209 protein-coding genes, 1 tRNA gene, 9 pseudogenes and 3 riboswitches (2 of these 222 cut by a window edge) are annotated in these 226649 nt (G+C 72.4%); of the genes and pseudogenes, 77 read left to right on the forward strand and 142 right to left on the reverse strand.

The window, feature by feature from the left end:
- Positions 1-12, reverse strand: a riboswitch (glycine riboswitch); it reaches 87 nt to the left of the window's first position.
- A 72-nt stretch (positions 13-84) separates the two neighbouring features.
- Together AC3CF1_RS03305 and AC3CF1_RS03310 are read right to left on the reverse strand one after the other, a co-directional pair.
- Positions 85-933 carry an NAD-dependent protein deacetylase gene (locus tag AC3CF1_RS03305; protein ID WP_210794058.1) on the reverse strand — a complete coding sequence of 283 codons (849 nt, stop codon included), beginning with the start codon at positions 931-933 and terminating at the stop codon, positions 85-87.
- A gap of 67 nt (positions 934-1000) precedes the next feature.
- Entirely contained in the window at positions 1001-2068 is a 1068-nt protein-coding gene (locus AC3CF1_RS03310; protein WP_488452034.1) for a MerR family transcriptional regulator, read from the reverse strand.
- 148 nt (positions 2069-2216) lie between these two features.
- Here AC3CF1_RS03310 and AC3CF1_RS03315 point away from each other — a divergent pair, with 148 nt between their 5' ends.
- Complete coding sequence (locus tag AC3CF1_RS03315; RefSeq protein WP_488449497.1) at positions 2217-2873, forward strand: SDR family oxidoreductase; 657 nt, start codon at positions 2217-2219, stop codon at positions 2871-2873.
- Between the two features lie 28 nt (positions 2874-2901).
- Here AC3CF1_RS03315 and AC3CF1_RS03320 read toward each other — a convergent pair whose 3' ends face one another.
- The 16 genes from AC3CF1_RS03320 to AC3CF1_RS03395 form a co-directional block, all read right to left on the reverse strand.
- Positions 2902-4551, reverse strand: coding sequence for a vWA domain-containing protein (locus AC3CF1_RS03320; protein WP_488449498.1), 1650 nt, complete (start codon positions 4549-4551; stop codon positions 2902-2904).
- A gap of 446 nt (positions 4552-4997) precedes the next feature.
- Positions 4998-5693 carry a DivIVA domain-containing protein gene (locus AC3CF1_RS03325; RefSeq protein ID WP_488449499.1) on the reverse strand — a complete coding sequence of 232 codons (696 nt, stop codon included), beginning with the start codon at positions 5691-5693 and terminating at the stop codon, positions 4998-5000.
- Positions 5694-5745: 52 nt separating this feature from the next.
- Entirely contained in the window at positions 5746-6927 is a 1182-nt protein-coding gene (locus AC3CF1_RS03330) for a globin domain-containing protein (protein WP_328848193.1), read from the reverse strand.
- 2 nt (positions 6928-6929) lie between these two features.
- A complete protein-coding gene (locus AC3CF1_RS03335; RefSeq protein WP_088948240.1) occupies positions 6930-7328 on the reverse strand; it encodes a group I truncated hemoglobin in 399 nt (132 codons plus the stop codon).
- 268 nt (positions 7329-7596) lie between these two features.
- Positions 7597-8193: a MerR family transcriptional regulator gene (locus AC3CF1_RS03340; RefSeq protein ID WP_088948241.1), complete on the reverse strand. Its 597-nt coding sequence runs from the start codon at positions 8191-8193 to the stop codon at positions 7597-7599.
- Between the two features lie 197 nt (positions 8194-8390).
- Positions 8391-8855, reverse strand: a complete 465-nt coding sequence (locus tag AC3CF1_RS03345; RefSeq protein ID WP_088951760.1) for a bifunctional nuclease family protein — start codon at positions 8853-8855, stop codon at positions 8391-8393.
- Positions 8856-9039: 184 nt separating this feature from the next.
- On the reverse strand, positions 9040-9741 hold the full coding sequence (gene ftsR / locus AC3CF1_RS03350; protein ID WP_354982061.1) for a transcriptional regulator FtsR: 702 nt from the start codon (positions 9739-9741) through the stop codon (positions 9040-9042).
- Positions 9742-9791: 50 nt separating this feature from the next.
- Positions 9792-10244, reverse strand: a complete 453-nt coding sequence (odhI, locus tag AC3CF1_RS03355; RefSeq protein WP_007071101.1) for an oxoglutarate dehydrogenase inhibitor Odhl — start codon at positions 10242-10244, stop codon at positions 9792-9794.
- A gap of 214 nt (positions 10245-10458) precedes the next feature.
- Entirely contained in the window at positions 10459-10839 is a 381-nt protein-coding gene (gene gcvH / locus AC3CF1_RS03360) for a glycine cleavage system protein GcvH (protein WP_088948243.1), read from the reverse strand.
- 60 nt (positions 10840-10899) lie between these two features.
- On the reverse strand, positions 10900-11898 hold the full coding sequence (locus AC3CF1_RS03365; protein WP_488449500.1) for a DUF881 domain-containing protein: 999 nt from the start codon (positions 11896-11898) through the stop codon (positions 10900-10902).
- An 11-nt stretch (positions 11899-11909) separates the two neighbouring features.
- Positions 11910-12242 (reverse strand): small basic family protein, encoded by a 333-nt coding sequence (locus tag AC3CF1_RS03370; protein WP_030327710.1) that lies wholly within the window; start codon positions 12240-12242, stop codon positions 11910-11912.
- The gene (locus AC3CF1_RS03375) at positions 12239-13183 is read right to left on the reverse strand and encodes a DUF881 domain-containing protein (protein ID WP_488449501.1); all 945 of its coding nucleotides are present in this window, start codon (positions 13181-13183) and stop codon (positions 12239-12241) included. Before AC3CF1_RS03375 ends, AC3CF1_RS03370 begins: the two co-directional genes overlap by 4 nt.
- The gene (gene clsA / locus AC3CF1_RS03380; RefSeq protein WP_354981958.1) at positions 13180-13812 is read right to left on the reverse strand and encodes a cardiolipin synthase ClsA; all 633 of its coding nucleotides are present in this window, start codon (positions 13810-13812) and stop codon (positions 13180-13182) included. Before clsA ends, AC3CF1_RS03375 begins: the two co-directional genes overlap by 4 nt.
- A gap of 292 nt (positions 13813-14104) precedes the next feature.
- Positions 14105-14569, reverse strand: coding sequence for a MarR family winged helix-turn-helix transcriptional regulator (locus AC3CF1_RS03385; protein ID WP_488449502.1), 465 nt, complete (start codon positions 14567-14569; stop codon positions 14105-14107).
- A gap of 56 nt (positions 14570-14625) precedes the next feature.
- Positions 14626-15798, reverse strand: coding sequence for a PP2C family protein-serine/threonine phosphatase (locus AC3CF1_RS03390; RefSeq protein ID WP_354981959.1), 1173 nt, complete (start codon positions 15796-15798; stop codon positions 14626-14628).
- 71 nt (positions 15799-15869) lie between these two features.
- On the reverse strand, positions 15870-16616 hold the full coding sequence (locus tag AC3CF1_RS03395) for an SAM-dependent methyltransferase (protein ID WP_488449503.1): 747 nt from the start codon (positions 16614-16616) through the stop codon (positions 15870-15872).
- Between the two features lie 117 nt (positions 16617-16733).
- Here AC3CF1_RS03395 and AC3CF1_RS03400 point away from each other — a divergent pair, with 117 nt between their 5' ends.
- From AC3CF1_RS03400 to AC3CF1_RS03410, 3 genes and pseudogenes are all read left to right on the forward strand, one after another.
- Positions 16734-17615 carry a universal stress protein gene (locus AC3CF1_RS03400; RefSeq protein WP_354981961.1) on the forward strand — a complete coding sequence of 294 codons (882 nt, stop codon included), beginning with the start codon at positions 16734-16736 and terminating at the stop codon, positions 17613-17615.
- Between the two features lie 58 nt (positions 17616-17673).
- On the forward strand, positions 17674-17886 hold the full coding sequence (locus AC3CF1_RS03405) for a phosphatidylethanolamine-binding protein (RefSeq protein WP_088948250.1): 213 nt from the start codon (positions 17674-17676) through the stop codon (positions 17884-17886).
- A pseudogene (locus tag AC3CF1_RS03410) lies at positions 17883-18358 on the forward strand (hypothetical protein). Before AC3CF1_RS03405 ends, AC3CF1_RS03410 begins: the two are co-directional and overlap by 4 nt.
- A gap of 11 nt (positions 18359-18369) precedes the next feature.
- On the opposite strand, the gene AC3CF1_RS03415 reads toward AC3CF1_RS03410, so the two are convergent.
- Complete coding sequence (locus AC3CF1_RS03415) at positions 18370-18573, reverse strand: hypothetical protein (protein ID WP_091397934.1); 204 nt, start codon at positions 18571-18573, stop codon at positions 18370-18372.
- A 132-nt stretch (positions 18574-18705) separates the two neighbouring features.
- Between AC3CF1_RS03415 and AC3CF1_RS03420 the strand changes: the two genes are divergently transcribed.
- Entirely contained in the window at positions 18706-19356 is a 651-nt protein-coding gene (locus AC3CF1_RS03420) for a hypothetical protein (RefSeq protein ID WP_088951762.1), read from the forward strand.
- Between the two features lie 6 nt (positions 19357-19362).
- Here AC3CF1_RS03420 and AC3CF1_RS03425 read toward each other — a convergent pair whose 3' ends face one another.
- From AC3CF1_RS03425 to AC3CF1_RS03445, 5 genes are all read right to left on the reverse strand, one after another.
- Positions 19363-19548: a hypothetical protein gene (locus tag AC3CF1_RS03425; protein WP_030492012.1), complete on the reverse strand. Its 186-nt coding sequence runs from the start codon at positions 19546-19548 to the stop codon at positions 19363-19365.
- Positions 19549-19619: 71 nt separating this feature from the next.
- Positions 19620-20897 (reverse strand): hemolysin family protein, encoded by a 1278-nt coding sequence (locus AC3CF1_RS03430; RefSeq protein ID WP_488449504.1) that lies wholly within the window; start codon positions 20895-20897, stop codon positions 19620-19622.
- A 79-nt stretch (positions 20898-20976) separates the two neighbouring features.
- On the reverse strand, positions 20977-21174 hold the full coding sequence (locus AC3CF1_RS03435; RefSeq protein WP_030327722.1) for a hypothetical protein: 198 nt from the start codon (positions 21172-21174) through the stop codon (positions 20977-20979).
- 53 nt (positions 21175-21227) lie between these two features.
- Positions 21228-21977: a hypothetical protein gene (locus tag AC3CF1_RS03440; protein WP_488449505.1), complete on the reverse strand. Its 750-nt coding sequence runs from the start codon at positions 21975-21977 to the stop codon at positions 21228-21230.
- A 70-nt stretch (positions 21978-22047) separates the two neighbouring features.
- Positions 22048-22656, reverse strand: coding sequence for a TetR/AcrR family transcriptional regulator (locus tag AC3CF1_RS03445; RefSeq protein ID WP_488449506.1), 609 nt, complete (start codon positions 22654-22656; stop codon positions 22048-22050).
- 92 nt (positions 22657-22748) lie between these two features.
- Here AC3CF1_RS03445 and AC3CF1_RS03450 point away from each other — a divergent pair, with 92 nt between their 5' ends.
- On the forward strand, positions 22749-23789 hold the full coding sequence (locus AC3CF1_RS03450) for an NAD(P)-dependent alcohol dehydrogenase (RefSeq protein WP_355163109.1): 1041 nt from the start codon (positions 22749-22751) through the stop codon (positions 23787-23789).
- 29 nt (positions 23790-23818) lie between these two features.
- Here AC3CF1_RS03450 and selB read toward each other — a convergent pair whose 3' ends face one another.
- The 7 genes from selB to AC3CF1_RS03485 form a co-directional block, all read right to left on the reverse strand.
- Positions 23819-25573 carry a selenocysteine-specific translation elongation factor gene (gene selB, locus AC3CF1_RS03455; protein ID WP_488449507.1) on the reverse strand — a complete coding sequence of 585 codons (1755 nt, stop codon included), beginning with the start codon at positions 25571-25573 and terminating at the stop codon, positions 23819-23821.
- Between the two features lies 1 nt (position 25574).
- Complete coding sequence (gene selA / locus AC3CF1_RS03460; RefSeq protein WP_488449508.1) at positions 25575-26879, reverse strand: L-seryl-tRNA(Sec) selenium transferase; 1305 nt, start codon at positions 26877-26879, stop codon at positions 25575-25577.
- Positions 26880-26900: 21 nt separating this feature from the next.
- Positions 26901-26996, reverse strand: a tRNA-Sec gene (locus AC3CF1_RS03465).
- 13 nt (positions 26997-27009) lie between these two features.
- Positions 27010-28230 carry an NrfD/PsrC family molybdoenzyme membrane anchor subunit gene (nrfD, locus tag AC3CF1_RS03470; RefSeq protein ID WP_488449509.1) on the reverse strand — a complete coding sequence of 407 codons (1221 nt, stop codon included), beginning with the start codon at positions 28228-28230 and terminating at the stop codon, positions 27010-27012.
- Positions 28227-29339 carry a 4Fe-4S dicluster domain-containing protein gene (locus AC3CF1_RS03475; protein ID WP_488449510.1) on the reverse strand — a complete coding sequence of 371 codons (1113 nt, stop codon included), beginning with the start codon at positions 29337-29339 and terminating at the stop codon, positions 28227-28229. The genes nrfD and AC3CF1_RS03475 overlap by 4 nt, the downstream gene beginning before the upstream one ends.
- The gene (gene fdh / locus AC3CF1_RS03480; protein WP_488449511.1) at positions 29329-32601 is read right to left on the reverse strand and encodes a formate dehydrogenase; all 3273 of its coding nucleotides are present in this window, start codon (positions 32599-32601) and stop codon (positions 29329-29331) included. Before fdh ends, AC3CF1_RS03475 begins: the two co-directional genes overlap by 11 nt.
- Before the next feature lie 505 nt (positions 32602-33106).
- The gene (locus AC3CF1_RS03485; RefSeq protein WP_488449512.1) at positions 33107-33670 is read right to left on the reverse strand and encodes a hypothetical protein; all 564 of its coding nucleotides are present in this window, start codon (positions 33668-33670) and stop codon (positions 33107-33109) included.
- An 899-nt stretch (positions 33671-34569) separates the two neighbouring features.
- Between AC3CF1_RS03485 and AC3CF1_RS03490 the strand changes: the two genes are divergently transcribed.
- A complete protein-coding gene (locus AC3CF1_RS03490) occupies positions 34570-34911 on the forward strand; it encodes a hypothetical protein (protein ID WP_179779166.1) in 342 nt (113 codons plus the stop codon).
- A complete protein-coding gene (locus tag AC3CF1_RS03495; RefSeq protein ID WP_088951764.1) occupies positions 34908-35567 on the forward strand; it encodes a nucleotidyl transferase AbiEii/AbiGii toxin family protein in 660 nt (219 codons plus the stop codon). The genes AC3CF1_RS03490 and AC3CF1_RS03495 overlap by 4 nt, the downstream gene beginning before the upstream one ends.
- 114 nt (positions 35568-35681) lie before the next feature.
- On the opposite strand, the gene AC3CF1_RS03500 is transcribed toward AC3CF1_RS03495, so the two are convergent.
- Positions 35682-36584 (reverse strand): SDR family oxidoreductase, encoded by a 903-nt coding sequence (locus AC3CF1_RS03500; protein ID WP_433549712.1) that lies wholly within the window; start codon positions 36582-36584, stop codon positions 35682-35684.
- Between the two features lie 186 nt (positions 36585-36770).
- Between AC3CF1_RS03500 and AC3CF1_RS03505 the strand changes: the two genes are divergently transcribed.
- Positions 36771-38564, forward strand: a complete 1794-nt coding sequence (locus AC3CF1_RS03505) for a bifunctional metallophosphatase/5'-nucleotidase (protein WP_088948264.1) — start codon at positions 36771-36773, stop codon at positions 38562-38564.
- Between the two features lie 57 nt (positions 38565-38621).
- On the opposite strand, the gene AC3CF1_RS03510 is transcribed toward AC3CF1_RS03505, so the two are convergent.
- A complete protein-coding gene (locus AC3CF1_RS03510; protein WP_088948265.1) occupies positions 38622-38819 on the reverse strand; it encodes a hypothetical protein in 198 nt (65 codons plus the stop codon).
- 55 nt (positions 38820-38874) lie between these two features.
- Positions 38875-40032, reverse strand: coding sequence for a geranylgeranyl reductase family protein (locus AC3CF1_RS03515; protein WP_488449513.1), 1158 nt, complete (start codon positions 40030-40032; stop codon positions 38875-38877).
- Between the two features lie 146 nt (positions 40033-40178).
- Between AC3CF1_RS03515 and AC3CF1_RS03520 the strand changes: the two genes are divergently transcribed.
- Positions 40179-40415, forward strand: coding sequence for a hypothetical protein (locus AC3CF1_RS03520; RefSeq protein ID WP_088948267.1), 237 nt, complete (start codon positions 40179-40181; stop codon positions 40413-40415).
- Positions 40416-40501: 86 nt separating this feature from the next.
- The gene (locus AC3CF1_RS03525; protein ID WP_355162483.1) at positions 40502-41944 is read left to right on the forward strand and encodes an MFS transporter; all 1443 of its coding nucleotides are present in this window, start codon (positions 40502-40504) and stop codon (positions 41942-41944) included.
- Positions 41945-42019: 75 nt separating this feature from the next.
- Here AC3CF1_RS03525 and AC3CF1_RS03530 read toward each other — a convergent pair whose 3' ends face one another.
- The 4 genes from AC3CF1_RS03530 to AC3CF1_RS03545 form a co-directional block, all read right to left on the reverse strand.
- Positions 42020-42586 (reverse strand): hypothetical protein, encoded by a 567-nt coding sequence (locus AC3CF1_RS03530; protein ID WP_488449514.1) that lies wholly within the window; start codon positions 42584-42586, stop codon positions 42020-42022.
- A 730-nt stretch (positions 42587-43316) separates the two neighbouring features.
- Positions 43317-43952: a hypothetical protein gene (locus AC3CF1_RS03535; RefSeq protein WP_099853742.1), complete on the reverse strand. Its 636-nt coding sequence runs from the start codon at positions 43950-43952 to the stop codon at positions 43317-43319.
- Between the two features lie 13 nt (positions 43953-43965).
- Entirely contained in the window at positions 43966-45678 is a 1713-nt protein-coding gene (locus AC3CF1_RS03540) for a DUF4012 domain-containing protein (protein ID WP_488449515.1), read from the reverse strand.
- A 169-nt stretch (positions 45679-45847) separates the two neighbouring features.
- The gene (locus AC3CF1_RS03545) at positions 45848-47095 is read right to left on the reverse strand and encodes a glycosyltransferase family 4 protein (RefSeq protein WP_488449516.1); all 1248 of its coding nucleotides are present in this window, start codon (positions 47093-47095) and stop codon (positions 45848-45850) included.
- A gap of 168 nt (positions 47096-47263) precedes the next feature.
- Here AC3CF1_RS03545 and AC3CF1_RS03550 point away from each other — a divergent pair, with 168 nt between their 5' ends.
- Positions 47264-47818 carry an arsenate reductase/protein-tyrosine-phosphatase family protein gene (locus tag AC3CF1_RS03550; RefSeq protein WP_488449517.1) on the forward strand — a complete coding sequence of 185 codons (555 nt, stop codon included), beginning with the start codon at positions 47264-47266 and terminating at the stop codon, positions 47816-47818.
- Here the strand turns inward: AC3CF1_RS03550 and AC3CF1_RS03555 are convergent.
- A complete protein-coding gene (locus AC3CF1_RS03555; protein ID WP_141909486.1) occupies positions 47799-49262 on the reverse strand; it encodes a tyrosine-protein kinase domain-containing protein in 1464 nt (487 codons plus the stop codon). The two genes, AC3CF1_RS03550 and AC3CF1_RS03555, sit on opposite strands and share 20 nt — an antisense overlap.
- 336 nt (positions 49263-49598) lie before the next feature.
- Here AC3CF1_RS03555 and nhaA point away from each other — a divergent pair, with 336 nt between their 5' ends.
- On the forward strand, positions 49599-50954 hold the full coding sequence (nhaA, locus tag AC3CF1_RS03560) for a Na+/H+ antiporter NhaA (protein ID WP_488449518.1): 1356 nt from the start codon (positions 49599-49601) through the stop codon (positions 50952-50954).
- A 75-nt stretch (positions 50955-51029) separates the two neighbouring features.
- Here the strand turns inward: nhaA and AC3CF1_RS03565 are convergent, their stop codons facing one another.
- The 10 genes from AC3CF1_RS03565 to AC3CF1_RS03610 form a co-directional block, all read right to left on the reverse strand.
- Complete coding sequence (locus tag AC3CF1_RS03565) at positions 51030-51227, reverse strand: hypothetical protein (RefSeq protein ID WP_354981980.1); 198 nt, start codon at positions 51225-51227, stop codon at positions 51030-51032.
- A gap of 4 nt (positions 51228-51231) precedes the next feature.
- A complete protein-coding gene (locus tag AC3CF1_RS03570) occupies positions 51232-51552 on the reverse strand; it encodes a hypothetical protein (RefSeq protein WP_088948277.1) in 321 nt (106 codons plus the stop codon).
- Positions 51552-51914, reverse strand: a complete 363-nt coding sequence (locus tag AC3CF1_RS03575) for a DUF1622 domain-containing protein (RefSeq protein WP_088948278.1) — start codon at positions 51912-51914, stop codon at positions 51552-51554. Before AC3CF1_RS03575 ends, AC3CF1_RS03570 begins: the two co-directional genes overlap by 1 nt.
- A 39-nt stretch (positions 51915-51953) precedes the next feature.
- Positions 51954-52541: a TMEM165/GDT1 family protein gene (locus AC3CF1_RS03580; protein WP_088951766.1), complete on the reverse strand. Its 588-nt coding sequence runs from the start codon at positions 52539-52541 to the stop codon at positions 51954-51956.
- A 214-nt stretch (positions 52542-52755) separates the two neighbouring features.
- Positions 52756-53721: an L-histidine N(alpha)-methyltransferase gene (egtD, locus tag AC3CF1_RS03585; RefSeq protein WP_488449519.1), complete on the reverse strand. Its 966-nt coding sequence runs from the start codon at positions 53719-53721 to the stop codon at positions 52756-52758.
- A gap of 63 nt (positions 53722-53784) precedes the next feature.
- Positions 53785-54531, reverse strand: a complete 747-nt coding sequence (gene egtC / locus AC3CF1_RS03590) for an ergothioneine biosynthesis protein EgtC (protein WP_354981982.1) — start codon at positions 54529-54531, stop codon at positions 53785-53787.
- Positions 54532-54571: 40 nt separating this feature from the next.
- Positions 54572-55894 carry an ergothioneine biosynthesis protein EgtB gene (gene egtB, locus AC3CF1_RS03595; RefSeq protein WP_488452035.1) on the reverse strand — a complete coding sequence of 441 codons (1323 nt, stop codon included), beginning with the start codon at positions 55892-55894 and terminating at the stop codon, positions 54572-54574.
- Positions 55895-56106: 212 nt separating this feature from the next.
- Positions 56107-57345: an ergothioneine biosynthesis glutamate--cysteine ligase EgtA gene (gene egtA, locus AC3CF1_RS03600; RefSeq protein WP_488449520.1), complete on the reverse strand. Its 1239-nt coding sequence runs from the start codon at positions 57343-57345 to the stop codon at positions 56107-56109.
- A gap of 156 nt (positions 57346-57501) precedes the next feature.
- On the reverse strand, positions 57502-58272 hold the full coding sequence (locus tag AC3CF1_RS03605) for a hypothetical protein (protein WP_488449521.1): 771 nt from the start codon (positions 58270-58272) through the stop codon (positions 57502-57504).
- Positions 58273-58288: 16 nt separating this feature from the next.
- Positions 58289-58921, reverse strand: a complete 633-nt coding sequence (locus AC3CF1_RS03610) for an RNA polymerase sigma factor (RefSeq protein WP_354981985.1) — start codon at positions 58919-58921, stop codon at positions 58289-58291.
- A gap of 539 nt (positions 58922-59460) precedes the next feature.
- Here AC3CF1_RS03610 and AC3CF1_RS03615 point away from each other — a divergent pair.
- On the forward strand, positions 59461-60837 hold the full coding sequence (locus AC3CF1_RS03615) for a serine/threonine-protein kinase (protein WP_354981986.1): 1377 nt from the start codon (positions 59461-59463) through the stop codon (positions 60835-60837).
- 105 nt (positions 60838-60942) lie between these two features.
- Entirely contained in the window at positions 60943-62205 is a 1263-nt protein-coding gene (locus AC3CF1_RS03620) for a nucleotide sugar dehydrogenase (protein WP_354981987.1), read from the forward strand.
- Positions 62206-62299: 94 nt separating this feature from the next.
- On the opposite strand, the gene AC3CF1_RS03625 is transcribed toward AC3CF1_RS03620, so the two are convergent.
- The 4 genes from AC3CF1_RS03625 to AC3CF1_RS03640 all read right to left on the reverse strand — a co-directional run bounded on the left by AC3CF1_RS03625 (position 62300) and on the right by AC3CF1_RS03640 (position 67547).
- On the reverse strand, positions 62300-64774 hold the full coding sequence (locus tag AC3CF1_RS03625) for an ABC transporter permease (RefSeq protein WP_354981988.1): 2475 nt from the start codon (positions 64772-64774) through the stop codon (positions 62300-62302).
- 147 nt (positions 64775-64921) lie between these two features.
- Positions 64922-65587, reverse strand: coding sequence for a response regulator (locus AC3CF1_RS03630; RefSeq protein ID WP_099853774.1), 666 nt, complete (start codon positions 65585-65587; stop codon positions 64922-64924).
- Positions 65584-66807: a sensor histidine kinase gene (locus tag AC3CF1_RS03635; RefSeq protein WP_355162965.1), complete on the reverse strand. Its 1224-nt coding sequence runs from the start codon at positions 66805-66807 to the stop codon at positions 65584-65586. The genes AC3CF1_RS03630 and AC3CF1_RS03635 overlap by 4 nt, the downstream gene beginning before the upstream one ends.
- Positions 66808-66833: 26 nt before the next feature.
- Positions 66834-67547 (reverse strand): DUF305 domain-containing protein, encoded by a 714-nt coding sequence (locus AC3CF1_RS03640; protein ID WP_210795564.1) that lies wholly within the window; start codon positions 67545-67547, stop codon positions 66834-66836.
- 138 nt (positions 67548-67685) lie between these two features.
- Here AC3CF1_RS03640 and AC3CF1_RS03645 point away from each other — a divergent pair, with 138 nt between their 5' ends.
- Positions 67686-69131 (forward strand): LVIVD repeat-containing protein, encoded by a 1446-nt coding sequence (locus AC3CF1_RS03645; protein ID WP_488449522.1) that lies wholly within the window; start codon positions 67686-67688, stop codon positions 69129-69131.
- A gap of 187 nt (positions 69132-69318) precedes the next feature.
- A complete protein-coding gene (locus tag AC3CF1_RS03650; protein ID WP_488449523.1) occupies positions 69319-70569 on the forward strand; it encodes an ArsB/NhaD family transporter in 1251 nt (416 codons plus the stop codon).
- A 29-nt stretch (positions 70570-70598) separates the two neighbouring features.
- On the opposite strand, the gene AC3CF1_RS03655 is transcribed toward AC3CF1_RS03650, so the two are convergent.
- The 7 genes from AC3CF1_RS03655 to AC3CF1_RS03685 form a co-directional block, all read right to left on the reverse strand.
- Positions 70599-71075 (reverse strand): DUF1203 domain-containing protein, encoded by a 477-nt coding sequence (locus AC3CF1_RS03655; RefSeq protein ID WP_488449524.1) that lies wholly within the window; start codon positions 71073-71075, stop codon positions 70599-70601.
- 70 nt (positions 71076-71145) lie between these two features.
- The gene (locus AC3CF1_RS03660; protein ID WP_488449525.1) at positions 71146-71976 is read right to left on the reverse strand and encodes a MerR family transcriptional regulator; all 831 of its coding nucleotides are present in this window, start codon (positions 71974-71976) and stop codon (positions 71146-71148) included.
- Between the two features lie 59 nt (positions 71977-72035).
- Positions 72036-73625, reverse strand: coding sequence for an asparagine synthetase B family protein (locus tag AC3CF1_RS03665; RefSeq protein ID WP_488449526.1), 1590 nt, complete (start codon positions 73623-73625; stop codon positions 72036-72038).
- Positions 73626-73630: 5 nt separating this feature from the next.
- Positions 73631-74599, reverse strand: a complete 969-nt coding sequence (locus AC3CF1_RS03670; protein WP_488449527.1) for a DUF5715 family protein — start codon at positions 74597-74599, stop codon at positions 73631-73633.
- 99 nt (positions 74600-74698) lie between these two features.
- A complete protein-coding gene (locus AC3CF1_RS03675; protein ID WP_488449528.1) occupies positions 74699-75520 on the reverse strand; it encodes an isocitrate lyase/PEP mutase family protein in 822 nt (273 codons plus the stop codon).
- Complete coding sequence (locus AC3CF1_RS03680) at positions 75517-76473, reverse strand: cytochrome P450 (protein WP_488449529.1); 957 nt, start codon at positions 76471-76473, stop codon at positions 75517-75519. Before AC3CF1_RS03680 ends, AC3CF1_RS03675 begins: the two co-directional genes overlap by 4 nt.
- Positions 76474-76663: 190 nt before the next feature.
- Positions 76664-77407, reverse strand: coding sequence for an ArsR/SmtB family transcription factor (locus AC3CF1_RS03685; protein WP_099853797.1), 744 nt, complete (start codon positions 77405-77407; stop codon positions 76664-76666).
- A 154-nt stretch (positions 77408-77561) separates the two neighbouring features.
- On the opposite strand from AC3CF1_RS03685, the gene AC3CF1_RS03690 reads away from it, so the two are divergent.
- Positions 77562-79787 (forward strand): glycoside hydrolase family 43 protein, encoded by a 2226-nt coding sequence (locus tag AC3CF1_RS03690; RefSeq protein ID WP_488449530.1) that lies wholly within the window; start codon positions 77562-77564, stop codon positions 79785-79787.
- A 209-nt stretch (positions 79788-79996) separates the two neighbouring features.
- Positions 79997-80641, forward strand: coding sequence for a glycine-rich domain-containing protein (locus AC3CF1_RS03695; RefSeq protein ID WP_355163242.1), 645 nt, complete (start codon positions 79997-79999; stop codon positions 80639-80641).
- Between the two features lie 25 nt (positions 80642-80666).
- On the opposite strand, the gene AC3CF1_RS03700 is transcribed toward AC3CF1_RS03695, so the two are convergent.
- From AC3CF1_RS03700 to AC3CF1_RS03710, 3 genes are all read right to left on the reverse strand, one after another.
- Positions 80667-81182, reverse strand: coding sequence for a 2'-5' RNA ligase family protein (locus tag AC3CF1_RS03700; RefSeq protein ID WP_355163241.1), 516 nt, complete (start codon positions 81180-81182; stop codon positions 80667-80669).
- 192 nt (positions 81183-81374) lie between these two features.
- Entirely contained in the window at positions 81375-81980 is a 606-nt protein-coding gene (locus AC3CF1_RS03705) for a response regulator transcription factor (RefSeq protein ID WP_371408986.1), read from the reverse strand.
- Positions 81977-83128: a sensor histidine kinase gene (locus AC3CF1_RS03710; RefSeq protein WP_488449531.1), complete on the reverse strand. Its 1152-nt coding sequence runs from the start codon at positions 83126-83128 to the stop codon at positions 81977-81979. The genes AC3CF1_RS03705 and AC3CF1_RS03710 overlap by 4 nt, the downstream gene beginning before the upstream one ends.
- A gap of 132 nt (positions 83129-83260) precedes the next feature.
- Here AC3CF1_RS03710 and AC3CF1_RS03715 point away from each other — a divergent pair, with 132 nt between their 5' ends.
- Positions 83261-84133 carry a hypothetical protein gene (locus AC3CF1_RS03715; protein ID WP_488449532.1) on the forward strand — a complete coding sequence of 291 codons (873 nt, stop codon included), beginning with the start codon at positions 83261-83263 and terminating at the stop codon, positions 84131-84133.
- Positions 84134-84319: 186 nt separating this feature from the next.
- On the forward strand, positions 84320-86065 hold the full coding sequence (locus AC3CF1_RS03720; protein WP_088948303.1) for a DEAD/DEAH box helicase: 1746 nt from the start codon (positions 84320-84322) through the stop codon (positions 86063-86065).
- 75 nt (positions 86066-86140) lie between these two features.
- On the opposite strand, the gene AC3CF1_RS03725 is transcribed toward AC3CF1_RS03720, so the two are convergent.
- The 4 genes from AC3CF1_RS03725 to AC3CF1_RS03740 all read right to left on the reverse strand — a co-directional run bounded on the left by AC3CF1_RS03725 (position 86141) and on the right by AC3CF1_RS03740 (position 90838).
- Positions 86141-86545 carry a DoxX family protein gene (locus AC3CF1_RS03725; RefSeq protein WP_330467107.1) on the reverse strand — a complete coding sequence of 135 codons (405 nt, stop codon included), beginning with the start codon at positions 86543-86545 and terminating at the stop codon, positions 86141-86143.
- 136 nt (positions 86546-86681) lie between these two features.
- A complete protein-coding gene (gene lon, locus AC3CF1_RS03730) occupies positions 86682-89012 on the reverse strand; it encodes an endopeptidase La (RefSeq protein ID WP_488449533.1) in 2331 nt (776 codons plus the stop codon).
- Between the two features lie 141 nt (positions 89013-89153).
- Complete coding sequence (locus AC3CF1_RS03735; protein WP_396680643.1) at positions 89154-90023, reverse strand: manganese catalase; 870 nt, start codon at positions 90021-90023, stop codon at positions 89154-89156.
- Positions 90024-90106: 83 nt separating this feature from the next.
- Positions 90107-90838, reverse strand: coding sequence for a sensor histidine kinase (locus AC3CF1_RS03740; protein WP_488449534.1), 732 nt, complete (start codon positions 90836-90838; stop codon positions 90107-90109).
- A gap of 83 nt (positions 90839-90921) precedes the next feature.
- Here AC3CF1_RS03740 and AC3CF1_RS03745 point away from each other — a divergent pair, with 83 nt between their 5' ends.
- Both AC3CF1_RS03745 and AC3CF1_RS03750 read left to right on the forward strand, forming a co-directional pair.
- Positions 90922-91545 carry a response regulator gene (locus tag AC3CF1_RS03745; RefSeq protein WP_488449535.1) on the forward strand — a complete coding sequence of 208 codons (624 nt, stop codon included), beginning with the start codon at positions 90922-90924 and terminating at the stop codon, positions 91543-91545.
- A gap of 145 nt (positions 91546-91690) precedes the next feature.
- A complete protein-coding gene (locus AC3CF1_RS03750; RefSeq protein WP_088948309.1) occupies positions 91691-92038 on the forward strand; it encodes a histone-like nucleoid-structuring protein Lsr2 in 348 nt (115 codons plus the stop codon).
- 133 nt (positions 92039-92171) lie between these two features.
- Here the strand turns inward: AC3CF1_RS03750 and AC3CF1_RS03755 are convergent, their stop codons facing one another.
- From AC3CF1_RS03755 to AC3CF1_RS03765, 3 genes are all read right to left on the reverse strand, one after another.
- The gene (locus AC3CF1_RS03755; protein WP_425887195.1) at positions 92172-93419 is read right to left on the reverse strand and encodes a hypothetical protein; all 1248 of its coding nucleotides are present in this window, start codon (positions 93417-93419) and stop codon (positions 92172-92174) included.
- Positions 93420-93713: 294 nt separating this feature from the next.
- Positions 93714-94595, reverse strand: coding sequence for a PDDEXK family nuclease (locus tag AC3CF1_RS03760; protein WP_488449536.1), 882 nt, complete (start codon positions 94593-94595; stop codon positions 93714-93716).
- A 103-nt stretch (positions 94596-94698) separates the two neighbouring features.
- Positions 94699-95571, reverse strand: a complete 873-nt coding sequence (locus tag AC3CF1_RS03765; protein ID WP_488449537.1) for a phytanoyl-CoA dioxygenase family protein — start codon at positions 95569-95571, stop codon at positions 94699-94701.
- A gap of 414 nt (positions 95572-95985) precedes the next feature.
- On the opposite strand from AC3CF1_RS03765, the gene AC3CF1_RS03770 reads away from it, so the two are divergent.
- From AC3CF1_RS03770 to AC3CF1_RS03780, 3 genes are all read left to right on the forward strand, one after another.
- Positions 95986-96807, forward strand: coding sequence for an Asp23/Gls24 family envelope stress response protein (locus tag AC3CF1_RS03770; RefSeq protein ID WP_488449538.1), 822 nt, complete (start codon positions 95986-95988; stop codon positions 96805-96807).
- A gap of 76 nt (positions 96808-96883) precedes the next feature.
- Positions 96884-97468: a hypothetical protein gene (locus AC3CF1_RS03775; protein ID WP_354982011.1), complete on the forward strand. Its 585-nt coding sequence runs from the start codon at positions 96884-96886 to the stop codon at positions 97466-97468.
- A 36-nt stretch (positions 97469-97504) separates the two neighbouring features.
- Entirely contained in the window at positions 97505-98230 is a 726-nt protein-coding gene (locus AC3CF1_RS03780) for a helical backbone metal receptor (protein WP_355162018.1), read from the forward strand.
- A gap of 47 nt (positions 98231-98277) precedes the next feature.
- Here AC3CF1_RS03780 and AC3CF1_RS03785 read toward each other — a convergent pair whose 3' ends face one another.
- Positions 98278-99237, reverse strand: a complete 960-nt coding sequence (locus tag AC3CF1_RS03785) for a TerC/Alx family metal homeostasis membrane protein (protein WP_406084255.1) — start codon at positions 99235-99237, stop codon at positions 98278-98280.
- 263 nt (positions 99238-99500) lie between these two features.
- Here AC3CF1_RS03785 and AC3CF1_RS03790 point away from each other — a divergent pair, with 263 nt between their 5' ends.
- Complete coding sequence (locus AC3CF1_RS03790; protein ID WP_141909523.1) at positions 99501-99893, forward strand: FKBP-type peptidyl-prolyl cis-trans isomerase; 393 nt, start codon at positions 99501-99503, stop codon at positions 99891-99893.
- A gap of 55 nt (positions 99894-99948) precedes the next feature.
- Here the strand turns inward: AC3CF1_RS03790 and AC3CF1_RS03795 are convergent, their stop codons facing one another.
- Positions 99949-100335, reverse strand: a complete 387-nt coding sequence (locus AC3CF1_RS03795) for an STAS domain-containing protein (protein ID WP_099853833.1) — start codon at positions 100333-100335, stop codon at positions 99949-99951.
- Positions 100336-100519: 184 nt separating this feature from the next.
- On the opposite strand from AC3CF1_RS03795, the gene AC3CF1_RS03800 reads away from it, so the two are divergent.
- Positions 100520-101536 carry an SMP-30/gluconolactonase/LRE family protein gene (locus tag AC3CF1_RS03800; RefSeq protein WP_210924289.1) on the forward strand — a complete coding sequence of 339 codons (1017 nt, stop codon included), beginning with the start codon at positions 100520-100522 and terminating at the stop codon, positions 101534-101536.
- A 108-nt stretch (positions 101537-101644) separates the two neighbouring features.
- On the opposite strand, the gene AC3CF1_RS03805 is transcribed toward AC3CF1_RS03800, so the two are convergent.
- Positions 101645-102895, reverse strand: a complete 1251-nt coding sequence (locus tag AC3CF1_RS03805; RefSeq protein WP_435794550.1) for a L,D-transpeptidase — start codon at positions 102893-102895, stop codon at positions 101645-101647.
- 597 nt (positions 102896-103492) lie between these two features.
- Between AC3CF1_RS03805 and AC3CF1_RS03810 the strand changes: the two genes are divergently transcribed.
- A complete protein-coding gene (locus AC3CF1_RS03810; protein WP_355162010.1) occupies positions 103493-104449 on the forward strand; it encodes a sugar phosphate isomerase/epimerase family protein in 957 nt (318 codons plus the stop codon).
- Between the two features lie 22 nt (positions 104450-104471).
- On the forward strand, positions 104472-106571 hold the full coding sequence (locus AC3CF1_RS03815) for a PQQ-dependent sugar dehydrogenase (RefSeq protein WP_355162008.1): 2100 nt from the start codon (positions 104472-104474) through the stop codon (positions 106569-106571).
- A 118-nt stretch (positions 106572-106689) separates the two neighbouring features.
- On the opposite strand, the gene AC3CF1_RS03820 is transcribed toward AC3CF1_RS03815, so the two are convergent.
- From AC3CF1_RS03820 to pdhA, 4 genes are all read right to left on the reverse strand, one after another.
- Complete coding sequence (locus AC3CF1_RS03820) at positions 106690-108369, reverse strand: right-handed parallel beta-helix repeat-containing protein (protein WP_231927402.1); 1680 nt, start codon at positions 108367-108369, stop codon at positions 106690-106692.
- A gap of 167 nt (positions 108370-108536) precedes the next feature.
- A complete protein-coding gene (locus AC3CF1_RS03825) occupies positions 108537-109901 on the reverse strand; it encodes a dihydrolipoamide acetyltransferase family protein (protein WP_354982016.1) in 1365 nt (454 codons plus the stop codon).
- The gene (locus AC3CF1_RS03830) at positions 109898-110914 is read right to left on the reverse strand and encodes an alpha-ketoacid dehydrogenase subunit beta (protein WP_357860712.1); all 1017 of its coding nucleotides are present in this window, start codon (positions 110912-110914) and stop codon (positions 109898-109900) included. The genes AC3CF1_RS03825 and AC3CF1_RS03830 overlap by 4 nt, the downstream gene beginning before the upstream one ends.
- Positions 110911-112077, reverse strand: coding sequence for a pyruvate dehydrogenase (acetyl-transferring) E1 component subunit alpha (gene pdhA, locus AC3CF1_RS03835; RefSeq protein WP_088948323.1), 1167 nt, complete (start codon positions 112075-112077; stop codon positions 110911-110913). Before pdhA ends, AC3CF1_RS03830 begins: the two co-directional genes overlap by 4 nt.
- A gap of 106 nt (positions 112078-112183) precedes the next feature.
- Between pdhA and AC3CF1_RS03840 the strand changes: the two genes are divergently transcribed.
- A complete protein-coding gene (locus AC3CF1_RS03840; RefSeq protein WP_088948324.1) occupies positions 112184-112690 on the forward strand; it encodes an Lrp/AsnC family transcriptional regulator in 507 nt (168 codons plus the stop codon).
- A 4-nt stretch (positions 112691-112694) separates the two neighbouring features.
- On the opposite strand, the pseudogene AC3CF1_RS03845 reads toward AC3CF1_RS03840, so the two are convergent.
- The 3 genes and pseudogenes from AC3CF1_RS03845 to AC3CF1_RS03855 all read right to left on the reverse strand — a co-directional run.
- A pseudogene (locus AC3CF1_RS03845) lies at positions 112695-112829 on the reverse strand (ATP-dependent DNA ligase); the annotation flags it as partial.
- A gap of 21 nt (positions 112830-112850) precedes the next feature.
- The gene (locus AC3CF1_RS03850) at positions 112851-113177 is read right to left on the reverse strand and encodes a hypothetical protein (protein WP_088948325.1); all 327 of its coding nucleotides are present in this window, start codon (positions 113175-113177) and stop codon (positions 112851-112853) included.
- A 203-nt stretch (positions 113178-113380) separates the two neighbouring features.
- Complete coding sequence (locus tag AC3CF1_RS03855; protein ID WP_354982063.1) at positions 113381-114403, reverse strand: DNA polymerase domain-containing protein; 1023 nt, start codon at positions 114401-114403, stop codon at positions 113381-113383.
- Between the two features lie 58 nt (positions 114404-114461).
- On the opposite strand from AC3CF1_RS03855, the gene AC3CF1_RS03860 reads away from it, so the two are divergent.
- The 3 genes and pseudogenes from AC3CF1_RS03860 to AC3CF1_RS03870 all read left to right on the forward strand — a co-directional run bounded on the left by AC3CF1_RS03860 (position 114462) and on the right by AC3CF1_RS03870 (position 116623).
- Positions 114462-115190, forward strand: coding sequence for a histidine phosphatase family protein (locus AC3CF1_RS03860; protein ID WP_099853847.1), 729 nt, complete (start codon positions 114462-114464; stop codon positions 115188-115190).
- A pseudogene (locus AC3CF1_RS03865) lies at positions 115174-115968 on the forward strand (NAD(P)H-hydrate dehydratase); the annotation flags it as partial. The gene AC3CF1_RS03860 and the pseudogene AC3CF1_RS03865, both read left to right, overlap by 17 nt.
- A 154-nt stretch (positions 115969-116122) precedes the next feature.
- A complete protein-coding gene (locus AC3CF1_RS03870; protein WP_354982018.1) occupies positions 116123-116623 on the forward strand; it encodes a hemerythrin domain-containing protein in 501 nt (166 codons plus the stop codon).
- A 58-nt stretch (positions 116624-116681) separates the two neighbouring features.
- Here the strand turns inward: AC3CF1_RS03870 and AC3CF1_RS03875 are convergent, their stop codons facing one another.
- Positions 116682-117488, reverse strand: a complete 807-nt coding sequence (locus AC3CF1_RS03875; RefSeq protein ID WP_488449539.1) for an SDR family NAD(P)-dependent oxidoreductase — start codon at positions 117486-117488, stop codon at positions 116682-116684.
- Between the two features lie 149 nt (positions 117489-117637).
- Positions 117638-117727, forward strand: a riboswitch (ZMP/ZTP riboswitch).
- Between the two features lie 19 nt (positions 117728-117746).
- Here AC3CF1_RS03875 and AC3CF1_RS03880 point away from each other — a divergent pair.
- Positions 117747-119183, forward strand: a complete 1437-nt coding sequence (locus AC3CF1_RS03880) for a glycine hydroxymethyltransferase (protein WP_099853853.1) — start codon at positions 117747-117749, stop codon at positions 119181-119183.
- 158 nt (positions 119184-119341) lie between these two features.
- Here the strand turns inward: AC3CF1_RS03880 and AC3CF1_RS03885 are convergent, their stop codons facing one another.
- The 6 genes from AC3CF1_RS03885 to AC3CF1_RS03910 form a co-directional block, all read right to left on the reverse strand.
- Entirely contained in the window at positions 119342-119602 is a 261-nt protein-coding gene (locus tag AC3CF1_RS03885) for a hypothetical protein (RefSeq protein ID WP_327650566.1), read from the reverse strand.
- A gap of 67 nt (positions 119603-119669) precedes the next feature.
- Positions 119670-120998, reverse strand: coding sequence for an aminotransferase class I/II-fold pyridoxal phosphate-dependent enzyme (locus AC3CF1_RS03890; protein ID WP_488449540.1), 1329 nt, complete (start codon positions 120996-120998; stop codon positions 119670-119672).
- Between the two features lie 3 nt (positions 120999-121001).
- Positions 121002-122105 (reverse strand): alpha-hydroxy acid oxidase, encoded by a 1104-nt coding sequence (locus tag AC3CF1_RS03895; RefSeq protein WP_488449541.1) that lies wholly within the window; start codon positions 122103-122105, stop codon positions 121002-121004.
- Positions 122098-123084 (reverse strand): alpha/beta hydrolase, encoded by a 987-nt coding sequence (locus tag AC3CF1_RS03900; protein WP_488449542.1) that lies wholly within the window; start codon positions 123082-123084, stop codon positions 122098-122100. The genes AC3CF1_RS03895 and AC3CF1_RS03900 overlap by 8 nt, the downstream gene beginning before the upstream one ends.
- A gap of 7 nt (positions 123085-123091) precedes the next feature.
- Positions 123092-124306, reverse strand: a complete 1215-nt coding sequence (locus tag AC3CF1_RS03905; RefSeq protein WP_488452036.1) for a cytochrome P450 — start codon at positions 124304-124306, stop codon at positions 123092-123094.
- A 61-nt stretch (positions 124307-124367) separates the two neighbouring features.
- Positions 124368-125645 (reverse strand): SGNH/GDSL hydrolase family protein, encoded by a 1278-nt coding sequence (locus tag AC3CF1_RS03910; protein WP_488452037.1) that lies wholly within the window; start codon positions 125643-125645, stop codon positions 124368-124370.
- 304 nt (positions 125646-125949) lie between these two features.
- On the opposite strand from AC3CF1_RS03910, the pseudogene AC3CF1_RS03915 reads away from it, so the two are divergent.
- The 3 genes and pseudogenes from AC3CF1_RS03915 to AC3CF1_RS03925 all read left to right on the forward strand — a co-directional run bounded on the left by AC3CF1_RS03915 (position 125950) and on the right by AC3CF1_RS03925 (position 129180).
- Positions 125950-127502: pseudogene (locus AC3CF1_RS03915) on the forward strand (class I adenylate-forming enzyme family protein).
- Positions 127499-128722, forward strand: coding sequence for an MFS transporter (locus AC3CF1_RS03920; RefSeq protein ID WP_488449543.1), 1224 nt, complete (start codon positions 127499-127501; stop codon positions 128720-128722). The pseudogene AC3CF1_RS03915 and the gene AC3CF1_RS03920 overlap by 4 nt, the downstream one beginning before the upstream one ends.
- A gap of 53 nt (positions 128723-128775) precedes the next feature.
- Entirely contained in the window at positions 128776-129180 is a 405-nt protein-coding gene (locus AC3CF1_RS03925; RefSeq protein WP_488449544.1) for an MmcQ/YjbR family DNA-binding protein, read from the forward strand.
- A 106-nt stretch (positions 129181-129286) separates the two neighbouring features.
- On the opposite strand, the pseudogene AC3CF1_RS03930 reads toward AC3CF1_RS03925, so the two are convergent.
- A pseudogene (locus tag AC3CF1_RS03930) lies at positions 129287-129562 on the reverse strand (pyridoxamine 5'-phosphate oxidase family protein); the annotation flags it as partial.
- 110 nt (positions 129563-129672) lie between these two features.
- On the opposite strand from AC3CF1_RS03930, the gene AC3CF1_RS03935 reads away from it, so the two are divergent.
- The 3 genes from AC3CF1_RS03935 (at position 129673) to AC3CF1_RS03945 (ending at position 133121) form a co-directional block, all read left to right on the forward strand.
- Positions 129673-130299, forward strand: coding sequence for a fascin domain-containing protein (locus AC3CF1_RS03935; RefSeq protein ID WP_488449545.1), 627 nt, complete (start codon positions 129673-129675; stop codon positions 130297-130299).
- A gap of 353 nt (positions 130300-130652) precedes the next feature.
- The gene (locus tag AC3CF1_RS03940; protein ID WP_488449546.1) at positions 130653-131339 is read left to right on the forward strand and encodes an SGNH/GDSL hydrolase family protein; all 687 of its coding nucleotides are present in this window, start codon (positions 130653-130655) and stop codon (positions 131337-131339) included.
- Between the two features lie 270 nt (positions 131340-131609).
- The gene (locus AC3CF1_RS03945; protein WP_328374474.1) at positions 131610-133121 is read left to right on the forward strand and encodes a ricin-type beta-trefoil lectin domain protein; all 1512 of its coding nucleotides are present in this window, start codon (positions 131610-131612) and stop codon (positions 133119-133121) included.
- Between the two features lie 78 nt (positions 133122-133199).
- Here the strand turns inward: AC3CF1_RS03945 and AC3CF1_RS03950 are convergent, their stop codons facing one another.
- From AC3CF1_RS03950 to AC3CF1_RS04005, 12 genes are all read right to left on the reverse strand, one after another.
- Positions 133200-134558, reverse strand: coding sequence for an ATP-grasp domain-containing protein (locus AC3CF1_RS03950; RefSeq protein WP_354982026.1), 1359 nt, complete (start codon positions 134556-134558; stop codon positions 133200-133202).
- Positions 134555-135523, reverse strand: a complete 969-nt coding sequence (locus AC3CF1_RS03955) for an alpha-ketoacid dehydrogenase subunit beta (protein ID WP_488449547.1) — start codon at positions 135521-135523, stop codon at positions 134555-134557. The genes AC3CF1_RS03950 and AC3CF1_RS03955 overlap by 4 nt, the downstream gene beginning before the upstream one ends.
- 55 nt (positions 135524-135578) lie before the next feature.
- Positions 135579-136550, reverse strand: coding sequence for a thiamine pyrophosphate-dependent dehydrogenase E1 component subunit alpha (locus AC3CF1_RS03960; protein WP_488449548.1), 972 nt, complete (start codon positions 136548-136550; stop codon positions 135579-135581).
- Entirely contained in the window at positions 136547-137338 is a 792-nt protein-coding gene (locus AC3CF1_RS03965) for a DUF3050 domain-containing protein (protein ID WP_088948342.1), read from the reverse strand. Before AC3CF1_RS03965 ends, AC3CF1_RS03960 begins: the two co-directional genes overlap by 4 nt.
- A 1-nt stretch (position 137339) precedes the next feature.
- Positions 137340-138269: a phytanoyl-CoA dioxygenase family protein gene (locus AC3CF1_RS03970; protein ID WP_354982028.1), complete on the reverse strand. Its 930-nt coding sequence runs from the start codon at positions 138267-138269 to the stop codon at positions 137340-137342.
- Between the two features lie 53 nt (positions 138270-138322).
- On the reverse strand, positions 138323-139414 hold the full coding sequence (gene hppD, locus AC3CF1_RS03975) for a 4-hydroxyphenylpyruvate dioxygenase (RefSeq protein WP_488449549.1): 1092 nt from the start codon (positions 139412-139414) through the stop codon (positions 138323-138325).
- Between the two features lie 74 nt (positions 139415-139488).
- Positions 139489-140727, reverse strand: coding sequence for a beta-ketoacyl-[acyl-carrier-protein] synthase family protein (locus AC3CF1_RS03980; RefSeq protein WP_355160945.1), 1239 nt, complete (start codon positions 140725-140727; stop codon positions 139489-139491).
- A gap of 58 nt (positions 140728-140785) precedes the next feature.
- A complete protein-coding gene (locus AC3CF1_RS03985) occupies positions 140786-142402 on the reverse strand; it encodes a class I adenylate-forming enzyme family protein (protein ID WP_488449550.1) in 1617 nt (538 codons plus the stop codon).
- Positions 142399-142890: a beta-ketoacyl synthase chain length factor gene (locus AC3CF1_RS03990; protein WP_488452038.1), complete on the reverse strand. Its 492-nt coding sequence runs from the start codon at positions 142888-142890 to the stop codon at positions 142399-142401. Before AC3CF1_RS03990 ends, AC3CF1_RS03985 begins: the two co-directional genes overlap by 4 nt.
- 80 nt (positions 142891-142970) lie before the next feature.
- Complete coding sequence (locus AC3CF1_RS03995; RefSeq protein WP_488449551.1) at positions 142971-144080, reverse strand: beta-ketoacyl-[acyl-carrier-protein] synthase family protein; 1110 nt, start codon at positions 144078-144080, stop codon at positions 142971-142973.
- Positions 144073-144318 carry a hypothetical protein gene (locus AC3CF1_RS04000; RefSeq protein ID WP_088948349.1) on the reverse strand — a complete coding sequence of 82 codons (246 nt, stop codon included), beginning with the start codon at positions 144316-144318 and terminating at the stop codon, positions 144073-144075. The genes AC3CF1_RS03995 and AC3CF1_RS04000 overlap by 8 nt, the downstream gene beginning before the upstream one ends.
- Positions 144318-144584, reverse strand: a complete 267-nt coding sequence (locus AC3CF1_RS04005; RefSeq protein WP_088948350.1) for an acyl carrier protein — start codon at positions 144582-144584, stop codon at positions 144318-144320. The genes AC3CF1_RS04000 and AC3CF1_RS04005 overlap by 1 nt, the downstream gene beginning before the upstream one ends.
- Positions 144585-144599: 15 nt before the next feature.
- Here AC3CF1_RS04005 and AC3CF1_RS04010 point away from each other — a divergent pair, with 15 nt between their 5' ends.
- Positions 144600-145355 carry a 4'-phosphopantetheinyl transferase family protein gene (locus tag AC3CF1_RS04010; RefSeq protein WP_488449552.1) on the forward strand — a complete coding sequence of 252 codons (756 nt, stop codon included), beginning with the start codon at positions 144600-144602 and terminating at the stop codon, positions 145353-145355.
- On the opposite strand, the gene AC3CF1_RS04015 is transcribed toward AC3CF1_RS04010, so the two are convergent.
- The 10 genes and pseudogenes from AC3CF1_RS04015 to AC3CF1_RS04060 form a co-directional block, all read right to left on the reverse strand.
- Entirely contained in the window at positions 145250-146599 is a 1350-nt protein-coding gene (locus AC3CF1_RS04015; protein ID WP_088948352.1) for a class I adenylate-forming enzyme family protein, read from the reverse strand. The genes AC3CF1_RS04010 and AC3CF1_RS04015 overlap by 106 nt on opposite strands.
- A gap of 807 nt (positions 146600-147406) precedes the next feature.
- The gene (locus AC3CF1_RS04020) at positions 147407-147724 is read right to left on the reverse strand and encodes an antibiotic biosynthesis monooxygenase family protein (RefSeq protein ID WP_488449553.1); all 318 of its coding nucleotides are present in this window, start codon (positions 147722-147724) and stop codon (positions 147407-147409) included.
- Entirely contained in the window at positions 147721-148971 is a 1251-nt protein-coding gene (locus tag AC3CF1_RS04025) for a beta-ketoacyl synthase N-terminal-like domain-containing protein (protein WP_141912696.1), read from the reverse strand. The genes AC3CF1_RS04020 and AC3CF1_RS04025 overlap by 4 nt, the downstream gene beginning before the upstream one ends.
- A 38-nt stretch (positions 148972-149009) precedes the next feature.
- Positions 149010-150284, reverse strand: a complete 1275-nt coding sequence (locus AC3CF1_RS04030; protein ID WP_488449554.1) for a beta-ketoacyl-[acyl-carrier-protein] synthase family protein — start codon at positions 150282-150284, stop codon at positions 149010-149012.
- Positions 150281-150685 carry a cupin domain-containing protein gene (locus tag AC3CF1_RS04035; protein ID WP_088948355.1) on the reverse strand — a complete coding sequence of 135 codons (405 nt, stop codon included), beginning with the start codon at positions 150683-150685 and terminating at the stop codon, positions 150281-150283. Before AC3CF1_RS04035 ends, AC3CF1_RS04030 begins: the two co-directional genes overlap by 4 nt.
- A complete protein-coding gene (locus AC3CF1_RS04040; protein ID WP_088948356.1) occupies positions 150678-151433 on the reverse strand; it encodes an SRPBCC family protein in 756 nt (251 codons plus the stop codon). Before AC3CF1_RS04040 ends, AC3CF1_RS04035 begins: the two co-directional genes overlap by 8 nt.
- A complete protein-coding gene (locus AC3CF1_RS04045) occupies positions 151430-152872 on the reverse strand; it encodes an acetyl-CoA carboxylase biotin carboxylase subunit (RefSeq protein WP_488449555.1) in 1443 nt (480 codons plus the stop codon). The genes AC3CF1_RS04040 and AC3CF1_RS04045 overlap by 4 nt, the downstream gene beginning before the upstream one ends.
- Before the next feature lie 19 nt (positions 152873-152891).
- Positions 152892-153425, reverse strand: a complete 534-nt coding sequence (accB, locus tag AC3CF1_RS04050; RefSeq protein ID WP_488449556.1) for an acetyl-CoA carboxylase biotin carboxyl carrier protein — start codon at positions 153423-153425, stop codon at positions 152892-152894.
- Positions 153422-155199: pseudogene (locus tag AC3CF1_RS04055) on the reverse strand (acetyl-CoA carboxylase carboxyltransferase subunit alpha). Before AC3CF1_RS04055 ends, accB begins: the two are co-directional and overlap by 4 nt.
- A complete protein-coding gene (locus tag AC3CF1_RS04060) occupies positions 155196-155534 on the reverse strand; it encodes a TcmI family type II polyketide cyclase (RefSeq protein ID WP_088948360.1) in 339 nt (112 codons plus the stop codon). Before AC3CF1_RS04060 ends, AC3CF1_RS04055 begins: the two are co-directional and overlap by 4 nt.
- Before the next feature lie 434 nt (positions 155535-155968).
- On the opposite strand from AC3CF1_RS04060, the gene AC3CF1_RS04065 reads away from it, so the two are divergent.
- The 5 genes and pseudogenes from AC3CF1_RS04065 (at position 155969) to AC3CF1_RS04085 (ending at position 161536) form a co-directional block, all read left to right on the forward strand.
- Positions 155969-156766 carry an AfsR/SARP family transcriptional regulator gene (locus tag AC3CF1_RS04065; protein ID WP_088951777.1) on the forward strand — a complete coding sequence of 266 codons (798 nt, stop codon included), beginning with the start codon at positions 155969-155971 and terminating at the stop codon, positions 156764-156766.
- Between the two features lie 90 nt (positions 156767-156856).
- Positions 156857-157171 (forward strand): annotated as a pseudogene (locus AC3CF1_RS04070) (TcmI family type II polyketide cyclase); the annotation flags it as partial.
- A gap of 139 nt (positions 157172-157310) precedes the next feature.
- Complete coding sequence (locus AC3CF1_RS04075; protein WP_488449557.1) at positions 157311-158660, forward strand: FAD-dependent oxidoreductase; 1350 nt, start codon at positions 157311-157313, stop codon at positions 158658-158660.
- Between the two features lie 304 nt (positions 158661-158964).
- Entirely contained in the window at positions 158965-160101 is a 1137-nt protein-coding gene (locus tag AC3CF1_RS04080; RefSeq protein WP_354982038.1) for a hypothetical protein, read from the forward strand.
- Positions 160102-160327: 226 nt separating this feature from the next.
- On the forward strand, positions 160328-161536 hold the full coding sequence (locus AC3CF1_RS04085; protein WP_355162650.1) for a low temperature requirement protein A: 1209 nt from the start codon (positions 160328-160330) through the stop codon (positions 161534-161536).
- 61 nt (positions 161537-161597) lie between these two features.
- On the opposite strand, the gene AC3CF1_RS04090 is transcribed toward AC3CF1_RS04085, so the two are convergent.
- Both AC3CF1_RS04090 and AC3CF1_RS04095 read right to left on the reverse strand, forming a co-directional pair.
- A complete protein-coding gene (locus AC3CF1_RS04090) occupies positions 161598-162353 on the reverse strand; it encodes a maleate cis-trans isomerase family protein (protein WP_141909562.1) in 756 nt (251 codons plus the stop codon).
- Entirely contained in the window at positions 162350-163177 is an 828-nt protein-coding gene (locus AC3CF1_RS04095) for a hypothetical protein (RefSeq protein ID WP_488449558.1), read from the reverse strand. Before AC3CF1_RS04095 ends, AC3CF1_RS04090 begins: the two co-directional genes overlap by 4 nt.
- 253 nt (positions 163178-163430) lie before the next feature.
- Between AC3CF1_RS04095 and AC3CF1_RS04100 the strand changes: the two genes are divergently transcribed.
- On the forward strand, positions 163431-163637 hold the full coding sequence (locus AC3CF1_RS04100; RefSeq protein WP_007460667.1) for a hypothetical protein: 207 nt from the start codon (positions 163431-163433) through the stop codon (positions 163635-163637).
- A gap of 69 nt (positions 163638-163706) precedes the next feature.
- Here the strand turns inward: AC3CF1_RS04100 and AC3CF1_RS04105 are convergent, their stop codons facing one another.
- Positions 163707-164159 (reverse strand): hypothetical protein, encoded by a 453-nt coding sequence (locus AC3CF1_RS04105; RefSeq protein ID WP_355162652.1) that lies wholly within the window; start codon positions 164157-164159, stop codon positions 163707-163709.
- A 500-nt stretch (positions 164160-164659) separates the two neighbouring features.
- Between AC3CF1_RS04105 and AC3CF1_RS04110 the strand changes: the two genes are divergently transcribed.
- Positions 164660-165619 (forward strand): TIGR03557 family F420-dependent LLM class oxidoreductase, encoded by a 960-nt coding sequence (locus tag AC3CF1_RS04110; protein WP_488449559.1) that lies wholly within the window; start codon positions 164660-164662, stop codon positions 165617-165619.
- Between the two features lie 148 nt (positions 165620-165767).
- Here AC3CF1_RS04110 and AC3CF1_RS04115 read toward each other — a convergent pair whose 3' ends face one another.
- From AC3CF1_RS04115 to AC3CF1_RS04135, 5 genes are all read right to left on the reverse strand, one after another.
- A complete protein-coding gene (locus AC3CF1_RS04115; RefSeq protein ID WP_354982042.1) occupies positions 165768-167285 on the reverse strand; it encodes a right-handed parallel beta-helix repeat-containing protein in 1518 nt (505 codons plus the stop codon).
- Between the two features lie 173 nt (positions 167286-167458).
- Positions 167459-169555 (reverse strand): APC family permease, encoded by a 2097-nt coding sequence (locus AC3CF1_RS04120; protein WP_488449560.1) that lies wholly within the window; start codon positions 169553-169555, stop codon positions 167459-167461.
- An 87-nt stretch (positions 169556-169642) separates the two neighbouring features.
- Positions 169643-170044 (reverse strand): hypothetical protein, encoded by a 402-nt coding sequence (locus tag AC3CF1_RS04125; protein ID WP_088948370.1) that lies wholly within the window; start codon positions 170042-170044, stop codon positions 169643-169645.
- A gap of 363 nt (positions 170045-170407) precedes the next feature.
- Complete coding sequence (locus AC3CF1_RS04130) at positions 170408-171178, reverse strand: DUF5995 family protein (protein WP_088948371.1); 771 nt, start codon at positions 171176-171178, stop codon at positions 170408-170410.
- A gap of 136 nt (positions 171179-171314) precedes the next feature.
- Positions 171315-174209 (reverse strand): helix-turn-helix transcriptional regulator, encoded by a 2895-nt coding sequence (locus AC3CF1_RS04135; protein WP_488449561.1) that lies wholly within the window; start codon positions 174207-174209, stop codon positions 171315-171317.
- 194 nt (positions 174210-174403) lie between these two features.
- On the opposite strand from AC3CF1_RS04135, the gene AC3CF1_RS04140 reads away from it, so the two are divergent.
- Positions 174404-176809, forward strand: coding sequence for an AAA family ATPase (locus tag AC3CF1_RS04140; RefSeq protein ID WP_355163216.1), 2406 nt, complete (start codon positions 174404-174406; stop codon positions 176807-176809).
- 109 nt (positions 176810-176918) lie between these two features.
- Here AC3CF1_RS04140 and AC3CF1_RS04145 read toward each other — a convergent pair whose 3' ends face one another.
- From AC3CF1_RS04145 to AC3CF1_RS04170, 6 genes are all read right to left on the reverse strand, one after another.
- The gene (locus AC3CF1_RS04145) at positions 176919-177464 is read right to left on the reverse strand and encodes a YciI family protein (RefSeq protein WP_355163214.1); all 546 of its coding nucleotides are present in this window, start codon (positions 177462-177464) and stop codon (positions 176919-176921) included.
- Between the two features lie 195 nt (positions 177465-177659).
- Positions 177660-178268 (reverse strand): hypothetical protein, encoded by a 609-nt coding sequence (locus AC3CF1_RS04150; RefSeq protein WP_354982047.1) that lies wholly within the window; start codon positions 178266-178268, stop codon positions 177660-177662.
- An 85-nt stretch (positions 178269-178353) separates the two neighbouring features.
- Positions 178354-178920 carry a dienelactone hydrolase family protein gene (locus AC3CF1_RS04155; RefSeq protein ID WP_354982048.1) on the reverse strand — a complete coding sequence of 189 codons (567 nt, stop codon included), beginning with the start codon at positions 178918-178920 and terminating at the stop codon, positions 178354-178356.
- 55 nt (positions 178921-178975) lie between these two features.
- Positions 178976-180082: a nucleotide disphospho-sugar-binding domain-containing protein gene (locus AC3CF1_RS04160; RefSeq protein ID WP_488449562.1), complete on the reverse strand. Its 1107-nt coding sequence runs from the start codon at positions 180080-180082 to the stop codon at positions 178976-178978.
- A 132-nt stretch (positions 180083-180214) separates the two neighbouring features.
- Positions 180215-181018, reverse strand: a complete 804-nt coding sequence (locus tag AC3CF1_RS04165; RefSeq protein WP_488449563.1) for an AMP-binding protein — start codon at positions 181016-181018, stop codon at positions 180215-180217.
- Positions 181015-181521, reverse strand: coding sequence for a hypothetical protein (locus AC3CF1_RS04170; RefSeq protein WP_488449564.1), 507 nt, complete (start codon positions 181519-181521; stop codon positions 181015-181017). The genes AC3CF1_RS04165 and AC3CF1_RS04170 overlap by 4 nt, the downstream gene beginning before the upstream one ends.
- Before the next feature lie 278 nt (positions 181522-181799).
- Between AC3CF1_RS04170 and AC3CF1_RS04175 the strand changes: the two genes are divergently transcribed.
- From AC3CF1_RS04175 to AC3CF1_RS04200, 6 genes are all read left to right on the forward strand, one after another.
- On the forward strand, positions 181800-182558 hold the full coding sequence (locus AC3CF1_RS04175) for a class I SAM-dependent methyltransferase (protein WP_488449565.1): 759 nt from the start codon (positions 181800-181802) through the stop codon (positions 182556-182558).
- 32 nt (positions 182559-182590) lie between these two features.
- The gene (locus AC3CF1_RS04180; protein WP_210789567.1) at positions 182591-183067 is read left to right on the forward strand and encodes a fluoride efflux transporter FluC; all 477 of its coding nucleotides are present in this window, start codon (positions 182591-182593) and stop codon (positions 183065-183067) included.
- The gene (gene crcB, locus AC3CF1_RS04185) at positions 183064-183426 is read left to right on the forward strand and encodes a fluoride efflux transporter CrcB (protein WP_210789571.1); all 363 of its coding nucleotides are present in this window, start codon (positions 183064-183066) and stop codon (positions 183424-183426) included. Before AC3CF1_RS04180 ends, crcB begins: the two co-directional genes overlap by 4 nt.
- Before the next feature lie 89 nt (positions 183427-183515).
- On the forward strand, positions 183516-184040 hold the full coding sequence (locus AC3CF1_RS04190; protein ID WP_279515714.1) for a PadR family transcriptional regulator: 525 nt from the start codon (positions 183516-183518) through the stop codon (positions 184038-184040).
- A complete protein-coding gene (locus AC3CF1_RS04195; protein WP_488449566.1) occupies positions 184037-184717 on the forward strand; it encodes an ABC transporter ATP-binding protein in 681 nt (226 codons plus the stop codon). Before AC3CF1_RS04190 ends, AC3CF1_RS04195 begins: the two co-directional genes overlap by 4 nt.
- Positions 184714-186870 (forward strand): FtsX-like permease family protein, encoded by a 2157-nt coding sequence (locus tag AC3CF1_RS04200; RefSeq protein WP_488449567.1) that lies wholly within the window; start codon positions 184714-184716, stop codon positions 186868-186870. The genes AC3CF1_RS04195 and AC3CF1_RS04200 overlap by 4 nt, the downstream gene beginning before the upstream one ends.
- A 3-nt stretch (positions 186871-186873) precedes the next feature.
- Here the strand turns inward: AC3CF1_RS04200 and cobA are convergent, their stop codons facing one another.
- The 12 genes and pseudogenes from cobA to cobN all read right to left on the reverse strand — a co-directional run bounded on the left by cobA (position 186874) and on the right by cobN (position 203051).
- Positions 186874-188580, reverse strand: a complete 1707-nt coding sequence (gene cobA / locus AC3CF1_RS04205; protein WP_488452039.1) for a uroporphyrinogen-III C-methyltransferase — start codon at positions 188578-188580, stop codon at positions 186874-186876.
- Positions 188577-189172, reverse strand: a pseudogene (locus AC3CF1_RS04210) (precorrin-8X methylmutase). The gene cobA and the pseudogene AC3CF1_RS04210 overlap by 4 nt, the downstream one beginning before the upstream one ends.
- 85 nt (positions 189173-189257) lie before the next feature.
- Positions 189258-189419: pseudogene (locus AC3CF1_RS04215) on the reverse strand (4Fe-4S binding protein); the annotation flags it as partial.
- Positions 189407-191134, reverse strand: a complete 1728-nt coding sequence (cobJ, locus tag AC3CF1_RS04220) for a precorrin-3B C(17)-methyltransferase (RefSeq protein ID WP_488449568.1) — start codon at positions 191132-191134, stop codon at positions 189407-189409. The gene cobJ and the pseudogene AC3CF1_RS04215, both read right to left, overlap by 13 nt.
- Positions 191131-192393, reverse strand: coding sequence for a precorrin-6y C5,15-methyltransferase (decarboxylating) subunit CbiE (cbiE, locus tag AC3CF1_RS04225; RefSeq protein ID WP_488449569.1), 1263 nt, complete (start codon positions 192391-192393; stop codon positions 191131-191133). The genes cobJ and cbiE overlap by 4 nt, the downstream gene beginning before the upstream one ends.
- On the reverse strand, positions 192390-193541 hold the full coding sequence (locus tag AC3CF1_RS04230) for a cobalt-precorrin-5B (C(1))-methyltransferase (RefSeq protein WP_488449570.1): 1152 nt from the start codon (positions 193539-193541) through the stop codon (positions 192390-192392). Before AC3CF1_RS04230 ends, cbiE begins: the two co-directional genes overlap by 4 nt.
- On the reverse strand, positions 193538-194371 hold the full coding sequence (gene cobM / locus AC3CF1_RS04235) for a precorrin-4 C(11)-methyltransferase (RefSeq protein ID WP_488449571.1): 834 nt from the start codon (positions 194369-194371) through the stop codon (positions 193538-193540). The genes AC3CF1_RS04230 and cobM overlap by 4 nt, the downstream gene beginning before the upstream one ends.
- A complete protein-coding gene (gene cobI, locus AC3CF1_RS04240) occupies positions 194368-195147 on the reverse strand; it encodes a precorrin-2 C(20)-methyltransferase (protein WP_488449572.1) in 780 nt (259 codons plus the stop codon). Before cobI ends, cobM begins: the two co-directional genes overlap by 4 nt.
- Positions 195144-196505 (reverse strand): cobyrinic acid a,c-diamide synthase CobB, encoded by a 1362-nt coding sequence (locus tag AC3CF1_RS04245; protein WP_488449573.1) that lies wholly within the window; start codon positions 196503-196505, stop codon positions 195144-195146. The genes cobI and AC3CF1_RS04245 overlap by 4 nt, the downstream gene beginning before the upstream one ends.
- A complete protein-coding gene (gene cobO, locus AC3CF1_RS04250) occupies positions 196502-197113 on the reverse strand; it encodes a cob(I)yrinic acid a,c-diamide adenosyltransferase (protein ID WP_488449574.1) in 612 nt (203 codons plus the stop codon). The genes AC3CF1_RS04245 and cobO overlap by 4 nt, the downstream gene beginning before the upstream one ends.
- Before the next feature lie 56 nt (positions 197114-197169).
- Positions 197170-199326, reverse strand: a complete 2157-nt coding sequence (locus tag AC3CF1_RS04255) for a magnesium chelatase subunit D family protein (RefSeq protein ID WP_488449575.1) — start codon at positions 199324-199326, stop codon at positions 197170-197172.
- A gap of 56 nt (positions 199327-199382) precedes the next feature.
- Positions 199383-203051 (reverse strand): cobaltochelatase subunit CobN, encoded by a 3669-nt coding sequence (gene cobN, locus AC3CF1_RS04260; RefSeq protein WP_488449576.1) that lies wholly within the window; start codon positions 203049-203051, stop codon positions 199383-199385.
- A 32-nt stretch (positions 203052-203083) separates the two neighbouring features.
- Between cobN and AC3CF1_RS04265 the strand changes: the two genes are divergently transcribed.
- Complete coding sequence (locus AC3CF1_RS04265; RefSeq protein ID WP_488449577.1) at positions 203084-203323, forward strand: hypothetical protein; 240 nt, start codon at positions 203084-203086, stop codon at positions 203321-203323.
- 40 nt (positions 203324-203363) lie between these two features.
- A riboswitch (cobalamin riboswitch) is annotated at positions 203364-203540 on the reverse strand.
- 327 nt (positions 203541-203867) lie between these two features.
- Complete coding sequence (locus AC3CF1_RS04270; protein WP_355162221.1) at positions 203868-204575, forward strand: MBL fold metallo-hydrolase; 708 nt, start codon at positions 203868-203870, stop codon at positions 204573-204575.
- A gap of 68 nt (positions 204576-204643) precedes the next feature.
- On the opposite strand, the gene AC3CF1_RS04275 is transcribed toward AC3CF1_RS04270, so the two are convergent.
- On the reverse strand, positions 204644-205603 hold the full coding sequence (locus AC3CF1_RS04275) for an ArsR/SmtB family transcription factor (protein WP_210789630.1): 960 nt from the start codon (positions 205601-205603) through the stop codon (positions 204644-204646).
- A 59-nt stretch (positions 205604-205662) separates the two neighbouring features.
- Between AC3CF1_RS04275 and AC3CF1_RS04280 the strand changes: the two genes are divergently transcribed.
- Positions 205663-206946 carry an MFS transporter gene (locus AC3CF1_RS04280; protein ID WP_488449578.1) on the forward strand — a complete coding sequence of 428 codons (1284 nt, stop codon included), beginning with the start codon at positions 205663-205665 and terminating at the stop codon, positions 206944-206946.
- Between the two features lie 3 nt (positions 206947-206949).
- Here the strand turns inward: AC3CF1_RS04280 and AC3CF1_RS04285 are convergent, their stop codons facing one another.
- Entirely contained in the window at positions 206950-207285 is a 336-nt protein-coding gene (locus AC3CF1_RS04285) for a hypothetical protein (RefSeq protein ID WP_425887151.1), read from the reverse strand.
- A gap of 100 nt (positions 207286-207385) precedes the next feature.
- Here AC3CF1_RS04285 and AC3CF1_RS04290 point away from each other — a divergent pair, with 100 nt between their 5' ends.
- The 4 genes from AC3CF1_RS04290 to AC3CF1_RS04305 all read left to right on the forward strand — a co-directional run bounded on the left by AC3CF1_RS04290 (position 207386) and on the right by AC3CF1_RS04305 (position 210015).
- The gene (locus AC3CF1_RS04290; protein WP_355162223.1) at positions 207386-207997 is read left to right on the forward strand and encodes an RNA polymerase sigma factor; all 612 of its coding nucleotides are present in this window, start codon (positions 207386-207388) and stop codon (positions 207995-207997) included.
- Positions 207990-208700 (forward strand): hypothetical protein, encoded by a 711-nt coding sequence (locus tag AC3CF1_RS04295; protein WP_488449579.1) that lies wholly within the window; start codon positions 207990-207992, stop codon positions 208698-208700. The genes AC3CF1_RS04290 and AC3CF1_RS04295 overlap by 8 nt, the downstream gene beginning before the upstream one ends.
- A 100-nt stretch (positions 208701-208800) precedes the next feature.
- On the forward strand, positions 208801-209313 hold the full coding sequence (locus AC3CF1_RS04300) for a hypothetical protein (RefSeq protein WP_488449580.1): 513 nt from the start codon (positions 208801-208803) through the stop codon (positions 209311-209313).
- A 33-nt stretch (positions 209314-209346) separates the two neighbouring features.
- Positions 209347-210015: a hypothetical protein gene (locus tag AC3CF1_RS04305; RefSeq protein ID WP_354983952.1), complete on the forward strand. Its 669-nt coding sequence runs from the start codon at positions 209347-209349 to the stop codon at positions 210013-210015.
- A 123-nt stretch (positions 210016-210138) separates the two neighbouring features.
- Here the strand turns inward: AC3CF1_RS04305 and AC3CF1_RS04310 are convergent, their stop codons facing one another.
- Together AC3CF1_RS04310 and AC3CF1_RS04315 are read right to left on the reverse strand one after the other, a co-directional pair.
- Positions 210139-211035 carry an aldo/keto reductase gene (locus tag AC3CF1_RS04310; RefSeq protein ID WP_488449581.1) on the reverse strand — a complete coding sequence of 299 codons (897 nt, stop codon included), beginning with the start codon at positions 211033-211035 and terminating at the stop codon, positions 210139-210141.
- 73 nt (positions 211036-211108) lie between these two features.
- The gene (locus AC3CF1_RS04315; RefSeq protein ID WP_328374420.1) at positions 211109-212371 is read right to left on the reverse strand and encodes an MFS transporter; all 1263 of its coding nucleotides are present in this window, start codon (positions 212369-212371) and stop codon (positions 211109-211111) included.
- A gap of 158 nt (positions 212372-212529) precedes the next feature.
- Between AC3CF1_RS04315 and AC3CF1_RS04320 the strand changes: the two genes are divergently transcribed.
- Together AC3CF1_RS04320 and AC3CF1_RS04325 are read left to right on the forward strand one after the other, a co-directional pair.
- The gene (locus AC3CF1_RS04320; protein WP_488449582.1) at positions 212530-213525 is read left to right on the forward strand and encodes a LacI family DNA-binding transcriptional regulator; all 996 of its coding nucleotides are present in this window, start codon (positions 212530-212532) and stop codon (positions 213523-213525) included.
- Positions 213526-213612: 87 nt separating this feature from the next.
- Positions 213613-214311 carry an alpha/beta hydrolase gene (locus AC3CF1_RS04325; protein WP_488449583.1) on the forward strand — a complete coding sequence of 233 codons (699 nt, stop codon included), beginning with the start codon at positions 213613-213615 and terminating at the stop codon, positions 214309-214311.
- A 42-nt stretch (positions 214312-214353) separates the two neighbouring features.
- Here the strand turns inward: AC3CF1_RS04325 and AC3CF1_RS04330 are convergent, their stop codons facing one another.
- Positions 214354-215478 (reverse strand): FUSC family protein, encoded by a 1125-nt coding sequence (locus AC3CF1_RS04330; protein ID WP_354983949.1) that lies wholly within the window; start codon positions 215476-215478, stop codon positions 214354-214356.
- 359 nt (positions 215479-215837) lie between these two features.
- Complete coding sequence (locus AC3CF1_RS04335; protein WP_488449584.1) at positions 215838-216305, reverse strand: NUDIX hydrolase; 468 nt, start codon at positions 216303-216305, stop codon at positions 215838-215840.
- 170 nt (positions 216306-216475) lie between these two features.
- Here AC3CF1_RS04335 and AC3CF1_RS04340 point away from each other — a divergent pair, with 170 nt between their 5' ends.
- The 12 genes from AC3CF1_RS04340 to AC3CF1_RS04395 form a co-directional block, all read left to right on the forward strand.
- Positions 216476-217264 carry an LppM family (lipo)protein gene (locus tag AC3CF1_RS04340; RefSeq protein ID WP_488449585.1) on the forward strand — a complete coding sequence of 263 codons (789 nt, stop codon included), beginning with the start codon at positions 216476-216478 and terminating at the stop codon, positions 217262-217264.
- A 146-nt stretch (positions 217265-217410) separates the two neighbouring features.
- Positions 217411-217755, forward strand: coding sequence for a hypothetical protein (locus AC3CF1_RS04345; protein WP_088948407.1), 345 nt, complete (start codon positions 217411-217413; stop codon positions 217753-217755).
- Between the two features lie 10 nt (positions 217756-217765).
- Positions 217766-218374: a glycine zipper family protein gene (locus AC3CF1_RS04350; RefSeq protein ID WP_488449586.1), complete on the forward strand. Its 609-nt coding sequence runs from the start codon at positions 217766-217768 to the stop codon at positions 218372-218374.
- Positions 218371-219069: a carboxypeptidase-like regulatory domain-containing protein gene (locus AC3CF1_RS04355; protein ID WP_488449587.1), complete on the forward strand. Its 699-nt coding sequence runs from the start codon at positions 218371-218373 to the stop codon at positions 219067-219069. Before AC3CF1_RS04350 ends, AC3CF1_RS04355 begins: the two co-directional genes overlap by 4 nt.
- 23 nt (positions 219070-219092) lie before the next feature.
- Positions 219093-220352, forward strand: coding sequence for a phage tail sheath family protein (locus AC3CF1_RS04360; RefSeq protein ID WP_357998125.1), 1260 nt, complete (start codon positions 219093-219095; stop codon positions 220350-220352).
- Between the two features lies 1 nt (position 220353).
- On the forward strand, positions 220354-220836 hold the full coding sequence (locus AC3CF1_RS04365; RefSeq protein WP_030327509.1) for a phage tail protein: 483 nt from the start codon (positions 220354-220356) through the stop codon (positions 220834-220836).
- Positions 220811-222319: a hypothetical protein gene (locus AC3CF1_RS04370; RefSeq protein WP_488449588.1), complete on the forward strand. Its 1509-nt coding sequence runs from the start codon at positions 220811-220813 to the stop codon at positions 222317-222319. Before AC3CF1_RS04365 ends, AC3CF1_RS04370 begins: the two co-directional genes overlap by 26 nt.
- Positions 222319-223200, forward strand: coding sequence for a CIS tube protein (locus AC3CF1_RS04375; protein WP_488449589.1), 882 nt, complete (start codon positions 222319-222321; stop codon positions 223198-223200). The genes AC3CF1_RS04370 and AC3CF1_RS04375 overlap by 1 nt, the downstream gene beginning before the upstream one ends.
- Entirely contained in the window at positions 223197-224789 is a 1593-nt protein-coding gene (locus AC3CF1_RS04380; RefSeq protein WP_488449590.1) for a contractile injection system protein, VgrG/Pvc8 family, read from the forward strand. The genes AC3CF1_RS04375 and AC3CF1_RS04380 overlap by 4 nt, the downstream gene beginning before the upstream one ends.
- Entirely contained in the window at positions 224789-225127 is a 339-nt protein-coding gene (locus tag AC3CF1_RS04385) for a hypothetical protein (protein ID WP_488449591.1), read from the forward strand. The genes AC3CF1_RS04380 and AC3CF1_RS04385 overlap by 1 nt, the downstream gene beginning before the upstream one ends.
- Entirely contained in the window at positions 225124-225558 is a 435-nt protein-coding gene (locus tag AC3CF1_RS04390; protein ID WP_088948415.1) for a GPW/gp25 family protein, read from the forward strand. Before AC3CF1_RS04385 ends, AC3CF1_RS04390 begins: the two co-directional genes overlap by 4 nt.
- A protein-coding gene (locus AC3CF1_RS04395) for a putative baseplate assembly protein (RefSeq protein WP_488449592.1) crosses the window boundary here: on the forward strand, positions 225555-226649 show its start. Its footprint extends 1548 nt past the window's final position; the window shows 1095 of its 2643 coding nt (coding positions 1-1095); it begins with the start codon at positions 225555-225557; the stop codon falls past the right edge of the window. Before AC3CF1_RS04390 ends, AC3CF1_RS04395 begins: the two co-directional genes overlap by 4 nt.

Raw genomic sequence — 226649 nt, forward strand, 5'->3', positions numbered from 1 at the left:
CACGTGGGTGTTACCGGCGCTGTCAACGCTACCAGCGCCGGTGTTTCCCGCAGATGTCCTACCCCCGGCCCCCGTGCCCGCCGTTCAGACCCCGACCGTCGCCGCGTTGCCGGCGACCCGGGCGGCCAGCTCCGGCAGCAGCGCACCCAACGGGGCGTCGACGCACACGCTGGCGTGTGCGTCGCCCCGCGTCGGACCCTGGTTGACGATCGCCACCGGGATGCCCTGTTTCGCCGCCCGAATCACGAAACGTCGCCCCGACATCACCGTCAACGACGACCCCAGCACCAGCAACGACCGGGCCTGCCCCACGGCCGCGAAGCAACGCGCCACCCGCTGCGGCGGCACCGTCTCGCCGAAGAACACCACGTCGGGCTTCAACATGCCGGTGCCGCAGATCCCGCAGTCCACCGGCCGGAACGCCGCCACCTGCTCGTCAGGGAGATCCACATCACCGTCCGGGTTGACCGCGGCGACCCGGGCCACGAAATCCGGGTTGGCCTCGCGCAGCCGCCGGTCCAGCTCCTCCCGGGAGGTCAGGTTGCCGCAGTCCAGGCAGGTCACCTCGTCGAGGCGACCATGCAACTCGATCACCGAGGTGCTGCCGGCTGCGCCGTGCAGACCGTCGACGTTCTGGGTGATCACCGCGTCGACCAGCCCGGCCCGTTGCAGCCCGGCGACCGCCCGGTGCCCGGCGTTGGGCGCCGCGCCCGCGATCAACCGCCATCCCAGGTGGCTGCGCGCCCAGTAGCGCCGCCGGGCGAGGGGGTCACGGGTGAACGCCTGGAAGGTCATCGGGGTGTGCCGCCGGGCCACCCCGCTGGGCCCCCGGTAGTCGGGGATGCCCGACTCGGTGGACAGGCCCGCACCGCTGAGCACCACCACCCCACCACCGGCCACCAGCGAGGTCAACGCGTCGAAGCTCTCCGTCACCCCTCCATGCTGCCTCAGCGCACCCGCCGACGCCGAGCCATCACCCCGGCGGGAAGCGCCGCGACGTCTACACCGCCACGATGTCGGCGACGACGCAGGCGATGTTGTCCGGCGCACCCTCGGCCCGCGCCAGGTCCATCAACCCCCGCACCGTCTGCTCGGGATCGGTGGCCGCACCGAGCACCGCGCACAGATCGGCCCGGTCGACGACGGCGGACAACCCGTCGGAGCACAGCAGGTACCGGTCACCGGGCAGCGCCGTACGAAGCGCGAGATCCGCCTCGACCTGCGGACCGGCGCCGAGGGCACGCACCAGCATCGCCCGCTGCGGATGCGTGGCGGCCTCAACGGGGTCGAGGCGACCCTGATCCACCTGGGCCCGCACCCACGTGTGGTCCTGCGTCAACAGCGACAGCTCACCGTCGCGCAACAGGTACGCCCGGGTGTCACCGACGTGCACGAGGGCCAGTTGGGAGCCGCTGCGCAGCAACGCGGTCAGCGTGGTGACCGGCTGATGATCGTCGGTCGCCAACCCGCGCACGGCACTGTCGGCGTCGGCGACCGCACCGGCGAGCATCGTCAGCAGCTCCACGGCCGGCGCGTCCGTGAGCTCCAGCGGCCTGAGGGCGTCGATGGCGGCAGCGCTCGCGTCCGCGCCAGCGGCCCCTCGCATGCCGTCGGCGACGGCGAGCAACCGCTGGCTGGCGTACGCGGCGTCCTCGTTGCTGTCGCGCACGGCACCGGTCTCACAGTCGGAGGCGTAACGGACGGCAAGGGTGGGGTTCGGTGATGACACGGTGGTGCTCCCTCCGGACAGATGATCCACGAGGACGGTGGCGAGCCGGGCGCGCGCCGCGGTGTCGGCGGTGACCTGCCGCCAGTACGCGGCGATCGCCTCAGCCGCCGCCGCGGGCGCCAACCCACACACGGTGCGGATCATGGCCAGCGGCATGCCGATGCGACGCAGCTGGGCGACCAGCCGGGCCAGCGGCACCTGGTCCGGGTCGTAGAGCCGGTACCCCGACTCGGGATCGACCGCCGCCGGCAGCAGCACCCCCACCTGGTCGTACAGGCGCAGGGCCTTCGGTGTCAGTCCCGCCGCCTGGGCGAACGCCCCGATGGTCAGCAGCCCCACGTCGGCTTCCTCCTCGTGCCGGTCACGGCGACCGACAGGCACCAGACTGGGCCTTGACCAAAGGTCAACGTCAAGACCCGGACCGCGCGCATCGGGTTGGGACGCCTTGTGCCGCACGTGCTGGCGGCACCGCCGGTAGTTTGGTCATATGCGAGTCGTCATCGCCGGAGGTCACGGCAAGATCGCCCTACTGCTGCAACGTCACCTCGCCGGGCGCGGGGACACCCCGGTGGGTCTGATCCGCAACCCCGAGCAGGCCGCGACACTGCGCGCCGCCGGCGCGACCCCCGTCGTCTGCGACCTGGAACACGCCGACGTCACCGAGGTCGCCGCGCACCTCGACCGCGCCGACGCGGTGATCTTCGCCGCGGGCGCCGGCCCCGGCAGCAGCGCCGCCCGCAAGGACAGCGTCGACCGGGGGGCCGCCGCGCTGCTCGCCGACGCCGCCACCCGCGCCGGTGTCCACCGCTACCTGCTGGTCTCCTCCATGGGCGTGGACGACCCACCGGCCGCCGGCACCGACGACGTGTGGGCGGCGTACCTGAGGGCGAAACGCGCCGCCGAGGACGACCTGCGCGGCCGCGACCTGGCCTGGACGGTGCTGCGACCCGGCCAGCTCACCGACAACGAGCCCACCGGGCGGGTCACCCTCACCCGGCACGCCGGCCGTGGCGCGATCAGCCGCGCCGACGTCGCCCTGATCCTCGCCGCGCTGCTGGACACACCCGGCACCGCCGGCAAGACCCTGGAACTCGTCGACGGGCCCACCCCGATCGCCGACGCCGTCCAGGCCGCCCACGCCTGAGGGGGACAGCTCCGCCCACCCCGGGCCGCTAGTCGCCCGCTCCGGCCGCTGCCAGGAAGATGTTCGCCATCGCAGCGGCAAGATCTTTGGGGTTCTGCGCGGCCTCGGCCCGGCCGCCGGTTGTCTCGGCGACCGCGCGCAACGTGTCCAGGTCCGCGCTTTCGCCGATGCCGATCGAGAACACCGGCACCGGGGGCTGGCTCTGGGTGAGCTGTTTGAGGAATTGCGCCTTGCCCATGGCATGGGGTGAGTTTCCGTCTCGACCGTCGGTCAAGACGACGACGATCGCCCGGCGATCTGGCCTGATCTTGGTTTGCATATACTCCACGGCGTCGAGCACCGCCTTATACAGCGGCGTTCCGCCATCAGGAATAGGAGTGTATGCCGCAATCTTTCGGCCGACGGCTTCGCGACGCGTTTCGCTCTTTACGGTGCCGGTGATGGGCCCCAGGGGAACAACCACCTCGGTTGACGGGCTTTTCGCAGTTGGCGTGCCGAAGAACCACAATCCGAGTTCGGTGTCATTGGTGAACGTCTGCGCGGCGACAGCGCCGAAGGACCGAAGCAGCGTCGCTTTGGTCTCGGTGCGACCCGGCCCGACGACCACGGGAGCGGCCATGGAGCCTGAACGGTCGACGACCACGAGCACCTGAAAGCGCTCCGGTAGGTAGCGGGACCATTCGGCCGCCTCCAGGCTCAAGCTCACGTCTGCGACCGCCGTCGGCTCGGCGATCTTCAAGGGCAGACCCTTGGGTACGCCGACCCGAGGCGACGGCCCCCCGAAACCGGTGAGGCGAAAACCTGCGGCCACCAGGGCGTTGCTGGTGTCCACCGATCGCAGAGCCCCAATGAACTGGGTGAGCAGCCGGCGCTGCACGGCAGTGGCGGTGGACTGACCTGCGATCGCCACGGGGTAATCAGCTTCGACCGCGATGTCGGTGGCATACAGGTTCAGCACTGGATTGTCGCGACCATCGTTGTGCTTCCAGAGCTGCTGCTCGAGCACCAGGAACATCCCGAGGTCGGCAAGGGCCTTCCGGTCGCCGCCCTGCTCGGCGGCGACACGTAGCAACTCACCAGCCGACGCGTCCGCGTCGAGCAGCCTGCTGCGCAACGCGAGGGCCCGAAGCTTCGCCACGCCGGGCTCGGTTCCCGGCACGGCGGCGGCGGCCTGCACCGCCACGAAAGACAGCAGACCGGCGGTGTCCCGGGTGGGGTCACCCATGCTGAGCTTGACCGACCCTCCCACGACACCGCTCAACAACGTCGCCCACGAAAAGCCGGATCGGGCCCACGGCGAACCGGCCACACCCGCGGGCGCAGCAAGAACCACAGGAGACCGTGCCAGGGAGTCGTCGTGGATGGGGTAGACACGCCGGTCCGGGTCGACGCCGTCCAACCAGATGCGAGACGACGGGATCCACACCTGCAGCCCTTCCGGCGCACCCTTCTGTGCCGTGATCGCCGGATCTTCCCCGACGACATCCACCGCGCCGCAGACTTCACCCATCTTTCCCACCGCCGCTGCCACCGCAGGCACAATCTCGGGGGCCACGACAACGCGCAGGGACTCCGCGCCCTTCCCGCAGGACGAGCCCGGTGACAGCTTGTCGATGATCCCCGCGTAATTCGTCGTGGCGGCGATTACCGCTCCCGCGACAACGACAGAGGTCAGCACAAGAAATCTGTTCCGGAGTCGAGGCCGGCGACGATGGCGTTGCGGAGGCTCAACCCCGCCCAACTCCGCACCACGCTGGCCATGACGATTGGTAGTCACCGACGAACGATCCCTGCCACCACTATCGGTAGTCATGTCTTCTCTCACAGTTGCATACGCGCGCGAATTTCGGCCGCCTGAACGAGCGGTAACTGATCTTCGCGTAAAGTTACTTCACAGGTGACAAGGGCCCGAAAGCGGTCGCCGAAACTGCACCTGTTCGCATTTGAACAGATAGCGTCACACTGTCTATGGCGATTCTGACAGATAGCGTCATGCTGTCTATGTCGATCCACGACAAGCGGCACGCGCGGTGTGGACCCGCCTCGAACTCGGCGGTTCGTTCGTTCCCACCAACACCGGAGCCGGGGTGAGGTCCGGCAGAAGCGGACCCCACCCCGGCGGCGTCACCGCTGCTGGTGCCGCGGCAACGCCGACTGCCCCGCCGTGCCCCCCACGAAGGGCGCACCGGGCGTCTCCGCGGCGATCCGGGCCATCGTGCGGGCCAACTGCTCACTGCCATCGTCGAGATGCCGCGCCGCCGCCTGCATGTGCGACACCATCATCTCGCCGAAGATCCGCAACGCCTCCCGGGTGGCCACCGTGTCGTCGAAGCTCGGCCCCGCCGCGCTGCGGTACTCCGCCACCGCCCGTTCCGCCTCCTGCTTCGCCTCCGCCTCCGCCGCGTGCAGGTAACTCTCGTACTGCACCCGGGCGTACTCGGCGACCCGCCGCGCGTAGTCATGCGCCTGCGCGATGATCTGCTCCGCCTCCCGCTGCGCCGCGGACAGCAGATTCACCTCCCGCGCCGCCGGGACCTTCGCCGCCGCCCCCGTACTCGGGATCACCCCGTGCCGGTGCAACTCCACCCGGTCGGTCAGCCGCTCGTTCTCCGCCCGCAACGTCGCGATCTGCGTCGCCAACAGGTCCAACTCGTCGGCCACCTGCATCCGGAACCGGTCCACGTCGGCGTTGTCGTAACCACGCCGGGCGAACGACGCGACACCGAACTCCCACCGCCGAACCCGGTCGGCGGTCATCCGCACCTGCACACCACCGGAAACCTGCATCCCGTCATACCGACTGATCGGGGTCGCGCTCACCTGTCCGCCCCTCCGATCGCGACTGCGGGACCCGCAAGCTCACCTCTCGCGCTCACCTGAGCCCACCTCCCGAAGTGTCACCGGCGGTCGTCTCCTGCACCGCCGTGCGCCAGGCCGCGCCATACCACTGCGCGCCCAGGCCCTCGTGGTGCACCTGACCCGCGTGGAAACCCGCCTGGGCCAACGTCCGCACCGCATGCGAAACCATCTCGTCGGACCCGCACACGAACACGTGCCGGGAACGCCAGTCACCGTCGGCCAACGCCCGATCCACCGCGTGCACGAACTCCCCCGGCCGGTGCACGTCGGCACCCACCACGTAGGTCACCGTCAACCACGGGTACGACGACGCCAACTTGTCGATCGCCTCACTGTCATAGAGCTCACTGCGCGAACGGGCCCCCACATAGAGATCCACCCGCCGGCGGGAACCCTCCGCCGCGACCTGCTCCACCAACGCCTTCACCGGCGCCCAGCCCGTCCCCGCGACCACCAACAACAGGTCACTGGAACCCGCCGACCACAACCCCAGCCGATCCCCCACCGGCGCCGCCAGGTGGATCCGATCCCCCACCGCCGACCCGTACACCAACCGAGACGACACCGCCCCGCCCGGCGCGGCCCGCACATGCAACTCCAACGTGCCGTCCGCACGCGGCGCGTTCGCCGGCGAGTAGTACCGCCACGACCGCACCGCCGGATGCGACACCCCGATCGACTGACCCGGGGTGAACGGCAACAGATACTGCGGGCGCACCGTCAACACCGCCACGTCGAACGCCCGCCGCTCGTGGGCGACGATCTCCGCCACCCACCACGGCGGGTTCACCGCCTCGGCGGCCTGCGCGGCCTCCGTCATCACCTGGGCCACCAACCCGTACGCGGCCGCCCAGTCCGACGCCAACTCGTCGGTCCACTGCTCGGCGAGGAAATGCTGCAACGTCGCCAACAGCGCCTCACCGACCGCCGGGTAGTGCTCCGCGCGGACCGCGAACTTGCGGTGGTCCGCACCGAGGTCCTGCAGGAAACCCACCAGGTGCTCCACCTGGTCCACGTTCGACACGATGTGACCCAACGCCGTCACCAGGCGATCCCGCTGCCCGGCCATGTTCGTGGGGAACATCTGCCGCGTCTCGGGATGAGCGAGGAACAACGTCGAGTAGAAGTAGAGCGGCACCTGATCACCGTGCCCGGCGACCACCGACCAGCTCTGCTTGAGTCGGGCCGCGTCCACGCTCAGACGCCCGACCGGTTTCCGCGGGACACCACCTGGTCCTGCACCTGCCCCAGCACCGTCTGCACGTCCGCCAGGATGTCCGCCGGCACACCCAACTCGGTCAGCGTCACCACCAGGTGCCCACCGACCATCGCGTAGTGCTCCACCGGGATGTTCAACGGCTGGTGCGCCTCCGCCAACCCACGACCGGCGTACTCGTCAGGGCCACCCAGCACCGTGGTCAACATCAACGTCAGATGCCGCCGCTGACCCACCATGTCCACATCGGAGAAGTAACCCGCCAACTCCGGGTCGACGAGCACCTTGTCGTAGAACAGGTCAACGGCCGCCTTCACCGCGCTGGCACCGCCAATGCGGTCGTAGTGCGAGGCGGGCGCGGTCTCTTCGGTAACCGTCACGGTCATTCCTCCGGGGGGTGAAGGGGCCAGAACCGTGTCGGACCATAGCGTGTCAACCGCCTCCGGTCAGTGCCCCCTTATCGGGTTCCCGACAACACAAAGACACGCTGCGTCACCACTACCGCTGGGTATCTCGACAAGGAGCCACCACAACGACACCCACAGTGTCCACAGTAGACAACAGGGCCTGGCGAACCCGCTCACCGTCACCGACGGTCGCGACAGAACGAACCGAAAAAAACCCGGAACCCGCCAACGCCCTCGGCGCTCAGCCCGCCCGCCGCCGCGCCCGCCGCGCCGCCAACTCGTCACCGACCGGATCCGACTCGGACGCCGCCGCCGGCTCCACCGGGCCGCTCGTCGCCGGCTCCGCCGGCAGATGCGACAACGACCCCTGGATCTCCTTGAAAGCCCCACCGATCGCGATCCCGAAGACACCCTGGCCACCCTGCAACAGGTCGACCACCTCCTCCGGGGACCGGCACTCATACACCGTCGTCCCATCGGAGATCAGCGTGATCCCGGCCAGATCTTCCACACCACGCGACCGCAACGCCTCGATCGCCTTACGGATGTTCTGCAGGGACACCCCCGCGTCCAACAACCGCTTCACGACCTTCAACACCACCAGGTCCCGGAACGAATACAACCGCTGCGTCCCCGAACCCGAGGCGTCCCGCACGCTCGGCACCACCAGCGTCGTCCGCGCCCAGTAATCCAACTGCCGGTAACTGATGCCCACCGCGTGGCAGGCCGTCACACCCCGGTAGCCAACCGAACCCTCACCCTCAGCCACCCCATGAGGCGACGAGGCACCAGGCTCATCGAACTGTCCACCCGGATCAGAATCCCGCGGCTCGTGCATCCGGACAACCTCCCCGTCAGTGTGGCGACGCGTCGTTTCCGGGACGCGCACCCCTCGACATGGCAACCCTAACGCCACCGTCAGGGGTTACCACGGAGGAACCGACGCGACACGCCGCGCAGCCACCGAGAAAGATCACCAACCCGCCCGCAGCATCACCCACAGTGACACCTCAAGGCGCAGAGCCCAGGCCCGCCTCAGCCCGCGAAATCCTCCGGACGCACCTGCTCCAGGAACTCGCGGAACTTCTCCACCTCGTCCTCCTGCTCGTCAGGGATAACGATCCCCGCCTCGCTGAGGACCTGCTCCGAACAACGAATCGGCGCACCGACACGCAACGCCAACGCGATCGAATCGCTCGGCCGCGCCGACACCCGCACCCCGTCACCGATCAACAGATCCGCGTAGAACACGTTCTCCTTGAGCTCGGTGATCTCCACCGCCTGCAAGGGCGCCTTCAACGCCGCCAACACATCCCGCAGAAGATCGTGAGTCAACGGCCGGGCCGGCTTGACCCCCTGCTGCTCGTAAGCGATAGCCGTCGCCTCGACCGCGCCGATCCAGATCGGCAGATAGCGGTCACCCTCGACCTCCCTGAGCAGGACGATCGGCTGGTTGCTGGGCAGCTCCACCCGAACTCCGACCACGCTCAGCTCGCGCACCGCCGCCTCCGTGTCGTTGTCACCTACGCCGCACCGCGCCCTTCCCTGCACGGTACACGGACCGCGACACGGCCGTCCCATGCGCTACAGCACCACGCCCGCGCCAGAAAGGGGTTACCCCGGCAAGCCTACGGCACGCTTCCCGGAAGAGATCTTTCCGCTCAGCCGCCACCCACCGGGCACATCACCGACCCAACGTCGACCGCAAACCCACCCGCACCAACGCCGCGTGCAACTGCTCCGACAACGCCACCAACTCCCGCGCCATCTCCGCCGCACGCGCCCGCGCCGCCGGATCACTCTGCCGCGCCAACGGCGCCACCAACTGCGCGAACAAACCAACCTCACGGTCAGCCGCAGTCCGGTAACCCCGCAGATGCCGCGGCTCCAACCCGTACGACGCCAACCCCGCCACCGCCGACGCGATGATCAACGCGTCCGCGTCATACCACCCCGGCGGATCCGACACCAGCACACCGAGCCGCTCCAACTCCACCAACGTCGACTCGTCGATCCCACTGCGCGCCACGAGATCCGCCCGGCCGAGCCGCACCTGCGACGACTCGGCCGGCTCCGTCAACTCACGGCCCGGCACAGCACCATCGGGACCAACCGCCACCAACGCCGGCCGCGACCGCCCCGGCTGCTCACCGGACGAATCCCACTGCGCCAACTGCTCACGGATCACCCGCAACGGCAGGTACTTGTCCCGCTGCGCGGTCAACACGAACCGCAACCGCGCCACATCGTCCCAGCTGTACTTCCGGTAACCCGCAGCCGTCCGCTGCGGCTCGACCAGACCCTCAGCCTCAAGAAACCGCAGCTTCGAAATCGTGGTGTCCGGGAAATCCACCCGCAACTGCCCGAGCACCTCACCGATGCTCATCAGCGGCTGAGACCGGGCCGCACCGGGTGACGTGGAGGCCGCAGGCTCGTTCACCCCCGGCCGGCCTCCTCCTCCGGGCGCGGACCGGCGATGAACACGACCCGGAACTTACCGATCTGAACCTCATCACCATTACTCAACGTGGCCGCCTCGACGCGCTCACGATTCACATAGGTGCCGTTCAAACTACCCACGTCCCGCACCGTGAACGTGCCACCGTCACGGTGGAACTCCGCGTGCCGACGCGACACCGTCACGTCATCGAGGAAGATGTCACTGTCCGGATGCCGGCCACTGGTCGTCACATCGTGGTCCAACAAGAACCGGGCACCCGCATTCGGGCCTCGACGAACCACCAGCAGCGCCATACCCGGCGGCAACGAACCGGACATCCGGCTCGGCACCACATCGGTGTCCGGACCCTCCAGCACTTCGTCGAGCGAACCGAGATTGAGCGTCGAAGTGACGTCGAGCGGGGGGAACTCGTCGTCTGGCCGCGTCATGGGACCACCTCACGGATCTGTTCGGTCGGCGTCGGGTAATGGCGGGTCTGGCCGCCGGGCACTTGAACACCCGGCGGCTGGCTCCCCGTGCCCGGGAAGGCAATTCCGCAACGCTCAACTATTGGGTTCTCGGTCGACTGGGCGAGCCTAGCCAGCGCCGAAATGCAGGGCAACCGGACGCGCGCAGACAACCCACGCGCCGGATCAAGCACACTCAGCCTTCGGTGATCTTCTGATACGCGCCGGCCGTGAGCAACCCGTCCGTCGCGGTCGGATCATTCGGCGTGATCTCCACCAACCAACCCTCACCGTACGGATCAGTGTTGATCAGCTCCGGCGTGTCACCCAACGCCTCATTGCGGGAAGCGACCGTACCAGCGACCGGGGCGTAGATCTCCGACACGCTCTTGGTCGACTCGATCTCACCCAACGAGTCACCGGCCGCGACCACCGCACCCGCCTCGGGCAACTGCACGTACACGATGTCGCCCAGCGCGTCCTGCGCGAAGTGCGTGATGCCGACCCGGATCGAACCCGTGCCGTCACCCGCCACCCACTCATGCTCGGCGGTGTATCGCAGATCCTCGGGAATCACCAGACGCGTCCTTCATCCATCGGTGCCCCGGACCACCCGGATCCGGCGCGGCCGCGCCGGTCAGGAGACCGGACGGGCGTGTTCCAACTTGATCGGCACGTGCAGCACCGAAACCTCGGCAACCTCACGCTCCCCAAACGTCACGTTACCGCCGACACCACGGACCGACGCCACCACCCCACCAGGAATGTTCAACGCCGTGCGCATCGTCGCCGGATCACCGATCACCGTGATCGTGAACGGCGCCGTCAACCGACGCCCCTCCACCACCAACGACCCGTTGTCCCCGTCGAGGAAGTACGTCGAGGCGATGATCCGCACCGACGCCCCGTCGCCGCCGGAAATCTGCATCGCCTCCGCGCCAGCGCCCCGCAGCTCCTGCACCGCGTCCAGCACCCGATTCGCCGAGATCGGCTTGGCACCGGCGTCGAACCGCACCGTCAACCCCGGCCCGACCGCCGGCAACGTGCCCGCCAGGATGCCCAACTCGTCCGCCCGCCGCGTCGCCTCGTCCAACGCCGCCTGACGCCCCTGCTCACCCGAACGCAACTGCCGCTGACTGTCCTCCAGAGCCCGGATGTCCTGCTGAAGACGGTTCTCCCGCGCATCCAGATCCGACAGGATCCGGACCAGGTCCTCCTGGCGCGTCGCACCCAACGTCGGATCCGTCGACGTCGTCTTCAACTGCACCACCAACGTGAAACCCAGCAACGCCAACAACGCGGCGATCATCACCCCGGCCGTACTCCACCGGGACCGACCCGCCGCCGCCGGCGCCGCCGACTCACCAACCGGCTCACCCAACCCGTCGGAACCCGCAACCGGCTCCCCCGACCGCGGCACCGCACTCAGGTCCACCGTCGCACCGTCGTCGACCGGCTCCACCGCCGGCTCATCGACCGACTCGCGCTCCGCCGGCCCCTGCGGCGCCAACGGGCTCAACTCGTCCGGATCCGGCGCGTCCGGACGAGGATCCGGCTCACCCGCCGGCCCACCCGGCCGCGCCGGACCCGCAGGCTGCGGCCACCCCGTCCCCGTGTCGGTCTGCTCGTCACTCATCGCAACCCAACCTACGCCCGGAACAGGTGCCGGCGGATCGCCGCCACGTTGCCGAAGATGCGCACACCCAGCACCACCACCACACCGGTGGACAACTGCCCGCCCACCCCCAACTGGTCACCCAGATACACGATCAGACCAGCGACCAGCACGTTGGAGATGAACGACACCACGAACTGCTTGTCGTCGAAGATGCGGTCCAACCTCGCCCGCACCCCACCGAACACCGCGTCCAACGCGGCCACCACCGCGATCGGCAGGTACGGCTGCAACGCCGCCGGCACCGTGGGATCAAGCCACACACCGAGCACCACACCGGCGAGCAACGCCAGCACCGCGATCATCGGCCACCTCCGGAGGGGCTAACGGTCGTCGTCGGACCAGACGACCCAGGACTGCCGGAACGGACACCCGACGCGGAAGGGCTCGGACTGACCGACGGCTTGGCGTAGCGTAGCTGCGGCTCCGGAGCTGCCGGCAGGGTGAGGTGATCCGCCTCCCGCACACCGAACGACAACCCGGTCTTCTGCGCGACCTCCCGCATCAACGCCGCGTTACGACTGTCCTCGAACTTGCGCCGCATCGAACCCGGCCCGATCGCCGACACCTCGTACGGCCCGGTCACCGGCCGGAAATCCACCAGCATCGCCTCACCCGCCGACCGGATCGTCGACGTCGACGTCAACCGCTGCCCGTTGATGGAGACCGCCTCCGCGCCGGCACTCCACAACGCGTTCGCCACCCCCTGCAGATCGCTGTAGAGCACCCGCGACGGCCCAGCGCCAGCACCGGTCACCGCGTCGGCCTTGTCCGGAGCATCCGCCAACCGCACCACGACACCGTCACCGCGCACCCGACCCAGCCCCGTGCTCGCCTCCATGTCCCGCAACCGGGCGGCGGCCGACCCGCTCAACGCCGCGTCGCGCTGCCGGCTGACCTCCTCGCGCAGCTGATCCGCGCGCGTGGACAACCGGTCGGTCTGGTTCTCCCGTTCCTTGATCTGCGCCACCAGGCCGGAACGGGCCTGGCTGCGCCCCGGCTCGTCCGCCATCGTCTGCCGGTACGCGACCGCGAACAGGAAACCGAGCATCACCAGCACGACCAGACTGACCGACCGCGTCGGCCAGGCCCGCCATCCCGCGGCGCGCCCGGTGGACGCCGACCGCTGACGGGCGGCCGCCGCGTCCGCGTAGCCCGGGTCCAGGGGGTTGCGGAACAGTTCGGTGAGGAAATCCGGCGCGTACACCCGGTCCTGGCGGGGCTTGCCCGGCTCCGGCGCGCTCACGCCGCCGCCCCCGGGCCGCGCGCCGCGCGCACCAGCCGAGCCGCCTGCACGACGTACATGCCACCGGCCACCCAGTAGAGCACCAGCCCCCACCAGGCCAGCCCCCAGCCGATCGCGGCCATCGCCGTCGACGCCGCGCTCCACTCGGTGGCCAACAGCAGCACCGGGAACGCCGCGAGCAGCAGGAACGTGGCGGTCTTGCCCATGTAGTGCACCGGCGGCGGCCCGTAGCCGTAGCGGCGCAGCACCGCCAGCGAGGCGAGCAGGAGCAGCTCACGGGCCAGCAGCGCCGCCGTGAACTGCCACGGCACCACCTCCCGCGCGGTGAAGGCGAGCAGGGTGGCGAGGATGTAGAGCCGATCGGCCAGGGGGTCGAGCAGCTCACCGAGTCGGCTCACCTGGCGCAGTCGGCGGGCGATCCAACCGTCGACCCAGTCGGTGGTGCCGCCGATGGCCAGCACGATGATCGCCGCCACGTCGGCCCGCTCGACCAGGAACAGGTAGAGGAAGAGCGGCACGCCCAGCAGCCGCCCGAAGCTGATCAGGTTGGGCAGGGTGAGCACCTGGTTGCCGGGAGTCTGGTCACCGGTGTCCGGCGGTTGCTCTGCCCGAGCCGGCCGACGCGACACCGATCCTCCTCCACGGCACGTGGGCCCCGAGCCGACGTCGAGCGTGGCTGAGGGTCGTACGCGCTGTCGGGCCGGCCACCACCGGCTCCCCCTGCGGCCCCGGGCGGGGCCCTCCCCTGATGCGGCCCGCGATCATCGAGATCGCGGGCCGGGTAAGTGCGCTGTCACTATATCGGGCTTGCCCCAGCGTCCCGGGTGCCGTCGTGCGGCGTCCCGGTGCGGCTCTGCCGATCTGTGGCGTGGATCACCACGCGTAGAGCGTCCTAGGATACTAGTGGAAGGAGGGTCGCGCTCACGCCGTCTGCGCTGCGGGATCGGTCTGCTGCTCGGGCACCGACTGCGTCGCCGCCCGGCCGAACGCGAGCAACGCCAGCAACAGGTCGTGCTGCATCCGCGTCGGCATCCGATCCAACACCGCCTGCACCGCCCGCTGCCGCCGCTCGGCCAACTCCCCCAGCAGGGTCAGCGCCGCCGCGGTCGGCACCAGTCGCACCTCACGCCGGTCGCGTGGATCCGCCACCCGACGCAACAGCCCGGTCGCCTCCAGCCGGTCACAGAGGCGACTCGCCGACGAGGGCACCACGTCCAGCAGCTCCGCCAACCCGTTGACGTTTGTCTCCTGCCGGCTGCTGATCAACGCCAGCACCCGCAACTGGGTCGGCGGCACCTGGCGCCGCGACGCGGCCGAGTCGAGAACGGCGATCAGTGTCTCGGCAGCCGCGTCGATCGCCGCGGCGAGATCCGCAGGTCGCTCCACCCGATGTCCCCTGCCGTCGTCGCGCTGCTGACCGCCCGGCCGAGCGGCGGCCACCCTCACCCGCCGCTCCGCCCACGCGGACCGTGCCAGTCCAGACAGACCACGACGGCGTCGTCGCGCAGATCGGAATCCGCGTGGTAGGCGTGCAGTTCGCGCATCACCGTACCAACCGCTTCGGCCGCTGGCTGCAACCGCGTGGCGCGCAGGGAACGCGCCATCGCCCGGTCCCCGTACGGTTCCCGACCCGCCGGCTCGGCGGCCCACACCCCGTCGCTGACCACGAAGAGGCGGTCACCGGGGGCGAGTTGCAACTCCTGCAGCTCGTAACGAGTTTCCGCGAACATGCCCAGCGGCATCTGCTGATCGAGCTTCACCGGCTCCACCACGGACCCCCGCACCCGCAGCATGTGCGGGGAACCCGCATCGACCGCCCGTACCTGACCCGTGCGGGTGTCCACCTCCAGCAGCAGGGTGGCCACGTACCGACGACCCCGGTGTTGGTAGAAGACGGTGTCCGAGGCCAGCTCGGCCTGCTCCACCAGGCCCCCGCCGGAGCGGCGCGCGTTGCGCATCGCGTTGACCGTGACCGAGGTCAGCATCGACGCGGTCAGACCGTTGCCCTCGCCGTTGAGCACCGTCACGGTCAGGCGGTCGCCGTCCAGGGACCAGTCGAAGTGGTCCCCACCCACCGTGTAGGCAGGTTCGAGTTGACCGGCCAGATCGAACGCGTGGTGCGCCACACTGCGGCCCGGCAACAGATCCCACTGCATCTCGGCGGCCATCGTCATTCGCTCGCGGCGGCGCGCCCGCCGGTAACGGTCGGTCTCCCGGTCCGCCGCACGCATCGCCACCGCCAGGGCGCCGGCGATGTCCGTCGCCCGGCCCGTGACGGCCGGGTTGGCCACGTCGGGAAGCTCGATCAGCAGCACACCCAGCCGTTCCCCCCACACCGTCAACGGCAGGTAGAGCCGGCACGGGCCATCGCCGTCGCGCACCGGTTGCTGACTGCTGAAACACCGCTGAGCCACGGTGTGACAGGCCAGGAAGCCCGCCGCCGGCAGATCCGGATCCAGCAGCGGCCAGAGCCCACTGATCCGGTAGTCGGCGACGAACACGTCGGTGCGCAGCGCGCCCAACGTCGACCGGATCACCCGGTCCGCCGCCTCCGCCAGTTGGTCGGGCGGGGCGTCGCGCAGTGCGCGCGACACCACGTCCGGCACGTCAACCATGGTCGTCCTCTCCAGAAGCTTGCTACAGGGCAAGCATCATACGGACGCCCCGGACGACCAAACCGGCGCGGTCAGTCGCCGTCCCGGGCCGCGAGCACGCCGTGGAACGCGTCCGGCACCTGCGCCGGCGGACCCTCCGGCCGCCACTGGGCGACCGGGACGATCCCGTCCGTCGTCGGCACCCAGCGACCCAGCAGCGGCGCGAACGCCGCCGGTGGACGCATCCGGAACTGCGGCCCCATCATCGCCAGCGCCTGCGGGTGACCCGCCAGCTCCTCGGTGTCGAAGTCCACGGCGAGCAGGCTGCCCGGCGCGGCGGCGGCGTACAGCTCGTCGAGCGTGCGGGTCAGCGTGTCGTCGTCGAGGAACGCGGCGAGCCCGAGAAAGACCACCCCGACCGGCCGTCGACCCCAGCCCGGGACGAAGCGGTGCAGCTGCGCCGGGTCGACAGTGCCGATGTCGGTCGCGTCGCCGAAGCCGTAGCCGGCCCGGTCGCTGCCCGCGAGGATGCTCTGCCCCAGCCGGATGGTGACCGGGTCGACGTCGGTGTAGAGCACCGTCGCGTCGGTGGCGACCTCGTGCACGTTGCCCATCGTGGGCACCCCCGCGCCGAACACCAGGAACCCGTCCACGCCCTGCTCGGCCATCGCCCGCACCGCCCGACCCAGGAACGCCCGCAGCTCCCGGAACACCGGCGCGCACGGCCCGTACGCCTGCTCGAAAGCGTTCGCGGCGGCCACGTCGACCGGGAAGTGATGCTCCCCGCCGAGCCAAAAGTCGATCATGCGTGCCGTGCTCGGCTGGTCCGGTTCACCCATCGATGACGCCCCCTCCCCGGCCGCTCGTCGCCAGCGTACCGACCGGGACGCTGTCGGCGGTATCGCGACGCGGAGGCGCCCGGGCCCGCGATACTGGCCGCGAGCGGGAGGTGGGCGGTGAACTCGGCGAACAACGCGGCGGTGGTGGTCGGCGTCGACGGCTCGGAGCCGGCGCTGCGCGCCGTTCGCCTCGCCGCCACCGAGGCGGCGCGCCGGCAGCGACCCCTGCGGGTCGTGCACGGCTTCATCTGGCCGCTGCTGCACGTGCCGGTCTCCCCCGCCCCGGACGCGCCGCCCGGCGGTGGGCTTCGCCACCAGGCCGAGGAGCTCGTCGAGGCCGCGGTGGCCGAGGCCGAGGCGACCGTACCCGGGCTGTCGATCTCCGGCGAGATCATCGACGGCGAGGCCGCGGCGGTGCTGGTGGGCGAATCCCCCACGGCCGCGCTCATCGTGCTCGGCGACCGCGGGTTGGGCGGCTTCTCCACGCTGGTGGTCGGCTCGGTCGCGGTGCAGGTCGCCGCGTACGCCGACTGCCCGGTGCTGGTGGCCCGCGGCGAGCAACGACCCGACGAACCGGTGCTGGTCGCGGTGGATGGTTCGGCGGCCTCCCGGCAGGCGGCCGACTTCGCCGCCGAGACCGCCGTGTCGCGCGGGGTGCCGCTGGTGGCGATGCACGCCTACCGGCACCCGGGCAGCAGCGGGCCGGGCGACATGCAACCCCTGGTGTACGACGAGGCGAAGCTGCACGGCGAGCAGGACCGGATGCTCGCCGAGTGGCTGAGCGGGCTGACCGAGCAGCACCCGACGGTGCGACTCACCTGCCGGGCGGTCCATGGCCGGCCGGGCGCCGTGCTCGCCGAGGCGTCCCGTTCCGCCCAACTGGTGGTGGCCGGTGGGCAGGGGCGTGGCGAGGTGTCCGGTTTGCTGCTGGGGTCGGTCAGCCAGTCGCTGCTGCACCACGCGCACTGCCCGGTCGCCGTGGTCCGCGCACCGCGTTAGGCCGGGGTTGGCCCGTCGCGAGACGGGTAGACGTCCGGACCGACGAAGGAGGCAGCAGATGCCAGGACCACGGCCGGGCAGCAACGCGTACGACAAGCAGCGGGCGCGGTTGCGCAACGCGATCGACGACTCCGGACGCCGGGTACCCGACGGCAAGGCCAACCAGGTCGCGAACAGGATCCTGCAGGAGGATCGCGGCCAGCGGGGTGTGGTGCGTGGTGAGCGCACGTACGGTCCCAAGAGTGAGCGCGAACCGGGCGACCCGAAATGAGGAGGGTCGACCTTGCCGACGGCGCCATCGCTGGCGCCGTCGGCAGCACCGCGCTGAACGTGGTCAGCTATCTGGACGTGGCGCTGCGGGCTCGACCGGAGAGCGACGTCCCCGGTGAGACCGTCGACCGGTTGGCCGATATCGCGCACGTGAACCTGGGTCCGGGGCCCGGGCGGCCAACCGCCGCTCGGGCCTCGGCCCGCTGATCGGCTACGGACTGGGCATCGCCGCCGGCGTCGCGTTCGCGCTCTACGCCGGTGGCCGGCGCCAGCCGCTGCCGATGGCCGCCGGCGTGCTCGGGGCCGGCGTGATGACGATGACCGACGGGTCCATCACCGCGCTGGGCATCAGCGACCCGCGTACGTGGCGGCGCTCCGACTGGATCTCCGACATCGTTCCGCACCTGGCGTACGGGCTGACGGCCGCCGCCACCTGGAACAGGTTGCGGCGGCCGTCCGATCGCGGTCGCTAGCTGAAGGTCTGTCAGCGGGTGTCGCTGTCGTCCTCGGCCACCGGTTCACCGGCCGGGCCGTACGGCGACACCTGCCCCTTGGGCACCGGGCGCCCCTCATCGCCCCGCGACGATCCGCGGTTGAGTGGATGACCGGTCGGCTTGGGCCCCTTGCTGTCCTGACTGGTGGCGCCCTTGGCGTTACGCCGGAACTCCTCCTGCTGCGGGTTGACCATGGGTGTCTCCCTCCCGGTACGGCGGGCGGCATCGACCGCCTCCACCGTCGCATACCCGCCCACCCCGGCGGCATTCCGACAGTGGTCGCCGACGCGACGGCTAGCAGGGCCCGGATCGGGTACCCGGTCGGTGTGGGCAACGATCGAACGGTGGTGCGGGTCCTGCTGGACCGGCGTGGCCGCACGTACGCGGAGGAGGCCGGTATCCGGCTCTCCGACCGCCCCGGGCCGCTGTACCAGCTGCTGGTGCTGACCACCCTGCTGAGCACCCGGATCCGGGCGTGCGTGGCGGTGGACGCGGCACGCGAGCTGTTCGCCGCGGGCTACCGCACGCCGCAGGCGATGGAGGCGGCCAGTTGGCAGGAACGCGTCGACGCGCTGGGCCGGGGCCACTACCGCCGCTACGACGAGCGCACCGCCACCATGCTCGGCACCGGCGCCCGACTGTGCCTGGACCGCTGGCACGGTGACCTGCGACGGCTGCACCGCGACGCCCAGGGCGACCCCGTCGGGCTGCGTCGGCGGCTCACCGAGTTCCCGGGCATCGGCCCCACCGGCGCGGACATCTACCTGCGCGAGGCGCAGACGGTCTGGTCCGACCTGCGCCCGTACGCCGACCGGCGGGCTCTCGCCGGAGCGAAGCGGCTGGGCCTGCCCGGCAACCCGCACGGGCTGGCCACCCTCGTCGACGAACCGGACTTCGGCCGTCTCGCGTCGGCGCTGGTCCGGGTTGCGCTCGGCGAGGAGTCAGCCGGCGAGGTCACCCGCGTCGCCGCCCGCTGACGGCGGTCACTTCACCGTCTTGTCTCCCGGCCGGGTCAGGTGCCACACCAGCAGGGCGGCGAGCAGCGCCAGGACCACCACCCCGCCGGAGATGCCACGGCCCTCCTCGGGGCTGCGACCCGCACTACCGAAGTAGATCACCGCGAGGCCGGCCAGCACCGTGACGAACGTACGAAACCCTCGGTCCTTCACATATCGCACAGTAGGCGGGCGCGCCCCGTTTAGCCGTATTGTTGGTTATTGTCCATCGACCGGGTGACAGGTCACCGCTCGCTGACGAAGCCGCGCAACCGCACCCGACGCACCGCCCGATCGCGGACCTCCACCACCTCAAGAGTCAGCCCGGGCAGACGCACCGTCTCCCCCGGCTCACAGGGCAGGTGCCGCAGCCGGGCCAGCACCAACCCCGCCACCGTCGTGTAGTCGCGCGACAACGGGAAACTCAGCCGCACCCCGAGGTCGGGCAGGTCGTGCAGCGGGAAGTCACCGGGCACCAGCACGGACCCGTCCGCCTCCCGAACCACCCCGCGCACGTCGCGGTCGGTCTCGTCGTACAACTCGCCGACCACCTCGGCCAGCAGGTCCTCCATGGTGACCATGCCGTCGATGCCACCGTGCTCGTCCACCACCAGGGCCAGTTGCTCGTGCTCCTGGCGAAGCTGACGCAACGCGTCGGCGACCGGCAGGGTGACCGGCAGCAGCAGCGGCGACCGGACCTGCTCGCCCACCGGGGCCGTGCCGGCCCGCACCAGGTCGCGGATGTGCACCACCCCGAGCACCTCGTCCAGGCCACCGGGACCGGTGACGGGGGCGCGGGACCGCCCGGCGGCGGCCAGCCGGCGCACCCCCTCGTCGGCGGTGAGGCTGGCCGGCAGTGTCATCACCTCCCGGCGGGCGACCAGGATTTCGCGCAGTGTCCGGCCGGCGATGTCGAACGCGCCGGTCAGGATTTCGCGCTGCTGGGCGGACAGGCCGCGCTGGCTGGCCAGCATCTCCCGCAACTCCTCCTCGGTCATCTCCTCCCGATTGGCCCGCGGGTCACCCCCGGCGAGCCGAACGACCGCGTCGGTTGCCCGGCTGAGCAACCACACCGCCGGTCGGGACACCCGTGCGAGCAGGTCCAGCGGGCCGGCGCTCAGCAACGCCCACCGCTCCGCCCGCTGCATGGCCAGCCGCTTCGGGGCCAGCTCGCCGAACACCAGCGTGACGAACGTCAGCAGCACCGTCACCAGCACCACCGCGGCGGGACGGGCCGCGCCGCCGAGGAAACCCAGCGGGCCGACCAGCGGCTCGGCCAACGACACCGCAGCCGCCGCCGAGGCGAGGAAGCCGGCCAGCGTGATGCCGAGTTGGATGGTGGCCAGGTAGCGGTTCGGGTCGCGGGACAGCTGCACCAACCGGTCGCCGGAGCGGGACCGTCGGCCCAGCCGCCGCAACTGCCCCTCGCGCAGCGTCACCAGCGCCATCTCACTGCCGGACAGCGCGGCGTTGACCAGCACCAGCACGGCCACCAGCGCCAACTGCCCGAACTGACCGCCCATCGCGCACCCCCGTCCGCCGCCTCAGGTCACTCAACCGCAGCGGGGCCGTCCCCGGGCCTGGTTCGCGACCGCGCCCCGCTCAGTCGACCTCCAGGTCGTCCAGTGAGATGGCGTGCGTCATCAGCCACCGGGCCAGCGCCGACATCCCGAACAGCCACAGCGGCACGGACTCGGTGGGCCCGTTGGTGGCGTAGATGGCGAAGCGCAGGTCCGGCGCGCGGTACGCCTCGATCCGCCACCGGTGCTGCCTGTCCCGCCAGACCGCCGAAGGGTCCATGGCGTCACCGTAGGTGACCGCCGCCGGCCGGGGGGGCCGGTTGGCCAGCACGCTCAGCCCGGCACCACCGTCGTCCCGATCACGACCCGGGCAGTGGACACCAACAGGCTGATGCCCACTCCCGCGAGGACCAGCCAGCCGAAGCCACGCCACCCGGAGCCACGGTCGAGCACCGGCGCCGACGGTGGCCTCCAGAGCTCACGGTAGGTCCAGGCCAGCACACCCACCCCGAACGGCAGGAGCCCGACCCAGAACCAGAACCACCGGGTGCCGGCCAGGGGCGGCGCGCCGCCGATCAGCCGGGCCAGCCACAGCGCGGTCAGCGCGCCAGCGAGCAGTGCGGCCACGTTCGCGATCCGGTGCGTCCAGCCGCCGGCGGTGTTCCACCGGTCCGGAATGGCGGCGAGCCGGGCGTCCCGCCAGTCGGGCCCGGCGCCGGCCGACCGGTCCGGCTCGCCGAGGTACGAGTCCGGGTCGGGCGGTACGTCGAAGGTGTACCGGCTCTGGCCGTTCGACACGGTCCAGGCCAGCATCCCGCCGTACTCCGCGTACTGCGGCCGCGGCCGGCTGCCCCAGTAGGCGCCGTCGTCGGCCCAGCCCTGCGCCCGTTGGACGCTCACCACCCGGCCGGCCGCGAGATCACGGTCGAGCCGAGCCTCGGTCGACTCGCGGGGCTCGACCCACCACGCCAGAGACGCCCACAGCACCCAGAGGACCGGCAGACCCCAACGCAATGCCACCGGGACGATCTCACGCCACCGGCGGCCGGAGGGCCGTGACCGGGAAGGGGTGACGTCGACCATCAGCCCACCGTCGCACCCCGGCGCGATCCTGTCAGCCCCGGATCGGCCGCGACTGACGGCCGTGCGGTGGTCAACGGTCCGGTTGATCCTGGTCCCTCGGCACAGTGGCTCGCCGAACGCAGTCGCGCAGCAGGGCGCGGCGTTGATCATGAACGTCGTCGGGTTCCTGGTTGCTGGCCGCGTAGACGTTGCTGACCGGCGACCAGGCCATGGACATGGCGATGACCAGAGCCATGAGGTCGAACGGGTCGCCCGTACGTACCCGCCCGGCGGCCTGCGCCTCGGCGATGGCCGTCAGCTTGCGATCGTCGTAGTGCTGGTGGGTCTCGACCAGGTGCCCGGCGGGCCGGCGCTCCAGTCGCGTCCAGGTCGCGAGGCGGATGAGGTCGGGGCGGCGCAGGTATTCGTCGTAGAGGCGAACGGCCCAGTCGGCAAGATCGTCAGCGTCGATCGGCACCACGTTCGTGATGCGTTCCAGCGAGCTGAGGAAGATCGCGTCGAAGAGCCGTTCCTTGTAGCCGAAGTAGCCGTAGAGCTGCGCCTTGTTGGTGCGCGCCGCCGTCACGATGCGTTCGATGCGCGCTCCGGCGATGCCGTGCTGGGCGAACTCCTCGGTGGCGGCGTCCAGGATGCGCTGGTAGGTCGCGGTGCCGCGCGAGGTCAGGGGCTGCTCCGGCATGCCGCCACTCTAGCAACAGAACAGTTGGTTTGCTTCTCTCCGCGACCAGGGCTACGGTCGACAGACCGAACAGTCTGTTTAAGGATGTGTGTATGCGAACGACCATCGGATGGCGGGCGAGCGGCCCGACGGCGCTGCGGCGTACGTCGCTGGAACGCCGTGACCTGCGCCCAGACGATCTGGCGGTGCGAGTCGACTACTGCGGCGTGTGCCACACCGACCTGCACTCCCTGCGCGACCATGACCAGCACGCGAAAGCGCCTCTGGTGCCCGGTCACGAATTCACCGGTGTGGTGACCGGGACCGGGGCCGAGGTGACTGCCTTCTCGGTCGGCGACCGCGTCGCGGTGGGCAATATCGTCGACTCCTGCGGCACCTGCGCCATGTGTCGAGCAGGACAGGAGAACTTCTGCCACTCCTTCCCGACACTCACCTACGGCGGCACCGACCGGCGGGACGGGTCGACCACCTTGGGCGCCTTCTCCCGCGAGTACGTGGTGCGGGACCGCTTCGCCTACCCACTCCCCTCCGGCCTCGACCCGGCCGCAGCCGCCCCGCTGATGTGCGCCGGCGTCACAGTCTGGGAACCGCTGCGTTCCCTCGGCGTGGGCTCCGGCAGTCGCGTCGCCGTGGCCGGGCTCGGCGGCCTGGGTCACCTCGCGGTCAAGCTGGCCGTGGCACTCGGCGCCACCACGACCGTCATCAGCCGCACCCAGGAGAAGCGCGACGATGCCCTCCGGCTCGGCGCACACGATCTCCTGGACTCCACCGACACCCGCCAGATGGCAGCGACACGCGACACCTTCGACGTCGTCATCGACACCATCTCCGCTTCGCACGATCTCGCCCCGTACCTGAAGGTGGTGGCGATGGACGGCACCCTCAGCCTGCTCGGATACCTGGGCCCGGTCACCGTCGAGGCGATGGACCTGCTTGTCGGCCGCAAGAAGCTCAGCTCCGCCGGCAGCGGAGGCCGCCGTTCAACAGCCGAGATGCTCCAGTTCTGCGCCGACAACGGCATCGCCGCCGACGTCGAGGTGCTCCCGTCGGCGCAGGTGGAGACGGCACTCGACCGCCTCCGGCGAAACGACGTCCGCTACCGCTTCGTGCTCGACATGTCCGACCTGGACTGACAGCGGTTGACCCGGCGGGCGCCACGCCCTCAGGTAAGGACGATGCGGACGTCGTCGGGCAGTCGTCGGGTCGCGCCCCGACGGTCCAGCAACTCCAGCAGGGGCACCGCCACCCGGCGGGTGGTGTCCAACGCCTGCCGGGCCGCGGAGAGCGTGAACGGCTGCGGCAGCCCGGCCAGCACCCGGACCGCGTCGTCGAGCGCGTCGGGCAGCAACACCACGTTGTCGGCCAGCCGCAGCAGCGCGCCGGCCCGCACCGCGGCGCCGATCTCGCGTGGCCCCAGGCCGAGGTCGACGAGGCGGTCCGCCTCGGGGGCGCGAAACGGCCGGTCGCCGTACTCCGCGCGGACCCGCTGCACGGCCCGGGCCACCGGCTCGGGCAGCGCATCGGCGCCCGCCGCCCCGACCCGCCCGGCGTGGATCCGCAGCGGCGGCCGGACCAACGCCTCGACCAGCACCCGGTCGGGCAGGGCGAGGCGCTGGCGCAGCGCGTCCACCGGCATCCCGGGTTCCAACGGGTGCTCCCTGGCGTAGCGGGCGACCTCCTCGGTCACCTGCTCGCCGAGCCGCCGCCAGTGCGCCGGGTCGGCCAACCAGTCACCGGCCACCGGAGCGGCGTCCACCGGCACACCCATCCGGATCAGCGCACCGGCCCGAACCAGCCGGCGACGGCGCAGCTCCCCGGCCAGGTCGGGACGACCGTCCAACTCGGCGAGGACCTGTGCGCGGGTGACGGCGGCACCCCGGCGGGCCAGCGGTGGCGGCGCCACGTCCAGCACCCGCACCCCGCCGGTCACGTGGTGCCGCCCCGGGTCACGCAGCAGCGCCCGATCGCCCACCAGCAGCGGCAACGGACGAGCCAACCGCAGGCGTACGGTGTCCGGGCCGAGCGGGCGGACCCGTACCGGCACGGCCGCCGACCCGACGTGCAGGGTGAGGGTGGCCGGCAGGTCGGCCGCCGGATCGCCGGTCAGCCGCACGTCGACGAGGTCGGTGTGGTGAAACCGGCCCGGGGTGAGCAGCGCGTCGCCACGACCGAGCCGGTCACGGGGCGTACCCCGCAGGTTGACCGCCACCCGGGCCACCGCCGTCACCTCCGGCCGGGCCTCGCCCAGTGAGTGCAGGCCACGTACCCGCACCGGCTCGTCGGCCCCGGCCAGCTCCAACTCGTCGCCCACCCGCAACCGTCCGACGCCGAGGGTGCCGGTGGCCACGGTGCCGCTGCCCCGCACGGTGAAACTGCGGTCCACCCAGAGCCGGACCGGGTCGTCCACGACCGGCGCGGGCAGCCCGGCGGCGAGCCGGTCCAGGGCGGCCCGAAGCTCCGGCAGGCCGGCGCCGGTCAGGCCACTGACCGCCACCGCCGGCACCGTGCCGAGGCTGGTCGCCCCGATCTCGGCCAGGGCGCGGGCCATGGCCGGCCCCGGGTCGGCCAGGTCCGCGCGGGTCACCGCCACCAGGCCGTACGCCACACCGAGCGCGTCGAGCGCGGCCAGGTGCTCGGCGGACTGCGGCATCCAGCCCTCGTCGGCGGCCACCACGATCAGCGCCGCCGGCACCGGGCCGACACCGGCGAGCATGTTCGGCACGAACCGCTCGTGCCCGGGCACGTCGACGAAGGCGACGGTGCCGCCGGACGGCAGCGTCGTCCAGGCGAACCCCAGGTCGATGGTCATCCCCCGGCGGCGTTCCTCGGCCCACCGGTCAGGTTCCATCCCGGTCAGCGCCCGGACCAGTGTCGACTTGCCGTGGTCGACGTGCCCGGCGGTGGCGACGACGAACACGTCAGTCGTCCCCGGGTATGCGGAGCACGGCCGCGCGGACCGTCTCGTCGGCCTCTTCGGGCACGCAGCGCAGGTCGAGCAGGAGCCGGCCCCGCACCACCCGCCCGAGCACGGGCTGGTCGCCGGTGCGCAGCGGCTCCGCGTACCGCTCGGGCAGACTCAGCGCCCACGAGTCCAGCTCGACGCCGGGCGCCCCACCGCCACCGACCACCGCGGCGGCCGGCACCACCTCCGCCTTGCGGCCGTCCGCTCCGAGCCGGTCGCGCAGCCGCTCCACCCGGCTGCGCAGCACACCCGGGTCGGCGTGCAGCGCCGTGCGGGTGGGCGTGTCCGGCTGGTGCAGGGTGGCGGCCAGCGCGGCCAGGGTGAGCTTGTCCACCCGCAACGCCCGGGCCAGCGGATGGCGGCGCAGCCGGTCGACCAGCGCGACGTCGCCGAGCAGCAGCCCTGCCTGCGGGCCGCCGAGCAGCTTGTCGCCGCTGGCCGTGACGAGCGTGGCACCGGCGCGCAGGGTGCTGGCCGCGTCCGGCTCGTCGGGCAGCAGCGGATCCGCGGTGAGCAGACCGGAGCCGATGTCGGCGACCACCGGCACGCCGAGGGTGGCCAGTTGTTTGACCGGGGTTGCCGAGGTGAAGCCGGTGACCTGGAAGTTCGACGGGTGCACCTTGAGCACGAACCCGGTCTGCGGGCCGAGGGCGGCGGCGTAGTCGGCGAGGGTGGTGCGGTTGGTGGTGCCCACCTCCCGCAGTCGCGCGCCGGTGCTCTCCAACAGGTCGGGCAGGCGGAAGCCGTCGCCGATCTCGACCAGCTCGCCCCGACTGACCACGATCTCCCGGCCGGCGGCCAGCGCGGTGGCCGCCAGCACCAGCGCGGCGGCGCCGTTGTTGACCACGTGCACGGCGCCCGCGTCGGGCACGGCGGCGGCCAGCGCGTCGAGGGCGTCGCGACCGCGACGGGCACGCCGACCGGTGCTCAGGTCCAACTCCACGTCGGTGTGCCCGGCGGCGGCCACCACCGCGGCGACCGCGGCCGACGACAGCGGCGCCCGGCCGAGGTTGGTGTGCAGCACGACGCCCGTGGCGTTGAGCACCACGCGGGGGCCCGACGCGGGCAGCGCGGCGACCGCGGCGTCGCGTACGTCATCGGGGTGCAGCTCGCCACGGCGGGCCCGCTCCTGGGCCCGGGTGACGACCGCCTTCACCCGGTCCCGGCCGAGCGTCGCGCTGGCCGCGGCCAGCCGGGGGTCGGCGAGCAGCGTGTCGGTGCGGGGCACCCGGCGTCGCGGGTCCACCGGCCCGTCACCCATCGCGTCATCTCCTGCACTGGTTGGCGGAGACGGACGGGAATCGAACCCGCCTGGCCCGGGTCCCGGACCACACCGGTTTTGAAGACCGGGAGGGGCACCAGCCGCCTGAACGCCTCCACCGGACATTCGATCACATCGCGGGCGGGGCCGCCCGATCAGATGGAAGATCCATGCCCGTCCGCCGGGCGTCGGCCCGCTCGCGCTGCGGCACCACCGTGTACCGAGGGTCGCGCGCGGAGGCCACCCCGCCGTAGAAGATGCCGAACCGGGTCACCACCGACGCGGCCAGCAGCGCGGCCCCGGACAGCGCGCCGACCAGCCGGCTACGCCGACCGAGCAGCGCGCCGGCGACACCACCGGCCGTCAACATCCGGCCGGCGCGCAGCAGCCGACCGGGGCTGCCCTGCCGGTAGGGCTCACTGAGCAGACCGAGGCGGGTCTCCACCCGATGCGCGCCGTACAACTCCAGGGCCGCGCCGGCCACCGCCATCCGCCGGGCCGGCCCCGCCTGGGCCGGCGGCGCGGCGAGCAGACCCACGCCGGCGCCGCTGGCCAGCGCGCTGCCCGCGAAGATCACCGGCAACTCGGGGTACGCCTCATGCCAGGAGGGCACCGCCGTGTCGGCGAGCAACACCCCGGTGTACGTGGCCAGCGCGGGTGCGGTGCCGGCGGCGAGCAGCCCGGCGACGTGCCCGGCCGACGGCAACGCCCGACCGGCCAGCCCGAGCAGGCCGTGGCGCGGCAGCACACCGGCGGCCTCGGCGATCGCGGCGACACCAGCGGCCGGCCCGTACGCGGTGAGGATCCAGGTGCCCACCGACATCGGCGACGTCAGCTTCGCCACGCGCAGCATGTGGTGGAACCGCGCCGGCCGGCCGAGGTCCTTGACCAGGAAGACCGCGCTGGCGCTCACGGCGGCCAGCGCGGTGACCCGACCGGCGCGTCGCAACGCCGGCCGGCCGGTGAGCTGCCCACCGGCGGCGAGCAGTGACGAGCCGGCCGCCAGCCCGCCGGTGAACAGGTACGCCGCGATGTCCCACTTCCAGACCGGCGCCTTCAGGATGGGCCGACCGTAGTACGACGTGAACTCCGCCTCCGGCACCCGCAGTTCCTCGCCGCCTCCGCGACGACCACCTCCGCGACGCCCACCCCGCCGGCCGGGTTCGGCGGTGCGCCGCTGCTGTCCGACCGCCGAGCTGGTGCCGGCGCCGTTCGCGGCCGGCAGCCCGGTGCTCTCGCCGTTCGCGGCCGGCAGCTCGGTGCTGGCCGTCGGTCGGTCGCGAGCATCGGCGGCCAACCGGTCCCGGAAGCGACGGAAGATCTCGCCCACCTCGGGGCGTTGCGGACTCACGAGGAACCTCCGACGAACGCGGCGACGGTGGCCGCCGCCATGGCGAGAGCCGCGAGGCCGGCGCGCTTCCACATCTTCGGCAGGTCGCGGGTGGTCACGATCGGGTCCGGTGGCAGCCCGTACACCTCCGGCTCGTCGAGCAGCAGGAAGAACGCACCGTCCCCACCCACGCCGTCGTTCGGGTCGTGCCCGTACAGGCGGGCCTCGGGGACGCCCCGCTCGTGCAGCGTCTCGACCCGCGCGGCGGCCCGCTCCCGCAACTCGTCGAGCGGCCCGTACTGGATCGACTCCGTCGGGCACGCCTGCGCACACGCCGGGGTCATGCCCGCCCCGAGCCGGTCGTAGCACAGCGTGCACTTCCACGCCCGACCGTCGTCCTTGCGCTGATCGATCACCCCGTACGGACAGGCGGAGATGCAGTAACCGCAGCCGTTGCAGATGTCCTCCTGCACCACCACGGTGCCGAACTCCGTCCGGAACAACGAACCCGTCGGACAGACATCCAGACACGCCGCGTGCGTGCAGTGCTTACAGACGTCCGACATCATCAACCACCGGAAATCCGTCCGCCCCTCCACACCGGACCCGCGCCCCGGCGGCTGCGCCCCCGGCATCCCCAGGAACTGTGGACCCGCGCCACCACGGCCCGCGGCGGTCGCATCGGCCTCGATCGTGCCGAGCACGTCTACCGGCCCGCCCCCGGCCATCCGGGCGGCGGCGGACGGCGTGCCCGTCGGCACACCCGGGTCCGTGCCGGTGCGCTCGCTGGTGCCAGCCGCCACGGCCGCCGACGCCGCGCTGACCGAACCGTCGGTCGGCGTACCCGCGAACGGCGGTGTGCGGTGCCCGGCCGGCCGGGGCTGCTCGATGAACGCGACGTGTCGCCAGGAGTTCGCGGTCAACGCGCCGGTGTTGTCATACGACATGCCGAGCAGGTCGAGCCCGCTCTCCGGGACACCGTTCCACTCCTTGCAGGCCACCTCGCAGGCCTTGCAGCCGATGCAGACGCTGGTGTCGGTGAAGAACCCCATCCGCGGCGGCGCGTCCTCGTAACCGGCGTCCCGCGCCGGATCCAGCGGCCCGTAGAGGCTGTTCGGGTCAGGAAGCACCGCGATCCCTCCCCTCACTGTCAGTGGTGACCGCCGGGGCGTTGTGGCCCGGGTTGATCCCGGCGCGCCGCTGGTAGTCGGCGACCAGGTCCAGCAGCGCCGGCCCGGTCGGCCGACGGCCGGCCCGCACGTCGCAGGTGCCGACCTTGCTCTCCTGGATCAGCACGTTCGGGTCCAGGCTGATGCCGAACAGGTCGTTGGCCGAGTCGCCGGTCACCAGACCCTCGAAACCGAAGTGGTACGGCAACCACACCTGGTGGATGATCCGGTCCTCGACCCGCAACGGACTGAGCCGATCCGTCACCAGCACCTTCGCCTCGATCACGGCACGACCGCTGACCAGGTGCGCCCAGCCCAGGTGGTCGAGGCCGCGTTCGACGGCCAGCTCCGGAGACACCTCCACGAACATCTCCGGCTGCAACTCGGCCAGCGGCGACACCGTCCGACTCATCCCGCCGGCCGTGTGGTGCTCGGTGAGCCGGCTGACAGTGAACACGTACGGGAACACCTGGCTGTGCTCCTCCGGCGGGCTCGGGTTCACCGAGTTCACCGGATGCGCGTACATCTTGCGGGTCGGGTTGGCCTGCTGCCCGTAGAGCGGGTTACGCACCGGCGACTCCACCGGCTCGTAGTGCGTCGGCAACGGGCCGTCCAGGACACCGCTGGGCGCGTACAGCCAGCCCTTCCCGTCGCCCTGCATGATGAACGGGTCGTCGCCGGCGATGCCCTCCGTCCCGGACGCGCCGGGTGGCGGCCGGTACGACGGCGGTTTGGTCTTCTCGAAGTCCGGCACGTCGTGACCGGTCCACTCGCCCTTCTCGGCATCCCACCAGACGTAGCGTTTGCGCTCACTCCACGGGTTGCCGTCCGGGTCGGCGGACGCACGGTTGTAGAGGATGCGCCGGTTCGCCGGCCACGCCCACCCCCACTCGGCGGCCACCCAGTCCTGCTCGTGTCGGGACTTGCGCCGCGCCGCCTGGTTCACGCCGTCGGCGTACACCCCGGTGTAGATCCAGCAACCGATCGCGGTGGAGCCGTCCGCGCGGGCCTCGGCGAAGCTGGACAGCGGGCGGCCGGTCGTCACGTCGTACCCGTTGATCTCGCGCAGCACCGCCTCGGCGCTCGGCTCCGCGTTCGGGCCGTGCGTGGGGTAGTCCCAGGTGAGGTCGAGCAGCGCACGGTCGCGCGGCAGCTTCGAGTCGGCCAGCTTCTCGCGCAGCTTGCGCCCGAGGTGGTAGAAGAACCACAACTCGGAGCGGGCGTCGCCTGGCGGCTCGACGGCCTTCTCCCGCCACTGCAACAGGCGCTGCGTCTGGGTGAACGTGCCCTCCTTCTCCACATGCGAGGCGGCGGGCAGGAAGAACACCTCCGTGCGGCACTCCTCGGGCACGATCTCCCCGGTGGCGACCTCGGGACCGTTCTGCCAGAACGTCGCACTTTCGATCATGAACAGGTCCCGGACGACCAGCCAGTCGAGGTTGGCCATGCCCAGGCGCTGCGCCCGGCCGTGCGCCGAACCGACCGCCGGGTTCTGCCCGAGCAGGAAGTACCCCTTGATCTTCCCGTCGATCATGTTCAGCACCTGCTGGTAGGTGCCGTGGTCACCGGTCAGCCGCGGCAGGTAGCCGTAGCAGTAGTCGTTCTCCGGTGTCGCCGCGTCACCCCAGTACGCCTTGAGCAGGCTGGCGGCGAACGACCCGGCGTTACCCCAGAAGCCCTTCTGGCCGGGGTGCCGGATGCTGTCCACCCACTCGTCGAAGGTCGGGTGGTCGGCGTGGTGCGGCATCGGCAGGTAGCCCGGCAGCAGGTTGAACAGCGTCGGGATGTCGGTGGACCCCTGGATGCTGGCGTGCCCGCGCAGGGCCATCACCCCACCACCCGGGCGGCCCATGTTGCCGAGCAACAGCTGGATGATCGCGCCGGTGCGGATGTACTGCACACCGACACTGTGCTGCGTCCAGCCCACCGAGTAGATCAGCATCCCGGTGCGCTCCCGGCCGGAGTTCTCCGTCCACGCCCGGGCCAACTCCAGGAACTTGTCCTGGGGGATGCCACAGACCCGCTCGACCATCTCCGGGGTGTAGCGGGAGAAGTGTCGCTTGAGGATCTGGTAGACGCAGCGCGGATGCTGCAACGTCTCGTCCCGCGGGGTGTCCCCGTCGACCTGCGCGCCGTGCGACTCGTGCTCCAGCCCGGACGCGGTGTCGCGCTCCTTGGCCGTGTGCCCACTGCCGGACGAGTCCTCGTTGCCCTCGTACTGCCAGCTGTCCTGCACGTACGTGCCGGTCTCCGGGTCGAACCCGGAGAAGAACCCGTCGCCGTCCTCGGTGTCACTGAACCGCTCGCTCACGATCGTCGCCGCGTTCGTGTACGACAGCACGTACTCCCGGAAGTCCAGCTCGTTGTCCAGGATGTAGCGCACCACCCCGCCGAGCAGCGCGATGTCCGTGCCCGCCCGGATCGGCAGGTACGAGTCAGCCAGCGCGCTGGTGCGGGTGAAACGCGGGTCGACGTGGAAGACCTTCGCACCCCGACGCTTGGCCTCCATCACCCACTGGAAACCCACCGGGTGCGCCTCAGCCATGTTCGAACCCTGGATGACGATGACGTCAGCGTTGGCGATGTCCTGCTGGAAATCCGTCGCACCGCCACGACCGAAGCTGGCCCCCAGACCGGGGACGGTGGCGGAGTGTCAAATACGCGCCTGGTTCTCGATCTGCAACGCACCGGCCGCGGTGAACAACTTCTTGATGAGGTAGTTCTCCTCGTTGTCCAGCGTCGCCCCACCCAGACTGGAGAAACCCAGCGTCCGGTTGAGCGGTCGGCCCTGCGTGTCGACGTCCTCCCAGGTCTGCTCACGAGCCGCGAGCACCCGGTCGGCGATCATGTCGAGCGCGGTGTCGAGGTCCAGATCCTCCCACTGCGTCGAGTAGGGACGGCGGTAGCGGACAGTGGTCTGCCGCAGCGGGCTGGTCACCAGGCTCTTGCTGGCCGAACCCTTCGGGCAGAGCCGACCCCGCGAGATCGGGCTGTCCGGGTCGCCCTCGATCTGACTGACCTGCCCGTCCTTGACGAACACCCGCTGACCGCAACCCACCGCGCAGTACGGGCACACCGATCGGGCCACGCTGTCGGCGGTTTCCGTGCGAGCCGTGAGCGCGCGGGACCCGTCGGACTTCGCCGCGGCACCCCGCCCCAACGGGTCGGTGCCGGTGAGCTGGCGGTAGACCGGCCAACCCTCGATGAAGGTACGCAGACCCATGCCACGACACCCCCTCCCACGCGAGCGACCCCATGAACATAGGCCAGCCGAGACATCTTCGCGAGCGGAGGGAAGTCAGACAGCGCCGCCCCCGGCCCTTGTGGGCTCGGGGGCGGCGCTGGTGTCGGTGTGCAGGTCGCCTCTCGGCGAGTGGCGCGACGCGGCTCCAGCCGAACGGTATTCCGCGAAGGCGATATTAGGTGAGGCCCGGGGACACTGAGTCACACCGACACTGACCACAACCAACCAACCCCCGCCCGTGTTCCCGCTTCCCTGCCCGAGCCCAGTCCGGCCCGGGCGGACTGGGCCGGGCGGCCCGCCCCACCCGCTTGGGTCGATCAAGGAGTCGTGGTGCTGGACAAGACCACCCGAACCATCCTCAGTCCGGCACCACAAGTCCATGATCGACCCGAGCCAGGGACGTGCGAGGTGCGGATATGCCGCTGGCCGGCACCCCGGGTGGGGTGCCGGCCAGCGGTCGGGTCGTTCAGTGTTCGTGTTGGTGTCAGCTGTTCCAGTGCTGGGCGACGAGGTCGGTGGCCTGCTGCTCCCACTGGGCGTAGGCGTCGGGGTAGGCGGAGACCTGGACGGTCTGCGCGGCGTCGGTCAGCGCCATGTCCTGCCAGCCGTCGACCTGGCGGAGGCCCTTGAGGAACGCGGTCGTGGAGTAGGCGGGGTCGGTGATCTGCTCCGGCGTGCCCCAACCACTGGTCGGGCGCTGCTGGAACAGGCCCAGCGAGTCATGGTCATTCTTGTCGCCGAGGTGGCCCAGGTTCTCCAGCTTCGACTCCTGCAGGCTCGTCGCGATCGAGATCACCGCGGCGCGCTCGGGCAGGCCGGCCTTCTTCGTCGCGGCGATGATCGCCTTGACGTTCGCGGTCTGCTCGTCGTTGAGGGTGATGTGGGACTGCTCGCCCTGCGGCTTCGGGGCGGTCGACTGCACCGCCACCGCGACCGGCTTGACGTCGACGGGGTTGGCAGCGTGGGCGGCGATCGGGCCGGCGAAGACACCACCGGCGAACGCGAGACCAGCAACAGACAACATGCTCTTACGGAAGATCGTGTTCATGGGGGTAGCTCCTTCGGGGGTAGGAACACCCGCACCGCCAATGGGGGTCGGCGACACAAGGGTGTGAGCACCTCGTCCGGCGCTGCATCAAAATCAAAGGGGAAAAGTCTTAGGGAGATCGGCACCGTCAAGCCGAGGGCTTGCGGGGCCCGGGTCGGCGGCCTACGAGCGGGGCTCGGGCGCCGGGTCCATGTGTAACGACCGGGGGCCTGGGGTCATTCCCCGTGGGCCCATCCGCCGACACCGGCTCGTGTGAAGGGGTGGTCGGGTGGTCGCTCGTGGGGACTGCAACGACCGGGGGTCCAGGGTCATTCCGGGGGCCGGGTCATCCCCGTGGCACCCGATGGGGCGGGGTGCTGGGGAGGCTTCAACGATGCGGCCCGGGGCGGCATTCCAACCCCGCTACCAGCGGTTCCAACCCCGGTGGGCGGGGCGGTGAGCCGGTGGTCCTGCGATCGTCAGAGTGTGTAACGACCCCGCCCCGGCCATCATTCCGACCCACCGGTGCGACCGGTCACAGGCGAAACGCCCCAGAGGCCGCGAACCTCGTACCGCGATCATCGGCGCGCTCGGTTCAACCCCTCAGCCCGGACAAAGCTCTCAGCTTCGACGTGCGTCGACCCTCGGGACGCCACGTTGGGCTTGATCGACTCGGCTTCCTGGAAATCGGGGCATCCGAGACCGCATGACACCCCGACTTCAAGGAACCCGAGTCGATCACGAAGACGCCAGCCGCCGCAGGCGGGGGCAAACCGGATGAAATTCCGTTGGAGGATGCCCGACCCGGGCGCGCGGGCGGCCAGTTGGCCTGGGCTCGGCGAAGCACCGTCAACAGCCTGCGGCAGGGCGCAGGGATCGTCTTGAGCGACACCGGCTCGGGTGGGCGTTACCCTGACACCATGCAGGCCGTCTCCCCCACCGCGACCGGCGTGGCCTTCCTGGCCCGACCGGGTCGCCCTGCCGTGGTGGCGCGGACGCTCGTCGAGCTGGCCGGGCCCACTCGCGGCGTGGTGGAGCTGCCGGTGCGGTTGATGTGGAACGCCGAGCGCACCTTCGACCTCGCCGACCCCGACCAGCTGCTCTGGATGTACGAGAACGTGCTACGCGAGACGACCCGCACCGAGGACCTGCGCGTCCTGATCAACGGGCGGACGCTACGCCGGGTGTGGCGACTGCTCAACCTGCCTCGGGGCGTACGGCAGGCGTGGGAGAGCCGGCACCGCGGCCTGCGCGCGGCGTGACCGAGCCTCATCTGCACGACTTCTACCGGGAGGTGGCCCGGGTGGCGCTCACCGCCGCCGGACCGTACCGGTTCGTGTTGGGTGGCGGGGTGGCCTGGGCGGCGCACGGGTTGGTCGCCCGCCCGACGGAGGACGTCGACCTCTTCGCGGACGTGGAGGGTGCCGCCGCGGCGGCCTCCGCGGGGGTGCGCGGGGCGTTGGAGCGAGCCGGCTTCCTCGTCACCGACGCCGACCCGGACAGTGAGTTGGGCGAGCTGTTCGACGGGTACGAGCAGGACATGAAGGACTTCGTGGTGAGCCGGGACGGACGGCAGATCCGGCTCAGCCTCGCCCGGTTGGACCGCCAGCAGAGCCCGGTGGTGATGGACCTCGGCCCGGTGATGGACGTCCGCGACCTGGTGGCCAACAAGATCGCGGCACTGGTCAACCGGCGGGAGGTCCGTGACTTCATCGACGTGGCGGCGGCGTTGGAGCACTACGACGTGACCGAGCTGCTGGTGCTGGCACGGCAGGTCGACCCCGCGCTGGACCCGGACGACGTGCGCGCCGCCGGCCGCTACCTGGACCGTCTGCCCGAGCAACGCTTCGGACGTTACGGCCTGAGCGCCGCCGACATCGCCCAGGTCCGGCAGCGCTTCGCCGCCTGGCCGCGCTGACCCAGCCGCCGTCGGCGAACCACGCAACGAGACGGGCAACGCCTCCGCAACACCGGATGCCGGACCGAGCCGCGTCGGGGCGGGCACCCGAGCAGCGCCCGCCCCGACGGCGAGTCACTTGGTCGGTCGGCCGCCCGTGACGCCCAGGATCTCGCCGGTGACGTAGCTGGATTCCTGCGAGGCGAAGAAGACGTACGCCGGGGCCAGCTCCGCCGGCTGGCCGGGGCGACCCTCCGGGGTGTCGGTGCCGAACTGCTTCACCTTCTCCTCCGGCATCGTCGACGGGATCAGCGGCGTCCAGACCGGGCCGGGCGCGACCGCGTTGACCCGGATGCCCTGCTCCGCCAGGTCGGCGGCGAGGGCCTTGGTGAAGTTGGCGATCCCCGCCTTCGTGGTCGCGTAGTCCAACAGCTGCGGCGACGGGTCGAACGCCTGGATCGACGCCGTGTTGATGATCGCCGACCCCTCGGCCAGGTGCGGAATGGCGGCCTTGCAGAGCCAGAACATCGCGTACAGGTTGGTCTTGAGCACCCGGTCGAACTGCTCGGTGCTGATCCCGAGGATGCCCTTGTCCTGCGACATCTGGTACGCCGCGTTGTTGACCAGGATGTCGATGCCTCCCAGGTCGCGGACCGTCCGGTCGACCAGCTCCTGGCAGTGCGCCTCGTCGGTGACGTCGCCGCGGACCGCGATCCCCCGCCGGCCGGCGTCCTCGATCAGGCGGATCGTCTCCTGGGCGTCGGCGTCCTCCTCCTCGCTCAGGTACGAGATCAGCACGTCGGCGCCCTCCCGAGCGAACGCCAGCGCAACGGCCCGGCCGATGCCCGAGTCACCGCCGGTGATCAGCGCCCGTTTGCCGTCGAGCTTGCCGGTGCCCCGGTACGACTCCTCGCCGTGGTCCGGCTTCGGAGTCATGTCGCCGGTCGTGCCGGGCGGTGACTGCTGTTGTGCGGGCTGGCCGGACTGCTGGCCGTACTGGCTGGTGGGGTCCTGCTGGGTGTGCTGGTCCTCGCTCACCGATCTCTCCTCGCGCCGCGCGGGAAGCGGGGGCTGCCCCGCGAATGTCGTCCCTGACCGCCGTACCCTGCGCCGGCCTGCGGAAACCGCAGCAGCACCTGGGGCTGGCGTGGCAGGAGTGTCCGCTGCTGGTTATGGTGCGCAAGGCGCTCACGAGGCGCGTCCACCCCCATGGAAAGGCACGTCATGACCTCTCCCTCCGGCCCGTCGCGTCGCCAGGTGCTCGTCGCCGCAGCGGCGGCCGCGACCGCCCCGCTGATCGCCGCCGCGCCCGCGCAGGCGGCCGGCGCGGCCCGGCCGCGCACCTGGGACCTCACCCTCCTGGGCACGTCGGACACGCACGGCAACGTCTACAACTGGGACTACTACCGCGACGCCGAGTACGACGACAGCAAGCAGAACGACATCGGCGTCGCGAAGCTGGCGACTCTGATCAACCAGATCCGTCGGGAGCGGCGCGGCAAGGCGACGCTGGTGCTCGACGCCGGCGACACCATCCAGGGCACGCCGCTGGCCACGTACTACGCCAAGCAGGAGCCGATCACCGCCACCGGCGAGAAGCACCCGATGGCCCGGGCGATGAACGTCATCGACTACGACGCGGTGACGCTGGGCAACCACGAGTTCAACTACGGCCTGCCGTTGCTGGACCTGTGGATCCGTCAGCTCGGTTTCCCGGCCCTCGCCGCGAACGCGGTCAACGCGAAGACCGGCAAGCCGGCCTTCCTGCCGTACGTCATCAAGAAGGTCTCCCTCGGTTTCGCCGCGCCGACCCTGCGGGTCGGCATCCTGGGGTTGACCAACCCCGGTGTGGCCATCTGGGACAAGGGCAACGTCGAGGGCAAGCTGCGCTTCGACGACATGGTCGCGACCGCGGCGAAGTGGGTGCCGATCATGCGGGCTCGCGGCGCGGACCTCGTGCTGATCTCCGCGCACGGCGGTGACAGCGGCACCTCCAGCTACGGCCCGGAGCTGCCGAACGAGAACCCTGTGGCGTTGATCGCCCAGCAGGTGCCGGGGATCGACGCGATCCTCTTCGGTCACGCGCACAACGAGGTGGTCGAGCGGTTCGTCACCAACGAGCGGACCGGCGCGCAGGTGCTGCTCTCCGAGCCGTCGAAGTGGGGCCAGCGGCTCACCCGGATGGACTTCACCCTGACCCGCGAGCGCGGCCGGTGGACGATCACCAAGAAGGCCGCCAGCATGCTGAACACCAACACCGTGGTCGAGGACCCGAAGGTGCTCGCCGCCGTGCGGGCCCAACACCAGAAGACCATCGCGTACGTGAACCAGGTGGTGGCCCAGGCCACCGTCGAGATGTCCACGGTGGAATCCAGGTACAAGGACACTCCCATCCTGGACTTCATCAACCACGTCCAGGCCGAGACCGTCACGAAGGCGCTGGCCGGCACGCAGTACGCCGACCTGCCGGTGCTGTCCCAGGCGTCCCCGTTCAGCCGTACCGCGGTCTTCCCCGCCGGGGACGTGAAGATCCGTGACGTGGCAGGGCTCTACGTCTTCGACAACACGCTCGAGGCGGTCGTGCTCAGCGGCGCGGAGGTGCGCACCTACCTGGAGTACTCGGCGAAGTACTTCCGGACCCTCGCTCCGGGCGCCCCGGTCGACCCGGAGCAGATCAGCGACTCGCCGGCGGTGCCGGACTACAACTACGACGTGATCTCCGGCCTGGACTACGACATCGACATCTCCAAGCCGATCGGGCAGCGGATCACCCGCCTGGTGCTGGCCGGCACCGACACTCCGGTGGCGGACAACGCCCAGTTCGTGATGGCGGTGAACAACTACCGGCGCAGCGGTGGCGGCAACTTCCCCGGCATCGTGAAGACCCAGGTCTACAACGCGCAGCAGGAGATCCGGCAACTGCTCATCGACTGGGCGCAGGCCAAGGGGACGATCGACCCGGCCGACTTCTTCCAGCAGAACTGGCGACTGGTACGCGAGGGCGTGCCGGTCTTCTGACCCCAGCACATCGCTAACGGGCCGTGGGTGGCGACACCCGCGGCCCGTTGTGCGTTCTCAGCCCTGCACGTTCCAGCGGATCGGGTCCTCGGCCTCCTCCGGGCGGTCGCGCCCGGGGTCGGTCTCGGTCAGGGCGACGCGTTCGTCGGGACGCACCGCGAGCGGCAACTCGCCGAACCGCGCGTGGCGCAGGAACGCGTACTCGTCATCGGTGAACGGCTGCTCGGCCATCTGCACCTCCCACTCCCCCGCCATTGTCCAGCGGCTGGGCCACTGGACACCAGTGCGCGGTCACACCGCGTAGGGCATCCTAGGATCCTGGGTGAATAGAAGGAGCCCGGCGCGGGGCTGGCACCCGATCCAGCAGCGCGAGGGCCGCGCGGATGGGCCGACGCCGCAGCATTTCGTCGAAGCTCGCCCGCCCCTGGCAGAACTGGACGAACATCCGCCAGCCCGGCGGCGTCGCCAGCAGGGCGTGGAACACGTCCGGGCGGCGGGTGAACACGTCCAGCAGCCGGAAGCCCGCCCGCATCTCCGGCACAAGCCCCTCGGCGACCGCCCGCTCGTACCCGGACAGGTCACCGGCCGCGACCGCCGCACCGGCCAGCCCGCCGGAACGCAACGCGAAGCTGATGCCCTCCCGGCTCCACGGCTCCAACAGCCCCGCCGCATCCCCCACGACCAGCACCCGGCCGTTGCGCAACGGCGAGTCCTCCTCCCGGCACCGGGTCAGGTGCCCGGAGTCGTGCTCCGCCGGCAAGCCGGTCAGCCCCAACCGGTCCACGAACCGCCGCAGGTACTCCCGGGTCCCCTCCCCCGCGCCCCGCCCGGCGATCACCCCGACAGTCAACCGGTCACCCTTCGGAAAGACCCAGGCGTACGACCCCGGCATCGCGCCCCAGTCCAGCAGCAACCGCCCCCGCCACCGCTCCTGCTCGGCCGGGGGCACCGGGATCTCCAGCTCCAGACCCAGGTCCACCTGCCGGTACCGGACCCCCACATGCCGGGCGGTCACCCCCGACGAACCGTCCGCCCCGATCACCGCGCGGGCAGCGATCGTCGTACCGTCGGCCAGCCGCAGGCGTACCCCCTCGGGGTCCTGCTCGATCGCGCGGACGGCGACCCGCTCCCGCATCTGCGCGCCCGCGGCGACCGCCGCCGCGCGCAGCCGGTCGTCGAACTCCTCGCGGCGCACCATGGTCACGACCGGGCTGTCGCTGCGGCGGGTGAACTCCCGACGGCCGTCGCGGGTGAACGTGACCCGGTCCACCCGGTCGTGCGCCGGCACCTCGATCCGATCCGCTACGGCCGCCAGGGAGGTGCCGATCAGGCCACCACCACAGGTCTTGTAGCGCGGATGCGCGGCTCGCTCGACAACAAGAGTGGAGACACCGGCGCGGGCAGCGGCGTGCGCCGCGGAGAGCCCGGCGGGGCCGGCGCCGACGACGACGAGGTCCCAAACGATCACGAAAGCAGCCTAGGGCACCACCGAAGGCCCGGACCGTTCGCCACAGCCGACACCGACCGCCCGATCGGGTGTGCATCTTCGGTCACCCAGGGGGTAACCCGCGCACGGCAGCCGCCGCACGACGGCGGACGAACGAAGGAGGAAGCATGCAGCAGGTGCAACTGTCGGAGGCCGAGCAACGCGTGTACCAGGCGGTCACCACCCTGGAGGCACGCGGGCAGGTGCCGTACCCGGACCTCATCGCCGAGGTATCAGGGCTGACCCAGGAGCAGGTGGACAGCCCCCTGCACCTGCTCACCGAGAAGGGCCTGCTGCACCGCGAGGACTCGCCGATGGCCGGCCTCGACTTCGGTCCCCGGTTCTGCGCCCGCCAGATGGCGTGAGGGCACCGAACAATCCACGACGATTCGCCCCCCGATGCTCCGGGTAGCGATCAGCAATGCGTGATCGACGGTCAACGGGGGGCGCGATGAGTGCGGCGCAGACGCCGCAGCCGGTGACGGCGGCCGAGAACCGACGACGCTGGCAGGCGGTCGGTGTCGGGTTGGTCGCCGCGTTCATGACGCTGCTCGACGTGAGCATCGTCAACGTCGCGGTGCCCTCCATCGACCGGGCGCTGCACGCGTCGCCGAGCGACCTGCAGTGGATCCTCTCCGGGTACGCGCTCACCTTCGGCCTGGCGCTGGTCCCCGCCGGCCGCTTCGGCGACGCACGCGGTCGACGCAACGCGTTCGTCTTCGGCATCTCACTCTTCACCGTGACCAGCGCGCTCGCCGGCCTCGCCACCTCACCGACGTGGCTGGTCATCGCCCGACTGCTTCAGGGTGCCGCCGCCGGCGTCGTCAACCCGCAGGTCATCGGGCTCATCCAGCAACTCTTCCGGGGGCCCGAACGGGCGCGCCCGTTCGGGCTGCTCGGCGCCACCATCGGAATCTCCACAGCGGTCGGGCCGCTGCTCGGCGGGCTGCTCATAGCCATCGGCGGCGAGGAACACGGGTGGCGGTGGGTCTTCTTCGTCAACGTGCCCGTCGGCATCCTCGCGGTGATTCTCGGCTGGCGTCTGCTGCCCGGCCGCCCCGCCGGCCAGGTCGGCTGGCATCGACTCGACCCCGTCGGTGTCCTGCTGCTCGGTGTGGGCGTCGTCCTCGTCCTGCTTCCGCTCGTGCAGGAGCAGCAGTGGCAGACCCCCTGGAAGTGGGCGCTCATCCCGGCCGGCCTGGCCGTGCTGGTCGTCTTCGGGCTCTGGGAGCGACGCTTCGCACGCCGTTACGAACCCCTGTTCGACCTTCGACTGTTCAACCTCCAGTCGTACACACTGGGCTCGATCCTGGCGCTGGTCTACTTCGGCGGCTTCACCGCGATCTTCTTCATCTTCACCCTGTTCCTACAGATGGGTCTCGGTTACAGCGCGTTCATCGCCGGTCTGGCCATCACCCCGTTCGCCCTGGGATCGGCGGCTGCCGCCGTGCTCGGTGGCCGCGTCGTCAACCGCTTCGGCCGACCACTGGTCGCCATCGGTCTGCTCACCGTGGTGATCGGCCTGGCCGCAACGGTGGTCGCGCTGAAACTCGCGCCGGACGCCCCCGCGCCCTGGGTTGCCGCCGGTCCACTGCTCGTCGCCGGCATCGGCAGCGGGCTGGTGATCGCCCCCAACCAGACGATCACCCTCTCCGAAGTGCCGGTAGGGCAGGCTGGCAGCGGCGCCGGGATGCTCCAGACCGGTCAGCGCATCGGCGCCGCGGCCGGCATCGCCGCCGTCGGTTCGATGTTCTTCTCGTCGCTGGCCGACAGCCGCGGCAACTGGACCAGCGCCTTCGAGCGATCGCTCCTGCTGGCCACCGGCATCATCGTGCTCGCGCTGATCTGCGCGCTGATCGACATCGTCCGCACCCACAACCACCACAAGAACTGACATGGGTACGCCGCTGGCCGGCACCCCGGGTGGGGTGCCGGCCAGCGGTCGGGTTGTTCCGTGTGTGTTGGTGGGTCAGTTGTTCCAGTGCTGGGCGACGAGGTCGGTGGCCTGCTGCTCCCACTGGGCGTAGGCATCCGGGTAGGCCGACACCTGAACCGTCTGCGCGGCGTCGGTCAGCGCCATGTCCTGCCACCCGTCAACCTGCTTGAGGCCCTTGAGGAACGCAGTCGTCGAGTAGGCCGGGTCGGTGATCTGCTCCGGCGTGCCCCAACCCGAGCTCGGGCGCTGCTGGAACAGGCCCAGCGAGTCGTGGTCATTGGCGTCGCCGAGGTGGCCCAGGTTCTCCAGCTTCGACTCCTGCAGGCTCGTCGCGATGGAGATGACCGCGGCGCGCTCGGGCAGGCCGGCCTTCTTCGTCGCGGCGATGATCGCCTTGACGTTCGCGGTCTGCTCATCATTCAACGTGATGTGGGACTGCTCGCCCTGCGGCTTCGGGGCGGCCGACTGCACCGCCACCGCGACCGGCTTGCCCTCCACGGCCGGGCTGGCAGCGTGGGCGGCGATCGGGCCGGCGAAGACACCACCAGCGAACGCGAGACCAGCAACCGACAACATGCTCTTACGGAAGATCGTGTTCATGGGGGTAGCTCCTTCGGGGGTAGGAAACACCCGCACCGCCAAGGGGGGTCGGCGACACAAGGGTGTGAGCACCTCGTCCGGCGCTGCATCAAAATCAAAGGGGAAAAGTCTTAGGGAGATCGGCACCGTCAAGCCGGGGGCTTGCGGGGGCCGGATCGGCGACCTGCGAGCGGAGGCTCGGGCGCCGGGTTCATGTGTAACGACCGGGGGCCCGGGGTCATTCCGGGAGCCGGGCCATCCCGTGGCACCCGATGGAGCGGGGTGCTGGGGAGGCTTCAACGATGCGGCCCGGGTCGGCATTCCAACCCCGCTACCAACCCGTAGGCGGGGCGGTTAACCGGTGGTCCTGCGATCGTCAGAGTGTGCAACGACCCCGCCCCGGCCATCATTCCGACCCACCGGTGCGACCGGTCACAGCCCAGACACCCCCGAATCGGACAAACTTCGCGTCAGCCTGTCGCCGGCACCCCGGCACCCCGGCACCCCGGCACCCGCGACAAACTCACCCGAGCCTGGCGTGATCCACTCGGGTTCACGGATAACGCGGTAACCGGGACGGGTTGACACCCCGACTTCAAGGAAACCGAGTCGATCAAAGAGGCCTCGACTGCGCCGAGCCTGCCAAGCCGGACAAATGACCCAGGGCGGGCTGACGAAGAGCTGGCGCCCGTCGGAGTGGTCCGACGGGCGCCAGCTTCAGTGCGAACCGGGCGTTGCCCGGTGGTGCGGGTTAGTGCGCAGCACCGCCGAGGCGCTGGCGGCGACGCCAGGCCAGGGTCAGCAGCAGCATGACCGCTCCGGCGCCGACCAGGCCACCGCCGAGCTTCATGGGCGTACCCATGCTGTCACCGGTGACGGGCAGCGGCTGCTTCTTGTGCAGCACCCGCAGCTGCGTGCTGGCCGTACGGCCGGACTCGCGACCGGTCGCGGTGAAGGTCAGCAGACCCGTCACCGACGGCTTGTAGCTCCGGGTGAAGCGACCCTGGGCGTCGGTTCGCGCCGTGAAGGTCAGCGGCGCGCTCGCCTGGTGGGCCACCGGGGCCATGGCGACGGTGCTGCCGTCGCTGCGGCGAGCCGGAGCCTGACCGCCGGCCGGAGCCGCGAACGGGGTCACCGTCACCACGATGTCGACGGTCTCGTTCGGACCGAAGCCGGTGCCGGTCAGGATGACCGTCTCGCCGAGGTAGATCGTCGGCCGGTTGACGGTGAGCGACGCGGCGGCCGGTGGGTACGGCGGCGGCTGCGGCGGGTCAGTGGTCGCGGTCGCGCTGGGCGTCGGCTGCGGCTGTGCCGCCACCGCTGCCGTCGGCACGGCCACCACGGCCAGGCCGACCGTGAGCGCCATGATGATGCGGGATAGCCGCATGATTGGTTCCCTCCTACTGGTCACAGCTTGGTGCGGAATGAACTTGGGTGGTCCAGGGGCTGGCGGTGGGGGTCAGTCGCAACTCGGCCTGGCCGACGCCGGTCTTGGCCGTCAGCACGGTGACCTCCAGCGCCCTCTCGGCACCGGGGCCGACGTCGACGCTGGCCGTCGCCACCTGGCGGTGGCGTTCGGTGCCGCTACCAAGCGCCGTCTCGGCCCCGTCGAGCCGGGCGTCGAGCACCGCCCCGCCGGCCGGGCTGAAGATCGACACCAACGTGCGGGCGGTGTACGGATCGCCGGCCAGGCCGAGGCCGAGGACCGACTCGCTAAGTCCGGACTTCGGCGCCGTCGAGCGCAGGGTCACCCGCAACCGGAGCTCACGGCGTCCGTCGGGTCGGCATTCGCCCACCGTGAGGTTCGCCGTCGGCCGCAGGTAGTAGCCGAGCTTCGCGCCGCTGCCGTCGTTGAGGAACACGCCGACGGTCGGCACGGTGTCCTGTTCCGGAAGCGTCCCGGCCATCCGGCTGTCGCCGAACGTCCGCTGTTCCTCAGGTCGGGCACTCCAGAACAATATCCGCCGTTCGGTGATAGCACGGTCAAATGCGGACAACAACACCCGTGGGTTGACATTCTTCTTGAAGAAGGCATCAAACACCGAGGCTGCCGACGACGCGAAGAACTCGTCCTGCTGCTTCACGTTCAGCCGTTGGTAGCTGTCGTTGAGCAGGGTCTGCACGACCTTCTCGCTGGCGAGCGGGACCCCGCCGGGCACCAGAACCGGGCCGGTCGCCTTGAGCAGATAGGACAGCACCACCGGGTCCACGGCGAGCACACCGTCGACTGTGGTGCCCGTCTTACGGCGGAACATCTCGCGGTACAGCGCGGCGGCGGTCGGGAAGTGCGGGGAAAGATTGACGTCGGCCGGGTAGATGCCGGGCAGGTCGGTCCAGAGCGCTCGCGTCTCGGCGGGCAGCTTCAACGCCGGGGTGAACTGGCCGAGCGAGGCACTGCTGCCCTGCTTGCCCATCTTCACCTTGCCGTTCTCCGCCTCCATGATCGCGTACGCGCCGAACATGCCGCCGGTGGCGCGCAACTCGGCGAGGTTCTGCGAGACCAGCAGGTAGCGTCGCGGGCCGCTCGCGCCGAGCAGTGGCGGCAGCAGACGGGCTCCCTGGTCGGCGGCCGAGGTGAGGCTGGCCAGGCGGTCGATCTCGCCGCGCAGGTCGATCAGCGCCTGCCGGACCTGACTGACCAGACTCTCGGCCGGCACCGCGGCCAGGTCTCGACGCGTCCGCTGCACCGACTCGTCCGCGCGGGTCAGTTCGGCGGAGACGTCGCCGAGCCGGGCCAGGTCCAGTCGACCACCGGCCGGCACCAGGCTGGTCAGATCCGTCCGGAGCAGGGTCGGGAACGCCTGCCGGGCCAGCTCGTCGATGGCGATGGCGATCTGCCGGACGGCATCGAGGTCGTCGCCGGCGATCGGGGTACGCCGACCGAGTTGCCAGCTCGGGTCGCCCGTCGCCTTCCGGGCCGCGCCCGACTGCGACTGCAGAGCGGCGAGCGTCCGCAGCGCCCGGTCGGTGTCCCCACCGACGACCTGGGCGCTCAACTCCCGAGCCAGACCGGCGGCGTTGAGCAGGTGGGCGCGCGCCTGCCAGCCGCGGAAGCCGACCCACCCGCCGGTCGCCAGCAGCAGCGAGCCGACCACCAGGGCACTGAGGAGCACACGCCGCAGTCGGGCACGCCGACGACGCCGGGACCGGCTCCGTCGCCGGGTCGGCCGTTCGCTTTCCGTCACACCACACTCCCGTTCGCGGAATCGGACAGATGGTCGATTCCCTGACGTTCTTAGCACGCGCCGGGGAACTTCGTACCGTTATTGCAATTGTTGTCCTTTAGGCGAGGTTTCCTCGCGAGTTGCCGGCCGGCTCCGCGACTCGTCCTGCCGCCTCGTGCAGCAGTCGCTCGATCCGGTCCACACCGGCGGGCAGCGACATCTCCCGCAGGTACGCCGCCCGGCCCCGCCGACCCATCTCGGCCCGGGTCGCCGGAGGAATGGTGGCGGCCAACCAGAACCGGTCGGCCAGAGCCGTCCAGTCCTCCGGGGGGCAGGAGAGCCCCGCTCTGGCTCGTTCGACAAGTTCGGCCGTGTCCCCGCCGGCCGACGCCACCACCGGTGCGGCACACGAGAGCGCGGCCTGGAGCTTGCCCGGCACCGTGCCGCGCAGCTCCGGAAGGTCACGCAGCATGACGAGCTGATAGTCGGCGGCGGCATACAGCTCGGGCATGTCGACGGGCGACCGTCGTTCCATGAAGCGCACGTTGTCCGCGCCCAGCTCGGCGGCGAGCCCCCGCACCCGCCGCTCTTCAGCACCCGAACCGACCAGGACCAGATCCATCGTCCGGTCCAGTGCCGCCGCCGCCCGGACAGCGGTCTCCAGTCCTTGCCGGGCACCGATGGTCCCGGCGTGCATCACCACGCACCGGCCGTCCCGGCGAACCAGCTGACGGGCAGCCGCGCCGGGCGTCACCGGATGGAAGATCCGCTCGTCGGTCCAGTTCAGCACCAGTCGGACCCGGGTCGGGTCGGCGCCCGCGGCGACGACCAGGTCCCGCATCGACGGTGCGGCTACCGCGATCCGCGCCGCGGCCCGGTAGATCCGGGTCATCGCGCTGCCCATCCGCACCGCCCAGCGACCCTCGCCCGTCTCGTCGACGCCGTCCGAGGCCCAGACATCCTGCACGTGCAGCACCGCCGGCACCCGGCCGAGCAGCCGGAGCACCCCGGCGGTGGCGAACGTCGTCGCCGGCAGTTGAAAGACGTAGAGCGCGTCCACGTCGCGGAAGTACCGGCGCGCGGCCAGCGTCGCGCTGCCGGCGAAAGAGAGGTAGCTGGCCATCCGGGTACCGGTGGACGCGGCACGCCCGGGGTAGCGCGGCACCCGTCGGACGGTCAGCCGTTCGCTGTGCGTCTCGTGGTGCCACCGCTGCCGCCAGCCGGGATAGACGTGCCCACCGGGATAGTCCGGAAAGCCGGTGAGCACCCGGACCTCGTGCCCCCGCGCGGCCAGTTCCTCGGCGAGGCTGCCCGGGATGAACGCCGGCTCGGGCGGAAAGTGGTACGACAGGATTCCGATCCTCACCGCAGCGCCCCCGTCCGGCGTGGATCGACCTCGACCGGCGCGGCACCACGACCGGCAGGCGCCCGGCCCGCGTACGATGCCGACAACCCCTCCCCGCGCGGCCTCCGGCGTCGACGCACCGCCCTCGCGGTGCGGACACCCGCGTCCGCACCGATGAGAGGGGCACCGATGGCTGATCGCGTGTTGTTCGTCTGCCACGCCAACCTGTGCCGGTCGCCGATGGCCGAGTTCCTGGCCCGCCGACTGTTGGCCGACCGGCCCGTCACCGTGGCCAGCGCCGGCACCGACGCGATCGACGGGCTGGCGATGCACCCGTACGCGATGGAGATCGCGGCCGACAACGGCGCCGACCCGGCGGAGTTCCGGACCCGGGGGTTGCGCCCCGAGTACCTGGCCGACGCGACGCTGGTGCTGACCGCGACCCGACGCCAGCGCTCGGTCTGCACCGCGCTGACACCGGCGGCGCTGCACCGGACGTTCACCGTGCGCCAGTTCGGCCGGCTGGCCGCTGCGGCCGAGCCGCTCGACGGATCGAGCGACGACCCGTTGGGCGCGGCGATCGCCGCCGCCGCCCAGGCCCGGGGACGGCTGCAACCTGCCGCCCCCGAGGCGGACGACCTTCGGGACCCGATCGGCGGCACCGCCGCCGACTTCCGACGCTGTGCCGAGGAGATCGAACGGTCGCTGCGACCCCTCGCCGCGCTCATCGGGGCAACCGGCTGAGTTCCTGGGTGTGGTCGGCGACGCCGTTGACCCCGTCGGTGGTCGCGACGTGTCTGCCGGACGCGGCCCGGTCGGCCGGCACCGACGCCTTGGGCGTCGAGGTGACCACCCGGTAGGCCTCGTACTGGTACGCCTCGGCCTTGGCCACCTTCGCCATGTTCAGCACGCAGCCGAGCAGCCGGACCGAGACCGAGTGCAGCGAGCGGGCCGCGGCGGCCACCTGGGTCCGGGAGGTACGGCCCTGCTGGGTCACCAGCAGGGCACCGTCGGCCTGCACGGCGACGACCACGCCGTCGGTCACCGCGAGCAGCGGCGCGGTGTCGATGATCACGATGTCCGCCGACTCGCGCAGCGCCAGCAACAAATCCGACATCGCCTTGGAGCCGAGCAGCTCGCTCGGGTTCGGCGGGGCCGACCCGCTGGGCAGCACCAGGAGCGACTTGTCCCCCCAGCGCTGCACGACATCACCGACCTGCACGTCGCCGACCAGCACGTCGGTGAGACCGACACCGGCGTCCAGGCCCAGGTAGTCGTCGACCTTCGGGCGGCGCAGGTCCGCGTCGACCAGCAGCACCCGCCAGCCGGCCTCGGCGAGCGCGATGGCCAGGTTGCAGGAGAGGGTGGTCTTGCCCTCGCCCTGCAGGGCGCTGGTCACGGCGATGACCCGGGCCGGCTCGTGGACATCGACGAAGCGCAGGTTGGTCCGCAGTTTGCGAACCGCCTCGGCACGCGCCGAGGTCGCGGCCTCGCCCACGATCAGCGGCGCGGTGCGGGCGCTGGCCTCGAACGGGATCTCGCCGAGCAGTGGGCTGCCGGTGGCGCGTTGCAGGCCCGCGGAGTCGCGCAGCCGTACGTCGGCGATGCCGCGCAGGATCGCCAGGCCGACGCCGAGGAGCAGCCCGATCAGGCCGCCGAGGGTGAGATTGCGGACCGGCTGCGGCGAGACAGGGTTGGCGCTCACCCGAGGGCCGCTGACCACTTCGATTTTGATCGGCGCCTTACCTTCGGGCGTCGTCTCGATCTTCTGCACGAGTTCGACGAACTTCGCGGCGAGGGACTCCGTCACCCGCAGCGCGCGGGTCTGGTCGGTGTCGGTGACCGACGCCCGCAGCAGAACGGTGCCGGTCTCGGTGGAGGTGCTCACCCGGCGCTGCACCTCGTCCGCGGTGAGACCCACCGGCGTTTCGGCCACCACGCTCTGCGCCAGTCGATCGCTGCCGAGCAGGTCGGCGTACGACTTGACACGCTGCTGGAGGAAGAGCCCGCCCTGGTAGGCCTCGCTGATGCCCGAGTTGGGGGTGGTGACGAAGAAGGTCACCGAGGCGACGTACCGGGGTTGGGCACGCACGGTCAGGAACGCCGAGACGCCCAGAGCCACCATGATCGTGACCAGCGGTACCCACCAGTGCCGACGCACGTGACGCAAATGGCGGAGCAGGTCCATCAGGAGCGCCTCCGTGCCGGTCCGGTTACGCCAATAAACTTCACGAAAACCCCCAAGGTCGTCTCTAAACTCGTGAAACCATTAAAGCGGTTGATGCGCCTTATGTCCGGAGTTATGTATTTTCTGCAGTGCGATGTGCATCCGGATGACCAACCCGACAAACACCCATTCGGCAGCGGCGACAACGCGGAAAAGGTCGAAAGCCGATCAGGTGGCGTCCGATCGGCCCAGCGCGCGCCGCCGGGCGCGAAGCCGGATAGGGTCGGTGAAGGTGTGCCGGGAAGTCTGGTCGGCAAGTGGATTCCTGCTGTCCTGACTCCCGAGGTGACCCCGCACATGACCTCCCGCACCCCGCCGTCCGAGCAGCGCCCGCCGAGGGTCCGGCTGTTCTCGCGCTCATCCTGGCCGCAGGCCCGACACCTGGCCGACGTGCTGCGCACCGAGACCGTCGGCGGAGCGCTGCTGCTGCTCGGTGCCGTGGTCGCGCTGACCTGGGCAAACTCGCCCTGGTCCGACTCGTACACCCGGCTCGGTGCCTGGGTGCCCTGGCCCGGCGGCGCATCGGCGCACCTCGACCTGACCCTGGCCACCTGGGCGGCGGACGGCCTGCTGGCCGTCTTCTTCTTCGTCGTGGGTCTGGAACTCAAACGGGAGTTCGTCGCCGGGGAACTGCGCGACCCACGCCGGGCGGCGCTGCCCGTGGTGGCCGCCCTCGGGGGAATGCTGCTGCCGGCGCTGATCTACGTGGGGGTCGTCCTGAGCGCCGGCGGCGACGGGTTGCGCGGATGGGCCATCCCGACCGCGACCGACATCGCCTTCGCGCTGGCCGTGCTCGCGGTGGTCAGCTCACACCTGCCCCAGGGTCTGCGCGCCTTCCTGCTCACCCTCGCCGTGGTCGACGACCTCTTCGCGATCACCATCATCGCGGTCTTCTACACCGCCGACTTCCAACCTCTTCCGCTGCTCGCGGCGCTGCTGCCGATCGGGCTCTTCGCCCTGCTGGTGCAACGCGGGCGCACCTGGTGGTGGGCGCTGATCCCACTCGCGGTCGCCGCCTGGGCGCTGGTGCACGCCTCGGGTGTGCACGCCACGGTGGCCGGTGTCCTGCTCGGTTTCACGGTCCCGGTGCTGGCCCGCCGCCCAACGGTCGCTGGTGGCCAGCCGGCCGCCGCATCGGACGAGGGCGGGCTCGCCGAACGCCTGGAGCACCGGTGGCGCCCGGTGTCGGCCGGCTTCGCGGTGCCGGCCTTCGCGCTGTTCGCCGCCGGGGTCACGCTGCGCGGCAGCGACCTCGGCGCCCTGCTGACCGACCCGATCGTGATCGCCGTCGTCGCCGCCCTGGTCTTCGGCAAGAGCATCGGCATCTTCGGATCGACGTACCTGCTGGCCCGATTCACCCGCGCCGAACTGGACGAGGACATCAGCTGGTCGGACCTGCTCGGGATCGCCCTGCTGGCCGGCGTCGGGTTCACTGTGTCGCTGCTCATCGGCGATCTGGCCTTCGGCGCCGGCAGCACGACCGACGGTCGGGTCAAGGTGGCCGTGCTGCTCGGGTCGGTGATCTCCGCCGGCCTGGCCGCCACGGTGCTCGTCCGCCGCAACGCGACGTACCGCCGGGTGGCGGAGCGGGAGCGGCTCGACGCCGACGGCGACGGTGTGCCCGACGTCTACCAGCGACCCGCAGGCGCTTGAACGGATGGCCGCGCGGGCCGGCGAACGGCCGACCCGCGCGGCGTGCCGCCTCCGTGCCGTACGACGGACCTCCGGTCAGCGGCGACGATGGGCGGGCGGCGGCTCCTCGGTCTCCTCGACCACCGCCTCGGCCGCCGGGGCGGTGAGGTCGTCGCCCGGCACCGCCACCGCCTCGACGCGATCCTGCTCGTCAGCCTTGCCGCCGGGCGGCGGCTCGGGAGCGGTGGCACCGCCGGAGAAGCCGTACTCGTTCGGTTCGTCGTGCCGGCTCATGTGGTTATCCTCCCGTTTTCCCGGTTCCACGTCTCAATGCCAACGGTAGGTGGTGATCGTCCCCGGCGCAGGGTGCCGGGGATTGTCGCCCGGACCACGGCGGCGGAGCGCTCATCGCCGCACCGAGCAGTTGCCGCAGGGCGATGATCGCGACCGCGCCGGCCAGGCCGTTCCAGCCAGGGTCGCCGGCCAGCCGCAGCAGGCCGGCCGCGGTCAGCAGGTCCAACAGCAGCCGTACGCCGGTTCGCAGCGCCCCGGTGCTGAGCACGGTGACCACCCCGACGACCAGGGCCAGAGCGGTGACCACCGTGAGCAGGACGTCCATCACCGGGACTGCTCTGCCTCGGCCACCTGGCGCTGCTCCTGACGGATCTCGCGGCCCAGGAAGTAGTTCAACGCCGTTCGGATCGTGGCGATGGCCGCCAACTGGCCGATCTGCTCGAACGACGGCGACACGGCGGTCCGCAGCACGTCGGCCGCCAACTGGAACTCCAGACCGAGGGTCAGAAAGCGGCCGAGGGAGAGCCGGATCGGCGTGAAGAGGGCGGCGGAGCGGTGTCGTAGCCCTTCGACCACGAACCGCACCGCCGCCCAGACCGCGCCAACGAAGATCACCAGTGCGCCGGCCACCTCCACCACGGCCACCAGCACCTGGTCGCCCTGACGCAACAGCTCGGCCGGCTCCACCTCGGGCCGTTACCCGCACTCGGGGCAGCTAGTCGACACTCAGGTCAGCTCGTTCACCGCCTCCAGGATCAACCAGAGACCGGAGATGGCGAACAGGATCGCGGCACCGTACTTGATGGCCTTCTCCGGCAGCCGACGACCGAGCATCCGGCCGACCAGGATGGCCAACGCGTCCGCCGCCACCATGCCCAGCGTGGAGCCGAGCCAGGTGCCGAACCAGCCGTACTTGGTGGCGAGCGTGATCGTGGCGAGCATCGTCTTGTCACCCAGCTCGGCCAGGAAGAACGCCACCGACACCGCCACCAGCGCGGTCTTGTTGGTCTTCTCAGCCTTTCGCTTCTCGTCCTCGGTGAGCTTGTCCCCGCGCAGGGTCCACGCGCCGAAACCGAGGAACGCCACACCGGCCACCAGGGAGATCCACTCGGTCGGCAACACCGCCCCGAGACCCGCGCCGATGGCGACCGACGCCAGGTGCACCACCGCCGTGGCGATGGTGATGCCGATCAGCACCGGGATCGGCTTGAACCGCGTGGCGAAGGTCAGCGCCATCAGCTGGGACTTGTCCCCCAGCTCGGCAACGAAGATGACGCCGAAGCTGACGACCAGCGCGGCGAAAAATCCCTCCATGACGTCCTTCCCGCTCATGCCGGGAGGAGGTACAGGGCGCCCTCGACCCGGCTGCAACAGCCTGAGTCGAAGGTCTCGCCCGCCTCGGAGACCGAGGCCGCGTGGCCGGATGCGGAACGCACCAGTATGTCGACCACGACATTGGGGGCTACTCCCCTTCGCCCGGTCAGCCTATCCGATCATCGGCTGGCCGGTTCTCGGCGGGTGGACAGGCTCACCGGGCTCGCGCCAACGTGACCCCGAAGAGCCCATCAGGGTCGGTCCAGAACTCCGTCGTGTCGAAGCCCGCCGTCACCAACTCCGCGGCGATCCCCTCCGGGTGGAACTTCGCCGAGACCTCGGTGCGCAGGTCCTCCCCCGCCGCGAAGTCGACGGTCATGCCCAGCACCCGCACCCGCATCGCCCGGGTCGCCCGCAACCGCATCTCGATCCACTCATGGTCCGGATCCCACAGGGCGACGTGCTCGAACGCCGCCGGGTCGAAGTCCGCACCCAACTCGCGGTTGATCACCCGCAGCACGTTGCGGTTGAACTCGGCGGTGACCCCGGCCGCGTCGTCGTAGGCGGGCACGATCACCGACGGATCCTTCACCAGGTCGGTGCCGAGCAACAGCCAGTCGCCGGCCTCCAACGCGGCGCGCATCGCCGTCAGGAACCCGGCCCGCTCGGCGGGCAGCAGGTTGCCGATGGTGCCGCCCAGGAAAACCACCAGCCGGCGGCCACCGGTGGGCAGCCGGTCCAGTTGCCGGGTGAAGTCCCCCACGATGCCCCGAACCCGCAGGCCCGGATAGTCAGCGGCGATCTGGGCGGTGGACCCCCGCAGCGCGCTGACCGACACGTCGAGCGGGACGAACGTGCCCAGCCCGCCCTCACGGGTGAGGGCGTCCAACAGCAGCCGGGTCTTCTCCGACGAACCGGAGCCCAACTCGATCAAGGTCTTGGCCGAGGTCAGCGCCGCGATGTCGGAGGCCCGCTCGGCCAGCACCGCCCGCTCGGCCCGGGTGGGGTAGTACTCGGGAAGTCGAGTTATCTCCTCGAACAGCTCACTGCCCCGGGCGTCGTAGAACCACTTCGGCGGCAGCCACTTCTGCCCGGCGCTCAGCCCCGCCCGGACGTCGTCGCGCAGGCCACGCTCCAGATCGCGCTCTTCGAGGTAGATCTCCAGCGGTTCCGCGGTCATCGGTTCGCCTCTCTGCTCGATCAACTCTGCTCGATCAACCGTTGCGTGCCCGACCGGTGCGACTCACCGGGTCGGCAGGGGACGTGTCCGCACCTCGTCAGCGGTGGCGACGACCAGATGCCCCTCCGGCACCGCCCGCCACCCGGGATCGTCGTCGTGCGGCTCCGAGGCGAGCAGCACCCAACCGGGCCCCTCGCGGACCGACAGCGCGTGCCCGGCCACGCTGGCCACCGCCCGGTGACCGTCGGTGAGCAGCAGGTTGAGCCGCGACCCGGGGGCGGCCGCGGCGACGTCGGCCACCGTCTGCCCGACCGCGTCCGCCGGGTCCACGCCGGCCCGCAGCCGATGCCGCACCAACGCCCAGAGCAACGCCGAGTCGGTGGCGGCGTCCAGGGTGAGCAGGTCACGGACCGGCAGGCCGGCCGCGAGTGGCACCACGGTGTCCGGCCAGCCACGAACCACCCCGTTGTGGCTGAACAGCCACCGCCCCTCGGCGAAGGGCGCGGCGGCGCCATCGAGCACCGCCATCCCGACGGTGGCCGAGCGCACCGCCGCGAGCACCGCACCGGAGCGGGTCACGGACGCGAGCTGGGCGATGGTCGGGTCGCTCCAGATCGGCTGCGCCCGCCGGTAACGCACCGGCTCACCCTCGCCCGGGTACCAGCCGACGCCGAACCCGTCAGCGTTGATCGTGCCGCCGCCGCGCATGTCCCGGGGCGCCCAGGACTGCCGCACCAACGAGTGCGGGGGGTCGAACAGGACCTCGGCCAGGGTGACCGGCGGCCCCAGATAGGCCAGGTGACGACACATCAGCGCGCCCAGCCCGCCGGGCCGCCGACAACGCAGTGGATCACCGGTGCGACTCGTCGGGCCGGGCGTCGCGGGCGCAGCGGAAACCGCTGAAGATCTGCCGGCGGATCGGATAGTCCCAGTTGCGGAAGGTGCCCCGGCAGGCGGAACGGTCGGTGCCGAACGAGCCACCCCGCAGCACCCGGTAGTCGCCACCGAAGAAGACCTCCGAGTATTCGCGGTAGGGAAACGCGGTGAAGCCGGGATGCCCGTCGAACGTGCTCGACGTCCACTCCCAGACGTCACCGATGAGCTGGTGCACCCCCAACGGCGACACACCGGCCGGGTACGCGCCCACCGGCGCCGGCCGCAGGTGACGTTGGTCGAGGTTGGCGTGCGCCTCGGTGGGGTCGTCGTCCCCCCAGGGATAACGGCGCGAGCGCCCGGTCGCCGGGTCCCAACGGGCCGCCTTCTCCCACTCCGCCTCGGTCGGCAACCGCTTACCGGCCCACGCCGCGTACGCCTGCGCCTCGTAGAAGCACACGTGCACCACCGGCTCGTCGGCGCGCACCCGGCTCCACCGGCCGAAACGCTGGTAGGACCATTCGTCGCCGTCCCGACGCCAGTGCATCGGCGCCTCCAGCCCCTCCCGGAGCCGATGCGCCCAGCCGGCCGAGCTCCACCAGCGATGATCGCGGTAGCCGTCCTCCCCGATGAAGGCCGCGAACTCCCCGTTCGTGACCGGGGCGGCGTCGATGACGTACGCCGGGAGGTCGACCCGGTGCGCCGGACGTTCGTTGTCCAACGCCCACGGGTCGGTGTCGGTGCCCATGGTGAACTCCCCGGCCGGCACCAGCACCTCCCCACCGACCCGCACGGACGGCTCCGGCGGCGGCGGGGCGTGCAACACCGCCGGCCCCGAGCGCAGTTGATGGGTGGCGAGCATGGTCTCGTCGTGCTGCTGCTCGTGCTGCACGATCATGCCGAACGCGAACCCGTCGGCGACCAGCGGCCGCTCGGTGAAGGTCACCGCGTCGAGCAGATCGTGCACCTTGTCCCGGACGGTGCCCAGGTAGGCACGCGCCTCGGCCGGCGGCAGCAGGGGCAGCGCCGGCCGGTCCCGGCGCGGCTGCTTGAACGCGTCGTACAGCTCGTCGATGTCGCACCGCACCGGCTCGCGCCCCCCGACATCGCGCACCAACCACAGCTCCTCCTGGTTGCCCACGTGGGCGAGGTCCCAGACCAGCGGCGACATCAGCGGAGAGTGTTGGCGCATCAGGTCGGCGTCGTCGACCACCTCGGTCAACAACGTGGTGCGGGCACGGGCGCGCGCCAACTCCACCGCGATCCGGTCGCGCAACCGCTCCCCGTCGACGTGCCCCATGGCGCCGGCGGGCACCGCGTCCCCCTGCACACTCACCGCCTCCCCTTCCGTTCGCGACTGCGGGGCTCGCAACCCCGGCTCACTCCTCGCGCTCACCGCGTCCCCTTCCGTTCGCGACTGCGGGGCTCGCAACCCCGGCTCACTCCTCGCGCTCACCGCCTCCCCTTCCGTTCGCGACGGCGAGGCTCGCAACCCCGGCTCACTCCTCGCGCTCACCGGTCGTCTCCCCTCTGGGCGGCGGCCAGCCGCCCTCGTACGCCTCGCTCGATGTCGTCGTGGGTGCCGGCCGGCAGGTCCAGCCGGGGCAGGGTGGTCAGGGCCAGGTCGAGCAGGGCCGCCGCGGTGGCGGCCAGCGCGGGGTCGGTCAGACCGTGCCGGGCGGCAGCCGACCAGCGGTCCGCCACCGGTGCGGCGATCGCGTACGCCCCGCGCAGCGTGCCCGGGTCGTGGAAGAGGGCGCTCAGCACCGCCAGCGGGAGCCGCCAGTCCCGGTCGGGTTGGGCGTCCAGGTAGCGCAACTCCAGGTAACCGCGCGGCCGCACCGGCGGAAAGAGGGTGCTGACGTGGTAGTCGAGGTCATCGGTGGTGGGTGGTTCCGGCAGCGCGCCGTCGAGCCAGTCGGCAAAGGTCACACCGGCCGGCGCGGTCCAGTCCGAGCCGTCCCGACGCCGGCACAGCAGCGGCGCGGCCAGCACGTACCGGATCCAGGCGGCGGTCGGGTCCTCATCGGCGTGGCCCGGCGTCCAGACCGGGCGGGTGCGGGCCGGGTCGATGGCCAGCCAGGTGGCCATCCGGGCGGAGGCCCAGCCGGTGCGTCGCCCGGCGTGTCGGGCGGCGGATGCGAACGCCGCGAGCAGCGGCGGCCCGACGGCGTGGGCCGCGGCCCAGCGGTCAGCGACCTGGTCCGGCTCACCGGCGTCCAGACAGACCTGAAGGCCGGCGGTGCTGTACATCATGGTGCGGCCGGCCGGACCGCGCCGGTCGAAGGCACCGCGCATCGCGCGGTAGCGGGGAGTTTCCAGCACCGGGCGGGGCCGTCGGTGTGGGTCGATGCCGCTGCGGCCGAGAATCAGCCCGGCGGTGGCCAGCAGGTCGGTGACCTGGGCGATGTCGGCCTCGGTGGCTCGGATCAATGCGGCTGTCGAGGCGCGGGGCGGGGTGGAGATCTCCAACTGGCCACCCGGCTCCAGGGTCACCATGCCGCCATGCCGCAGAGGCTCGGAAGGGCTGGTGGGATCCAGTGTGACGGGGCTGTGCCGCCCCAGCGCCGCCCGCAGTCTTGTCGGATCGACGGGGCGGACGGGGTCGACGGCGTCGTGCACGGTCCATTCCAGTTCGACGCCGGTGTGTGTCGGTGGACCGGTCTTGAAGCAGATCCGGGCGAGGTGCCGGCCTGCGGCTGCGGACTCGCGCAGAATGGCGCTGCGGTCCAGCTCGGGCGACGTCACCAACGGTCAGGCCCCCTCTCGTGTGCCGCCTTTGCGACACTGTGCCACCGTAAACCCACCCACCGACACCGTCGGGGGCGTGCACGGCGCCACCAACTTCTGTCTAACAGACGAATTTCCGACGCAGGGCGGAACAGACCGCCCCCGGCCGCCGGCCGATCACTGCGGGGTGGGGCGGCCCGTCGGTGGGGGTGGCGGGCTGACCTTCGCCGGTTCCGACGGCTTCTCCTCGGGCACCAGCCGCCGGCAGTACTCCTCGACCTGGCCGGCACTGCCCGCGGCCGTCACCAGCCTCTCGTAGGCCGGTGTTCGCAGCGCCTTGTCCCGCTGGTCGGGCTTCTTGGCCAGCCAGGCGCGGCACAGACCGTGCAACGACCCGCCGGGCGCGGTCTGCGCCGATGGTGCGCCCGGGGCAGATGGCGTGCCGGGCGACGGCGGGCGGGGCGACGGGGTGCCGGCCGACGGGGTGCCCGGGGAGGACGGCGACCGACTGGGCTCGCCGGACCGGGGAGAATCCTGGCCCGGGGTTGGTGACGTGCGGGTCGGCTCCGGTGCGCCCGGGTCGGGCACCCAGTCCTGACTGACCGCGGCGAAGGCCGCACCCGCCGTCGCGGTGACGGCCACCGCACCGATCCAGGCCGCCGCGCCAGCCGTCAGACGGCGACCGCGCGGCCGGTGCGACACCGACGGCGTCGGGTCTGCTCGGGCCGCCAGGAACGCGGCAACGGCCGCGTCCTCGCCAGCCAACTCTCGCGGGAGGCCCGGGCCGGCGGCCGCGGCGAGCAGCCGCGCCACCGGCTCGGCGGGGGCGGACTCCGGGACGGACGTCGAGGGGGTGTGGGCCTGGCCCGGGGCGGTGTCGGAGCTGCCGTGGGCGGAGTCGAGCAGCCGGTCGGTTTCGGCATGGTCGGCCCGCCGGAACGGGTTCATCGGAAATCCCCTCACGTCAGCCGTCCGCCGGCTCGGTGTGCGGCGTTCGCAGGGCTGGACTGCTGGCGGGGCGGGGCGCCGGCACCCCCTCGACACCGACGGACAACCCGGCCGGGCCCTCGCGCTCCAGCAGTGCCGCGAGCCGCCGCAGGCCTCGGTGGGCGGCGGTCCGAACGGCACCGGCCCGACGACCGAGCACACGGCCCGCGGACCCCGCGTCGAGCCCGATCACCGCCCGCAACAGGACGGCTTCGGCCTCGCGGGGAGGCAGGGTCGCGATCAGCGCCAGGGCGGTCTCGGTGCCGATCGTCTCGCTGGCCCCCTCGGCGGTGTCCGCGTCGCTGGCGAGGTCGGCGAGCGCCTGCACCGGGACCGGAAGTGACGGGCGGCGGCGCATTCGGCGCAGATGGTCCATCGCCCGGTTGCGGGCGATGGTGACGGTCCAGGCGCGGAACTCGCCGCCGGTGAAGCTGGGCAGGTCACGGGAGATCTGCAGCCAGGTCTCGGAGGCGACGTCCTCGGCGTCCGCGCCGACCAGCGCGGTCAGATAGCGCAGCAGGCCCGGCTGGAGGCTGCGGTAGAGGAAGCGGAAGGCCTCCTCGTCCCCGCTCTGTGCCGCGCCGACCGCTTCCGACAGGTCGCCGGTCATCCGCAACCCGTGCACTGCCCGGGGCGCGCCGGCCCGATCCGCCGGGCAAAGGCAGACCACGCGGTACGAGAGGACCCGCCGACCAACTCCCGCACCCGCACCGCCCCCCGCCGATCTGATCGCGCCCGCTACCGGAGTGGCCCGGGCGGGACGTCCGGGGCCGACGCCAGGGTGGGCGACGCGGCTCGACCGCGCGCCGAGATCGCCGGGCGGGCCCGAGCCGGGCTAACGCTAGGAGGGGGACCACCGACGAGCAAGTCGGCACCGTGTCACGGAAGAGTGACAATTATCAACCCGGCGGGACGGCGCGTTGCCGTAACAGGCAGTCGCCAGGGGGTGCGCTCTGTGCCCGACGGTGGTTTTTTGCGACCATCCAGCGTTCCCATGCCGAAATATGTCAGTTGTCGTCACACCCCGTCGCGGCCTGGTCACAGAGACGCAGCGTCCACAGAGGTCAAGCCGGATGACCCGACGTGTATGACCCGTCGGCTGGCCGGCCGCGGCGCGCCGCGCGGCGCTGCTCTAGGTACGGTAATGCGGTGTTGTCATCGGAGGTCGTGCTCAGCGGTCGGTACCGCTTGGACGAACGTGTCGCCACCGGCGGTATGGGCGACGTTTGGCGTGCCTCCGACCTGGTCCTCGGCCGGCAGGTCGCGGTCAAGGTCCTGCTGCCGGCGCTGGTCTCCGACCCCGACTTCATCGCCCGGTTCCGGGCCGAGGCCCGGATCATGGCGGCGCTGCGGCACCCCGGCATCGTCCAGGTCTTCGACTGCGGCGCGGATGATCTGCCCGACGGCGGGCGGGCGGACTACCTCGTCATGGAGTTCGTCGCCGGCGAGCCGCTGTCCAAGCGGATCGAGACGGCCGGCCGGCTCGACGTGGCCGAGACGATGTCGATCGTGGCCCAGGCGGCCGCCGCGCTGAACGCGGCACACCGCGGTGGCATCGTGCACCGCGACGTCAAGCCCAGCAACCTGCTGGTGCACGAGGACGGCACTGTCGTCCTGGTGGACTTCGGGGTGGCCCGTTCCACCGACATCACCAGCATCACCAGCGCCAACGCGGTGCCCGGCACCGCCCTCTACATGGCCCCCGAGCAGGCCGCCGGCCGGCCGGTCAGTGGCGCCACCGACATCTACGCGCTGGGTGCGGTCACCTACTGCTGCCTCACCGGCAGTCCCCCGTTCACCGGCGACAACCCGCTCCAGGTCGCCGTGCGACACCTGGACGACGAACCACCCGAGCTGCCGCACGACATCCCGGAGGCGGTCCGGGCCCTGGTGTCCCGGGCCCTGGCCAAGGACCCGCTCGACCGGTTCAGCAGCGCTGCGGCGATGGCCGAGGCCGCCCGGACCGCGGTCACCGGCGGCGAGCCGCCGACGGCGATGGCAGCGGCGGTTTCGTTGCGCGAAGCCGGCCCGGGCACCCGCACCGACGTGCCGGCCGGCGCGGCGGTGGCGAGTGGGGCACAGGCCGGGCGTCAGCGTCGGCGAGGCCCGCTGGTCGGTGCGGCGGCGGCCATGCTGGTCGCGCTGGTCGGGCTCGGTGCCGCACTGGGCGCGGCGCGCAACGCCGCCGATGATGACCCGGCGGTCAATCTGCCGACCACCTCACCGACGGTGAGGCCGAGCGGGCCGCTGGACCTGCCGGCCGCGAACGAGCAGGTCGCCACCGACGACCCGAGCCGACCCGATCGGGGCCCGGTCCCCAACACCTCCCCGTCGGCCCCGGTCTCCGCCACGCCGAGCATCCAGCCGAGCCAGACGACCGCCCCGCCGACGCCGGCGCCGACGGTCACCACCGCGCCGCCCAGCGATCCGCCGAACCCCAGTACGCCGAGCAACCCGCCACCCGCGACCGATCCGACCCCCACCACGAGCCCACCGACCGCGCCGGAGGACCCGATGGGCGGCTGACCGCCCAGTCCCACCAGCACCGATATCCCCAAAACGGACTTACGTCGCCGAAGACGCCTCTAGGCTCTCTGCAGGTCATTTCCACCATCTGCCGCAGGAGCCTGGGTGAGCGCTGAAAAGCTGGTCGTGATCGGTCAGGGGTACGTCGGACTGCCGCTGGCCATGCGTGCCGTCGAGGCCGGGCTGGACGTGGTCGGCCTCGACGTCGATGCCGATCGGGTGAAGCGTCTCGCCTCCGGTGAGTCGTTCATCGAGGACATCCCGACCGACCGGCTGGGCCGGGCGTTGAGCAGCGGCCGGTACCACCCCAGCACGGAGTACACCGACGCCGAGGATTTCGACATCTGCGTCATCACGGTGCCGACCCCACTGCGCGACGGCACCCCCGACCTGAGCTTCGTCGAGCAGGCCGGCGTCGGCATCGGCCCGTACGTCCGGCCGGGTTGCACGGTGATCCTGGAGTCGACCACGTACCCCGGCACCACCGAGGAGCTGCTGCGCCCGCTGTTGGAATCGGCCAGCGGGCTGACCAGCCCCGGTGACTTCCACCTCGGCTACAGCCCCGAGCGGATCGACCCGGGCAACCCGGACTGGCGGCTGGAGAACACGCCGAAGGTCGTCTCCGGTGTGGACCCGGCGTCACTGACCCGGGTGGACGAGTTCTACCAGCGCCTCGTGCACCGCACCGTGCCGGTGGACTCCACCCGCGTGGCCGAGCTGACCAAGCTGATCGAGAACACCTTCCGCCAGGTCAACATCGCGCTGATCAACGAGCTGACCATGCTCTCGCACCACCTCGACATCGACGTCTGGCAGGCCATCGACGCCGCAGAGACCAAGCCGTTCGGCTTCATGCCGTTCCGGCCCGGCCCCGGCGTCGGCGGGCACTGCCTGCCGATCGACCCCTGCTACCTGTCGTGGCAGGTCAAGCGCCGCCTCGGCCGGCAGTTCCGGTTCATCGAGTTGGCCAACGACATCAACCACGAGATGCCCGAGCACGTCGCGCAGCGGATCATGGCGGGGCTGAACCGGAGCGGCCGGGCCGTCAGCGGCGCACGACTGCTGCTGCTCGGTCTGGCGTACAAGAAGAACACCGGCGACATGCGGGACTCCCCCGCGGTCGACGTGGCCCGCCGCCTGCAGGCCCTCGGCGCCGAGGTCCACGCGGTGGAGCCGTACGCCGAGCCGCACCAGATCCCGGCCGGCGTCACAGTGGTCGGGCTCTCGGAGCGGGAGGTGAGCGCCGCCGACGGGGTGGTGGTGGTCACCGACCACGACAGCATCGACTACGACCTCGTGGTGCGGCACGCCCGCTACGTCTTCGACACCCGCAACCGTTGCGTCGGCCCGATGGTCGAGCGCCTGTAGACCCGGCACCGCTGGCCGGTCCCGCCGCTGGGGAAGATGGCGGGGCCGGCCGGCGGATGTCCGTTCGGGTCGCGCCCGGCAGGGACCGCATCGGTCACTGGTCGGCGAGCGCCTCGACGACCGGGCGGGACAGCGCCCGGCGGGCGGGCAGCACCGAGGCGAGCAGGGCGGCCAGCACCGCGACGCCGAGGGTCAGCCCGAGCTGGCCGAGCGGCAGCACCACGTGGAAGTCCCCGCCGAGGCGGGTCAGGAGTGCCATCGCGGAGGCGCTGACCCCGGTGCCCAGTCCCACCCCGAGCACCGCGCCGACCAGCGCCATCAGCACCGCCTCGATGGCGAGCACCGCCCGCATGCGCCCTCGGGTGAGCCCGACCGCCCGCAGCACGGCGTTCTCCCTGGTGCGCTCGACCACCGACAGGCTCAGCGTGTTCGCCACACCGACCAGGGCGATCACCACGGCCAGGCCGAGCAGCGCGGTGACGAGGACGAGCAGCATGTCGACGGTGCCGGTCAGCATCTTCTTGTACGCCCCCTGGTCCATCAGGTTCACCGTCGGGTAGCGGCCCAGCACCGCCTCGATCGCGTCCCGGGCCCGTTCGGCGCTCACGCCGGTGGCGGGGTCGATCTCGGCCAGGTAACCGCGCTGGGCGGGGAAGAGCGCCGCGAAGTCCTCGTCGGCCATGTCGATGACGTGCCCGACGGGCGCGCCGTCGGAGCGGGTGTCGTCGGTGACCACGGCGGCCACCCGGAACGACCGGCCCTGGACGGTCACCGGCGAGCCGACCTGCCAGCCGCGGGCCTGCGCCAGCTCGCGGTGGACCAGCACCTGCCCCGGCCCGACCCGACCGGCGTCGCCGGCGAGCACCCGCTCCAGCGTCCGGCCGACCAGCGCCGGGTGGGCCGCGCGGATCTCGACGTCGGCGACGACCGTGCTGCGCTGCTCGTGCACCACACCCAACTCGGGGCGGGCGGCAAGCTCACCGGCGAGCGCGCCAGGCAGATCCTGACCGATACCGCTGACCACGAAGTCGGTCCCGATCTGGGCGTCCACGCTGCGTTCGATGCCGTCCTTGGTGCTGCGGGCACCGACCATGAACGCCGACACCAGTCCGATCCCGATCACCAGGGCGGTGGCGGTCGCGGCGACGCGCCGCGGGTTACGGACCGTGTTGGCGACTGCCAGCGCTCCGGTCGCCCCGAGCACGCGCCGTGCCGGCCAGCCGAACACCCGGGCCAGGGCCGGAACGAGCACCGGTCCGAACAGGACGATCCCGAAGAAGGCCAGCACCCCGCCGCCGGCCACCAGGATCAGTTGGCCGGCGCTGGCAGCGCCGACCAGCGCCGCGACCCCGATGGCCAGCACCACCGCGCCGAAGGTCAGGCGTACCCGACCAGCACTGCGGGCGGGCTGCACCGCGGCATCGGTCAGCGCGGCCACCGGGGCGACCCGCGTCCCCCGCCAGGCCGGCAGCAGGGCGGCGCACACGGTCAGCGCGGTACCCAGCAGCAGGCCGGTCAGGACTGTCGAACCGGACACGGTCAGGCCACCGGCGACCGGCACGTCCAGTCGGGACATCACCAGCCCCATCCCGCCGGCGAGGCTCACGCCGAGCAGCACCCCGAGCGCGGAGGCGACCAGCCCCAGCACTGCCGACTCCAGCACGGCGGCCCGGAAGACCTGCCCGCGGGTCGCCCCGATCAGGCGCAGCAGCGCGGTACGCCGGGTGCGCTGGGCCAGCACGATCGCGAAGGTGTTGGCGATCACGAAGCCCGCCACCACCACGGCGACCCCGACGAAGATCAGCAACAGCATCCGGAACTGGTCCACGTTGCGCACCGCGTCCTCGACGGCCTCGTCGAGGATCTGCTGGCGACTCTTCACTGTGGCTTCGGCGCCCGCCGCGGCGCGCACACGGTCGGTCAGCGCCGAGACGGAGGCCCCCGGTCGGGCCGCCACCAGAATGCGGCCGTAGCCGCGCTCGCCGGTGAGAGCCAGCGCGTCCGGCCCGACCATCCCGACGAACGGACCGCCGACGTCGCGGGCGGTGCCAGCCACGTCGACGGTGCCGACCAGGGTGTACGGGCGGGCCGGGCCACCGGAACCGCCGACGCGGACCGGCGTGCCGAGCACGAAGCCCTCCTTGGCGACCGTCGGCGCGTCCAGCACCACCTCCCCGGCACGGTCGGGCAGTCGGCCGGCGACCACGTCGTACGAGCGCAGGGCGTCCTCGGTGGGGATGGCGGCGAGCACGGTGAAGCCGAGCACCGGGCGACCGTCGACGCCGACGACCCCGGCGGTGTTGGTCAGCTCACCGGCTGCGGCGGCCACCCCGTCGACCGCGCGCACCTCATCGACCAGGGTCGGGGGCAGCAGCTCACGGCCGGCCGAGTAGACGCCCAGGTCGGTGTGGCGGTCGAAGGTGCCGGCCCGCTCGTACGTGCCGGCGCGCATCCCGTCGACGAAGATCATGGTGCCGGCGACGAACGCGACACCGAGCACGACGGCCAGCGCGGAGAGCAGCATGCGCAGGGCTTCGGCACGCAGCGAGCGCAGGGTCAGGCGGATCAAGCGGGGCTCCCGGTGCAGGTGGCGGATCGGACACCTCCGACGCTATGGCCGGTGTCGGTTCGTCCATCTCCACCTGTGCGCTCGACCTGCGTGCGTCCCGGGTCGCGATGCACACGTCGGCCGCTACGACCCAGGTCGTACGCGGGGTCATCCGCCGGGTGTGACCAGCCCGCTCTCGTACGCCAGGACCACCGCCTGGACCCGGTCACGCAGCTGGAGTTTCGCCAGGATCCGCCCGACGTGGGTTTTGACCGTCGCCTCGGCCACGTGCACCCGGGCGGCGATCTCCGCGTTGGACAGCCCCTGGGCGACCAGCAGCAGCACCTCCCGTTCCCGGTCGGTGAGCTGCGTCAGCCGGGGGTCGGCGCTCGGGCCGGCACCGAGTTGCCCGGCGAAACGGTCCAGCAACCGCCGGGTGATCGACGGGGCCACCACGGAGTCGCCCTGGGCGACCACCCGGATCGCGGCGAGCAGTTCCTCCGGTGGGACGTTCTTGAGCAGGAAACCGCTCGCGCCGGCCTGGAGGGCCGCGAACGCGTCGGCCTCGGTGTCGAAGGTGGTCAGGACCAGCACCCGGGGCGGGCCGGCGGGCCGGTCGGCGCAGAGCCGCCGGGTCGCCTCCACCCCGTCCATGGTCGGCATGCGGATGTCCATCACGACGACGTCCGCCTCGGTGCGGGCGAGCACCCGCAGGGCGTCCGCGCCGTCGATCGCCTCGCCGACCACCTCCAGGTCGGGCTGGGAGTCCAGCACCATCCGGAACCCGGCGCGGACCAGCGCCTGGTCGTCCACGATCACCACCCGGATCGTCATGCCGCGATCACCTCCGTTGCCGGCTCCGACGGTAGTGGTAGCCGCACTTCGACCTGCCAGCCCCCGACGGGTCGGGGGCCGGCGGTGAGGCTGCCGTCGTACACCGTCACCCGCTCCCGCATGCCGAGCAGGCCGTGACCACCCGACGGAGTGGGGCTGACCAGCGGGCGGCCCTGGCCGTTGTCGACCACCCGGACGACGACGGCCTCGGCGGTGTAGGCCAGGCAGACCTCGACGCCGGCGCCGACGCCGGCGTGCTTGAGCGCGTTGGTCAGTGCCTCCTGCACCACCCGGTAGACGGTCAGCTCCAGGCCCGGGGGCAGGGCCGGCGGCGCGCCGGTGACGGTGCTGCGGATGCGCAGCCCGGCGTCGCCGAACCGGGTCAGCAGGTCGGGCAACTCGGCCAGGGCCAGGCGCCGGTGCTCCGGGTCGGCGGCCACCACGAGCCCGTCGGCCCCGTCTGCGGCGCCACCCGGGCCGGCGTCGCGCAGGACGCCGACCAGCCGGCGCATCTCCTCCAGTGCCTGCCGGCCGGTGTCCGCGACCACCTTGACGGCGGTGCGCGCCTGGGCGGGGTCACGGTCGAGCATGAACCGGGCGCCGTCCGCCTGGACGATCATCACCGCCATGCTGTGGGCGACCACGTCGTGCAGCTCACGCGCGATCCGGGTGCGCTCCTCGGCGACCGCCGCCCGGGACTCGGCCTCCCGTTCGCGTTCCAGGGTCGTGGCGCGTTCCTCCAGGCTGAGCACGTAGAGCCGCCGGGTCCGCACGTTCAGCGCCACCAACCACACCGCGCCGGTGACCAGCGCGTACCACAGCGCGGTGATCCACCACTGGACGACGTGGGGGGTCTGCGCGGCGGCGAGCAGCACACCGACGGCGGCGACCGCGCCGGCCACCACGCCGTCGCGGAGCCGTTCGCCGTACTTCACCACGCTGTAGAGCGCGATCAGGACGGCGATGTCGTAGACGAGCGGGCCCCACCCGGCGATCACCTGGACCAGGGCGAGCGCCGCGACCACCACGGTCACCGCGCTCGGGTGGGTGCGGCGCAACACCAGCGCCGCCGCCATTGCCACACCGACCAGGGTGGCCGCCCAGCCGCCGGGCTGGTTCACCGCCGCGGTCAGGCTGACGAGCGCCACCAGGGCGGACACGGCCACGTCGAAGGCGACGCCGCGCAACGGCCGACCGAACATGGTGCGTCTCACGGTCACCCAGCGTACGTGCCGGGAGGCCGGGCTCAGCCCCCGAGGACCTCACGCATGCGGTCGATCTCGACGGTCTGCTCGGTGGCGACCGAGTTGGCGAACTCGTTGAGCGTCAGGTCGGAACCGACCTTGAGCAGGTTGGTGGCCATCTCGATGGCGCCCTCGTGATGCTCGGTCATCATCCGCACGAAGAGCCGGTCGAAGTCCGCGCCACGGGTCGCGGCGAGCTGCCGCATCGCCTCGGGCGTCTGCATGCCACGCATGGTGCCGTGGTCGTGCCCCTGGACCTCCGCCGGGAGCCCGCGGGTCTGGAGCCAGCCCCGCATCATGCCCATCTCCGGCCCCTGGCTGGCGCGAATGCGGTCGGCGAGCGCGCGGATGTCGGGGTCGGCGGCCCGGTCGGGGGCGAGTTCCGCCATCGCCAGAGCCTGCGCGTGGTGCGGGATCATCATCCGCACGAACCAGACGTCCAACGAGTTGTGCGGCGCCGGGCCGGCGTCGCGGACCTCGTGGGCCGCGCGGGTGGTCGCGGACTCACCCGGACGACCGGGCGCGATGACGGTCAGGTCGGTGGGCACGGGGCTGGCCGAGGGCGACGCGGGGGGCGCCGAGGTGGCGGGCGCGGAGGCCGGCCGCGCAGCCCCCGTTGCGGTGTCGTCCCCGGAGCGGATCACGATGAAGGCCACCAGCGGCAGCACAAGCGCCAGTGTGACGATCGCCAGGGTTCGTGCACGCCGGTTGGTCATGGGCAACTCCCTGGGGTCGAGGTCATCGCGATGTTATCCATTGAAGAAGACACTTTCATGTGACACAGGTCACATCGACGTTCTTCTCCGGACGGTAAGGTGTCGACCATCGTCTTCCCCTTGCGAAGGGCCTCGCCGATGATCAGACTCCACAAGCCACGGTTACGACAACTCCGCATCGTGGCGCTCGCCGCGACCGGTTTCCTCGTCGCCGGCGTCCTCGTCGCCCCGGCGAGCAACGCCCAGGTGGTGCCCCAGGCGGCGACAGCTGCCGCCCCCACCAACACGATCCCCGGCGTCGACGAGATCGTGAGCAGCCCCAACCTGCGTCAGATCGCCAACGTGCCGAAGGTCGCCCCACTGGACGCGACCAACAGCGACATCGCCTTCCAGGGCAAGTACGCCTTCGCGGGCAACTACAACGGCTTCGTCATCTACGACATCTCGCGGCCGAGCGCGCCAACGGTCGTGTCCCGGGTGCTCTGCCCGGGGTCGCAGAACGACATCTCCGTCCACGGTGACCTGCTCTTCCTCTCCACCGACTCGTCCCGCAGCGACGACTCCTGCAACAGCACCACGCAGGGGGCGGACGTGAAGGAGTCCTGGGAGGGCATCAAGGTCTTCGACATCAAGGACAAGGCAAACCCGCGGTACGTCAAGTCCGTCGAGACGGCCTGCGGCTCACACACCCACACCCTGGTGCCGGGCAAGAGCGGCAAGACGGTCTACCTGTACGTCTCGTCGTACAGCCCGCGGGCCGAGTTCCCGGACTGCCAGCCGCCGCACGACTCGATCTCCATCATCAAGGTGCCGGTGAAGAAGCCGACCGACGCCGCGGTGATCGCAGCCCCGAACCTCTTCCCGGACGGCGGTTTCCCGGGCAGTGAGACCGGCTCGGCGACCACCGGCTGCCACGACATCACCGTCTACCCGGCCAAGGACCTGGCCGCCGGCGCGTGCATGGGTGACGGCATCCTGCTCGACATCAAGAACCGCGAGAAGCCGCGGGTCATCAACCGGGTCCGCGACACGGTCAACTTCGCGTTCTGGCACTCGGCCACCTTCAACAACGCCGGCACCAAGGTGATCTTCACCGACGAGCTGGGTGGCGGCGGCGCCGCGACCTGCAACGAGGCCGTCGGACCGACCCGGGGCGCGGATGCCATCTATGACATCAGCGGTCGCGGTGACGCTCGGAAGATGAACTTCCGCAGCTACTACAAGATCCCCCGCAACAACTCCGACACCGAGAACTGCGTGGCGCACAACGGCTCGCTGATCCCGGTGCTCGGTAAGGACATCATGGTCCAGGCGTGGTACCAGGGTGGCATCTCGGTCTGGGACTTCACCGACTCGGCCAAGCCGAAGGAGATCGCCTTCTGGGAGCGCGGTCCGCTGTCGGCCGACAGGCCCGTCGGTGGTGGCACCTGGTCCGCGTACTACTACAACGGCCACATCTACTCCAACGACATGGTGAAGGGCCTGGACGTCCTGGAGCTGAACGACTGGCGTACCTGGACGGCCAACCTGACCCGCTACAAGGAGCTCAACGTGCAGACCCAGCCCAGCTACCTGGGCTGGTAGGCACCGAAGCACGAAACCGGGCCCGGCCCCCGATCCCTGGGGGCCGGGCCCGGTCGTGTTCGGGCAGGTCCGCCCGGTCTGTCTGGTTCCCCCGCACCGGGCCACCTCGCCCGGCCGGCCGCGCTCCCCCGGCGATGGTGGGGCTGGTCACGACGGCGGTGCCAGCGCGGGCGGCAGACCGACCGTCATGCGAACGTCGTCAGACGTGAAGCTTGCCGCCGTCGCCGATGCGCCGCCCGCACCGCCCGAGCCGACCAGGCGCTGGCGACCCCACCCGCTGGACCTGGTCGCGGTCGTCCTGGCCGTGGTCGGCGCGGCCTGCGCGCTGAGCGGCCTGCTGCCCCGCGCGGAGACCACCGCGACAGTGCAGCGGATCCTGCCGCTGCTGCTCTTCCTCGGCACCGTGATCGTGCTCGCCGAGCTGACCGCCGTCGCCGGCGTCTTCGACGTGCTGGCCAGCCGGCTGGCCATCGCCGCCCGGGGCAGGTGGGCTGCCCTCTTCCTGCTCTGCGGCGGGCTGGCCACGGTGACCACCCTCGTGCTCAACCTCGACACCACCGCAGTGCTGCTCACCCCGGTGCTGCTCGCGCTGGCCCGCAACCTGCGCGTCCCCGCCGCCCCGCTCGCGGTCACCACCGTCTGGCTGGCGAACACCGCCAGCCTGCTGCTGCCGGTGTCGAACCTGACCAACCTGCTGGCCGCCGACCGGGTCGGACTGACACCGCTGGCGTACGCCGAGCGGATGGCGCTGCCGCAGCTCGCCGCGGTGGCGGTCACCATGGCGCTGCTCTGGTACGCCTGGTGGCGGCGCGAGCGGCCGGTCGGGGGACGGTTCGTTGCGCCGGCCCGGCACGTACCGGCCGATCCGGTGCTGCACCGCACCGCGCTCGCCGGATGCCTGCTCTTCGTCGCCGGCATCGTCGCCGGGGTGGAGATCGGGCTCGCCTCCACCGTCGCGCTCGCGCTGGTGCTGCTCGGCTTCGTGGTCCGGTCCCCCGCCACGTTGCGCCCCGGGTTGGTGCCGGTGCGGCTGCTGCTCTTCGTCACCGGCCTGTTCCTGGTCGTGCAGACCCTCGGCCGGCACGGGCTGGACGACCTGGTGGGCAACCTGCTGGGCGCCGACGGCGGGGCGCTGGGCGCGCTGCGCGCGGGCGGCACCGGCGCTTTGCTGTCCAACGCGGTGAACAACCTCCCCGCCTACCTGGCCGGGGAGTCGGTGCTGCCGGCCGGCGACCACACCCGTCTGCTGGCCCTGCTGATCGGCACCAACGTCGGCCCGCTGGCCGCCCCCTGGGCGTCACTGGCCACCCTGCTGTGGTTCGAGCGGTGCCGGGCCGCCGGGGTGAGGGTGCCGGTGACCCGGTTCGTGGTGACCAGCACGGTGCTCGCGGTCACCGGCACCCTCGCCGCCGTCGGCGCGCTGCTGCTGGTGAGCTGAGCGATCGGGCGCGGACAGGACGGCCAGGGTCATCCGGTCGTCCGCCGCACGACGAACATGAGGCAGCCGTACACCACGTTGCGGCTGTGCAGCTCACGCGCCGTCGGGTCGGCCAGCAGCTCGGCGATCACCCCCTCCGGGTCCGTGCCGTCGTGCAGCCGGCCGCCGCAGATGCGGCCCTGCCGGTCGTACGCCCGAAGGACCTGGGGTCGCCCCCGCCAGGCCGGCGGGTGCCCGCCCGCCGGGTCCGGGCCGGGGCAGGCGGTGGCGTGCGCGAAGACCGGTCCGATCTCCCGGTACGGGCCGGCGGCGCCCGGCGGCGCGTACCCGAAGAGCAGCAGGTCCTCACCCTCGTCGGCATCGCGCAGACAGCAGCGCAGGGCTTCGCCGCCACCGGCTCGGAGCGACTCGACGGGCCGGTCGGCAGCGTCCCGGCCGGTCCGGCGGACGGTGTCGAGCGCGGCGGCCGGCAGGGCGTGGACTCGGAACGTGGTGCTGTTCGTCATCGGTCCAGCCTGGCGCGGTGACGGCGGGAGTGCTGGCGGCGATCGGACCTGACGTTGGTCCGCCGGTCACTCAGTCCCGGTAGACGGCGAGCTGGAGTTCGGTGACGCCCTTCTCGGGGGCGTCCGGGCAGTAGTCGAGGTAGACCTCCCGGGCGAACCCGTCGGTGCGGTAGCCGTTGTCCTCGATCCACCGGGCGAGGACCTGCATGCTCTCCTCCACGTCGTCCATTGCACCGTGGTGGATGATCGTCGCGGCGGTGCGCACCGCGGGCAGGTCCACCACCGCGACGTCGGAGGCGGCCTCCGCCCCGACCCCCACGGTCACCCCGGCGTGCACCACCACCGCGTCGCCGTCGTCGCCGGGGGCCGGCTCGTACCAGGCGATGCTCGGCCCCGCCGGCGTGATCCCCGCCTCGGCCAGCCGACGGAACAACTCCGGGTAGAGCGGTTGGATCACCGGGCCGATGTCCTCGCCCTGGTAACTGGGCGCGACAGCGGTCAACTCCGCGACGCGGACCGGCACGATCTCCTTGAGTACGACCTCCTGGGTGGTCATCCGACCCTCCGACTCGATCAAACGGAGCCTCGCCTCGACGGCCGTCAACCGGGCGCTGTCGGCGGCCAGCTGTTCCGCCAGCTGGCTTCGGCGCAGCCGCAGCATGCCGCGCAGCTCGGCCACGTCGACGGCGTCGTCGACGATCGCGCGCACCTGTTCGAGGGTGAGGCCCAGCTCCTTGAGGGCGATCACCCGGTTGAGCCGGCGCAGCTGGTCGGCCCGGTAGAAGCGGTAACCGGTGTGCGGGTCGACGCTGGCGGGGCGCAGCAGGCCGATGCTGTCGTAGTGGCGCAGCATCCGCACCGACACGCGGCCGAGTCTGGCGAAGTCTCCGATGGTGAACATGGTCCCTCCACGCTCGTCCCTGACACCGTGTCAGAGTCAAGCGTGGCCCGCGGGGCGGTTCAGCGGCGGGCCGGGCGCGGGCCGACCAGCCGACGGACCATCGGCGCGGCGTTCCACCTGGCCGCGCCGACCAGGTCGCGGGCGTGCTCCAGGACCGTGTAGTCGGGCCGGGTCAGCCCGTCGGCGATGGCCCGGTCCAGGTCGTTGCCGCAGCGGCTGAGGACACTGTCGAAGTCCCGGCGGACCGGCTCCTGCAGGTCGTAGCCGAACGAGCGGTGCAGCCGCGCGAAGAGCGGCTTGTACAGCCGCACCCGCTCGTGCAACCCCGACGAGTACGACATCGGGTTCTTCGGGCGGCGCAGGATGTAGTCGGGCAGCACGTCGGCGAACGCCCGCCGGACGATCCACTTCTCCTGCCCGTGGCGCAGCTTCAGGTCCAGCGGCAGCCGCATCGCCAGCTCCACGACACTGAGGTCGAGGAACGGCAACCTCGCCTCCACCCCGTGTCCCATGGCGGCCCGGTCGACGCGCTGCAACTCCGTACGGCACAGATTGCGGATGCGGTGCAGGAACAGTCGGCGCGCCGCGGCCGGGCCGACCTGGTGATACATCCGGTAGCCGCCGAACAGCTCGTCGGAGCCGTCGCCGGTGAGCACCACCTTGATGCCCAGGTCGCGGAGCCGTCGGAAGATCGGCACCGAGACGACGGCGTTGATGATGTCGCCGTACTCGGTCAGCTCGGAGATCCGGATCGCCTCGCGGACGTCGGCGAGCCGGATGTCGCGCGGACGCAGCTCGACCACCACGTGCGGCACGTCGAGGTCGGCGGCGAGCCGCCGGGCGTACGCCACGTCGGGGCTGTCCGCAGCGCCGACGGTGACCGCCACGCAGTCCGGGTGGATGTCGCGCACCTGCCGCAACGTCAGCGAGCTGTCCAGCCCACCGGAGAGCACCACCCCGACGGTCAGGTCGGTTTCCACGCGCATCCGGATCGAGTCGCTCAGCGCGGCGCGGACGAGCAGGGCGGCCTCGTCCGGGTCGTCGATGATCGGCAGGCCGTCACCGATGGTGAGCAGGTCGACGTACGGGTTCAGCCGCACGTGCCCGTCCGCCTCGGCCCAACCGTGGTGCCCGGGCGGCACCTCGGCGATCGGGGCACCGTGCCCGACGAGTGCCTTGACCTCGGAGGCGAGGTGCAGGCAGCCGGGCCGGCGGGACCAGTACAGCGGCTTGACCCCGATGGGGTCGCGGGCCAGGTACGTCCGGCCGGTGGCCCGCTCGACGACCGCGAAGGCGTACTCGCCGCGCAGCCGCGTCACCGCCGCCTCGCCCCACTGCTGGAACGCGGCGAGCAGCACCTCGGTGTCGCTCTCGGTGCGGAAGGCCTGCCCGAGGCGGGTCAGTTGGGCGCGCAGCTCCCGGTAGTTGAAAATCTCGCCGTTGAAGCAGAGCAGCCAGCGCTCGTCGGTCGAGGTCCACGGCTGCACCGCCCGGTCCCGGTCGACGACACGAAGCCGGCGGGTGCCGGCGAGCAGGCTGTTCTCGGACCGGGTCTCGGTGACCTCACCGCGGGGGGCCAGGACGGCGAGCATCCGCCGGAACGTCGCCGGGTCGGCCTCGGGGCCGATGCTCAACGCGATGCCGCACACCGGGGTCAGACCCCCATCTCGGCCTCGTAGGCCCGGCGCAGGCGACGCCGGGCGGTGGGCGCGAGGCACAGGTGCCAGGCCTGCCCCTCGTCGATCACGTTCAGCTCCCCGGCCCGCTGCCTGTTCAGCAGCACCTCCGCGAGGGTGTCCCGCGCGCCGAAGCGCTCGAACCAGGCCAGCTCGACGTCGACTGAGTAGCCGAGGCAGTGCCCGCTGGGCAGCATCGCGGCGTACCCCAGGCGGCGCAGCCGGTACTGGTGCTCGGCGCTGCGGACCAGGCTGGTCACCCACAGCGGCGGGGTGGCCGGCGGCGCGGCGGCGGCGAACTCGCGTGCGATGTCGTTGAGCAGCGCCACCACCTCGCGTCGTGCCCGACGGAACAGCAGCCCCGCCGTACGCGGGGTGAGGTCCGGTCGCAGCCGCCGACGCAGCCCGCGCGCGGCCCGGCCCAGCATGGTGGCGGGCTGCTCCTGGTAGCGGAAGCCCAGCAGGTCGCGGCGGCGCAGCCACTCCAGGTCGACCAGGTCGGCGCTGCCGTTGACCTGGTCGTCGGTGAGGAACGTCGGGGCGTCCTGCCACCACAGCACGTCGATGCGGGAGAGCAGGTAGATCCGGACCAGCGCGGTGAGGTCACGCGCCGAGGTGCGGTCGTTCGGCTGGTAGCGGGCCATCTCCAGCAGCAGCGTCTCGCGGGCTCCGATCAGCCCCTGCGGGGTGGCGTCGAGGACGTCGGCGAGCGCCGGCTCGCGCAGTCGTTCGTCGATGAGCACCTGTCGAGCCCGGATGCTCGACGCGTCGGCCAGCGCGCCCACCTCGACCAGAAGCTCGGCGACGGCTGTCCGGTAGGCGGCCAGGTCCGGCTCGGGGGTGGGAACGCGGCGGGGAGTCGTGCCGGGGGGCCGGCGGCGTGCCGGCGCGGTGGGCGACACGGGCGAACCGGGTTGCTGTCCCGGGCTACGGCTGGGCACACGCATGACGGGGTCCCTTCTCCGGTCACGACACTGGGTGGTTCGCCCTGTAACACACCGTAATTGCCAAGACCGGAGTGGACCGAACAATCCTCCTATCTACTCCTAAGGGAGCCGACCGTCCGGTTGGACACCGGCGCTCGGCGGCATCAGGCCCTGCACCTCGGCGTACGACGGCAGCCCTTCGTGCGCCGCGAGCCCGCCGGCGCGTACCTGGTCGGCGGCGGCGAGCGCGGCGGCCAGCGCCACCCGGAACAGCAGGGAGCCGGTGCTGACCCGGGCAACCCCCGCGGCGGCCAGCTCGTCCAGTCCTGGTCCACCCGGCTGGTACAGCGCGTTCACCGGGGCGTCGATCCGCCCGGTGAGCACGCGCAGCGTGGCCGGGTCGACGATGCCGGGCACGAAGATCCCGTCGGCGCCGGCGGCCCGGTAGGCGTGGGCCCGGGCGAGAGTCTGCGGCAGCGGGTCGTCCACCCCCAGCCACCAGGTGTCGGTCCGGGCGTTGACGAACAGGTCCGGCACCGCCGCCTTCACCGCCGCGACCTTGGCGGCGATGCAGTCCGGCTCGGTGAGGGTGCCGTCGGCACGTCCGTCCTCCAGGTTGATACCGACCACGCCGAGCCCGGCCAGCTCCGCCACGTACCCGGCGACCGCCGCCGGATCATCGCTGAACCCGGCCTCGATGTCGACGCTGAGCAGCACCGGCAGGTTGGCCAGCCGGCGGGCCAGGGCCAGGGTCTCCTGCGCGGTGGCCGCGGTGCCGTCGGGTCGGCCCGCCGCCGCGGCGACCCCGAGGCTGGTGGTGCCGATCGCCGGGTGGCCGCGCGCGGCGAGCGCCGCCGCCGAGGCGTGGTCCCAGGCGTTCGGCAGCAGCAGGGGTCGGCCGGTGTGGTGCAGGGCGCGGAAGTCGGCACGGCGGTCGGTCATCGGACGCTCACCTCCAGGTTCGTCGGGACGCGCAGGGTCGGGTGCGGCTCGTGGCGCAGGTCGGCTCGGAGACGCCGGCAGCGTGCGCGCAGCACGTCGAACACCCCGGCGGCCAGGGCCAGGGCGTGCCGGTCGCCGGGGCAGCCGCGCTCCCCCGCCCCGAAGGTCAGCAGACCCGCACCGGGCCGACCGGGCCGGAACGCCGCCGGCTCGCAGAACACCAGCGGGTCACGGTTGGCGGCGTCGAAGCGCAGCAGCACCGGGCTGCCCGCCGGCAGGTCCCGCCCACCCAGGCGTACCCCGGCGGTGGTGACGCGCCGGGTCGCCCGCACCGGCGGGTCGAGCCGCAGCACCTCGGCCAGGATCGCGCCGGTCTCCGCCGGCCCGGGCACACCGCCCGGCAGGCCGCCGAGCGGTGGCAGGAGGTGGTGGGCGGCGGCACCGATCAGACCGGCCGTCGCGTCGCACGCCTGGACCAGCAGACCGATCAGGTTCGCCCGTACCTCCGGCGGGGCCGGCGGCGCGAGCGCCAGCAACGTCGCGACCGCCTGGTCGGCCCGCCGGGCCAGCGCCGGATCAACCCCCGGGTGGTACGCGGCAGCGACGACAGCGACCGCCGTCCCGGCGGCTGCCGGATCGGCGAAACGGAGCCGACCGGCCAGCACCCGCAGCGGCACCGGCCGGGCCACGTCACGCGTCACGTCGAGACGGTCGCCGGCCCGGTCCAGGACAGCGACGGTCAGCCGGGCCGCCTCGTGCCGCAGGTCGTCCGGGTCCAGCTCGGTCAGCACGCTCACCACGACCGCCCGGCGCTCGGCGTGCTGCTGCGGGGGGCTGAACCGGCTGACTGAGGCGCGCAGCCAGGCGAGCGTGCCGGGCGGGCCGCTCTCGACGGCCGGCACCCGGAAGGCCGGGTCGGTGAGCGCCGCCCGCACGTCGACGTGCCGTGTCACCCACCAACCGCGCTCCGGTTCGAACGATGGCGGGCCGCAGTCCGGCGTTGCGGGAGCGGGAGCGATGTCAGACCAGCTGTCAGTCACGGCCCGACCGTAGAACCCGAACCCTTCGCTCCCCACCGAACAGTCAAGCCCGCACCGCGCCGCGCGCCCCGCGAGGGCGGCCGCTGGCGGGGTGGGCGGTGGGTCAGGCTCGGCCGCTGGTGGGTGTCGGGGGCGACGTGGGGGTGAGGGTGTCGTCCGGGACGTGCAGGGTCTCGGCCAGGGCGACGCGACCGATCGGGGTGAGGCGGATCGCGCGGCCGGCGCCCTGGGTGATCCAGCCCAGGTCGGTGAAGCGGCGGCACAGTGCCGCCCCGAGCGCCCCGGCCAGGTGCGAGCGGCGTTCGGTCCAGTCGAGGCAGTCGCGGACCACCGGGCGGCGGGCGGTGCGCAGCACCTGCACGGGTACGCCCAGGTCGGCCGCCCACGCCCACCCGTCGGCGGTCAGCGCCAACCCGCTGGACCGGTCCAGCCGTCCGTCGGCGAGCAGCGCGTCGTACATCAGCACACCGAGGCGCCCGGCCAGGTGGTCGTAGCAGGTCCGGGCGTACGCCAGAGCGGCGCTCGCGGTGGCGGCCCGCAGCGACCCGACCGGCGCGGGTGGGGTCGGCGCGTGCCCGGCCAGGTCCTCGATCAGCTGGGCCACCGACGGCCCGGCCAGCCGCAGGTAGCGGTGCCGACCCTGCCGTTCCTCGACCAGCAGCCCGCCCCGGACCAGTCGGGTGAGGTGGTCGCTGGCCGTCGACGGGGCGACCCCGGCGCGGCGGGCCAACTCCCCGGCGGTCCACGCCCGGCCGTCGAGCAGCGCGAGGCAGATGCCGGCCCGGGTGCCGTCGGCCAGCAGCGCGGCGAGTTCGGCCATTCCCCGGCCCTCGGTGCCACCACTCATGGCCCCATCATCGCCCCGGCCATCGGCGCGGTGAGCGGCCGGGGGCGGCGCGCGGGTACGCGAGACCGCAGACGTCGATCTCTTTACAACGTTGTATCCATCGTTGTAGAAACGAGGGCACGACCCCACGCCCACTCCCCCGAGGCAGGTCCACATGCGACATCTTCGCCGCGGCGGCGCGCTCGCCGCCGCGCTCGGTCTGATCCTGGCCACGTTGGCGCCCCCACCCGCCGCCGGCTCCGGCGGTCCGTCCCGCTACGACAATCCGATCTCGGTCGGGGTGGGCGACACGTTCGCCGACCCGGTCATCGTGCGCGGCGACGACGGTTTCTGGTACGCCTACGGCACCACCGACCCACTGCGCGAGGGCGAGCACGAGTTCCACCGGGTGCCCACCGCCCGCTCGGCCAACCTGGTCGACTGGGCGTACGTCGGGGACGCGTTCGGCCCCGAGCAGCGGCCACCGTACGCGGCGCCCGGTGCGGCCTTCTGGGCACCTGACGTGCGCCGCGTCGGCGATCAGTGGGTCATGTACGTGACGGTCACCGACACCACCGTCTCCGCCGAGGGCAGCGACTACGCCATCGGCGCGGCCACCGCGCCCACCCCGACCGGCCCGTGGACCTTCGCCGCGCAACCCGTGGTGGCCCCCCGCCCCGGCGGGGGCGGCGGCTATCTGTGGACCATCGACCCCAGCCAGTTCACCGACGTCGACGGCCGGGGCTACCTCTACTACGGCAGCTACTACGGCGGCATCTCGGTCACCGAACTCAGCGCGGACGGGCTGAGGGCCGTGGGCACACCGACGCAGGTGGCGATCGACAACAAGTTCGAGGGCAGCTACGTGCTGCGCCACGACGGCTGGTATTACCTGTTCGCCTCCACGGCCAACTGCTGCGCCGGCCCGGCCACCGGCTACTCCGTCCAGGTGGGACGCGCACGCAGCCCGCGCGGCCCGTTCACCGACCGCGACGGCGTCGCGCTGACCGCGTCCCGGGCGGGTGGCACGCCGGTGCTGACCCAGAACGGCAACCGGTGGATCGGCACCGGGCACAACGGCTTCCTCACCGACCTGTCCGGTCAGGACTGGATCGTCTACCACGCGATCGACCGCGCCGACCCGTACCTCGACGAGCCGTTCGGCATCAACGAACGCCCGATGCTGCTCGACCGCCTCGACTGGATCGACGGCTGGCCGACCGTGAACGCCGGCGCCGGACCGTCCGAGGGCGCCCGACCCGCACCGGTGACCACCGGCCGGGTCGACGACCGGTTCGACAACACCGGGCTGGCCGGCTGGCGACGTGTCACGGGCCAGTGGCGGGTCACCGACGGCCGGCTCGTCGGCAGCGGCGCGCTGACCAGTCGTACCACTGTGGGCGGTGACGTGCGCGCGGAGACCGACCTGCGGCTCACCGGCGCGGCGAGCGCCGGGGTCACCCTCGGCGACCGGGTCGAGGTCCGCGTCGACGCGGCCGCCGGCCGGCTCGTGGCCAGCGACGGCCGCCGCCGCGCGACCACGCCGCTGCCCGTCGGGCTCGACCTGGCCGACCCGCACAACCTGGCCATCGAGGTACGCGGGCAGCAACTCGTCGCCGAACTGAGCCCGGCCCGCCTCGGTGACCAGGTCGCCGTGGTGTCGCTGCGGCTGGACCGCCCGGTCGTGGGGAGCCCTGGGCTGGCCGCCGCCGGTGGTCCGGCCGAGTTCGACAACGTCAGCGTGGCCCGACTGTTCCAGCCGGCGAAGCGGGCGGTGCCCGAGCCCCGCGTCGGCGCGCCGCTGCGGACGTACTCCGACGAGTTCACCGATGGGCTCGACGGCGACTGGCGGTGGGTCCGCGAGGACCCGGCGGTCACCGCCGCCGACGGCGCGCTGCGCTGGCCGGTGCAGTCGGCCGACCTGACCGGCACCGGCAACACCGCCGGTGTGCTGCTGCGCGACGCGCCGCGTGGCGACTACGTCGTCGAGACGAAGGTGACGCTGGACCTGGGTGAGGAGTCCGTCCGCAACTACCAGCAGGCGGGCCTGGTCGCCTACGTGGACGACGACCGGTTCGCCCGGCTGACCCAGGTGGCGATCTGGAACACCCGGCAGGTCGAGTACGGCTACGAGCTGCCCTTCGCCGGCCAGCCGGTCTACGGCGGCAGCATCGTCGGCACCCCGGCCACCACCACCTGGTTACGACTGGCGCACCACGTCGACCCGGCCACCGGGGAGCACGAGTTCCGGGCCGGTTCCAGCCGCGACGGGCGTACCTGGACGTGGGGTGCGGTGTGGACGTTCCCGGCCGACACCACTCCCCGGATCGGCCTGGTGGCGCACGGCGGCGCCGAACCGGCGGTCACCGCCGAGTTCGACTACCTGCGCTTCTACCGCTAGAGCGGCGGGCCCCCTGCCGACGTGCAGGGGGCCCTTCGACCCGGTCAACGTCGTGTCTGGTGACGCACTTGCCGGCTGCCCTACCCTGAAGGAGCCGCGGCGCCACTTCGGCAAGTCGAGGCCCTAGCGCCCGCACCCGGGCGGATGGAAGCAGCCGCATGAACTGGACAACGTTCAGAAGCAACCGCACCCCTCACCGACTCCGCGCCGTGACCGACCTGCAGTTCCCTGCCAGCGGGCGGCAGCAGCTACGAAACCGGCACCCCCATCTCAGCGACGACGACATCGCCCTCGTCGAAACCGCGACCCGGCAGTGGTTCCGGATCATCGCCCGCCAGCCCAACGCGAAACTGTCGGTGCCGTCGGTGGCCGTGGACGATCTGTGGCAGGAACTGACCCGGCATACGCAGGACTACGCCGCCTTCTGCGACGCCGCGTTCGGGCGCCCTCTGCCGCACCAGCCCAGGCCCGCGACCGGCGGAGGCATGACCAACGCCGATCGCAGCGCCCTGCTCGCCACGCTGAACCACGGCCGCCGGGACGAGAATTGTGGTCCGACCGGCCTTCCCCTGCTGTTCCGGGTGGACCAGGAGGTGCGCGTCCAGAATGGCAACCGCTACCTGGCCGACTGCGGAGGCCGTGGCGAATGTTTCCCGGTCTCCGACCGCGTCTGCCTGCAACACCTCGCGGGGCCGGGCAAGCGGCCCAAGCCGCGCGGCATCCGCGGTGATCTGCCCTTCAACGACGGCCGTCACGGCTACGCCGGCGGTGCAGGCGGCAGTGGCGGAGGCGAGTTCAGTGGCGGGAGCGACGGAGGGGGCGGCGACGGCGGTGGCGGCGGGGGCAGCAACTGAAGGCCCCTGACACGCCGCGACGGGGCTAGGGCGTGGTCAGCGGTGTCAGCGTCCGGTCCGTGCCGTCGTAGCTGCGCGCGGCGTCGAAGTCCCCGGTCGGGCGCTGCCCACCGGCGACGGCACGGGCCAACCGCAGGTCCGCGTTGCGAAAGCGCAAGGCCAGGCTCAGGTGAGGCACCCACAAGCCAGGCGCGTGCCACGGCCGGTGCCCGTCGGCCTCGGCGAGAACGTCCCAGACGGCGGCGTGCAGCGCGGTCAGCGCCGACGTGGGTTGCACGAGCCAGACCAGCGGGGCGCTGCCGTCGAGGACGACAACGCGGTCGAGCGTGACCGGGATCGGGAGCGCGGCGTCGAACAGCTCGGCGAGGCGGCGCTCGACGCCGGGCGAAAACTCGTCGACGGCGGCGAGGGTCAGGTGCGGCCGGTTGGTCGGGTGGATGTTGCGGGCCAGGCTCGGCAACCCGGCAGCCGCCAACCGGTCCCAGACCGCCCGAACCTCGGCGTCCAACCCAGGCGAGCAGACCAGTTCGACGGTACGCACCCCGCCACGCTAGCGGGACTGCTCCGCCCGACCGTCTGATCCCCCACGGCAATGCGCTCCGCGCAGCCACCCCCGCGTCGATCATGAAGTTAGCGTCGCGACACGCCGGCATCGACGCCGCTAACTTCATGATCGACGGGGCGGGAGGGGGCCGGGGAGGGCCGATGAGTGGGTGGGCGGGGGTGGGCTCCGTTAGAGCCAGCCGTTGTTTCGGGCGGTGCGGACGGCTTCGGCACGGTCGGTCGCGCCTAGCTTCTGCACGGCGGCGGAGAGGTGGTTGCGGACAGTGCCGGTGGACAGGTGCACCCGGCGGGCGATCACCGCGACCGGCGCGCCGACCTCCGCCAGCCGTAGCGTCTCCAGCTCCCGCGGCGTCAGCGGGCACGCCGGCAGGGTCAACGCGTCGGCGGCCAGCGACGGGTCGACGTACCGTCCGCCGGCGTGCACCCGGCGGATCACGTCGGCGAGCGCGCCACCGGGCGAGCCCTTGGGCACGAAACCGCGCGCCCCGGCGGTCAGTGCCTGACGCAGGTGCCCCGGGCGGCCGTGCCCGGTCAGCACGACCACCGCGCACTCAGGACGGACCCGGGCCAGCTCGGCGGCCACCGCGATGCCGTCCAGGCCGGGCATCTCCAGGTCCACCACCGCCACGTCCGGGCGGTGCGCGAGCGTCGCGGTGACCGCCGTGGGTCCGTCGGCGGCCTGGGCCACCACGTCGATGTCCGGTTCGAGGCCGAGCAGCGCGGCGACCGCGACCCGGATCAGGTCCTCGTCGTCGGCGAGCAGGACACGGATCACGACGGCACCGGCACTGTCGCCTCCAGGGTGAACACCCTGTCCTCCCGGCGGACCCGCAGCTCTCCCCCGACCGCGGCCAGCCGGTCGGCCAGGCCGCGCAGGCCGTGGCTGTGCTCGTCCGGGCCGCTGTCGTCGGCCCCGTCGTTGGCGATGGTCATCCTGGCCCCGTTCTCGTCCCGGTCGATGTGGATCCGGCACCACTCGGCCCGGCTGTGCCGCAGCACGTTGGTGCCCGCCTCGCGCAGCACCGCCGCCAGTTCGGTGGCGGCCGGCTGAGGCAGGTCGACGTGTGGCGGCACCGTGCAGCGCACCCCGCAGGAGCGCAGCACGTCTGCCACCGCGGTCAGTTGCTCGCCAAGGTCGACGGCCCGGTAGCCGTGCACGCTCTCGCGGACCTCGGTGAGCGCGGACGCGGCCAACCGTTGCACCTCGGCGGCCTCCCGCCCTGCCCGCTCCGGGTCGACCGGTGCGAGCCGCGCGGCGAGTTCGGCCTTCAGCGCGATCACGGTGAGACTGTGCCCCAGCAGGTCGTGCACGTCACGGGCGAAGCGCAGCCGCTCCTCGGCGGCGGCCAGCCGGGCCTGGGCGGCCTGACCCTGCCGAGCCTCCACCAGCAGGTCCCAGAACCAGACCTGGAACCAGTTGACCGCGGCCACGCCCACCCCGATGCCACCGGTCACGGCCAGGGACCGCCCCACGGACCCGCCGGTCCACCAGGCCACCGCGGCCGACACGAACAGGGCGCCGGCGGTGACCGCCAGCGCGCCCGGGAGGCGGACCAGCAAGGGGGCCATCCCGACCAGGGAGGCCCCGATCCACGCCCAGGTCGGCCAGGCCCCGGCCGCGACCGGGGCCACCAACGGCACGGTCAGCGCCGCCACGACGACCAGGCCGAGCTGGGCGCGACGTCGCCACCGTTGCGCGAGCCAGGGGGTGACCGCCGCGTACAGCACAGCGGTCTGGGTGGCCGCGAAGAGGACGATCCCGACCGCGCCGAGCGCGACGCGGCCGGGGGACGGCTCCCGGGTCAGGCCGGCCGCGGGCAGCAGGACACTCGCCCACACGCCGGTGGCCAGCGACAGCAGCGTCGCCCGCCGGGCCCGGTGCAGCCGGCGGTCCGCCCGGGGGGTCACCGCCTCGCTCGCCACGCACCGATCCTAGGACCGCCCGGCGCCCGGTCCACCCGTGCGAGATGTCACGGTTGGACCGTGCGATCCGCACGGGTTTCCGGTGACGGACGAGCCTGCCCACCGCGCCAGGACACCGGCAGTGTCAACGGCATGGAAAACACACGGGTGTACGCGGACAGCATGGTCGTACCGTCGCCTGCGCCGATGCCGGCAGCGACCGGCGCCGGCACGCGGCGGCTGTGGTGGCATCTCGCCGAGATGGCGCTGGCGATGGTCGTCGGGATGCTGCTGCTCGGGCCCCTGTGGGACGCGGCCGGCGCCCCGCTCGGGATCACCGGGACGCTGGACCGGCCGGACGTCGCCGCGCTGGTGATGGCCACGAACATGACGGTCGGAATGACGGTGTGGATGCGCTACCGGGCGCACCACTGGCGTGGGGTCGTGGAGATGGCCGCGGCGATGTACGTGCCGTTCCTGTTGGTGCTCGTACCGTTCTGGGCCGGCCGGCTCGATGGCGATGCCCTGATGCTCGGCGGTCACCTGCTGATGGTGCCGGCGATGGTGCTGGTGGCGGTGCGCCATCGGCACGAGACGCCGGTGTCGGTACGCCGGCACCCGGCCGTGGTGGCGCTGGCCCACCGCTGGCCGACCGGGCTGGCGCTGCTGATGACGGTGGACATGTGGGTCGAGCCGAGGGTGCTCAGCGCGTGGACGATGCTGGTGCTGCCCGGTGGGTACCTGCTGATCGGCGTGGTCCGACGCACCCTGCGCGGGCCGGGCGTGCTCGCCACCCAACTGGTCGGCCTGGTCGTCTGGGTCACGCTGACGCTGGTCGCGGTCGCGGTCGGGGGTCAGACGGCCGCGTGGCTGGTGGCGCTCGGTTGGCTGGCGCACGCCGGGTGGGACCTGGCCCACCACCGCACCGGCCGGGTGGTGCCGCGCGGATACGCCGAGTGGTGCGGCGTGTTCGACACGACACTGGCGGGCACCATGATCCTGGCGATCCTGACCGGCGCTGTCTGACGGCTCTGGCCGCGGGGCCGAACGGGCAGGATCCACGCAACAACGGTGAAACTGCTGCCTCAGACGTCGCGGAGGCAGCAGTTTCGGCGTTGCTGTGCCGATCCTGCGGGGGTGTCCCGGGGCGCTGATCGCGCTCTTGTGGCGGTCGGCGCAGCGGCTTGGACGGCGTAATGAAAGGCTTGGCACATGAGTTCCGCACCTGCACAGCACGACGCACCGATCGACGCACCGATTGACGCCGCCCCCGCCGGCGCCGAAGAGGTGTACGCCTTCACCGAGCTCGGGCTGCGTCCCGAGCTGCTGGGCGCGCTGTCCGCCCTCGGCTACGAAGAGCCGACCCCGATCCAGCGGGAGGCGATCCCACCACTGTTGGAGGGTCGGGACCTGCTGGGCCAGGCGGCCACCGGCACCGGCAAGACGGCGGCGTTCGCGCTCCCGCTGCTGAACCTCATGACGGCGCACCGCCAGGGCGGTGACCCGGTGGCGCTGGTGTTGGTGCCCACCCGTGAGCTGGCGGTGCAGGTCTCCGAGGCGTTCCACCGCTACGGCAAGGACCTGGGTGCCCGGGTGCTGCCGATCTACGGTGGGCAGCCGATCGGGCGGCAGCTGCGGGCACTGGACAGCGGTGTCGACGTGGTGGTGGCCACCCCCGGGCGAGCCCTCGACCACATCGCCCGGGGCACGTTGCGCCTGGGCGGGCTCGCCACGGTGGTGCTCGACGAGGCCGACGAGATGCTCGACATGGGCTTCGCCGAGGACATCGAGGCGATCCTGGAGCACGCTCCGGCCGAGCGTCAGACGGTGCTCTTCTCGGCCACCATGCCGTCGCGCATCGACGGGATGGCCCGGCAGCACCTGCGCGAACCGGTCCGGATCGAGATCGGCCGGGAGCCGACGGTCGCGGGCGAGGCGCCGCGGGTGCGGCAGAGCGCGTACATCGTGACCCGGGCCCACAAGCCGGCCGCGTTGGGCCGGGTGCTGGACGTGGAGTCGCCCACCGCGGCGATCGTGTTCTGCCGCAGCCGGGAAGAGGTCGACCGGCTGACCGAGACGATGAACGGCCGGGGCTACCGCTCCGAGGCGCTGCACGGCGGCATGAGCCAGGAGCAGCGCGACCGGGTGATGGGCCGGCTGCGGGCGGGCACCGCCGACCTGCTGGTGGCCACCGACGTGGCGGCCCGTGGGCTGGACATCGAGCAGCTCTCCCACGTCGTCAACTACGACGTGCCGTCCGCCCCGGAGTCGTACGTGCACCGGATCGGCCGGGTGGGTCGGGCCGGCCGCGAGGGCGTGGCGATCACCCTCGCCGAGCCGCGTGAGCACCGGATGCTCAAGACCATCGAGCGGGTGACCGGCCAACGGATCACCATCGACAAGATCCCCACAGTGGCCGACATGCGGACCCGCCGGTTGGAGCTGACCCAGGCAGCGCTGCGGGAGAGCCTGCTGGAGGACGACCTCGACCCGTTCCGGGTCATCGTGGAGACGCTGACCGACGAGTTCGACCTGATGGAGGTCGCCCTCGCGGCCGTGAAGCTGGCGCACGAGGTGACGTCGCCGGGCTCCGACGACGAGGAGGAGATCCCGCAGGTCCCGGTCCGCGGTCCCCGCGAGGGTCGACCGGAGACCGGCGGCCGGGGCGGCGACCGGCGGGGCGGGGGCCGGCCGCGCTCCGGCGGCGGCAACACCGTCCAGGTCTTCGTCGGCCTGGGCCGGCGCGCCGGGGTGCGCCCGCAGGACCTGGTCGGCGCGATCACCGGGGAAACCGGGATCCGTGGTCGGGACATCGGCTCGATCGAGATCGCCGACCGGTTCTCGCTGGTCGAGGTGCCGCAGGGGGTGGCCGACGAGGTGATCTCCGGTTTGCGCCAGAGCACGATCAAGGGCCGCAAGGCCACAGTGCGCCGCGACCGCGGGGGCGACGAGCGCTGAGCACGCCGCCGGCGACCGCCGGCCCGAGCACGCCGCCGGCGACCGCCGAGGTACGACGGTCGCCGGCGGTGCGGATCAGAAGGAGTACGGCCCGAACCGGCCCCACGCCACCACGGCGGCGAGCACGAGCAGCACCGCGCAGGTGATCGCGCCTTGCAGCTCCGTACGACGCTGCTCCGCCGTGTCCTGCTTCTTCCTGTCGCGCAGGTGCACGAGGATGCCGCCGATCATGACGATGACCAGCCCGGTGGCGGCGAGCGGGGTGAGCACGGTGGCGATGCCGGTGAGTGGGGGCAGCACCAGCCCGAGGGCGGCCAGCAGCTCGACGGCGCCGAGCGCCTTGACCTGGGTCGGCGGGACCGGGTCGACCCACCGCATCATCTCGCGCAGCTTGTCCTTGGGCTGGGTCAGCTTGGCGAAGCCGGCGCCGGCGAAGACGACGGCGAGCAGGATCTGAATGATCCAGAGCACCACGTTCACGGGGGTTCCTCCAGGGGGACGCCTCGCGGCGAAGAAGAGGTAGTTGAGGATTCAAGCGAGACAGTAGACCTCTCCCCGGGTACGCAGAGGACCCCCGCCGTCTTCACAGACGGCGGGGGTCCTTGTGCTCCGAGCGTCAGGCCGCGAAGAGCGCCGGACCGTCCAGCGTATTGACGTCGGCCGGGCGCAACGCCAGGGCGAGCACATCGGCCACGTCGGCCAGGGTGTGCACGGTCAGCGCCTCGCGCACCTCGGTCGGCAGGTCGTCCAGGTCGGGCTCGTTGCGCGCCGGGATGATCACCTCAGTGAGGCCGGCCCGGTGCGCGGCGAGCAGTTTCTGCTTCACCCCGCCGATCGGCAGCACCCGACCGGACAGCGTCACCTCGCCGGTCATCCCGAACTCGGGGCGGACCGGGCGGCCGGTGACCAGCGAGGCCAGGGCCGTCACCATGGTGATTCCGGCGCTCGGGCCGTCCTTGGGCACCGCGCCCGCCGGGAAGTGGACGTGGATCCGGCGTCCGGCGAGGACGTTCGGGTCGATGCCGAACCGACGCCCGTTGGAGCGCAGGTACGACAGGGCGATGTGCGCCGACTCCTTCATCACGTCGCCGAGCTGGCCGGTCAGGGTCAGCCCCGGCTCGCCCTCCATGCTGGTCGCCTCGATGAAGAGCACGTCCCCACCGGCGCCGGTGACGGCGAGGCCGGTTGCCACGCCGGGCACGGCGGTGCGCTCGGCCGACTCAGGGGTGAACTTCGGTCGCCCCAGGTAGCGGGTGAGGTTGTCGGTGTCGACGCGTACCGGCGACGGGTCGGTCGCCAGCGTCACCGCCACCTTGCGCAGGATCTTGGCGAGGCCACGTTCGAGCTGCCGGACACCGGCCTCCCGGGTGTACTCCCCCGCGATCAGCGCCAACGCCTCGTCGGCGATCTCCACCTCGTCGGCGGTCAACCCGGCCCGCTCCCGCTGCCGGGGCAGCAGGTGGTCACGGGCGATGGCGACCTTCTCGTCCTCGGTGTAGCCGTCCAGGGTGACCAGCTCCATCCGGTCCAGCAGCGGGCCGGGGATGGACTCCACCACGTTGGCGGTGGCCAGGAACAGCACGTCGGACAGGTCGAGGTCGACCTCCAGGTAGTGATCCCGGAAGGTGTGGTTCTGCGCCGGGTCGAGCACCTCCAGCAGGGCGGCGGCTGGGTCACCGGCGTAGCCGGCGGCCAGCTTGTCCACCTCGTCGAGGAGCACGACCGGGTTCATCGAGCCGGCCTCGCGCAGCGCGCGGACGATCCGACCGGGCAGCGCGCCGACGTAGGTGCGCCGGTGACCGCGGATCTCCGCCTCGTCGCGGACGCCGCCGAGCGACACCCGGACGAAGTTACGCCCGAGCGCGCGCGCCACGGACTCGCCGAGGCTGGTCTTGCCGACCCCGGGAGGGCCGGCGAGGGCGAGCACCGCGCCCGAGCCGCGACCGCCGACCACGCCGAGGTTGCGCTCGGCGCGACGGTTGCGCACGGCCAGGTACTCCAGGATGCGGTCCTTCACGTCGGACAGGCCGGCGTGGTCGGCGTCGAGCACCGCCCGGGCGGCAGCCAGGTCGGTGTTGTCCTCGGTACGCGTGCCCCACGGCATTTCGAGCACGGTGTCCAGCCAGGTGCGGATCCAGCCCGCCTCAGGGGAGGCGTCGCTGGCCCGCTCCAGCTTGCCGACCTCGCGCATGGCCGCCTCGCGGACCTTCTCCGGCAGCTCGGCGGACTCGACCCGGGAGCGGTAGTCGGCCGAGCCGTCCGGCTCGTCCTCACCCAGCTCCTTACGGATCGCGGCGAGCTGCTGGCGCAGCAGGAACTCCCGCTGTGACTTCTCCAGCCCCTCGCGGACGTCACTGTTGATCTGCTCGGTGACCTCCTGCTCGGCCAGGTAGTCCTTCACCCAGCCGACCAGCAGCTCCAGCCGGGCGGTCACGTCCGGCGCGGTGAGCAGCTCGGTCTTCTGGTCCAGGGTCAGCCAGGGCGCGTAGCCGGCCGAGTCGGCCAGCTCGGACAGGTCGGTCATCCGCTCCACGGCGTCGATGACCTGCCAGGCACCCCGCTGCTGGAGCACGGAGGTCACCAGGGCGCGGTACTCGCGGGCGAGTTCCCGGGCGCGGCCGGCGGGAGCGGGTTCGTCGAGTTCGGAGGCCTCGACCCAGAGGGCGGCGCCGGGGCCGGGCACGCCGGAGCCGATCCGGGCCCGGGACAGGCCACGGATGACGGCGGCGGGCTCACCCTCGGGCAGCCGGCCGACCTTCTCGATGGTGGCGACCACGCCGACCGGGCCGTACTCGCCGTCGATCCGCGGCACGGCCAGCAGCTTGCGGTCGCCGGTCGCCCGAGCTGCGTCGATCGCGGCCTGGGTGGTCGGGTCGAGGGTCACCGGGATGACCATGCCGGGCAGCAGCACGGCGTCGGTCAGGGGAAGTACCGGAAGAGTTGCCATCGAACACCTGCTATCGCGTTGAGTTGAGCGTGTCTGGCTCAAGTAACAAAGCGTTCCCCTTGTTCCGCTCTGTGACCCAGACCACTCTTCCGCCCGGTCCGTCGGGCCGCCCGAAACCGGCGGGCGACCCGACCGGACACGTCAGGTGAGCTTGCTCTTTACCGTGTTCACGACCGAGCCGGCCACACCCGGATTGGTGCCGTACAACCGCGGGTCCCCCGGCGGCAGGACAGGCTCCGGCGCGTTCGCCCGCGGGCTGTCGCCGTAGCGGAACTCACCCTTGCCGTCCGGCGTGGGCCCGGACGCCCAGCGCCCCTCGTTGGCATCGGTGCCCGAGGAGAAGCTCAGGTAGGTGTAGCCGAACTCCTCGGTGAACTCGCCGGAGTCCGGGAACGCCTCCGGCACCGGCATGTCCTCCAAGCCGTCCTCCTTGAGCTGCTCGATCGCAGCCAGCCACATGTTCTGGTGCATCGTGTCGCGGGCCAACAGGAAGCGCAGCATCTGCTTGACGCCCGGGTCGTCGGTCATGTTGAACAACCGGGCGACCTGGAGGCGACCCTGCGCCTCCGCCGTGACGTTGAGCTGGAAGTCGGCCAGCAGGTTGCCGCTGGCGGTGACGAACGAGCCGTTCCAGGGCACCCCGTTGGAGTCGGCGGGCAACGCCCCGCCACCACCATGGATGAAGTGCGCCGGGTTCGACCCGGCGTAGGTCGCCGCGCCCCCGGGATCCTCCGCGATCCCCTCGGTCAGCGACAGCGGTGCGCTGTCCAGCAGCCGGGTGATCATCGTGACGATCATCTCGACGTGGCCCATCTCCTCGGTGCCGACGTCGAGCAGCAGGTCCTTGTACTTGCCGGGCAGCCGGCAGTTCCACCCCTGGAACAGGTACTGGTTGGCGACGGTCATCTCACCCCACTTGCCGCCCAGCACCTCCTGCAGGCGGCGGGCGAACGCGGCGTCCGGGCCGTCCGGTTTGGCTTCGAACTGCAGGTCCTTGACATGGCTGAACATCTGACCCCCTCATGACGGGAACTGGTAGAGAGTGCCGTTCCCGTCTCGGTGACCCGACCGGGCCAACCCGTGTCCCGGTGGGGTCAGCGCAGCGGGTGAACCGTCGGCAGCAGCACCTCCAGCGCCACGCCGCGCGGTCGCAGTCGGTGCACCCGCAGCGCTCCCCCGTCCGGCACGAGGAGCTGCTGCACGATCCACAGCCCCAGCCCGGACATCCCCACCGCCGGCGCCGGGCGGCGCAACGCGGACAGCAACGCGTCGTCGACCCGTCCCTCGTCGGTGACCAGGACGCTCAGGCCAGGCCCACGCACTGTGGCGTACAGCCCCACCTGCCCGTCCGGTGGCCCGTGCCGCAGCGCGTTCTCCACCAGGTTGACCAGCACCTGGCGGGTCCGTCCGGCCGGCACCGGGCAGGCGCCCGCCCGCCGGGTGGCCCGCGCACGCCGCCGACCGGCCGGCACCAACGCGGCGGCCTCGCGCAGGATGCCCGCCAGCGGGACGACCGGCTCCGGCTGTGGAGCCAGCGCCAGCGCGCCGGTGCCGGCGGTCGCGTCGCGTAGCAGACTCTGCAGGTGGACGGCCTGGTCGCGGGCCAACTCGCTGATCGCCCGCCGGTCGGCGCCGCTGAGCTCTCGCTGCTCGTCGGCCAGCGCGCGGGTCAGCGACGTCAGGGTGCTGATCGGCGTACGGAACTCGTGGCACAACACCCGCAGCAGCAACTCCGAATCCGCCACCGGTGGTCGCATCTCGCCTGGAGTTGGCTCGATCCGGCGCAACCCTCGCAGCAGGCCCTGCAGACCGTGGCGTGCGCGCATCCACCCGACTCCCCTCGTTCGGTGCGTACCCGCATGATCGGTACCCGCTGGGGAACGGCGCAGACATGCCGGGAGCCTCCACCATGCGACTTGTCGTCGTGGACGATCACCCCCTCTTCGTCCGCGGCCTCGAACTGCTGCTCCCCATCACCACCGACGGCCGCGCCGAGGTGGTCGCCTCGACCGGCGACGCCGCAGCCGCCGCGGCGCTGGTCAGCCAGTGGCAGCCCGACCTGGCCCTGGTCGACCTGCACATGCCCCCACCGGGAGGCATCCGGGCGGTGGGCGCGATCCGGCGGACCACCCCACGGGTACGGGTGGTCGCGATGTCCGGTTCAGCCGACCCGGCGCCGGCGCTGGAGGCGCTGCGGGCCGGCGCCGAGGGCTTCCTGCCGAAGACCAGTGAACCGGAGGAACTGCTGCCCCCGCTGCTGGCGGTCCTGGAGGGGTGGGCCGTGCTGCCGGCCGAACTGCTGCACGCCATGCTGCGGCCGACCCGCGCCGCCCCGGTCGACCTGGACGGCGAGGAACGTCGGCTGCTGCGGGCGATCGCCGCCGGCCGCAACACCATCGAGATCGCCGACGAACTGCACGTCTCGGAGCGGACGGTGAAACGAATGACCGCCGCGTTGCTGCGCAAGTTGCGGGTGTCCAACCGGGCGGAGGCAGCCGCCCTCGCCGGGCACGCCGGCCTCCTCGACGAATGAGACCGCTTCATCGCGCGCGATTCACGGTTTTGCTCGGTAACAGAATCGCGACGCGCCGAATGAATGGGACGCATATTGTTGCGGATTACCGGGGTGATAGGTCAGACTTTGGACACATCCCGCCGCACACAGGGAGTAATCGGCAATGGCGAGAAAAGTAATCACGGTCCTGACCGACGACCTCGACGGTGGGAAGGCAGACCGGACGGTCGAGTTCAGTCTCGACGGCGTGGCCTACACGATCGACGTCTCGGACGAGAATGCGGGTGTCCTGCGCAAGGCACTGGACCCGTACATCAATGCGGGTCGGCGGATCGGGCGTGGCCCGGTGGAGAGCGCCCGCACAGTCCGGCGGCCGGGGCGACCCGCCGGCGCGGGAATGGATCGGGAGCAGAACCGGGCCATCCGGGAATGGGCCGTCAAGAACGGCTACAAGATTTCCGAACGAGGCCGGATCCCGGTCGAGGTCGTCGAGGCTTACAAGAGCCGCTGACGCAGGAGTTGACGATGGGGCCACGCCGGAAACGGTGAGGCCCCATCGGATTGTCCGGGCACCAGAACAACGCGGCGGCCGGTCACCCGGGGGTTGTCGCCCCGGGTGACCGGCCGCCGCCGGTCAGCCTGGATCAGTTGACGGTGATCCGCACCGAGTCGAACGCGGGCGTCTGGTTGGCCCGCTCCATCATCGGCAGTCGGTGCGAACCGTCGCCGGCCCAGACGGAGCACTGTGCCGTACCCGACTCCGGCAGGCCTGGGATCTGGATGGTCACCTCGTCAGGCTGGGCGCCACCGCGGCCGTCCTCGGTCGCGACGAAGAACGCGGGCACCTCCTGCGGCTCCGGCGGAGCGGTCAGGCTGTCCAGCATCCGGCATGCGGTGTGGAAGTGGCCCCGGACCAGGCCCTGGGCGTTGAGCAGCGAGCTCTCCACGTAGTAACCACCCTGACCGGCGGCGAGGAAGCGGTCCCGGACCAGGTTGCGGGTGCTGACCCGCAGGGTGAAGGCCTGATTCTGGCCGACCTGCTGGGGGAACTGGGTGATCAGCAGCGACGGGTTGTTCGCGGCGGCGCCGACCTCACCGAACTCGGTGCTCACGCAGCGGTTGCCGTTCTGGAAGCCGTTGTGCGGCTGGAGCTGGCTCTCGTCACAGTCGTTGGCCAGCACGCCGAGCCCGGCGCCGGGGGCGGTGCCGCCGTTGTTGCCACCGGGAGTGGTGGTGGGGGTGGTGGTGGGGGTGCCGCCACCGTTGTTGCCGCCGGAGTTGTTGGTCGGCTGCACCTGGCACTCGGCGAGCTGCGCGAGACCCTGCGGCCGGGGACCGACCCGGTCGATGGCCGTCGTGATCCGGTCCAGCACCGCGCGCCGCTTGCCGGCCAGCGGTTGGAGGATCGCGCTGCGGATGAACGCCTCACCCTTGTTGCCCTCGGCGGCCAGCCTGCGGTCCGCCTCGGCGATCTGGGCCTGCAGCTGGGCGAGGTTGCGGTCCACCTCGGCCCGCGCCCGGTCCGGCACCTGCGGCAGTTTGGCCGTCACGTCCGGGCAGGCAATGGCTGTGCCGGTGCCCACCGTGCCGTCCTTACCGTCCTCACACTCGGGGACCGACTGCTGTCCGTCACCCCAGTGATTACGCACCCACCGACCGTTCTGCCAGGTGCGGCTGGTCGAACCGCCGCCCGTCGGCGCGGTCGCGCCCGGGCTCGGTTCCACGCACTGCCCAGCAGCCGGGCGCGGCTTATTTGTCCGCCGGTCCTGGGCCGACGAAATCTGGGTCACGGCGACGACTCCGCCGAAGACCGCGAGCGTGCCGACAACGGCCAGCAGACGCTTGCTCCGCGCGTTGCCGGATGACCGGCCCGCCCGTGTGGACCTGCGCATCGAATTGTTCTCCTTCTCGATCCGGTAGTGGATTCCTGGCCTCGGCGGACCGACGGATGTCAGATGGCACGCCACGGCGGCGAGCACCGTGACCTACCCGGTAATGCGTCGATGGCCGACGATGCCCTTTCCACACCGTCCCCCGGGTCCCGACGACGCGGATGGGAGATCCTGTTCATTCGCGCAGGAGTACGGGTGGGCGACGGGGAAGGTTCAACCGGCGCACAGGAAATTGCCGCGACCCGGCATCGAGCTGGCGCGGAGCGGAAAATCAGCAGGTGGAACGGGTGCCGATCAGTCGGCGCAGAGGTGGTCGAAGGCGAATCCGCCCACCAGTTCGTGGCGGCGCCCGCGCAGCGCGACGATCTGCGCGGTCAACTCGTCGCGCGGGACCAGGTCCGAGGCGACGTTCTCCCGCAGCCGTTCCCCGACGGCGACCGTGGCGAGATCCTCGGCCAACCGGGCCGCGTCGATGCCGCAGGAGAAGCGGTGCTCGGTCACCGAGACCCGCTCGACGAGGCACGCGTCGGGGCGGACCTGCACCCAACTCCACCCCTGCGCCGGCCCGTCCACCCAGCGCACGTGCAGCCCTCGCACGATCGGGTCGGCCACCCGCCCGGCCACGTACGCCTCGACCGCCGCCGCCCGGGTCAGCGCGCCGAGGTCGTTGACCGGTCCGGTACGGCCGTCGGGCAGCCGACCGAGGATGTCCCGGAATCCCACCGGGGCGGGGTCGTCCCCGGCGGCGGTCACACCGGCGCCTCCCGCGGCGTAGGCGCGCGCGTCGATCACGTACTCCACCAGGCGGCGGCCATGCTCGGCCGCCCGCAACGTCGGCGAGCCGATCCGCAGCACCGGCAGGCCGACGGCGGCGCTCACCGCGTCCTTCAGCCGCTCGACGCGCTGCTCGGCGGAGCCGGCGGGCGCGACGGGGCCGATCTCCACGGCGACGATCGCCCGGCCGGTGTCGGCCGCGTAGACCACGAAGTCGAAGCTGGCGCGGCTGGCCGAACTCCACTGGCTGCCGGTGACACCGGGCGGGCGGCCCTGGACCAGGTCACTGAGCCGGCGCGCCGGGTAGACCCGGTGGCCGGCGCGGGCGAGCAGCTGGTCGCGCCCATCCTCGGCGGGCACCGCCCGCAACCAGCCGCGGTCGTCGCTGCCGATGCTCGTCATCTGCCTGATCCATCCGCCGGTCGGTCGAGCCGGGCCGAGTCTAGGTGGTCGATCATGACCTGCACCTCGGCGGTGCGGCCGGTCCGGCGTACCCGGCCGCCCGTTACTCGGCGGCGCCCATCACCAGGCCCTCGATGGTGTGCTTCTGCCGGATCGGCTCCAGCCGGTCCACCACCGGGCAGGGCAGGTGCTGCCGGACCAACGGCGGCAGGCTCTCCCAGTAGCCGCGGGTGACGGCCATGTCGTGGTGGGCGGCGTTTCCCGCTCCCGGGGCGTCGACGCCGAGCACCAGCACGGGGCGGGCCGACCGGGAGACGTTCGGGGTGCCGCGGTGGATGGTCAGCGCCGAGCGGGCCGAGATGTCCCCGCGCTGCGGGTACTTGCGCACCGCCCGCCGCTGGTAGCGCGGGTAGCGCTCCCGTGGCGGGAACATCTCGTGGTCGAAGTCGGCGCCGTGGTCCCACTGGGTGCCCGGGGCGATCTCGAACGGCCCCATCTCCTCCACCGTGTCGACGGTGGTCAGATTGAACGCCAACGAGGTGAGGCGCCGCTGCCTGCGGGTCTCCTCCGGCATCGGGAAGTCCCGGTGCCACGGTTGCATGGCAGCGCCGGGGAAGGGAATGTCGAAGCCCAGCTCGACGATTTCGTACTCCGGGCCCAGGACCGCCTGGCAGACCGACACCACCCAGGGCTGGGTGACCAGGTCGACGAAGCCCCGCAGTTGCTCCGGATGGATCTCCACATACCACCGCTGCGGGCCTCGTCCGACGGCACCGTCGGGCCGGGAGCGCGCCTCGTCGAACGCGGCGGCGACATCCTCGCCGACCTGGTCCACCCACGCCACGTCGAACGCGCCCCGGCAGGCCGTGATCCCGTCGCGGTAGAGGTCGCCGAGCGTCTCGACCGGCACCTCGTCCGGGGCGACGGACGTGGGGTGGGCGGGCGACGCCGCTGGTGGGGCCGGGGAGACGCGCATCGAGGGCTCCTGGGGGTCGAAGCGTGGATTACAACGTTGTAGAAGCGTGTCAAGAACCAGCAACCGGCGCCAGCACTCAAGGCGAGTGTGTGACGCAGGTCACGTCGAAGTCGTGTTCCACGGGTGCGCGGCGGGTGTATTCAGCCGGGTCGCCGGTAGCGGACCGGCCGGGAGGTCAGCATGTCGCGACAACAGCTCGGCACCGCCGCCGCCAGCGGTATGGCCGCTGGCCACCAGCAGGATGACCCGCGTCGCGCCCGCCGGCCCCGACTGGCCGGTGACCCGACCATCCGCCGCCGCCCTCGCGCTGATCGCGCGGGTCGACACCACCGGCTTCCTTCGCGGCCCGTCGCCATCCGCCCGACCGTCGGCACCACAGGGACCACGCGCGTCATCCGGACCAGCAGTCCCACCATGCCTGCCGACGCGGGCCGGTATCCGACCAGTCGACGTCCTGCCGGGCCGGACCGCCGTGGGCCGAGCACCGTCACGGCGGCGGACGTCGCGCGGATCGCGGCCGAAGTGGCCCGCCGGGTGTCCGGCGTGACCGGCGCTCACCCGACCGCCGTGCGTCTGGCCGGTGGGTCCGTGGGACTCGACCTGCACCTGGTCACCTCGTACGGGCACAGCGTGCCCGCCGTGGCCGAGGCGGTCCGGGTGGCGGTCTCCGAGCGGGTGGCCGCCGAAACCGGCGTCTTCGTGGCCGCGGTGACCATCACGGTGGACGACCTGCTCGTGCCCGGGGTGGACGGCACTGTGGCAGGGCGGCCCGTCCGGCGGCCGGAGGCCGACATGCCGACGATCAACCGGGCCGCCTCGGTGCTGCTGGCCGTCGCCCTGCTCGCCGGTGGCGTGCTGCTGGCCGTACAGGCGCTGCTGGTCGCGCTGGGTCGCCCGGCGTCGCTGCTCGCGCGCACCGGCTGGTACGACGCGCTGACCAGCACCCGTTGGCACGACCCGGAGGTTCGCGCCGTGGCCGGCGGGACCGTACTGCTGGGCCTGGTGATCCTGGCCGCCCAGCTGCGCCGCTGGACACCGGCCCGGCTGCGGATCGACGAGCGGGATGGTTGGCACCTGCGGCGGCGGTGTCTGGAACGCCGGTTGACCGAGGCGGCCGCGACCGTGCCGGGTGTACGCCAGGCGCGGGTGCGCATCCGGCGGGACGGTGACCAGTGGCGCCCCGGGTGCGAGCCACCGGCGACCCGGCGGCCCGTTCGGAGGTCGAGTTCGCGGTGAGCCAGGAGCTGCGGCAGCTCGCCTCGCATCGTGCCGGCCGGATCGAGATCCGCCTGCTGCCCCACCGGCGGCCGGCATGACGGATGCCGCACACCGGCTGCTGTGGACCGTCGTCGCGCTGCTGCTGGTGGCGCTCGGAGCGACAGCGCTGGGGGCCAGCCTCGGCGCGCTGCCCGGCAGCGACCCGGGTGCGCCGCTGCTCGGGGCGGGGTTGCTGGACGCGTGGCGAGTGGCCGCGCCGTGGAGCACAGTGGCCGCGGCGGTCGCCGGAGCGCTGACCGCCCTCACCGGCCAGCGCCTGTTGGGCCGTGAGCTACGTCGGCCCCGCCAGGCACTGCACGGCATGCTGAGCCACCCCGGACGCCACCCGGGACGCACCCGCCTGGCTACCGACGTCCTCGTCGACGCACTGGAGCGCGACCTGACCGGCGACCCCGGGGTGCGCCGCGCCCGGGTGGTGCTCACCGGCACACCGGGACGTCCCGACGTGTGGATCCGGGTGGATCTGACGGCCGACGCCCGGGCCGACGCCGTACGCGAGCACGTCGACGCCGCGGTCCGCCGGTTCGCGACGACCGCCGGCTGCACACCGGCGCACCTCGACGTGACCGCCCGCATCGAGCCCCGCCGGCCCGGACCGGGGTTGCCACGACGGGCATGATCGGTGCCGGGACCGGTGGCGGACGGAGGTGGGCGGGTGCGGGTGGTGTCGTTGGTGCCGTCACTGACCGAGGCGGTGGCGGTGACAGTGCCGGGAGTTCTGGTCGGGGCCACGGACTGGTGCAGCCACCCGGCCGGGCTCGACGTCGCCCGGGTCGGCGGCAGCAAGTACCCGGACCTGGACCGGGTGCGCGCCCTGCGGCCGGATCTGGTGCTGCTGAACGTGGAGGAGAACCGCCGCGACGACGCGGAAGCGCTGCGGGCGGCCGGCGTGCCGGTGCGGGTCACCTATCCGCGTACGGTCGCGGGCGCTCTGACCGAGCTGGGCGAGCTGCTCGCCGAGCTGGGGGCGCCGACCGAGCCGGCCTGGCTGCGCGACGCCCGGCGGGCGTGGGCCGAGCCGCCCCGGCTGGCCCCGCCCCGCCGGGCGGTGGTGCCGGTGTGGCGTCGGCCGTGGGTGGTGCTCGGCGGCGACACGTTCGCCGGTGACGTGCTGCGTCGGCTCGGTGTGGTCAACACCTACGACGAGCATCCCGAGCGCTATCCCCGTCCCACGCTTGCCGAGTTGCGCGAGCGGGAGCCCGAGCTGGTGGTGCTGCCCGACGAGCCGTACCGGTTCACGGCCGACGACGGGCCCGAGGCGTTCCCCGGCGTACCGTGCGCGCTGCTCTCCGGTCGGCACCTCACCTGGTACGGCCCCTCGCTGGCCGAGGCGCCCGCCCTGCTGGCCGAGCAGCTGACCCGCCCGGTCGTGGTCGGCTGACCCGACGCGGCCGGCGGCTCAACCGCCGGCTCCGGCGGCCTGGCGCCTCAGCGGCCGTTTCCGGGACGCCGCGCGGCTGGGATGCTGGCGCCGATGGAGACCGCCAGGGTCAGCACCACCACCGCGAGGGTCAACCAGACCGGCAGTTTGCCCACCGGCGTCTCGGCGAGGATGAGCTTCAGCCCCGCGAAGGCCAGCAGCAGCGCGAGCCCGTACCGCAGGTAGCCGAAGTGTCGCAGCAGGCCGGCGAGGCAGAAGTAGAGGCTGCGCAGACCCAGGACGGCGAACGCGGTGGCCGTCCAGACCAGGAACGTGTTGGTGGTGATGGCGAGGATCGCCGCCACCGAGTCGATGGCGAACACCACGTCGGTGGCCTCGATCGCGACGAGGGCCACCAGCAGCAGCGTCGCCACCCGCCGGCCGGCGACCCGGGCGGTGAACCGGTCGCCGTGGAAGCGGGCGTCGGTGGGCACCAGCCGACGGAACAACCGGACCACGACGTTGCGGTCCGGGTCGACGTCCGGCTTTCCGCGTACGGCCAGCCGCCAACCGGTCCAGATCAGGAAGGCGCCCAGCACGAACCCGGCCCAGGCGAGCCGGTCCAGCAGCTCGGCGCCCGCGAAGATGAACAGCAGACGGAAGAGAAGCGCCCCCACGACGCCCCAGAACAGCACCTTGTGCTGGTAGCCGGGCGGCACCTGGAAGTAGCCGAAGAGCAGGGCGAAGACGAAGACGTTGTCCACCGAGAGGGCCTTCTCCAACAGGTAACCGGAGAAGTAGGCGATGGCCGGGTCGCCGCCGAGGCCCCACCACACGACCAGCCCGAACAGCAGGCCCGCGCCGATCCAGACGGCGCTCCACAGGATTGCCTCGCGCAGCTCGATGACGTGGTTGTCCCGGTGCAGGAGCACGTCCACGGCGAGCATCACCGCGATCACCGCGCTGACCGCCGCCCAGGCCCACAGCGGGACCGTGACCGTCGCCTCAGCCACCGACGCCCTCCGCATCGACCACGGTGCACCGCCCGCACCCCGCCGGCCGGCCGTTCCCGAGCCTAGGCGAACGGCCGGCCCGACGTCGGCGGTCGGGCGAAGTCCGGGGCCTCTGGTCGTACCGTCGAGGGGTTGGTCGTGGCCGTCGGCCCTGCCATCGCCGGCGCGGCGCGGCGGGCGATCGAGCAGGTGGCGGGTCCGCCGCACATCGGTGAGGGGCGATCCGGCAGGATCGACGGTGACCGGACACATCACCCAACACGGCAGGAGATCCCCGCATGAACCAGGCAGCAGGCGCCCGATCGGGCAAGCCCGAGGTGGGTCCGATCGAGGGTGCACCGCCGGCCGACCTCGTGATCGAGGACATCACCGTGGGCGACGGCCCGCAGGCCGAGGCAGGCCAGCTGGTCAGCGTGCACTACGTCGGGGTGTCGCACTCCACCGGCGGCGAGTTCGACTCGTCGTGGAACCGGGGTGAGGCGTTCGAGTTCCCGCTCGGCGGCGGTCAGGTCATCGCAGGTTGGGACCAGGGCGTCGTGGGCATGCGTGTCGGCGGCCGCCGCCGCCTGACCATCCCGCCGCACCTCGGGTACGGCGACCGGGGCGCGGCCGGCGTCATCGCGCCGGGCGAGACGCTGATCTTCATCGTCGACCTGCTCGGCGTGCGCTGACCGATTGTCCGGGGGTCGCCGGCTCACGCCGGCGGCCCTCGCGCCGCGCCTCGGGTCAGGCGACCAGTTGCAGGTGCGCGGTCGCGGGAAGCGGGCGGCGCGCCGCCTCGACCACCCGGGCCGGCTCCAGGATCGGCATCACGCGGTGCAGACCGGTCGCGCGCAGCACCCGCGCCACCACCGGGCTCGGGTCGACCAGGACCAGCTCGCCGCCGCGAGCCCGCACGCGCAGATGCGCGGCGAGCAGGGTGCGGATGCCGGCGGCGGAGAGCAGCCGCAGCTCGGACAGGTCCAGCTGGAGCACCGGACGAGGCGGCGCGGACCACAGCGCGGATCGGAACGCGGCGACCGTGGCGATGTCGACCTCGCCGGCCACCCGCATGAGGACCATCCGGTCACCCACGCTGACCTGCACGTCGAGCCGGTCGCTGTGCTCTTCCATGCCCTGAAATCTAGCCGCCACCCCCGACAGTTTCGCCCCTCCGCGGAGTGATTCCGGGTACGCCCAGGGTCATACCCCGAGGTGCTGCCCCTCCCACTCAGGGTGGAGCCCGGAGCCCAAGCGTCGGCACGCCGCGCGAGCGGCGAAACGGGGACGGCCGACAGCGGCGGTGGAGAATAGGCGGATGCTGATCCCCCGGCCCCGACCGCCCCGGTTGATCCGTCCCGTCCGGGAGCCGGCAACCGTCCCTCCGGCACTGACCGGGGCGTGGGCTCCCACCGACCGCCGGCTCGACCAGGCCGAGGTGCTGCCCCTCCCCGACGGCGCCGTCGGGCCGGAGGACGTGCTCATCGACCGCACCGGGCGGGTGATCAGCGGCGACGAGGAGGGTCGACTCTGGTGGTGGCCGGTCGACGCGCCGGCCGGCACCCGACCCCGGCTGCTGGCCGAGACCGGTGGCCGACCGCTCGGCATCGAGCTGGACCCGTCCGGCGAGGCCCTGGTGGTCTGCGATGCGTACCGGGGGCTGCTGCGGGTCACGCCCGACGGCACGGTACGCGAACTGACCGGGACGACACCTCCGGTGCACCTGGCCAACAACGCGACGGTGGGCCGCGACGGCACCATCTACTTCACCGACAGCTCCGACCGGTTTCCGGTGTCGCACTGGAAACGGGACCTGCTGGAGCACCGCCCCAACGGCCGGGTGCTCGCCTACCACCCGGGCAGCGGTCGCACCGAGGTGGTGGCCGACGGGTTGTACTTCCCCAACGGGATCGCGCTGACCCCGGACGAGTCGGCCCTGATGCTGGTGGAGACCAGCACCCACCGTCTGCTGCGCGTGGAGTTGGGCGGCGGTGTGCGGGTCCTGGCCGACCTGCCCGCGTACCCGGACAATCTCGCCGCGGTGGGCGACGGGACGTACTGGATCGCGCTGCCCAGCCCACGGGTGCCGATCGCCGAACGGTTGCTGCCGCATCCGCGACTGCGCCAGATCGCCGCGCTGCTGCCCGACGCGATGCAGCCACAGCCACGCCGCTACGGGCTGGTCGCGCTGGTCGACGGCGACGGCGGGGTCCGCCGGACGCTGCACGGCCCGAACGGGCACTACCGGATGATCACCGGGGTACGCCAGCACGGCGACCACCTGTGGCTGGGCAGCCTGATCGGGACCGGGGTGGCCCGCGTACCCCTGGGGTGATCGCTCCCACGCCCCTTGGCGGTGCGGCCCTTGCCTCGACGGCGTCAAGGCGACGACGGGGCCGGTCCGCCAGGTGGCGGGCCGGCCCCGAAGGCTGGCGGCGGTGACTCAGCGACCGCTGACCGAGGGTGCCGGGGCGGGCGACCCGCCGGCCACCGCTCCCGGGTGCGCCGGGGCGACCGGCGCGGGCTTGAGCCCGGGCGGCACCGGCAGGGCGCTGCCCCGGACGAACTCGTCCCAGCTCACGTTCCACGCGGTCCAGCCGTTGCCGGGCTGCAACTCCACCTCGGTGCCCTTGACGGTGACCAGGTCACCGACCTGGGTCACCCCCATCAACCAGTCCGCCGCGGTGGCGGACACGTTGGCGCAGCCGTGCGAGACGTTGGTGTTGCCCTGGTCCCCCTCCGACCACGGGGCGGAGTGGATGAATTCGCCACCCCAGGTGTAGCGCTGCGCGTCGTCGACGTCGACCACGTACCCGCCGTTGGGCTCCCCCCGGGTGTCGAAGGTGGTCCGTTGGTGCTTCTCCATGATCACCATCTTGCCGCTGGAGCTCGGGGTGCTCGGCTTACCCAGGCTGACCGGGATCCGGCGGACCTGCTTGCCGTCGCGCATCACCGTCATCTGCTTGGTGGCGTTGTCGATCTCCAGTGAGACCTGGCGTCCGATCTTGGAGGTCGCGGTCCGCTCGGAGTCGCCCACCAGGTCCTTCCCGATCGGCAGACCCTCCAAGCCGGCCCGGACGCTGATCGTGGTCCCCGGCTTCCAGAAATCGGGTGCCCGGTAATAGACCTGACTTCCGTCCTCGAGCCACGACCAGGTGCCCGGCTGCGGGGGATTCGTCTTCACGAACAACCGCCGCTGGACATCCGCTCTGGCCTCTTTCGGAATTCCCGGGTCGAACGCGACGGTTACCGGCATCGCCGTGCCGTACGTCCGATTGCCGACGAAATAGAGAGTGCTGGTGATCTGCGGTTTGGTGGATTTCGCCATCGTGGTGAACGTGGTGCTGCGAGTGGTGGTGGCACCGGAGTCGCCGGTGGCGGTCACCTCGGCGGTGTAGGTCCGTCGCGGTTGCAGCGGCGCGCTCGGCACCCAGCCCGAGCCATCCTCGCGCGGCTCGGCGTTGACCTGCTTGCCCTTGTCGTCAGTGAGGCGTACGCCAGTGACCCTGCCGCCCTTGACCACGGTGCCCACCTCAGCGCTGACCGGCACGTCGCGGGTCTTGTCCCCCGGTGTCACGGCGAGCTCCGGCGGGGCGGCGTGCCCCTTGGCCGAACCGGTCGCCGACTCCCGGTTGGCGGTGCACCCACCCAGGACGAGTGGTGCGGCTGCGATGGTTACCGCCAACATCGTCAATCGCCGCCTAGACGTCATGTTCAGTCCCCCCGTTTTTGACTTCCCTCTGTCACATTCTCGCTTCTTCGACAGGGGCGTCCACGGCATTCGCAAATAATCGGAGGCGCATTTATCGACGCATTTTCCGCCAATGTTCCGCTTGGCGGATGGGGCGTTCAAGCGACCTGTGTCACGCTCTTTGCTCTGCTTGAGCGACCGCCACACCGGCTGTCCGGATCAGGGCGGACCCCGGGGCGCGGCTCGGCGCGGCCCGGCCGGCGCGGCGCGGAAGTAGGAGGTCGCGGCAGGCGGCGCACCTCGGGGGCGGACTTTTGTCAGTTGGAGCGAAACTTCTGCCGATCACGACGAAGCTTTGCCTTCGTCCGGAGGCAAGGGTAGGGTCACGATCCAGATAGAGGGTTGCCCATTCGTCGATCAGCTCGCCGCCACCCCTGCCGGGTCGCCGCGTTCCGCCCCCGAGGGGTCCGGGCCGCACCCGAGCGCCGTCCCTCACCGTCCAGCCGGAGCCAGCCTCCGGCCGGTTCGGCGCGTCCGGGCGACGGCAGCCAGGTCGACTGCCGTAGACGGCATGCCAGCCGTCAGGAAGGGACCACCACCATGGATCAACAGATCAACCAACCGGAGCCGACAGCGGTGTCCGAGCCGGTCAGCCGCCGTGCGGTTCTGCGCGCCGCGACCGTTTCCGCCGCTGCCGTCGGCGCTGCCGGTATGTTCGTCGCTCCGGCCGCCGCCGCGCCCGCCGCGCAGTCCCACGGCCGGCGCCGGGTTCCGGTGGACCGGATCAGCATCCAGCTCTACACGCTGCGCGATCAACTCGCCGCCGACCTGCCCGGCACCCTGGACGCGCTGCGCCGGATCGGCTACCGCCGGGTGGAGCACGCCGGTTTCGTCGGACGCACCGCCGCGCAGTTCCGGGCGGCGCTCGACGAGGCCGGGCTGCGCGCCACCTCCGGGCACACCGGCATCCCGCAGCCGTTCGACGCCGCCACCTGGGAACAAGCCCTCGCCGACGCGAACGTCGTGGGGTGCAAGAAGATCGTCCACCCGTACTTCGGTCGGGACGCGAGCGGCCAGGCGATCCGGGACCCCAACGTCTACCGGGCCCTGGCGCGCGACCTGAACAAGGCCGGCCGGATGGCCGAACGTGCCGGGCTCGACTTCGGCTACCACAACCACCAACTGGAGTTCGTGCCGTTGACCGACGGTTCGACCGGGTTCGACATCCTCACCGGGCAGACCGATCCCCGACTGGTCCACTTCGAGCTCGACCTCTACTGGACCTGGCGGGGCGCGCACGACCCGGTCGACGTGATCCGGGCCAACCGCGGCCGGATCCGTCAGGTGCACGTCAAGGACCTCGACGTCGAGGGCGGTTTCGCCGACCTCGGCGACGGCCTCATCGACTTCGGTCGGATCTTCGCCCACGAGCGCGAGGCCGGCATCGAGGAGTACATCGTGGAGCGCGACGACGCAGGCACCCCGCCACGCTCCCCCGCCGACGCCCTGGACACCGCCCGGGTCGGCTTCGACTATCTCGCTTCACTCCGGTACTGAAAGCACCTCGGGGGACCACTTGATGAACAGGACCGCATTCGCGTCCGCCCTGCTGCTGGTGACGGCCGGCCTGGTCGTACCACCGTCAGCCGCGGCCGCCGCACCGGCCGCACCGCCGGACAGCAGCTTCCAGAAAGTGACACTGAACGACTTCCCGGGCGAGCCGATGAGCCTCGCCGTCCTGCCCGACCTGCGGGTGCTGCACACCTCCCGCACCGGCGAGGTCCGCATCCACGACCCGCGCACCGGGCTGAACACCCTCGCCGCCGACATCCCCGTGTACGAGCACGACGAGGAAGGGCTGCAGGGGGTCGCCATCGACCCGAACTTCGCCCAGAACAAGTGGGTCTACCTCTACTACTCACCGCCGATGAACACGCCGGTCGACGACCCGGCGACGCCCGACGTCAACGAGGGGGACGCGCCGGAGGTCGGCACGGAAGCGGACTGGCAGCGGTTCAAGGGCGCGCTGCGGCTGTCCCGGTTCAAGCTGGACGGAATGAGGTTGAACCTCGCCAGCGAGCAGCAGATCATCGACGTGCCCACCGACCGGGGCATCTGCTGCCACGTCGGCGGCCAGATCGACTTCGACAGCCTGGGCAACCTGTACCTGTCGACCGGTGACGACACCAACCCGTTCGCCTCCGACGGCTACATCCCGATCGACGAGCGGGCCGACCGCAATCCGGCGTACGACGCCCAGCGCACCTCGGCCAACACCAACGACCTGCGCGGCAAGCTGCTGCGTATCAAGGTGAAGGCCGGTGGTGGTTACACGGTGCCGGCCGGCAACCTGTTCAAGCCGGGCACGGCGAAGACCCGCCCGGAGATCTACGCGATGGGGCTGCGCAACGCGTTCCGGTTCGCCGTCGACCGGCGTACCAACGACGTGTACCTGGGCGACTACTCCCCCGACGCCTCCAACCCGAACCCGGAGCGCGGGCCGGCCGGGCACGGCCGCTGGATGCGAATCGACAAGCCGGCGAACTACGGCTGGCCGTACTGCGTCACGCCGACGATCGCCTACCGCGACTACGACTTCGCCACCGGTCAGTCCGGCGCCAAGTTCAACTGCAAGCGCCCGGTCAACGACTCACCCCACAACACGGGCAAGCGGATCCTGCCGCCGGTGGAGCAGCCGGAGGTCTGGTATCCCTCCGCCGCCTCCGGGGAGTTCCCGCAGCTGGGTTCGGGCGGCATCGGCCCGATGGGTGGCCCGGCGTACGACTACGACGGGACCAGCACGTCGCGTACCCGCTGGCCGGCCTACTACGACGGGGTGCCGCTGTTCTACGAGTGGACCCGCGACTACATCAAGGAGTTCCGCCTCGACGAGGACGGTGACGTCACCGACATCCGGCCGGTGGTGCCATCGCTGGTCGTGGACAACCCGATGGACATGGAGTTCGGCCCGGACGGCGCGCTCTACGTGCTGGAATACGGCGACGGCTACTTCGCCGAGAACCCGGATGCCCAGCTGTCCCGGATCGACTTCGTCCGGGGCAACCGGACGCCGATCCCGAAGATCAGTGGCACCCCGACGGTCGGGCAGGCCCCGCTGACCGTCGCGTTCTCCAGCGCCGGCACCACCGACCCGGACGGTGACAGGCTCAGCTACGCGTGGGACTTCAACGCGGACGGCTCGGTGGACAGCACCGACCCCAACCCGACGTGGACGTTCCAGGAGAACGGCTCGTACACCCCGACGGTGAAGGTGACCGACCGCACCGGACGCTCCGCCTCGGCGACCCTGCCGCTGGTGGTCGGGCCGACCGCGCCGATCATCGAGTTCGTCACCCCGGTGGCCGGGCAGCCGTTCCAGTTCGGGCAGACCGTCGCGTACGAGGTGAAGGTCACCGACGACCTGCCGGTGGACTGCTCCCGGGTGAAGGTCACCTACGTGCTCGGGCACGACGAGCACGGGCACCCGCTCTCCACGGCGACCGGGTGCTCCGGGACGATTCCCACCTTCGTGGACGGTGGGCACAGCGGCGCGGACAACCTGACCGCGGTGTTCGTCGCCGAGTACACCGACGCGCCGACCGAGCCGGGTGTGCCGCCGCAGTCGGCCTCGGCCACTGTCGTGCTGGACCCGGACCCGGTGGCGGGTCTGGCCGGCTGATCACCTCACGATGACAGCGGCGGCGACCGGAGTGATCCGGTCGCCGCCGCTCGTCGTTCCACCACCGACCGCCGGTCGAGGGCGGTTGCCCGGCTGACCGCTGCCGCCGGGTGGTCGCTCAGGTCCAGTCGCTGTCGACGTGGTTGTCCCGCCAGCGTCCGCCCACCGGCGGGGTGTCGAGCTGCATCCCCTCGTCGGCGTTGCCGGCGAGGTCGTTGTCCTCGACCCGGCTGCCCACGCAACTGCCCCGATCGGTGATCCACAGCCCGTGCGTCTGGGTCTGGTGGTCGTGGTTGTCCCAGATCCGGTTGCCGCGGATGGTGGCCGAGTCGAACGGCGCGTCGATGGTGATGCCGGCCCGCCGCTTCGGCGCGGCAGCCAGTTCGTATCCACATCCCGGCGGCGGGATGTCCCCGCTCCACGCGCTGAACGCGTCCGGGCGGACCGGGGCGAGGGTGAGTTCGTCGCCGGTGTTGCCGGCGACCATGGCGACGGACCGTCCGACCCGCAGCATCTTGCCCCGGTGCCCGTCGTGCGGCCAGTTGGCCGACCGATCCACAACGGACCGCTCGCCGTAGCGCACGGCATCACCCGTCCCGCCGGTGCCTTCTGCGTACTGTCGCCCGTTGTTGCGGATCCGGTTGTTGAGCACCACCGCGTCGGTCATCTGGTGGTCGACCCGGACCGCGTCCAACCCGTTGCCCCAGATCTCGTTGCTCTCGATCACCACGTCCCGGATCGCGCCCTGGTAGCCGCGCCTGAGGTTGCGCGTGTGATAGCCGTGCTGGCCGTTGCCGCTGATCCGGTTGCCCCGGACGGTGTACGGGCCGGGGGTGTTGCCGATGCTGACCCCGTCGCGCAGGTTGCCGTCGATGACGCAGTCGGTGAGCAGCCCGCCCCGGCCGGCCACCGACGAGGTGCCCTGCGACGACACGTCGAAGCCGGTCTCCAGGTTGCCGGTCATCGTGCAGGCCGAGACGATCAGACCGTCGGCGCCCCAGTCGGAGATGCCGAACCGGTTGCCCTGACTGTGGCAGCCGATGATGCGGTAGCCGCGTGGCGGCTCCCAGTAGTCCTTCTGCAGCTCCAGGAAGATCCCGTTGGTGCCGTTGGCCAGGGCGGTGCAGTTGGCGATGGTCAGCCGCTCCACCGGGCCCCACCCGCCGATGCCGATCCCGATGCCGGCGCCGCCGATCTGCTCGCCGTTGTCGAGGCGACCACAGCCGACCACCACCACGCCGTCGATCAGGGAATCCTGGAGGAAGTCGCAGCCCAACCCGGTGGCGGCGGTGTGGTGGATGTAGAGGTTGCGGAACACTCCCCGCACCATGTACTGGATACCGAGGCCCTTGGCCAGGTAGCTGTACTCGGCCATCGCGACCCCGGAGCCGTCGATCTGGAAGTCGGAGAAGGTGCAGTCGGCGATGTGCCGGTCCCGGTCGGCGCCGTGCTGCACTGTGGTCCAGAAGGCCAGCGGCGTCGGATCGGCCCGGTTGCCCTCGTTGCTGAGCATGAACCGGGTCGCCGCCGGGCCGGCCCCGATCAAGGAGACACCGCTGCGCCACACCGTTCCCGCGTCCCGGATCGAGTAGATGCCCGGCGGGCAGTAGATGACGCGGGCCCGCCCGTCCGAGGCGTAACCGGCGCCGAGACGTTCCACGAGGGCGGCCAGCGCCGGCTGGTCATTGGTCGCGCCGTCACCGGTCAGCCCGTATTCCAGCGCGTCGCAATAGAGGGGCGCGCCCGCCGAGGCGGGTCGTCGTACCCGGACCGAGTTCAGTAGCAGCTCGTTCGCCACGGCCACAGGTGGCTCCCTTCGACGCGTGCGGTGCGTTCCGGCGGGGCCGACTTCCCGATGACACGGTCGGGAAACCCCCCGGGCCCGACGACGCACGCCGGGCAACCCCGGACATGGGTCGGCCCCGGCGCCGCACGGGCGGCGCCGGGACCGGGAGGTGTACGCCGTCAGACGGCGGCGATCAGCAACGCCGGGCGCTCCACGCAGTCGGCGACGTGGCGCAGGAAGCCACCGGCCACCCCGCCGTCGCAGACCCGGTGGTCGAAGGTGAGGCTGAGCTGGGTCACCTTGCGCACGGCGAGTTGCCCGTCGACCACCCATGGCTTGTCCACGATCCGCCCGACCCCGAGCAGTGCGGCCTCGGGGTGGTTGATGATCGGCGTGGAGCCGTCGACGCCGAACACCCCGTAGTTGTTCAGCGTGAACGTGCCTCCGGTCAGCCGGGCCGGCGGCAGGCTGCCGGCCCGCGCGGCGGCGGTGGTCGCCGCCAGTTCGGCGGCCAACTCGGCGGTGGTGAGCCGCTGGGCGTCGCGCAGCACCGGCACCAGCAGACCCCGGTCGGTCTGCGCGGCGATGCCGAGATGCACGCCGGCGGACTGGACGATCCGCTGCGCCTCGGTGTCGACCCGGGCGTTGAGCTGCGGGAACCGGCGTAGTCCGCTGAGGCAGATCCGGGCCAGCAGGGCCAGGAGGCTCACCGGCGCGTCGGGAGTCGCCGCGTTGATCGCCGCGCGGGTCTCCAGCAGCCCGGTGGCGTCCACGTCGACCCAGATGGTCACCTCGGGGATCTCCCGCCGGCTGCGGGAGAGCTTGTCGGCGATGACCTTGCGTACGCCGGTGAGCGGGATGATGACGTCGCCGTCCCCGGCCGGGGCCAGCGCGACGTGCGGGTCGGGCACGGCGGTGAGCCGGGCTGCTGGCACGGCCAGCGCCGCCTCCACGTCGGCGCGGCGGATCACCCCGCCCGGCCCGGTGCCCCGCACAGTGGCCAGGTCGAGGCCCTGCTCGCGGGCCAGCCGCCGCACGATCGGCGAGATGACCAGGGCGGTCGCCGCAGCTGCGGCGGGGCCACCGCCCGCGGTCGGACCGGTGTCGCCAGCCACGTCGGACCCGCGAGCGGGACCGGCAGTGGCCGGTTCGGGAGCCAGCGACAGCCGGGGTCGACGCCGACGCCGGGTGGCACCGCCGTGCCCGGTGCCGTAGCCGATCAGCACATTGCCGGAGCCGGCACGCTCCTCCTCGCGGTAGGTGGCGTGCCCGGCCGGCTCGTCGCCGCCGTCCAGGGGCGCGATGGTGATCAGCGGCTGGCCGACCGGACGTACCTCACCGGCCGCGCCGTGCAGGGTGACGACCCGGCCGGCGTACGGGCAGGGCACGTCCACGACCGCCTTGGCGGTCTCCACCTCGACCACGCTCTGGTCGACGGTGACGATGTCGCCCACGGCGACCCGCCACTCGACGATCTCGGCCTCGCTCAGCCCCTCGCCCAGGTCGGGCAGGAGGAAGACCTGCGTGCGCTCGACGGTGGTCATGCCGCGCTGCCCTGCGCCGCCCAGCGCGGGTCCGGCTGGTCGTCCCATTGCAACCGCGCCACCGCGTCGAGCACCCGGTCCACGCCGGGCAGGTGGGTGTGCTCCAGCATCGGCGCCGGGTACGGGATGTCCAGCCCGGCGACCCGCAGCACCGGGGCGTGCAGCGCGTGGAAGCACCGCTCCTGCACCCGGGCCGCGATCTCCGCGCCGACACCCGCGAAGCCCTGCGCCTCCTGGATCACCACGCACCGGCCGGTCCGCCGGACCGAGGCGGCGATGGTCTCGTCGTCGAACGGCACGATGGTGCGGACGTCGACGACCTCCAGGTCCCAGCCCTCCTCGCGGGCGGCCTCGGCGGCCTCCAGCGCGACCGGCACCGCCGGCCCGTACGCCACCAGGGTCGCGTCGCGTCCCGGCCGGCGCACGACGGCCCGCCCGAACGGCTCGGTCCGGGTCGGCAGGGCCGCCTCGGCGCTGCCGAAGTAGAGCTTCTTGGGCTCCATGAAGACCACCGGGTCGGGGTCGTCGATCGCCTCGCGCAGCAGCGAGTACGCGTCCTCGACGGTGGCCGGGGTGACCACCTTCAGCCCGGGGGTGTGCGCGTAGTACGCCTCGGACGAGTCGCAGTGGTGCTCGACCCCGCCGATGCCGCCGGCGTACGGCACTCGGATGACGATGGGCACGCTGAGCTTGCCCCGGGTGCGGTTGCGCAGCTTCGCCACGTGCGAGGCGATCTGCTCGAACGCCGGGTACGCGAACGCGTCGAACTGCATCTCGACGACCGGCCGCAGCCCGGACATGGCCAGGCCCACCGCGAAGCCGACGATGCCGGCCTCGGCGAGCGGGGTGTCGAAGCACCGTTTCTCGCCGAAGCGGGCCTGGAGGCCGTCGGTGATCCGGAAGACGCCACCGAGTTGACCGACGTCCTCACCGAAGACGACGACCCGGTCGTCGGCGGCGAGGGCGTCGGCGAGCGCGGCGTTGAGCGCCTTCGCCATGGTGGTGGCCATCAGGCGTCACCCTCCTCGTCGCGAGCGGCGGCCAGCTCGGCGCGGACCTGCTCGCGCTGTTCGATCAGCTGCGGGGTGGGTTCGGCGTAGACGTGGTCGAAGAGGCTCATCGGGTCCACGGTGGGCTGCTCGTTCATCCGGGTCCGCAGGTCCGCCGCGTACGCCTCGGCCTGCTCGGCGACCTCGGCGACCGCCGCGTCATCGAGCACACCGCGGGCGCGCAGGTAGGTCTCCAGGCGGGCGACCGGGTCCCGGTCACGCCAGGCGTCGACCTCGGCGCCGTCGCGGTAGCGGCTGGCGTCGTCGGCGTTGGTGTGCGCCTCCATCCGGTAGGTGTGCGCCTCGACGAGGAACGGCCCGTTGCCGGCGCGGGCGTGCGCGACCGCGCGGGTGAGGACGGCGAGCACGGCGACCGGGTCGTTGCCGTCGACCTGCTCGCTGGGTACGCCGTAGCCGACGCCCTTGTAGGCCAGCGACGGCGCGGCGGTCTGCCGGGACAGCGGGACGCTGATCGCGTACCGGTTGTTCTGCACGAAGAAGACCACCGGCGCCTTGAACACGGCCGCGAAGTTGATCCCCTCGTGGAAGTCACCCTCGCTGGTCGCGCCGTCCCCGATGAACGCCAGCGCCACAGTGTCGCGCCCCTGGTACGCCTCGCCGTGCGCGAGGCCGGCGGCGTGCACGCACTGGGTGGCGAGTGGGGTGCACTGCGGCGCGGTGTGCACCTCGGTCGGGTCGTAACCGCAGTGCCAGTCGCCGCGCAGCAGGGTGAGCACCTCGACCGGGTCGATGCCCCGGGCAACCAGCGCCATCGACTCGCGGTAGGTGGGGAAGACCCAGTCGGTGTCGCGGACCGCGAGAACCGCGCCGACCTGGCACGCCTCCTGGCCCCGCGAGGACGGGTAGACGGCCAGCCGGCCCTGCTTGGTCAGGGCGGTCGCCTGGGTGTCGAAGCGGCGGCCGAGCACCATCCGGCGGTACAGCTCGCGCAGCACCTCGACGGGCGGCTCCGGATAGTCGGTGCGGGCCGGCAGCGGCGTGCCGGTCGGGTCGAGCAGGCGGACGGGTTCGGTGTTCGGCAGCAGCGGGCGCGCCGGGTCGGGCGGGGTGGCCGCCCGACGGGTGCGCGGGGATGCCCTGCGGACCGCCTGGGGAGTGGTCGTCACGGCGGAACCTCCTGGGACGTGTGGTGAGCCTATGCTTCCGCCTGTTGGATGATTGACTCAAGATCCACGTAGAAGGCGGGACGGTTGGCATGGGGAGGGACCGGCAGTGAGCCAGGAGACCGCAGACGGCGCGGGCCGGGCGGCGGGATCGGGACGATCGGCCCGAGCCCTGGACGAGGTGGACCGGCGGATCCTCGACGAGCTGGTCCGGGACGGTCGGACGTCGGTGCGCACCCTCGCCGAGCGGATCCACATCTCCCGCACCAACGCGTACGCGCGGGTGGAGCGGCTGCTGCGCGACGGGGTGATCACCGGCTTCCGGGCCCAGGTGGCACCCGAGGCGGCCGGGCTGGGCACCTCGGCGTACGTCGCGTTGACGATCGAGCAGAACACCTGGAGGGAGGTGTCGGCCGAGCTGGCCCGGGTCCGCTACATCGAGCACGCCGCGCTGCTCGGTGGCGACCACGACGTGCTCGCGCTGGTCCGCGCGCCGGACAACGCCGCACTGCGGGATGTGGTGCTGGGCCGGGTGCAGAGCATCCCGGGGGTGTTGTCCACCCGCACCTGGTTGGTGTTCGAGGAGTTCGACGGGGCCGGCAGCCCCTGGGCCTGAGCGCTCAGCGCTCCGGTGGGGCCTCCAGCCCGTCCCTGTCGGCCAGCTCCAGCAACGGCTCCAGCGAGTGCCGGTCGCCGTCCAGGCCGGCGTGCGGGTCGCCACGCTCGGCGAAGCGGGCCGGCATGCTGAGCACGTCGACGGCGAGGTTGCCGCTCGGTCAGGCGATCAGCAGCGCGCCGACCACGATCAGTGGCAGCCCGACGAAGAGGAAGATGCCGACCCCGGTGAGCACCCGCCCGCCGCCGGCCGTCTCGCGCTCCGATGCGGCGCCGAAGATGGCGCGCGGGCCCAGCATGCCGATCCGACTCATCGTCAGGTCACCCGTCACACCGAGGAGCCCACCCACCACTATCAACGCGATGCCCAGCCGGTTGGTGTACTCGCCGCCGGCGACCGCCACCCAGATCGCTGCCGCGACCGCGACCAGCACCCCGGCGATCACGAACAACAGAAGCGCTTCCCGCAGACCTCGCACGATCGTCACATCGACACATCCCCACCAGTTGCCCCGGACACATTGTTCCGCATCGAACCGTCGTGGCGCTGCCCCCAAGCCGACAACTGTGGCTGGCGCACCGCGCTGGTGGTCGGCGGCTCCCCCTTGACCCCGCGCAGTGTTGCCCGCCGGAGTGGCCGCGCCGGGCGCCTTCGACGGGGCCGCCAGCCCCTGGTCGTGACGGCCGGGGCTCAGCGTTCCGGCGGGGCCTCCAGCCCGTCCCGGTCGGCCAGCTCCAGCAACGGCTCCAGCGAGTGCCGGTCGCCGTCCAGGCCGGCGTGCGGGTCGCCACGCTCGGCGAAGCGGGCCGGCATGCTGAGCACGTCGAAGTCCTCCGGGCGGGCGTCGTCCAGCTCCGCCCACTCCAGCGGCGCCGACACCAGGGCCTGCGGTGTCGGCCGGATCGAGTACGCCGACGTCACCGTGTGGTCGCGGGCCATCTGGTTGTAGTCGATGAAGACCGGCCGGTCGCGTTGGTCGCGCCACCAGGTGGTGGTGACCAGGTCCGGCAACCGGCGTTGCATCTCCCGACCCAGGGCGAGCACCGCCCGGCGACACTCACCGAAGCTCCACCGCGGCTCGATCGACAGGTAGACGTGCAGGCCCCGCCCACCGGTGGTCTTCGGGTAGCCGGTCATCCCCAGCTCGGCGAGGAACGCGTTGACCTCGCGGGCCACCGGCACCACCTGCTCGAAGCCGACGCCGGGCATCGGGTCGAGGTCGATGCGCAGCTGGTCGGGGCGTTCCACGTCCGAGGCGCTGACCGGCCACGGGTGGAAACGCAACGTGCCCAGGTTGGCCGCCCAGATCACCACGGCCAGCTCGCTCGGGGCGATCTCGTCGGCGGTACGGCCACTGGGGAAGGTGATGTGCGCGGTGCGTACCCACTCGGGCGCGCCCGCCGGCAGTCGTTTCTGGTAGAACGCGTCGCCCCGGTTGGTCTGTCGGGTGGCGATCGTCGCGCCCTCGAAGACACCGCGAGGCCAGCGCTCCAGCATCGTCGGCCGGTCCCGCAGGGCGCGCAGGATGCCGTCACCGACCGCCAGGAAGTAGTGGACCACGTCCAGCTTGGTCAGCCCACGCTCCGGGAAGTAGGGCTTGTCGGGGCTGGAGACGCGCACCAGCCGCTCCCCCACCTGGATCTCCTCGGCCGCCGTCGCCACGCCACCGAGGGTACGACCTGCGCACACGCCGGACGCCCACCGAGCGGACATCGGCATGGCGGATCACCGGACACGGTTACCGTCGGTGGCGCCCGGGTAGGGGTGCCGCATGGCGGAACTGGCAACCCTCTGGATCGTCCGACACGGCGAGAGCACCGCGAACGTCGCGGCGACGCACGCCGAGGCGTCGGGCGCGGAGCTGATCGACCTGACCCACCGCGACGCCGACGTGCCGCTCTCCGCGACCGGCGAGGACCAGGCCCGGGCGACCGGCCGTTGGCTGGCCGAGCTGCCGGACGCGAAGCGCCCGGACGTGGCGGTGGTGTCGCCGTACCTGCGCGCCGTGCAGACCTCCCGACTGGCGCTGGCCGGCACCGACATTCCCGTCCACCGCGACGAGCGGCTGCGCGACCGGGAGCTGGGCATCCTCGACGGGCTGACCGGGCACGGGGTACGGCGGCGGCACCCGGACGAGGCCGACCGTCGGGAGCGGTTGGGCAAGTTCTACTACCGGCCGCCGGGCGGCGAGTCCTGGACGGACGTGGCGTTGCGGCTGCGGACGCTGCTGGGCGACCTGCGCCGTGACCACGAGGGTAGCCGGGTGCTGCTCTTCGGCCACGACGCGCTGGTCTTCCTGCTTCGTTATCTGGTGGAGGGGTTGACTGAGGATGAGCTGATGGCGCTCACCCGCCAGGAGGTGATCGCCAACTGTTCGATCACCGAGTGGTCGGCCGACGAGGGCCGACTGGCGCTCACCGCGTTCAACCGTGTCGAGCACCTGCGTCAGCAGGGCGCCCGGCCAACCAGGGAGGACGAGATCCATGCCGAGCCGGTCTGAGGTGAAGGTGATCACGCCGGGGCTGCTGCGGGACTGGGCACTGCCGGTGCCGGCCGGAGGCAAGGAGAGCCGCGGCACCGTGCTGGTCGTCGGCGGCTCCCGTTTCACCCCCGGAGCGGTGCTCCTCGCCGGGGTGGCCGCGTTGCGCGCCGGGGCCGGGGTGCTCCAGCTCGCCGCCGCCGAGTCCACCGCCGCCACGCTGAGCATCGAGGTGCCCGAGGCGCTGGTGGTCGGCTTGCCGGAGACCGCCGACGGCGCGGTCGCCGCCGACCGGGACGGCCAGCTCGGCGAGCTGGTGGCACAGGCCGACGTGGTGGCCCTCGGCCCCGGGCTGAAAGCGATCGACGAGACCAACCGCCTGCTGAGCCTGGTCCTGGACGCGGCCCGGCCGCAGACGTCACTGGTGCTCGACGCGTACGCGCTCGGTGCCCTCAGCCACGCACCGGACCTGCTGGTCGGCTCGGGCCGGCCCGTGGTGCTCACGCCCAACGTCACCGAGGCCGGGCACCTGCTCGGGCGGGATCCGGGCGACGACCTGGACGCCGAGGCGGCCGAGCTGGCCGTCCGCTACGAGGCGGTCGTCTCGTTGTACGGGCACGTGGCCGCCCCCGACGGGCGGGGCTGGCGGGAGGAGAGCGGCGACGCCGGGCTGGGCACCTCGGGCAGCGGGGACGTGCTCGCGGGGTTGCTGGCGGGGCTGCTGTCCCGGGGAGCCGACCCGGCTCAGGCCGCCTGCTGGGGCTCGTTCGCGCACGCGGTGAGCGGTCAGCGGCTGATCCCCCGGTACGGCCGGATCGGCTTTCTGGCTCGGGAGTTGCTCGACGAGATCCCCGCACCCTGGCGATGGTCTGAGGCGGTTTCACCTGTTTTCCGCGTTCGGCGTGGGGGTACCGGAACCCCACCAGCCGAGACTTTTCAGGGAGGTCATACCGGTGTCGACCGATGCCATCGTCCTGCTCAAAGAGGACCACAAGGAGATGCGCCGCCTGTTCAAGGCCTTCCAGGATGCCGAGGAGGGGCCGGCGAGCAAGCGGCAGAAGCTGGTCGGGCAGATCATCGAGGCCCTGACCGTGCACACCTACCTCGAGAACGAGGTGATGTACCCGGAGGTCCGCCAGCTGCTGCCCGACCTGGAGGACGACATCCTCGAGTCGTACGAGGAGCACCACGTGGCCGACGTGCTCTGCGCCGAACTGGCCGCCATGGACGCGGACCACGAGCACTTCAACGCCAAGACGACGGTGCTGATCGAGAACGTGACGCACCACGTCGAGGAGGAGGAAGAAGAGTGGTTCCCCAAGGTCCGCGAGGCCCTGGGTCGTAAGCAGTTGCAGGAGATCGGCGAGAAGATGATCGCGCTGCGGGCGGACGCCCCTCGTACGCCCAGTGACCCGAAGGCGATCAAGAAGGCGATCGACGCGGTGACCGCCTGAGGCGCCTGCTCACGACGAAGGGCCCGGCACGATGCCGGGCCCTTCGTCGTGCACCGGGTCAGTCGCCCGAACCCGGCTCGGCCATCCGGCGGTGCTGTTCGGCCTTGAGCTTGTCCGGGATGATCTTGCCGGCAGCGGTCTGCACCTTGTTCATCAGCGAACCCGCGGTGACCGTCTGATCGCCCTTCATCAGCGCCTCGAAGCCCTGCGCGGCGACCTTCGCCGGGTCGTCCTTGGAGCCCGAGCCGACCCGGGTGTCCTCCATGTCGGCCCGATCGAAGAACTCGGTGTCGGTCGGCCCGGGCATCAGCGAGGTCACCGTGACACCGGTGTCCTTCAACTCGTTGCGCAGCGCCTCGGCGAAGGACTGCACGAACGACTTCGAGGCGTTGTACACCGCCTGGAAGGGCCCCGGCATGGTCGAGGCGATCGACGAGGTGAACAGCACCCGGCCGGTGCCCCGCTCGACCATGCCGGGCAGCAACCGCTTCGCCAGGTGCACCGTCGAGCGGACGTTGAGGTCGACGACCTCCAACTCGTCGCGCAGGTCGGTGCCGCCGACGAAGGCGCCGCCAGCGCCCCAGCCGGCGTTGAGCGCCAGGGCGTCCACCGGGCGACCGGTGGCGGCGATCGTGGACGCCAACTCCTCCACGCCCTGCTCACGGGCCAGGTCGACACGGACGGGCTGGACCTCCGGGCCTCCGTCGCGGCGCAGCTTCTCGGCCGCCGACGAGATGCCGTCGTCTTCGGCGACCACGATGAGGTCGAAACCGTGCTCGGCGAACTGCACCGCCAGTTCGTACCCGATTCCGCTGGACGCCCCGGTCACCACGGCGAGCGGCCGGTCGGTGGACGGTGTGGTCATGATGGGTGACTCCTCTCGTGCGGGTGGCGGCGGTCGTACCGGCAGGGGTGACCGCTCCCTACCGTGTGCCCCGACGTCGGCCGCCCAACCCTTCCGACGCGCGGCGTGCGGAGGTCGCCCGGGACGGCCCCGGCCGGCCCGGTAGGATCGGACCGGGCCGTTACTGGCGCGTGGGGATGGACAACCATCGGGGAGCGGCCCCGTCATGAGGACGTTTGCCGAGCGCCTGGGCCTTCCCGCACGTCTGTTGGAGGTCGCATGTCGCGCAACGCCGAGTCCACCGCATTCCGTAGTGCCCTTGAGGTGATCCGGGCTGTCGAGCCGCGGGTGGCCGACGCCATCGGCGCCGAGCTGACCGACCAGCGGGAGTCGCTCAAGCTCATCGCCAGCGAGAACTACGCCTCCCCGGCGACCCTGCTCGCCATGGGCAACTGGTTCAGCGACAAGTACGCCGAGGGCACCGTCGGCCGCCGCTTCTACGCCGGCTGCCAGAACGTCGACACGGTCGAGGCGCTCGCCGCCGAGCACGCCCGGGAGCTGTTCGGCGCCGCGCACGCGTACGTGCAACCGCACTCGGGCATCGACGCCAACCTGGTGGCTTTCTGGGCCGTGCTGGCCGACCGGGTGGAGTCCCCCGCCCTGAAGAAGGCGCAGGTCCGCCACGTCAACGACCTCACCGAGGCCGACTGGTTCACGCTTCGCCGTGAGCTGGGCAACCAGCGGATGCTCGGCATGTCGCTGGACGCGGGTGGCCACCTCACCCACGGGTTCCGGCCGAACATCTCCGGCAAGATGTTCGACCAGCGCAGCTACGGCACCGACCCGGCGACCGGTCTGATCGACTACGACCGGGTGGCCGAGGCGGCCCGCGAGTTCAAGCCGCTGATCCTGGTCGGCGGCTACTCGGCGTACCCGCGGAAGGTGAACTTCCGGATCCTGCGGGAGATCGCCGACTCGGTCGGGGCGACCTTCATGGTCGACATGGCGCACTTCGCCGGCCTGGTCGCCGGCAAGGTCTTCACCGGCGACTTCGACCCGGTGCCGCACGCCCACATCGTCACGACCACCACCCACAAGTCGCTGCGCGGCCCGCGCGGCGGCATGGTGCTCTGCCAGCCGGAGCTGGCCGACCAGGTGGACCGGGGCTGCCCGATGGTGCTCGGCGGTCCGCTGCCGCACGTGATGGCCGCGAAGGCGGTCGCCCTCGCGGAGGCACGCCGGCCCGACTTCGCCGACTACGCCCAGCGGATCGTGGACAACGCGCAGGCGCTCGCCGAGGGGCTGCTGCGGCGGGGCGCGAAGCTGGTCACCGGCGGCACCGACAACCACCTGGTGCTGATCGACGTGTCCGGTTACGGGCTCACCGGCCGGCAGGCCGAGCAGGCTCTCCTGGACTCGGGCATCGTCACCAACCGCAACTCGGTCCCGCAGGACCCGAACGGGGCCTGGTACACGTCCGGCATCCGGGTCGGCACGCCCGCCCTGACCACCCGGGGGCTCGGCACCGCCGAGATGGACCAGACCGCGGAGCTGATGCACACCGTGCTGACGCAGACCACCGCCGGCGCCAACGCCGACGGCACCCCGTCGAAGGCGAAGTACACGCTCGACCCGGCCCTGGCCGACAAGGTCGCCCGCCAGGCCACCGACCTGCTGGCCCCGCACCCCCTCTACCCGGCGATCGACCTGACCTGACCGGCCGTGGCTGCGGTCCCGGCTGCGGTCCCGGCTGCGGTCCCGGACGCGTCGATCATGGAGTTGTGGTGCCCGAAACGGGCGGATGCACGGCGTTCGTCCACCACCACAACTCCATGATCGACGACGCGGGTGGGGCTCGGGGGCGTCGCAGGCGGTTAGTTTATGGGGCGCTTCAGGTGGTAGCGGTGGACCTCGGTGCTTCCCTGGACGTTGTTCACGTCCTCGGCGGCGGAGACCAGCTCCCATCCCTCCCGGCCGGCGCGGTTGAGGTGCGCGATGGCGGTGTCACCGAAGGCGGTGATGTCCTTACGGGACCCGTCCGGCGCGTACCAGACGAACGAGACATGGAAATTGCGGCCCTGTCCCTGATAGCGGCGGACGAGCAGGGCGTACTCCCAGGCAACCATGCGGCCTATTATGACCGTCCAACCAGGACGCCGGCACGCGGGTCGTCGCGCATTGCCATCCGATGAACGCGCTGTGTCAACCCGCCCGGCGGGCCACCTCGTCGGTGATCAGGGCGGCCAGGCGGTCCAGCCCGACGTCGATCTGTTGTGGTGTCACCGCGCTGACCGACAGCCGCAGCGCGCACACCGGCGCGGTGTCGTCGTAGAAGTGCGCCATCGGCGTCCACAGCACCCCGTAGTCGCGGGCCGAACGGTCCAGCAGCGCGTCGTCGACCGGAAACGGCACTGTCACCACCACGAAGAACCCGCCGGCCGGCACCGTCCAGCGCACCGCCGCCGGGCCGCCCGCCCGGCCCGGGAACCGCCGGCGCAGCCCGGTCACCAGATGGCGCAGATTCCGGGTGTACGCGGAACGCTCCCGGGTGTTCGCGGCCACCAGGCTGCACCCGTTCTCCAGCAGCCGGCCGCCGATCACCGCCTGCGCGATCGGTGACGTGTTCACCGTGACCATGCTCTTGATCATGGCGAGCTGGTCCGCGAGCGGGCCGACCCGGCCGTCCGGCCCGGCCACCCGCTGGTCGGCGACCACGTAACCGACCCGCGCCCCGGGCAGCACGGTCTTCGCGAACGAGCCGAGGTAGACGACCCGGCGCCCGGTGTCCAACGCCTTGAGGGTGGGCGGGCGCGGCCCGTCGGCGGAGTGGAACAGCCCGTACGGGTTGTCCTCCAGCAGCAGCAGGTCCTCCTCGGCGGCCAGCGTGAGCAACCGTCGCCGGTCCTCCGCCGAGATGCTGACCCCGGACGGGTTGGCGAAGTCCGGCATCACGTAACAGGCACGCGGCCGGAGCCCCGCCGCCCGGGCCCGCCGCACCTGGGCCGACAGGTCGGCCAGGTCCACCCCGGACGGTCCGCCGGCAACCGGCCACACCGGCAGGTCGACCAGCCGGGCCGCCCCGGTCAGCCCGACGTAGGTCGGGGCGACCGCGAGCAGCACATCCTCCGGTCCGGCGCGCAACGCCCGCAGCACCAGGAACATCGCCTCCTGGCAGCCGACGGTCACCACGACGGCCTCCGGGTCGACGGTGATCCCCTCGTCGACCGCGAGGTTGCGGGCGATCAGGTGGTGCACGATGCCCTTGGTCCGGCCGTACTGCAGCAGCAGCCGCCGGGCCTGCTCGGACGAGTGACCGAGGTCGTCGGTTAGGTGCCGGTGGAACGTGTCCAGGTGCCGGTGCACCGCCGCGAGGTCGAAGAACTCCTCGTACGGCCGGCCGGCCGCCAGCGACACCGCCGCCGGGTAACGCTCGGACACCTCGTTGAGGAAGTTCATCGAGGTCAGCGCCGGATCGCCCAGCGCGGGGTGCAGGTCGGCGACGGCCAGGTCGACCGACTCGGTGGCAGTCACCGCTCAGCCCGCATCGAGCGTCCGCAGCGCGGCGGCCGCCGCGGGGTCGGCGCAGCCGGCCAGGGTGAGCGCGTCGGTCAGCTCGGCGGCGAGCAGCGTCAGCGCGTCCCGCGCGCCGCGTTCGCCACCGGCGGCCAGCGCCCAGAGCAACGGCCGGCCGACCAGCACCCCGGCGGCGCCCAGCGCGAGCGCCCGCAGCACGTCGGTGCCGCTGCGGATGCCGCTGTCCAGCAGCACCTGACAATCGCCGCCGACCGCGTCGACGACCTCCGGCAACATGGTGACACTGGCCGGCGCGCCGTCGAGTTGCCGGCCGCCATGGTTCGACACGACCAGCGCGTCCGCGCCCACCCGGACCGCCTCGACCGCGTCGCGGGGGTCCAGCACTCCCTTGACCACCAGCGGCAGGTCGACCTGCTCGCGTAGCCAGGCCAGGTCCGCCCACCGCAGCGCCGGCGCGAACGAGGAGGCCGTGTGCGCGGCGAGCGCGGACACCCCGGGTGCGCCGGCGTGCGCCAGGGCGTCGCGCCCGTCGGGCAGGTTCGCGGCCACCACGTCGTCCGGCAGCCGGAAGGCGTTGCGCAGGTCCCGGGGACGCCGGCCGAGCACCGGGACGTCCACGGTGACCACCAGTGCCCGGCAACCAGCCGCGACGACCCGGGCCAGCAGGTCACGGACGAGGGCCCGGTCGCGCAGCCAGTAGAGCTGGAACCACACGTCCGCGCCGACAGCGGTGACCTGTTCGAGAGGTGTGCTGCCCAGCGTGCTCGCCAGGTACGGGATCCCGGCCGCGCCGGCCGCCGAGGCGAGACCCAGCTCCCCGTCCGGGTGCACCAGGCGCTGGTACGCCATCGGCGCCACCCCGATCGGCATGGCGTACGGGCGGCCGAGCAGCCGGGCGCCGAGGTCGACGGTGTCCACCCCGCGCAGCATCCGGGGCAGCACGGCGACCCGGTCCAACGCGCGACGGTTGGCCGACACTGTCACCTCGGACGCGCTGCCGCAGTCGACGTAGTCCCACACGTCCTCCGGCAGCACCGTGCGGGCCCGCTCGGCGTAGTCGGTGAGCGACACGGCCGGCAGGTCGGTCAGCACCGGCTCAACCACCGCGCACCGCCGTGCCCGTCGGGTCGTCCGCCGGCTCGTCACGCCCGGGCGACAGCCCGAACCGTTCCCGCAGGAACGCCGCCGCGTCGGCCTGAGCCCGCCGGCCGTCGGTGAAGACGCCCGGCATGGCGAAGAAGCCGTGGATCATCCCCGGGTAGTGCCGCACCCGGGTGGGTACGCCGGCGGCGGCCAGTCGCTCCGCGTACCGCTGCCCCTGCGCGCACAGCGGGTCCAGCTCGGCGGTGACCACCAGCGCCGGGGGCAGGCCGGCCAGGTCGTCGGCGAGCAGCGGCGACGCGAGGGGGTCCTGGGCCTGCGCCTCGTCGGCCAGGTAGTGCGTCCGGTACCAGGCCACCGAACGGCTGTTGAACAGCGTCGGGTCGTCGTCGGCCGGGCCGGTGGGCTCGCCGCTCTGGTCGGTGTTCGGATAGACCAGCAGCTGCGCGGCGAGCGTGGGCCCGTCCGCGCGGCTGCGCAGGGTGACCGCGGCGGCCAGGTTCCCGCCGGCGCTGTCCCCACCCACCGCCAGCCGGTCCGGGTCAACGCCCAGCCGGTCGGCGTGGCCGACGACCCAACTGGCGGCCGCGTGGCAGTCGTGCACCGCCGCCGGGAAGGGATGCTCCGGGGCGAGCCGGTAGCCGACGGTGATCACCTGACAGGGCACGGCGTTGGCCAGTCGACGGCAGATACCGTCGGCGGTGTCGATGCTGCCGAGCGTCCACCCGCCGCCGAAGAAGTACAGCAGGGTGGGCAGCGGGCCCGACCCGGCCGGCCGGTACACCCGCAGCGGCAGCTCGCCGGCCGGGCCGAGCATCCGCTCGTCGCGTACCTCGGCCACCGGCTCGACCGCGCCGGAGCCGGCGCGGATCGCGGCCAGGTCCGCGGCGCGCGCCTCGGTCAGCGTCTGCGTGTACAGCGGCGGGGTGCCGGTCGCGGCGCGGGCCGCCCGGTACGCCGCCACCTCCGGGTGCGGGGCCATGTCGCTCCTATCCGCCGGTGCTGACGAGCAGCTTGTCGATGCCGCGCAGGAACAGGCTGCCGCTGTACGTCGGCGTCTCGGTGACGGTCAGCTCGGGGAACCGGGCGAACAGGCGGGGCAGCGCGAGGCGGCCCTCCAGTCGGGACACCGCCGCGCCGAGACAGAAGTGCAGACCCACCCCGAAGGCCAACGACGGCGGGCCGGGTCGGGTCGGGTCGAAGACGTCCGGGTCCGGAAACCGTGCCGGGTCGCGGTTGGCCGCCCCGATGATGATCAGCACGTTGTCGTCCCGGGCGACCGGCACATCACCCAGCACCATGTCGGCCGGCGCGGCACGGGCCAGGAAGTGCACCGGACTCTGCAACCGCAGCACCTCGTCGACGCAGCCCGCGGTCAGCTTGTCGTCGGTGGGCATCGCCGCGACCGTCTCCGGGTGGGCCAGCAGCAACGGCATCCCGTTGCTGAACATGTAGACGGTGGTGACGAAGCTGGCGTTGAACAGCACGATCAGGTTGCTGACCAGCTCCTCCTCGGTCAGCTCCACCTCACCCGAGTCGAGGGCCTCCACCAGCCCACTCAGCAGGTCGTCCCCGGGCACCCTGCGGCGGTGCGCCAGCAGCTCCCGGTAGAAGACCCGCAGCTCCTCGGCCGCGGTGTTCGCGGCGGCCAGACGTTCCGGGGTCTTCCCGGCGACGTCCAGGAACTCGTCGATCCATTCCACCCGCTCGCGGTACCACGCCAACTCCGCCACCGGGATGCCGATGAACTCGGCCATCACCAGCGCCGGGACCGGGTACGCGAAGTCCGCCACGAAGTCCACCACGGCGTTTCCGGCGTCGGCCATCCGGTCCAGCAGCTCGTCGACCACCTGCAGGATCACCGGTTCCAGCGCACCCAACCGGCGCGGGGTGAAGGTGCGGGAGAACACGTGCCGCATCCGCGTGTGGTCGGGCGGGTTCACGAACATCATCGACGTCTGGAAGGTGCGCAGGATCTCCTGCTCCTGCCAGCCCGGCGGCGGCTGTTTGGTCCACTCCGGATCGCGCAGCAACCCGTCGACGAGGTCGTAGCCGACCGCCACCGCCGCCACCGTGCGGTGCTCGGCCCGGGCCGGGACCGCGCTGACCGGCCCGAGCTTGTGCAGGCCTGCGTACCACGGGTACGGGTTCTGTCGGCCCTGCTCGCTGTACAGGCCGGTGAGCAACTCCTGCGCCGTCACGATGCGCTCCTCCCCAGGATGTCGGTGCCGGGGCGGCGAGGATCACCCGCCGCCCCGGCCGGTGTCACAGGCCGAGCAGCCGCAGCGGCACGGCGTTCGCCAGCGCCTGGTTGCCGGCGTCGTTCGGGTGGATGTGGTCACCCGAGTCGTACGCGGGCAGCAGCTGACTGGGTCGCGCCGGGTCGCGCAGCACCCGGTCGAAGTCGAGCAGCCCGTCGAACTCGCGGCTGCCACGCAGATACGTGTTCACCGTCTGCCGGGTGGCTTCCTTCTGCGGAGTCCACACGCCGGGTGCCCCGTGCCCTTCGTACGGGGTCAGCGTGGCCACCAGGCTGGTCAGCCCTCGTTGCTGGAGCTGCTGGTTGATCTGCCGCAGGGTGGCGATGATCGCCTCGGGTGAGTCGTTGGACATCCAGATGTCGTTGATGCCCAGGTGGGTGACGACAGTGCGCACCCCGGTCTGGGGAAAGACGTCCTCGTTGAGCCGGGCCGCCGCGTTCGGGCCGAGCTGGTAGTAGCCGGGGTAGTTGCCGTCGCCCGGCTCGGTGCCCTCGTGGTTGAGGCGGTTGCCGGCCAGGCTGAGGTTGAGCACGCCCGGGGTGCGCGGGTCCGGCCGGTCGGCGAGCAGCCGGTCGGAGAGCAGGTCGGGCCAGCGCCGGTTGGCGTTGACGGTGCTGCCGTTGCCGTCACCGATGGAGTCACTGAGCACCACCACCGCACCCGGGGTGGCCCTGCGCTGCACGTCGATCCCGGAGAGGAAGAACCAGCAGCAGGTGGGACGGGTGGTGAACCCGGTGCCCTCGGCGGCCCCGGTCAGGTCGCCGGCGCCGATGAAGTTGGCCTGCTGCGACTGCCCGTGGAAGGTGGTCGGGCCGGTCGGCGTCGGGAAGTGCACTGTGACCACCAGGTCGCTGTCGTCCGCGACCGGGAACGTCAGCGGGTCGCTGAGCAGCTCCGCGCCCCGGTTCATGGTCGCCGAGGCGTTGCCGGTGAAGGTCAGCGGGCGCACCGAGGCCGGATCGATGTCGGAGAGGTCGTCGGCGGTGGCGGTGTCGGGTCGGGCGACGGTGGCCCGACCGACCGCCACCGCCTGCTCGCCGTAGAGGTTGCTCAGACGGACCCGCAGCGCCGGACCGCCCACCGAGACGTGCACGATCATCCGTACGCTCTGGTCGTTCAGACCGGTGTTGGTCAGCCCGACCGAGTTGCCCCGGGTGACCGCGGTGGCCCAGCTGCCCGCCCACTCGGACCGGTCCGGTCGGCCGGCGGCGGTCCCGGACGGACCGGCGCTGGCGACGACCGCGGGTGTGCCTGTGACCAGCAGCGCGGCCGCGGCGGCGATGACGTGCCATCTCTTCGGGGTCGACATTGAACCTCCATCGTGTGGCAGCCCAGGGCCGTCCGCTGACGGCGCCCGCCTGGACGATGGTCCAGAAACCTAGCCGCCGCCGCTGACGGGCGTCAATCAACCTGATCGACGCGATCAAATGTCCGGCGGGCCTGTCGGATCGCCCCGTCGGCACGGTTCCGACCAACCGTTACCGGCCTAGGCTCGCAGGCGGCGGGCTCACCGGAGCGCGCGCCACCGTCGCGTCGTCACCGGGCCCTGCCCGGGGACCGCCGCTTTCTCGGATGGGGGCAGTCGGATGACTGACGGACCTGGGCACACCTACGTGGACCGAGTGCTGGATCTCTTCGCCGGCTTCGGTGACCGGGAGGCGCTGGTCGGCGGGGGCCGCCGGCTCACCTACGCCGAGGCCGCCGCGTTGGTGCGGACGATGGCCGCGACGCTGACCCGGCACGGCGTACGCCCCGGTGCGGCGGTGCTGGTGACAGTGGCGAACGCGGTCGAGGGCCCGTTGCTCCAGCTCGCGCTGCATCTCATCGGCTGCCGGACCATGTGGGTCGCCCCGGTGACCGCGCGCCGGGAGGTCGACGAGTTCATCCGCCTGGCCCGCCCGGACGCCCTCGTCTACGACGCCCGGGACCCGGCCAGTCTCGGCCCGGACCTGGCCGCCGCGCTGCCCGGCACGCCGGTGTGCTGTCTCGGCCCCGGGGCGCCGGCCCGGACCTCACCGCCGACGCCGACGCGGCGGAACTGCCGGCGTCCGTGCCGGCGCCGGAGTCGTTCCTGCAGACCAGCGGCACCACCGGCAGCCCCAAGCTGGTGCACCACCGGGAGAGCTTCTACGCGCAGATCCTCACCCTGGCCGCCGACTTCCGCGCCGCCGGGTTCCCGCTGCTGCGGCACCTGTCGCACTCACCGATGTGGTTGGCCAGCGGGCAGATCACCACCCTGTTCAACCTGTTCACCGGCGGGGTGCTGTTCCTGCGCGACGACTGGGACCCGGTGGCGTTCGTGGACACCGTGCAGCGGGAGCGGATCAACTCCACCTTCGTCACACCGCCGATGCTCTACGAGGTGCTGGACCACCCGGCGCTGGTCGGCGCGGACTTCAGCGCCATGTTCATGTTCAACGTGGGAGCGGGGCCCGCCGCGCCCGCCCGGCTGCGCCAGGCCATCGCGCGGTTCGGCCCGGTGCTGCGCATCGTGTACGGCCTCAGCGAAGCCGTGGTGATCACCGCGCTGCCGGGGTTGACCGATGACCCGGAGCACCCGGAGCGGCTGCGGTCCTGCGGTCGACCCTACGGCGACGTGCGGATCGAGATCCGCGACGACGACGGCACGGTGCTGCCGCCGGGGCGTGACGGCGAGGTGTGGGTGCAGACCCGACTGAGCTTCGCCGGCTATCACGGCCAGCCCGAGCTGACCGCGCAGACGCTGGTCGACGGTTGGGTGCGTACCCGCGACATCGGGCACCTCGACGACGACGGTTACCTCTACCTGGTCGACCGCGCGCACGACATGATCGTCACGCACCGGCGGAACTGGGCGATCTTCTGCCGCCCCATCGAGGACGTGCTGGCCGGGCATCCCCAGGTGCGGGCCGCCGCCGTGATCGGCGTACCGGACGACACCGTCGGCGAAGTCCCGTACGCGTACGTCGTGGTCGCCCCGGACGCCACGGTCACCGGCGCCGAGCTGATCGACCTGGTGACCGCGGAGCTCAACGAGATGTGGGCGCCGACCGCTGTGGAGTTCGTCGACCGGTTGCCGGTGAACCGGTCGGTCAAGGTGGACAAACGGGCGCTGCGCGAGCGGTACGCGGCGCGTCGGGCGGCGGCGGTCGGGGCGTGACCCCCCGCCGGCAACTGGTCGTCCTGGTCGGCGCGGACCTGATCTCCAACCTGGGCACCCGCATCTCGGTGGTGACCATTCCGTGGCTGGTGCTGGTCACCACCGGCAGCCCGACCAAGATGGGCCTGGTCGCGTTCGCCGAGACCCTGCCGTACCTGCTGTCCAGCGCGCTGGGCACACCCTGGGCGGACCGGATCGGCCTGCGCCGCACGTCCATCCTCTGTGACGCCGGCAGCGCGGTGGCCATGGTGGTCGTCGCGCTGACCCCGTGGTTGGGTTTCGGTTCGCTGGTGGCGCTGGTGGCGCTGGCCGGCGCGCTGCGCGGCATCGGGGACCGGGTGAAGCACGTGATGTTCCGGCCGGTCGCCGAGGCCGCCGGGGTGCCGCTGATCCGGCTGACCTCGGCGTACGACGGGCTGAGCCGGGTGGTGACCCTCTTCGGCGCCGCCGTGGGCGGCGTGCTGATCGCCGCGTTCGGGGTGACCGAGGCGATCCTCATCGACGCGGCCAGCTTCGGTGTCTGCGCGCTGCTGATCGGTGTCCTGGTCCGGCCACCGGCCGCGCCGGCGAAGCCCGCCGAGCCGGAGAGCTACCTGAGCGCGCTGCGTGCAGGGTTCGGCTACCTGGGCCGGGACCGGCCGCTGCTCAGCATGCTGCTGGTCATCTCGGCGCTGAACATGGTGGCCAACGCCAGCGTGGCCGTCTACATCCCGGTCTGGGTGGCCCGGGAGCTGCACGGCCCCAGCGGGCTCGGTCTGGTGCTGGCGTCGTTCTCGGCGGGCGCGCTGCTGGGCAACGTCGTCTTCACCGCGCTCGGGCCGAGGCTGCCCCGCCGGCTGACGTTCCTGGTCGGGGCGCTGATCGCCGGCACACCCCGGCTTGTCGCACTGGCGATCAGTGACGAGCTGCCGGTGGTGCTCCTGGTGACCTTCCTGTCCGGCATCGGCATAGCGGCGGTCAACCCGCTCCTCGGGGTGGCGCTCTACGAGCGGGTGCCGGCGGAGTTGCAGACCCGGGTGATCGGCATCGCCGGTTCGCTGGCCTTCGTCGGTCTGCCGGTCGGCGCGCTGCTCGGCGGCTGGTCGGTGGACGCGCTGGGTCTCACCCCGGCGCTGCTGACCATGGCGGCGGCGTGCCTGCTGGTCAGCGCGTACCCACTGTTGACCCGGTCGTCCGAGCCGAGGACACCGACGCGGCCCACCCCCGCCGTCGCGCCCTGACAGTTGGGCTCGCACGAGCACACTGCGGCCCGCTGAGCGCGTACCGTCTGGGCATGCCGAGCTGGGAGGACGTCCGCCGGATCGCGCTCGCTCTGCCGGAGACCACCGAGCGTCCGTCGTACGACGGGTTGCCGGCCTGGCGGGTCCGGGACAAGCCGTTCGTCTGGGAGCGACCGCTGCGCCGCGCGGACCTCGACGCCCTCGGTGACGCCGCGCCCGACGGCCCGCTGCTCGGCGTGCGGGTGGCCGACCTCGGCGTCAAGGAAGCTCTGCTCGCCGACGACCCGGCGGTCTACCTTACCACCCCGCACTTCGACGGGTACCCGGCGGTGCTGGTCCGGCTCGACCGGATCAGCATGTCCGAGCTGACCGAGGTGGTCACCGAGGCGTGGTATGCCCGCGCCCCGAAACGCCTCGCCGCCGCCCACCGCGCCGATCAGGAGCCCACGAACGCCTAGGGCATGTCCTGCCGATCTTGTAGTGGTTGATCGTTGACGATGTGCTGGTGGTGCGTCGTGGGGAATTGACGGATGAGGCGTGGGCGGTGATCGCGCCGCTGCTTCCTGAGCCGCCAGGCCCGACCGGCGGCGCGAAAATCCCGACGGACACCCGCGGATCGGCAGCGATGTTGCGCATCTTCGGGGAACGCGGCGCGGCCGTGAACACCACCGCGAAGGCGAGCGAGTAGTACCGCACCGGGGTAGCTAGCGGCCCTCCAGGACCCGCGGTCGCGAGCACATACATGTTCTGCGACGACAACAGGTTGAAAATGCGCTCTTCAAGCCGTTCAGTCGAGGGTACCCGCCAACTGTGCCCTGCCTCACGCTGCACCACTTCTATCCAATAGAAATCTATATACCTTTCCGCCCGGAAAATCTTTCCCTTCCCAAGCTGCTCTCGTCACAGGTATGCTCTCATGCATCTCGATATGTCAATACGGGGAGAGTGCCGTGAGAGCTGTGTGCCAGACCGACCATCCAACCCTTGCAACGCCGAGCCTCCAGGGCGCCGCCGCTCCGGTAGTGCGGCGCTGGTTTGCCCGAGGGGTTACGCCGCTGCTCGCGATCGTCGCGATGTTCATGGCGCTGTTGCCTACGGCGGCAACGGCCGCGAACTCGGCGGACGACGATTTTCTCGTGTTGCAAAATGCTCCCCAGGCCTCCAACACCTACATTTGGGCCTTGGCAAACTATCGGTATGTCCGTGCCAACGTCAGTGGCGGAGTCGGCACGCTGCAAGCCAACGCGACCTCCGTGGGGGCATGGGAACAATACGACATCGTTCCTCTATCTCTCTCACAACCCCACGTGGCCATCGTATCGCGAGCAAACGGCCGGTACGTGACCGCCAACATTAGCGGGAGCGGTGGTGGCAAGCTGGAAGCCACTTCGTTGTTTGCCGGGGAATGGGAAAAATTTATGATGTATGGAGTTGTTGGCAGCACCGACCAGAGGGCGCTGAAGTCCTTGGCTAACGGCAAGTTCGTGACTGCCAACGTCAGCGGCGGCGTTGGCACACTGCAAGCCACTGCGACCAACATCGGGCCATGGGAGAAATTCCTGATCCCTCATAATTAGCAGATCCTCTGCTCTATAGCAGCGAAAGCAATTCATCCAGCCGTCGCCGACCCACCCGGGTCGGTGGCGACTGGATGTCTTACAGCAGCCAGACTCGTCCTGTGGAGTTTGTCGAGCTGGGTGCGGGAAGCTTCCCGGCGACGGCGGCGCCCTGCCTGATCCGCGTTTGCGACCCATTTCCCCCGTGGCTTAAAGGCACAGCGGCGGCGCCAGGGGATTACGTCGGCGCGTCCTGGCGTGTCTGCGCCGGCCCGGCAGCGTCGCGCAAAGGTGCTCGACGTACGTTGGGCTAATGGCAGCGCGGGCGTCTGGCGGGCCTGGCCGGGCGGGCGGTGGTCGGCTAGCGTGCCGGAATGGCATCGACGTTGGCCGAATCGACTGATCCGTACTGCCTGCGATCCGGCGAGGCCGCCGAGCTGCTGCGCGGGCACCGGTGGCGGCGATTCGTCGCACTGGGCGACAGCGTGGTCGAGGGCAACTGCGAGCCGACGCCCGGCTACTCGGACGTGCAGTGGGCCGACCGGATCGCCACCGAACTGGACGCCGCCCGCCCGGGTCTGGCGTACCTCAATCTCGGTCGCAGTGGGCTGCGCGCGCATGAGGTCCGCGCCACCCAACTGGCCCCGGCTCTGGCGTTCGGCCCGGACCTGGCGCTTGTGGTGTGCGGCGGCAACGACGCCTTCCGCCCGGCGTACGACGCGGACGCGGTCGACGCGGAGCTGACCGCGATGATCATTGCGCTGCGGGACGTCGGCGCGGACGTGGTCACCGTGGGGATGTTCGACGTCTCCTACAGCCCGGCGGTCCCGGAGGCCCTGCGCCCCGGCCTGCGGGAGCGGATGCGCCTCCTGTCCGCGCGCACCGCGAAGCTCGCCGAGCGCCTGGGCACCGTCCACGTGCACCTGACCGACCACCCGCTCACGGCCGACCCGACCCTCTACAGCACCGACGGCCGACACGGCAGCGCACGCAGCGACGCCATCGCGACAGCCGAAACCCTCCGTCGCCTGCACAGCCACCTGGCTGGCTCCGCAAGCTGACGCGCCGAACCGGCATCACGAGCCGCCCGCCGAACCGCCTCCGCGCCGGGGTCGGTCGACGGGAATCACACGGGGCACCGCCCCGGCCACGGTTCTTCTATAGTGACGTCCGTCGAGATCACCCGCGGCGGCGCCGGTGGTCGACACGTATCAGGAGAATGCGGCGGAGCAGGCGGTCCGTCGTCCACGGGGGAGCCGATCGCGGCCGTTTCGGCGGCGGGCGACGGCAGATCGGAGATCTACATGCGGCGTGTCCGCACGTTGACATTGGTGATTGGCGCACTTGCGCTGGCGGTCGCCGGATCCGTACCAGCACAGGCGGTCAGCGGTGGCCAGCCGGTCACCGACAACAGCTATCCCTTCATCGCCAAGGTGGACTTCGGAGCGGCAGTGCGTTCCTGCACGGGCACCCTCCTCGATCCGCACTGGGTCGTCACCGCCGCGAGCTGCGTGAGTGAGACCGGGCAGCCGCCGGTGGCCGGCGCGCCGACCCAGACCACCACGGTCACCGTCGGCCGGGTCGACCTGGCCAGCACGGCCGGGCAGGTGCGTACCGCCGTCTCGGTGGTGCCGCACCCCACCGAGAACCTGGCGCTGATCCGACTCAATCAGCCGGTTACCACAAGCGCCCCGGCCCGGATCGGCGCTGCTCCCGCCGTTGACGAGCAGCTTCAGGCACTCGGCTACGGCCGCACCGCCACCGAGTGGGTCCAGAACCGGCTGCACAGTGGCACGTTCAGCGTCACCTCGGTGACCAGCGGCACCGTCGGCCTCGACGGCACCGGTACCGGCGCCACCCTGTGTCGTGGCGACGCCGGCGGCCCGTCCGTTCGGCGCAACGGCAGCGCGGTGGAGGTGGTCGCCGTGCACGACCGTTCCTTCCAGGGCGGCTGCATCGGCGAGACCGAGACCCGGCGCACCGCCGTCGACACTCGTCTGGACAGCCAGGCCGGCTGGGTCGCAACCAGCATCGACGCCGCGCCGGACTGGCTCGCGGGTCAGGCGCTGCCGATCACGAACGGGCGTAGCGGGGACTGCCTGGTGACGACCGGCAACACGGACCGCACGCCGGTCGGCACCGCGGCCTGCTCGGCGACCGCGCCCGCCCAGCAGTGGACGTTGGTGCCGAACGGGTCGGGCACCTTTCATCTGAAGAATGTCGGCAACGGCAAGTGCGCGTACGGCGAGGCACCGGTTCTCGGCGATGTGAAGATCTACAACTGTGACAGCGGGATCACCCAGCAGTGGCGGATCACCACCGACTCGGTCCGCAGCCAGTTGAAGAACCTGGGCTCAGGGCTCTGCATCGCCTCCCCGTCCACCACCCCGAACGACATCCGGATGGACACCTGCGGCGCGTGGGACGACCACCACTGGGTGCAGAGGGGCAACGGCGGCGGCGCCTACGGCGCGCTCAAGGCGGAGGCGAACGGGCTCTGCCTGAAAAACATCACCGGTGCCGGCTATCGCGTGGGCCTGATACTGGCCGGTTGCACCAGCCCTCAACCGTGGACGCAGAGCGGTCTCACGCTCCAAGCGGACGGCGGCTGCCTCACGACAAAGGGAGCCACGACCCCTTTCCCTCGCGGCACCGCGATGAAACTTGAGGCGTGCAACGGCGCCAAGGAACAGGACTGGATGCTCATGCCCGATGGCACGATCAAGAACCCAAGCACCCGCAACTGCCTCGGCTACCGCTACGACTCCCTTGAGGGCGGCGCCTGGGTGCCGTCGATGGTCGCCTGCACCGATGGCGTGATCTGGCGGCTACCCGCCGCCTGACCGGCTGGCGTGGGGTGTGGCTGCGGAGATGCCTCCGCAGCCACACCCGTTGGTCCGGCTGACAGGCTCGGCAAGCGGTCAGTCGTGCAACAGCACGCCGGTCATCAGGACGCCGTGGGCCAGGTTGAGGACTCCGTCGCAGCCGGGGTAGCCGACCCTCGCCAGCCCGCCGGAGGCGTGCCGGCCGAACAGGTACGGAGCGAGGGAGTACGGCACCTCCGCCGTCACCGTCTCGCCCGTCTCGATCTGCACGAAGTCCATCGACACCCGGTCGGTCGGCAGGTATTCCTGAAGGATCGCGCCGCCCTGGTCGACGGCGGCCCGAATGCCGTCGGCCCAGTCCGTCGGGCTCAACTCCGGGCCGAGCAGCACGCCGTGCCCGGCGGAACCGTCGGCCGGTTTGGCCACCAGCTTCGCCTGGTCGGCGATCGCCCGGTCGAGCACCGCGGCGGTCAGCGGCACCGTGTACGGCACGTGCCGACGGATCAGCGTCTGATCGTCGGCGGGTAGCCCGTCCACGTCCTCCCACAGCCACGCGAAGGTGGTCTTGTTGCCGAGCAGCCAGGCCGCCGCCGAGACGAACATCGGCAGCGTGCCCGCCGCGAGGGCACCGGCCACCGCGTCCAGGCCGGCGGTCGGGGTGACCCGGTTGGGCACGAACAGCCGAAACAGCGCGTCGACCGGCGCGCCGTCGACCACCAGGCGACTGTCGGCGTCCAGGGTGGCGGTGGAGACCGGGGCGATGACCAGGTCGATGCCGAAGTCCCGGGCCCGTACGGCCAGTGGGTCGAGGATCCGGATGAACGTCTGCGGGTCGTCCAGACCGGGATAGTCGGAGTCGAAGTCCATCAGCAGCGCCACCCGGGCGCCGTCGGGCAGCCCCAGTTCCTCGCGGATCGCCACGAACCGTTGGTCGAGCAGTGACGGTGCGGCCCGCGCCGGCAGGTCGTCCAGGATGCCCTGCTCCTGGTAGAGCCGCGCGAACCGCTGGATCACGGTGTCGGCGTCGAAGCCGCCACCGAGGCTGCTGTCGATGTTGTACTCGACGAACTTCGGCACCCCCGCCGAGAAGATCACGTCCGGCCGGTACGCGGCCAGCAGCGCCTCGCTCAGCGGCTCCGACTCGTCCAGCAGGCGGGTCTCCCCCGCCGGTACGTCGAGCAGCCGGCGCAGCTCACCGGCGGTGCCCGCCCGACGACGGCAGGCGTCGAGGATCAGTTGGGCGAGCCGGTCGCAGACCTCGTTCAGCTGCCGCCAGGCGTCGGCGGTCAGGACCGGGGGGCGGGCCAGCCGCCACTGCTTGTTGTAGGTGGCCCGGCCGTGGAAGACCTGCTCCCAGGCCGCCGCCCCACTGGTCACCATGGCTCGTCGGGCCGGCTCCGGCAGGTCGGTCCAGGCTCGGTCGGCCGCCGGCCACGCGTAGTTGGGGTCGATCATGATCCGTCCTTCATGGTCAGGTGGATGGCGGTGGCGAGCTGGTCCCGGGACGGTTGCACGGCCCGGTCCAACGCCGGTGCGAACGGCAGCACCGCCCCGTCCGGGCGGGTGACCCGGCGGGGAGGGGCGAGCAGTCGTACGCGCTCCACCACCGAGGCGATGATCTCGGCGGCCATGCCGCAGGAGCGGTTGGCGTCGTCGACCACCACGAGCCGCCCGGTGCGCGCCACCGACTCGGTGAGGCCGTCGATGTCGAACGGGTACAGCGTGCGCGGGTCGAACACCTCTACCGAGACCTGATCGGCCAGCTCCTCGGCCACCGCGAGCGCGTCGTGCACCAGGTGCCCGACCGCGACCACTGTGACGTCGTCGCCGAAGCGGTGGATCCGGCCCCGGCCCAGCGGCACCGGGGTCAGGTCCTCGACGTCCTCCCGCAGGTCCATGGCCCCAGCCGGGGCGAACACCACCACCGGGTCGTCGTGGCGGATCGCGGTGACCAGCAACCCGTACGCGTCGGCCGGGGTGGCCGGCACGACGGTGACCACGCCGACGTGCGCGAAGAGGCTGTACGGCTGGTCAGAGTGCTGCCCGGCCCAGCCCGTGCGCGAGCCGGAGCCGGGGACCAGGTAGGTGACCGGGACGGCGCACTGCCCACCGGTCATCAGCGGGAACTTGTGGGCGTGGTTGACGATCTGCTCGAAGACCAGGAACAGCAGCGACGGGATCTGGAACTCGATCACCGGCCGCAACCCGGCAAGCGCCGCGCCGGTGGCGAAGCCGGTGAACGCCTGCTCGGACAGCGGGGTGTCGCGTACCCGCTCGGTCCCGAAGCGCTTGGCCAGGCCGGTGGTCACCATCGACGCCCCGACCTGGACGTCCTCGCCGAGCAGGAACACCGCCTCGTCGCGGGTCAGCTCGTCGGCGAGTGCCCGGGTCAGCGCCCGGCGGTACGACAGTCGGGGCACCTCAGCCACCTCCGGTGCATGCGGTCATTCAGCCACCTCCGGTGCATGCGGTCATTCAGCCACCTCCGGTGCGGGCGGTCATGCCGCTGGCGTACAGGTAGGCCAGGGCGTCGGCCGGGTCGGGTTGCGGGCTGGCCAGGGCGAAACGCACGGCCGCGTCGAGGGTTTCCTCGACCTCGGCGTCCACTGCGGCACGGTCGACATCGGAGAGGCGCTCACCCTGGATACGCACCGGGTCGCGGGCCCGACCCCGGGTCACCTCGTCGGGCGGGCGGTAGTCGAGGCGTACCGCGTGCTCGAAGGTGTGGTGGACGTCGAAGCGGTAGGTACGGGCCTCGATCAGCTCGGGACCGCCGCCGACGCGCATCCGGTCGACGGCGGCGGCCGCGGCGACGCGTACCGTCTCGGGGTCCTGGCCGTCGACCTGGACGGCCGGGACGCCGAACGCGGCGGCCCGGCCGGTGATGCTGCCGGCCACCGCGCCGGCGACCGGCATGGTGGTGGCGTAGCCGTTGTTCTCGCAGACGAACAGCACCGGCACCCGCCAGAGCGCCGCCAGGTTGAACGCCTCCAGCAGCATCCCTTCGTTGACCGCGCCGTCGCCGAAGAAGCTCACCCCGACGGTGTCGCGCCCCCGACGGCGGTGGGCCCAGACCGCACCCGTGATGATCGCCCCGGAGGCCCCCACGATGGCGTTGGCGCCGAGCACGCCGAGGCTGAAGTCGGCGGCGTGCATCGAACCGCCGCGCCCGGCGTTGAGGCCGGTGACCCGACCGCACAGCTCGGCGAGCATCCGGGCCGGGTCCGCACCCCGGGCCAGGACGTGCCCGTGTCCGCGATGGGTGCCGGCGATCACGTCGTCGGCACCCAGGGCGGCGCAGACGCCGGCGGCGATCCCCTCCTGACCGAGGTACGGGTGGATGCCGCCGACGATCTGCCCGCCGTGGACCAGCTCCACCGCCCGTTCCTCGAACCGGCGGATCAGCCGGACCGTGCGGTAGAGCCGGACCGGGTCGGCGTCGGTCACGCCGGTCCCTTGATGGCGGCGAGGATGTCGTCCCACAGTCGGGCCCGGGCGGTGAGGGCGGTGTTCACCGTGTCGGCGCACTCCTGCCACTTGGTGTCGTCGTCGCCGCACAGGTCGGCGAGCATCTGCATGGCCATCGGGGTGTGCTGTTCGCCGTCGACCTCGATGTGCCGCTCCAGGTAGTCGACGAACGTGTGTAGCCGGTTGCTGCGCTCGTTGACCGAGACGACCTGCGTGAACATGTCCGGGATGAGGTCCTCACGACCGAACGCGAAGGCCGCCGCCTGGCAGTGCACCGGGGTCGACTCGATGATCCGCCAGGTGGTGGCGGCGAACCTCGCCGACGCGGCCGGCACCCCGGCCTCGGTGAGCGCGTCGGTCACCGGCCGGCCGGCGCGCAGCAGGTCGACGAGGGCGTTCACGGCCGTGGTGTCCGCGCCGGCCTCGACCATGCCCTGCACGTACAGCTCGAAGTGGCTGATGTAGCCGCCGCCCAGCTCGTCGCTCTCCTCGACCATGACGATGTCGTTGATGAGGCGGCGGCTGCCGGTCGGGCCGGTCGGGATCCACGGCACGGTGACGCAGGTCAGCTGCCGTTGCAACGACTTCAGCAGGGACATGAAGTCCCAGACCGCGAAGACGTGGTGCTGCATGAAGGTGACCAGCGCCTCGTGGGTGTCCAGGTTGGCGTAGAGCGGGTGCTTGACCACCACGTCACGGCGGTCGGTCACCGCCTTTTCCAGCCGTTCGATGCCCGGGTGGGTCCTACCCCAGTCGTAGCGTGACATGTCAGCCTCCCTGTTGGGCGCGGTGGCGCCAGATGACCGGGCAGTAGTCGGGGTCCGCGTAGTCGGGCCGCCCCTCGTGGGTGCGGCGGACCAGCACGTCGTGGTTGTACGCGGCGAGCGTGCCGTCGGAGAGCGGATACTCCCGCCAGGCGTTGTCGCCGTCCTGCAGGTGCAGCGAGATCGCCTGTCGGGGGCGACCGCTGACGTTGGGGCCGCTGCCGTGGTAGGTGCGGCAGTGGTGGAAGCTCACGTGGCCCTTGGGGATCACCATGGGGATCTTGCGGATCGCCGCGCCGTTGTACGCGGCGTTCTCGGCCAGCATCTCCTCCAGCTGGCTGCGGTCCCGGTCGGCGAAGTGCCGCACCACCGTGTCGTCGGCGCCGATCTCCTTCCACCGGTGCGAGCCGTCGACCATGGTGATGGTGCCCATCTCCTCCCCACAGTCGTGGAACGGGATGAACGCGGTGAGCATCTTCTCCGACGACGAGGACGCCCAGTAGTGCTTGTCGAAGTGCCAGGGCACGATGTTGCTCGGCTCACCGTCGATCGGCGGCTTGTAGATCAGCGTGGACTGGAAGACCCGGATCTCGTCGGCCTGGGCGAGCCGGGCCGCCACCGCCCCGACCAGCGGCTTGCGCAGGATCGCGCCCAGCCCGTCGTGCTCGTGGTGGACGTAGTCGTTGTGCCGTTGCACCGGCCCCGACGACGGCTCCCAGTAGGCCAGCTTCGGGGGCCGAACCGGCAACCGCCGGTCCCGCTCACCGTCGTAGTAGCGCTGCGCGGCGGCGGCGAGGGCGTCCACCTCGTCGTCGGTGAACACCTTCTTCGACAGGTACCAGCCGTGCTCGGCGTAGTGCCGCACGTCGTCGTCGGACGGCAGCAGAGCCTGCTCCTCGGCGGTCAGCGCGGGTTCGAACTCGGTAGCGGTCACTGTGCCTCTGGTTCGCGACTGCGGGGCTCGCAAACCCGGCTCACTCCTCGCGCTCATGCCCCCACCCCCTGTGGTGTGGCCGCCACCGCGGCCAACTCCCGTTCCTTGGCCTCGTAGAGCGCCTTGATGTTGCCGCTGCCGAAGCCCCGCGCGCCGCGCCGCTCGATCAGCTCCAGGAAGAGCGTGCGGCGTACGTGCATCGACTCGGCGAAGATCTGCAACAGCTGGCCGTCGTGGTCGGAGTCGACCAGCACGCCCAGCTCGCGCAGCCGGTCCAGTGGGGCGTCCACCCGACCGACCCGCGCCTCCAGGGAGTCGTAGTAGCTGCCGGGTGTGCCGGCGAAGCGCACCCCGCGCCGGCCCAACGCCTCGACCGCGGTGAGGATGTCGTCGGTGCGCAGCCCCAGGTGCTGCACTCCCCCGCCGGCGTGCTGGTCGAGGAACGCGTCGATCTGCCCCGGCCGCCGGGCCCGGTCCGGTTCCAGCAGCACCACGGTGACCCGCCCGGACGGGCTCTGCACCACCTTGGAGTTCATCCCCTGCCCGTCGACCTCGATGTGTTCCTCGAAGATCTCCGCGAAGTCGAACAGCTTCTCGAAGTGCCGGACCGTCTCGTCGAGCTGACCGGGCGGCACGCAGACCGCCAGGTGGTCGATCTCGGCGAGCACCGGCGGATGACCCTCCCCACCGGACGGTGCCGGTGTGATGATGCCGGGCAGGAACTCGGCCCGGTCGCCGCGGCGCTGCACCAGGCGGTGCCGCACGTCGGCGAAGCCGTCCACCTCGGCGGTCACCACCTCGGCGTCCGCACCGGTGACGGTGGTCGGTGGCGTCACCCCGGTCGCACCGCGGCCCACCAGCTCGGCGTACGCGGACGCGACGTCGTCGACCTCGACCGCGACGACGGCGATGCCGTCACCGTGGCGCTGGACGTACCTCGCCGCCGGATGCTCGGCGCTGAGCCCCGAGGTGAGCAGCAGTCGGATGTCGCCGTGGCAGAGCAGCAACGAGCGCTGCCCTTCCAGCCCGGTCTCCGGGCCACCCTGGCCACAGATCTCGAAGCCGACGGCGGTGCTGAAGTAGAAGGCCGCCTGTCGGGCGTCCCCCACGTAGAGTTCGATGTGGTCGATACCACGGATGTCCATGTCCCCTGAAACCCCTCCCACACGCTTCCCCCCGTGTTGCCGTCCGGGCGCGCCCGCCCGGGATGCCGCGTCGATCACCTCCTCGGCTCGGCGACGCGCGCGAGCAGCAGGCTCACGTTCTGACCGCCGAACCCGAACGAGTTGGTGACCGCGTACTCCGGGTCGGCCTTGCGGGGCGCGCCACGGATGTGGTCCGCCGGGCAGGCCGGGTCCGGGTCGTCGAGGTGGTACGTCGGTGGCAGCAGCCCCCGACCGAGCGCCAGCGCGGTGACCGCCGCCTCCAGGACCCCGGAGGCGCCGAGCAGGTGCCCGGTGAGCGCCTTGGTGGAGCTGACCGGCACACCGCCGACGCCGAACACGTCGGCGAGGGCGGTGGTCTCCGCGATGTCACCGAGTTTCGTCGCGGTGCCGTGCGCGTTGACGTAGCCGACCGCCGCCGCGGGCACACCGGAACTGCGCAGCGCGCGCCGGATGCATGCGGCCGCGCCGGCACCGTCCGGGCGGGGTGCGGTCGGGTGGTACGCGTCAGTGGTCGCGCCGTGGCCGGCCACTTCGGCGTACGCGGTGACGCCGCGCGCCGCGGCGTGCTCGGCGCGTTCCAGCACCAGCAGCGCGGCGCCCTCGGCCAGCACGAACCCGCTGCGGGAGGTGTCGAACGGCCGGCTCGCCCGGGCCGGGTCGTCGCCTGCTCTGGCCAGGGCGCGCGCGTTGCCGAAGGTGTCGGCGAAGGTCGGGAACAGCGGTGCCTCGCTGGCCCCGCAGAGCACCACGTCGGCCTCTCCGGTGGCGATGAGCCGAACCCCGTCGGCGACCGCCTGGGCACCGGAGGCGCAGGCGGTGCCGACCGACGAGCTGTAGCCGCGGATGCCATGCGCGATGGCGATCCGCGCCGCCGGCATGTTCGGCAGGATCCCGGTGAGCAGGTACGGGCTGACCGCCGCCCGACCCCGGGCCGCCCGGGCCAGCACCTGCGACTCCAGGGTCGCCATGCCCCCGACACCGCCGACGATCACTCCGATCCGGTCGGGGTCGACGTCGCGGCCGACCTCGATGCCGGCGTCGGCGAGCGCGTCGGCGGCGGCGAGGAGCGCGAGCACCACGATCCGGTCCAGCACCCGGGTCTCCGGCCCGGACGCGACGGTGCGCGGGTCGATGTCGGGCAGCAGGCCGGCGACGTCCAACGACTCCCTGACCGGGTGCCCCTCGGGCGGGCGGGTCAGCCCGGAACGGCCGGTGGTCACCGCCTCGAAGGTCTCCTCGACGCCCCGCCCGACCGGGGTGAACAGACCCATCCCCGTGATCAGGGCGGTCACGCCGCCACTCCGCTTCGCTCCGCGCCGGCGCCGGCGCCGAGCTGCCTGATTCGCTCGCTCATGACGCCGCCTCGGTGAGGTAGCGCTCGCGCAGGACCACCTTGCGGACCTTGCCGGTCACCGTGACCGGGATGTCCGCGGAGCGCACCGGCACGACCCGGCGCAGCGTGCCGCCGACGTCCGCGCCCAGGGCGGCGCGGACCCGTTCGGTGCGGTCCTCGGCCTCGTCGGCGCCGGCGGCCAACTCCAGCAGCACGTCGGTGACCACACCGTCGGCCTCGGCGACGATCACCACAGTGCAGTCGGTGACGTCCGGGCAGGCGGCCAGGATGCGCTCCTCGGACAACGCGGTGAACAGGCGTCGCCCGTCACCGGCGTCGACCGAGTCCACCGCCCGGTCCAGGTGGTAGTAGCGCCCCTCGGCGTCGGTGCGGACCAGGTCGCCGGTGAGGTACCAGCCGCGCTGACGGAACCGGTACGTGGTGACCGAGTCGTTCCAGTAGCCACGGAACAGCGACGGCGAGTCGACGCCCAGGAAACCCACCTCGCCGGTCGGCACCGGTTCGCCGTCGGCGTCGAGCACCGCGACCTTGGTGAACTGGTACGGGCGGCCGATGCAGCGGCCGTACCGGTCGGTGTCGGCGCGGTGGGTGATGTGGAACATCGAGTGCCCCATCTCGCTGGAGCCCAGCCCGTCGATGAAGACCGAGCCGGGCACCCGCACCACGCCCTCGCGGGTGACCGTGTCCCGGGAGCCGACCGCGACCAGCCGCCGGATGTGCGGCTCGTGCGAGCAGTCGCCGGTGTTGAACCACAGCCGCACCGAGTCCAGGTCGTACCCGGACAGGTCGAAGCGGGCCAGCTCGGCCCAGGTGACCGAGAAGCCGAACACGCCGTCGGGGTGCCAACGTTGGATCGCGTCGAGCACCCGCTCACCGTCCTGTTCGGACAGCAGCAGCATCTGCGCGGAGTTGCCCAGCGCCTGGTTGACCATCAGCACGGTGGCGGTGTGCGGGGCGGGCAGAGCGTTGAGGATCCGGGTGGTGCCCTGCGCCTGGGGCATGGTGAGCAGGTGCCGGGTCGCGGCGAAGAGGCTGGCGTGCGAGTGCAGCACCGCCTTGGGCACCCCGGTCGTGCCGGAGGTGTGGGTGATCACGATCGGGTCGTCCTGGTGGTGCCGGTAGTGCGCCGGGGCGGCGGACGGGTCACCCGTACCGGCCTGCGCGGGGGTGCCGAGCAGGGGTACGCCCAGGTCGTGCCCGGCCAGCAGCGCGGTGTGCGCGTCGTCGGCGAGCACACCGAAGCCCCGCAGCCGACGGATGTACTCGGCGGCGATCTCCGGGCGGAGCTTGCCGTTCATCAGCGCCGGAATCGCCCCGAGGCGGGCCAGCGCCAGGAAACTGAGCACCATGTCGGCGGCGGCGGTGGCCCAGACGGCGACCGGGTCGCGGGGACGTACCCCGCGCTCGTGCAGCCAGGCCGCCCGAGCGGCGACGCGCTCGTCGAGCCGACCCAGCGTGAGCGGCTCCTCGGCCGGGTGCCCGTCGACGGCCGTGTCGAAGGTCAACCCGGGGCCGTCCGGGTCGGCGCCGTGTGCCAGCACCCGGGCCAGGACGTTGCCCGCGCCCACCTCGGTGTCGGCGGCCAACGCGCCCCGCAGTCCTCGTGTCCTCATGGTCGTCCTTCTCCCCCCAGCAGCACCGCGACCGCCTCGGTCGACGCGTCCGGCGCCTGTTCGATCAGGATCAGCAACACCTCGTCGGCGTCGCCGTCGTACCGCAGCAGGTCCGCCTCGGCGGTGCCGTCGGCGTACGGGTCACCGGTCGGGCTCAGGCAGACCACCGGGCCGCGCAGGCCCCAGCGGGCCGCGAGGTGCCCGGCGACGCTGTTGGGCACCGACTGGAAGAAGAACAGTGGGCCGATCCGCCCGCCGGCCTCCACCGCCGCCCGTACGTGCTCCGCGCTGGCGCGATCGCCACTGGCGCTGACCAGCACGATCGCGGTCCGCCTCCCCGGGGGCACGCCGGCAACCCCGTACCCGCGCCCCAGGCACCGCTCCGCCACCGCCACCACCACCGGCGCGAACTGCGAGGACACGAACCCGGGGACTCCCGGCGCCGGCCCGTCGTCGCCCGCCTCGGGCCACCGCGCCTGCGCCAACACCCCCGTCCCCCGCTCCGCCGACCCCGCACCGACGGGTGCCGTCTCGGGTTCGTCGGGGCGGACGGTGGACGACCGCCCGGTCATGGCGCGCCGACCAGGAGGGCGGTGTTCGCGCCGCCGAACGCCGCGTTGAGGGTCAGCGCGTGCGTCGTGGTCGTCCGGCGAGGGTGGTCCGTGATGACGTCCAGGGGGCACGCGTCGTCCGGGGCCAGCCAGCCGGCGTTGACCGGCAGTTCGCCCTGCCGCAGCGCGAGCGCGGTGACCACCAGTTCGAGCAACCCGGACGCCTCCAGGGCGTGCCCGTGCACCGACTTCGTGGAGCTGACCGGGACCTGCGCGGCGTGCGCGCCGAGAGCCCGGCGCAGGGCTGCCGCCTCGGCGGAGTCGCTCTGTGGGGTGCCGGTGGCGTTGGCGTTGACGTAACCGACGGCATGCGGCGGCAGCCCGGCCCGGCGCAGCGCGGCGTCGACCGCACGGGCCAGGCCGGCGCCGGTCGGGTCCGGCTGGCACGGATGGAACGCGTCCCCGGCCCGCCCCCAGCCCACCACGGTGGCCAGTGGCTCGACGCCCCGCCGCCGCCCGGCGCTTGATTCCAGCACCACCGCGGCCACGCCGTCGCCGAGCAGCAGCCCGCGTCGGTGAGCGCTGAACGGGCGGACCGCCCCGTCAACCGCGAGGGCCCGACCGGCGTCGAACAACGCGAACTGGTCCGGCTCCACCAGGTAACCGGCGGCGACCACCACCCGGTCGACGTCACCCCGGGCGATCAGGGTCGCCGCGTCGGCCACCGCTGTGCTCGCCGACACGCAGGCGCTGGTGTAGACCCGGGTGTGCCCCGAGAGCCCACACGCCACGGCGAGCTGGTCGACGAGCGCACCCGGGGCGGGGCCCGCTCCCGGTGCCGGTCCGCCGTGCACGGCGAGCAGCAGAGCGCATTGCTCACGCTGCGCACCGGCCAGGCCGGCCGCGCGGCACGCCGCCTCGATCGCGGTGGCCAACTCGTCGCCGAGCGAACCGACCTCGGGCAGGGTTGCCGCCACGGTGACCCGGCGGGCGGCGGTGTCGAAGCGGCATACCGCGCCGAACGCCGGCACCCCGGCCAGCACGCCGGCGAGCTGCGCCTCGGCGCCCCGACCAAGGGCACTGACCGCGTGTACGCCGGTGAGCTGGGTGACGCGCGGCTCAGCCATCTGCGGGGGTGGTCAGCGACGCCCGGAACACCGCCAGGGCGTCGTCGACGGTGCGAATGCCGGCCAGCTCGTCGTCGGTGAGGTCGAGCTGGCGGTCGAAGCGTTGCTCGACGAGGTGCACCAGCCAGGCCAGCTCCATCGAGCCGATCCGGTCGGGCACCTCGGCGGCCGGTTTCGTGGTGAGTTCGGCGAGCATCGTCAGCAGGTCAGCTCGCCCCAGGTCGGGCTGACCGTCCATCAGGCTTTGTCGCTCGTCGCCTCGGTGACCCGGTTGGCGACCATGGTGGTGAACTCGCCGACCGTCATCAGGGCCAACTGCTCCGACTCGTCGTCGGCGAACGTCACGCCGTACCGGTCCTCGACCCGGACGGACAGGTCGGCCAGGGCGAGCGACTCCAGGTCGACGCCGGCCGGGCCGAGCGTGGTGTCGTCGTCGAGCCCCTCGACGTCGTAGTTCATGTCGGCGAGCTGCTCGACGACGAAGGCGCGGACCTCGGCTCTCATGGATACCCTCTCTGCGTGGGTCAGCTGACGGCGTCCGGTCGGGACACCGCCTACGTATGGGTCGGTCGGGATACCGGCGGTCAGCCGGATCCGGCCGCTGAGCTGCTGTGCCAGGCGGGACGTCTGCTGCTGGACCGCCCGATGGCCGAGCTGGTGCTGACGCACGGCCCGGGTGGGCGGCCGCTCGTCCGGGCCAGCGATGACCCGGCCGGGTCGGTCGGGTTGCCGGTCAGCGTCAGCCGCACCGCCGGGCTGGTGGTGGTCGCCGCCCGCCGTGCCGGCGCGATCGGCGTGGACGTGGAGCGGGTCCGCCCGCTGCCCGCGCTCGCGCTGGCCCGCCGCTGGTTCCCGCCCGCCGAGCTGACCTGGTTGGCCGATCGGCCCGAGGCTGGCCGGGCGGTGGATTTCCTGCGGCTGTGGACCGCGAAGGAGGCGGTCGGCAAGGCTCTCGGGCAGGGCCTGCGCGGCGGCGGACTGCGCCGGCAGATGCCGCCCCCAGGGCTGCCGTGGCGACCGGTGCCCGGTGCCGAGGCCCTGTGGGTCGGCCACCCGGAGTTGGGCGGTGACCTCGTCCTGGCGGTCGCGGTGCACGCCACCGGGCAGGTCGACGTCGAGGTGGTGCAGCGGACCGGTCAGGGTGCCGTCGAGGTGGTGCAGCGGCCCGGTCACGGGGTGGCCGCCGTGCGCAGCGCGTCGGTCGAGCGGACCAGCTTGCCGGTGGTGGTGCGGGGCAACTGGTCGAGCAGGTGCAGCACCCGGGGCCGCTTGTAGCCGGCCAACCGCTCGGTGAGGAGCTTGTCCAGCGTCTCCTCCGACAGCGGGCCGTCGGGTTGGACGTACGCGGTGATGCCGTCGTCCCACACGACCACCGCCGCGGTCACCCCGGGCAGCTCGGCGACTGTCGCCTCCACCTCGGTCAGGTCGACCTTCATCCCACCCACGGAGACCTGCGAGTCGAGTCGGCCGCGCACGGTGACCAGGCCGGTGGCGGGGTCGACGGTGCCGGCGTCGCGGGTGTGCAGCCAGCCGTCGGCCCAGCGGGTCGGGTCGCTCAGCCCCACGTACGGCGACGCCGGGCAGGACACCCACAGCTCGCCGTCGGTCTCGCGGACCTCGATGCCGGGCGCCGGGACGATCGACGGCCGGTGCGATCCGTGCAGGTCGGTGCCGATCACACCGACCTCGGTCATCCCGTACATGTTGCCCAGCGGCACGCCGTACCGGTCGGTGAACGCCTGGGCGACCGCGGCCGGCACCAGCTCGCCGCCGGTGGTCATCCGCTTGAGCTGCGGCAGCGGACCGGTGGGTCGGGTGGAGGCGAGCAGTCCGATGTGGAACGGCACGCCCAGCACGGTGGCGGGCGTCGCGCCGGCGCTGATCGCGGCCAGCACGGCGTCGCCGCTGAGCCGCTCCGGTGGCACCAGCTCGACCCCGGCGTGCAGGCCGTAGAGCAGGCCGCCGACCAGGCCGAGCACGTGCACCATCGAGGGCAGCAGGATGATTCGTTCGCCGGGCAGTGCCACCCCGTCGATCCGGGTGTAGCGGTGCACCTCGGCAACCAGGTCGGCGGCAGTGCGGCCGATCACCTTGGACGGTCCGGTGGAGCCGGAGCTGAGCTGGATCACGGCGTGGCCACTGACCGCCGGGCCGTCGGCGTACCGGGAGACGCCCTCGGTGACGTCGACGAAGATCCGCAACGCTCCGCCGCCGCTGCGGACCGGCGCGACGACCACCTGCGGGGTGAGCCGGGTCAGCGCGCGGTCCACCTCGTGGTCGGTCAGTCGGTGGTCGAGCAGGATCGCCTGCGCCCCGGCGCGCCAGGTCGCCAGGAGGTTCACCACGTACGCCAGTGACGGCGGCAACCGCAGCGCGGCAGCGCCACCGGGGCGCAGTCCGGCCGCGACGAGACGGTCCTGCGCGGCGGTGACCAGCCGGTGCAGGGTGGCGCGGTCGATCGGCTCGGGCAAACGGAGACAAATGTCTGTCGGGCGGCCGGCGAACAGGACTTCGTCCACCCATCCTGGGTCGGTCGCCGTAGGATCTTCTGTCGTCACTGCCGTTCACCGCCCAGCATGAAATAGGGCAAATATGCCCATGACGTACGCTTGTCGGGGTGCTGCGGGGAACCATACGACGCCCCGCGCGGCCATTGCTAGATGCAAATGGCTGGATCAAAAGAGGCGGCCAGCCGGATTGCCGACAGCCCGTTCGACGGGCAGGATCAGGCGCGTGCCTCGGCAGATCGTCACCGTGGGATGACCCCTCGTACAACCGTCGTGCGGCCCCATCCGGACGGCCGATGGTGCCACCGGGTGAGCCCGACGAGGGTTGCGAGTCGCGCCACGCTGGTGCCTGCGCGGCCGCTGTGGGCGATCTCGGCGATGAGGGTACGGGCCAGCAGGCCGGTAGCGGATCTCGGCAGGCGCGACGGCGTCGGCGTGGGCCAGGGCGCGCCCGGGGGGCGGCGCGATCGCCGACGCCGGGGCAGGCGCGGGCGGCGTCGATGAGGTGGGCGGCGCGATGCTCGGCGAGTGGTCGGCGCCAGCCGTCCGGCGGCAGGACCGAACGCGGTGCGGTGCGGGTCGTCGGTGCCCGTATGCCGGCCACGAGCCCTCACGGTGGGCGGGGACATGACACGAGCCTGCCGCTCTTGCCGGCGACTACCGCCGCACACGCCGCCTCACCCGCGACAGCTGACAATCTTGGACAGTTCCGTTACGGCGTAACGGAACTGTCCAAGATCTACCCTGCCAGCTCTCCGTCACGTCCAGATACGCCGGCTTGCACAGGTGAACGCGACCATCTCGGCGGCCCAAGGGCCGTCAGGCGAGCGCCGGCGTCTGCGCGTGGATGCGGAACCGCAGCGAGCGGGCCTCGGTGAAGCACTCCCGCATCGGGCGCACCAGGTCCCGGTGTTCCGGGCTGCGTTCCCAGCTCTCGAAGTCGGCCAGACTCGCCCACTCGCTGGTGATCAACCACTGCTCCGGGTCGGTCGACGAGCGGCACACCTGGTCGACGAGGTGCCCGGGCACGCCGCCGGCCACCAGATGCCGCACCTGCTCGTACGCGGCGAGGAACTGCTCGGTGCGCGGCACCGGCACCCGCACCAGAAAGACCACCCGGGCCCGCTGCTCACTCATGACGCCTCTCCCCTCATCGGTGCGGCCCCCCGCAGGACCAGCGCGCTGTTGAACCCGTCGAAGCCCCGCGCGCACACCAGCGCGAGCCGGTTGCGCGGCCGGCGGTGCTCCCGCAGGAAGTCCAGCTCGCACCCGTCGGCCACCTCGTCCGGGCCCGCCGACGCCGGCAGCGTGTCGTGCGCGAAGGCGAGCAGCGCGGTCGCCACGTCCAACGCCGAGCCGCCCTGGTACGCCCGCCCGGTCAGCGACTTCTGGGTGGTCACCGGAGGCGGCCGGTCGGCGAATACGGCCCGCAGCGCCTCGGCCTCGCTGCGGTCGTAGCGGGGCACACCGAGCGCGTCGGGCAGCACCACGTCCACCCCGGCCGCCGCGACGCCAGCCCGGTCCAGGGCCAGCCGCATCGCCCGCGCGTACTGCGCCGGATCGCCGGCACTGTCCGCCGTGGTGTGCGCGGCGTCGTGGGTGGAGCCCCAACCGCTCACCTCGCCGTAGACCCGGGCTCCTCGGGCCAGCGCGTGCCCCAACTCCTCCACCACGAACACCGCTCCCCCCTCCGCCGGCAGGTAGCCGCTGGCCGTGGCGTCGAACGGCCGGTACGCCCGCTCCGGGTCGGCGACGTCGCTGAGCAGCCCGGAGCGCAACTGGCAGGCCAGCGCGTACGGGCTCAGCGGGCACTCGGTGGCCCCGGCGATCACCACCGGAGTGCCCCGGCGCACCGCGCGGGCCGCGTGCGCGAGGCTGTCCAGCCCGCCGGCCGCCTCCGCGACCAGCACCCCGCTCGGGCCCTTGAACTGGTGGTGGATGGAGAGCTGCCCGACGCTCGCCGCGTAGAACCAGGCGATCGACTGGTACGCCCCGACCGTCCGCGACGACCCGCCCCACAGCCGTTGCAGCTCCCGCTGGCCGAACAGGTTGCCCCCCGACGAGCTGGCCAGGGTCACCGCGTAGCCGTACGGGTCGGGGGCCCGCTCGGGCAGCCCGGCGTCGGCCAACGCCAGCCGGGTGGCGGCGAAGCCGAGGTGCGTCCACCGGTCGGTCTGCACCAGTTGTCGGCTGTCCGCGTAGGAGTCGGCGGTGAAGCCGGGCACCTCCCCGCCGAACCGGGTCGGGTAGCCGGACGGGTCGAACAGCGTGATCGGCCCGGTCCGGCGGGTGCCGGCCAGCACCGTACGCCAGTGGGCGTCCGCGCCGATGCCGCTGGGCGCCACCACACCGATGCCGGTCACCACCGCGCGGGCGGTGCTCACGCCGTCGCGGTGTGGGGCGCCCCCGTGCTGCGCGGTGCTCACGCCGCCACCGTTCCGGGCAGGCGGCGGAACACCATCGCCGACTGGAAGCCGCCGAACCCGCTGCCCACCGAGAGGGCCACGTCGACCGGGACCTCCCGCGCCTCGTTCGGTACGTAGTCCAGGTCGCACTCCGGGTCCCTGGTGCTCCAGTTCGCCGTCGGGGGCACCACGCCGAACTCGATGGCCAACGCGCACGCGGCCATCTCGATCGACCCGATCGCGCCGAGCGAGTGCCCGACCATCGACTTGATCGAGCTGATCGGCACCCGGTACGCGGCCTGGCCCAGCGCCCGCTTGAAGGCGGCCGTCTCGTGCCTGTCGTTCTGCCGCGTGCCCGAGCCGTGCGCGCTGATGTAGGAGACCTGCTCGGGCAGGATCCTGCCCTGCTTGAGCGCGTCGGTGACGGCGAGGCCCATCTCCAGCCCGTCCGGCCGCAACCCGGTCATGTGGAAGCCGTTGCTGCGGCTGGAATAGCCGGACACCTCGCAGTAGATGTGCGCCCCCCGCCGCAGCGCGTGCCCGGCCTCCTCCAGCACCAGCACCGCCCCACCCTCGGCCAGCACGAACCCGTGCCGGTCGGCGTCGAACGGGCGGGAGGCGTGCGCCGGGTCGTCGTTGTCCGGGCTGGTCGCCTTGATCGCGTCGAACGAAGCGACGGTGACCGGCGAGATCGGCGAGTCGGCAGCCCCGGCCAGCATCACGTCCGCCTCACCGTCCACGATCATCTGGTGGGCGTAGCCGATCGCGTCGATGCCGGAGGTGCACCCTGTCGACACGACCTGCGCCGGGCCGTGCAGCCCGTACCGGCAGGCCACGTCGGCGGCGAGGCTGCTGGGCACCAACGCCTGATAGAGGTACGGGCCGCCGCGCGCCGCGTCGACCAACCAGCGGCTGCCGTGCTCGCTGAGCGTGACGTACTCCTGTTCCAGCGCCATCGTCCCGCCCACGGCGGTGCCCAGCACCACCCCCGCCCGGTTCCGCTCGGCGTCGGTCAGCACCAACTGGGCGTCCGCTACGGCCTCCGCGGCGCAGGCCAGCGCGAACTGCACGTACCGGTCGGCCCGGCGTCGCTCCGCCTCGGTGAGCCCCGCCGCGACCGGGTCGAAGTCGCACTCCGCCGCGATCTGGGACCGGAACGGCGACGGGTCGAAGAAGCTGATCCGCCGGGTGGCGGTCCGCCCCTCGGTGATGGTCTTCCAGAAGCGGTCCCGGCTCGCGCCGCCCGGAGCGACCACCCCGACGCCGGTCACCACAGTGCGACGACCGGTCATGACCCGCCCCGCTGCTCGACCAACTCGGTGTCGACGTGCCCCAACTCGGGGCGGGGGGCGAGCGGCCCCAGGTGGAAGACCACCTCGGCCGGTTCGACGCCGGTGTTGCGCAGTCGGTGCCGCACGTTCACCGGGACGAACAATCCCTCCCCGGCGGCCAGGAGCGTCGGCTGGTCGTCCAGGTCGACGGTGATCGCGCCACGCACCACGTACAGGAACTCCTCGCTGTACGGGTGGTAGTGCTCGGCGATCCGCTCCCCCGGCGCGAGCGCGGCCACCCCGAGGAAGCCCGAGGTGCTGCCGACGGTGCGGGGGCCGAGCAGCACCCGCAGCTCACCGCCGCGCCGCCGGTCGGCGGGTACGTCCCGGGCGGCGATCGGCCGGGTGCTCAGGTCACTCATCGTCGGCCTCCGTCGTCTCGTCGGTGGCCGCCGGGCGACCCTGGTCGGCGCGCTGCCGGGCGATCCGCTCCACCCGGTCCTTGATCACTGCGAGTTGGATGACGCTGTTGGTGTTGATCCGCTCGGTCATCCCGGCGTTGTCGACAGGTGCGGTCGGCTTCATCGCGAAGTCCTGCGTCCAGGTCATCCGGGTGCCGCCGGCTTCCTCGGTGTAGCGCCAGTGGATGCGCATGTACTCGAACGGCCCGGTCTCCACCCGGTGTGCCCGCACCTGGCGGCTCACCGGGTCGGCGGTGCGCTCACTGACCCAGCTCCACGACACCCCGTTCTCGTCGGGGTACATGGTGAGCCGGAACCGCACCGTGTGCCCGTCGCGGTGCAGGATCTCCACCACTGCGTACTCGGTGAACAGCTCCGTCCAGTTCGCCACGTCGTTGGTGACCTCCCAGACCAGCGCGAGCGGCGCGTCGAGGACCACGCTGTTCTCGGTGTGCCCGGGTGGGTCGGCGCGGCGGGTGACCAGGTCGGCCACCGCCGGAATGCTGAGCTGCCCGGCCTGCTCGGGAATGGTCACCTGCCACCGGTCGGCGACGACTGCGGAGAGCTCCAGCAGGGCGAGGGAGTCCATGCCCAGCTCCTCCAGCGAGGCGGCGGGCGCCCGGGCCGCGGCGTCGGCGTCCAGCCCGCAGTGCGCCACCAGGATGTCGGTGATCTCGGCGGTCATCGGGCGACCATGGGTGACGGTCATCGGGTCCTCCTGTGGGTTGCGTCGGGCTTTGCGGCGGGCGCGGGGCGCGGGGCAGGGGTGGCCGTCGGCCGTTGCGCGGGCGCAGCACCGGGCACGCCGAGCAGACGGTCGACCAGGCCCGTGGTGTAGCGGCCCTTGCGGAATGCGGCGTCGTCGAGCACCCGCCGCACGAACGGGATGGTGGTGTGCACGCCCGGCCCCGCGATGTCGAACTCGTCGAGTGCGCGCTCCAGCCGGTTGAGGGCCAGCTCCCGGTCGGGCGCCCAGACGATCACCTTCGCCAGCAGCGAGTCGTACCAGGGGCCGACCAGGTAGCCGGCGCTGGCGTGGGTGTCCACCCGGGTGAACGGTCCACCGGGTGGGGTGAAACGCTCCAAGCGGCCGGGAGTGGGAGCGAAACCGCGCTCGGGGTCCTCGGTGTTGACCCGGCACTCCACAGCGACACCGTGCAGGTGGATCTCCTCCTGCCGCCAGCGCAGCGGCACCTCGGCGGCAATGTGCAGCTGCTCGTGCACCAGGTCGATCCCGGTGACCATCTCGGTGACCGGATGCTCCACCTGGATCCGGCAGTTGATCTCCAGAAAGTGGAACCGTTCCTCGGCGTCGACCAGGAACTCCAACGTGCCGGCGCCGACGAAGCCGACCTCGAGGGCACCCCGCAGCGCCGTCTCGGCGATGGTGCCGAGAACGGCGGCGGGCAGCGCCGGGGCGGGTGCCTCCTCCACCAGCTTCTGGTGCCGGCGTTGCACCGAGCAGTCCCGGGTGCCCAGGTGCACGCCGTTGCCGTGGGAGTCGCAGAGCACCTGCACCTCCACGTGCCGCGCCTCGGTGAGGTACCGCTCGACGTACACCCGGTCGTCGCCGAAGGCGGCCTGGGCGGCGGCCCGGGTCCGGGTGTAGGCCCGACGCAGCTCGCCCGGGGTGTGCACCACCGTCATCCCCCGGCCACCACCCCCGGCGGCGGCCTTCACGATCACCGGGTAACCGACCGCCTCGGCCACCTCGGCCGCGGCTGCGGCGTTCGGCACCGGCGCGATGCTGCCCGGCGACAGGGGCAGACCGGCGCGGCTCATCAGCGCCCGCGCCGACGACTTGTCGGCCAACGCGGCCATCACCGCCGGCGGCGGGCCGATGAAGACCAACCCGTTGTCCGCGCAGATCTCGGCGAAGTCGGCGTCCTCGGACAGGAACCCGTAGCCCGGGTGCACGGCCTGCGCGCCCACCTGCCGGGCCGCCTCCACTATCGCCGCGGCGTTGAGGTAGCTGCGTCGGCTCGACGCCGGCCCGATCCGGATGGCCTGGTCGGCGAGTCGGACCGCCGCCGAGTCGGCGTCCGCGGCGGAATAGACCACCGCCGTCCGTACGCCCAGCTCCTTGCAGGCGCGCAGCACCCGCAGCGCGATCTCGCCCCGGTTGGCGATCAGGACGGTCTCGAACATGCTCAACCACCCCGCGCCGTCATGCCGGGTCCAGTTCGACCAGCAGCTGGTCGTACTCCACCGGCTGGCCGTCCTCGACGAGGACCGCGACCACCCGGCCGGCGCGGTCGGCGGTCACCTCGTTCATCAGCTTCATCGCCTCGACGATGGCGACCGGCTGGCCCGGGCGGACCAGGTCACCCACCGCGACGAACGGCCTCGCGCCGGGCTCCGGCGAGCGGTAGAAGGTGCCGACGATCGGCGCCCGCACCACGGCGCGCCCGGGCACCGACGGCCGGATCAGCGCCGCCGGTGGGCCGGGTGCCGGCGCGACCGGCGGTGCCGGCGCTTGAACCGGAGCAGGGAGTACGTCCGGTCGGGCCGCCTCTTCGGGGTGCCACTCGATTTCGAGCACCGCCGGCCCGCTGCGCAGCCGGACCCGGCGCACCGGGCCGGCCAGCTCGGCGATCAGGTGCTGTGCCTGCCGGCGGAGCCCGGCCAGTGCCTCCTCGCCGCCCACCTCGGTGTCGTCGGGCGCCTCGACTGTCGACACCGCCCCGTCGCCGGCGGTCACCGGACACCTGCCCGGTTGACGCCACGGGTGGTCCCGAACCGTCGGAAGCGCTGCCGACGGAGGCGGACCAGCATGGCGGGCGGCACGTCCAACAGCGGCAGCAGGTTGGCCAGCAGGGCGGCCCGCAACCGGTGGGCGGTCTCCGCCGGGTCGTCGTGCGCGGCGCCCGACGGCTCCGGCACGACCTCGTCGACCACGCCGAGCCGGCACAGGTCGGGCGCGGTCAGTCGCAGCGCGCGGGCGGCCTGCGGCGCCGCGGACCGGTCCGGCCAGAGGATGGCCGCGCAGCCCTCGGGGCTGATCACCGAGTAGACGGCGTTCTCCAGCATCAGCACCCGGTCGGCGACCGCCAGCGCCAAGGCGCCGCCACTGCCGCCCTCTCCCGTGATGACCGCCAGCACAGGGGTGGGCAGCACGGTGAGGGTCAGGATGTTCTCCGCGATGGCCGCTGCCTGGCCCTGCTCCTCGGCGCTCACGCCGGGGTCGGCGCCGGGGTGTCCACCAGAGTCACCACGGGCAGGCCGAGCCGGGCGGCCAGGCGCATCAGCCGCAACGCCTTGCGGTGCCCGGCCGGGCTGGCCATGCCGAAGTTGCGGGCGACCAGTTCGGCGGTGGTGTGCCCCTTCTGGTGGCCGATGACCATGACGTGCCGGCCGGCCAGCCGGGCCACACCGCCCACGATGGCCGGGCAGTCACCGCCGAGGCGGTCACCGTGCAGTTCCACGAACCCGTCGAAGACCGAGTCGAGGTAGTCCAGTGTGGTCGGTCGAGCGGGGTGACGCGCCATCCGGACGGTGTCCCAGGCGTCGCGTACCGCCGGCGTCTGGCCCGCCCCCGGAGTAGGTGACGGCGCCACCGCCGCCGCCGGGCCTGCTGGCCGCGCCAGGGCGGCATCGTCGTCGGCGAGGCGCTCGCGGCGCGACGCCGGCTCCTGCCGGGGTACGGGCGGGTGGCCGGCGTGGGCCGCACGGCCGGCGCGGGTCGCGGCCAGCAGCGCCACCAGCCGCCCGCGCAGCGACCGACGTTGCACCACCATGTCGACCTGTCCGTGCCGGAGCAGGAAGTCGGCGGTCTGGAAACCCTCCGGCAGCGCCCGACCGGTGACCTGACGGATCACCCGGGGGCCGGCGAAGCCCATCCGCGCGCCGCTCTCGGCGAGCACCAGGTCGGTGTTGGTGGCGAACGACGCGGCCACCCCGCCGTAGGTCGGATCGGTGAGGACGCTCACGGTGAGCAGACCCGCTTCCCGCAGCGCGGCGATCGCCTGGCTGACGGTGGCCATCTGCATCAACGACAGCGCGCCCTCCTGCATCCGCGCCCCGCCCGAGGCGGTGACCAGGACGAGCGGGATGCGGTCGTCCAGCGCCCGCTCGGCGGTCCGGGTGATCAGCTCACCCACCGCGCAGCCCAGGCTGCCACCGAGGAAACGGAAGTCCATCACGGCCAGGGCGACCGGGTGCCCGCCGATGGTGGCCGTGGCACAGACGACCGCCTCGGCCAGGCCGGTGCTGGCCCGCGCGGCGGTGAGCCGGTGCGGGTATGGCAGCACGTCGACGAAGTTGATCGGGTCCGCCTCCGGCAGCAGGTCGGACAGGGGGCGCAACGATCCCGGGTCGACGAGTTGGCGCAGCCGTTCCGGTGCGCCGAGTCGGGCGTGCTCCCCGCACTCCGGGCAGACGTCCAGGTTGCGGCGCAACCGTTTGCGGTAGAGCAGGCTCGCGCAGCCGGCGCAGCGGGACCAGAGCTGTTCCTCGCGGCGCGCGATGGCCGTCACGACCGCCGTCCGGGGTCCGGGGCGTCGAAGCGGTAGAAGCACTGCGCCATGGCGTCGCGCGGCGAACGCCAGGTCGGCAGGTACGGCGAGACGTACGGGCGCAGGCGGTCGCTGACCCGGATGAACTCGGGGTGGCCACGGGCGGACTCCACCGCGCCCTCCGCCGGCTGCTCGGTTTCGAGCAGGTGCACGTAGAGGTCGTGCAGGCGGTACAGCGAACGGTGCCGGACGCCGACCAGGCGCGGCAGCTCCGTCGCGTCCGACTCGGCGAAGATCTCGGCGACCCGCTCCTCGGCGGTCGGATCCACCTTCGCGACGATCAGCGATCGGTCCATACAGGCCTCCCCCCACGGCGTCCGGCCGGCGACGGGTCGCCCCCGGACGCGCTGGACGACTGCCCACACGATGCGGCAATCCTCGTCACGGCGGCGTCACCGTGAAGGGATGATCAGCTACGCATAACGGTGACGCTGCGTTGACGCAACCTGTGTATCAGCTATGCGTCGAGCGCGCCCGGATCGACGGAACGGTCAGATGTTTGCCCAGTTCAGAACCGATCTCAGGTTGACTGTCGCGAATAGAAGGCCCACGTCGGCGTTGACTCACCGTGACCGCTATTGATAATCTTCACGGTGGCCAGCCCGGCGGCCTCAGCGGGCGGGGCCGCGCCCGGCCCCGCCGTCAGTGGTGAGGTCGACAGTGGCGTCACGGGCAACCGATCCGGGACACAGCAGACAGTCGGGACGAGCGTCCCGCAGGGGGTGCCGCCGTGGCCGCTGATCCGTCCGTGCCGACCGCCGGAGAACCGCCCGAGGAGGGCGTCTCACTCCACCTGCTCGGCGGCTTCCGCCTGCTGCGCGACGCCGTACCGGTCGTGGTGCCGCGCGGGCTGCAACGGGTGATCGCGCTGATCGGGCTGCGCCCCGGCGCCACCCGCAGCCAGCTCGCAGGGCTGCTCTGGCCCGACGCCTCCGAGGAACGCGCGCTGTCCTCCCTGCGCACGGCGCTGTGGCGACTCCGTCAGGACCCGTGCTGCCCGATGACCATGGCCAGCGACACCGTACGACTCGGCACGGCGGTCCGGCTCGACGTGGACGACCTGGTCGGCACCGCGGCCCGGGTCCGCGACGGCGACGACCCCCGCACCGCCGCCGGGGCACTCGCCGCCGGACGACACGACCTGCTCCCCGGATGGTACGACGACTGGGTGCTGCTGGACCGGGAGAGACTGCGCCAACTGCGCCTGCACATGCTGGAACAGGTCGCCGGGCACCACCTGACCGCGGGGCGACACGGCGAGGCCCTCGAAGCCGCGCTGGAGGCGATGGCCGCCGAACCGTTACGCGAGACACCGCACCGGCTGGTCGTCCGCATCCACCTCGCCGAGGGCAACGCCTTCGAAGCCGTCCATGCCTTCTACGTCTACCGGGACCTGCTGCGCAGGGAGTTGCGCCTGGAGCCGAGCCCGGCGATGTGCGCCCTGCTCGACGACACGCTCGCCCCGATCCGCCAGGCCAGCCGGGACGCCGTCACCGATCGCCCGTCACCGGCCGGCAGACGTACGTGACGGTGACGTGACAGGCGCTGCGGCACGGTGGGCGCACAGAGCACGTGGCGCCGGTCCGAGGGTCGGAAAGCCACCGGCGGAAGGGGTCCCATGAGTCGTCTACTGATCGTCAGCCGGATCATCCCGGGCGCGGAGGGGCGGGTCGCGCAGATCTTCGCCGAATCCGACGCCACCGAACTGCCCGGTCTGACCGGCGTCACGCACCGATCCCTGTACTGCCTGCACGACCTGTGCGTACACCTGCTGGAGACCTCGGACGTCGACCCGGACGCCCTCGCGGCGGCCCGCAACCACCCGCTCTTCCAGCAGGTCAACGAGCGGCTCTCCGCGCACACGTCGCCGTACCTGCCGACCTGGCGCTCCCCCCGCGACGCCATCGCCAGCTGCTTCTACCGGTGGGACGCCACCGGCCCGACCAGCACCGACACGCCCGCAGCGCGCCCAGCCAGCACCGAGGCACCCGCAGCACGCCCAGCCAGTGCAGGCGCTCCCGCAGCGCGCCCGGCCAGCACCGACGCACCTGCCGCGCACCCGGCTGGCTGAGATGCCCGCCGCCCCACCACACGTACTGATCATCGGCGCCGGCACCGGCGGACTGTGCCTGGCGCACGGCCTGCGCCGGGCCGGGATCACCGTCGCCGTCTACGAACGGCACCGCGACCGCACCGACGGGCTGCTCGGCTACCGCGTCGGCATCGGCCCGACCGGTAGCCGGGCACTGCGCGAGTGCCTGCCGCCGGAACTGTTCGCCACCTTCCTGGCCACCTGCGCGCGGCCACCGCACTACTTCAACGTGGTCACCCAGGGGCTGCGCCAGACCGCGTCGTTCGCGCTACGGCCCAGCGCCGACCCGGTGCACACCGAACACTCGGTGGCCCGGATGGTGCTGCGCCACGTGCTGCTGACCGGCTTGGACGACGCGGTGCACTTCGACAAGACCTTCACCCGGTACGAGCAGCGCGACGACGGCACGGTCACCGCGTACTTCGCCGACGGCACCAGCGCCACCGGCGACCTGCTGGTCGGGGCGGACGGCACACACTCGGCGGTACGCCGGCAGTACCTGCCGCACGCCGTCACCCGCGACGCCGGCACCATCAACATCGCCACCCGCATCCCACTGACCGCACACACCCGCGACCTCGTCCCGGAACGCGTCCGCCAGGGCATCTCACTGATCTTCGGCATCGGCGGGATAATGGGCGTGCTGCACGTCATGGACTTCAAGTGGGACGCCGAACGGGCGATCAAGCCCGGCGTCAGCGACGCGGACGCCGCCCTGCTGCGGCAGTGGCCCGGCCTGTCCGACGACACCACCACCGACAACATCAACCTCATCATCTGGAGTGCCGCCCGCCGGTTCCCCGCCGACGTGATGGAACGACGAGGCGAGGACCTCGTACGGGTCGCCCTGGAACTCACCACCAACTGGCACCCGAACCTGCGGGAACTCCTCACCCGCGCGGACCCGGCCAGCGTCCTCCCGATCAACGTGTCGACGTCCGAACCGGTGCCTCCCTGGAAGAGCAGCACCGTCACCATGCTCGGGGACGCCATCCACACCATGACCCCCGGTCGCGGTGTCGGCGCGAACACCGCCCTGCGCGACGCCCGCCTGCTCTGCGAGCAGCTCACCCGGGCCACCACCGGAGACAAGACGCTGCTCCAGGCGGTGGCGGACTACGAGGCCGCCATGGCGCCGTACGGCTTCGCGCGGGTCGCCGAATCGTTGAACCGCAGCGGCACCAGCGGCGACGACCGGATGTACCGACCGGTGGTGGGTCGGCTCGCGCTGCTCGGGGCACGCGGCTACTTCGGAGTGACCAGCCGGGTGCCTCGACTGCGCCGCCGGTTCGTCGACGACTTCCACACCTACGAGGGCGATCAGGACTGACCCGGGCAACAGCCCGTCGACCCGGGTTCGGCGTTCCGCGCCGGGCCCGGGTCTTCGTCGTGTTCGTGCTGATCTCGTCGAGTCGCTGGCTTTCGTCGGGCCCGGCTTTGTGCTGCTTGAGGCGACGCTGTGTCACTCGGCGGGCACCGGCTGAGGTGGTCGCCCCACGCACAACGCCCCTGGCCGATCCTGTCTCTCGCCCGCAATACGCGTGTGCGAAGCTGCGGCGAGTTTTTCTCGTGACTTATCCAACGAGCTGAGAGGGAGGTTCGCCGTGGCGTGGTCTATCGGACACTCGCTGATAGTGGTACTGGCACTGTTGCTGGGACTGGCCGCCGGATGGTTGCTGCGCGGCCGGCGGGGCGTGCAAGGCAACTCGATTGTGGAAGGTGACCCCGTCGCCGGCCTGGCCGTGATCTCCACGCCGACGCCGGCGGCCACCACCGACGAGGTCCAGCCCGCGGCCGCCGTCGACCCGGCCCCGACCGCCGTCGCGGACGAGCCGGTGCCGGTGGACACGGTCAGCGCGCCAGCCGCGGTGACCGCTGCGGACGGTCCCACCCCGGTTCCCGTCCCGACGGAAGCCCCGAGCACTATCGACCCGGCCGACATGGCGCTGACCGAGCCCCCGCCGCCCGTACCGGCCGCCGAGCAGCCCGACCCGGCCGAGCTGCGGTCGGAGCCCGTCGTGGAGTCGACCCCCGAGCCGGTCGCGGTCGATGAGCAGCCCGCCCCGGCGGCCGTGGTCGCCCCCCGTAAGCCTGCGGACGACCTCCCGCCCGTTGACAGCACGCCGCTCGACAGCACCCCGGCCGACGAGCCGGTCGCGGTCACGCCGGCCGACGAGCCGGTCGCGGCCACCCCGGCCGACGATGCGGTCGGGACCACCCCGGCCGACGAGCCCGTCGCGGCCAGCCCGGCCGACGATGCCGAGACCCGGGCCGCGGTGGCCGATCCGGCGGAGGAGCCGGTGACCACCGACGCGGTGGACGTGGACCCGGTGGACGCTCACCGGGTGGACGCGGAGCCGGCGGACGCGGTGCACACCAACGCCGTGAGCACCGACGCTGACGCTGACGCTGAGTCGGTGCGGGCGCCGGTGGCCACGCCTCCGGTCCGGCCGGCCGTGAGCGCGACCCCTCCGGTCCGTTCGACCGCCGACACCGCGATCAGCACCTACGAGGGCGACCCGACGGGCCCGGCCGACGACTTCCGCCGCATCCAGGGAATCGGCCCGAAGATGGCGGCGGCGTTGCAGGACGCCGGCGTGCGCACGTACGGCCAGCTCGGCGATTTGGACGAGCCGGCGCTGCGCGACCTGATCCGTGCCGCCGGTCTGCGCGCCGCGCCCGGGCTGGCCAGCTGGCCGCAGCAGGCCCGTGTGCTCGCCGGAGCTGGTGAGGAGATGGCCGCGGTGCTGCCGAGCAGCAACCAGGCCTGACGCCCGAGACCGAGCCCTCGGCCCACCGTCCAACGCGACGGTAGGCCGGGGGCTCGTCCGTGCGGGTCGGAACACCGCAGGGCCGCACGCAGAACCGACGGAGTCGATCAGCCCCGGTTGGGGGAAGGGCCGGCGAATTCGGGGCCGTGCCGTCGACCGATCGTTACCGTCCGGGGAGGTGGACCGGACGGGTCCGTCGAGTCGACCGGTTCCGCAGGAGAATCCCGTGAACCTCGCCGCGCCGGAGCCCGGGTCGCCTGGGCCCCGCCGCCCTCCGGTGCGTGATCCGGCGGCCCCGCGCCGGGTGACACTTCTCGAACTCTTCTTCGACCTTGTGTACGTGGTCGCGTTGGCCCTCATCTCCCGCGGACTGGTCGACCAGCTCGACTGGCACCGGGCAGGTCAGGCACTGATCATGCTGGCGGCCGTCTGGTGGACCTGGGTGATCACCACCCTGGTCACCGACCTGTACAACCCGGAACGCACCGAGATCAAGCTGCTGATCAGCGCCGTGATGTTCGGCGCCCTGCTGATGACCACGGCGATCCCGGAGGCGTTCAAGGACCGCGGGCTCGTCTTCGCCGGCACCTACGTGACGATCCACCTGGGGCGCGGGCTGTTCCTGATGCCGGCGGTACGCCGAGAACCGCAGACCCAGCGTCGGGCGGTACGCATCTTCATCTGGTTCGCGGTGTCCGCGATCCCGTGGATCATCGGCGGGTTCGTCAGCGACGACGCCCGGCTGGTGTGCTGGGCCATCGCGCTCGCCATCGACTACATCGGTTTCCGGCTCGCGTACCCGGTGCCCGGGCTCGGGATGGTGCCGGAACCCCAGCGCAACGTGACGGCGGAGCACCTTTCCGAGCGCTACCAGCAGTTCTTCATCATCGCCCTCGGCGACGCGATCCTGATTATCGGCACCATGTTCAGCGCGCAGCACAGCGAGACGGAGAACATCGGCGCGTTCGCGGTGGCGTTCCTGACCACCCTGCTGCTCTGGCGGATCTACGTGCACAAGTCCGGTCAGCTCCTACCGATGGCCATCAAGGGGTCGGCGTCGCCGAGCAAGTTCCTGTTCACCGCGCCGTACACCCATCTGTTGATGGTCGCCGGGGTGGTGACCACGGCCTCCGGGTTCCACCTCGTGCTGCTCGAACCGAGCGGCCGGACGCCACCGGCCTGGGCGGCGGTGATCCTCGGCGGTCCGGCACTCTTCCTGGCCGGACGGGCCTCCTTCGAGTACGAGGTGTTCAGCCGGGTGTCGTGGTCCCGCCCCGGCGGGGTGCTGGCGCTGCTCACCATCGCGCCCGCCGTGCTGTACCTGCCACCGGTGTTCGCCTCCCTCGGCGCCCTCCTGGTGCTGGCCGGCGTGGCGTACGCGGACTTCCGACGCAGTTACGGCAAGCCGCCGGAGGCTCCCAGCCCACCGCACTGAGCCAGCCCACCGCACTGAAGCAGCCCACCGCACTGGACCGGCCCACCGCGGCGTCGGCGGGTCAGCGGGCCGTCCCGGCCAGCAGGAGGCCGGCGTCCGGCACGTACGGCTCGACGCCCAGACCGGTCAGCAGTTGGTGCACCGTGGCGGTGGCCGCGGTGAGCACCGGGCGGCCGAGGCGGGCCTCCACCTGCGGCACCGCCGCCAACGACGGCAGCTGCACGCAGGCGGAGAGAACCACCGCGTCCACGTCGGTCACGTCCAGCCGGTCGGCCAGCTCGACCAGGCGGGACGTGGGGATGCGTCCCACCGCCACGTTGTCCGGCTCGCTCAGGCTCACCGCGTCGGTCACCTGCACGCCGTGCGCGGCAAGGTAGGCGGCGACGGTCGCGGTCAATGGCGGCAGGTACGGCGCGATCAGGGCCACCCGTCGGGCACCCAAGGCCCGCAGCCCGGTGACCAACGCGCCCGCGCTGGTCACCACCGGCATGTCGTGCCCGGCACGACCGGCCGCGCGGCCCAACCGCCGCTCGGCCCGCTCGTGCGCCCCGGCGCCCTCGCACATCACCGCCACCAGGCAGGCGTACGCGAGGACGTCGCAGCGGGCGTCGGCCAGCTCGGCGGCGCACCGGACGGCGGAGCGGTTCATCCGGGCCAGTTCGTCGAGGGTCACCTGGCGCAGCCGTACGCGGCTGGAGTGCGTGGTGAAGCGGACCGTCGGGTCGACGATCTCGCGTCGGCGCAGCATCGCCGGGATCTCGGTCTCCATGGTGGTGTTCGAACTGGGCACCACCAGGCCGACCCGGTAGTCGCTCACACCAGCGCCCCGGCGTACCCCCGGACCTGCAACCGCTGCCGGGCGGTGCCGGCGAGGCGCACCTGCAGGCCGAGCGGCGCGGCCGCACGGCGGACGTCGTCGAGGTGCAGCGACCCGTGCCGGTCCACGGTGAGCACGGGCGGCTCCTCCAGCTCACCCTCCGGCGCGTGGAAGGAGAGCAGCGTGACCGAGGTGGTGAGGTAGCCCGGGTACGCCGCGCGGGCCGCCGCCTCGTCCCGGTGCAGGAGCACCACCAGGTCGTCGAGGTGGGCGAAGTCGGCGGCGATGCCCCCGGCCTTCCAGTGCGCCGGTTCCTCGGCCGTGCCGGTGAGATGGCGGGACCGGTTCGCCGAGGTGATGTAGAGGTGGTCCGACCCGGTCTCGGCGAGCGCCCGCTCGAAGAAGGCGTTGGACGGGCAGGTCAGGCCCGGGGCGATCACCTGGGTGGTTCGTACTCCCTGGTCGACCTGGACGAGGTGCTCGGGAAGCCGTTCCGCCGCCGGGCCCCGGAAGCCGAACGGCCCGGCGCCGTAGAGGGCGTCCATCAACGCCCGCACCCGACCGACCGGCAACCGGGGCGATATCCGGGTCCAGTCGAACATCCCCGAGATCCGTCCGATCGCGGTGGTGATGCTGCCGACCTGGTTGGCCGGACGCCCCTTGGCGAGGTTGACCCGGCCGACGGTGTCCGCGTCGGGACGCGTGACGATGACGTAGAAGTTGGCGAACGCCGCCGCGACGACCGCGCCGCCAGCCAGCGCGCGGGCCGCGACCGCGACGTCCTCGGGGCGGTCGATGTACAGGGGCGGTGACGGGGCGTCCATGAGTCCTCCTCGGCGGGGCGCTGAGGCAGTTCTACGTCCACCGGCCCGTACGACGGCGAGGTCGGTCGGCGATCCGATAGCCGATTCGCGTGACCCGGTGCGGGCGGCCGATGCGCGGGCGGTACTCAACGGCGGACGGCATCGGCCGGACGGACGATCCCCCGGGGGTCGTGGCGGGCGACCGTTAGCCGCGTGACCCGATTGGGTACAACGCCTGCACCTCAGATCCACCACATTCCCCCAGGAGGCAGCGATGCGCGGCACCTCGATACTCGGAGTCATCGTCGTGATCTGGTTGGTGATCGGCGCAATCGCCGGTGGCCAGCGAGGCTATTACAGCGGCGACGACACCAACTGCGCCGAGGCCGGCACCATCCTGGTCACCATCGTGGCCGGGCCCTTGAACTACATCGGCGCCAACCCCAAGGTCGACTGCAAGCTGCCCGAACCCTCTAAGTAGGTCGAACGCACTCCGGCCCGTGCCCCCCTGACCGGGGGCACGGGCCGGTGCACGTTCGGTAGGAACGGTTCAGTTGTTGTAGACAACCGAGTCGCAGCGGCCGTTGTAGTCCTCGGGCCTCGCGTAGCCCATGCAGACGAAGACCTCAGTCCAGCGATACGAGGTGCCCGCGCCGGATTCCCACCGCAGCCGCACGCTTCCGGCGTTGCTGGTGTCGTCGACGGCGATCGCGCCGGTGTACTGCTGCGCCCAGTAGACGTACACGCGGGCGGCGTACCCGTCGGCCTTCTTGTCGGTGACCGTGTTGGTGCGGTTCGTGTCCAGCCAGGCGTAGCCGGCGCTGTTGACGCAGAGGGTTGCCGTCGCGCTGGCTCCCGCCCCGCCCGTCGGGCTCGGCACGTTGCCGGTGCCGGTGAGGCAGCCCTCCGCGTGGGCCGGTGACGCGGCGGCGAGGGCCGCGCCGCCCCCGAGGACGGCAGCCACCGCGAGGGCGCTGGCTCGGCGAGACAGTCGGTTGGTCATTCCCCTACCTCCAGGAGCTCACTGTCGCGACCGGTCCGGCCGCCAACATCGATCGGGTGCCTGTTCCGCCCAGCCGCTGGTCCCCCGTCGCACCGCGGTGGGTGAGGTCGCGCCGAGGTGCACGCGCCCTGTGCCGACAAAGTTTCGGGGCCCGACGGCGACCGACGAAAGAGATGACCCCGGTTCCGAACAGGCGATCGATGGTTCGACCTGGTCACCGGCGTGTTCGGAGTTGTTCGACGGACGGTTCGCCCGCCCTCGCGCCGACGTCGTGACGCGCGGGCTCCGAACGCTGTTCGACTCGAGTTCCTGGAAGTCGCGGTGTCCGAGGCTCGGCGACAGCCCGATTTCCGGAAACCCGAGTGGATCACGGGCTGCGGATGACCACACATCCGGTAAGCCGTCCTAGGAGGCTGGTTTGCAGGCCTGGGCGGCGTTTGTCGACGCCGAGGGCGGGAAGCCGACCCGGCGTCGACCGGCGGACGGAATCGGAGCGTGCCATGCAGATCGGCTACAAGCTGGCCTCGGAGGGCTACGGCCCCCAGGAGATCATCCGGCAGGCCGTCATGGCCGAGCAGGCCGGTTTCGACTTCGTCGAGATGAGCGACCACTTCCACCCCTGGCTCGACACGCAGGGCCACTCGTCGTTCACCTGGAGCGTGCTCGGCGCCATCGCGGCCAGGACCAACACGCTGCGGCTGGCCACCGGCGTCACCTGCCCGACCGTGCGCTACCACCCGGCGATCATCGCGCAGGCCGCGGCGACCATGGCACTGGTCTCCGACGGGCGGTTCACCCTCGGGGTGGGCGCCGGCGAGCGACTCAACGAGCACGTCGTCGGCCAGGGCTTCCCCAGCGTGCGGGGCCGACACGAACGGCTACGCGAGGCACTGGAAATCATCCGGCTGCTCTGGCAGGGCGGATACCAGTCGTACGAGGGCCGGCACCTGCAACTGGAGGACGCCCGCATCTTCGATCTGCCGGACACCCCACCGGTGATCGCCGTCGCGGCCAGCGGCGAGGCGTCGGCCCGCCTGGCCGCCGAACTCGGCGACGGGTTGTTCGCCACCGAGCCGGAGGCGTCCATCGTCGAGCACTACCGACGCGCGAACGGGTCAGGCCCGCGCTACGCCGAGGTTCCGCTGGCCTGGGCCACCGACGAGCAGCAGGCGGTGCAGGCGGTGTTGCAGACCAGCCGGTGGATGGTCACCGGCTGGAAGGTGATGAGCGAGCTGCCGAACCCGGTCAACTTCGACGCGGCCAGCGCGTACGTCGAGGAGAAGCACATCCGCCAACTCTTCGCCATCGGCCCCGACCCGGAGCCGCACGTCGCCAAGGTCCGGTCGTACGTCGAAGCCGGCTTCGACCACATCGTGCTGCAGAACGCCGGCCCCGACCCGGACGGCTTCCTCGACTTCTTCGCCGGCGACCTCGCCGGCCGTCTCCGGGCGATGAGCTGACGGCCGCCGCACCTGACACCACGACCGCTCCGAGCGCCGCACGGCCCGAGCGGGACGCGCCGAGCCGCCCCGACTGATCGTCGGGGCGGCCGGTTGCGCGGGTCCGCTCAGCGCGGGTCGTGAACGGGTCCGCTCAGTGCTGATCCGCTCAGCGGAAGCAGTGTGCGATCGGCACCTGGCTGCCCTCGCAGTTGGTCGGCTCGTTCTCGACGACCACGCTCTCATCGTCGATCTTGACCTGGGCGTGCGAGGCGAAGATGCCGCCGGGCTTCACCGTCGACGCGTTGTGGGTGACCTTGCTGGTGTAGATGGCCACCGAACCCGCCGTCGCGTAGATGCCGCCCCCCTTGGAGGCGGCGCCGACGGCCTCGTTGCGGGTCACGTCGCTGCCGCGTACCAGCAGGTTCGCCTTCTCGGCGTAGATGCCGGCGCCGAGGCCGTGGGTGGTGTTGCCCTCGACCACGCTGTCGTCGAGTGGCGTCAGGCCCTTCACTGTCGAGATGCCGCCACCGTTGACGGTGGACGTGTTGCCGCGGATGGTCATCGTGCGCATCACCAGCACCGCGTCGGAGTTCGCGGCACCGCCGCCGACCTGCGCGGTGTTGTTCAGCAGCTCGGTGTCGGAGACCTTGGTCCGGGCCGAGAAGCTGGCCAGCCCACCGCCCTGGCTGGCGCTGTTCTGGGTGAACGAGACGCTCTCCACGTCGGCCGCGCCACGGTAGTTGCCGAGCCCGCCGCCGTACCCGTTGGCGCTGTTGCGGTGGAACTCGGATCGCTTCAGCGTCAGCACGCCACCGTTGAGCAGGCCCCCGCCCTTGCCCGCGGCGCCGGATGCGCTGTTGCCGATGAACGTGGAGTCGGTGACCACCATGTTGCCGTCGTTGAAGATGCCTCCGCCGCCGCCCTCGGGGGACAGCGAGGTGCTCTGGGTGACGGTGACCCGCTCCACCACCGCTGTCGCGCCGTGCACCACGTGCACGCTGCCGCCCTCGATGGCCGAGCGGCCGTTGTGCAGTTCCACGTCGCGCAGGGTCAGCTCGCCGCCGTCGCGGACGGTGAAGAACCGGAACGCGGCGGCCTGGGCGTCCCGGGCGATGGTGGCTCCGGCGCCGTCGATCGTGATGGGCTGGTAGATCACCGGCAGGCCGGCGGTGTCGTCGGCCGGGTTGTGCGGCGGCGCCTCGGCGTCACCGGGGGTCTCCGCGGCGTCGGCCGCTTCCCGTGCGTCGCGGATCCCACCGTCGTACTGGTCGGTCTCGTGGAACGCCTCGGTGAGGGTGTAGCGGCACTTGGGCGCGAGGCGGAGTTCCGCGCCGCCCTCGGCGTTGGCCGTCACCAGCGCCGCCACCAGCTTCGCGGCGTCGCAGGGCACCGACACCACACCGCGCTTGCCGGTGCCCGGGGTGGCCGGACGGGCCCGCTCGGCACCATCCTTGTCGCGCCCCTCCCCACGCTGGTCGTCGGCCCGGCGGTCGTCGTCGCTTCCGGCCGTCGCGCTCAGTCGGCCCAGACCGGGGAGGGAGAGGGCGCGGTCCGCGGCGGCGGCAACGCCGGCAACGCCGGCCGCTCCCACGACCAGGCTCCCCGCCAGGAAGCCGCTGGCGAGGAACCATCGGGACCGCCGTCTGGGTCGGGTCGCGCGGTCTCCTCCTGGGTACGTGGACATCAAGAATGCCTACCTTCCTGCCTGCCTACCGTGACCGCGCGCCGATCCGGGCGCGGGGCGCTCGACGTACCGTCGACCACCAGACGTCACGATAAGTCCGCAATACGGACAAGAAGGTGTGAACGTGAATAGTGCCCTTATTCATCTTTGGAACCCACCAAAAGGGCAGCCGGTCACCCGCCGACGTGGATCCCCGGCCGACGCAGCGGGTCCCGCTCGGTCCGACGGATGATCTCCCGTACCACCGGCGGGGTGTCTCCACGGCCGAGGATGAGATAGCGCGCCAGGTGCGCGATCGGGCTCCCCTCCGACCACTCGAAGTGCGCGTGCGGACGTACCCCGGTGGCGTCGCGCAGAGCCAGCAGGATCGCGGCGATCGCGTTGGGCGCGGCCGGGCTGCTGGCCCGCAGCACACGAAAGCCCCCCACCTCGATCCCGTGCACCTGCAGCACCTGGCTGAACCCCGACGGGTCGACCACGTCGATCTCCAGGAACAGCACGTCCGCGGCCCCGGGCACCGGGTTCATCCCCCGCTGCGCCCTTTCCTTGACCGTGTACTCCTTCACCGAGCCCTGCTGCCGCTTGTTCGCGATCAGGTGCAGCTGCCCGTCGTGGGCAAGCGACTCGGTGATGAACCGACGGGCCGGCTCGTCGAACTCGATCCGCTCGGCACGCAACTCGGTGGTCCGGGTGACCCGGGAGACCAGCGAGACCACGATGATGCCGAGGATGAACAGCGCGGAGATGGTGATCCCGTCCGGCTGCTCGACGACGTTCTCCAGCAGCGCGTACAGCAGCACCAGGGTCAGCACCGTGAAGCCGATCGCGGCGGCGCGCTGGTGCCGTCGGGCCGCCGAGATCGTCACCGCCACCGCTCCGGAGACCATCATCGCCAGGATGCCGGTGGCGTACGCCCCGGCCTGGGCATTGACGTCGGCCCGGAAGGCGATGGTGATGGCCACGCTGACCACCGTGTAGACGATCACCACCGGGCGCACCGCCCGCGCCCATTCCGGCGCCATGCCGTACGAGGGCAGGTAGCGCGGCACGATGTTGATCAGCCCGGCCATCGCCGAGGCGCCGGCGAACCAGAGAATGAGCACGCTGCTCACGTCGTAGACGGTGCCGAACGCCTCCCCCAGGTAGGTGTGGGCCAGGAACGCCAGCGCCCGCCCGTTCGCGGCGCCGCCCGGGCGGAACTCCTCCTCCGGGATGAGCGCCGTGGTCACGAAGGTCGTCGAGATCAGGTACACCGACATGATCAGGGCGGCGGTGGTGAGCAGCCGACGGGTGTTGCGGATCCGGGCGGCGAGTCGGGCCTGCTTGTCCGGACCGTCGGCCGAGATCAGGGGCATCATGCTGACCCCGGTCTCGAAACCGGACAGCCCCAGCACCAGCAGCGGGAACGCCAGCACCGCGGTGAGCAGCACACCGCCGGGCCCGCCACCGGTCTCGGTCAACGCGGCGGTCCAGTCCGACACGATGTTCGGGTCGCCGACGATCCGGACGACCGCGACCACGACGATCACCGCGTTGAGCACCAGGAAGACCGCGACCAGCGGGATGGCGACAACCACCGCCTCGCGGAACCCGAGCAGGAACACCCCGCCGAGGATGAGCAGCAACGCGACGGTCACGACGACCGGCACCAGGGGGCCGTGCATGGCGTCGGGCAGGTACGGGTTCTCCAGCAGGTGCACTGTGGCGTCGGCCGAGGAGAGGGTGATCGTGATGATCCAGGAGGTCGCCACGAAGCCCAGCAGCACCAGGACGAAGATCTTGCCCCGCCAGAACGGCAGCAGCCGTTCCAGCATCGCCACCGATCCCTGGCCGTGCGGGCTCTCGTGGGCCACCCGCCGGTACATCGGCAGCATGCCGAACAGGGTGAGCGCGACGATCAGGAGGGTCGCCAGCGGGGAGAGCGCGCCGGCCGCCACCGCCGCGATGCCCGGCAGGTACGACAGGGTGGAGAAGTAGTCCACGCCGGTCAGGCACATCACCTGCCACCAGGCGTGCCTGCGCTCCTGCCCCTCGGTCGCCTCCGGGCCGGGTGGCTGCACCTGATGCTGGAAGAGCCACCGGCGCAGTCGGCTCGCCGGCGGCCCCGAACGGACCGGTGTGGGCACGCGTTCGGGCACCACGACGCCCTGCCGGCCGCTCCGGTGCGGGCGGGCCGGGTCGCGGGCCGCCCGCAGCGCCGGGTCCGGCCCGTTCGGCGTGTGCCGGCGTCCACTCCAGCGTCGTGGTTTCGCCCGGTGCTCGTCACCCATCGTCCGTCCCACCCTCACAGGTCCTGATCCGACGGTAGGCGGTGGCCGGGGGCCCGGCCTGCGGAAACGGGGACGTGGACGGCCTGCTCAGGACAGGTCCGGGACGGCGAGCAGCCGGGCCAGCGCCGGCGGGTCGGTGACGGTCATCGTGGCCGCCGGGTGCCGTGGGCGACCGCCGGGTACCAGGGCCGGCACCGGTTCACCGAAGCGCAGACAGATCCCGCCGGCCGTGCTGGTGCCGAAGCTCGCGCCCCCGTCGGCCAACGACAGGTGCGGCCCGATCACCCGCCACCAGCGGTACGGGCCGCTCAACTCGACGGCGGTCACGTTGTCCCGGCGGGTCCGCAGCCGCCACGGCCCGTACCGGATCGTCAGGTCCCGGTCGGTCACGGCCACCCAGGCCGTCGCCGGGCGGACCCCCAGCAGCGCCAGCACCGGGCGGAACGCCGGATCGAAGCGGAACGGAAACCGCGTCGCGGCCTCGGTCATCGCGCACCGGGCCGGGCGGTGGGCCGCGACACCGGGCCACCCGGCCGCAGGGGCCCGGGCCGCGCCGGCCGGGGTCGGGCGGCGGGACGGTGCCGGGCCAGGACGGTCATGGCGCGGGCGTACCCGTTGCGCGCCCGCCGACACCACCTAATCTCGCGCCGTCGCCGCCCTCCCCCACCGCCGGCCGGCACCCCCCGGGCCGGCCGACGGTGGCAGACGGTCGACACCCCCCGGGCCGACCGGCTGTTCTCCCCGGGGCCGACCGAACGTCGGGCGACCACGCGGGGTGGGTGGAGCTGGTGGGACGCACCCCCGCGCTCCGCCGCCCCCCACGGGGCGGAGCGCGGGGGCCCCCCGTCCCGACTACTGCAGGAACGCCCCGAGGGGCGAGAGCAGCAGCCGGCCGAGCGCCGCGGCGTTGTCGTCCAACCGCATGCGCTCACACTCGCGGGCGTCCGGGTCGTGCCGGCACCGCCAGATCTTCTGCGCGTTACGCCAGGCGACATCGCGCGTGTACTCGACCAGTTCCCCCTGGTACCAGTCGTCGATGTCGCCGTTGAGCATGTCGATGAGCAGCTGCCACCGCTCCAGATAGCCGCGGCGCAGACCGGGGATCTTGTCCGCGAAGATCTTGTTGATCTCCAGGTAGTCGTGGTGCTGGTCGCTGCCGTCGACCGGCTCCGACTCCAGGTGGTCGAACGTGGTCACCAGGGCGAACGGCAGGTCGAAGTTGATGTGCGCGTTCACCCCGGCCGCCGCCGAGGGCAACGGGCGGGCGTCCGGCCCACGCATCCGCTCGAAGAGACACGACCACGCCTTCGGCGTGCCCGGGCTGGAGTCGGTCCACAGCCGCATCGCGTCGAAATACCGCGCCGCGAACTCGACGTCGAGCCGGGAGAGGAACGCCGGGTCGACGAAGCGGTCGTCGTACAGCCCGTCCAGCACACTGCTGGTGATGGTCAGGTAGAGCCTGTTGAAGTCGGCCAGTGGGCAGCTGGCCTCCAACGGAGGCAGCCGCACCAGCAGGTCCTGAAGCTTGGTGAGGTGATCGACCACGGCCGGCACGTCCGCGGGATGGTCGGCCAGCAGGTCGACGATGTCCCGGTGCACGGGCCCCCAGACCGGTTCGGTCATCTCTCCTCCATGGTGGTCGGCGGCATCCCCCGTGCCGTCGTCGACGCGGCCCAGCCTCTCAGCCGACACCCGTGCGCCGGATCAGTAGAACGACGTATCCCGGCGCGCGCACCGGCCTAGGTACGGCCGGGGACGATCAGTCCCGGTGGTTGCGCAGCTGGATCGCGCTGGCCTGGACGCGGGTGCGGACCTGGAGCTTGTCGAAGATGTGCGACACGTGCACGCCGATGGTCCGCTCGCTGATGAACAGCCGCTGACCGATCTCCTTGTTGGTCAGCCCCTCGGCGACCAGCGCGAGCACTTCCCGCTCCCGTGCGGTGAGCGCGGCCAACTCGTCGTCGGACTCCTCGGTGGGCGCCCCGCGGGTGGCGCCGTTGGGCTCCCGCTCCTCCAGCGACACCCGGGCCCGCCCGGCCAGCTCGCGGATCTCCGAGGTCAACGGCACCGCGCCCAGCCCCTGCGCCACGTGGTACGCCTCCCGCAACAGCTTGCCCGCGGTGGCCACCCGGCTGCGACGAGCCAGCAGCGCCTCGGCCTGCCGCAGGCGGGAGTACGCCGCCGGGTAGGGGTGATTGCGTCGGTCCCACTCGGCGGCCGACACGGCCCACAGCTCCGGGTCGCTGCCGTCGAGGCGGCTCACCTCGGCGGCGCAGAGCGCCAGGAAGCCCTCCACCACCGAGCGCACCGGTCGGGCCGCGCCGGCGCTCTTGCGGGCCACCCGGTCCGCGACGTCCCGCAACCGGCGTACGGCGGTCGGGTCCACGTCCACGGTGCGGCTGGCGTGCGCCTCCGCCTCGGCGCGCAGCCCGTGCCAGACCAGGGCGGACAGGATCATCACGTCGTCGGAGCGACTCTCGGTGAGGCCGCGCTGGACCGCCAGCCGCGCCACGTCGTGCCGGCCCTCCCACATGGCCAGCCCGGACCGCAGGGTGAGCAGCGGGATGACGTGGCGCGCCCCACCGCCGGCGAGCAGGGTCGCCACCGCGTCGAGGTCCCGACCGGCGGCCTCGATGTCCCCGTAGCCCACCGAGAGCCGGCACCGGGCGAGCAGCAACTCGACGGCGTCCGCGCCGGAGGGTCGGTGCCGCAGGGCCGCGGCGACCACCTTCTCCGCCTCGGCCCACTGGCCCACCCGGAACAGCCCGTTGATGGCGATGGCCAGCAGCCGGGTGCCCCAGGTGCGGCCCAGCCCCAGCTCGGCCACCCGCTCGGCGCCGCGCCGCGCCACCACCACGCCCTCTTCGAGGATGTTCAGCGGGCCGGTCAGCAGCTCCGCCAGGTGCAGGTAGGCGCAGGCCACGTCCTCGGGTTGGCCGGCGCGCTCGGCGGTGTCGAGGGCGTCGCGCATGACCGCCAGACCTGCGTCCGGGTCTTCCAGACAGGCGTCGCTGAAGCCCAGCGCCGAGCTGGCCAGCACGACCTCGGTGGCGGAGCCCTCCACGTTCTCGGCCAGCGCAAGCGCCTCGCGTGCCCGCTCGCCGGCGTCGGCGTAGCGGCCCAGGTGCAGCAGCAGCTCGGCCAGGCGCGCGGCTGCGGCGGCGCGGTCGCGCGGGGAACAGTCCGCCGCCTTCAGCGCCCGCTGGTATTCCTCCTCGGCCAGCGCCGAGCGGCCGGCGGCGGCCAGGTAACGGGCCCGACGGATGTGCAGCGCGCAGCTCGGCTCGCCGCCCCGCAGCGCGGCCAACTCCTCCAGCAGCGCCAACGCGCGGGCGTGCTCCCCGCAGTGGTGGGCGGCCTCGGCGGCGTTCTCGAGCAGCTCGACGCGGTCCACCGTCAGCGGGCCCGGGTCGGCGGCCAGTTGCAGCGCCGCCGACCAGTGCCGGTGCGCCTCGGCGTAACCGTGCAGCCGCTCGGCCTCCTGTGCGGCGGCCACCGCCGCCGGCAACGCGCGCGCCGGCTCCCCGGCCAGCCGCCAGTGGTGTGCCAGTCGCGCCTGGTGCAGCTCACCCGGCGCGGCGGTCAGCGCCTCGGCGTAGCGGCGGTGCAGCCCGGAACGCTCGGCCGGCAGCAACTCGTGCGCCAGCACCTCGGCGACGAGGCGGTGCCGCAGGCGGTAGCCGTCGTCGGCGCCGACCAGCAGCCGGTGTGCCACAGCGGCGCGGGCCGCGTCGATCAGCTCGTCCTCCGGCAGGCGCAGCACCTGGGCCAGCAGCCAGTGCTGCACCGGCTCGACACCGGCGGCCACCGCGTGCACGACCGCGTGCGCGTGCTGGGGCAGCGCGTCGACCCGGTCGAGGAAGATCTCCCGCAGCGTCTCGGACAGACCGTCGCGGCCGTCGCGCAGGTCGCGGGCCAGCTCCTCGATGACGAACGGGTTGCCGCCACTGCGCTGCCACACCTGCTCGGCCGCCTCGGCGGACAGCGTCCGGCCGACCACGGCGGCGGCGAGCTCCTCGGTGTCGGCCCGGCCCAGCGGCGCCAGGTCGAGCACCCGCACGGTGCGCAGCCGGCGCAGCTCGGTCAGCACCCGGCGCAGCGGGTGCGCGCCCTGCAACGACTCGGCGCGCACCGCCGCCAGCACCGAGAGCTGGAGGTCACCGAGCCCGGCCAACAGATAGAGCAGCAGCTGCCGGGTGCTGCGGTCGACCCACTGCAGGTCGTCGAGGATCAGCACCAGCGGTCGGCCCTCGGCGATCAGGTGCAGCCCGCGCGAGACCCGCTCCAGCAGCGCTCCCGCGCCGTCCGGGCCGGCGGTCTCGTCGGCGAACATCTGCAACAGCCCTCGCACCGCCGAGGAGGTGCGGGCGCGCGTGGACAGGTCGGCGTCGAAGCGCCGCAGCGCCTGCAACAGCGGGTGCAGAGGCGACGCGTCGCCGATGTCCAGACAACTGCCGGTGAGCACCACGGCGCCCTGCTCACGCAGCCGGTCGCCGATCTCGCCCAGCAGCCGGGTCTTGCCCACACCGCTCTCGCCGGTCAGGAAGACGGCGGCGGTCTGCCCGTGCGCGCCGTCACCGAGCAACGCGGACCGAACCGTCTGCACCAGCTCGGCCCGACCCACGAGCGGTGCGGTGTCCACATCGCTGGCCATGGCACGCAGCCTAATCACAGGGCCCCTCACCGTTCTACGGCCACACGTCGCTTGTGGTACTCCTCGCGTCGACTTTGCGACTAAAGGTTGCGGGTGGCCGACATACGTCGTTCGGCAGATCCCCCGTGAGCCCAGGAGTGCCAATCTCCGGAGGTCATCAGGCATGAGCGGGGAGAAGGGCCGGTGCGATACCCATGACCACCATCATCGTCGACGCGCAGCGGACCTCGACCCCGCACTGGCCGGTGCCCCAGGAGAGACGCACAGTCACTGTGCTCTTCGCGGACATCGTCGGTTCCACCGCGTTGGTGGACCGACTCGACCCGGAGGACGTCCGCGCGTTGCAACGGGCCTACTTCGACACCGTGGCCGGTGTGCTGCACCGCTGGCAGGGGGTGGTGGAGAAGTACGTCGGCGACGCGGTGATGGCGCTCTTCGGCGCCCGGCACTCGGACGGCTTCGACGCGTACCGGGCGGTGCGCGCCGGGCTTGAGATCCAGGCCGCGCTGGACCGCCGGCCGATGGTCGGTGACAGCAGACTGCGGGTCCGCGTCGGTGTCGCCACCGGCGAGGTCGTGGTCGACCTGGGCAGTGCCGTCAGTGGTGGGCACGGCGTGGCCAGCGGCGCGGTGATCACCAGCGCAGCCCGCCTGCAGGAGTACGCGCCACCCGGCGCCGTCGCGCTCTGCGCGGCCACCGCCCGGGCCACCGCCGGCCTGATCACCCAGCGTCAGCTGACGCCGGTGTCGGTCGCCGGCCGGGTGCCGCCGATGCCGGTCTGGCACGCCGTCGGTCCGGTCCGTCCGGGCACCGACCGGCACGACGGCCCGCTGATCGGTCGCCGCCGCGAGCTGGCCACGATCCGCGACCAGTTGAGCCGGGCCATCCGCGAGCAGGACCCGCGCTGGATCTCCCTGGTCGGCCCCACCGGCAGTGGGCGAAGCCGGCTGCTGCACGAGTTGACCCGTGGGCTGACCACGGTGGACGGGATGCCGGTGCGCTGGTGTGTGGCGACCTGCCAGCCGTACCCCGATCAGGTCATGGCGCCGGCCGCCGAGCTGCTCCGCGGCCTCGCCGGGGTGCGGCACGGCGACGGCCCGGCGGTGGTCCACGACCGGTTGGTGGCCGCCCTGGCGTCGCTGTTCCCGCCGGAGCGCGTCGCGGCGGCGATCCCGGCCCTGCAGCGGTTCCTGACCACCCCGGACGGCTCCTCGGCGGCGCTGGCGGGGGCGGCGATCTGCCGGGACGTCCTGCTGCGTCTGGCCGCGCACCAGCCGCTGATCGTCGCCGTGGACGACGTGGACCGGGCGGCGCCGGCGATGAGCCGTTTCCTGCACGCGCTGTTCAGCACGGCGACGGCGCGCGGGTTGCCACTGGCCCTGATCACCCTGCACCAGCCGCAGTGGGCCGACACCCGGCCCAGCCCGGCCCGACGGGTGACGATCGGGCCGCTGGCCACGGTGCAGTCCGGGCGGCTGCTGCGCCACCTGCTCACCCGCGCCGGGCAACCCGTGACCCTCGCCGACCGGCTACTGCACCTGGTGGGGGGCCGACCCGGGCACGCGGCGGCGTACGTGCGGTCGATCATGGACGGTGCCGACCGGATGACGCTCCCGCTGCCCGAGGCGGTCCGCCGGGCCGTCTGCGCGGAGCTGGACCACCTCGACGGTGAACGGCGGGCGGTGCTGATGGCCGCTGCCACCATCGGCGGTGTGATCTCCGGCGGTGCCGTCGACCGGGCCCTCGGTTGGGCGTCCGGCCGGTCCGCGCCGGCCCTACGAGGGTTGGTCGCGGCCGGGCTGCTGCTTCCCCGGCGTGCCGACGGGTACGCGTTCGTCGCGCCCGCGCTGCGCCAGGTCGCCGCCGAACGCTTGCCCCGCGCGTTGCGGGCCGTCTTCGGCCGCCGGGCCGCCGAAGCGCCGCCCCTCGACACCGTCCGCCCGGACGCCGCCCTTCCCCGTGACCACTCCGCGGCCGACCGTGCTGGGTCCGGCCGTGCTGCGGCCGACCGAGCTGGGTCCGGCCGTGCTGCGGCCGACCGAGCTGGGTCCGGCCGTGCTGCGGCCGACCGAGCTGGGTCCGACCGAGCTGGGTCCGACCGCGCGTGGTCCGACCGCGCTTGGTCCGACCGCGCTGGGTCCGATCGGGCTGCCGTCAGCGGCTCGGGCGTGCGGCGCGCCGAGGTCCTGCCCCTCGACGTCGTTCGCGCCGGGGACGGCCGCCGCGACGTCGTCCTCGCGGTGCCGCCCTCCGACCCCACCGACCCGCTGCGCCGAGGCCTCCCCAGCTCGACAATGGCCACCTCACCGACCGCGCCGAACGACGGAGCCAACCGATCGTTGGGGTTCCGCCGGCTCCGGGCCGTCGCGTCGGCTGGCGACGTGCCTCCGACCCGAGCGTCCGCGACACCGAACAACGCGGGCGGTCACTGGCCTGCGGCCCCCGACCGGTCCCCGGCAACGATCCGCGCGGTGCCTGCCGTGCCGGGGCCGGCCGGACGCACGGCGGCTGCCGGTGCCGGGGCTCCGCCGGACGTGGTGCGCACCGGACCACGCCCGCCGTTGATCCGCTGGCCGACCGGCCTGGCCGCCTCCGCCTGAGGGACCGGCGTCGTTGACGTTGGCAGCTGAGCAGCTCGACACGCCGAGCACCCGTCTGCTGAGCTGCCACCGATCGGCACGACCGTCCCGAGCAGGTCTCGGGAGCGAGTCAGGACGGACGCCCGCCGAACTGCCAGCGGTGCACCTCGACGTCGGCGTACCAGTCCCCGGTCAGGATTGCGCGCGCCGCGTCCGGGGTGGGTGCGCGGAGCAGCGCGGCGGTGCCGAGCCAGGTGTCGCCGTCGTCGGACAGCAGCGGCCCGTACGCGATCAGCTCGTCCGGGTCGCGCGGCACGGCCAGGTCGACGGCCGGCCCCGCGCCGAGGCCGAGCACCAGGTACCGGTCACCGCCCGTCCGACCACCGGGGAAGTCCCACATCGTGCGGCCCAGCGTGTTGCGCCACCGGCGCAGCAGCACATCCCGGTACACGCCGGCCTGGTAGTTCGGCTCCTCGAAGGCGAACGCCCGTGCGGCGGCCGGATCGGGCACGTCGACGATGTGCACGCTGCCGGTGGCCGTGTCGCCGGACAGTGTCGGGCCGCGGGCGATCATCTCCGCCGCGTACCGGTCCATGTAGGTCCAGTGCTCGGCCAGCAACTCGTCGCGCAACGCGGCCGAGTCGGGCCGGTCGCGGTGGTAGCACAGGAACTCCATGCCGCACATTGTCGACGCCGTGCCCGATCCACTGCCGGCCGGGCGCAGGCGAGTCGTCCTACGGCACGGACGCCGAGGCCAGCAGCGCCGCGGTGGGGAGCGCGAGCAGGCCGTCCGGGTCACCTGGCCACCGTCCCGGAGCCGGTGCCGGCGGGGCGGTGCGCTCGCACAACCCCCAGGGAACGGCTCAGGGCCTCATCGCTGCGGAGGAATGGCGGCCCTGTCGCCCGCCGAGATCGTCGTCTCGGCGTCGGCGTCGGGCTTGGGGCGAACCCCTCCCCCGACGCTGGCGCGGGACGGCCGCCACCGGGCCTTGTGCCCCGTGACGAGGGGATGGGCCTGCGGTGCGCCGGCGCGGATCTGCTGCTGAAGCAGGTGCAGCGTCGGCCACCACTCGGGGTGGCTCTCCACCACCTCGTCGAGGATCGGGCTGTTTCGCAGCATCTCGGCCGGCCAGTGATGCCACGAGTGGGCGAAGTTGAAGGCGGGCAGCAGCGAGGCCATCTGAAGATTGCACTCGAGCACGTCGCCGAGCAGTTCCGCGAAGGTCAACAGCTTCGGCCGCTCCACGTCGTCCGGCGTGCAGGGCTTCCCGTCGAAGAAGTACGGCCGCGCCGACGGGTCCTGGAGCAGACGTTCGTGCCAGGAGCGAATGAGGTTGTTGACCTCGACAAGCGCGGTAGCCGAACCGATGCCGTTGTTGATGCGGCTCTGCCTGGCCACCTCCCGTGTCTGTAGCGCGGAGAAACACAGCGAGACCGCGACCAGCACCAGACCAACGACGCTCAGGACCGTTTCGTTCATGCCGGCACGCCCTTCGATTGCGAGAGTCCGTCTGTCCTCACGCTACGGTGGTGCCACAACCACTGACCGTGGCTGGACCTGACGCTCAGCAGGCGGCCAGGAAGGCCAGCACGCGCGGCCAGGTCGCCGCGGTGGCGTCCGGGGAGTGCTCGGCCAGGCCCGGGTCGGTGAACAGGTGCCCCATCCCGGGATAGCGGAAGACCATCAGGTCGGCACCGGCGTCGGTGAGCGCCTGCTGCCACTCGTCGACCTCCTCCGGCGCGTCGTACGGGTCGGGGTCGGCGAGGTGCAGCTGCACCGGCAACCCGGCCCGGACCGCGTCGGGCGCGCCGCCGGTGCCGTGCAGCAGGAGCAGACCCGCGGTGTCGGGGCGCTCGGCCAGCAGCGCCCCGGCCACACCGGCGCCCATCGAGAAGCCGGCGAGCACCGTCTCCGGTGGGAGGTCGCGCAGCGCTGCCCGGGCCCGGTCGAGCACCACCTCCTGGCCGATCTTGTCGAGCAGCGCGAAGCCCTCCTCGACGGTGTCGGTGGCCGGCACGCCGTACAGGTCGGGGGTGGTTACCTGATGGCCGGCGGCGCGCAACCGGTCGGCGGCGGCGCGCACGGCGGGTCGCAGGCCGTACACGGAGTGGAACAGCACGACGTGTCGCATCACGTCATCCTGCCGCAGCCGACCGCGCACCCGGTGTGGCCACGCGGGGCGAGCCTCAGACCAGTGCCGCCAGGCGCGCGACGAGGTCGGTGGGCGGCGGCATCGCGGTGATCTCCTGGCTGACCTGCCCGGCGGCGGCACGCAGGCCGTCGTCGGTGAGCAGCCGGGTCAGCGCCTGCGCGGTGATGTCCCGGGGACGCAGGGCCAGGCCGGCACCCCGCCGGGCCACCAGCTCGGCGTTGTGCCGGCGGTCCCCCGGACCCACTGTGGCCAGTTGGGGCAGGCCGGCGGCGAGGGCTCCGAGTGCGCTGCCCGCCCCGCCGTGGTGGACCAGCGCCGCGCTCGCCGGCAGCGCCTCGTCGAGCGGAATCCAGTCGACCACCCGCACGTTCGCGGGCAGAGAGCGCGCCGACCGATCGTCCGGGCGGACGAGCACGATCTCGGCGTCCACGTCGGCGGCGGCGGCCACCACGGCGGGCATCGGCCCCCGGTCACCGGGGCCCGTCAGGGTGCTGCGGGTGACCAGGATCCGGGGCCGGTCACCCGGCTCGCGCAGCCAGGCCGGCAGCTCGCCACCGCCGACGTAGGACGCGTAGCGCATCGGCCAACCGCCCTGCACGGCCACGCTGGGCGGGGCCACGGCGAGGGCGGCGGCGGGTGGCGGCAGCTCACCCAGGCCGTGCCGGCGCAGCGCGCCGCCGAGTCGGGCCACGGTGGCGCGGACGAGGTCCCGGCCGTCGAACAAGGCGTTCTCCTGGCGTACGGCAGGCACGTCGAGCCGCGCGGCGGCCACCGCGCCGGCCACCGCGAACGGTTCGTGCAGCACCAGATCCGGCCGCCACCGGGAGGCCAGCGCGACCACCGGGTCGGTGAGCTGGTCGTTGAGCGCGCCGAACAGCAGGCCGGCACCCCGGGTGCCTGCGGTGCCGGCCAGCTCGGCGCGCGCGATCAGCGGATGGCGGGGGAAGACCCGCAACGCGATCCGGCCGAAGTCGAAGCCGGGTGCAATGTCGTGCACGGGCAGACCGGCGCCGGCGGCGGCCAGGCCACCGCCCCCGGTGGCCAGCAGCACGTCGTGGCCGGCGTCGCGCAACGCGACGGCGAGCGGCACCAGCGGGAAGACATGCCCGACCAGGGGCGCGGAGACCACCAGCACACGCATGGGCAGGATCCTATGCACCGGGAGTCAGGACTCTCGACGCGCTCGACCAACCAGTTGCCCCACAACCGGGGCAGCTCTACAGGAGACAGACCTGCTGCCCGGTCCAGGACGGGACCGGGTGTCGGCCGTGGGTCAGCCGGCCGACCGGTGGTCGACGACGCGGCGCATCTTGCCCATCGACCGCTCCACGGCGTCCGGGGCGAGCACGTCGACCGCCACGCTCACACCGATGGTGTTCTTCACCAGCTGGACCAGCGTCGCACCGGCCCGTTCGGCGGCGTCCACCCCAACCCCGGCCCGTCGTTCCACCCGCACGGTCAGGGTGTCCAACCGGCCCTGCCGATCGAGTACGCACTGGAAGTGCGGCGACAGCTGCGGGGTCCGCAGGATCAGCTCCTCGATCTGGGTGGGGAAGATGTTCACCCCGCGCACGATCATCATGTCGTCCGTCCGACCGGTGATCTTTTCGATCCGGCGCATCGGGCGGGCGGTGCCGGGCAGCAGCCGGGTCAGGTCGCGGGTGCGGTAGCGCACGACCGGCATCGCCTCCTTGGTCAGCGAGGTCAACACCAGCTCACCCCGCTCACCGTCGGGCAGCACGGCCCCGGTGACCGGGTCGATGATCTCGGGGTAGAAGTGGTCCTCCCAGACGTGCAGCCCGTCCTTGGTCTCGACGCACTCGGTGGCCACGCCGGGACCCATCACCTCGGAGAGCCCGTAGATGTCCACCGCGTGGATGTCCAGTCGCTGTTCCATCTCCCGGCGCATGTCCTCGGTCCACGGCTCCGCCCCGAAGATGCCCACCCGTAGCGAGGTGGCGCGCGGGTCGACGCCCTGGCGCTGCATCTCGTCCACGATGGCGAGCATGTAGCTGGGCGTGACCATGATGACCTCGGGTTCGAAGTCGCGGATCAGCATGACCTGACGCTCGGTCATGCCGCCGGAGACCGGGATGACGTGCAGCCCAGCTCCTCGGCGCCGTAGTGCGCGCCCCGACCCCCGGTGAAGAGCCCGTAGCCGTACGCGACGTGCACCCGGTCGCCGGGACGGCCGCCGGAGGCGCGGATCGACCGGGCCATCAGTCGCGCCCAGGTGCGCAGGTCGTCGCGGGTGTAGCCGACCACCGTCGGTCGGCCGGTGGTGCCGGAGGAGGCGTGCAACCGGGACACCCGCTCCCGGGGGACGGCGAACATGCCGAACGGGTAGTTCTCCCGCAGCTCCGCCTTGCCGGTGAACGGGAAGCGGGCCAGGTCGTCGAGGTCCCGGCAGTCGTCGGGGTGCACCCCGGCCGCGTCGAACGCCCGGCGGTAGTGCGGCACCTTGTCGTACGCGTGCCGCAACGACCAGCGCAGACGTTCGCGTTGCAGGTCACGCAGCTCGTCGATGCCGGCGCGCTCGATCGGCTCCAGCTCCTCCGCACGAGGGGTGCGGTCCTGCATCGCGTGCCTCCTTGGCGCGGGGGTCCCGGTGGGGCTGCGGGTACCGTACGCCGCCGTCGCCCGGTCTGTCGGGGCGGTCAGCGGGCGGCCGGCAGCCGGTGCAGGGCGTCGCCGCCCTGGTCGAGACTGCGGCCTGACCCGCTGACACGAGGACGCCGGGCCGGGCGGATGCCCGACCCGGCGTCACCCTGATCATCGCCCTGCCATCTTCTCGCAATTGCAAGTTATGTGCAACAAGGTCTGGACAGCGCGCCCGAACGGTAACTAGCCTTCCCATCATGAGTCCTTACATCACGGATGCGTGGGCCTGGCAGGAGAGCTGGGACCGTCAGCAGGAGGCCTACCTACCGGACCGGGAACACCGGTTCACCGCCATGCTCGACACCGTCGACGCGGTCCTCGACGGTCGACCGCCACGAGTGCTCGACCTGGCCGGCGGCACCGGCAGCATCTCGCTGCGCACGCTGGCCCGTTTCCCCGGCGCCGAGGCGACCCTGCTGGACCTCGACCCGGCGCTGCTCGCCATAGCCCGCTCGTCGCTGACCGACCGGGCCACCATCGTCACGGCAGACCTCGCCACCCCCGACTGGCGTGACGCGCTCCCCCACCGCGAGTACGACGCCGTCCTCACCGCCACCGCCCTGCACTGGCTGCCGGCCGACCGGCTCGGGCAGCTCTACGCCGACCTGCGGGACGTGCTGCGACCGGGCGGGGTCTTCGTCAACGCCGACCACATGCCGGACGACAGCCTGCCGGAGCTGACCAAGCGGCTGATGGACCGGGCGAGGGACCGACGCAACGCCCGGTACGCGGCCGGCTCGTTGCTGTCCTGGTCGGACTGGTGGAAGCAGGCCGGGGCGGACCCGGCGCTGGCGCCACTGGTCACCCAGCGGCAGGACATCTACCCGACCGGGCACAGCCCGGAGTGGAACCCGCCGGTCTCCTGGCACCTCGCCGCGCTCACCGCCGCCGGTTTCGCCGAGGTCGGCACGGTGTGGCGGGGCGGCGCGGACGCCGCCGTCGCGGCAGTACGCTGACGCCGTCGTCGCCGGCACTACGCTGAAGAGCCGTGCCAGAGCCATCCGAGCCGCGTAGCGACCCCGACGTCGACCTGCGTGTCCCCGCCGACCGCCGCGAGCTGACCGTGCGCCCCACGACGGTCCTCGCCGCGATCGCGGCCGGCGGGGTGCTCGGTGCGCTGGCCCGGGCCGGTTTGCAACACACCGCCCCGCACCCGCCGACCGGCTTCGGTTGGGCGACGTTCGCCATCAACACGTCCGGCTGCCTGCTGATCGGCGTGCTGATGGCGGTGCTCGGGCACCTCGGCGGCGGGCACCCCCTGGCTCGCCCGTTCCTCGGGGTCGGGGTGCTCGGTGGGTTCACCACGTTCTCCGCCTATGCGGTCGACATCCAGCAGGCACTGGTCGCGGGCGCGCCGGGCACCGCGCTGGCGTACCTGGCGGCGACGGTGCTCGGGGCACTCGTCGCGGTCGCGCTGGGCGACGCCGTCACGGCGTCGCTGCTGAGGCGGCGGGCGGCCCGATGACCGTGCTGCTCATCGCCCTGGGCGCGGCCGTTGGCGCGCCGTTGCGTTACCTCACCGACCGGGCGGTCCAGACCCGGCACGACTCGGCGTTCCCCTGGGGCACGTTCACCGTCAACGTGGTCGGCTCACTGCTGCTCGGCGTGCTCGTCGGGTGGCCGGCCGGCCCGGCGCTCACCGCGCTGCTCGGCACCGGGTTCTGCGGCGCGCTGACCACCTACTCCACCTTCAGCTACGAGACGTTGCGGCTGGCGCAGGGCGGTCACCGGCTCCTCGCGCTGGCCAACGTCGTGGGCAGCGTCGCCGTGGGGCTCGCCGCGGCCGCCGCCGGCTACGCCCTGGCCCGCCTCCTGCTGGGCTGACCTCCGGAAATTGCGCCCCGACCAGGGGACCCTCCGAGAACACACCGAGGGTATATACGCGAGGTATACCCTCGGTGTATTCTCCTCCCATGAGCGTGCCACTGACCCTTCTCGGCCTCCTCGAACGAGAGCCCAGCCACGGTTACGACCTGAAGCGCGACTACGACGCCTTCTTCGGCCGGGGCAAGCCACTGCCGTTCGGCCAGGTCTACTCCACCCTCAGCCGGCTGGCCCGCGACGGCAAGGTGGTGATCAGCGACGTCGCTCCCGGCTCCGGCCCCGACCGCAAGCGCTACATCATCACCGACGTCGGCGCGACCGAGGTCGAGCAGTGGCTGACCCAGCCGGTCGACCCGGAACCGCACCTGCAGACGGTGCTCTTCGCCAAGGTCGTGCTCGCGCTGATGCTGGACCGGCCGGCCGCCGAATACCTCGACACCCAGCGCAGCGCGCACCTGCGCCGGATGCGTGAGCTGACCGAGATCAAGCGCGCGGGCGGCCTGGTCGACGCGCTGCTCGCCGACCACGGCCTCTACCACCTGGAGGCGGACCTCCGGTGGATCGAGATGACCGGCGCCCGGCTGGACGCCCTACGGAAAGAGGTGCGGCCATGAGCGTCGTGATCGAAGCACGGGACGTGGCGTTCTCCTTCGGCCAGACGCCCGCCCTGCGCGGCGCGAGCGTCGCCGTTGACGCGGGCGAGATTGTCGCCATCATGGGCCCCAGCGGCTCGGGCAAGTCCACCCTGCTGCACTGCCTGGCCGGCATCCTCGTGCCCGACTCCGGCGAGATCCTCTTCGACGGAGCGCGGGTCGACGCGATGGCCGAGACCCAGCGCAGCAGCCTGCGCAGGGACCGCTTCGGCTTCGTGTTCCAGTTCGGCCAGCTCGTCCCCGAGCTCACCGCCGTGGAGAACGTCGCCCTGCCACTGCTGCTCAGCGGCGTACACCGGAAGCAGGCGCTGCCGAAGGCGCGAGCCTGGTTCGCGCGCCTCGGCCTGGACAGCCTGGAGCAGCGCCGCTCGGGTGAGCTGTCCGGCGGGCAGGCACAACGGGTCGCCCTGGCCCGCGGTCTGGTCGCCGAGCCGCAGGTGCTCTTCGCCGACGAACCGACCGGCGCGCTCGACTCGCTCACCGGCGAGCAGGTGATGGACCTGCTGGTCGGCGCCGCCCGCGAGCAGGGCACCACCGTCATCCTGGTGACCCACGAACCCCGGATCGCCGCGTACGCCGACCGTGAGGTCATGGTCCGCGACGGGCGCGTGAACGCGCCGGACCGGATCGCCTCATGATCCGCTTCGGGCTCCGCCTCGCTGTGTCCGGCGGCCGGGAGGCGCTCACCCGCCTGCTCGTCATCGCTGCCGCCGTCGCGGTCGGCAGCGGGCTGCTGCTGACCACCCTCGCCGGGGTCAACGCGGTCAACGCCCAGCTCACCCGGTACGCGTCGGTCTATCCCAACGCCTCGACGGGCGGCGATGCCGATCCTCTGTGGTGGTCGACGCGCGAGGACTACTTCCACGGCAAGCAGATCATTCGGATCGACGTTGCCCCGACCGGCCCGGACGCGCCCGCCCCGACCGGCGTCCCGAGCACGCCGGGGCCCGGGGAGTACTACGCCTCGCCCGCGTTGCGGAAGCTGCTGGCCGCCCACCCCACCGACCAACTGGCTGACCGTTACCCGGGGCGCGACATCGGCACCGTCGGTCCGGCCGGACTGACCTCACCGGACACGCTGCTCGTCATCCGGGGCGGCACCCCCGACGAGGTGGCCACATTGCCCCTTGCCAGGCAGCTCACCACCGTCGGCGACACTCCCGCGCTGCCCGAGACGACGGTGAACCTCATCCTGAGCGTGATCGCAGGCGGGCTGCTGTTCCCGTTGCTGATCTTCGTCGGCACCGCCACCCGGCTCAACGCGGCCCGCCGGGAGCAGCGCTTCGCCGCGATGCGCCTGGTCGGCGCCACCCCGAAGCAGATCTCGGTGGTCGCGGCGGTGGAGGCGACCACCGCGGCCGTCGTCGGCACCGCCGTCGGCTTCGGCCTGTTCTACGCCTTCCGCGGCCCGATGGCGGGCATCCCGTTTACGGGCATGCCGTTCTTCCCCAACGACATGTCGCTGGGCGTGCTGGACACCCTGCTGGTGGCGCTCGGCGTTCCGGCCGGCGCGGCGGTGGCGGCCCAGGTCTCGCTGCGCCGGGTACGGATCTCGCCGCTGGGCGTGACCCGCCGGGTCACTCCCCGCGCCCCGCGGGCGTACCGGCTGATCCCGATGATGCTCGGTGTCGCCGTGCTGTTCTTCGCCATCGGGTTCCGGCCCCCGACATCCGATGGCCAGGCCGCGGTGTTCCTTCCCGGCCTGCTGCTCATCATGGCCGGCCTGATCCTCGCTGGCCCGTGGCTGACGATGGTCGGCGCCCGGGTGATGGCCCGGTTCGCCAACCGCCCCGCCACCCTCATCGCCGCGCGACGCCTCGCTGACAACCCGAAGGCCGGCTTCCGGGCGATCAGCGGCATCATGCTCGCGCTCTTCGTGACGAGCGTGGCCGTCGGCGTGATCACCACGATCGTCGCCAACCGCGGCCCGGCACCGGTCGGCTCGACCGAGGCGGGACAGGTGTCGCTCTACCTTCCTGAGGATGCACCGGCGACGCCTGACTCGCTCTTCACCGACCTACGCTCGATCACCGGCGTGCGGTCCGCGTTCGCGGTGCGCGAGAACCCGGACTGGATGAGCGCCAGCGAGCCCGGCCTGATCGCGTGCGCCGAGATCCCGAGCGCGTACGGCCGGTGCGCCGAGGGCGCCACCGTCGCCGAGGTGGCGACGGGTCTCATCCCCTTCCGGGAGCCGGCGTCGTCCAGCAGGGTCTGGCCCGCCGCATCGGTTCCACTCGGCGACCTCCAACAGCTGCCGGTGATGTCGATCGTCGTCGACACTGACGGTTCCGCCGCCACCATCGAGCGCTCGCGCACGGCGCTCGAGACCGCCCTGCCGGCCTTCCGGGTGGCGCCGAACGTGCCCGGTGACTTCGAGTCGGAGTTCGCCAACACGCTGCGCGGCTGGGAACAACTGGCCAACGTCGTCATCATCGCCAGCCTCGCGCTCGGCGGGTGCAGCCTCGCGGTCAGCGTCATCGGCGGGCTCACCGAACGCCGACGCCCGTTCAGCCTGCTGCGTCTCAGCGGCGCACCGGTGCGGGTCCTGCGTCGGGTGGTGGCCCTGGAGAGCGCCGTGCCGATGCTCGCCGTCGCCGCCGTCGCCATCGGGATGGGGCTCCTCGCCGCCCACCTGTTCCTGCGGGCACAGATGGGCTACACGCTGGTCGCGCCGGAGCCACGCTTCTACGTGATCGTCGTCGTCGGGTTGGCCGCCTGCCTCGGTGTCATCGCCTCCACCCTGCCGCTGCTGGAGCGGATCACCGGTCCGGAGACCGCCCGCAGCGAGTGATCGTCAGACGGTGGGCCCGGTGGTCGACAGCGCGACCACCGGGCCGAGGACGAAGACGGCGGGCGGACGAATGTCCTCCCGGGCGGCTACCGCGCCGATCTCGTCCAGCCGGGCGGGCACCGACCGCTGGTCGGCCTGCCCGGCGTCCTGCACGGCGAGCACCGGAGTCTCCGGGGCGCGACCGTGCTCGATCAGCACCGACGCGATCTTGGCGATGGTGTCGACGGCCATCAGCAACACGACGGTGCCCCGGGCCCGCGCCAGCGCCGCCCAGTCGACCAGCGAGTCGGGGTGCCCGGGCGGCAGGTGTCCGGACACGACGGTGACGTCGTGCGCCACGCCGCGGTGCGTCACCGGCACGCCGGCCAGTGCCGGTGCGGCGAAGGCGCTGCTCACCCCGGGGACCACTGTCACCGGCACACCGGCCGCCACGCAGGCCTGCACCTCCTCGTGGCCGCGTCCGAAGACGTACGGGTCGCCGCCCTTGAGCCGGACCACCCGCCGGCCGGCGCGGGCGTGCGACACCAGGGCCGCGTTGATCGCCTCCTGGGCCATCGACGGGCCACGGGGCACCTTCGCGGCGTCGACCACCAGCACGTCGGGGCGGAGCCCGGCGAGCAGACCCTGCGGGGCCAGCCGGTCGACCACCACCACGTCCGCGGCACAGAGGAGGGCCTTACCGCGTACCGTGATCAGGTCGTCGGGTCCGGGCCCACCGCCGACCACAGCGACAGAGCCGTGGTAGTGAGCGTGCCCGTGGTCGTGACCGTGGTGATGGTGGTGGCCGACCGGGTCGTCGGGGTGGTCGTGCGGGCGTTGCGGGCGACCCACCTTGTCCGCGAAGCCCGGCATCAACACCCGGTACGCGCAGGTGTCGCAGTTCATCCGGATGTCGCCGCCCAGCGCCTCCGCGTAGCGTTCCCGCACCAGATCGGCGAGGGCGTCGCAGTCGCCGATCACCTCGGCCACCCGCACGTCGAGGTCGGGGTGGGCGGCGGCGAACTCCGCCGACTGGGCGACGATCCGGTCCGGCAGCACCCCGGCGAACAGGAAGTACGGCGCGACGACGATCCGCCGCGCGCCGAGGCGGCGCAACCGCTCCAGCACCGCCGGCACCGACGGAGACGCGAGGGAGACGAAGCCGGGCTCGACGCCCGCGTAGCCGCGACCCTCCCAGAGCAGCCGGGCGACCTTCGCGACCTCGGCGTTGGCGTCCGGGTCGGTGGAACCCCGCCCGATCAACGTGACCCACGTGCCGGCCCGGTCGGCACCGGCCAGCGCCGTGCCGGTCCGGTCGGCGCCGGCCAGCGCCGTGCCGGCCCGGTCGGCGCCGGCCAGCCCCGTGCCGGCCAGCGCCGCGTCGATGCGCTCTTCGAGGGCCTCGTGCAGCAACGGGTGCGGGCCGAGTGGGCGGCCGTAGCGGTAGCTCAGCCCGGGGTGACGTTCCTGCTCGCGGGCCATCGCGGCGGGGATGTCGCCCTTGCCGTGTCCGGCGGCGGTGAGCACCAGCGGCAGCGCCACCAGCGCCCGGTGCCCGCGCGCGACGAGCGCGCCGACCGCGTCGGTCAGCGGGGGGCGGGACAGCTCGATGAAGCCGCCCTCGACGTCGCCGACGTCACCACGACGGCGGACCCGCTCGACGAGCGCGGCGAACTGGTCGACCCCGACCGCGCTGCGCGTACCGTGCCCGACGATGACCAACCCGGTCATGACTTCTCCTCGACGTAGAGCAGGGCGTTGAGGGCGGCGGCGGCGACCGCCGACCCGCCCTTCTCGCCCACGTTGGACACGGCGGGCAGGCCGCTGGCCCGCAGCGCCGCCTTCGACTCGGCGGCACCCACGAAGCCGACCGGCAGGCCGACGACCAGCGCCGGCGCAGCGTCCACTCTGAGTAGTTCGACAAGCGCGGTCGGCGCGCAGCCGACCACCCAGACCGCGCCCGGGCCGACCCGGGTCAGTGCGATCCGCACGGCCGCCGCCGAGCGGGTGATTCCGGCCGAGCGGCCCAGCTCGGCGGCGGCCGGCTCGGCGACCGGGCAGACCAGCTCCAGGCCGGCCCGGGTGATGCCGGCGGCGACCATCGCCACGTCGGTGACCACGGGCGCCCGGCGCGCAGCGCCGCCAGGCCCGACTCCAGCGCCCCCTCGTCGCAGACCAGCTCGTCGACGTACGCGAGGTCGGCGCTGGCGTGCACCACCCGTTCGGTGACCGCTCGGCAGAGCGGCGGCAGGTGCGACAGGTCGACCCGCTCGCGCAGGATGCGGTACGACTCGACCTCGATGGGATGCACCACCCGGCTCATCGGGCTCCTTCGCAGGGTCGGGTTCGACGACGCGGATCGCGTCAGGGTCAGCGACGACGCGGATCGCGTCAGAGTCAGTGACGACGCGGATCGCGTCCACCGGGCAGATCTCCAGGCACTCCAGGCAGCCGGTGCAGCGGTCGGCGCGGACGGTCAGGCCGCCGGGGACGGGCCGGATCGCGTGCGTGGGGCAGGTGAGCAGGCAGGCGCCGCACCCCTGGCAGGCGCCGATCGTCACGATCGCCACCGGTACCCCCGGGGTGTGACCATCCGGCCGGCGACCAGCCTCGTGTCGCTGTTGCCGACCACCACGACGTTGTACATGTCGACCGCAGCCGGGTCCACCGTGGTCACGGTGGCCAGGTGCACCCGCTCGCCGGGGCGGCTGGCGTTGCGTACCACCCCGACCGGGGTGTCCGGCGGCCGGTGCGCGGCGAGGATGCCGAGCGCCTTGCCGAGCTGCCAGTCGCGCGCCCGGCTGCGCGGGTTGTAGAACACCGTCACGAAGTCACCCTCGGCGGCGGCGGTCACCCGCCGCTCGATGACCTCCCACGGTGTGTGCAGGTCGGACAGACTCACATAGGCGTGGTCGTGGCCGAGGGGCGCGCCGAGCAGTGCCCCGGCGGCGAGGGCGGCGGTCACCCCGGGCACACCCACCACGTCGATCCGCTCGTCGGCGTACTCCAGGGCGGGGCTGGCCATCGCGTACACCCCGGCGTCGCCGGACCCGACCAGCGCGACCGCCCGGCCGGCGACGGCCTCGGCGACGGCGGCGCGGGCCCGCTCCTCCTCCGCGCCCAGCCCGCTGGACAGCACCCGGGTGCCCGGGCGGAGCACGTCGCGGACCTGGTCGAGGTACTGGTCCAGGCCGACCACCACGGCCGCGCGCCGCAGCTCGGCCACCGCGCGAGGGGTGCGCAGGTCGGCCGCGCCCGGCCCGAGCCCGACCACGGCGAGCCGGCCGCGCGGCGCGTGCCGGGCCACCGCCACTGTGGCCATCGCCGTCGCGGTCTTTCCCACCAACAGCGTGGCGTCGTCCGGTCGGCCCGCCGGGCCGAGCAGCGCCGCCGCCTCCGACACGCTCGGCGTGCCGACTGCGGCGCGGACCACCTCGCTGGGATGCGGCACGTCGACGGTGGCCAGCCGCGTCGCCGGCCAGGTCACCAGGGGTACGCCGAGCGCGTCAGCGGTGCACAGGATGCCCGCCTCGTCGGCTTTGACGTCGGCGCTGGCCAGGCAGCGCAGGCTCGCCGGGTCGAGGCCGGCCTCGGCCAGCACCCGGTGCAGCAGCTCCCCCACCTCGGCGGCCGGTACGCCCCGACTCGCGCCCACGCCGGCGACCAGCGACGGTGGCCGCAGCACGGCGGTCCGCTCGTCGAGCGGCACCACCCGGTCGGTGACCAGCAGCCGGTAACCGCCGTTCACGGCGTCCTCATCGGTGGTCTGGACGTTCGGGGGCAGGGCGGGCAGCGGCCAGTCGGCGTCGGCGACCAGTCGGACCGGCTCGCCGTCCAGGATGGCCCGGGACACCGCGGCGACCGCGCCCTGCACGGGCCAGCCGAGGGTGTCCAGCCCCGGTAGGTCGACCGCGTCGGTGGCGGTGGTGATCACCGGTTGGGCGTCCAGCACCGCGCCGACCTGCTCGGCGAGGTCGTTGCCGCCGCCGGCGTGCCCGCCGAGCAGCGCCACGGCGTGCCGGGCGGCCTCGTCGACGACCACAACGGCGGGGTCTCTGCGCTTGTCGGTGAGCAGCGGCGCGAGGATCCGCACCACCGCGCCGGTGGCCAGGAACGCGACAACCGCGTTGCACTCGGCCCAGGCGCTGCGCAGCGCGTCGGCCGCGCTCTCCCCCTCGACCAGTCGAGCGTGCGGCCAGGCGGTGGCCAGGGTGTCGGCGTGCCGTCGGCCGGCGGCGGTGGCCGCCACCAGACCGATGCGAGCGGGCGGGTTTCGGTGGTTCACGGGCGCTCCCCGGTGAGGACGACCACCGGGTTGGTGGCCGCGAGGCGGATCGACCCGCCGGGCAGGTCGGCGAGGCGGGCGGCGGAGAGCTGGCTGCCCTCGACCGTGTAGCCGGCGGCGCGCAGCAGACCCACGGCCGGCGCGACCCGGTCCAGGGCGGCCAGGGTCAGCACCACCCGCTCGGGTTGGCGAGCCACGACGGCGGTGAGGGTGTCGGGGCCGCCACCGCCGACGAAGACGGCGTCCGGTTCGGGCAGGCCGACCAGCGCCTGCGGGGCTCGACCGGTGACGAGCCGGACGTGCACGGCGTGCGCGGTCGCGTTGGCCCGGATGGTCGCTCCGGCCACGGGGTCCTGTTCGACGGCGAGCACTGCCGCGCCGAGCAGCGCGCACTCGATGCCGACCGAGCCGCTGCCCGCGCCGACGTCCCAGACCAGCCGGCCCAGTCGGGGTCGCAGCCGGGCGATGACGAGGGCGCGCACCTCCGACTTGGTAATCATGGAGTCGCGGTGGGCGTACCGGGTCTCCGGCAGCGCCCACCCGCCGGCCGGGGCGGCGGCCGGCTGGTTGTCGGAGCGCATCCCAGCGGGCGCGACCCGATCGGGCGCGGCGTCGGTGGTCGCGACGGGTGCGACGTCGGCGAGGCTGAGCAGGACGTGCGGGTCGGCCCAGATCTCGGCGGCGGCCTGCTCGGGGGTCACCGCGCGGATCCGTTCGGCGGCGGTGCCCAGGTGCTCGGCCACCAGCAGGCGGCGGGACCAGCCGACCAGGCCGGCCCCCAGCTCGGCTGCACCGGCACCGGGTGCGGTGAGCACCGCGACCAGCGGCATCGCGCGGCAGGCGTTCAGGGCCGGTCGCGGGTCGCGGCCGTGCGCGGTGACCACGGCGGCGCCGTCCCAGGGCAGGCCGGCACTGGCGAACGCGGCGGCCACACTGGACACCGCCGGCACCACCCGCAGCGGCAGCCCGGCCGCGCGCAGCCGCCGGACGATGCCGAACAGGCCGGGATCCCCGCTGGCCAGCACGACGGCCGGCACCCCGGCGGCGACGGCCTCGGCCAGCCGGTGCACGGCGGGGGCGAGCGGCCCGAGGGTGACGGTGTCCGCGCCGGGCGGTACGGGCACCGCAGCCAGGTGCCGGGCCGCCCCGACGACCAGCCCGGCGGCGGTCAGCAGCGGCGCGAGCGCCGGGTGCGGTGGGGCACCGGCGGCGTCCAGCCCGACCACTGTCACGCCGGTCGCCTGTGCCGTCCGCGTCATCGGGGCCACCGGCCGGACGAGGCGACGACGTGGGAGCCTGCGAAGTCGACCATCGCCACGTCCACGGTGACCGTCGGCCCACCGAAGCGCCGCAGCACCTGGCGGACCCGCTGGCAGAGCAGGTCACCGGCCGGGGCGAGCAGTCCGGCGGCCTCCCACAGCTCGTACGCGTGCCGCCCGGTATTGGCCTCGGCCACGGCGGCGACGAGCGACGCGTCGCCACCGGCCTCGGCGGTCACGGCCCCGAGCAGGGAGAGGTCCACCTTGGAGCGCGTGTAGTGCGTCATCAACACCCCGGCGGCGAGTTTGGCCAGCTTGCCGGCCATGCCGACGAAGACCACGGCGGTCATGCCGTCCTCCACCGCGGCGGTCACCGCGGCGCCGGTGAAGTCGCCGACCTCGACGAAGCAGACCTCGGGCAGGTCGGGCAGCAGCGCGCGGGCGGCCCGCTCGGTACGCCCACCGGTGCAGAGCACCACAGTCGGCTCGCCCTGGGCGGCCATCACGTGCACGGCCTGCACGACGCTGGCCCGCCAGGACGCGGTGGAGAACGGGCGCACGATGCCGGTGGTGCCGAGGATCGAGATGCCGCCGAGGATGCCGAGCCTCCGGTTGGTGGTCTTGCGGGCCATGATCTCGCCCCGGGGCACGCTGATCACCACGCGTACGCCGACCTCGCTGAGGTCGACCACCTCGGCCACCGCGTCGCCGATCATCCGGCGGGGGGTGTCGTTGATGGCCGGGCCGCCGACGGTAAGCCCCAGACCGGGTTTGGTGACGGTGCCGACGCCGGCGCCACCGGCGAGCCGCAGACCGGGGACGTCGGTCCAGTCCACTGTGGCGGTCAGCTCGGCCCCGTGGGTGACGTCCGGGTCGTCGCCGGCGTCCTTGACCACCACCGCTTCGGCGCGCACCGGTGGCGTGCCGGTCACCTCGCAGCGCTCGACCGGGAAGCGCACCCGCCGCCCGGCGGGCAGGCCGATCTCCACGTCCGGCTGGATCTCCCCGGTGACCAGCGCGGTGACCGCGGCCTTGGCCGCCGCCGTCGCGCAGGCCCCGGTGGTCCAGCCGGTACGCAGCGCGGTGGGCCGCACCTTCGCGGTCCGCGGCAGGTCCGGCTCACGCAGCGGCGGTTCGGCGTACGTCATGGTGTGCCTGTTCCCCCGGTGCGGTCGCCTGCCTGGCGGCGCAGCTCGGCACGGGCGGCCGGCTCGGCCTTGCGGAAGGTGTGGAAGTGCCCGGGGTGGTACAGGTGCGAGCGGGTTCCCTCGGCGGCGAGGGCCGGCCCGACGAGGAACAGGGTGTGCTTCCACAGCTTGTGCTGCTTGACCGTCGCCTCCAGGGTGCCGACCGTGCAGCGCACCACCAGCTCGTCGGGCCAGGTCGCCTGGTACGCGACCACGGCCGGGGTGTCCTCCGGGTAGCCGCCGGCCAGCAGCTCGGCCTGCACCTGCCCGGAACGGGCAGCGGAGAGGAACAGCGCCATCGTGGTGCCGTGCCGGGCGAAGTCCCGCACCCGCTCGCCGGGCGGCATCGGGGTCTTGCCACCCTCCAGGCGGGTGAGGATCACCGACTGGGCCACCTCGGGCACTGTCAGCTCCCGCCCGACGATCGCCGCGACGGCGGTGAACGAGGAGACCCCGGGCACGATCTCCACGGCGAGGCCGAGCGCCCGGCACAGCTCCAGTTGCTCCTGCACCGCGCCCCACAGCGCCGGGTCGCCGGAGTGGATCCGCGCCACGGTCAGCCCCTGCTCGGCGGCACGCTGGTAGAGCGGCAGCACGCCCTCGATGGGCAGCTGCGACGAGTCGACGATCTCCGCGCCCGCTCGGGCGTGGTCGAGCACGTCGGCGTGCACCAGGCTGGCCGCCCAGATCACGATGTCCGCCTCGGCGATCACCCGGGCGGCCCGCACTGTCAGCAGGTCCGCCGCCCCCGGCCCGGCTCCGACGAACCACACCTTGCCGTCGCTTGTCACAGCTTTCCTCCTCGGTGGTCGCGGCGGGCCGGCACCAGCAGCGTCGACAGGTACGGCAGGTCGTGCTCGGCGTCGTCGACCGGGCCGATCCGTTCACCGGGCAAACCCAGGCTGCGCCCGAGCACCGCGTCGGGGAGCCGGCCCTGTCGGCGCAGCTCGGCGAGCAGTTCGGGGTGCCGCCGCCAGCCCTTGTAGGCGACCACGGTGCCCGGCCCGGCGAGGGCGTCGGCGAACAACGCCAGACCCGCGGTGGCGGGCAGCAGGGTCAGCGGTTCGCGTCCCTCACAGAGCGGGGTGCCGCTGCGCGCAGCGAGCTCCTGCATGGCGGTGACGCCCGGAACGGTGGTCACCCGCAGGCCCGGGCGCAGGGCGCGGACGCTCTGCGCCAGGTAACCGAAGGTGGAGTAGATGTTGGGGTCGCCGATGGTGGCGAACGCGAGGGACCGCGCCCCGGCGTCGACCGTCTCGACCACCACCCGGGCGGCGTCGTCCCAGGCGGCCGCCCGGCGGGCGGTCACCCCGCCCCGATCGTCCAGGGCGAACGGCAGTCGGCGCAGCCGGTCCACCGCGACGTGGGACCGCACTGTCGCCTCGGCCCGCCCGGCGTCCGCACCCGCCGTCGTCGCAGCGGCGGTCACCGTGGGTTCGACAGGGTCCGCCATCACGGGTACGAAGACGACGTCGGCCTCGCGCAGCACCCGCACCGCCTTGACGGTGAGCAGTTCCGGGTCGCCGGGTCCGACACCGACCCCGGTCAGCGTGGCGTCGGCGCTCATCGGCACGCCTCGACGAGCCGGCGGGCCGCGTCCGGGTGACCGGCCCAGTGGGTGTGCAGGTAGGAGGCGTGCACCCGACCGCTCACGAAGCCGTGCTCCGCGTCGTTCCAGCGCCACGCCGGTCGGTCGCCGTGCCCCGGGTCGGTGGTGGTGCGGTGGAACTCGTGGCCGCGTACCGGCTCGCCGGCACGGGCCACCGGGGAGTCGGTGACCGCCACGGCCTCGCGGTAGCCGAGGGTGAGCCGGCCGGTCATCCGGGCGGTGAGGTCCAGCCGCCCGCACATCGGTACGTCGTCCAGGGACCGCCCGAGGTAGAGCAGCCCTGCGCACTCGGCCACGATCGGCCCGTCGAAGTCGGCCAGCTCGGCGCGCAGCGTGGTGTTGCCGGCCAGCGCCTGGGCGTACGCCTCGGGGAAGCCGCCGCCGATGACCACCGCGCGGGTGCCGGCGGGCAGTGCCGGGTCGCGCATCGGGTCGACTGTGAGCACGTCCGCGCCGGCGGCGGTGAGCAGTTCGGCGGTCTCGGCGTACGAGAAGGTGAAGGCCGGACCACCGGCGAGCGCGACCACTGGCCGCTCGGCGCCGGCCGGCCCGCCGACGGCGGTGACCGGGTCCCACGCAGGGGTGGTCAGCGGTGCGGCGGTGCGGGCCAGGTCGAGCACGGCGTCCAGGTCCACTGTGGCTTCGACCAGCTCGGCGAGCGCGGTGACGATCGCCAGGGACTCGGGGGCCCGCTCGGCGACCGGGACCAGCCCGAGGTGCCGGGCCGGCGCGGCCACCTCGGCGGCGCGGGTGACGGCTCCGAGCACCGGTACGCCGACCTCGGCGAGGGCGTCGCGCAGCAGGGTTTCGTGCCGGGGCGAGCCGACGCGGTTGAGGATCACCCCGCCGATGCGCACGGCCGGGTCGAAGGCGGCCATGCCGAGGGTGAGCGCGGCGGCCGAGCGGCCTTGGGCAGTGGTGTCCAGCACCAGCAGCACGGGCGCCTCGATCAGCCGGGCGACGTGTGCGGTGGAGGCGTAGTCGCGGCGGCCGACGGCACCGTCGTGCAGGCCCATGACGCCCTCCACCACGGCGATGTCGGCGGGTGTGGGGACGCTCGCGCCGTGGCGCAGCAGACCGGCGATCCGCTCGACGCCGACCAGGAACGGGTCGAGGTTGCGCCCGGGCCGGTCGGCGGCGAGGGCGTGGTAGCCGGGGTCGATGTAGTCGGGGCCGACCTTGTGCGGGCTGACCGTCAGGCCGCGACGGCGCAGTGCGGCGAGCAGCCCGGTGGCGATGGTCGTCTTGCCGTGGCCGCTGGCCGGTGCGGCGACGACGACCCGGGGCAGCGGCCACGGGTCGGTGGTCGTGGTCACCACTCGATGCCCTTCTGGCCCTTCTGGCCGGCGTCCATCGGGTGCTTGACCTTGGTCAGCTCGGCGACCAGGTCGGCGGCGGCGACCAGGCGCGGGTCGGCGTCCCGTCCGGTGATGACGACGTGCTGGAAGCCGGGCCGGTCGGCCAGTGTGGCGACCACCTCGTCGACGTCCACCCAGCCCCACTTCATCGGGTAGGTGAACTCGTCCAGCACGTACAGCCCGTAGCGCTCGGCGGCCAGGTCGCGCTGGATCTGCCGCCAGCCCTCCAGGGCGTCGGCGGCGTGGTCGGCGTCGCCGCCGCGCTGGATCCAGGACCAGCCCTCACCCATCTTGTGCCAGGCGACCGGCGCGCCCTGGCCGGTGCGCTCGTGCACCTCGCCGAGCGCCCGGAAGGCGTTCTCCTCCCCCACCCGCCACTTGGCGCTCTTGACGAACTGGAACACGCCGATCGGCAGACCGGCCGTCCAGGCTCGCAACGCCAGCCCGAAGGCGGCTGTCGACTTTCCCTTCATCTGTCCGCTGTGGACGATCAGCAGCGGTCGGTGCCGCCGCTGCCGGGTCGTCAACCCGTCGGCGGGCACCACACTCGGCTGTCCCTGCGGCATCAGCACTCTCTCCTTCGGGCGATCCTGCGGTTGCGGTCGGTCATCGGTGCCCGGCGTCACGCCGCGACGGGAAGCGCGCTGCCGCGGGTGTCGGGGTGGGTGAGGGCGGCCAGCGGGTGGTGGGGGGCACCCAACTGGGTGGCCAGTCGACGCGCCAGGTTGAGGCGGACCGGGCCGGTCTCGCAGTCGACGACGACGCAGGGCGCACCGGTCGCCGCGAGCACTGCCCCTGCTGCCGCGGCGCGGTCCAGCGGGCGGTTGCCCGCCGTGGCCCGGCCGTCGGTGACGACGAGGACGAGCGGACGCCTCAACGGGTCGCGCAGGCGCTCCACCCGCAGCAGGTCGGCGGCCGCGAGCAGCCCTTCGGCCAGCGGCGTACGCCCACCGGTGGGCAACTCGGCCAGCCGAGTCGAGGCGGCCAGCACCGACGAGGTGGCCGGCAGCAACGTCTGCGCCTCGGCGCCCCGGAAGGCGATCACCGCCACCTTGTCCCGCCGCTGGTAGGCGTCGGTGAGCAGGGCGAGCACCGCGTCCTTCACGGTGGTCATCCGCTGCCGGGCACCCATCGAGCCGCTGGCGTCCACCACGAACAGCACCAGGTTGCCCTCCCGCCCCTCCCGGACCGCCTCCCGCACGTCGTCCGGGCGCAACCGCAGCGGGCCGCTCAGCCGTCCCCGGGATGCCTGGTGCGGCGCGGCGGCGCGGACCGTCGCCGGCAGGTGCAGCGCCCCGACCCGGCCGGTCGGCACCCGGGCCCCGGTGGTGCGCCCCCGCCCCGTGCGGGCCCGCGAACGTCGGCCCGGCACGCCGTCACCGACACCGGGCGCGGTGAGCACCCGCGCCTTCAGCCCACCCCGGGGTACGGCCACCGACTGCCCGTCGGCGCCGCCGTTGCGCCCCTGGTCCGGGTCGTCGCCACCGTCCGCGGTGTGCCGGTCGCCGGGCTGAGCGTGCCCGCCGGGGTCGTCCGTCGGGCGCTGCGGCGAGCCGCCGTCGTCAGCTCCGCTCGGCACCTCGGTCCGCCCGTCCGGGCCGGCGTCACCCTCGGCGGGCGCACTCTCGGCCGGGCCGGGTACACGCTGGTCGACCACGTCGCCGCCGCTCCCCCCACCGCCGGCCGGGCCGCCACCGCCTGATGGGCCGCCACCACCCGGGCCGTCGTCGTCCGGGCCCGGGTCGTCCGGTTCGTCGGGGTGGGCGTCCTGGGCACGCTGCAACGCCTCGTCCAGGCGCTTCTCGTCCAGCCCGCGGGTGTCGAACGGGTCGCGGCGGCGGCGGTGCGGCAGGGCCAGTCGGGCGGCCACCCGGACGTCGTCGATGCTCACCCGGTCCCGGCCGTGCCAGGCGGCGTGGGCCAGCGCGGTACGGGCGGTGACGATGTCGGCGCGCATCCCGTCCACGTTGAACGCGGCGCACACCTCGGCGATCTGCCGCAGCGCGGCGTCCGGAAGTCGTACCCCGGGAAGCCTGCGTCGGGCGGCGGCCACCTGGCCGGCGATCTCCGCGTCGGCGTCGGCCCACCGGGCGGCGAAACCGGCCGGGTCGGCGTCGGCGGCGAGCCGGCGGCGGACCACCTCGACCCGGACCTCCGGGTCCCGGCTGGCGCCCACCTCGACGGTGAGTCCGAACCGGTCGAGCAGCTGCGGACGCAGCTCCCCCTCCTCCGGGTTCATCGTGCCGACCAGCAGGAACCGGGCCGCGTGGCTGACCGAGACGCCTTCGCGTTCGACGTGGCTGCGGCCCATCGCCGCCGCGTCCAGCAGCAGGTCCACGAGGTGGTCGTGCAGCAGGTTGACCTCGTCGACGTAGAGCACCCCCCGGTGGGCGGCGGCGAGCAGACCCGGCTCGAAGGCGCGTACGCCCTCGCCGAGGGCCTTCTCCAGGTCCAGCGAGCCGACCACCCGGTCCTCGGCGGCGCCGACCGGCAGCTCCACCAGCCGGGCGGGACGCGTCTCGGCGGCGGCACCGGCCGGATGCGGCCCGTCCGGGCAGGCCGGGTCCGGCTCGGCCGGGTCACAACCGAAGCGGCAGCCGGCGACCCGCCGGACCGGCGGCAGCAGCGCGGCGAGTGCCCGAACGGCTGTGGACTTGGCGGTCCCCTTCTCCCCTTGGACCAGCACACCGCCGATCGCCGGGGACACCGCGTTGAGCAGCAGCGCCAGCCGCATGTCGGCCATGCCGAGCACCGCACTGAACGGATAATTGACGATCACTGTGCCTTCCTTCGATCACGACTGCGGGGCTCGCAAAACCGGCTCACTCCTCGCGCTCACACCCGGTCCTCCAGGTCGCCCTCGCTGGCCAGGTACGTGTCGCGCAGCCGGTCCAGGGTGGCCGGCTCGGGTTTGGCCCACAGCCCCCGGTCGGCGGCCTCCAACAGGCGTTCGGTGATGCCCCGCAAAGCCCACGGGTTGGACTGCTCCAGGAACTCGCGGGTGGTGTCGTCGAACAGGTACGCGGCGGCCAAATGCTCGTACATCCAGTCGTCGACCACGCCGGCGGTGGCGTCGTAGCCGAACAGGTAGTCCACTGTGGCGGCCAGCTCGAACGCGCCCTTGTAGCCGTGCCGGCGCATCGCGGCGATCCACTTCGGGTTGACCACCCGGGCCCGGAACACCCGCCGGGTCTCCTCGCCCAGCGTGCGGGTGCGCACGTCGTGCGGCATCGCCGAGTCACCCACGTACGCCTGCGGTGACGTGCCGGTGAGGTGACGGACCATCGCCACCATCCCGCCGTGGTACTGGAAGTAGTCGTCCGAGTCGACGATGTCGTGCTCGCGGGTGTCCTGGTTCTTCACCGCCACCGCGATCCGGGCGAAGGAGCGTTCCATGTCGGCGCGCGCCTCCCGCCCGTCCAGGCCCCGGCCGTAGGCGTAGCCGCCCCACACGGCGTACACCTCGGCCAGGTCCGCGTCGCTGCGCCAGGTCCGCGCGTCGATCAGGGGCAGCAGGCCCGCGCCGTACGCCCCGGGCTTCGAGCCGAAGATCCGGGCGGTCGCGCGCCGCTCGTCACCATGCTCGGCGAGGTCGGCGGCGACGTGCGCCCGCAGGTAGTTCTCCTCCTCCGGCTCGTCCAGGGCGGCGACCCGCCGCACGGCATCGTCGAGGAGTGCCACCACGTGCGGAAACGCGTCGCGGAAGAACCCGGAGATGCGCACTGTCACGTCGACGCGCGGCCGGCCCAACTCGGCGGTCGGCACCACCTCGATACCGGTGACCCGCCGGGACCGCTCGTCCCACACCGGCCGGCAACCCAGCAGCGCGAGCACCTCGGCGATGTCGTCGCCCTGGGTGCGCATCGCGCTGGTGCCCCACACGGTCAAACCCACCGAGCGGGGGTACGTCCCGGTGTCAGCGAAGTGCCGGGCGAGCAGCGAGTCCGCGAGGGCCACCCCGACGTCCCAGGCGTTGCGGCTGGGGATGGCCTTGGGGTCGACGGAGTAGAAGTTGCGGCCGGTGGGCAGCACGTTGACCAGACCGCGGGTGGGTGAGCCGGACGGGCCGGGCGGCACGAACCGGCCGTCGAGCGCGCCGAGGGTGTTGGTCAGCTCGTCGGTGGTCCGGTCCAGCCGGGGCACCAACTCGGTGGCCGCGAAGTGCAGCACGGCGGCGACGTCCGGGATCGGCTGGCCGGTCACCTCCGCGACCACCGCGTCGACGGCCTCGGCGTCCCAGCCGAGCGTCTCCATCCCGACGACCAACCGCCGGGCGAGGGCCTCGATCAGGTCCACGGCGTCGGCGGCGGTGCCGGCCGGCCCGTCCACCACGTCGGTCAGCGCCACCGGGAGGGCGATCCGCTGCCCGGGCGCCGCGAGCAGCGCCTGCTCGTCAAGCCCGTACGCGACGGCCAGCGCCTGCCGCAGGCCGGGCAGGGCGCGGGCGCCACCCCAGATCTGGGGGGCGCGCAGGACCGCGAGGACCAGGTTGACCCGGGGCTCACCGGTGGGTGCGTCGGCGAGGATGTGCAGACCGTCGCGGATCTGCACGTCCTTGACCTCGCAGAGGTACCCGTCCAGGTGCAGCACGAACTCGTCGAAGTCGTCCGCGTCGGGCATCGCCTCGGCGTGCAGGTCGTGGTGCAGCTCGGCGGCGCGTACGAGGTCCCAGATCTGGGCCCGCACGGTGGGCACCTTGGCCGGGTCGAGGGCCTGCACTGTGGCGTACTCGTCGAGCAGTTGCTCCAGTTTGGCCAGGTCGCCGTAGGTCTCGGCGCGGGCCATCGGCGGCACCAGGTGGTCGATCACCACGGCGTGCGCCCGGCGCTTGGCCTGGGTGCCCTCACCGGGGTCGTTGACGATGAACGGGTAGACCAGCGGCAGGTCGGCGAGGACCGCGTCAGGCGCGCAGTCGGCGGCCAGACCGAGGCCCTTGCCGGGCAGCCATTCGAGGGTGCCGTGTTTGCCCAGGTGCACCACGGCGTCCGCGCCGAAGCCGCCGTCGGCGACCGGCGCGGCCAGCCAGCGGTACGCGGCCAGATAGTGGTGACTCGGCGGCAGGTCCGGGTCGTGGTAGATGGCGATCGGGTTCTCCCCGAAGCCGCGCGGCGGCTGGATGAGCAGCACCACGTTGCCGAAGCGCAGCCCGGCGAGCACGATGTCGCCGCTCTCGGTGTAGAGCTGGCCGGGAGGCTCACCCCAGTGTTCCCGCATCCGTTCGCGCAGCTCGGCCGGGACCTGGTCGAACCAGCGCCGGTACGTCTGCCCCGGTATCCGGGCCTCGGCGGCGGCCAACTGCTCCGGGGTGAGCCATTCCACGTCGTGACCGCCGGCGGCGATCAGCGCGTGGATGAGCGCGTCGCCGTCCTCGGGCGGCGGCGCGTCACCCAGGTCGTAACCCGCTTCGGCGAGTTCGGCGAACAGGCGGACCGCCGAGACCGGGGTGTCCAGCCCGACGGCGTTGCCGACCCGGGAGTGCTTGGTGGGGTACGAGCTGAGGACGACGGCGACCCGCTTGTCGGCGTTGGGCACGTACCGCAGCCGGGCGTGGCGCACCGCGATCCCGGCGACCCGGGCGGCCCGCTCGGCGTCGGCGGCATAGACCGAGAGCCCGTCGGCGTCGATCCGCTTGAACGAGAACGGCACGCTGACGATCCGGCCGTCGAACTCGGGGATGGCCACCTGCATCGCCGCGTCCAACGGGGACAGTCCGGCGTCGCTGCCGGCCCACTGCTCACGGGTGCTGGTCAGGCAGAGCGCCTGGATGATCGGCACGTCCAGGGCGGCCAGGGCGCCCACGTCCCAGGCGTCCTCGTCGCCGCCCCCGGACGCGTCGGCGGCGACCGCGCCGCCGGCCGCGAGCACGGTGACCAGCAGCGCGTCGCAGACGGCGAAGAGCCCCAGCGGGCCCGCGCCCGTGGTCAGGCCCCGCAGCGAACCGCAGAAGATCGGCAGCGGGTTGCCGCCGGCTTTGTGGACCGCGTCCGCGAGCACATCAACGAAGCCGGTGTTGCCGGCGAGCGCGTGCGCCCGGTAGAAGACGATCCCCACTGTGGGCCGGTCCGGGTCGGTGGGGTGTTCGCCGTGCTCCCCGTACGCCGGGGTCGGTGCGGGCGGGGCGAACCCCTCGCCGGTGAGCAGCACCGTGTCGCAGAGGAACCGGGCCAGCTGCCCGAGGTTGTCCGGCCCACCCTCGACCAGATACGCCAGAGCCTGGGTGACGACCCCGGACGGCACTGTGGAGATGGCCATCAGCTCCGCGTCGGGCAGCGTCTCGCCGCCCAGCACGACCGTCGGCACGCCGGTGGCGAGCACCGCGGCGAGGCCGTCCGGCCAGGCCTGTCGGCCGCCGAGCAGGCGTACGACGACGAGGTCGACCCCGTCGAGCAGGGCGGGTACCTCGTCGGCGGCGACCCGGGCGGGGTTGGCCAGCCGGTAGTCGGCGCCGCTGGCGCGGGCGGCCAGCAGATCAGTGTCGGCGGTGGAGAGCAGCAGGATGCGCACGGCAGGCTCCGGAGAGTGACGCCCTGGCCGCCATGGAGGCGACCTGGACGAAGCGGGTGGGTGCGGCGTCAGCCGGCACGACGGCCGGCCAGCTCGCCGACGCGGGCGTCGGGGCCGGTCAGCGCCGGGCGCTCAGCTCAGCGGGCCCGGTGGCCGACGCGGGCGACCTGGAGCACGCCGACGAGGCCGGCCCGGAGCATGCTGGTCCGGCCGGTCGTGGGTGCGGTGTGGCGCCCGCGATGCGGGTCATGACGATGATCGTCGATGAATGAGACGCCGTGCGTCATCGGGTCCTCCTCGGGTGTCCACGCCCTGGGGTACGTCCCGACGGCCGAAGTATCCTGGCTTCCGGATCGACGCTCTCCCCCGGCCTTCCAACCGCAGACACACGGCCGTGACTCACGAGGGGGGATCGCTCCCCGGTGACAGTGGCGGGACCGCGTCGGAATCGCACCGACTTCCTTCACTGCCGTCAGGCCGCGAATGCTGCCACACCGCCGCGCCGCCGGTCAACGCCGACCCCAGCGCCGCCAAGCAGGTGCCATTCATCGGGTTTCACCGATTGCTGCGACCTTGAACCCCGCACGTCGCAATGCCCGGGGTCAATGCTTGACGACCTTTGCTCTGCTTACCTATGTGCACCAGTGACGCTTCGTGCCTGGTGCAGATAGGTAAGCAGAGCAAAGGGGGGTAGCACCTACCCTGGCCTGCGCCGATCGTCCGAGGGGGCGGTGGTACGCGGCACTGTCACCTAAGATCGGCGACCACCGGAGCAGCGTCCGCGATCAATCCCGGGAGTCGATCACCATCGTCGCCATGCGATTCCACCACCTCGCCGGCCGTGTCTGGTTCTGCCCGGGCGATCCGGACCCGGAGGCGGTCCAGGCCGGCGTCGCCGTCGTGGCCGACGAGCGCGGCAGTGTGATGATCGACGCCGGGCAGAGCCCCGCCCACGCCCGCGAGATCCAGGCCGCGCTGACCGCCGCCGGGCTACCCCGCCCGCGTTGGCTCGTCTACACCCACCACCACTGGGACCACGTCTGGGGCGCCTGCGCCTGGCCGGGAGTGGAGATCGTCGGGCACGAGACGGCCGTGCCGCTGCTGCGCGCCGAAGCCGCCCGACCGTGGAGTCACGACTACCTGGACGAGCAGATACGCCACAACCCCCGCCTCGGCCCGAGCTTCCGGGCCCGGGCACGCGCGGTGGCCTCCTGGGAGGATTTCGCCATCCTGCCGCCGACCCGGACCTTCGCCGACGTGGACGAGCTGCCGGTCGGGGTCGGGCTACGCCACGTCGGCGGCGGGCACGCACCGGACTCGACAGTCGTGCTGGTGCCCGACTCGGGCGTCATGCTGCTGGGCGACTGCTTCTACCCACCGCCGGCGCACCTGCGCAGACCCGAGGACGGCCTCGACCTGGGCCTGGTCCGGCGACTGCTCGGCGACACCTACCACTGGTACGTGTCCAGCCACGCCGAGCCGATGACGCTCGAGCAGGCCCGCTCAGCCGTCGAGGACGCCTGACCCCGGCGGCAGCACCTCGCCCGGCACGCGGGAGTGCGGGCCCTCTGCGCCGACACGCCGAGCCCTCGTCACGACGACGAGGCTCCGGCCACGAGCGCCCGGGCGGTGTCCGTCCACCAGTAGAGGACTTCCCGGCCCGACCGGCGCTTCTGGAGCAGACCGGCCTCCGTCAGCACGCGCAGGTGGCCACCGACCGTGCCGAGCGGCAGTCCGGTCGCGGCGACCACTGCCGTGGTGCTGACCGGTTCGGCGGCCTGCACCAGAACGCTGCTCCGCGCGTTCCCCAGCAGACGGCGCAGCGGATCCGGTGTGGTGGAGGCCACCCCGGTGAAGATCCCCGTCACCGGGTAGACGATTCCGAAGCGGCCGGGCAACCTCCAGGAGATCCAGCCTCCCCGGCAGTGGGCCGCGAAGAACGTCAACGTCCCGCCCCGTACGTCGGACGGTGGGTAGGGCCGCTCCTCGACCTGCAACCGGCCGTCGCCGAGCCACCGCATGCCCGGCCGCATGTCGTTGACGACCCCGGACCACCCGTCCCTGGCCAGGCGGGAGATCCGGGACACCACATCGGCACGCAGCACCGACTGCCGGCGCGGCCAGTCCGGCTCGATCGTGTGGCGCCAGACCCAGCGCAACAGCGCGGCCGTCCGGCTCGCCAACCCCGAACCGCGTAGTTCCGGGGCCAGCGGGGAGCGCACGTGGGCCAGGTCCTCACGAATTCGGTCGTCCGGCAACGACTCCAGCTCCACGAGCTCGTCGTCCAGCGTCATGTCCGGGCGGGCGGGCGGCACCGTCAGGAAGTCAGCCATCCAGGAGGACGAGATCGCGTGCGCCAGAATGGCCGCGGTCACCGGGTCGCCGTCGAGATAGCCACGGAAGGCATCGACATGCTGGTCCCGCCAGGCCCGGTGCCACGGAAGCGGCTGGGCCCGGCGGAGGATGTTCAGCGCCCCCAACGTCTCGGTGAGCTGTGAGGTGCCGAAACGCGCGTGCGCCATCACTTCGGCGTCGACCAGGAACACCGCCACGTTTCGCCTCCAGTCGAAACTCTAGGGCGGCAGCGCGGATCGCTGCAAGCTCCCTGGCCATGCACAGCGACAGCCAGCCATACGACCCGACGACCATGAGCGCGCGGAACTTCAAGGCCCTGTGGGCCGGTGCCGCGATCACCAACCTCGCTGACGGCGTTGTCAAGCTGGCCCTGCCGCTGGTGGCCGTCTCGATGACGGACTCCCCTGCGCTGGTTGCCGGCGCCACCCTGGCCAACACCCTGCCCTGGTTGTTGTTCTCACTGCCCGCTGGCGCGCTCGCCGACCGGATGGACCGGCGACGCCTAATCATGATCATGGTCGCCGCGAGAGCCCTGGTCCTCGCCCTGCTCACCGGTGCCATCCTCGCGACCGGGCTCCCGCTGGCCGGCCTGTACGCGGGGGCGCTGCTCCTCGGCACCGCCGAGGTGTTCGCCGACACCACCCGGATGTCGGTGGTGCCGATGGTCGTGCCCCGCACTCGGATGGAGTCCGCGTTCGCGACGTTGACCGCGACCGAGACCGTGGCCAACGAGTTCGTCGGGCCACCTCTGGGCGGTCTGCTGGCCGCCGCCGGACTGGCCGTCGCGCTGGGCGCCGGCGGGGTGGGCTACGCAGGCGCGCTGCTCGCCCTGGCGGTCATGACCGGCCGGTACCGCAGCAACCGTCACCCCGGATCGGCGACGAGCGCGTCCGGCCTCAACAACGACATCTGGGAGGGCGTCCGATACGTGTGGCGGGAACGGGTCCTGCGAACCCTGCTGCTGGTGGCCGGCGCGGCGAGTGGATGCTGGGCGGCTTGGATGGCTGTCATCGTTGTCCATGCGGTCGCACCCGGACCCTTGGGCCTGACCAGCTCGGAGTATGGCCTGCTGATCGGCACGCTGGGAGTGGGCGGCGTCGTGGGAGCCTCCGCCGCTCCCGCTCTCACCCGCCGGCTGGGCCGGCGGGTCGTCCTGGCCGCGTCGATGGCCTGCTTCGCCGCGCTGCTGGCGGCCCCGGCGATCTCCTCGTCCGCCCGGCTGATCGCGGCGACGACCTTCCTGGGTGGCGCCGGCTCCGGCGCGTGGAACGTCACCTACAGCTCGCTGCGCGCGCTCGTCGTGCCCGAGGAGATGATGGGGCGCTACAGCGGGGTGAGCCGCCTGGCCAGTTGGGGAGCGATGCCGCTCGGGGCGCTGGTCGCCGGCCTCACCGCGGAGTTGGTCAGCGTACGGGCGGTCTTCTGGGGCGGAGCGGCTCTCTGCATTCTCGTGCTTGCCGTGACGTTACGAACGGTCACATCGCCCGATTTCCGACGGGTGGAAGCCCGCGCGGCCGCCTCTCAGCGAGCTGCGCCGTGAAGCTCAGCGGGCGTGGCGTTCCGGGTGGGCCCGGCTCCAGGTGCGCATCCGTTCCGGGTAGCCGGTGCGCGCCGCCTCGTACAGCGGCACCGCGTGCTTGCGGGCGATGGACCCCGCGGCCCGCGGCGTGCCGGTACGACGACGGATCCACTCGCCGTCGTCGGCGATCGCCACCACTGTGGTGTCCGTCGCGGTGGTCTCCGGCTCCAGGTAGAACTCCACCCCCCGCCGGCTGGCGACGAACTCCTCCAGCGCCGCGAGATCCTCGCGGGTCGCCTCCCGGTCCAGCTTCGTCGGGGTCGCCTCGGCACCCCGCGACCGGCGGTTGAACCAGCTCATGACCAGCCCCTCTCCTCGACGCCCCTCCAGTGCAGCACCGAATCCTGGCAATACGCTGCACGCCGGATGGGAGACAGCTGACCCGCGTCAAGAAGGACGGGTGGAACCACCGGGGCGTACGCGGTGTCATGAGTGTGATCCGAACGGAGGCCTACCCCTGGACGACGACGCTCTCGTCACCCGCGCCCGGGCCGGTGACCTGGAGGCGTACGACCTCCTGGTCGCCCGGCACACCGCGTCCGCACACCGGACGGCGGTGCTGCTCGGCGCGGGATCGGACTCCGAGGACGTCATCCAGGAGGCGTTCGTGAAGGCGTACCGCAAGCTGTCCCGTTACCGGGGCGAGTCGTCCTTCCGGTCGTGGCTGCTCGCGATCGTCGCCAACGAGACCCGCAACCTGCACCGGTCCCGCGGCCGGCGGGACGGGCTCGTCCTGCGGGCCGCGGCGGCGGACCCGACGGCCGAGATTGCCGAGGACGGGGCGGTCGACGCCGTCCTCGCCGGGGAGCGCCGCGCCTCACTGGTGCAGGCCCTGCGTCAACTCCCGGTACGCGACCGCGAGGTGATCGTCTGCCGGTTCTTCCTCGACCTCAGCGAGGAGGAGACGGTGGCGGCGCTGGGGTGGCCCCGGGGCACTGTCAAGTCGCGCACGTCCCGGGCGCTGGCGAAGCTTCGCGGCCTGCTCGACCGCGAGGAGGTTCGGCATGGGTGACCTCGAACGGGAGCTGCGCGACCTCTCCGCCTGGCTGGAGACACCCGACGCGCCGGACGTGACCGCTCGCGTCCGCGTACGCCTCGACGGGCCGGCGCGTCGGTGGCGTCCGCTTGCCGCGGCGGCGCTCGTCGCCGTGGTCGTGGCGGTGGTGCCCCCGACCCGCGCCGCCGTCGCCGACGCTGTCACGGGGCTGCTGCGCTTCGCCGGTGTCAGCATCGCCACCACGCCCGCCCGCACGCTGCCCGGCGGCACGCCGTCGCCGTTGCCCGGCCAGCGGTCCATCACTCTGGACGAGGCCCAACGGGCGGTGCGGTTCCCGATCCGTCAACCCGCGAAGCTGGGCCCACCCGAGCGGGTGCTGGTCGCTGACCCCGACGCCACGGGCACCTGCCGGGTGGCGACGTTGCTCTACGACGGGGGCGCACTGCGCGTCGACGCGTTCGACGGTCGTCTCAATCTGGCCTTCCACAAGGAGGTCACGCCGCCGGGAGCGGACTGGGTCCAGGTCAACGGCGACTTCGCCATCTGGGTGGACGGGCCACACGTGCTGTCGTACGTGGACCGCGCGGGCGAGGTCCGCCAGGAGACCGCCCGACTAGCCGCCTCGACCCTGATCTGGCAGGAGGGCGACGTGAGCTACCGGCTGGAGGGTGCCGTCGGCAAGGCGGAGGCGATCGAGATCGCCCGCTCGCTGCGCTAGGTGTTTCCAGGGAACCTGGCGGGCGCGGCCGGTGTCATGACGGTGCGACGAGTCGCCGACGCGTACCGGAAGGGGCGAGATGGTTTCCTGGGGCAGATGGGTGCTGGCATCATCGGTGGTCCTGCTGGCGGGGTGCACGACCACGACCAGCGGCGGGGCAGCCGCGCCGACGAGCTCTGCCGCCACCACGGCGAGCGCCACGGCCGCCACGGCGAGCGGCGCGACCGGCTGCGCGACGCGGGTCGAGACGGGGTCGCTGCCGGACTGGGCGGACGCCGGGTTCAGCGGGGACGCCCGGGTCCCGCACGTGTTCGGCGCGAAGGGTGACATCGTGGCGGTGGTGTTCGCCCATCCGCTGCGCCAGCACCGCAAGGACGGGTCGAACAACAAGATCCTTTGGGTGGCCCGGGCGGCCACGACCTCGCCCGACCCGAGCGCACCGGCGACCCTGGTGATCACCGCGACGCTCGACGGCACCGACACGCGGGTCACCCGGGAAGTCGCCGGCGGGCCGGGCCCGTCGATCATCGACATGCCCCAGCCCGGTTGTTGGCGCCTCGATCTGCGCTGGTCCGGGCACACCGACACGATGGACCTGGTGTACGCACCATGACGTCGTGCCCTGGCGCCGTCTAGGCTGCCGAGCGTGCTGAAGGACGCGCGGGCGGCGGCGGCCCGCAACAACGCCGAATGGTGCGACATCGTCTGCGGCAGCCACGGGCTGGCCGGGCGTACCGACGACGAGGCCTGGTCGGTCCCGCGCCGCTCACCCCCGTGGTATCCGGACGCGGTCACCCTGCGGCCGGGGGTCGACGCCGAGGCCCTGCTGGCGCGCATCGACGCGGGGCCCGGCGCGTCGGTGAAGGACAGCTTCGCCGACCTCGACCTGTCCGGGTACGGCTTCCAAGTGCTCTTCGACGCCCAGTGGATCCACCGCCCTCCGGCGGAACCACCGGCCGACGCGCCGCTCACCCCGGTCAGCACCCCGGACGAGTTGGCGGCCTGGGCAGCGGCACACGGCGGTGGCGAGCTGTTCCGCCCCGCGCTCCTGACCGATCCCCGGGTACGGGTGCTCGCCCGCCACGACGACAGCGGTGTGATCACCGGCGGCGCGGTGCTCAGTGGCGGCGACGGCCGGTACGGCGTCTCCAACCTGTTCACCCGCACCGACGACCCCGAGGCCATCTGGTGGGCGGTGTGCGCCACCCTGCCCACCGCATCCCTGGTCGGCTACGAGGAAGCCCCGGACCTACCCCCAGCCCGACAAGCAGGCTTCCACCCGACGGGCCCCCTCCAAATCTGGCTCCACCCCTAACCCCCTCCCGCCCTCCCCCCTTTCACACCGTTGATCATGAAGTTAGCGACATCGGCACCGGCGTGTCGCGCCACTAACTTCATGATCAACGGGGCAGGCCGGGCCGGGGGCAGGCCGGGGGGATTAGGTCAGGTTTTTTAGTTCTTCGGGGGTCAGGGTCAGGGCTCCGGCGGCGATGTTCTGCTCCAGGTGGGTGGGGTCTGCGGTGCCGGGGATGGCGAGCACGTGGGGGCCCTGGTGCAGGGTCCAGGCGAGGCGTACCTGATGGCCGGTGACGCCGTGGGCGCGGGCGACCGCCTCGACGGCCTCGCCCTGCGCAGCGCTCGCGCCCGCCTCCCGGCCGCGGCCGGCCAGCGCGAAGAACGGCACGTACGCGATGCCCCGTTCACCGCAGGCCCGGACGAACGCGTCCTGCTCGCGGTAGGCGTCCACCCCGTAGTTGTTCTGCACGCACACCACCGGCGCGATGCCCGCCACGTCGTCCAGCTGCTCGGGACGGACGTTGGAGAGCCCGAGGTGTCGGATCAGCCCGGCGGCACGCAGCTCGGCGAGGGCGCCGAAGCGGTCGACCAGCGGCACGGTGCCCGGTCCCCGACCGAGGCGCAGGTTCACCACCTCGAGGTGGTCGCGGCCGAGCCGACGCAGGTTCTCCTCCACCTGAGCGCGTAACTGCGCCGGGGTGAGCGCCTCGGTGAAGCCCGCCTCCGGGTCGTACCCGAAACCGACCTTGGTGACGATCACCAGATCCTCCCGGTACGGGGCGAGCGCCGCGCGGATCAGCTCGGTGGCGTAGCGGACCGGGCCGGTGCCGACCCGCAGGGTGCCGCCGGGTGAGACGTAGAACGCGGCCGTGTCGATGTGGTTGACGCCCAGTTCCACGGCGCGGCGCAGCAGGGCGACGGCCCGGTCGCGGTCGGGGTTCGCGGTGATCCGCATGGAGCCGAAGCCCATCCGGTGCACGGGGCGGTCGCCCAGGGTCCAGGTGCCCGCCGCGGCGGCGGTGATCTCGTCGGTTGGCATCGGGCGACCCTAACCAGCCCGGGTACGCGGCGCAGTCGGCCGCGCACCCGATACCGCCCGGCGGTGAATGGGGTTAGTTTTTGTGTGCTGACGGAGCCGGTTCGACGGCGTGCGGCGGGCGCAGCACCCGCACCAGCAGCAGGGTCGGCAGCAGCAGCAGCGGCACCACCAGCAGCGCGCGCAGGGTGCCTACCTCGTCGCCGAGCAGCCCCAGCAGCGGCGGCCCACCCAGGAACGCGGTGTAGCCGATCACCGCGACCACGCTCACCCGCACGGGCGCGTGGGCCTCCTCGTCGGCCGCCGCGCTCATCCCGACCGGGAAACCCAGCGACGCGCCGAGACCCCAGAGCGCGACGCCGACGATCGCCACCGGCCCGGAGCCGGCCAGTACGGCCAGGCTGGCACCGACCACGGCGAGCCCGATAGTGCCGCTGAGCACAGGCACCCGACCCCACCGGTCCAGCGCGACGGTGCCCGCGGTGCGCCCGATGGTCATGCCCACGACGAAGACACCGAAGACCGCCGCGCCGGCGGCCTCGCTCAGGTCCCGACCGTCCACGAACGCGACCGCCAGCCAGTCGTTGGCGGCACCCTCGGTGAACGCTGCCACCAGCACGAACAGCCCGATCAGCAGGGTGCGCGGCTCCCGCCAGGCAGCGAGCTGCGCCCGGCGACGGGCAGCCGGGGTGGCGTCCGCCGGGTCGCCGGCGTGGTCGCCGCCCAACGGCAGGAACGTCCGGGCCGCGAGTGCGGTGCCGATCAGTACGACCACCGCAACCCCGACGAGGTGCGCGCCCACCGACACGTCGAACCGGGCCGCCCCGGCGCCGAGCGCCGCGCCGGCCACCGACCCGAGGCTCCACGCGGCGTGGAAGCGGGGCATGACGGTACGCCTCAGGCGTCGTTCCACCGCCGCGCCCTCGACGTTCATCGCCACGTCACAGGCGCCGGAGCCGTAGCCGAAGGCGACCAACCCGAGCGCGACGACGGCGAAGGAGCCGGCCATCGTTGCGCCCAGCCCCGCCACGGTGAGGCCGACCGCGACCAGCACGGTGGCCAGTGTCACGGTGCGGGCCGCGCCGAGTCGCTGGGCGAGCAGGCCGGAGGTGGGCATGGCGAGCAGCGCGCCGACGCTCATCGCCAGCAGCAGCAACCCGAGCCGGCCGGCGGAGAGGTCCAACGCCTCGCGGACCGCCGGCACCCGGGAGAACCAACTGCCGACGGCCAGCCCGTTGAGGGTGAAGGTGACCGCCACGCCGTTGCGGGCGAGCAACACCGCCCGTGACGGCGGCGGTGCGGTGTCCGGGGCAACGGGACGGCTGGTGGGGGCGCTCACGGGGTCAGGTCCTCTTCCTCGGGGTGATCTCCTCGCACGATCGCACACCTGAGAGCGCTACCACCACAACCGGTAATCCCCTTACCGCTGTTGGAGTGACCAGGGCATGATGTGAACTGGCGTTTGTCCGACCAGATGGGCCGCCGCAGGAGGCAACGATGACGGCAGCGGCACACCGACCGGCCACTCTCGAGGACGTGGCGCGGGTCGCCGGGGTGTCCCGGTCGACGGCGTCCCGGGTGATCGCCGGCACGGGGTTCGCCTCGCCGGCTGCCCGGGAACTGGTCACGGCGGCCGTCGACCAGCTCGGTTACGTGCCCAACCCGGCTGCCAGGGCGCTGGTCCGCGGCGGCGGTGGCGGCGTACGAATGGTCGTGGCTGTGCTGGGCACCAGCGCGGCGGTGCTGGACGACCCGTACGTCCACCGGGTGGTCGGCTCGGCCGCCCGGGTCTGCACGGCCGCCGGCGTGGGGGTGGCGCTGCAGTGGCTGCCGCTCGGCGGCTCGCGCAGCCTCGACAAGCTCGCCGAGGATCGCACCGTCTGCGGTGTGATTCTGATCAACACCACCGAGGATCTGCTGGACGGGGTGCCACGGTCGCTGCGCGGCAGGGTGGTCTCGATCGGCGTCGGCTCGGCGAGCGTGCCGTCGTTCGACGTCGACAACGGCGCCGGCTCCGAGGAGGTGCTGCGCCACCTGTACGCGACGGGTCGCCGCCGGATCGCCATGGTGACCGGCCCCCGGTGGCTGCCCTGCGCGCAGCGCCCCGTTCAGACGTACCGCCGTCTCATGAGCCAGGCCGGCCTGCCGGAGCGGGTGCTTCCCGGGGACTTCACGGCGGCGCGCGGCCGGGTGGCGGCGGGCGTGGCGCTGCGTCAGTGGCCGGACCTCGACGCGATCTACTCGATCAGCGACGACACCGCGCTCGGGGTGATGGCGGGCCTGCGGGACGCCGGTGTGCGGGTGCCCGACGACGTCGCGGTCGCCGGCTTCGACGACATCCCGCTGGCCGGGCTGACCGCCCCGGCGCTGACCACGGCGAGCCACCCGGTGGGGCGGATCGCCGCCGCCGCGGCCACCGCCCTGCTGGACGGACGTCCGTCCGCGCCAGTGACCCTCTTCCCGTCCGCCCTGGTGGCCCGGGCCAGCGCCTGAGTCGACGGTCAGCACCTCGGCGACGGTTAACCCAGGTCGGGGCGGGTAACCGCGTAGGACGTCTTCCTCGACTGCGAGGGGTGGCCTGTGCCCGACTCCGCGCCGCCGTACCGGATCCCGCAGGACCCCCGGCACGGCCGGTTGACCGCCCGCCGCCACGCGCCGGTGGTGCCGGGGCCGACCGGGCTCGTGCCCATGAATGGCCCCGACGGTGACCAGCTGGCGATGGCGTACGCCCCGGAGCCGGCCGCCGACGGATCGGTGTACCGGTTGGTACTGCTCCTGCACGGTGCGGGTGGCTCGGCGCGGCAGGGGCTGGACCTGCTGCTGCCCGTCGCGGACGAGCACCAGCTGCTGCTGGTCGCCCCGCAGTCGTCGGCGGCCAGTTGGGACCTGATCGCTGGCGGCTTCGGCGCGGACGTGGCGCGGATCGACGGGCTGTTGGCGACCGTCTTCGACCGCTACCCGGTCCGGGAGGTGACGTTCGGTGGGTTCTCCGACGGCGCCTCGTACGCGCTGTCGCTGGGCCTGGCCAACGGCGACCTGGTCGACGCGGTGCTGGCCTTCTCCCCCGGTTTCGCCGCGCCACCGGTCACCCACGGTCACCCCCGGATCTTCATCTCGCACGGCGTCGACGACCGGGTGCTGCCCATCGACGTGTGCAGCCGTCGGCTCGTCCCGCACCTGCACAGCCGTGGCTACGAGGTCACCTACGAGGAGTTCCCCGGCGGTCACGAGATCCCGCCGCCGATCCGCGCTGCCGCCACCACCTGGCTGACCACCTGACCGGGCCGCGGCCAGGAGGCAGGGCGTCGGTCGGGGGCGCGGTCAGATCGCCGGGAGGCCGAGGGCTTCGTCCACCCGGGCGAGGACGGCGGCGTCGTCGTCGGGGTTGACGCCACGTAGCAGGTCGATGGCCGTGGCCCGGACCTGACCGATGATCATCGCCAGTGGGAGGGCCTGCGTCGAGCCGAAAAGCTGCCCGGCGGTGCGCACGGCGGCGAGCGCCGACTCGTCAGCCCGAGTGGCGTGCTGATCGGCGGTCTCGTCCTGCCCCGTCAGGTCGGCGGCGAGGGCGGCGCCGGCCTCGCGGACCGCCTCGGCCAACGACCGCAGGGCCGCACCCAGCTCGGGTGGCGCCGGGGTGTGCGTCCGGCTGAGTGTCACGCCGGCGCGGGCCAGCACCCGGACGTTGCGTACCGCGTAGTCGATCTGCCGGATCGACTCGTCGACCGACTTCAGCCGACCGATGTGTCGACGTCGACGGACGTTGAGCTGCAGCGCCTCGCCGGCGGCGAGCACTCCGTCGCGCAGGCCGTCGACCCGGGCGTCCATCCCCCGGGCCTGCGTCAGCGCGGCGACCGCCGCGGCCTCGTCGCGGTGGTCCAGGGCGTCGGCGATCCCGCCCAGCAGCCCGGCCAACTCGTCGAAGGTTCGCCGAACCTCGGCGACCAGCGGCGCGAGGGGCCGCCGGGCGTCGACCAGCAGACTGGCCGCGAGCGCGACCGCGCCACCGATCAGCGCGTCGACGAAGCGGAACGGGACCAGTGTGCCGTCCGGTGGTGCGACCACCACCAGGTAGAGCGCGGAGACCGCGGCCTGCACCAGCGTCACGCCGGTGGCGCCGAAGGCCACCGCGAGGAGCACGGTGAGCAGGATGACGGTGAAGACCGTCCAGGTGCTGCCGGGGCCGAGCGCCTGCACGACCAGGTCCGCGACGAGCACCCCGGCGGCGACCCCGAGGACGACCTCGACGGCCCGGCGGATGCGCTGGCCCCGGGCCTGACCGAGAACGATCAGCGCTGCGGCCGGCGCGAAGAAGGGCTGCGGGTGCCCGAGCAACCGGGTGGCGAGCAGCCAGGCCACGGTGGCCGCGACGGTTGCCTCCACCACCGGTCGCCAGCCGTGCCGCACACGCCCGCCAGCCGTCCGCAGACCGCTGAACCGCACCATCGCCAATCTCTCCTTCACTGCGCCGACCGGGTCTGACCGCGACCGGTCGGTACTCCGCCGCCACCCGCCACCGGTCGCCAGCAGTTCGCGGCACCGCGCCGCCCGCGCTCGCTCTGGAGCTGATGTCGTGAACGCATCGCGGGCGTCTGATGTCGTAAGCGGTTCAGCTCCAGAGCGCCAGCTCACCGCACCACGCCGCCGATCCACAGCACGACGGCCAACCCACGGCGCCTTCAGACGAACTGGTCGCCCTGCCGATCGGGGTCGGTGGACGTGCAACCGGCTCGTCGTCGCGATGCGGGACGCCGCGACGCGGCTCACCCCGGGCCGAGCCGCCCTGCGTGGCATGGCATGGCCCGCTATGCGGACTGGAGTCCTCCGGCGGGTTGAACCGGCCCCGTGGCCGCCCGGCCGGTCGTCATCGCGGCGTACTCGGGTGAGGCGAAAAACTGGGTCAGCACCTCGACGGCGCCCGGTGTCCAGGGGCGGCCGTCGAGCACCTCGTCGCCGGGGACGAAGACCATCGCCGCGCCCTCACCGAGCACCACGTCCTCCTGTCGGGCCCGGGTGCGGCCGAGGAAGTAGTGCTTCACCCGACCCAGCTCGGGAAACGGTTGCACGGCGATCGGGCGCAGCGGCCCGTCCGCGCGCAGGCCGGTCTCCTCCCACAGCTCCCGCTCGGCGGCCCGCTCCGGCGTCTCCCCCGGCTCGCCGTGGCCGCCGGGCAGGCCCCAGACGTCCGGGTGGTGCGGCGCGTTGCTGTCGCGCAGTTGCAGCAGCAGCCGACCGTCGGGGTCCACCAGGAGCACGCACGCGATAACGACCATCCGGTCAGCCTACGGCCGCCGAACAACTGACGTCGCCCCAAAGCTCCAGAATAGTCATTCGGGCTGTCGTCGGGCTCAAACAAATGCGACAGCGCGCCGGTACAATCGGCGACTGCCTTGTGACCGATCGCTGACTGCTGACTGTGAAAGCGATCACACACACTGAGCCCATGAACAGGAGAGTCAACCGCGGTAAGGCACTCCGCGTCGCGGTGTGTCTCGTCCTTCTCGCCGCGCTGAGCAGTTGTATGCAGCTCAACATGGGCCTCACCGTGAACGCCAACGACACGGTCGACGGGCAACTGCTGCTCACGGCCGAGAAGTCCGTGCTGAGCGCCCGGAACAAGAACATCACGGCCGCCTTCGCGGAGCTGCGGCAGAACATTCCGGCCCTGCCCGCCGGAGAGGAGACCGGGTACGAGGACAACAAACTCTTCGGCTCCCAGATCAGTTACCGCAAGGCACCACTGGCGGGTTTCGACACGGAGAGCGTGAAACTGGTCCGGGACGGCGACCTGTATCGCTTCACATTGCCGCTAGACCCGAAAAAATACGGCGGAATGATCGCGCAGCAGAATCCGCAACAGCAGCAGGCCTTCCTCAAGCTCATGTCGTTCGAGATCTCGGTGACATTTCCCGGCCGGGTGATCGACAGCAATGGCACGGTGAACGGCCGGTCGGTCAGCTGGCGGGTCGACTCCAACCAGGACAAGCCGAGCGAGCTGCGGGCCGTCGCCGAGGCGCCACCCCGAACGTCCGCCTCGCCGGCCGCCGCCGGGGACGAGGGCGGGTTCCCGTGGCTGCTGGTCGGCGGCGGCGCGCTCCTGCTGCTGCTGCTCGCCGCGATGGGCGTACTCCTGGTGCGCCGCCGTCAGGCCGCGACGCCCGCCGCGCCCGGCCCGACGTCGCCCGGTCCGACGTCGCCGGGCCCGCCCGTCGGCGCCCCGGGGCCTGGCTGATCCACCTGGTGGCCGGCTCAGCCGGCCACGCCCGGCCCCGGCCGCCCCCGAGACCACGGCGACCGGCCCCGGTGTTCCCCACCAGGAGCACCGAACCTCACCACCACCACATCCCGGTCGCACCATCGCAGAAAAGGGGGATCGCCATGAACGATCTCTTCACCTGGGCAGCCCTGGGGACCATCGCCGGCGCGAGCGCCGCCACCCTGCTGGCCACCAACGTCATCGGCGGGCTGCTCGGCCCGAGCGGCGACAAGTTCCGCAAGTGGATCGCCATCGCCATCGCGCTGCTGCTGTCCTACGTGACAGCGGCATTCGCTGACGACGCCGGCGGCGAGAAGTGGGTCATCGCGTTCTTCAACGCCCTGGTCATCTTCTCCGCCGCGCTCGGCGTCAACCAGTTCCCGCCCGGCAACCGGCAGGCGACGCAGCCGTCGCCAACCCAGGTCGCACAGGGTCGTGAGCCCCGAGTCTTCCGTTCCTGGGTTTGAGGGTGACGTCATGGTCTTCGGAATCATCAGCGCGGCGGTCCAGGTCAGTCTTGGTGCCCTGTTCGGTTTCCTCGCCGGTGGCACGATCGGGCTGATGGTGGGCGCCGTCGTGGGCCTGCTGGTCGGCGCGGTCTTCGGCTGGGCGGTGGCCTCCGCCGGGGTGTACGCGTCGGACGCGCGCGGCATCGTCCTCTTCGTCGTCGACCACACGTGGAGCCTGCTCAACACGGTCGTCGGCGCCATCTACCTGGCCGCACACCTGATCTTCGGGCACTCGCTGGACCGGCCCACCTCACAGGGCAGCGGACGTGTCAGCGTGGTGGAGGGGGTCTCGCCCCGCTACGCCACCACCATCGGCACCGTCTGCGCCGGCTCCACCTCCGGCATCCAGCGGCACGAGGACGTGCACATCTTCCAGGGTCGCCTGCTCGGGCCGCTCTACATCCCCCTCGTCCTGGCGAACTACGTGCTGTTCACCATCGCCCCGGTGTGGCTGCTCTACCACGACCACACCAACGCCCCGATCAACCGCTTCACCCGGTACTTCGAGATCGGCGTCTACCCGCACGTGTGGAACGAGGCCATCGCGTACCGGATCCAGGGGACGCCGCCGCGATGACCACTGACGGGCGCGGACCGATCGAGACCGCCACCGCCGAACTGGTCGCCTGGGTGACCAGCGCGGCGGGGGAACCGGTCCCGGTCGGCCCGCCCCGCACCGACGGCGACGCCGACGGGCTCACCCTCTGGCCACTGGAGCTGCGCCCGGCCCGGCAGACCCGCTCCAGCGGCGCGGTCCGCGAGCCGTACCGGTTCACTGTCCGTTTCCTGCTCTGCGTGACCGGGCCGGCCGGGTTGCCCCGGCTGGACCGGGTGCTCACCGCCGCGACCAGTGACGGCAGCTATCCGGTCGTCCTGGAGGCCGGTGACCCACCGCTGTGGACGGCGTTCGGCTCGGCACCACGCCCGGCGCTGCTGATCGACGTGCCCGCGCAGGTGGACCACCCGACGCCGGCCGCGCCGCCGGTGCTGCAACCGCTGCGCCTGCGGCAACTGGGGGTGCGCGGCCTCGCCGGCCGGGTGGTCGGACCCGAGGACCAACCACTCGCGGCGATGCGGGTCGAGCTACCCGGCACCGGGTCCGCCACCCGTACCGACCCCGACGGCCGGTTCCTGATCGTCGGCGTCCCGCACGACCCCGAGCACCCGGCGCCGGTCCGACTCCGGCTGACCGGGCGGGGCCTCGTCCTCACCGCCGACGTCGACCCCACCGAGGCCGACATCGTCATCGTCTGCGCGCCACCGACCCACTGACACCCACCCGCACAGGAGGACCGATGCCCAGTTACTTCTCCCCCGGCATCTATGTCGAGGAGGTCCCGAGCGGTGCCCGACCGATCGGGCCGGCGAGCACCAGCATCGCCGCGTTCGTCGGCATCGCACCGGACCGCTCCGCCCACCTGGGCAAGGCGGTGCCGGTCAACAACTGGACGGAGTTCCTGCGGCTCTTCGCCGGCGGTGAGCGGGTGGAGAGCACCCCGCTGGCCCGGGCGGTCTTCGGCTTCCTGGACAACGGGGGCGCCCGCTGCTGGGTGGTCAACGTGGGCGAGGGCGGCGCGATCACCGGCAGCGGCCAACGCCGTGGCGGTCTGCAACTGCTGGAGGCCGTCGACGAGATCTCCATCATCGCGGCGCCCGGCTTCCACGACGTGGTGTCGCACGAGGCGCTGCTCAGCATGGCCGAGCGCACCCGAACCATGGTCGCGATCTGCGACCCGGCACCGGACATCGACGACATCTCCGCGTTGACAAGGGTCGCCACGCCGTCGTCGGGCAAACCCCCCAAGCCCGCCGAGGGTACGGGCGGCGGCTCGGGCGGTCCCGGTGGCGGCCCGGCCCAGCCGGGCGGCTCCGGTGGGCACGAGGGGGCGGCCTACCGGCCCCGGCAGTCCGAGTTCGGGGCCTTCTACTACCCCTGGCTGCGGGTCCGCGACCCGATCAGCGGCGAGCTGGAACTCACCCCGCCGAGCGGGCACCTGGCGGGCATCTGGGCCCGCACCGACGCCCTGCGCGGAGTGCACAAGGCACCGGCCAACGAACCCGTACGCGGCGCCGTCGACCTGGGCTACCTGGTCACCCGACCGGAACACGACGTGCTCAACCCCAAGGGCGTCAACGTGATCCGCTACTTCGCCGGTGAGGGCATCCGGGTCTGGGGTGCCCGTACGCTCGCCGCCGAGGCCAGCGAGTGGCGCTACCTCAACGTGCGGCGACTCAGCATCGCCATCGAACAGGCCATCGCCAACGGCACCCGGTGGATGGTGTTCGAGCCCAACGACTTCACCCTCTGGCGCTCGATCCGGCGTGACATCGGGGCGTTCCTCACCCGGGTGTGGCGCGACGGCGCGCTGCTCGGGCGCAGCCCCGAGGAGGCGTTCTTCGTCAAGTGCGACGAGGAGACCAACCCGCCGGACGTCCGCGACGCCGGCATGGTGATCGCCCACATCGGCATCGCCGTCGTCAAGCCCGCCGAGTTCGTGGTGTTCAAGCTGAGCCAGTGGGCCGGCGGCACCGAGACCGAGACGATCGGAGGCTGACATGCCCACCACCGCCACCCCGCAGCCCGGCGCCCCGGTCGACCCGTACCGGGCGTACAACTTCCGGTTGCTCATCAACGGCGTCACCAACGGCCACTTCACCGAGATGACCGGGCTGGAGGTGAACATTCCCGGGCAGCCGTACCGGGAGCACGGCCTCGGTCGGATGCGGATGGTGCCCGGCCAGGCCGAGTACGAGCCGGTGACGCTGCACTTCGGCCTCACCGCCTCCCGCGAGCTGTGGGACTGGGTGAACGCCACCGCGCAGGGCACCCTCAACCGGCGCAACGTCTCGGTGGTGCTGCTCGACTCGGTCGGCACCGCCGAGGTGCTGCGCTGGAACCTGATCGACGCCTGGCCCACCCGGTGGCGTGGCGCGCACCTCAACACCCTCAGCCACGAGATCGCCATCGCCTCGTTGACCTTGCGCTACGAGGGACTGGAGCTGGAGACCGGCGGTGCCACCGCGCCGACACCCGCGTAGCTGGCTGGCCGGCCGGCTGCGCTCGGCCGCCGGGGCGGTGCAGCGCCTCGCCGGCCGGGTCGAGCCCACCGGCCACCTTCCGCAACGGCCGCCCCCGGACGCGCCGACGGCCGCGCCACGCCGCTTCGGGGAACCCCCACGGCACTGGCTGGACCTGGTCGCCGCTCACGCCCCCGGCCTGCTCCGCGATCTGGACCTCGACGCGTCCCCGACCGACGGCGGGCAGATCCGGGGCCACGACGACCAGCAGGACGGCCCGGCGACAACCGCCGTGGCTCCGGAGGACGGGCCGGTCCGGTGGGCGGACGAGCCGACCCGGTGGGACACGACGGATCGACCCGGCACGCCCGCCGGGGAGGACACCGGGCGCTCCAACGGCACTGACGGATTCCGCGCCAGCGGCACCGGTGGCGGGTTCGGCGACACCGCCGGCACCAGCCGGACCGCCGCGGTCACCCAGGCCGATGCTCGGGGTGGTCGTGTCCTGTGGTCAACCGGTACGCCGGGCAGCTTCGGCGTACCGGGCGGCGCCGCCACGGCGGGCGGCGTCGAACCCGTGGACGGCACCGGACGCGCAGGCATCCACGCAACGGTCGGTGACCTCGGACCGTCGGGCCGACACGACACGGCAGGCCAGCACGGCACCGATGGCACCGCGACCGGCAGCGACGGCAGGGCAATCAGCGTCGGTGGCACGGCGACCGGCGTCGGCGGGCCGCGCACGGTGGACGGAGCCGGCAGGTCGGGCGGATCCCGGTCAGCGGGCGGGACCCGTCGGTCGGACGGCGCGCCTGACGGCCTGGCGAGCGGCAGCGCGATCCGCGGCGGCGGTGCGGTCGGCGGCGGCGGTGCTTCCGACGCCGCGGTGCCTCCCGGAGGACCCGGCTGGGGCACGGCCTTCGCGCCGTCGGATCGGCGCATGCCGGGCCGGGTATGGGACGGTTGGCGGTCGCCGTTTCGACGAGGCCCGTCGGCCGGGTCAGCCAGACCGTTCGGACCAGCGCCACGGGGCGACACCCCTGCCGTAGACAGAGACGGTCTGCCCCGAGCGAGCGACTGTCCCCTCGCCCCTGAGGAGTTCCTGGACCGTCTCGATCCCTCCGGCCCCAACTCCACCGCCGACGGCACGGGGCGGGGCGGGCTCGCGGCGGTCGAGGCCGCCGACAACGGTCCGTGGCCGGCGCTACCCGGCGAACGGAGGTGGTCCGAACAGCACGCCGGCCCGCGCCCGGGACAGCACCGCGACCAGCGCGCCGGGCACCCGGGCGCGTGGCGTGACGGCGACCTCGGGGCCGGGAGCGGCGGGTCGACGCGCGATCCGGGTGGCGGAGGGTGGCCGGTGAGCAGTGCGTTCGGGCCGACCGCGCGGACCACCGACCCGTGGCCGGCGCTGCCCGACGACGGAACGTTGTGGACGGTGCCGGGTGACGCCCTGGACGCCGCCCAGATCGGTCGACTGGACCGGGAACAGGCGGGCGACTGATGGAACGCGTCGCCTTCCTCATCGACTCCTCCGGGGAGCGGGTGGACTGCCTGCTCAACCCGGAGACCGTGCAGGTGACCCGGCTCGCCGGCGTACGCCATCGGGGTGTCGCCGGCGGGCAGCTCACCGGGTCCGGGCTGGCCGACGACCCACTGGTCTTCACCGGCGGGGGCCGCACCGAGCTGGTGCTCGACCTGCTCTTCGACGTCGACTTCGTCCAGGCGCAGGTCCGACCCGCCGACGTGCGGGTGCTGACCCGTCCCCTGTGGATGCTGGCGGAGAACTCCACAGCGGAGCACGGGTGGCTGCGACCACCGCTGATCCGCCTGGTCTGGGGCAAGACCTGGAACGTGCCGGGTGTGATCATCGCGGTCGCGGAGCGATTCGACGCGTTCACCGGCACCGGGTCACCCCGACGCTCCTGGCTGCGGCTGAAGCTGGTCCGGGCTGCCGAGACGGCCGATCAGGCGGAGGCCGGCTTCGCCGAGGAGCTGGCCGCCGCGAGCACCCCGACCGCCGCACCGGGCGGCGCGGTGATCGCCGCCGGCGACGGTGCCGCCGAGCCGGGCCGCTCCGGGGTGCGCTTCGACCTGCTGGCCAACGACGCGCTCGGCTCGCCGCTGCGCTGGCGCCTGCTAGCCGAACACAACCGGATCACCGACCCGCTGTCGGTGCCGGCCGGAACCACGCTCGCCGTGCCACCACACGGCGCGCCGACCGGTGGATCGGTGGTGGGTGCGGTGACCGGCGCCGCGCGGGCGCTGGCCGGCGCGGTGGGCGCCGGCGCGTCGTTCGTCGGCGCCTCGATCGCCACCGCGCCCGCCGCCTGGGGCCCGACGGGCCCCACCGCCACCAGCACCAACCCGGGGGGTACGCCGTGACGAGCGTCGCGCCCCGGGCGTTGATCGTCGTGCTCGACGGCGTCGAGCTGGCCGGCGCGGCCCGTCAGCGGATCCGCTCGCTGCGGGTGGCCGCACGGCTCGACCAGCCCACCCAGGCCGAGCTGGTGCTCGCCACCAGCGCCGGGACCGGCGCGTTCGACCCGGCGGTCCGCCCCGGGGCGACCCTCGACGTACGGCTGGCCGATCACGCCGACGCCCTGTTCGGTGGAGAGGTGACCGCCGTGGAGGTCGAGTACGCCGCCGACGGCGCGGCGGTGCTGCGGCTGCGGGCGTACGACCTGCTGCACCGGTTGCGCAAGCGGCAGGGGTTGCGGGTCTTCACCTCGGTGACGGCCGTCGAGCTGGCCCGGGAGCTGTGCGGCGACGTGGGGCTGGAGGTGACGGCCGAGGTCGACGGCCCACGGCTGGAGCGCCTGTTGCAGCACCGGCACAGCGATCTGGACCTGCTGCGCGAGGTGGCCGGTCGGGCCGGGCTGCACCTGGCCGCCGATGGTGACGGGGTGCGGCTGGTCACCCTCGCCGGTTACGGGGAGCCGGTCGCGTTGACCCTCGGCGCGGGCGTGCACACAGTGCGCCTGTCCACCAACGCCGACCAGGCCAGCGGTGCGAGCGTGGCCCTGGGCTGGCACCCGCAGCGGGCCGAGGTGATCAGCCAGCAGGCCGACGACGCGCGCTGCGGTCGACCCGCCGGCGACCGCCCGGACCCGGCCGACGTGGGTGCCGACGGGGTGCGCACCGCCGTCGACCAGCCCGGCCGCAGCGACGACGAGTTGGCGGCGCTGGCCCAGGCGCGACTGGACACCCGGGCGGCGGCGCTGGTCACTGCCGAGGGGGTGGCCGAGGGCGATCCGGCGCTGCGGCCCGGCCGGCGGATCGCCCTGACCGGTGTGCCCGACCCGGTCGCCGGGGCGTACGTGCTGACCGAGGTGGTGCACACCGTGGACGGCAACGGGCACCTGACCCGGTTCTCCACAGTGCCACCGGTCGCCCCACCGACCCCGGCCGGCGGGACTGTGGTCACCCTGGGCACCGTCACCGACGTCGGTGACCCGGACGGGCTGGGCCGGGTCCGCCTGACCCTGCCGGCGTACGGGGACCTGGACGCCGGCTGGCTCGCCGTGCTCTGCCCCGGCGCGGGCCGGGGAAAGGGCCTGGTGGCGCTCCCCGACCCGGACGACACCGTGCTGGTGGTGCTGCCCGGAGGCGAGCCGGCCTCGGGCATCGTGCTGGGTTCACTGTTCGGCGCCGTCGAGCCGTACGACGCGGGCATCGACGACGGTCGGGCGCGGCGCTGGACGCTACGCACCGCCGGCGGGCAGTCGATCGTCGTCGACGACGTGCAGCGCAGCCTGCGGCTGGCCACCGAGGGCGGCAGCTATCTGGAACTGACCCCCGACCTGGCCACGCTGCACGCCGCGTCCGACCTGGTGATCTCCGCACCCGGCCGGGCCATGGTGGTGCGCGCCCGCAGCGTGGACTTCCTGCACGCCGAGTCGACCGAGGACCCGACGACCGCGGCGAGGCAGGCCCGTTCCCTCGCCCGCGCCCACCACGAAGGAGGCGGCTGATGCGCTGGATCCACAGTGACTCCGTGATCACCTGCGACCACGACGGCCGGGTCGAGAACCGGCCCTCGCAGCAGTGGGTGACAGTGACCGCCGTACCCGTGCTCGTGGACGACGACCCGGAGGGCCGCGACATCAAGGCCTGCCCCAACTACGGCCCGACGATCAAGCCGTGCGGCAAGACGCTGAACGTCCGCGTCGGCTACAGCGACTGGCTGCGGGTCGACGGGCACTGGGTGGTGCTGTCACACCTGGAGGGGTTCACCGACGGCACGCCGCCGGGGCTGGTCCACCACACGGTGCGGGACCCGCGCCAGCCGTTCCTGGGGGCGGACCGATGAGGGCCTTCCGCTTCGTCGGCGCCGGCTTCGACGCCGGCCGGAGCGGCGGGTTGGCGCTCACCGCGGCCGGCGGCCTGGCGATGACCGAGGGCGACGAGAGCGTACGGCAGGCGTTGTTCCTGCTCCTGTCGACGACACCCGGCGAACGGCTGATGCGACCCGGGTACGGCTCCCGGCTGCACCGGTTGGTCTTCGCGCCCAACGACGACACCACGGCCGGCCTGGCCATCCACTACGTCCGGCAGGCCATCGCCCGCTGGGAGCCGCGGGTCGAGGTGATCGACGTGGACGCCGGGCCGGATCCGGACGACGCGTGGCGGCTGGTGATCCGACTGGACTACCGGGTGCGGGCCAGCCTGACCCCCGGGCAGCTGGTGTTCTCCGTGGATCTGCTCCCGGTCGACGAACCCGCGCAGGGAGGACCCTCATGACGCTGCCCGTGCCGCACCTGGACGATCGCGGCTTCCTCGACCTGGTCACCGAGGCCCGGGAACGGATCCGGCAGTCCTGCCCGGAGTGGACCGACCTGTCGGCGCACGACCCCGGCATGGCGCTGGTGGAGGCGTTCGCGCACCTCACCGAGGTGATGATCTACCGGTTGAACCAGTTGCCGGAGAAGGCGTACGTCTCGTTTCTGAACCTGCTCGGGGTCTCCCGGCACGCGCCCACCGCGGCCTGGGTGGACGTCCGGTTCACCCGCAGCGGCACCGACCGCGGCGCGGTGCGGGTCCCGGCCGGTCTGCGGGTCGCGGCGGCCCGAGGCGCCGACCCCCGGCCGGTCGTGTTCGTCACCACCGAACCGGCGCTGCTGCCCGCCGACGAGGAGTCGGTGACGGTCCGGATGCACCACTGCGAACCGGTCGAGGCGGAGCTGCTCGGCGTGGGCACCGGCCAGCCGGGTCAGGTGCTGCGGGCCGCCCACGCTCCGCTGACCCACACCGCCGAGGCGCTGGACCTGATGCTCGGTGTGGAGGTGCCGTCCGGCACTGTGGAGCTGGGCGCGGCGGCCCGCGAACACGACGGCCGCACGTTCGAGATCTGGCGACCGGTGGACAGCTTCGCCGGGCTCGGGCCGCAGTCCAAGGCGTACCTGGTGGACCGCTGCTCGGGGACCGTCACCTTCGCCCCGGCCCTCGACCTGCGACCCCCCGCCGCGCCCGGCCAGCTCCCGGCGAGCGGGGCGACGGCGGTGACAGTGGCGGCCGTGCCGCCCGCCGGGCGACAGATCCGACTCTGGTACCGCGCCGGTGGCGGGCCCACCGGCAACGTGGCGGCGGGCACCCTGACCAGCCTGCGCGATCCGCTACCCGGGGTACGCGTCGACAACCCCACGCCGGCAGCCGGTGGCCGGGAGATGGAGGCGCTGGAATCGGTGCTGCTGCGCGGCCCGTACGAGTTCTTCGCGCAGCAGCGGGCCGTCACCGCCCGCGATTTCGAGGTACTCGCCACCAGCTCCGGCGCGGTGGCGAGGGCCCGGGCGTTCACCCGCGCGGCGGTGTACAGCTTCGCCCGGCCCGGCGAG

The organism is Micromonospora sp. MGP-C2 (assembly GCF_057766525.1).

Bases quoted from the DNA above. Each gene is read 5' to 3' on its own strand.
- AC3CF1_RS04200 (WP_488449567.1), top strand. From the start codon at position 184,714: ATGATCCGCTTCGGGCTCCGCCTCGCTGTGTCCGGCGGCCGGGAGGCG.
- AC3CF1_RS03880 (WP_099853853.1), top strand. From the start codon at position 117,747: ATGTCGCGCAACGCCGAGTCCACCGCATTCCGTAGTGCCCTTGAGGTG.
- AC3CF1_RS04280 (WP_488449578.1), top strand. From the start codon at position 205,663: ATGCACAGCGACAGCCAGCCATACGACCCGACGACCATGAGCGCGCGG.
- AC3CF1_RS03875 (WP_488449539.1), bottom strand. From the start codon at position 117,488: ATGACCACACCGTCCACCGACCGGCCGCTCGCCGTGGTGACCGGGGCG.
- AC3CF1_RS04075 (WP_488449557.1), top strand. From the start codon at position 157,311: ATGCCCGCCGCCCCACCACACGTACTGATCATCGGCGCCGGCACCGGC.
- AC3CF1_RS03415 (WP_091397934.1), bottom strand. From the start codon at position 18,573: ATGGTCAACCCGCAGCAGGAGGAGTTCCGGCGTAACGCCAAGGGCGCC.
- AC3CF1_RS03785 (WP_406084255.1), bottom strand. From the start codon at position 99,237: ATGCGGAGGGCGTCGGTGGCTGAGGCGACGGTCACGGTCCCGCTGTGG.
- AC3CF1_RS04345 (WP_088948407.1), top strand. From the start codon at position 217,411: ATGAACGATCTCTTCACCTGGGCAGCCCTGGGGACCATCGCCGGCGCG.
- AC3CF1_RS03630 (WP_099853774.1), bottom strand. From the start codon at position 65,587: ATGACGATCCGGGTGGTGATCGTGGACGACCAGGCGCTGGTCCGCGCC.
- AC3CF1_RS03650 (WP_488449523.1), top strand. From the start codon at position 69,319: ATGCGAACGTCGTCAGACGTGAAGCTTGCCGCCGTCGCCGATGCGCCG.
- AC3CF1_RS04310 (WP_488449581.1), bottom strand. From the start codon at position 211,035: ATGCCAACCGACGAGATCACCGCCGCCGCGGCGGGCACCTGGACCCTG.
- AC3CF1_RS04130 (WP_088948371.1), bottom strand. From the start codon at position 171,178: ATGACCGAACCGGTCTGGGGGCCCGTGCACCGGGACATCGTCGACCTG.
- AC3CF1_RS04045 (WP_488449555.1), bottom strand. From the start codon at position 152,872: ATGTTCGAGACCGTCCTGATCGCCAACCGGGGCGAGATCGCGCTGCGG.
- AC3CF1_RS03450 (WP_355163109.1), top strand. From the start codon at position 22,749: ATGCGAACGACCATCGGATGGCGGGCGAGCGGCCCGACGGCGCTGCGG.
- AC3CF1_RS03570 (WP_088948277.1), bottom strand. From the start codon at position 51,552: ATGGACGTCCTGCTCACGGTGGTCACCGCTCTGGCCCTGGTCGTCGGG.
- AC3CF1_RS03315 (WP_488449497.1), top strand. From the start codon at position 2,217: ATGCGAGTCGTCATCGCCGGAGGTCACGGCAAGATCGCCCTACTGCTG.
- hppD (WP_488449549.1), bottom strand. From the start codon at position 139,414: ATGGACATCCGTGGTATCGACCACATCGAACTCTACGTGGGGGACGCC.
- AC3CF1_RS04165 (WP_488449563.1), bottom strand. From the start codon at position 181,018: ATGACCGAGCGTCAGGTCATGCTGATCCGCGACTTCGAACCCGAGGTC.
- AC3CF1_RS04135 (WP_488449561.1), bottom strand. From the start codon at position 174,209: ATGGCCAGCGATGTGGACACCGCACCGCTCGTGGGTCGGGCCGAGCTG.
- AC3CF1_RS04145 (WP_355163214.1), bottom strand. From the start codon at position 177,464: ATGGAGTTCCTGTGCTACCACCGCGACCGGCCCGACTCGGCCGCGTTG.
- AC3CF1_RS04030 (WP_488449554.1), bottom strand. From the start codon at position 150,284: ATGACCGGTCGTCGCACTGTGGTGACCGGCGTCGGGGTGGTCGCTCCG.
- ftsR (WP_354982061.1), bottom strand. From the start codon at position 9,741: ATGAGCATCGGTGAGGTGCTCGGGCAGTTGCGGGTGGATTTCCCGGAC.
- AC3CF1_RS04150 (WP_354982047.1), bottom strand. From the start codon at position 178,268: ATGAACGAAACGGTCCTGAGCGTCGTTGGTCTGGTGCTGGTCGCGGTC.
- cobI (WP_488449572.1), bottom strand. From the start codon at position 195,147: ATGAGCGCCGACGCCACGCTGACCGGGGTCGGTGTCGGACCCGGCGAC.
- AC3CF1_RS04175 (WP_488449565.1), top strand. From the start codon at position 181,800: ATGAGTCCTTACATCACGGATGCGTGGGCCTGGCAGGAGAGCTGGGAC.
- AC3CF1_RS03535 (WP_099853742.1), bottom strand. From the start codon at position 43,952: ATGCGGCTATCCCGCATCATCATGGCGCTCACGGTCGGCCTGGCCGTG.
- AC3CF1_RS03965 (WP_088948342.1), bottom strand. From the start codon at position 137,338: ATGTCACGCTACGACTGGGGTAGGACCCACCCGGGCATCGAACGGCTG.
- AC3CF1_RS04365 (WP_030327509.1), top strand. From the start codon at position 220,354: ATGCCCACCACCGCCACCCCGCAGCCCGGCGCCCCGGTCGACCCGTAC.
- nhaA (WP_488449518.1), top strand. From the start codon at position 49,599: ATGACCTCCCGCACCCCGCCGTCCGAGCAGCGCCCGCCGAGGGTCCGG.
- AC3CF1_RS03485 (WP_488449512.1), bottom strand. From the start codon at position 33,670: ATGAACACGATCTTCCGTAAGAGCATGTTGTCTGTTGCTGGTCTCGCG.
- AC3CF1_RS04005 (WP_088948350.1), bottom strand. From the start codon at position 144,584: ATGAGAGCCGAGGTCCGCGCCTTCGTCGTCGAGCAGCTCGCCGACATG.
- egtD (WP_488449519.1), bottom strand. From the start codon at position 53,721: ATGACCGCGGAACCGCTGGAGATCTACCTCGAAGAGCGCGATCTGGAG.
- AC3CF1_RS03900 (WP_488449542.1), bottom strand. From the start codon at position 123,084: ATGGCCCCGCACCCGGAGGTGGCGGCGTACCGGGCGGCCCGCGCCGCG.
- AC3CF1_RS03735 (WP_396680643.1), bottom strand. From the start codon at position 90,023: ATGTTCAGCCATGTCAAGGACCTGCAGTTCGAAGCCAAACCGGACGGC.
- AC3CF1_RS04390 (WP_088948415.1), top strand. From the start codon at position 225,124: ATGAGGGCCTTCCGCTTCGTCGGCGCCGGCTTCGACGCCGGCCGGAGC.
- AC3CF1_RS03750 (WP_088948309.1), top strand. From the start codon at position 91,691: ATGGCGAGAAAAGTAATCACGGTCCTGACCGACGACCTCGACGGTGGG.
- cobO (WP_488449574.1), bottom strand. From the start codon at position 197,113: ATGCCGCAGGGACAGCCGAGTGTGGTGCCCGCCGACGGGTTGACGACC.
- AC3CF1_RS04360 (WP_357998125.1), top strand. From the start codon at position 219,093: ATGCCCAGTTACTTCTCCCCCGGCATCTATGTCGAGGAGGTCCCGAGC.
- odhI (WP_007071101.1), bottom strand. From the start codon at position 10,244: ATGACGCGGCCAGACGACGAGTTCCCCCCGCTCGACGTCACTTCGACG.
- AC3CF1_RS04375 (WP_488449589.1), top strand. From the start codon at position 222,319: ATGGAACGCGTCGCCTTCCTCATCGACTCCTCCGGGGAGCGGGTGGAC.
- AC3CF1_RS03340 (WP_088948241.1), bottom strand. From the start codon at position 8,193: ATGCACGAGCCGCGGGATTCTGATCCGGGTGGACAGTTCGATGAGCCT.
- AC3CF1_RS04335 (WP_488449584.1), bottom strand. From the start codon at position 216,305: ATGGTCGTTATCGCGTGCGTGCTCCTGGTGGACCCCGACGGTCGGCTG.
- AC3CF1_RS03580 (WP_088951766.1), bottom strand. From the start codon at position 52,541: ATGGAGGGATTTTTCGCCGCGCTGGTCGTCAGCTTCGGCGTCATCTTC.
- AC3CF1_RS03610 (WP_354981985.1), bottom strand. From the start codon at position 58,921: ATGACCGGCGACCTGTCGGAAGCGGTCGGCGCGGCACAGAGCGGGGAC.
- AC3CF1_RS03445 (WP_488449506.1), bottom strand. From the start codon at position 22,656: ATGCCGGAGCAGCCCCTGACCTCGCGCGGCACCGCGACCTACCAGCGC.
- AC3CF1_RS03675 (WP_488449528.1), bottom strand. From the start codon at position 75,520: ATGACCGACCGCCGTGCCGACTTCCGCGCCCTGCACCACACCGGCCGA.
- AC3CF1_RS03435 (WP_030327722.1), bottom strand. From the start codon at position 21,174: ATGGACCCTTCGGCGGTCTGGCGGGACAGGCAGCACCGGTGGCGGATC.
- AC3CF1_RS03740 (WP_488449534.1), bottom strand. From the start codon at position 90,838: ATGCGCGCACGCCACGGTCTGCAGGGCCTGCTGCGAGGGTTGCGCCGG.
- AC3CF1_RS03690 (WP_488449530.1), top strand. From the start codon at position 77,562: ATGCGACATCTTCGCCGCGGCGGCGCGCTCGCCGCCGCGCTCGGTCTG.
- AC3CF1_RS04355 (WP_488449587.1), top strand. From the start codon at position 218,371: ATGACCACTGACGGGCGCGGACCGATCGAGACCGCCACCGCCGAACTG.
- AC3CF1_RS03405 (WP_088948250.1), top strand. From the start codon at position 17,674: ATGCCAGGACCACGGCCGGGCAGCAACGCGTACGACAAGCAGCGGGCG.
- AC3CF1_RS03605 (WP_488449521.1), bottom strand. From the start codon at position 58,272: ATGAACCCGTTCCGGCGGGCCGACCATGCCGAAACCGACCGGCTGCTC.
- AC3CF1_RS03640 (WP_210795564.1), bottom strand. From the start codon at position 67,547: ATGACCAACCGGCGTGCACGAACCCTGGCGATCGTCACACTGGCGCTT.
- AC3CF1_RS03800 (WP_210924289.1), top strand. From the start codon at position 100,520: ATGCTGATCCCCCGGCCCCGACCGCCCCGGTTGATCCGTCCCGTCCGG.
- AC3CF1_RS03715 (WP_488449532.1), top strand. From the start codon at position 83,261: ATGGAAAACACACGGGTGTACGCGGACAGCATGGTCGTACCGTCGCCT.
- AC3CF1_RS04125 (WP_088948370.1), bottom strand. From the start codon at position 170,044: ATGACCGAGGCCGCGACGCGGTTTCCGTTCCGCTTCGATCCGGCGTTC.
- AC3CF1_RS03430 (WP_488449504.1), bottom strand. From the start codon at position 20,897: ATGGGCGGTCAGTTCGGGCAGTTGGCGCTGGTGGCCGTGCTGGTGCTG.
- AC3CF1_RS03550 (WP_488449517.1), top strand. From the start codon at position 47,264: ATGGCTGATCGCGTGTTGTTCGTCTGCCACGCCAACCTGTGCCGGTCG.
- AC3CF1_RS03395 (WP_488449503.1), bottom strand. From the start codon at position 16,616: ATGGGTGAACCGGACCAGCCGAGCACGGCACGCATGATCGACTTTTGG.
- AC3CF1_RS04000 (WP_088948349.1), bottom strand. From the start codon at position 144,318: ATGGACGGTCAGCCCGACCTGGGGCGAGCTGACCTGCTGACGATGCTC.
- AC3CF1_RS03390 (WP_354981959.1), bottom strand. From the start codon at position 15,798: ATGGTTGACGTGCCGGACGTGGTGTCGCGCGCACTGCGCGACGCCCCG.
- AC3CF1_RS03815 (WP_355162008.1), top strand. From the start codon at position 104,472: ATGAACAGGACCGCATTCGCGTCCGCCCTGCTGCTGGTGACGGCCGGC.
- AC3CF1_RS04100 (WP_007460667.1), top strand. From the start codon at position 163,431: ATGCGCGGCACCTCGATACTCGGAGTCATCGTCGTGATCTGGTTGGTG.
- AC3CF1_RS03860 (WP_099853847.1), top strand. From the start codon at position 114,462: ATGGCGGAACTGGCAACCCTCTGGATCGTCCGACACGGCGAGAGCACC.
- AC3CF1_RS03670 (WP_488449527.1), bottom strand. From the start codon at position 74,599: ATGCGTGTGCCCAGCCGTAGCCCGGGACAGCAACCCGGTTCGCCCGTG.
- AC3CF1_RS04230 (WP_488449570.1), bottom strand. From the start codon at position 193,541: ATGACGTACGCCGAACCGCCGCTGCGTGAGCCGGACCTGCCGCGGACC.
- AC3CF1_RS04265 (WP_488449577.1), top strand. From the start codon at position 203,084: ATGGAGGCGACCTGGACGAAGCGGGTGGGTGCGGCGTCAGCCGGCACG.
- AC3CF1_RS04385 (WP_488449591.1), top strand. From the start codon at position 224,789: ATGCGCTGGATCCACAGTGACTCCGTGATCACCTGCGACCACGACGGC.
- egtB (WP_488452035.1), bottom strand. From the start codon at position 55,894: ATGGGGCACGTCGACGGGGAGCGGTTGCGCGACCGGATCGCGGTGGAG.
- AC3CF1_RS03985 (WP_488449550.1), bottom strand. From the start codon at position 142,402: ATGAGGACACGAGGACTGCGGGGCGCGTTGGCCGCCGACACCGAGGTG.
- AC3CF1_RS03555 (WP_141909486.1), bottom strand. From the start codon at position 49,262: ATGGACCTGCTCCGCCATTTGCGTCACGTGCGTCGGCACTGGTGGGTA.
- AC3CF1_RS03645 (WP_488449522.1), top strand. From the start codon at position 67,686: ATGATCAGACTCCACAAGCCACGGTTACGACAACTCCGCATCGTGGCG.
- AC3CF1_RS03720 (WP_088948303.1), top strand. From the start codon at position 84,320: ATGAGTTCCGCACCTGCACAGCACGACGCACCGATCGACGCACCGATT.
- AC3CF1_RS03520 (WP_088948267.1), top strand. From the start codon at position 40,179: ATGCAGCAGGTGCAACTGTCGGAGGCCGAGCAACGCGTGTACCAGGCG.
- AC3CF1_RS03760 (WP_488449536.1), bottom strand. From the start codon at position 94,595: ATGACGAGCATCGGCAGCGACGACCGCGGCTGGTTGCGGGCGGTGCCC.
- AC3CF1_RS04095 (WP_488449558.1), bottom strand. From the start codon at position 163,177: ATGGACGCCCCGTCACCGCCCCTGTACATCGACCGCCCCGAGGACGTC.
- cobA (WP_488452039.1), bottom strand. From the start codon at position 188,580: ATGACCGGGTTGGTCATCGTCGGGCACGGTACGCGCAGCGCGGTCGGG.
- AC3CF1_RS04105 (WP_355162652.1), bottom strand. From the start codon at position 164,159: ATGACCAACCGACTGTCTCGCCGAGCCAGCGCCCTCGCGGTGGCTGCC.
- AC3CF1_RS03795 (WP_099853833.1), bottom strand. From the start codon at position 100,335: ATGGAAGAGCACAGCGACCGGCTCGACGTGCAGGTCAGCGTGGGTGAC.
- AC3CF1_RS03370 (WP_030327710.1), bottom strand. From the start codon at position 12,242: ATGATCGCGGTGCTGGCGTTGCTCGCCGGTGTGGTGCTCGGTGTGTGG.
- AC3CF1_RS03855 (WP_354982063.1), bottom strand. From the start codon at position 114,403: ATGTCCGCTCGGTGGGCGTCCGGCGTGTGCGCAGGTCGTACCCTCGGT.
- crcB (WP_210789571.1), top strand. From the start codon at position 183,064: ATGACCGTGCTGCTCATCGCCCTGGGCGCGGCCGTTGGCGCGCCGTTG.
- AC3CF1_RS03755 (WP_425887195.1), bottom strand. From the start codon at position 93,419: ATGCGCAGGTCCACACGGGCGGGCCGGTCATCCGGCAACGCGCGGAGC.
- AC3CF1_RS03365 (WP_488449500.1), bottom strand. From the start codon at position 11,898: ATGAGTGACGAGCAGACCGACACGGGGACGGGGTGGCCGCAGCCTGCG.
- AC3CF1_RS04285 (WP_425887151.1), bottom strand. From the start codon at position 207,285: ATGAGCTGGTTCAACCGCCGGTCGCGGGGTGCCGAGGCGACCCCGACG.
- AC3CF1_RS03775 (WP_354982011.1), top strand. From the start codon at position 96,884: ATGACGGATGCCGCACACCGGCTGCTGTGGACCGTCGTCGCGCTGCTG.
- AC3CF1_RS03510 (WP_088948265.1), bottom strand. From the start codon at position 38,819: ATGGCGGGGGAGTGGGAGGTGCAGATGGCCGAGCAGCCGTTCACCGAT.
- AC3CF1_RS03770 (WP_488449538.1), top strand. From the start codon at position 95,986: ATGCCTGCCGACGCGGGCCGGTATCCGACCAGTCGACGTCCTGCCGGG.
- AC3CF1_RS04340 (WP_488449585.1), top strand. From the start codon at position 216,476: ATGAACAGGAGAGTCAACCGCGGTAAGGCACTCCGCGTCGCGGTGTGT.
- selA (WP_488449508.1), bottom strand. From the start codon at position 26,879: ATGGGTGACGGGCCGGTGGACCCGCGACGCCGGGTGCCCCGCACCGAC.
- AC3CF1_RS04350 (WP_488449586.1), top strand. From the start codon at position 217,766: ATGGTCTTCGGAATCATCAGCGCGGCGGTCCAGGTCAGTCTTGGTGCC.
- AC3CF1_RS03940 (WP_488449546.1), top strand. From the start codon at position 130,653: ATGGCATCGACGTTGGCCGAATCGACTGATCCGTACTGCCTGCGATCC.
- AC3CF1_RS04110 (WP_488449559.1), top strand. From the start codon at position 164,660: ATGCAGATCGGCTACAAGCTGGCCTCGGAGGGCTACGGCCCCCAGGAG.
- lon (WP_488449533.1), bottom strand. From the start codon at position 89,012: ATGGCAACTCTTCCGGTACTTCCCCTGACCGACGCCGTGCTGCTGCCC.
- AC3CF1_RS04155 (WP_354982048.1), bottom strand. From the start codon at position 178,920: ATGCGACACGTCGTGCTGTTCCACTCCGTGTACGGCCTGCGACCCGCC.
- AC3CF1_RS04115 (WP_354982042.1), bottom strand. From the start codon at position 167,285: ATGTCCACGTACCCAGGAGGAGACCGCGCGACCCGACCCAGACGGCGG.
- AC3CF1_RS04270 (WP_355162221.1), top strand. From the start codon at position 203,868: ATGCGATTCCACCACCTCGCCGGCCGTGTCTGGTTCTGCCCGGGCGAT.
- AC3CF1_RS03490 (WP_179779166.1), top strand. From the start codon at position 34,570: ATGCAGGCCGTCTCCCCCACCGCGACCGGCGTGGCCTTCCTGGCCCGA.
- AC3CF1_RS04330 (WP_354983949.1), bottom strand. From the start codon at position 215,478: ATGGTGCGGTTCAGCGGTCTGCGGACGGCTGGCGGGCGTGTGCGGCAC.
- AC3CF1_RS04035 (WP_088948355.1), bottom strand. From the start codon at position 150,685: ATGAGTGACCTGAGCACCCGGCCGATCGCCGCCCGGGACGTACCCGCC.
- AC3CF1_RS03765 (WP_488449537.1), bottom strand. From the start codon at position 95,571: ATGCGCGTCTCCCCGGCCCCACCAGCGGCGTCGCCCGCCCACCCCACG.
- cbiE (WP_488449569.1), bottom strand. From the start codon at position 192,393: ATGACGCGGACGGCACAGGCGACCGGCGTGACAGTGGTCGGGCTGGAC.
- AC3CF1_RS03655 (WP_488449524.1), bottom strand. From the start codon at position 71,075: ATGACGAACAGCACCACGTTCCGAGTCCACGCCCTGCCGGCCGCCGCG.
- egtC (WP_354981982.1), bottom strand. From the start codon at position 54,531: ATGTGTCGTCACCTGGCCTATCTGGGGCCGCCGGTCACCCTGGCCGAG.
- AC3CF1_RS03925 (WP_488449544.1), top strand. From the start codon at position 128,776: ATGCCGAGCTGGGAGGACGTCCGCCGGATCGCGCTCGCTCTGCCGGAG.
- AC3CF1_RS03685 (WP_099853797.1), bottom strand. From the start codon at position 77,407: ATGAGTGGTGGCACCGAGGGCCGGGGAATGGCCGAACTCGCCGCGCTG.
- AC3CF1_RS03505 (WP_088948264.1), top strand. From the start codon at position 36,771: ATGACCTCTCCCTCCGGCCCGTCGCGTCGCCAGGTGCTCGTCGCCGCA.
- AC3CF1_RS04295 (WP_488449579.1), top strand. From the start codon at position 207,990: ATGGGTGACCTCGAACGGGAGCTGCGCGACCTCTCCGCCTGGCTGGAG.
- AC3CF1_RS04190 (WP_279515714.1), top strand. From the start codon at position 183,516: ATGAGCGTGCCACTGACCCTTCTCGGCCTCCTCGAACGAGAGCCCAGC.
- AC3CF1_RS03950 (WP_354982026.1), bottom strand. From the start codon at position 134,558: ATGATCGACCCCAACTACGCGTGGCCGGCGGCCGACCGAGCCTGGACC.
- AC3CF1_RS04160 (WP_488449562.1), bottom strand. From the start codon at position 180,082: ATGCGTGTGCTGGTGGTCTCCGCGCCCCTGGTCGGGCATGTCTTCCCG.
- AC3CF1_RS03660 (WP_488449525.1), bottom strand. From the start codon at position 71,976: ATGTTCACCATCGGAGACTTCGCCAGACTCGGCCGCGTGTCGGTGCGG.
- AC3CF1_RS04170 (WP_488449564.1), bottom strand. From the start codon at position 181,521: ATGCAGGACCGCACCCCTCGTGCGGAGGAGCTGGAGCCGATCGAGCGC.
- AC3CF1_RS04140 (WP_355163216.1), top strand. From the start codon at position 174,404: ATGACCACCATCATCGTCGACGCGCAGCGGACCTCGACCCCGCACTGG.
- AC3CF1_RS04040 (WP_088948356.1), bottom strand. From the start codon at position 151,433: ATGACCGTCACCCATGGTCGCCCGATGACCGCCGAGATCACCGACATC.
- AC3CF1_RS03745 (WP_488449535.1), top strand. From the start codon at position 90,922: ATGCGACTTGTCGTCGTGGACGATCACCCCCTCTTCGTCCGCGGCCTC.
- AC3CF1_RS03810 (WP_355162010.1), top strand. From the start codon at position 103,493: ATGGATCAACAGATCAACCAACCGGAGCCGACAGCGGTGTCCGAGCCG.
- AC3CF1_RS04020 (WP_488449553.1), bottom strand. From the start codon at position 147,724: ATGAGTGAGCAGCGGGCCCGGGTGGTCTTTCTGGTGCGGGTGCCGGTG.
- AC3CF1_RS03790 (WP_141909523.1), top strand. From the start codon at position 99,501: ATGAACCAGGCAGCAGGCGCCCGATCGGGCAAGCCCGAGGTGGGTCCG.
- AC3CF1_RS03825 (WP_354982016.1), bottom strand. From the start codon at position 109,901: ATGACCACCGTCGAGCGCACGCAGGTCTTCCTCCTGCCCGACCTGGGC.
- AC3CF1_RS03440 (WP_488449505.1), bottom strand. From the start codon at position 21,977: ATGGTCGACGTCACCCCTTCCCGGTCACGGCCCTCCGGCCGCCGGTGG.
- AC3CF1_RS03565 (WP_354981980.1), bottom strand. From the start codon at position 51,227: ATGAGCCGGCACGACGAACCGAACGAGTACGGCTTCTCCGGCGGTGCC.
- AC3CF1_RS03525 (WP_355162483.1), top strand. From the start codon at position 40,502: ATGAGTGCGGCGCAGACGCCGCAGCCGGTGACGGCGGCCGAGAACCGA.
- AC3CF1_RS04120 (WP_488449560.1), bottom strand. From the start codon at position 169,555: ATGGGTGACGAGCACCGGGCGAAACCACGACGCTGGAGTGGACGCCGG.
- AC3CF1_RS04060 (WP_088948360.1), bottom strand. From the start codon at position 155,534: ATGGACCGATCGCTGATCGTCGCGAAGGTGGATCCGACCGCCGAGGAG.
- AC3CF1_RS03530 (WP_488449514.1), bottom strand. From the start codon at position 42,586: ATGAACACGATCTTCCGTAAGAGCATGTTGTCGGTTGCTGGTCTCGCG.
- AC3CF1_RS04195 (WP_488449566.1), top strand. From the start codon at position 184,037: ATGAGCGTCGTGATCGAAGCACGGGACGTGGCGTTCTCCTTCGGCCAG.
- AC3CF1_RS03995 (WP_488449551.1), bottom strand. From the start codon at position 144,080: ATGGCTGAGCCGCGCGTCACCCAGCTCACCGGCGTACACGCGGTCAGT.
- AC3CF1_RS04320 (WP_488449582.1), top strand. From the start codon at position 212,530: ATGACGGCAGCGGCACACCGACCGGCCACTCTCGAGGACGTGGCGCGG.